This is a genomic window from Streptomyces sp. NPDC029159, assembly GCF_055564055.1.
The window spans coordinates 32,682-259,708 of sequence record NZ_JBVHWT010000010.1; the positions used below are offsets into that span (position 1 = coordinate 32,682).

Below are 227,027 nucleotides of genomic sequence, written 5' to 3' on the forward strand. Positions count from 1 at the left end.
CGTCCCCCCCCCCCCCCCCCCCCCCCCCCCCCCCCCCCCCCCCCCTCCCCCCCCCCCCACCCCCCCCCCCCCCCCCCCCCCCCCTCCCCCCCACCCCCCCTCCCCCCCCCCCCCCGCGGTGGTGTGTGCGCCCTGTGATCGGGATCTCATAGCGGGCGGCCGGGCAAAACCGCAGGTCAGAGAGGTAAGTTCGGCCTTCCTTGCTAGCGGTGGAGGGGGCGTCACGCCTAGTTTCGGGGTGTTGGAGGGGAAAGTGCCGAACAGCGGCCCACACCTCGTCGAAGGGAGTAGGTCCCTATGTCCGTCACCGATGTCATGGATGCCTCGGCACCGACCCATGTCGCCCACCGCGACAACCACACCCACCGCGACGTCAACGGCGGCTGGCTGCGCCCCGCCGTCTTCGGCGCCATGGACGGGCTGGTCTCGAACCTCGCGCTGATGACCGGCGTCGCCGGCGGCGCGGTCTCCCAGCAGACGATCATCATCACCGGGCTGGCCGGGCTGGCCGCGGGCGCCTTCTCGATGGCCGCCGGTGAGTACACCTCGGTCGCCTCCCAGCGGGAGCTGGTCCTCGCCGAGCTGGACATCGAACGCACCGAGCTGCGCAAGCACCCGACGGACGAACGGGATGAGCTGGCGGCCCTCTACGTCTCGCGCGGGGTGGAGCCGGAGCTGGCCCGGCAGGTCGCCGAACAGCTCTCCGCCGACCCCGAGCAGGCGCTGGAGATCCATGCCCGCGAGGAGTTGGGCATCGATCCGTCCGACCTTCCGTCGCCCACCGTGGCCGCGGTTTCCTCCTTCGGATCCTTTGCGCTGGGCGCGCTGCTGCCCGTACTTCCTTACCTGTTGGGCGCTTCCGCGCTGTGGCCCGCGGTGGTGTTGGCGCTGCTCGGACTCTTCGCGTGCGGCGCGGTCGTGGCGCGGGTGACGGCCCGTTCGTGGTGGTTCAGCGGGGTGCGGCAGCTGCTCCTCGGTGGCGCCGCCGCGGGTGTGACGTACATCCTGGGAACGGTGTTCGGAACCGTCGTAGGGTGACGCTCCCATGCGGGGGCTCGCATAATTATTGAGTTACTCGGCGGTTTCATGTAGCTGACCGCCGGGCATAAGGCCGGGGCGCCACACGGGCAATGCCGCTCGGTGGGCGCCCCGTTTCCGGACCGGGTTGTCCGTCCGCGACCTCGCACACCGCACTCGCGGTGTCCGCATGTTGGAAGGCTCTATCCGCTTCCCGAGAAGCGAGCCATCCTGTAACCTGCACGAAATTTCGCGGAGGGCCAACGTCGTCCCTCGGCAGTGCCTATGCCACGACGACGTTGGGAGAGCCGATGCGTTCCGCGTCCACGCACTCCGCGGCCACCGCCGGCGCCACCCGCGCCGCCTGGTCGCCCATGGACGGGCGCCCCGCCCCGCAGGGGATGTACGACCCGCGCAACGAGCACGACGCCTGCGGTGTCGGCTTCGTGGCCACCCTCACCGGCGAGCCGGGCCATGCGCTGATCGAGCAGGCGCTCACGGTGCTGACCAACCTGGAGCACCGCGGTGCCACCGGCTCCGAGCCCGATTCGGGCGACGGTGCGGGCATCCTCCTCCAGGTGCCGGACGCGTTCCTGCGCGAGGAGGTCACCTTCGATCTCCCCGAGGCCGGCGGATACGCCGTCGGTATCGCCTTCCTGCCCGCCGAGGCCCAGCAGGCGGCCGCCGCCGTCTCGCAGATCGAGACGATCGCCGCCGAGGAGGGCCTGACGGTCCTCGGCTGGCGCGTCGTCCCCGTCGCCCCGGCGCTCCTCGGCAACGGCGCCCGTGCCACCATGCCGGCCTTCTCCCAGCTGTTCGTCTCGGATGGTGAGAACACCGGGCTGGCGCTGGACCGCAAGGCGTTCGCGCTGCGCAAGCGCGCCGAGCGCGAGGCGGGCGTCTACTTCCCGTCGCTCTCCGCCCGCACCCTCGTCTACAAGGGCATGCTCACCACCGGGCAGCTGGAGCCGTTCTTCCCGGACCTCTCCGACCGGCGTTTCGCGTCGGCCATCGCGCTGGTCCACTCGCGGTTCTCCACCAACACCTTCCCGAGCTGGCCGCTGGCCCACCCGTACCGCTTCGTCGCGCACAACGGTGAGATCAACACCGTCCAGGGCAACCGCAACTGGATGCGGGCCCGCGAATCGCAGCTCGCCTCCCAGCTCTTCGGCGACCTCGACGTCGACCGGCTCTTCCCGGTCTGTACGCCGGACGCCTCCGACTCCGCCTCCTTCGACGAGGTCCTGGAGCTGCTGCACCTCGGCGGCCGGTCGCTGCCGCACGCGGTGCTGATGATGGTCCCCGAGGCGTGGGAGAACTCCCCGTCGATGGACCCGGCTCGGCGCGCGTTCTACCGCTACCACTCCACGATGATGGAGCCCTGGGACGGCCCGGCGTGCGTCACCTTCACCGACGGCACCCAGGTCGGCGCGGTCCTCGACCGCAACGGGCTGCGCCCCGGCCGCTACTGGGTCACCGACGACGGTCTGGTCGTGCTCTCCTCCGAGGTCGGCGTCCTCGACATCGACCCCGCCAAGGTCGTCCGCAAGGGCCGTCTCCAGCCGGGCCGGATGTTCCTCGTCGACACCGCCGAGCACCGCATCATCGAGGACGACGAGATTAAGGCGGAGCTGGCCGGCGCCCACCCGTACCAGCAGTGGCTGGACGAGGGGCTGATCGACCTCGCCGACCTGCCCGAGCGCGAGCACATCGTGCACACCCACGCCTCGGTCACCCGCCGTCAGCAGACCTTCGGCTACACCGAGGAGGAGCTGCGGGTCCTGCTCGCGCCGATGGCGAACTCCGGTGCCGAGCCGATCGGTTCGATGGGCACGGACTCGCCGATCGCCGCGCTCTCGGCCCGGCCGCGGCTGCTCTTCGACTACTTCACCCAGCTGTTCGCGCAGGTCACCAACCCGCCGCTGGACGCCATCCGCGAGGAGCTGGTCACCTCGCTGATCTCCTCGCTCGGCCCGTCCGGCAACCTGCTGGAGCCGACCGCGGAGTCCTGCCGCAGCGTCACCCTGCCGTTCCCGGTGATCGACAACGACGAGCTGGCCAAGCTCATCCACATCAACGCCGACGGCGACATGCCCGGCATGACGGCCGTGACGCTCTCCGGTCTCTACCGCGTCGGCGGCGGGGGCGAGGCGCTCGCCGCGCGGCTGGCGGAGATCTGCGCGGAGGCCACCGCCGCCATCGAGGCCGGCGCCCGGCTGATCGTCCTCTCCGACCGGCACTCCGACGCCGAGCACGCCCCGATCCCGTCGCTGCTGCTCACCTCGGCCGTCCACCACCACCTCATCCGCACCAAGCAGCGCACCCAGGTGGGGCTGCTGGTCGAGGCCGGGGACGTCCGCGAGGTGCACCATGTCGCGCTGCTGATCGGCTACGGCGCCGCCGCGGTCAACCCGTACCTGGCGATGGAGTCCGTCGAGGACCTGGTCCGCGCCGGGACCTTCCTGCCCGCGGGGACCGACCCCGAGGCCGCCATCCGCAACCTCATCAAGGCGCTCGGCAAGGGCGTCCTGAAGGTCATGTCCAAGATGGGCATCTCGACCGTCGCCTCCTACCGCGGTGCGCAGGTCTTCGAGGCGGTCGGCCTGGACGACGCGTTCGTCGACACCTACTTCCACGGCACCGCCACCAAGATCGGCGGCGCGGGCCTGGACGTCGTCGCCGAGGAGGTCGCAGCGAGGCACGCCAAGGCGTACCCGGCGACCGGTATCGCCGCCAGCCACCGCGCGCTGGAGATCGGCGGCGAGTACCAGTGGCGCCGCGAGGGCGAACCGCACCTCTTCGACCCGGACACCGTCTTCCGGCTCCAGCACTCCACCCGCGCCCGCCGCTACGACATCTTCAAGCAGTACACGGACCGGGTGAACGAGCAGTCCGAGCGGCTGATGACGCTGCGCGGCCTCTTCGGCATCAAGGGCGCGCGCCCGTCGGTCCCCGTCGACGAGGTCGAGCCCGCCTCGGAGATCGTCAAGCGGTTCTCCACCGGCGCCATGTCGTACGGCTCCATCTCGCAGGAGGCGCACGAGACGCTGGCCATCGCCATGAACCAGCTGGGCGGCAAGTCCAACACCGGTGAGGGCGGCGAGGACCCGGAGCGGCTGTACGACCCGGCGCGCCGCTCGTCCATCAAGCAGGTCGCCTCCGGCCGCTTCGGTGTGACCAGCGAATACCTCGTCAACGCCGACGACATCCAGATCAAGATGGCCCAGGGCGCCAAGCCCGGCGAGGGCGGCCAGCTGCCCGGGCACAAGGTCTACCCGTGGGTGGCGAAGACCCGGCACTCGACGCCCGGCGTCGGCCTGATCTCCCCGCCGCCGCACCACGACATCTACTCCATCGAGGATCTCGCGCAGCTGATCCACGACCTGAAGAACGCCAACCCGGCGGCGCGGATCCACGTGAAGCTGGTCTCCGAGGTCGGCGTCGGCACCGTCGCCGCGGGTGTCTCCAAGGCGCACGCGGACGTCGTCCTCATCTCCGGCCACGACGGCGGTACGGGCGCCTCCCCGCTCACCTCCCTCAAGCACGCGGGCGGCCCCTGGGAGCTGGGCCTCGCCGAGGCGCAGCAGACGCTGCTGCTCAACGGGTTGCGCGACCGGATCGTGGTGCAGACCGACGGCCAGCTGAAGACCGGCCGGGACGTGATCATCGCGGCGCTGCTGGGCGCCGAGGAGTTCGGCTTCGCGACCGCGCCGCTGGTCGTCTCCGGCTGCGTCATGATGCGCGTCTGCCACCTCGACACCTGCCCGGTCGGCATCGCCACCCAGAACCCGGTGCTGCGCGAGCGGTTCAGCGGCAAAGCCGAGTACGTCGTCAACTTCTTCGAGTTCATCGCCGAGGAGGTCCGCGAACTCCTCGCCGAGCTGGGCTTTTGCACCCTCGACGAGGCGATCGGCCACACCGAACTCCTCGACACCACGCGGGCGGTGGACCACTGGAAGGCCCAGGGGCTCGACCTCGCCCCGCTGCTGCACGTCCCCGAGCTGCCCGAGGGCGCCGTCCGGCACCAGGCCACCGTCCAGGACCACGGGCTGGCGAAGGCGCTGGACAACGAGTTGATCCGGCTCGCCGCCGACGCGCTGTCCGCGGACACCGCCGAGGAGGCGCAGCCGGTCCGGGCCCAGCTCGCGATCCGCAACATCAACCGCACCGTCGGCACCATGCTCGGCCACGAGGTCACCAAGAAGTTCGGCGGCGCCGGACTGCCCGACGACACCGTCGACCTCACCTTCACCGGCTCCGCCGGCCAGTCCTTCGGCGCGTTCCTGCCGCGCGGGATCACGCTGCGGCTGGAGGGCGACGCCAACGACTACGTCGGCAAGGGCCTCTCCGGCGGCCGCATCGTGGTCCGCCCCGACCGCGGCGCCGACCACCTCGCGGAGTTCTCCACCATCGCCGGCAACACCCTTGCCTACGGCGCCACCGGCGGCGAGATGTTCCTCCGGGGCCGGGTCGGCGAGCGCTTCTGCGTCCGCAACTCCGGCGCCACGGTGGTCTCCGAAGGCGTCGGCGACCACGGCTGCGAGTACATGACCGGCGGCAGCGCCGTCGTCCTCGGCGAGACCGGCCGCAACTTCGCCGCCGGGATGTCGGGCGGGTCCGCGTACGTCATCGACCTCGACCCCGCCCACGTCAACAAGGAGCTGGCCGGGGCGGTGCGTCCGCTGGACGGCGCCGACAAGGAGTGGCTGCACACGGTGGTGCGCCGCCATCAGGAGGAGACCGGCTCGACCGTCGCGGCCAAGCTCCTCGCCGACTGGGACGCCGCCGCTGCCCGCTTCAGCAAGGTCGTCCCGCCCACCTACCAGGCAGTGCTCGCCGCCAAGGAGGCCGCCGAGCAGGCCGGGCTCTCCGAGTCCGAGACCCACGAGAAGATGATGGAGGCGGCGACCCATGGCTGACCCGAAGGGCTTCCTCAACCACGACCGCGAGGTCGCCACGGCCCGCCCCGTCGGTGAGCGCGTCCAGGACTGGCGCGAGGTCTACCGGCCCGGCGCCCTGCTGCCGATCATCAGCGAGCAGGCGTCGCGCTGCATGGACTGCGGCATCCCGTTCTGCCACAACGGTTGCCCGCTGGGGAACCTCATCCCCGAGTGGAACGACTACGCCTGGCGCGACGACTGGAGCGCCGCGTCCGAGCGGCTGCACGCCACCAACAACTTCCCGGAGTTCACCGGGCGCCTGTGCCCGGCGCCCTGTGAGGCGGCGTGCGTCCTCGGCATCAACCAGCAGCCGGTGACCATCAAGAACGTCGAGGTCACCATCATCGACAAGGCGTGGGACAGCGGCGACGTCACCCCGCAGCCGCCCGAGCGGCTCTCCGGCAAGACCGTCGCCGTCATCGGCTCGGGCCCGGCGGGCCTCGCCGCCGCCCAGCAGCTGACCCGCGCCGGGCACACCGTCGCCGTCTACGAGCGGGCCGACCGGATCGGCGGGCTGCTGCGGTACGGCATTCCCGAGTTCAAGATGGAGAAGCGGCACATCAACCGCCGGATCGAGCAGATGCGGGCGGAGGGCACCAAGTTCCGCACCGAGACGGAGATCGGCCGCGACATCGACGCGACGAAGCTGCGCAAGCGGTATGACGCCGTCGTCATCGCCGCGGGCGCCACCACCTCCCGGGACCTGCCGGTGCCCGGCCGGGAGCTGAACGGCATCCACTTCGCGATGGAGTACCTGCCGCTCGCCAACAAGGTGCAGGAGGGCGATCTGACCGTCGCCCCGATCACCGCCGAGGGCAAGCACGTCGTCGTCATCGGCGGCGGCGACACCGGCGCGGACTGCGTCGGCACCGCCCACCGGCAGGGCGCGGCGTCCGTCACCCAGCTGGAGATCATGCCGCGGCCGGGCGAGGAGCGGTCCGCGGGCCAGCCCTGGCCGACCTTCCCGATGCTCTACAAGGTGACCTCGGCGCACGAGGAGGGCGGCGAGCGCATCTACTCCGTCTCGACCACTCACTTCGAGGGTGACGAGGACGGCAACGTCCAGTGGCTGCACCTGGCCGAGGTGGAGTTCACGGACGGCAAGTTGGCGCAGAAGCCCGGCACCGAGCGGCGGATCCCGGCGCAGCTGGTCACCCTCGCGATGGGCTTCACCGGCACCGACCGGGAGAACGGGCTGGTCGAGCAGTTCGGCCTGGAGCTGGACGCCCGCGGGAACATCGCCCGCGACGCGGAGTTCGCCACCAACGTCCCCGGGGTGTTCGTCGCCGGTGACGCCGGGCGCGGCCAGTCGCTCATCGTGTGGGCCATCGCCGAGGGGCGCTCCGCCGCCCGCGGCGTGGACCGCTTCCTCACCGGTGCCAGCGCCCTGCCGGCGCCCATCAAGCCGACGGACCGCGCACTCGCCGTGTGACGGTACGTCCCTTCCTGTCCCGTACAACGGCGTACGGCGGCATGGGCCCCGGGAGCGATACCGGGGCCCATACCGCGACGCCTGCCTGATTCCCCGACCGGCAGGCGGGCGTCGCGCGTCTCTTGGCGGGCCGCCCGCCCCGGCGCGGGGCGGGCGGCCCGTACTCACTCCCCGGACCCGCCGTCCCCGGCCGCCAGCCGGGCGGGGAAGCCGCCGGTGGCGACCGGGCCCCAGCGCCGCGGGACCACCCGGATCAGGGATTTCCCCTGGTCACGCATGGCCTGGCGGTACTCGTCCCAGTCCGGGTGCTCACCGGCGATGTTGCGGTAGTACTCGACCAGCGGCTCGATGGACTCCGGTACGTCCAGCACCTCGGCCTCGCCGTCGATCTGCACCCACGGGCCGTTCCATTCGTCGGACAGCACGATCACGCTGACCGACGGCGCCCGGCGGGCGTTGCGCACCTTGGCGCGCTCGGGATACGTCGACATGACCAGCCGTCCGTCGTCGTCCACCCCGCAGGTCAGCGGCGAGCCCTGCGGGGTGCCGTCGGAGCGGCGGGTCAGCAGGATCGCGCGGTGCCGGGGGCGGACGAACTCCAGCAGCTCGGGCAGTTCGACTCGGGTGTTACGGGCGATGGAGGGGCTCATGGCGCGAGCCTAGAGGGTGTCTTCCCGATCTTTGCGGATCACGCTGTGGTGGCCGGTGCCGTGCAGCGCGGCCCCGCCGTCCCGGAAAAGAAGAGGGCCGGGGCGGGGAGGGAGAGGTACCGCGGCGCCCCACACGCCGCGGTGCCCCTGCCGCCCCGCCCCGGCCCGGTGTCCGCCGCGGCGCCGCGGGGAGTGGCGCGCCGCCGTGCGGACGGTCGGGGTGGTTCAGCGGTGCGAGGCCAGCGGTTTGCCGGTGGCCGCGTCGACGAGGGTGCGGTGGCCGAGCGGCTGCTTGAGATCCAACGTGACCTTGTCGGTGGCCAGTTGGGCGGTGCACATCTTCTTGTCGTCCTTCTTACGGCTCCAGCCGGAGACCACGACCAGCTTCTCCGACTCCCGTACGTGCGCGCCGTACTTCGCGTCGCAGGCGCCGTGGCCGACGGTCACCGTCACCTTCCGCGCCGAGACGCCCGGCCGGTCCGCCCCGGCCAGCGGCAGCAGCGCCTCCTTGTGCTCAGACAGCGGCTCGACCTTCGGCCAGTCCCGCACGATGGTGTCGGCGCGCTGCTCGAACGGGTCCTGCTTGCCGGGCGGTGCGGCTCCGACGGTCTGCTTGGCCCCGCCGCACCCGGCCAGCGCCGTACCGGCGGCGGTCAGGGCGATCAGGGCGGCCAGGGTGCGCCGCGCGGTACGGCTCTTCCCGGCGGGGGTGCGGGTGGTCCGCTGTGCTGTGGTGGTCCACATGTCTGCCTCCTCGGGTCACGCATGGGACGGAGCCGGGCCCGATCGGGTTCCGCTTCCCGCGCCGTCCGCACGGTCTGCCCACGGCAGAAGGGGCTTCGCGGGTGGCGCCCCGGTCCGTAGCGTCGCCGCTATGACCTCTCCTCGTACGGAACTCCGCCGGCTCACCGACACCGTCTGGCAGCTGCCGTTCGCCCTCGGGCACGTCCACCTCGTCGCGCTGCCCGGCGACGGCTTCGCCGCCGTCGACACCGGCATGCCCGGCTCCGCCCCCGCGATCCTGGCCGCGCTCGGGCAGCTCGGCGCCGGGCCCGGTGCGCTGCGGCAGATCGTGCTGACCCACTCCCATATCGACCACGTCGGCTCGGCCGCGGAGCTGGTCGCCGCCACCGGCGCCACCGTGCTGGCGGGTGCCGGTGACGTCCCCTTCATCACCGGCGCCCGCCCGGAACCGCAGGCGCTGCCCACCCCGGCGGAGGAGCAGCTCCGGGCGGAGATCGACGCGGGGCTGCCCGGCGGGGTGCTGCCGGCGGGGGAGCCCGTCGCGGTGGACGTCCCGCTGCGGGAGGGGGACACGCTCGACGGCTGGGGCGAGCCGGTGCACGTACTGCACGTCCCCGGGCACACCCCGGGCGGTGTCGCGCTCCATCTGCCGCGCTCGCGGGTGCTGTTCCCCGGCGATCTCATCGGCAGGGTCGGCGGCCGGGTGGTGCTCGGTCCGTTCAATGTCGCGCGGGAGCAGGCGGAGGCGTCGTTCCGGCGGCTCGCCGCGCTCGACGCCGTCGAGACGGTCTGTGTGCCGCACGGAGAACCCCTGGTGGAGGGCGCACGCGCCGCGCTGGCCGCCGCCACGCCGGAGCGCGACTGGCGGTGAGGTGACGTCTGGGGCGAGTGGGGTCGGGGGAGTTGGCGGGACGGGCACCCTTGTCACGCTGAGCGTCCGCTCACATAATCACAGAGCGCTTTACGGACTCATCCCCCACTGGGTCCGCAGGCCGCACGGCAGGCTGCCCTTTTCCCAGCCGTGCCGCGCACCGGCTCCGGTGGGGCACGCGTCCGTCGTCGTCGACGTGCAACCCCCCACGAAAGGAAGCCCGTTGCGCAGCTCCCTGAAGCACCTCAAGAGAACCACCGCCGCCGGCGCCGTCGCCCTGGCCGCCTTCAGCCTTCTGCCCGGCACCGCCTTCGCGGCGCCCGCCCCCGACGCGTCCGGCTCGGTGAGCACCAAGGTCGTCGGCGGCACCAAGGCCGACCAGGGTGAATTCCCCTTCATGGTCCGGCTGTCGATGGGCTGCGGCGGCGCGCTGTACGCCAAGGACATCGTGCTGACCGCGGCGCACTGCGTCGACGGCAGCGGTCCCAACACCGACATCACCGCCACCGCGGGCGTCGTCGACCTGGAGGACTCGGCCGCCGTCACGGTCAAGTCCAAGGAGGTCCTCCAGGCCCCCGGCTACAACGGCAAGGGCAAGGACTGGGCGCTGATCAAGCTGGAGAAGCCGATCGACCAGCCCACTCTGAAGATCGCCCAGGACGACAAGTTCAACAACGGTGACTTCACCATCGCCGGGTGGGGCGCCGACAAGGAGGGCGGCGACCAGCAGCGCTACCTCCTGAAGGCGACGGTGCCGTTCATCGACGACGCCACCTGCCAGAAGGCGTACGGCGACGACCTGACCCCGGGCGACGAGATATGCGCCGGCAAGCTCGACACCGGCGGCGTCGACACCTGCCAGGGCGACTCCGGCGGCCCGATGTTCCGCAAGGACGACGCGGGCGAGTTCATCCAGGTCGGCATCGTCTCCTGGGGCGAGGGCTGCGCCCGTCCCGGCAAGCCCGGTGTCTACTCCGAGGTGAGCACCTTCGCCGCGGACATCGCGAAGGCCGCGGGCGAGCTGGGCGCCTGACCCGCTGCCCCCACCGCGTGGCGGCGGACTTCCCCCGGGTCCGCCGCCGCACCCGACCGCCCCGGTACCGGCCCGCCCCGCCGGTACCGGGGCGGTGTGCGTGGCGGCGCGGGCGGCCCGCGCCGTACGTCCCGCCGCCGCCCCGCCTCCGTTAGTCCAACTGCTCTCCCTCCTTTGTCCATAGGCGCACCCGTCCCACCGGCCGCACGCTGTCCGGCGACAGTCCCGCGGCCGCGATCAGGGAGGACAGTGCGCGTGAACGAAGAGAGAACGGATCCGGGCGGCCCCAGCAGGCGGACGGTCGTCGCCGCCACCGCGCTCGCCTCGGCGGCCGCCGCGCTGCCCCTCGGCGCGGGCACCGCGAGCGCCGCGCCCGCCGCCCGCGGCGGTACGGCGGTGCTGCGCTCGGCGGCGCTGGAGGTCCGCGTCGCCACCGGATTCCCGCAGGTCGTCGCGTACACCGACCGGGCCTCCGGCGCCGCGTTGGACGGGCGGCAGGACGTGGTGCGCGAGGTGCTGATCGACGGGCGGGCCCACACCCCCGAGGTCACCCACCGCCTCGCCGCCGACCGCGCCACGTACACCCTCGACCTCGGCTCCGGCACCCGGATCGGGGTGGAGATCGCGGTGGCCGGACCGACCGTCACCTGGCGGGTCACCGGCATCGAGGACGGCGCGGCGCTGCCCGTCGGCACCCTGGAGATACCGGGGCTCGCGCTGCTGAGCGTGCGCAGCGACCAGCCGGGCGCGCAGGTGCTCGCCGCCCGGATCGACCTCGACAAGTCCCGCAGCGGCCGGGGGAAGGCGGTCGACGACGTCCTCGACGGCGCCGCCTCGCTGAAGTCCCGCGGCGAGAACCCCGGTGTCGTCTACCGCACGGTGTCGCACACCGTCCGCTTCCGCCCCGGCCGCCGCTACCGGAATTCATTCGCAGTGCATCGGCCTTCAGGTCGGTGGTGAAGCGAATCTGACAGCGGCGACGCGGAGCGTCGCAGACTCAGGTCCGGTGGTGCCGGACAGTGCGGTTCTTCGCCGCGAGGGCTTCTCCCGGCGGAGCCGGGCGGGGCTCACACCGGCCGGTTCTGCTGTTCGATGTACTGCCTGACCGCGGAGAGCGGGGCACCGCCGACGGTTCCGGCGAAGTAGGACCCGGACCAGAGCTTGTTGGCCCGCCAGTGGTGGCGCACCAGGTCGGGAAACTCCTGGCGGAGGCGGCGGGAGGAGACACCCTCCGAGGGAGTTGACCAGCTTGGTCACGGCGACCTTGGGCGGGAGGTGCACCGGCAGGTGGACATGGTTGCCCTCGCCGTTGAACTCCACCAGGTCGCACTCGAAGCCCGTACACACCGACCGCGTGATCTCCTCCATCCGCCTCAAGTGGGCATCGGTGGACACCTTGTGCCGAAACTTGGTCGCGAAGGTCACGTGCACATGCCTCACGAAGACACAGTGACGATCATTTCTGATCTCTCGCATATCACCCATAACCTGCGTACGTAGGGTGACGGTCATGCAGCTCAGGTACGCCTTCAGGTTGTACCCGGGCGCCGGTCAGCAGGCCGCGCTGGCGAAGGCGTTCGGGTGCGCCCGTGTCGTGTTCAACGACGCGGTCCGCGCCCGTGAGGACGCCCGTAAGGCCGGGCAGCCGTTCCCGACGGCTGGTGAGCTGTCCGTGCGCCTGATCACCGAGGCCAAGCGAACGGCCGAGCGGTCCTGGCTGGGCGAGGTCTCCGCGGTGGTGCTCCAGCAGTCCCTGCGGGACGCCGAGACCGCATACCGTAACTTCTTCGCCTCCCTCAAAGGCACCCGGAAAGGACCGAAGGTCGGCGCGCCCCGCTTCAAGTCCCGCAAGGACGCCCGGCAGTCGATCCGGTTCACCGCCAACGCCCGCTGGAAGATCACCGACAGCGGCCGTCTGAACCTGCCGAAGATCGGCGCGGTGAAGGTGCGGTGGTCCCGCACCCTGCCCGCCACGCCCACCTCCGTCACCGTCATCAAGGACGCGGCAGGCAGATTCTTCGCCTCCTTCGCCATCGACACCGACCCCGCCGCCGACCAGGCACGGATGCCCGAAACCGACCGCACCATCGGCATCGATCTCGGCCTGACTCACTTTGCCGTGCTCTCCGACGGTACGAAGATCGACTCTCCGCGCTTTTTGCGGCGCGCGGAGAAGAAGCTGAAGAAGGCCCACAAGGAGCTGTCCCGCAAGCAGAAGGGGTCGAAGAACCGGGCCAAGGCCCGCCTCAAGGTCGCCCGCGCCCACGCCAGGGTTGCTGACGCACGTCGTGAGTTCCACCACCAGCTCTCCACGAAGCTGATCTCCGAGAACCAAGGGATCGCCGTGGAGGACCTGTCGGTGGCGGGACTGGCCCGCACCAAGCTGGCCAAGTCCGTGCATGACGCCGGCTGGTCGTCGTTCATCAGCATGCTGGAGTACAAAGCGCAACGGTACGGCCGCACCCTGATCAAGATCGACCGGTTCACACCGACCTCCCAGACCTGCTCCACCTGCGGCGCCGTGGACGGACCCAAACCCCTGAACGTCCGGGAATGGACCTGCGCCGCTTGCGGCACCGTCCATGACCGGGATACCAATGCCGCGATCAATGTGAAGACGGCCGCCGGACTGGCGGTATCGGCCTGCGGAGCGCCGGTAAGACCGGGAGCAATCCCGGCACAGCGCCAAGAAACAGGAAGCCACGGACCCCCGACCGAACCCCGTGCCGCGTAGCGGCGCAGCAACGATCGGGAAGGCCAGAATCCTCGGGCTTCAGCACGAGGAGCAAGTCAACGCGTCTCGTTCCGGTACGCCAACGAGAAGGCCGGTCAGTACGCCTGGCTCACCGCCGTCGACGAGCCCGCACCCCGCGAACTGGACCGCCACCCGCTGCCGGCGGCGACCGCGCCGGCCACGTTCACCTACGAGTTCACCGCGCCGGACGGCGGCGAGACGTGGGTGGGGCTGCGGAAGACCGGTGACGACGGCAAGGCCGAGTTCGTGCTGGACGGGTTCGAGGTGCGGGAAGTGTGAGGACGGCCCCGGAACCGCCCCCCGCCGGGCGTGGTTCCGGGGCCGGGGTCTCACCCGTCGCCGAGGGCACCGCCGAGGAGCGGGAGCAGGCGGTCCCAGTGGTGCGGCGTGATCCACACGACAGGCGGAGCCCGCGCGGCGGTATGGGCGCCTCGGCCGGACGCCGGGCCCGCGGTGGCCCGTGCGGCGCTCAGCGGAGCACCGGGTCACCGATCCGTGAGTGGCGCAAGGCCGTCCCGGTGGTCATGTCCACAACGTAGTCCGGCGGACGACGGCGATGCCAGGGTTCCGGGCGCGGGGCCGGCGCCGGAGCGCCGGGCGGCGCGGGCCGGTTCCGCCGCCCGGCCGGAGGCCGCCCCCCTCACGGCACCAACCGCGGGACCCCCGCCCCCTCCGCCCCGCCCAGCTCCAGCAGCAGCACCTCGTTGGGGCCCTCGTGCAGTACCGGGCCCGGGACGTACAGGGTCCGCTGCGGGCCCCGCGACCAGTAGCGGCCGAGGGGGAAGCCGCCCAGCCAGGCGAAACCCCTGGTCCAGCCGGGGAGTTCGAGTCGGGCGTCGCCGGCGGTGCCGGGCGGGACGGTGACCGTGCCGCGGTGCAGGCCCCGGGCGCCGGGGCGGGGCGGGCCGAACGGCAGCCGGGCGAGCGCCGTCGCGTCCTCGAACGCGTCCAGCCGCAGGCCCTGCGCCCGTATGCCGTGCAGATACTGGCGCTCGTGCAGCACCCCGCCGGTGAGGCCCTTGGGCTCGCCGAGGCGGGGGCCGTAGTTGACCCGGCCCAGGGACTCCACCCACAGCTCCACCTCCGCCGGGCCCGGTACGTCGCCGAGCAGCGCGTCCTCGGCGTCCAGCTCCGGGCCCGGCACGCCGTCCACGAACGTCACCGCGAGATCCCGCAGGCCCCGTACCCGCAGCGGATACGGCTGCCGGGGGCCCGGGACGCGGAGCCGGTAGCGGACCAGACCGCGGTCCACGTCCAGTTCCTCGAAGGTCGCCGGGACGGGTGTCTCCACCTCCGGGCCGCCCAGCGTGTCCAGCACCGCGTCGGGCGCCGCCCACCGGTCGAGGCGGACGGCCGCGGGGGCGCCCAGCACCGGCCAGGGTGCGGGCGGCGGGGGCGGCGGGGCGTCCGTGTACGGGGCCAGGGCCTCGCGGAAGAGGGCGAACTTGGCGGTGGGGCGGCCGCGTTCGTCGATCGGGGCGGCGTAGTCGTAGGAGGTGACGGTCGGCTGGAGCGGGCCGTCGTGCAGCTCACCGGCGCGGTTGGCGCCCGCGTGGCCGCCGAAGCTGGTGCCGCCGTGCGCCATGTAGAGGTTGACGGACGCCCCGCACTCCAGGGCGGCGCGCAGCTCCCGCGCCGCCCGCTCCGCACCGTCCGGTGCGGGCGCCTCGCCCCAGTGCGCGAACCAGCCGCACCACAGTTCCGCGCAGAACAGCGGTCCGGACGGCCGGTGGCGGCGGAGCGTGGCGAACGCCTCCGGGGCGCCCGAGCCGAAGGTCACCGCGGCGAGCACGCCCGGCAGCGAGCCGCCGGTCAGCATGTGGTCCTCCGGCCCGTCGGAGGTGAACAGCGGCACCGTGACGCCGTGTTCACGCAGCAGCTCCGCCAGCCACGCCAGGTGGCCGGTGTCCGACCCGTAGGAGCCGTACTCGTTCTCCACCTGGACCAGCACCACCGGGCCGCCGGCGGTGCACTGGCGGGGGGCGAGCTGCGGCAGCAGCGCCGTGAACCACCGCTCCACCGCCGCCAGATACGCCGGATCGGCGGTCCGCACCCGGCCGCCCAGCGGTCCGGTCAGCCAGTGCGGCAGCCCGCCGTTCTCCCACTCGGCGCAGCTGTACGGGCCGGGCCGTACGATCGCCCGCAGCCCGGCGCGCCCGGCCGCGTCCAGGAACCGGCCCAGCGCGGCCACGTCCCGCAGCTCGCCCGGGCGGGGTTCGTGGAGGTTCCACGGGACGTATGTCTCCACGCAGTTCAGGCCCAGCGCGCGCAGCATCGCCAGCCGGTGGTCCCACTGCGCCTCGTGGACGCGGAAATAGTGCAGCGCCCCGGACAGCAGCCGCAGCGGCCGTCCGTCCAGCAGGAAATCCCGCTCACCCACCGCGAACGCCGCCTCGCCTGCCACCGTGGTGCCCGCCCTCCGTCGCCGCCGTCCGTGCCGCCCACCCTCGCCCCCTGGCGGGGCGGCGGTCCATGGACAAAGATCGGCGCTGTTTGGACGGAGCGGCGCACGGCGGCGGACGGCACCGGGAGGCCGGGGATGTACCACACCTGGATGCGCTACTTCACGCCCACGCCGGTCCACCACCGCCTCGGGCTGGTCTGTCTGGGCGTCGGCCTCCAGCACGGCACGCTGCCGCCGGTCGGGCCGCGCACCCTCGACCACCATGTCGCGCTGGTGATCAGCGCCGGGCGCGGCTGGTACGCGGGGCCCGACGGCCGGATCCGGGAGATCACCGCGCCCGCGCTGCTGTGGCTGCTGCCGGGCGTCGTCCACCACTACGGCGCGGACCCGGACAGCGGCTGGGACGAGAGCTTCGTCGACTTCACGGGACCTGCCGCCGCCACCTACCGGGAGCTGGGGTACATCGAGGCGGACCGCTGCCCGGTGCCGCTCACCGACACCGTCGCACCGCGCGCCGCCGTCGGCCGGATCGCCCGTGCCGCGCGCCGCGACAACCCGCTCCTGGAGGTGGAGACCTCCGCCGCCGTCCACGAACTCCTCGTCGCGCTGCGCCGGTCCCGCGCCGGGACCGGGGCGGACGGCGATCCGGTGCTGCGGGCGCTGGCCCGGGACGCGTTCGCGCCGCTGACGGTGGCCGGGCACGCCGCCCGCAACGGGATGACGCCCGCCGCGCTGCGCGCCGCGGTGCGCCGGGCCGCCGGGTGCACGCCCAAGGACTATCTGCTGGGCATCCGGCTGGGCCGGGCCAAGGAGCTGCTGGCGGCGACGGAGCTGCCCGTCGCCGCCGTGGCCCGCCGGGTCGGCTACGACGATCCGGCGTACTTCAGCCGGCTGTTCACCCGCCGGGTCGGCACGCCCCCGGTCCGCTTCCGGGAACGGCAGGGGCGCACCGTGCCGGGCGGCTGGTCCGACACGGTGCCCGACCCGGACGATCCGCCGGTGCTGCGGTCAGGGGGAGACCTCCTCCAGCGGCCGGTCGCGGGTCTCCTCGGCGAAGAAGGCGGCGGCCATCGCACCGGCGGCGGCGACCGCGGCGAGCACCGTGAAGACCGCGGGCAGTCCGGAGGCGGCGTACACCGCGCCGACGACGACGGGCCCCAGAATCACCCCCAGCCGGTTGACCGCACCGCCCGCGGCGCAGCCCAGCGCCCGCATCCGGGTCGGGTACAGCTCCGGGGTGTAGAGGTACAGGCAGATGTTGGAGCCGAAGAAGCAGACCGCGGCGAGTGAGGTCCACAGCAGGACGCCGCCGGTGGAGCCGGCGCCGGTCAGGGCGAGGACGAGCAGGGTGGCCGCGGTGCCGCCGAGGAAGAGCGGGAAGATCCGGCGGCGGCCGATCCGGTCCACGGTGAGCGCGGCGACCAGACAGCCGATCAGCCCGGCGACGGAGGTGACCGTCGAGGCGAGCAGCGCGTCGCCGAGCGAGAGGTGGAAGCGGGAGCCGTAGATGCTCGGCAGCCAGGACGTGATGCCGTAGTTGACGAAGTATCCGGTGAACCAGAGGGCGGCGAGGACGAGGGTGCGGCGGCGGTAGCGGCCGGTGAACAGGCCCCGGATGCCGGTGGCGGCGCGTTCGGCGGGGGTGGCGGGCACGGCCGGGCCGTCCCCGGCGGGCGCCGGTGCGGGGCCGGTGACCGGCGGCAGCGGGCAGCCCGTCGCCGCCTCGACCTTCCGCTCGATCAGCGCCATGGTCTCCTCCGCCTCCCGCAGCCGCCCGCGGTCGGCGAGCCAGCGCGGGGACTCGGGGACGGTGCGGCGCACCAGCAGTGCCAGCAGTCCGGGGAGCGCGGCGAGCAGATACATCCAGCGCCAGCCGAGCGCCGGGACGATCCAGGCGGCGCAGAGCGCACCGACGGTCAGCCCGGCGGGGAAGACCAGTTCGTAGAGGAGGACGAAGCGGCCGCGGCCCAGGCTGCGGGTGATCTCGCTGATGAAGGTGGCGGCGACCGGCACCTCACCGCCGATCGCCAGGCCCTGGACGAAGCGGAGGGCCATGAAGGAGCCGGGCCCGTTCGCGGCTGCGAGGGCGGCGGAGGCCAGCCCGGACAGGCCGATGCAGGCGGCGATGACGGTGACCCGGCCGTAGCGGTCGGCGAGGCGGCCGGAGAGCAGCGCGCCGAGGAGCATCCCGACCGAGCCGACGGTCATCACCAGGGTGGCGCCGCCGGTGGACAGCGCCCATTCCTGGCGGAGTTCGGGCATCGCGTAGGCGATCAGCAGTTGGTCGAAGGCTTCGAAGAAGGTCACGACGCCGATGACGACGCGGACGGTGACGTGCCAGCGGGACAGCGGGAGTCGTTCGAACCGGGCGGCGAGCGCGGCGCGGGCGGCGCCGGTCTCGCGGTCCGGGGAGGCGGCAAGGCTCATCCGGGGATTCCTCCAGGCCCGCGGCGGGGCGGGAGAGGGGCAGGGCAGGGGGAGGGCGAGGCGCGGCGGGGCGGCGGTCGGGGGGAGTCCGCGAGATGTCCCGTCCGTAAGCGCAAAGCTTCTAAGCGCTTAAGTTCTACCGACCGCAGGGGCGGGGTCGTCAAGGGGTCGGGCCGGGAAAGTTTTCCGGGCGGTGGGGGTTGCCAGGGAATAGTTAAGTGCTTAGATTTCTGGCGCTGAAGCAATCCGCTCGGCACACACCCCGCCCAACTCCCGTTCAGGAGGCCCCGGATGACCGTCGACGCACCGGTGAACGACCTGGTGCCCGCGCCGGGCGCCACCCCGGACGAGGTCCTGGTCGCGGGGGAGTGGCGGCGCGGCACCGGCACCCCGATCGCCACCGCCGACCCGGCGACCGGCCGCACCCTGACCACGGTCACCGGAGCGGGCGCCGCCGACGTCGACGCCGCGGCCACCGCCGCCGCCCGCGCCGCCGCCGACCCGGCCTGGCGGAACCTGCCGCCGCATCTGCGCGCCCGGCTGCTGCACCGCATCGCCGCGCTCGTCGACACCCACGCCGACGCGCTCTCCGCGCTCCAGACCGCCGACACCGGCAAGACCCGCGCCGAAACCCTCGCCCTGGTGCGCAGCGCCGCCGCCACCTTCCGGTACACCGCCGCCGCGGTGGAGACCGCCGAGGACGCCGTCCCGCCCTCCCGCGGCGACTACGTCACCCTCAGCCGCCATGCACCGATCGGCGTCATCGGCGCCATCACCCCGTGGAACTCCCCGATAGCCAGCGATGCCCAGAAGCTCGCGCCCGCCCTCGCCGCCGGGAACGCCGTCCTGCTCAAGCCCGCCGAGTGGACCCCGCTCGTCGCCCTGGCCCTCGGCCGGATCGTGCACCGCGCCCTCACCGAGGAGGGGCTGCCGACCGCGCTGCTCGCCGTGCTGCCCGGGCCCGGCACCGTCACCGGCGACGCGATCGTGCGCCATCCGGCCGTCGGGAAGGTCGCGTTCACCGGCGGCACCCGCACCGGACGCGCCATCGGCCGGATCGCCGCCGACAAGATCATGCCGGTCTCGCTGGAGCTGGGCGGCAAGTCACCGACGGTCGTCTTCGAGGACGCCGACACCGAAACCGCCCTGGCCGGCGTGTTGTTCGGCATCTTCTCCTCCAGCGGCCAGAGCTGTATCGCCGGCTCCCGCCTCTTCGTCCACCGCTCCCGCTACGACGCCTTCCTCGACGAGCTGACCGCACGGACCCGCGCACTGCGCGTCGGCCCCGGCACCGACCCCGCCACCCAGGTCGGCCCGCTCGTCCACCACCGCCACCGCGACCACGTCGCCGCCTACGTCGACCTGGCCCGCACCGAGGGCGCCCGGGTCCGCTGCGGCGGCGCCGCACCCGAGGGCGAGCGCCACCGCGACGGCGCCTACTACCTCCCCACCGTCCTCGACGGTCTGGAGCCCACCGCCCGCGTCTGCCGGGAGGAGATCTTCGGGCCGGTCCTCGTCGCGCTGCCCTTCGACGACGAGGACGACCTCGTCGCCCGGGCCAACGACACGGTCTACGGCCTCGCCTGCGGGCTGTGGACCCGCGATGCGGCCACCGCCTGGCGGGTCGCCGGCCGGATCGACGCCGCCACCGTGTGGATCAACACGTACAAGCAGTTCAGCGCGGCCACCCCGTTCGGCGGGATGAAGGAGAGCGGTCTCGGCCGGGAGAAGGGCCGCGACGGCATCCGCGCCTACCAGCGGCAGCAGAGCCTCTACTGGGGCACCGGCGGCCCGCTGCCCTGGGCCGCCGGCTGACCTCCGGCCCCACACCCGCCACGCACTCTCCGCCCCTCCGCTCCCGTTCGAAGGATGCCGAACCGATGCCCCACGAGCCCATAGCCCGGCTCCGCGCGCTGCGCGCCGTCGAACTCCGCACCCCCGCCGTCACCGAGGCCACCGACTTCTACCGCGAGGTGTGGGGCCTGGAGACCGTCGAGGCCGAGCCCGGCGCCGCCTGGCTGCGCGGCAGCGGACCCGAACACCACGTCCTGGCCCTCACCCGCGCCGACCGCCCCGCCCTCGGCAAGATCAGCTTTGCGGTCGCCACCCCCGCCGAGGTCGACGCCGCCGCCCGCCGCCTCGCAGCCCGCGGCATCGTCCCCGTCCACGGCCCCGGCCCGCTCGACCAGTTCGGCGGCGGCCACGGCCTGCGCTTCACCGACCCCGAGGGACGGCTGCTGGAGCTGAGTGCCCATGTCGAGGCCGTCGCCCCGCGCGGCCGGGACGCCGCCGTCCCCACCGGCGTCACCCACACCGTCCTCAACACCACCGACATCGACGCCGCCGTCGCCTTCTACACCGACGTCCTCGGCCTGCGGGTCTCCGACTGGTCCGAGCACCAGATGGCCTTCCTGCGCTGCAACGCCGACCACCACTGCCTCGCCTTCAACCAGGCCGACTGGGCGTCCCTCAACCACGTCGCGTACGAGATGACCTCCGTCGACCACTTCATGCGCGGCCTCGGGCGGCTGCGCCACCACGGCATCACCCCGCAGTGGGGGCCCGGCCGCCACGGGCCCGGCGACAACACCTTCGCCTACTTCACCGACCCGTCCGGCCTGGTCTGCGAGTACACCTCCGAGGTCGCGCAGATCGTCGAGGACATCTGGATCGCCCGGGTCTGGCGCCGCACCCCCGAACTCTCCGACCTGTGGGGCACCGCCGGGCCACCGTCCCCCGCCATCCGCCGCCACATGGCCGGCACCCCCGACCCCGGCCCGCTCGCCGCCCCGGAAGGAACCGCATGACCGCCGTATCCGCCGCCCCCGCCGCCCGCGCCCCGCGCCGGGTCGGCCTCATCGGCTGGGGCGCCATCGGCCGCGTCGTCGGCACCGCGCTGGCCGCCGGGGAGGTCCCCGGCGCCGAGCTGACCTGCGTCGTCGACAACCGCCCGCTCGGCGACGCCGCCCCCGCCCCGCAGCTCTCCCTGGAGACCGCGCTGACCCGCTGCGATCTGCTCGTCGAGGCCGCGGGCCAGGGCGTCGTCCGGGCCCACGGCGAGGAGATCCTCACCGCCGGCGCCGACCTGCTGATCGCCTCCACCGGCGCGCTCACCGACGACGCCCTCACCGCCCGGCTGCGCGCCGCCGGACCCGGCCGCGTCTACTTCACCGGCGGCGCCGTCGGCGGCCTCGACCTCCTCCAGGCCGCCCGCGCCCTCGGCCCGCTCACCGAGGTCACCCTCACCACCACCAAGCTCCCCGCCACCCTCGAACAGCCGTGGATGGACGAGGAGTTGCTGCACCGGATGCGGACCGCCACCGGCCCCGTCGAGGTGCTGTGCGGCACCGCCCGCGAGATCCCCGCGAAGTTCCCCCGCTCCACCAACGTCGCCGCCTCCGTCGCCCTCGCCGTCGGCGACCCGGACGCGGTGCGGGTCAGCGTCGTCGCCGACCCCGCGGCCCGCCACACCCGCCATGTCGTCGAGGCGTCCGGCGGCCACGGCAGCTACCGGTTCGAGGTCCGCCACCTGCCCGACGCGGCCAACCCGGCCACCAGCCAGGTCGTGCCGTACGCGGTGCTGCGCTCCCTCGCCGCCCTCGCCGGACGCCCCGGGATGATCCTGTGACCGCCTACGACCTCGCCGGACTGCATGTCGCCCAGGCGGGCACCGACGGGCCGACGCTGCTCTGCCTGCACGGCATCGGCTCCTCCGCCGCCGCCTTCGCCCCGCAGTTCGGGGGCCTCGCGGACAGGCTGCGCCTCCTCGCCTGGGACGCCCCCGGCTACGGCGCCTCCGCCGACCCCGAAGGCCCGCTGAGCCTCGACGATTACGCCGACACCGCCGCCGCCCTGATCCGCGAACGCGGCGGCCCGGCCCATGTCCTCGGCGTCTCCTGGGGCGGCGTCATCGCCCTCCGCCTCGCCGCCCGCCACCCCGACCTCGTCGCCTCGCTGATCATCGCCTCGTCCAGCGCGGGCTCCGGCACCGACCCGGAGAAGGCCGCCGGGATGCGCGCCCGCGTCGCCGAACTCGCCGCCCTCGGCCCGCGCGCCTTCGCCGCCCGCCGCGGCCCCCGGCTGGTCTCCGACGCGGCGCCCGAAGCCCTCGTGCGCCGGGTCACCGACACCATGGCCCGCGCCGTCCGGCTGCCGGGCTACGGCCACGCCGCCGAGGCGATGGCCGTCACCGACCTCCGCGGTGAACTGCCCGGCATCACCGCGCCCGCCCTCGTCCTGAGCGGCGACCTCGACCGCGTCACCGGCCCGGAGGCGAGCCAGCTCCTCGCCGGTGCGCTGCCCCGCTCGGCGTACGTGATCGTCAAGGACGCCGGTCACCTCGCCAACCAGGAGCGGCCCGCGGCGTTCGACGCCTGGGTTCTCTCCCACCTCCGCATCACCGCCGGTCTCGGCGGCTGATCACCACTCCCGTACCGCGAAAGGCAGTTCCGCCATGCCCCTCACCACCGACGCCTACGACAACGGCGGCGACCTCGCCGCGTACACCGACTCCCTGATCGCCACCAAGGACTCCCGCGAGCCCGACTGGGACACCCTCGCCTTCCAGACCAAGGCCGGTGACCAGTACCGCCGCGCCCAGATCCGCTACGTCGGATCCGGCGCCACCGGCAACCACGAGGGCGACAACCGCATCCTGCCGTCCGGCGGCTTCACCTTCTCCAACATGCTGCTGCCGCCCGGCGCCGAGGGCCCCGAGCACACCCACCACGACGTGGAGGAGGCGTTCTTCGTCCTGGAGGGCGAGGTCCGCGTCGGCATCCACCGCGGCGAGGGCGAGGCCGAGTACCGCACCCTCGGCTACCGCGACATGATCGTCGTGCCCGCCGGGGTGGCCCGCAGCCTCAAGAACGAGGGCGACACCGACGCGCTGTTCTGCGTCGTCATCGGCACACAGAAGCCGCAGGTCCCCACCTACCCCGCGCACTCGCCGATGCACGGCGTCACCCGCGACTGATGGCCGCCCCCGCAACCGGCACCGTCGTCGTCACCGGCGCCGGCCGTGGCCTGGGGGAGGCCATGGCCCGCCGGGCCGCCGAGGACGGCCACCGCGTCGTCGTCGCCGAACTCGACGCCGAGCGCGGCACCGCCACCACCGCCGCGCTCCGCGCCGACGGCCTCGACGCCCACTTCGTCCGCTGCGACGTCGCCGACCCCGCCTCCGTCGACGCCCTCGCCGAGGCCACCGCCGCCCTCGGCCCGCTGTACGGCCTGGTCAACAACGCCGGGCTCGCCAACGGCGTCGGCGGCAAGGAGTTCCAGGAACTCACCGTCGAGGAGTGGGACCGGCTGATGACGGTCAACGCCCGCGGCCCCTGGCTCGTCGCCCGCGCCCTGCTCCCGCAGCTCCTGGCGCACGGCACCGGCCGCATCGTCAACCTCGCCTCCGACGCCGCCCTGTACGGCTCCCCGCGCCTGGCCCACTACATCGCCTCCAAGGGCGCCGTCATCGCCCTCACCCGGGCGATGGCCCGCGAACTGGGCGACAAGGGCATCACCGTGAACGCCGTCGCCCCCGGCCTCACCGCCTGCGAGGCGACCGAGAACGTCCCCGCCGAACGCCATGAGCTGTACCGGCTGGGCCGCGCCGTCTCCCGCCCGCAACGCCCCGACGACCTCATCGGCCTGGTGGCCTTCCTCCTCGGCGAGGAGTCCCGCTACCTGACCGGCCAGGTCATCGCGGTCAACGGCGGCTTCACCATGCACTGACGCCAACTTGCTTGTTGTGCAAGCGCGTTGAGGTACCACCGAACCCCGGAAGGACCCCCATGGACCTCGGCCTCGCCGACCGCACCGTACTCGTCACCGGCGGCACCTCCGGCGTCGGCCTGGCCACGGTCCGCGCCCTGCTCGACGAGGGCGCCCGCGTCGCCACCTGCGCCCGCACCCCGGAATCGCTGACCGCCCTCGCCGACGGCCTCGGTGCCGGACCGGACCGGCTGCTCACCGGCGCCGCCGACATCCGCGACGCCGACGCCACCGCCGCCTTCGTCCGCCACGCCGCCGACCACTTCGGCGGCCTCGACGGCATCGTCAACAACGCCGGACAGTCCCGGATGAAACGCTTCGCCGAGACCACCGCCGAGGACTGGCGCGACGAGCTGGAGCTGAAGTTCGCGGGCGTGCTGCACACCCTGCGCCCCGCCCTCCCGTACCTCCGCGCCTCGAACGCCGCGGCCGTCGTCAACATCAACGCCGTCCTCGCCAAGGAACCCTCACCCCGGCTGATCACCACCAGCGCCGCCCGCGCCGGGATCCTCAACCTCTCCGCCTCCCTCGCCCGCGAGCTGGCCCCCGACGCCATCCGCGTCAACTCCGTCTGCCTCGGCCTCATCGACACCGGCCAGTGGACCCGCCGCCACGCCGCCGCCGGCACCGCGCAGAGCTACGACGCATGGCAGGCGGAACTCGCCGCCGACCGCGGCGTCGCCCTCGGCCGCCTCGGCCGCGCCGACGAGGTCGCCTACGCCGTCCTGGCCCTCCTCGCGCCCCGCGCCTCGTACATCACCGGCACCGCCCTCGACGTCTGCGGCGGCGTCGCCCGCTCCGCCGCCTGACCCGCACCCACCGGGAGACCGCACCATGTCCCAGCCCCACGGCGGCGATCTGCTCGTCGCCCTCCTGCGCGACCTCGGCGTCGACACCGTCTTCGGCGTCGTCAGCGTGCACAACCTGCCGCTCGTCGAGGCGGTCGACCGCGATCTGCGGTTCGTGCCCGTCCGCCACGAGGCCACCGCCGTCAACGCCGCCGACGGATACGGCCGCGCCCGCGGCGGGATCGGCTGCGCCCTCACCAGTACGGGCACCGGCGCGGGCAACGCCGCGGGTTCCCTGATCGAATCGCTGGCCACCGGCAGCCGCGTCCTCCACGTCACCGGCCAGATCGACAGCCACCACCTCGGCGCCGGCCGCGGCTACATCCACGAGACCCGCGACCAACTCGGCATGCTCCGCGCCGTCAGCGCCCACGCCGCGACCGTCCCCGACGCCGCGAGCGCCGGCCGCGTCCTGCGCGCCGCCGCCGACCACCTCCGCGGCCCGGCCGGCGGCCCCGCCAGCGTCGAATGGCCCATCGACCTCCAGTACGCGCCCCAGGACCCGGCGACCCTGCCCGCCGCACGCCGGGCACCGGCACCCGTCCGGCCCGGCGCCGACGCGCTCGACGCCGCCGCCGACGCGCTGGCCGCCGCCCGCCGCCCCCTCGTCTGGGCCGGCGGCGGCGCCACCACCGCCGGGCCGGAACTCACCGCCCTCCTCGACCGGACCGGCGCCGGACTGCTCACCTCCAACTCCGGCCGCGGCGCCGTCCCCGAGACCGACGACCGCTGCGTCGGCAACTTCGCCACCACCCCCACCGGCCGCGCCCTCCTCGCCGACGCCGATCTGCTGCTCACCATCGGCAGCCACTTCCGCTCCAACGAAACCGCCGACTGGAGCCTTCAGCTGCCCGCCGTCCACCTTCAGATCGACCACGACCCGGCCGCTCTCGGCCGCTCCTACCCGGCCACCCACCCGCTCCATGGCGACGCCGCCACTACTCTCACCGCCCTCACCGCCCGGTACGGCCGCCGCACCGCCGCGGGCCCCGACCCCGACTGGAGTGCCCGCATCCGCGCGGCCCGCGAGACCGTCCGCGCCGAACTCCGCGACCGCATCGGCCCGCAGGCCGCGCTCTGCGACGCGATCCGCGCCGCGCTGCCGCCCGAAGCCGTCCTCGCCCGCGACGTCACCGTCCCCGCCAGCAGCTGGGGCAACCGCCTCCTTGTGATCCACCACCCGCACACCAACGTCTTCCCGCGCGGCGGCGGCATCGGCCAGGGCCTCGGCATGGGCATCGGCGCCGCCCTGGCCACCCCCGGCACGCCCACCCTCGTCATGGCCGGCGACGGCGGCCTCGCCGTCCACCTCGGCGAACTCCTCACCCTCGCCCAGGAACGCCCCCGCCTGACCCTCGTCGTCTTCAACGACGGCGGCTACGGTGTGCTGCGCAACATGCAGGACCGCTACTTCGACCGCCGCTCCGGCGTCGACCTGGCCACCCCCGACTTCGCCGCCCTCGCCCACGCCACCGGCCTGCCCTACGCCCGGATAGCCGCCGAGGAAGACGCCGCGCCCGTCCTCACCGCGGCCACCGCGAGCGACGGCCCCACCCTCGTCGAGGTCGACCTCACCGCCCTCGGCCCGATGAAGACCCCGTTCACCCCGCCCGTCGCACTGCCCGCCCGGTAAGGAGGACGACCGTGCCCGACACCGCCTTCGACCTGCTCGTCCACCGGATGACGTGGGAGGCCGACGACGTCCTCTCCCTCGACCTCGTCCACCCCGACGGCAAACCGCTGCCGCCCTGGGAGCCCGGCGCCCACCTCGATCTGCACACCGGCGGGCAGATCCGCCAGTACTCGCTGTGCGGCGACCCGGACGACCCCACCCGCTACCGCGTCGCCGTCCTGCACACCCCCGACTCCCGCGGCGGCTCCGCCCACGTCCACACCGTGCTGCGCCCCGGCTCAACCGTCCGCGTCCAGGGCCCCCGCAACCACTTCGCCCTCGAACCGGCCGCCCGCTACCTCTTCCTCGCCGGCGGCATCGGCATCACCCCGCTGCTCCCGATGGTCCGCCACGCCCGGCGCACCGGCATCCCCTGGCAGCTGCTCTACGGCGGCCGCCGCCGCACCGGTATGGCCTTCGCCGACGCGCTCACCGCGCTGGCCGACGGCGCCACCGGCCGCTGCGACCTGCGCCCCCAGGACGTCCACGGCCACCTCGACCTCGACGCCGCCCTCACCGGTCTGCCGGACGGCACCCTCGTCTACTGCTGCGGCCCCGAACCCCTCCTCGCCGCCGTCGAGGAGCGCTGCGCCGCCCTCGGCCTCACCGACCGGCTGCACACCGAACGGTTCGCCGCACCCGCCCCGCCCGACGGCGCCCCGGCGCCCGCCGAGGGCCACGGCTTCGACGTCGAGTGCCGCCGCAGCGGCCGCACCGTCCGCGTCGAGGACGGCACCTCCATCCTCGACGCCGTCGAGGGCGCGGGCATCGCCGTCCCCAGCTCCTGCCGCGACGGCATCTGCGGCACCTGCGAGACCCGCGTCCTGGACGGCACCCCCGACCACCGCGACTTCCTGCTCAGCGACGCCGAACGGGCCGCCGGCGCCTCCCTGATGATCTGTGTCTCTCGCTGCGCGGGCGACCGCCTCGTCCTCGACCTGTGACCCCCCGAACTCCCGGAGCCACCGTGAACCCGAGTCCGTACCTCGACATCCACCAGTCCCGTACGCACGAACCGACCCCCTACGAGATCAAGCTCGCCCACACCCTCGAAGAGATCTTCACCCAGGTCGGCCACGAACTGACCGACGTCGTCGCGGGGCTGAACGACCGCCAGGTCCGCACCCCCGACGGCGAACCCTGGACCGAGCGGTCCTTCCGCGACGAGATGCACCGACTGGGAGCGTGACCCGTGACCGCAGCGACCACCCCGACCACCGGCCACGCCGACCGGATCTACGCCACCGGACTGCGCAACCAGTGGCACCCCGTCGTCCCGTCCCACTTCGTCGCCCCCGGCGGGATGCGCCGGGTCCGGGCGCTCGGTGAGGACTGGCTCCTCTTCCGCCGCGCCGACGGCCGCCTCCACATGCTCGCCGACCGCTGCCCGCACCGCGGCGCCCGGCTCTCCCTCGGCCGCCACCTCGGCGACCGCGTGGCCTGCTGGTACCACGGCGTCGAGGTCGACGGCACCGGCACCGTCACCGCCGTCCCCGGACTGCCCGGCTGCGCCCTCGAAGGCAAGCAGCTCGTCACCAGCCCCCCGGTCCGCGAGGTGGGCGGCGCGATCCTCGCCTACTTCGGCGACGCGCTCCACCCCGAGCCCTGCGCACTGACCCTGCCCGAACCGCTCACCGCGCCCGGCACCGACGCGTTCCTCTGCTACGCCGAGTGGGAGGTCCCCTGGCGCTACGCCGTGGAGAACCTCCTCGACCCGATGCACGGGCAGTTCCTGCACCACGAGTCGCACACGATGGGGAAGGGCGACACCACCGCCAAGTTCCGCGTCCGGGAGACCGACCGCGGCTACTTCTTCGAGAAGACCGACCAGCGCGGCGTCAACTTCGACTGGGTCGAACTCTGCCGCACCGGCGTCGACTGGGTCGACCTCTCCATCCCCTACCCGCCGTCCGCAGGACCCGGCGGCCCCTTCGGCATCGTCGGCATGATCTGCCCCGTCGACGCACACCGCAGCGGCGTCTTCTTCTGGCGCTACCGCCACGTCACCGACTGGCAGCGCGACACCTGGCGCTTCCTCTACCGCACCCTCATCGAGGAACGCCACTGGCAGGTCCTCGAACAGGACCGGATCATGCTGGAGGCGATGCCGCACGACGCCGACTCCGCCGAGAACCTCTACCAGCACGACCTCGGCGTCGTCCGCCTCCGCCGCCTCTACCGCGCCGAGGCCGAGAAGCAGGCGGCCGAGCTGGCCGCCGGTCGCGCCTGACGGCCGGTCCGCACCCCAACTCTCAACCTTGCGGCGGACGTTCGGCGTCCCGGTCACCGAGGGGCACACCTGCCCCTCGGTGACCGGGGAGGCCCGCCCATGAAGAGACCGACCGCCCGAACCGTCTCCTGCGCCCTGGCCGGGGCGCTCGCCGCCGGCGCGCTGACGCTCGCACCGGCCGCGCACGCCGCACCGCCCGCGCACGGCGACCACCGGGCGACCGCCGCCGCACTGCGCGCCCTCGTCGAACAGGGCGGGCTCCCCGGAGCCGCCGCCACCGTCCGCGACGGCGACCGGCGCTGGTCCGCCGCGGCGGGCTACGCCGACACCGCCACCGGCCGGGAACGCGCCCCCGGCAGCGAGCACTTCCGCGGCGCGAGCATCACCAAGACCTTCATCGCCACCGTCCTGCTCCAGCTGGAGGCGGAGGGCAGGCTGAGTCTGGACGACTCCGTCGAGACCTGGCTGCCCGGCCTGGTGCAGGGCAACGGCTACGACGGCCGGAAGATCACCCTCCGCAGCCTCCTCAACCACACCAGCGGCCTCGCCAACCACACCGAGGACCCCGCGTTCGCCCACGACGCCACCGGCCCGGGCTTCCCCGAGCACCGCTACGACACCCACACCCCCGAGGAGCTGGTGGCGACGGCGCTGAAGTACCCGCCCCGCCCCGACCCGCAGAAGAAGCCGTTCTACTCGAACACCGCCTATGTGATCGCCGGGATGGTCATCGAGAAGGCGACCGGCCGCACCTACGCCGAGGAGGTGACGCGCCGCATCCTCCGGCCCCTGAAGCTGACCGGGACCTCGTTCCCCGGCACCTCGCCCCGGATGCCCGAGCCGCACCCCGTCGCCTACTCCCGCCTCGACCAGAAGGGCCCGGACGCCGAGATCCACGACGCCACCGAGCAGAACATGACCTGGCTGGGCGCCGCCGGTGACGCCATCTTCACCGGCGAAGACCTCAACCGCTTCCAGCGCGCCCTGCTGAAGGGCGGACTGCTGCCCCGGGCGCAGCTGACGGAGATGCTCGACGAGGTCCCGGCGGAGGGCGGCACCGGATTCGGCCTCGGCGTCGAGTTCGCGCAGCTGTCCTGCGGGGTGAAGGTCGTCGGCAAGACCGGCAGCACCAACGGCTCCCTCTCCGCGATGGTCGGCACCCCGGACGGCGAGCACCAGCTGACGTTCAACGCCAACGGCGACTGGCTGCGGGACGTCACTCTCTACACCGACGTCATCGAGGCGGAGTTCTGCGGCAAGGTCCCGTCCGCGCGCCGGCCCGCCTGAGCTGCGCCGCCGGTGCACGTGAAGGGCGGCCGCCCGTATGGCAGCCGCCCCTCACACCCTGCCTCGCCTGCCGGTCAGGCCGACGGCTCTCGCTCGCCGCCCCCGGCCCCGTCCGCCTCCGTGATCGACCGCTCCAGCTTCGACAGCAACCGTGCCAGCTGACGGCACTCGGCGGGGGAGAGCCCGGCCAGCATCCGCCGCTCGTTCTCCAGATGCTCGGCGAAGAGCGCATCGATCCGCGCCAGCCCCTCCTCCGTCAGCCGCGACCGCACCACCCGCCGGTCCTCGGCGTCCCGCTCCCGGACGATCAGCCCGTCCTTCTCCAGCCGGTCGATGCGGAGCGTCACCCCCGCCGACGAGATCAGCCCGGAGTCCGCCAACTGCCCGGCCGTCCGCCGGTACGGGCGGCCCGCCCGCCGCAGCGCGGTCAGCACGTCGAACCCGGCCACCGACAGCCCGTGCGACTCCACCGACGCCGTCAGCCGCGCGCTGTAGCGGAGAAACGTCCGGTGCAGCCGCGCCAGCACCTCCAGCGGCGAGGTGTCCAGCTCGGGCCGCTCCCGCCGCCAGTCCGCCACGATCCCCGCCACCGCATCCGACCGCTCCGCCGACCTGCGCGCCATCTCCACCCCTCCCGGGCCCCCGAACCGCCCTGCTGACCGGGAATACTTTAGTACTGAGAGGCCGGGCCCCTGAAGCTTCCCCGGACGCCCCGCGAGCCCCCGGGACCCGCGCCCCGCAAGGCGCCCGGCCCGTCTCCCCGTGAAGTTGTCCACACCCCGTGCGGCCGAACCGACCGGTACGGCAGCATGACCCCATGCCCGCACTCCAGCGCGACGAGGCGCAGACCCGAGCCGGACTCCTCGACGTCCGCAACCACTCCATCCACCTCGACCTCACCCAGGGCGAGAAGCACTTCGGCTCCCGCGCCGACATCCGCTTCACCGTCCGCGACGGCGCCGGCGACGCCACCCCCGTCACCACCTTCTTCGAGGTCAAGCCCGCCGCGCTGCTCGCCGTCACCCTCGACGGCACCCCCCTCGACCCCGCACTCCTCGACGACAACCGCTTCCCGCTCACCGGCCTCGCCCCCGGCGACCACGAGCTGCGCGTCGAGGCCCGCATGGCCTACTCCCGCACCGGCGAGGGCATGCACCGCTTCACCGACCCCGCCGACGGCGAGACGTACGTCTACACCCAGCTGTTCATGGAGGACGTCCAGCGCGTCTTCGCCACCTTCGACCAGCCGGACCTCAAGTCCGTCTTCGCCCTCACCGTCACCGCCCCCGAGGAGTGGTCCGTCCTCGCCAACGGCGTCACCACCCACGAGGGCGGCGGCGTCTGGCGCGCCGCCCCCACGCCGCTGATCTCCACCTATCTCGTCGCCGTCGCCGCCGGCCCCTGGCACTCCGTCCGCGCCGAGCACGCCGGACTGCCCTTCGGCATCCACTGCCGCCGCTCCCTCGCGCCGTACCTCGACGCCGACGCCGAGGAACTCCTCGACCTCACCCGCCGCTGCTACGACCGCTACCGCGACCTCTTCGACGAGCCGTACCCCTTCGACTCCTACGACCAGGCGTTCGTCCCGGAGTTCAACGCCGGCGCGATGGAGAACCCGGGCCTGGTCACCTTCCGCGACGAATTCGTCTACCGCTCCGCCGTCACCGACACCGAGCGCCAGACCCGCGGCATGGTCATCGCCCACGAGATGGCCCACATGTGGTTCGGCGACCTCGTCACCCTCCGCTGGTGGGACGACATCTGGCTCAACGAGTCCTTCGCCGAGTACATGGGCTACCAGGTCCTCTCCGAGGCCACCCGCTTCACCGACACCTGGGTCGACTTCGGCACCGTCCGCAAGAGCTGGGGCTACGAGGCCGACCAGCGCCCCTCCACCCACCCGGTGGCCCCCACCCCCGAGGACGTCCCGGACACCGCCTCCGCCCTCCTCAACTTCGACGGCATCTCCTACGCCAAGGGCGCCTCCGCACTGCGCCAACTCGTCGCCTGGATCGGCGAGAAGGACTTCCTCGCGGGCATCAACGACCACCTCACCCGCCACCGCTTCGGCAACGCCACCCTCGCCGACTTCCTCGACTCCCTCGCCCGCCACACCGACCGCGACGTCCCCGGCTGGGCCGCCCGCTGGCTGCGCACCAGCGGCCCCGACACCCTCACCGCCACCATCGAACCGCAGGGCGACACCTGGCAGCTCGCCGTCGACCACCACGGCAGCCGCCCGCACCGCATCGCCGTCGGCCTCTACGACCAGGCCGCCACCGACCCGGCCCGGCTCACACTCCGCCACCGCTTCGAGACCGACATCCCCCAGGAGGAGGGCACCACCCGCCACACCCTCCCCGGGCCCGTCCCCGCCCTCGTCGTCCTCAACGACGGCGACCTCAGCTACACCAAGGTCCGCCTGGACGCGGACTCCTGGGAGACCGTCGCCCGCTCCCTCTCCGGCATCCCCGCCGCCGACGGCGGCGCGCTCACCCGGGCCGTCCTGTGGAACGCCGCCCGCGACATGGTCCGCGACGGCGACCTCGCGCCCGCCGAGTACCTCGACATCGCCCGCCGCCACCTGCCCGCCGAGGCCGACCCGGCCGTCGTCGCCGGTGTGCTGCGGTTCGCCCGGATGCCCGTCGCCGACCACTTCCTCCCCGCCGCGGAGCGCCACACCGCCCTGGGCACGCTCACCGCCCTGAGCCGCGACATCCTCCGCCACACCGAGGGCGCCACCGACCCCACCGCCACGAGCCTGCGCCTGACCGCCGTCCGCGCCTTCATCGACAACGCCACCTCGCCCGAAGGCATCCAGGACTGGCTCGACGACGGCAGCGTCCCCGGCGGCCCCGCCCTCGACCCCGAACTGCGCTGGCGCATCCTCGCCCGTCTCGCCGCCCTCGGCGCCCTCACCCCCGAGCGCATCGACGACGAACTCTCCCGCGACCCCAGCGCCACCGGCACCCAGGGCGCCGCCCGCTGCCGCGCCGCCCTGCCCGACGCGGCCGCCAAGGAGGCCGCCTGGCAGGGACTGTTCACCACCGACCCCGAAGCCGCCCCCTCCAACTACCTCTTCACCGCCGCCGCCACCGGCTTCTGGGTCCCCGAGCAGCACGACCTCCTCCGCCCCTACGTCGCCCGCTTCTTCACCGACGTGGTCCCCCTCGCCACCCACCGCGGCCCGGCGCTGGCCGAGGCCGCCGCCCGGTACGCCTTCCCCGCCGCCTTCGTCGACGCGGAAACCCTCCGCCTGGGCCACGCCTGCCTCGCCACGGACGCCCCGACCCCCGCCCTCCGCCGCGGCCTCACCGACCAACTCGACGACCTCGCCCGCGCATTGCGCATCCGGTCGGGGCGGACGGCCGCCGCCACCGGCGAGGTGGCCGACGACTGATGCCTGACACCTGATCAGGAGCACAGGGGCGGGTCGCCGGGCATGTGGCGGCCCGCCCCGGCGCGTCCGGTCCGGCGCGCCCCGATCCGCCCCTCTCCCCGCCCCGCCCGAACACATCTGCGGCCGCCGCCTCCCACGAATGGGTGGAACGTTCGCCCCCGGTGGCTACGCACCGTACGGGGAAAGTAACTTAGGGCCGCCTCATGACTGCCCGTCGCAACGGCGGAGCAGTCACCCCCCTCCCCAACTCTCCACATGGAAGGGCACGTTCATGCCTGTGCCCGCCGCCGACGCCGCCCTCGCGGGCGGTATCGAAGGCCCCCGCGCGCTCCGCCCCCTCCTCTCCACCGTCCTCGACGCCCTCACCGCCGGCGCCGAGGACCGCGCGGGCCCCCTCCCCGCCGGCGGACCGGACGCCGTCGCCCGCACCGTCCGCGTCACCTGCGCCCCCCTCCTCCCCGACGACGGCGACGGTGCGCACGCGGCGCTCGCCACCCTCGTCCGCACCCTGGCCGCCGGCGCCGCCGACCCGGCCGACCCGCACTGCGCCGCCCATCTGCACTGCCCCCCGCTGGCCGTCGCCGCCGCGGCCGACCTCGCCGCGTCCGCCCTCAACCCCTCCATGGACTCCTGGGACCAGGCCCCCGCCGCCTCCGCCCTCGAAGCCCTCGCCACCCGCGAACTCGCCGCCCTCGTCTTCCCGCACGCCCCCCGGCGCGCCCGGACCCCGGCCGACGCCTACGCACCCGGCGACGGCCCGGACGCCCTGCTCACCACCGGCGGCACCGAGTCCAACCAACTCGCCGTCCTCCTCGCCCGCGAGGCCGCCCGCACCGCCCGGCCCACCACGGGGGAGCGGTACGCCGGGGGAGTGCGCCCGGCGGCCGCCCGGACCCGCGCCGGACGCGTCGCCGGCGGGGCGGGCGCCGCGCCGGTCGCCACCCTCACTCCGTTCATCGGCGCCCCGCGCGGCCCCGTCGACTCCGCACCGCCCGCCCCCGCGCCGGAGGCGCCCCCGCTCCGGATCGTCTGCGGCGCCAACGCCCACCACAGCATCCACCGCGCCGCCTGGCTCCTCGGGCTCCCCGCACCCGTCACCGTGCCCACGCCCGGCGGTGTGCTCGACCCCGTCGCCGTCGACGCCGCCCTCACCCGCCTCCACGGCCCCGTCCTGCTCACCGCCACCGCCGGCACCACCGACTCCGGCGCCCTCGACCCGCTCCCGGCCCTCGCCGACCTCGCCGCCCGGCACGGCGCGCGCTTCCACGTCGATGCGGCGTACGGCGGCGCGCTCCTCTTCAGCGACGCCCACCGCGGACTCCTCGCGGGCCTGGACCGCGCCCACACCGTCACCCTCGACCTGCACAAACTCGGCTGGCAGCCGGTCGCCGCCGGACTCCTCGCCGTCCCCGGCACCGCCGACCTCGCCCCCCTCGACCACCGCGCCGACTACCTCAACGCCGACGACGACACCGAAGCCGGCCTCCCCGACCTCCTCGGCCGCTCGCTGCGCACCACCCGCCGCCCCGACATCCTCAAGGCGGCCGTCACCCTCAAGGCCCTCGGCCGCCGCGGTATCGGCGACCTCGTCGACCGCACCCTGGCCGCCGCCACCACCCTCGCCGACCTCGTCGAGGACCACCCCCATCTCGAACTCCACTCCCGCCCCACCCTCACCACTGTCCTCTTCCGCCCCACCGGCGTGGACGACGCCACCGTCGCCGCGATCCGCCGCACCCTCCTCGCCGACGGCCACGCCGTCCTGGGCCGCGCCGCCACCCCCACCGGACTCTGGCTCAAGGCCACCCTCCTCAACCCGCACGCCGACGCCGGTGACCTCGCCCACCTCCTGAAACTCGTGGAAGGCCACATCCCCTGATGACCACCGAGCACCCCACCGGCGCCGCCGCCCCCACCGACCCCCTCGACCTGGCGGGCGTCGGCATCGGCCCCTTCAACCTCTCCCTCGCCGCGCTCGCCCAGCCCCTGACCGGCCTGCGCACCGCCTTCTACGACCAGCGCCCCGCCTTCCACTGGCACCCCGGCCTCCTCATCGACGGCGCCACCCTCCAGGTCCCGTTCCTCGCCGACCTCGTCACCCTCGCCGACCCCGCCAACCCCTGGAGCTTCCTCAACTACCTCCGCAGCTGCGACCGCCTCTACCCCTTCTACTTCGCCGAGCGGTTCCACATCCACCGCGCGGAGTACGACGCGTACTGCCGCTGGGTCAGCGAAAACCTCCCCGCCCTCCACTTCGGCCACCAGATCGACGCCGTCCGCTGGAACAGCTCCCACGCCGTCTTCGAGATCGACTACACCCACCTCGACGCCGACGGCGAAGCCGAGGCGCTCGGCCGCAGCTACGCCCGCAACCTCGTCCTCGGCATCGGCACCGCCCCGCACCTCCCGGAGGCCCTGCGCCCCCTCGCCGAGACCCCCGCCGCACCCGTCCTGCACTCGTCCGACTACCTCGACCACCGCGAACGGCTGCTCGCCGCCGACCACGTCACCGTCGTCGGCGCGGGCCAGTCCGGCGCCGAGATCTTCCTGGATCTGCTGCGCGCCCGGCCCGAGGGCCGCGAACGCCTCCACTGGCTCGCCCGTACCCCCGCCTTCGCGCCCATGGAGTACAGCAAGCTCGGCCTCGAACACTTCACCCCGGACTACACCCGCTACTTCCACGCCCTGCCCGAACCGGTCCGCGACGCCCTCGTCCCCGGCCAGTGGCAGCTCTACAAGGGCATCGACCACGACACCCTCGCCGCCGTCCACGACGAGCTCTACCGCCGCACCCTGCACGGCGGTTGGCCGGACGCGGTCCTCACCCCCGGTGTCCAGGTGGAGGCCGCCGACCGGGCCCCCGGCGGCGGCGTCGAACTCCACCTCGCCCACGCCGAGCAGAACAGCCGCACCCGGCTGACCACCGACGCCGTCGTCCTCGCCACCGGCTACCGCGAACGCCGCCTCGACACCCTCCTCGCCGCCCTCGACCCGTACCTGTGCCGCGACGCCGCCGGCCGCCCCCGCGTCGACGCCGAGCACCGCCTCGTCCTCGACCCCGCGGTCACCGGCTCCGTCCACGTCCAGAACGCCGAACGCCACAGCCACGGCGTCGGCACCCCCGACCTCGGCCTCGCCGCCTGGCGCAGCGCCACCATCCTCAACTCCCTGACCGGCACCACCCCCTACCCGCTCCCCGACCGCACCGCCTTCACCACCTTCGGCCTCCCGCACCCCACCACCCCCGCGACGGCCGCCCCGCCCCACGCGGCACCCGCCCAGCAGAGCTGACGTCACGCCATACAAGCTCCGAACACCACGGCCCGCCGCTCATCGGAGCGGCGGGCCGCGCATTTCCGTACTCGTCAACAACCTTTAAACCAGCGGTCGTTGAGCCGCCATCGCACCACCCTTCTCTACCAGTGGGTACGGCATAGGGTCGCCCCATGCGCCGAGCAAAAATCGTTTGCACACTGGGACCGGCCACCGACACGTACGAGCAGATCAAAGCCCTCGTCGACGCCGGCATGGACATCGCACGCCTCAACCTCAGCCACGGCACCTACGCCGATCACGAGGCGCGTTACACACGGGTCCGCGAGGCATCCGAGGCGACCCGCCGCAGCGTCGGCGTCCTCGCCGACCTTCAAGGCCCGAAGATCCGCCTGGGCCGCTTCCGCGAAGGGCCCGTACTTCTCGAACGCGGCGACACGTTCGACATCACCGTCGACCCCTCCGTGGAGGGCGACCGCCATCTCTGCTCCACCACCTACGACGGCCTCGCCGCCGACGTCACCACCGGCGAACGCATCCTCGTCGACGACGGCAAGGTCACCCTGGAGGTCACCGGCGTCGACGGCCCCCGCATCCACACCCGGGTCGTCGAGGGCGGCATGGTCTCCGACCACAAGGGCCTCAACCTCCCCGGCGTCGCCGTCTCCGTCCCCGCCCTCTCCGACAAGGACGAGGAGGACCTCCGCTGGGCGCTGCGCACCGGCGCCGACCTCATCGCCCTCTCCTTCGTCCGCAGCGGCCGCGACATCGAGGACGTCCACCGCATCATGCGCGAGGAGGGCCGCTTCCTCCCCGTCATCGCCAAGGTCGAGAAGCCGCAGGCGGTCGAGGTCATCGACGACATCGTCGCCGCCTTCGACGGCATCATGGTCGCGCGCGGCGACCTCGGCGTCGAAATGCCGCTGGAGGCCGTACCGGTCGTCCAGAAGCGCGCCGTCAAGCTGGCCAAGCGCAACGCCAAGCCGGTCATCGTCGCCACCCAGATGCTCGACTCGATGATCGACAACTCCCGGCCCACCCGCGCCGAGGCGTCCGACGTCGCCAACGCCGTCATCGACGGCACGGACGCGGTGATGCTCTCCGGCGAGACGAGCGTGGGGAAGCACCCCACCGAGACCGTCCGCACCATGAGCCGCATCGTGGAGGCGGCCGAGGAGGACCTCCTCGCCAAGGGGCTGCCGCCGCTGACCGACCGCAGCAAGCCCCGCACCCAGGGCGGCGCCGTCGCCCGCGCGGCAGCCGAGATGGGCGACTTCCTCGGCGCGAAGTTCCTCGTCGCCTTCACGCAGTCCGGCGACACCGTCCGCCGCCTCTCCCGCTACCGCTCACCCATCCCGCTGCTCGCCTTCACCCCCGACCCGGCGACCCGCTCGCAGCTCAACCTCACCTGGGGTGTGGAGACCTTCCTCGGCCCGATGGTCGAATCCACCGACGAGATGGTCGCGCAGGTCGACGAGCAGCTGCTGAAGATCGGCCGCTGCGAGCGGGGCGACCTGGTGATCATCACCGCCGGTTCCCCGCCCGGGGTCCCCGGCTCCACCAACCTCGTCCGCGTCCACCGCATCGGCGAGGACGACGGCGGGGAGTAGGGGTTTTGCCGCTCCACCGGAGGAAACAGCCGCCCGTGCGCGGGCGTTGATGCCGGGCCGAGGTTCTGACTGCCGTTCCTGTCAGCGCTTCGGCCCTCTGTCTGCCGTCACCGGCGACGGGGCACGTACGCGGACGTCATACGGAACGGGGAGCGCCGGGGCCTGGAGAAGGGGGCGGCGGGGTGCGATCACCATGACGGGTGAAGATCACCGATCGGCCGAGCGAGGTCCGGCCTTCGAAAATGAGGCGAAGTGCCCTGGGTGGGATTCGAACCCACACTGTCGGTGGTTTGAGCACCGTCCCTCTAACCGGTTGGGGTACCAGGGCCTTGGGAATCGAAGGCTGAGAAGCCCCCGTCGTGCTCCCACCATACAGGAGCTGGGTAGGCTAAAGGGGCACCACCTGCCTGAACGAGGAGACCCGTGAGCGCCGCCGAGCCCGAGCAGCCCGCCGCCGATGACGACCGGCCGCACGTCCCGCCGCTGACCACGCGCGTCGTGATCGCCGAGGACGAGGCCCTCATCCGTCTCGACCTCAAAGAGATGCTGGAGGAAGAGGGCTACACCGTCGTCGGTGAGGCCGGTGACGGGCAGAAAGCCGTCGAGCTGGCCCGCGAGCACCGCCCCGATCTGGTCATCCTCGATGTGAAGATGCCGATCCTGGACGGCATCTCCGCCGCCGAGCGCATCGCCGAGGAGAGCATCGCACCCGTCCTGATGCTGACCGCCTTCTCCCAGCGCGAGCTGGTGGAGCGCGCCCGGGACGCGGGCGCGATGGCGTACCTCGTCAAGCCGTTCTCCAAGAGCGACGTCGTCCCGGCCATCGAGATGGCCGTCAGCCGCTTCACCGAGCTGAGGACGCTGGAGAAGGAGGTCGCCGACCTCACCCAGCGGCTGGAGACCCGCAAGCTGGTCGACCGCGCGAAGAGCATCCTGCAGACGCAGTACGGGCTGACCGAACCCGCCGCGTTCCGCTGGATCCAGAAGACGTCGATGGACCGCAGGCTCTCGATGCAGCAGGTCGCCGAGGCGGTCATCGAGGACGCCGAGGAGAAGAAGCAGAAGGACCAGCCGGGGCAGTAGCCCGGCCCGTCCGCCGTGTGGCCCCGTACCGTCCGCCGGTACGGGGCCACACGCGTATCCGGCGGGCGGTGCCGGGCCGGGCGGTGCGGACGGATCGGCGCCGCCCGGCCGTGGGCTCAGCCGCGGTAGGCGTCCGCGGGGGCGTCCCGGAGCATGCAGGTCAGCCGCGCGGTGCAGACCCGCTTGTCCGCCTCGTCGCTGATCACGACCTCGTACGTCGCGGTGGAGCGGCCCCGGTGCACCGGGGTGGCGACGCCGGTGACCAGGCCCGAGCGGACACCGCGGTGGTGGGTGCAGTTCAGGTCCACACCGACGGCCAGCTTCGACGGACCGCCGTGCAGCATCGCACCGACCGAGCCCAGCGTCTCCGCCAGCACCGCGGACGCCCCGCCGTGCAGCAGCCCGTACGGCTGGGTGTTGCCCTCGACCGGCATGGTGCCGACGACGCGGTCCGGCCCGGCCTCCAGGACCTGCACGCCCATCCGGCTGCCGAGGTTCCCGGCGGAGAAGAGCGCCGGGAGGTCGAGGCCGAGCCCGGCCCACCGGTCCAGGACCTCCTGCGGAAACGTGGTGGTCTGCTGCGCGCCCAAGTGCTCGCTCCGTTCGCTCGCCCGTGCTCGTCGGTGATCCGGATGTTCCTATCAGCCCGCCCCGGCACCGCCGGGCACGGGGTCACCCCTCCGCGGCCCCGGCAGCTCCGTCGTCCTGCGGCCGCTCCAGCCGGATCACCACGGACTTCGACGCCGGGGTGTTGCTGGTGTCGGCGGTGTGGTCGAGCGGGACGAGCACATTGGTCTCGGGGTAGTACGCGGCCGCGCAGCCCCGCGCCGTCGGGTAGTGCACCACCCGGAACCCGGGCGCGCGCCGCTCGCTGCCGTCCGTCCACTCACTGACCAGATCGGCGTAGGAGCCGTCGGCGAAGCCGTGCTCCCGGGCGTCCTCGGGGTGCAGCAGCACGACCCGGCGGCCGTTCTTGATGCCGCGGTAGCGGTCGTCGAGGCCGTAGATCGTGGTGTTGTACTGGTCGTGCGAGCGCAGCGTCTGGAGCAGCAACCGGCCCTCGGGGACGTGGGGATACTCCACGGGCGCCGCGGTGAAGTTGGCCTTCCCGGTGGCGGTGGGGAAGCTGCGGCTGTCCCGGGGGGCGTGCGGCAGCGTGAAGCCGCCGGGGCGGGCGACCTTGGCGTTGAAGTCCTCGAAGCCGGGGATGACCCGGGCGATGCGGTCCCGGATCGTCCCGTAGTCGCGGGCGAACTCCTCCCACGGCGTACCGCTCCGCTCGCCCAGGACGCGGCGGGCCATCCGGGCCACGATCGCGGTCTCCGACAGCAGCTGCGGACCGGCCGGCGCCAGCCGCCCCCGGGAGGCGTGCACCATCCCCATGGAGTCCTCGACCGTCACGAACTGCTCGGCGCCGCCCTGCACATCGCGCTCCGTACGGCCCAGCGTCGGCAGGATCAGCGCCCGCGCGCCGGTCACCGCGTGCGAGCGGTTCAGCTTGGTGGAGACGTGCACCGTCAGCCGGGCGCGGCGCACCGCCGCCTCGGTGACGTCGGTGTCGGGGGTGGCGGAGACGAAGTTGCCGCCCATCGCGAAGAACACCTTGGCGTCGCCGTCGCGCAGCGCCCGGATGGCCCGGACGACGTCGTAGCCGTGCTCCCGGGGCGGGGCGAACCCGAACTCCTTCTCCAGGGCGTCGAGGAACTCGGGCGCGGGCCGCTCGAAGATGCCCATGGTGCGGTCGCCCTGGACGTTGCTGTGCCCGCGCACCGGGCACACCCCGGCGCCGGGGCGGCCGACGTTGCCCTGCAGCAGCAGGAAGTTGACGACCTCACGGATGGTGGGCACCGAGTGCTTGTGCTGCGTCAGGCCCATCGCCCAGCACACGATGGTGCGCCGCGAGGCGAGCACCATCTCCAGCGCCGCATCGATCTCCTCCTGGCGCAGCCCGGTGGCGCGCAGCGTCTCCTTAGGGTCGGCCGCGCGCGCGGCGGCCGCGAACTCCTCGAAGCCGTGGGTGTGCGCGTCGATGAACTCCTGGTCCAGCGCGCCCTCGGCCTCCAGGACCCCGCGGCACAGGGCACGGAAGAGCGCCTGGTCGCCGCCGATGCGCACCTGGAGGAAGAGGTCGGTCAGCGCGGTGCCGCCGCCCGCCAGACCGCGCGGCGTCTGCGGGTTCTTGAACCGCTCCAGACCGGCCTCGGGCAGCGGGTTGACGGAGATGATCCGCGCGCCCTCGGCCTTCGCCTTCTCCAGCGCGGTCAGCATCCGGGGGTGGTTGGTCCCCGGGTTCTGCCCGGCGACGATGATCAGGTCGGCCTTGTAGAGGTCCTCCAGCAGCACGCTGCCCTTGCCGACGCCCAGCGTCTCGGTCAGCGCCGAGCCGGACGACTCGTGGCACATGTTGGAGCAGTCGGGGAGGTTGTTCGTGCCGAACTCGCGGGCGAACAGCTGGAAGAGGAAAGCCGCTTCGTTGCTGGTGCGGCCGGAGGTGTAGAAGACCGCCTCGTCGGGCGATTCGAGGGCGGTCAGCTCCTCGCCCAGGATGTCGAAGGCGCGCTCCCAGGAGACCGGCTCGTAGTGCTCGGCGCCCTCGGCGAGGTACATGGGGTGGGTCAGCCGGCCCTGCTGGCCGAGCCAGTAGCCGCTGCGGTCGGCGAGGTCCGCGACGGGGTGTGCGGCGAAGAACTCCGGGGTGACGCGTCGCAGCGTCGCCTCCTCCGCGACGGCCTTGGCGCCGTTCTCGCAGAACTCCGCGGTGTGCCGCTGCTCGCCCTCCGGCCAGGCGCAGCCGGGACAGTCGAAGCCGCTCTTCTGGTTGACGCGCAGCAGCGTCAGGGCCGTCCGGCGCACACCCATCTGCTGCTGCGAGATGCGCAGCGCGTTGGTGATCGCCGGGATGCCGACGGCGGAGTGCTCTGGTGCGCCGACCTCGGGCGCGTCCTGTACCGGGTCGGATGCGGGCGGCTTGCCTGCCATGGCGCTCTCCCTTGAGCCGTGTGCCACCCGGCGCACGGGCCGGGCCGGATCGTTGCCGTGCACATCCGATCCTGTCATGGACCGCGGCGGGCGGGCAGGGGCCTGTGGACGGCGCCGCGGGAGCGGGGCCCGGCCCTGTGGAAAACTCCCGCGCCGCCGCCGTCACCTGCTACGGACGGTCGCCGCTCCCGTACCCCGGCCCGCCCGGCGGCGGCGTGCGGGGGCCCGGCCCCGGCCCGCCGGTCCCCGGCGCGGCGGGGATTGTCGGTGGGGCGTGGCAGGATCGGGGGCGTGGCAGCAAAGGCAGCGAAGAAGAGCGAAACGACCGGCACCGCAGCGGCGGGGGACGACCGTCCCCGCCTGCTCCTGATGGACGGGCACTCCATGGCCTACCGGGCGTTCTTCGCCCTGCCCGTGGAGAATTTCACCACCGCCACGGGGCAACCGACCAACGCGATCTACGGCTTCGCGTCCATGCTCGCGAACACCCTGCGTGACGAGGCGCCCACCCATTTCGCGGTGGCCTTCGACGTCTCCCGCAAGACCTGGCGCTCCGAGGAGTTCCCCGACTACAAGGCGAACCGCTCCAAGACGCCCGACGAGTTCAAGGGCCAGGTCGAGCTGATCGGCGAGCTGCTGGACGCGATGCACGTCAAGCGCTTCGCCGTCGAGGGCTTCGAGGCCGACGACGTCATCGCCACGCTCACCCGGCAGGCCACCGCCGAGGGCTTCGCCGTCTCCATCGTCACCGGCGACCGCGACTCCTTCCAGCTCGTGACCGACGACGTCACGGTCCTCTACCCCACCAAGGGCGTCTCCGAGCTGACGCGCTTCACCCCGGAGAAGGTCTTCGAGAAGTACGGCCTCACCCCGGCCCAGTACCCGGACTTCGCGGCGCTGCGCGGCGACCCGTCGGACAACCTCCCCGGCATCCCCGGCGTCGGCGAGAAGACCGCCGCGAAGTGGATCAACCAGTTCGGTTCCTTCGCCGAGCTGGTGGAGCGGGCCGAGGAGGTCAAGGGCAAGGCGGGCCAGAATTTCCGGGACCACCTGGAGTCCGTCAAGCTCAACCGCCGGCTGACGGAGATGGTCCGCGACGTGGAGCTGCCCTGCGGCCCCGGCGCGCTGGTCCGCGAGGCGTACGACCGCGAGAAGCTCACCGCGTTCCTCAACGGCCTGGAGATCCGTAACCAGGGCCTGCGCGACCGGCTGCACGCCGTCGACCCGGGCGCCGACCAGGGTGTCGAGGAGGCCGCCGCGGCCGCCGGCGTCGAGGTCGACGGCACCGTCGCCGCCGCCGGTGAGCTGGCCCCCTGGCTCGCCGAGCACGGCACCGGCCCGTTGGGCGTCTCCACCGTCGACGTCTGGTCCCTGGGCAGCGGCAGCGTCGCCGAGATCGCGCTGGCCACCGCCGGCGGACCGGCGATCTGGTTCGACCCGGCGCAGCTCGACGAGGCCGACGAGCAGGCATTCGCCGCCTGGAGCGCCGCCGCCGACCGCCCCAAGGTCATGCACAACGCCAAGGGCCTGATGCGGGTCTTCGGCGAGCACGGCTGGCAGATCGACGGCGTCACGATGGACACCGCGCTCGCCGCCTACCTCGTCAAGCCCGGCCGCCGCTCCTTCGCCCTCGACGCCCTCTCGGTCGAATACCTCGGCCGCGATCTCGCCCCGGCCGCCGAGGCGGGCGGCCAGCTGGCCTTCGGCGCCGACGAGGAGGCCGAGGCCGACGCCCTGATGGCCAAGGCCCGTACGGTGCTGGATCTCGGCGCCGCCTTCGAGACCCGCCTCGCGGAGGTCGGCGCCGCCGAGCTGCTGCGCGACGTCGAGCTGCCCACCAGCGCCCTGCTGGCCCGTATGGAGCGCGACGGCATCGCCGCCGACCGCGGCTGGCTGGAGCGGATGGAGCAGCAGTTCGCCGGCGCGGTGCAGCAGGCCGTCCAGGAGGCGCACGCCGCAGCGGGCCACGAGTTCAACCTCGGCTCGCCCAAGCAGCTCCAGGAAGTCCTCTTCGGCGAGCTGGGCCTGCCGAAGACGAAGAAGACCAAGACCGGCTACACCACCGACGCCGACGCCCTCGCCTGGCTCGCCGCCCAGACCGAGAACGAACTCCCGGTGATCATGCTGCGCCACCGCGAGCAGTCCAAGCTGCGCGCCACGGTCGAGGGCCTGATCAAGACCATCGCCGCGGACGGCCGCATCCACACCACCTTCAACCAGACCGTCGCCGCCACCGGCCGTCTCTCCTCGACCGACCCCAACCTCCAGAACATCCCGGTCCGCACCGACGAGGGCCGCGCCATCCGCCGCAGCTTCGTCGTCGGCGAGGGGTACGACACCCTGCTGACCGCCGACTACAGCCAGATCGAGCTGCGGGTGATGGCCCACCTCTCCGAGGACGAGGGCCTGATCGAGGCGTTCACCTCCGGCGAGGACCTGCACACCACCGTCGCCTCGCACGTCTTCTCCGTCGCCAAGGACGAGGTCGACCCGGAGATGCGCCGCAAGATCAAGGCGATGTCCTACGGCCTGGCGTACGGCCTGTCGGCGTTCGGCCTCTCGCAGCAGCTGGGCATCCAGCCGGACGAGGCCCGCAGGCTGATGGACAACTTCTTCGAGCGGTTCGGCGGCGTGCGGGACTACCTCCAGCGCGTGGTGGAGGAGGCCCGCGCCACGGGCTACACCGAGACGATCCTCGGCCGCCGCCGCTACCTCCCCGACCTCAACAGCGACAACCGCCAGCGCCGCGAGATGGCCGAGCGGATGGCGCTGAACGCCCCGATCCAGGGCACCGCCGCCGACATCGTCAAGATCGCGATGCTGAAGGTCGACGAGGCGCTGCGGGCCGCCGGGCTGACGTCCCGGATGCTGCTCCAGGTGCACGACGAAATCGTGGTCGAGGTGGCCCCCGGCGAGCGCAAGCAGGTCGAGGAGCTGCTCCGCCGCGAGATGGCCGACGCGGTCGAGCTGCGCGCCCCGCTGGACGTCTCCATCGGCGTCGGCGCGGACTGGGAGTCGGCCGCCCACTGACGGACCGCCGGCCACGGGAGCGCCGTCCCCGTGGCCGACGGACCCGTAGCTCTTCCGACCCGAAGTCCGCTCCTGCGGGGCACCCTCGACGGACAGGACCATGAATTTCCCCGGCGATCGGCGACGGCCGGAGAATTTCTGGAACCTCCCGCCCGTGAAAGCCGTCGTGTTCTATAGGTGCGACACCTACGCGCCGTGCCGGCAGGTGAGGATTCATCCGGTCCGCCGGCACTCTTGCGGACTCCGGAGACGAACATGCAGGAAGTCATCCGATACATCGAAGAGCAACGCAAGCGGTACGAGGATCACGACTTTTTCACCCGGCTTCTGGCCGACGAAACGCTGCCCGGGGGCAAGCGCCTCGCCTGGGCTCCGAGCGTCGTGCCGTTCATCATGGGCTATTCCGACCTGAACAAGTACGTCTTCCGCAAGAATTCCGAGGCGGGCGAGCTCGACCCTCTGCAGGAACTGCTCAACGCCCACACCTACGAGGAGGACTTCCACTGGCAGTGGATGCTCACCGACCTCGCCAAGCTCGGGGCGGACGGCCACATGCCCCTCTCCGACGCGTCGCGGGTGCTGTGGGGAGCGGACTTCCAGCACTCCCGGCGCCTCTGCCTCGGACTGACCGAAATGGCCGCCGACGCTCCGACGTACGCCGTGTTCGCGATGGTCGAGTCCATCGAAGCCGTCTCCGTGACGATCTTCGAGCACTGCCAGGGAATTACCCTGCAAAACGGCGAGGAATGCGACTTCTTCGGCACTCCGCATTATCTCGCGGAGGCGTCGCACAGCATCAAATCTCCGGAGATCGAGAATTCCGGCCTCCCGCAGCTCGATGCCGTACAACGCGAGCGGGCGAGGCTCATCGTGGACCGCACTTTCTCCTTGTTCGACGACTGGTCCACCGCCCTGCTGAATTTCGCCCTGAAAAACGAGGGATACCAGCTCACCTACGAGCGAATAATCCATGACAGCAAGCATTCCTCCCCGATACCGGTGCCGTGATGAGCCGGTCGGAGACCACGATTTCTCGTCCCGAGGAGGGTGACGGTCCGGCGGGTGCGTGACCGTCCGCCCGGAGAGCGGCGGAGACGTGCGCGGCGGCACGGGGCCGTACGCCCACTGCGTACGGCCTCGGCGCATATCCGGTGGCGAAAGGCGAGACCCGGGCGCGCGGCGCCGGCACCTCAACTCCCGGTGCCCACCGCGGAGATCCGGACCGGGCGGGGGAGCGGAACGGGCATCGCCGCCGCCCGCCCTCTCGGGCATCGGCGGGGCCGCCCGGGGAATGCCCGAGAGTGAACGGTAAGTGTCTTTTCCCGACGGATACGGTTCACCATCTCGGCCGATGATGGCGGTAGATGTGCCTCCCCAGGTGTCGTAGTGTCACGTGCGTCGGCGCGCAACGGAGCACGCAACGGCGGCTCCGGCGCGGCGGTTCACCGCGGAGGAGGAGGCACGCATGGCAGCCACGTTCGGGCGACGGCTCCGCCGAGGGGCCGGGTCGGCCGCTGTCGCAGCCCTGGTGGTGGCCGCCCTGACGGCCTCTCAGGCGCCGGGCGCCGTCGACCGCGCCCAGGCGGCACCGGACCGCACCCCGCAGCCGCCCGCCGACTCCACCGTCGACGGCGACTCGCCCTACTACACGGACCTGCCGCCCCTCGACAGCCCCGTACCGCCCGCCGGCTCGCGGAAGAAGCCCGGCGCTCCGGTCGCCATCGGGCCCGCCGAGGCCGGAATCCCCGCCACCGTGCTGGCCGCGTACCGGAAGGCGGAGGCGAGCATCGCCGTCAGCGCCCCCGGCTGCCGGCTGCCGTGGCAACTGCTCGCCGCGATCGGCAAGGTGGAATCCGGCCAGGCGCGCGGCGGCGCCGTCGACGCCGAGGGCACCACCCTGCGGCCCATCCTCGGCCCCCAACTCAACGGCAAGGGCTTCGCCCGTATCACCGACACGGACCAGGGGCGTTACGACGGCGACCGCACCCACGACCGCGCCGTGGGCCCGATGCAGTTCATCCCGTCGACCTGGTCCCAGGGCGGCCCGGACGGCACCGGATGGGGCGCCGACGGCAACGGCGACGGCAAGAAGGACCCCAACAACATCTTCGACGCCGCGCTCGCCGCCGGCCACTACCTCTGCGGCGCCGACCGCGACCTCTCCCTCGCCCGCGACCTGGACCGCGCCGTCCTCGGCTACAACCACTCCGAGGACTATCTGCGCACCGTCCTGTCCTGGTACGCCTTCTACCGCAAGGGCACCCACGAGGTCCCGGACGGTACGGGCGTGCTGCCCGTCCAGCGCCGCGGCGGCACCTCCGGCGGCACCGTCAGCCGCGGCGGGGGCGCACCGGCGAAGCCCGGCCGCACCCCGGACGGCGCGAAGGGCGGCCCGAAGAGCCCCGGCAAGAACACCGGTAAGGAACACGAGGAGAGCCGCCCGGGCGGGGGAGCGGACACCAACGGCCCCTCTTCGGGCGGCACTTCGGGCGGTACCGGCGGCACGGGCTCGACCGGCGGAACCGGCGGCACAGGGTCCACCGGCGGAACCGGCGGAACCGGCGGCACGGGCGACACCGGCACCGGCGGCGGCACCCCGCCCCCCACCGACCCGACCGAGCCCACCACCCCCGCGCCCCTCACCGCCCTCGAGCGGACCGGCGACAAGGACCTCACCGCCACCACGGGCAACACCTTCACCACCCCGCCCCAGGTACGCGCCAAGGACGGCGCGGGCAAGCCCGTCGCCGACGCCCCCGTACGCTTCACGATCACCGGTACCACCGACGCCCGCTTCCCGGACGACGCCACCACCGTCACCGTCACCACCGGCAAGGACGGCCTGGCCACCGCCCCGGCGCTGCGCGCGGGCAAGACCACCGGCACCTTCACCGTCCGCGCCACCGCCGTCGGCCGCACCGTCCCGCCCGTCGACTTCGCCGCCACCGTCGCGGCGCCGCCCGCCCCCAAGGCCGACACCCTCACCCGCACCTCGGACGAGGAGCTGACCGTGACCGCGGGCGACAGCTTCGCCGCCGACCGCATCGAGATCAGGGCCGGCTTCCGGGGCAAGGCCGCCGCGGGCGTCCCGGTCACCGCCACCATGGTCACCGACGACCCCGACCACCCGGCCCCGAACACCGCCGGACCGTCCTTCACCGACCCGCAGGCCACCGGCGCGGCCACCGACACCCCGCAGCGCACCCTCACCGACCTCACCACCGACGCCGACGGCCTGCTGAAACTGCCGGAGATCTTCACCGACGCCGACCACCCCGGCACCTACCGGCTCCGCCTCACCACCGCCGACGGCGCCGTCCTCACCCTCGAACTGAAGGTCACCGCGCCCACCGCCTGACCACCACCGCGCCACCGCCGCCGCCCCGCCCACCCCGGGCAGGGCGGCGGTGTCACGTGTTCTCATCTCGGCCGCCCGTTGCTACGGTGCCCCCTCCCTGACGAAGCATCAGCTCTCCGGGAGCCGCCCATGCGCGCCCTCACCGCAGCCGCCGCCGGCCTCGCCGCCGCGCTCCTCCTCGTCCTCACCATCACGGCGATCGGCGCCCCCGGCGGCACCACCTCCCCCAAGCCGCTGCGGACCACCGTCCCCGCACACCCCTGACGGCCAGGACGCCGCACACCCCGCAAGGGAAGGGACGCACCGCCATGCGCCGCAAAGCCAGCCTGATACTCCTCGCCGTCGCGGTCTTCTTCACCGCGCTCTCCCCGCTGCTGCGCTGGTACGCCTTCCCGCGCCTCGCGAAGGTCCCGCCCAGCCAGTACCAGGACACCGTCCTCGTCGCCGAGCCCGCCACCCTCGTCGACTACGGCACCATGAAGGCCAAGAAGGTCCCCAAGCTCACCGTCGTCCAGACCCTCAAGGGCAACGTCGCCGCCGCCGACCGCATCGAACGGACCGCCGACCGCGACGTCGTCGTCTGGGACGCGCTCACCTACGTCGCCGGACCCGACGGCAAAATGGTCTCCCAGATCCCCGAGCGCTACATCTTCGACGCCCACAGCCAGGAACCGGTCCACGCCACCGGCGAGAGCGTCGACGGCGACACCGTCCGCCGCGACGGCATCGAGTACAAGTGGCCGTTCCTCGTGGAGAAGCGCGACTACTCCTACTACGACCCGCAGACCCGCGCCGCCGCCCCCATCCACTACAGGGGCACCCGCACCTTCCACGGTCTCGAGGTCTACTACTTCGAGCAGACCATCCCCTGGACCAAGGTCCCGCTGCCCAAGAAACTGCCGGTCAAGGGCGTCACCGCGGACTCCGTCCGCAAGATGGGCACCACCCGCTGGTACACCACCAAGCGCATGTTCTGGGTCGACCCCGTCACCGGCGCCCCCGTCAACGGTGAGGAGATCCACCAGGAGGAGCTGCGCGGCGGCGACCTCCTCCCCGGCGGCGGCAAGGTCACCGCCTTCGCCGGACACGTCAAGATGCGCCCCGACTACGTCGACGCCGTCGTCGCCCTCGTCTCCTCCCAGCGCACCCTGGTCCTCCTCCTCACCAGCTACCTCCCCTGGGGCTTCCTCGCCCTCGGCGCCTCACTCCTCGCCCTCAGCCTCACCCTGGAGGCCCGCGCCCGCCGCCCCCGCCCGACCGGCCCGCCGCCCACCGCACGGCCCGTTGTCAGTGGCGGACCGTAAGGTGACAACAGAGCTGAACGAGCCCGCGACGCCTACGAATTGACCTCCACCGCGAAGATCCGCGCCCCTCAGATCCGGCCTCTCGGCCAGGCCCCGTCACCCGTCTCCAACCCGCCCCGACACCCCACCCGGACCCTCAGCCCCGCTCCCTCTTCAGCCGCGCCGTCGTGTACCGCGTCGGCTCGGCCGCCGACGGATCCTCGGGCCACGGATGCTTCGGATAACGGCCCCGCAGCTCCGCCCGCACCGATCGGTAACCCTCCCGCCAGAAGGAGGCCAGATCCGCCGTCACCGCCGCCGGACGCCCGGCGGGGGAGAGCAGATGGACCAGGACCGGCACCCGCCCGTCCGCCACCCGCGGCGATTCCTGCTGCCCGAACATCTCCTGCACCTTCACCGCCAGCACCGGCTGCGCACCGCTGTAGTCGACCCGCACCCGCGAACCGCTCGGCACCTCGATCCGCTCCGGCGCCAGCTCGTCGAAGCGCACCGCCGCACCGGAAGCCCACGGCAGCAGCCGCCCCAGCGCCGCCCCCGCGTCGACCCGCTCCAGATCCGCCCGCCGCCGCGCCCGGCCCAGCTCCACACCCAGCCACTCCCCGGCCCGCTCCAGCAGCGCCGCATCCGACACATCCGGCCACGGCTCCCCCAACTCCCCGTGGAGAAAGGCCATCCGCTGCCGCAACGCCACCGCCCCCGCCGACCAGCGCAACAGCCCGACCCCCTCCCGCCGCAGCCCCTCCGCCACCGCCGCCCGCACCGCCCCCGCATCCGGCGCCGGGAGCGGACGCGCCACCAGCTCGATCGCCCCCAGCCGCGCCACCTCCCGCGCCACGACATCGCCGTCCGCCCACCGGACCTCCGCGCCCCGCGAGGACAGCGCCCCCGCCGCCGCGACCGCCGTCGCCTCGTCGATCACCGCCGCCAGCCGCACCCGCGCGGACGCCGCCGCCACCGGACGGTCCGCCACCGCGACCGCCAGCCACCGCGCCTCCCGCAACCGCGAACCGGCCTCGGCCGTCTCCGCACGCGTCCCCGACGCCATCAGAAAACTCCCGGCGCCCCGCGCCCGCGCCACCCGCTCCGGGAACGCCAACGCCGCCACCAGCCCGGCCACCGCATCGTCGTCCCCGACACCACCGGAGCGCCCGGCGGCCCCCGCCTTCGCCTCCCCGATGCCCTCCGGCCCGAGCCCCGTCACCGCCGACGCCAACCGGCGCGCCTCCTGCCGCCACCGCCCGGCATACGCATCACCGCCCCGCCGCGCCTGCCGCCACGCGGCCGCCAGATCGTCCCCGTACGACCGTGGCGGCTCCTCGCTCAACAACGCCACCACCTCGGCCGCCGGCCGCACCCCCACCTCCCGCGCGCCGTCCAGCAACGCCCGCGCCAACCGCGGCGGCACCCCCAGCCGCGCCAACCGCCGCCCCCGCTCCGTCACCCGGCCGTCCGCATCCACCGCACCGACCGCGCCCAGCACCTCCCGCGCCGCCGCCATCGCCCCCGCGGGCGGCGCATCCAGCAACGCCAGCCCCGCCGCCGACGGATCGCCCCAGCACGCCACCTGCAACGCGAACGCTGACAGCTCCGCCACCTTGATCTCCGGGTCGGGGAACCGCGGCAACCGCCCGTCCTCCCCCTCCGACCAGCAGCGATACACCGCCCCCGGCGCCTCACGCCCGGCCCGCCCGGCCCGCTGCCGGGCCGCGGCGCGCGATGCCCGCACCGTCGCCAGCGCCCCCAGACCCCGCGCATGATCCGTCCGCGGCACCCGCGCCAGCCCGCAGTCCACCACCACGCGGACCCCCGGCACCGTCAGACTGGACTCCGCGACCGCCGTCGCCAGCACCACCCGGCGCACCCCGTCACCCCCGGCCAGCACCGCGTCCTGCACCTCCGCCGGAGCCCGCCCGTGGACCTGCCACACCTCCGCGTCCACCCCGGCCAGCAGCCCCGCGACCCGCCCGATCTCCCCGGCGCCCGGCAGAAAACACAGCACATCGCCGGACCGCTCCCGCAGCGCCCGCCGCACCACCCCCGCCACATGCGTCAGCAGCGCCGGATCCACCCGCATCCCGTGCGCCGGCCGCACCGGACGCTCCGGCGGCGCCCACACGACCTCCACCTCGTGGGAGGTGCCCGCCGCCGTCACCACCGGAGCCGGTCCCTCCGCGCCGCCCAGCAGCGCCGCCCACCCCGCCGCGTCCGTCGTCGCCGACGCCGCCACCAACCGCAGCTCCGGCCGCAGCGCCGCCCGCACATCCAGCAGGAACGCCGCCGCCGTGTCCGCGTCCAGATGCCGCTCATGGCACTCGTCCAGCATCACCACGTCGACGCCCGCCAGCTCCGGATCCCGCTGCAACCGCTGCAACAGCACCCCGGTCGTCACCACCTCCACGGCGGTCCGCGGCCCCACCCGCCGCTCCCCGCGCACCGTGAAACCGACCCGCTCACCGACGCGTTCCCCCAGCAGCCACGCCATCCGCCGCGCCGCCGCCCGCGCCGCGATCCGCCGCGGCTCCGCCACCAGCACCCGCCGCTGCGGGCCGTGTCCCACGAGCCCCGCCAGCTCCAGCGGCACCAGCGTCGTCTTGCCCGTACCGGGCGGCGCACACAGCACCGCACTCCCCGGCCCGTCCAGGGCCTCACGCAGCGCGGGCAGCGCGGAACGGGCGGGCAGCAGACTCAGTACGTCATCGCGGATCACCCGCCCAGTCTGCCGCCCCGCCACCCGGCCGGGCCCGCCCCCGTCAGCGCCGCGGACTCACTCCGCGACGCACACGAAGATCGCCGTCCCCGGGATCAGATACCCGCGCAACGGCGACCAGCCGCCCCACTCCTGCGTGTTCTCGTCCGGCCACTCCGGTTCCACCAGATCCACCAGCCGGAACCCGGCCGCGACCACGTCCCGCACCCGGTCACCCACCGTCCGGTGATGCTCGACATAGACCGCGCGACCGTTCTCGTCCTGCTCCACATACGGCGTCCGGTCGAAGTACGACGCCGCCACCGACAGCCCCTCGGGCCCCGGCTCGTCCGGGAACGCCCAGCGGATCGGATGCGTCACCGAGAACACGAACCGCCCGCCCGGCCGCAGCACCCGCCGCACCTCGCGCAGGACCCGCACCGGATCGGCGACGAACGGAATCGCGCCGTACGCGGAACACGCCATGTCGAACGCGCCGTCCCGGAACGGCAACACCCCCGCGTCCGCCTCCACCAGCTCCACACCGCCCGCGGCCGCACCGTCGGCCGCGTCCCCGATGCGCAGCGCGTGCTGCAACTGCCGGTGCGAGAGATCCAGGGCGACCGGATGCGCACCCTGCGCCGCCAGCCAGCGCGCACACTGCGCCGCGCCAGCCCCGATCTCCAGGATCCGCAGGCCCTTCAGCCCCTCGGCCGGACCGAGCAGTCCGGCTTGCTCCTCGTCCAGCCCCTCCGGTCCCCAGACGAACCGGTCGTCCCCGAGGAACGCGCCGTGCTCGCTCTGGTACTCGTCGGCGTTCCGGTCCCACCAGCCGCGGCTGGCCCGGCTGCTCTCCGTTGCCGAGGCATGACGTCGGGTCGCCTCCGGCTCGTACTCTTGGTTCATCGCGCCCGTCGTCGTAGTCTTCGCTGAACTTGCAGCAGTAGGGACGGCGAGGCCCTCCGGGCCCCGCGGAACATCACGCGTGCCGGTAATCGGGCGTTCTGCCCTGGGTGTGCGGCTTCGCGCATTGACCCTGCCCGGCTGCCCCCGTATGCTACAAGTTGCGCTGCGGGCTTGTGCGCCTCAGACGGAGCAGGTCGCGCTCGCATCTGTATGTATGTCCCCTCGGTTTTCGAGGCGTTTCGGTTGCTCCGTTCTGTGCGGGGCTTCCAGGGAAGCGCCTCTGACGCTGTCCGGCTTGTGCAGAAGCGATAACGGCTCTCGGCGTAGCAGTACCTACGACTTCAATGTCCGTACCGGAGCCCTTTCCCACATGACGAGCAGCACCGAGACCACCGCCACCACCCCGCAGGTTGCGGTCAACGACATCGGTAACGAGGAAGCCTTCCTCGCCGCGATCGACGAGACGATCAAGTACTTCAACGACGGCGACATCGTCGACGGCGTCATCGTGAAGGTCGACCGGGACGAGGTCCTGCTCGACATCGGTTACAAGACCGAAGGCGTGATCCCCAGCCGCGAGCTGTCGATCAAGCACGACGTCGACCCCAACGAGGTCGTCGCCGTCGGTGACGAGATCGAGGCCCTGGTTCTCCAGAAGGAGGACAAGGAAGGCCGCCTCATCCTGTCCAAGAAGCGCGCTCAGTACGAGCGTGCCTGGGGCACGATCGAGAAGATCAAGGAAGAGGACGGGATCGTCACCGGTACCGTCATCGAGGTCGTCAAGGGTGGTCTCATCCTCGACATCGGCCTCCGTGGCTTCCTCCCGGCCTCCCTGGTCGAGATGCGCCGCGTCCGCGACCTCCAGCCCTACGTGGGCAAGGAGCTCGAGGCCAAGATCATCGAGCTGGACAAGAACCGCAACAACGTGGTCCTGTCCCGCCGTGCCTGGCTGGAGCAGACCCAGAGCGAGGTCCGCCAGACCTTCCTCACCACCCTCCAGAAGGGTCAGGTGCGCTCCGGCGTCGTCTCCTCCATCGTCAACTTCGGTGCCTTCGTGGACCTGGGCGGCGTCGACGGTCTCGTCCACGTCTCCGAGCTGTCCTGGAAGCACATCGACCACCCCTCCGAGGTCGTCGAGGTCGGCCAGGAGGTCACGGTCGAGGTCCTCGACGTCGACATGGACCGCGAGCGCGTCTCCCTGTCGCTCAAGGCGACCCAGGAAGACCCGTGGCAGCAGTTCGCCCGGACCCACCAGATCGGTCAGGTCGTCCCGGGTAAGGTCACCAAGCTCGTTCCGTTCGGTGCGTTCGTCCGCGTCGACGAGGGCATCGAGGGCCTGGTCCACATCTCCGAGCTGGCCGAGCGCCACGTGGAGATCCCGGAGCAGGTCGTCCAGGTCAACGACGAGATCTTCGTCAAGGTCATCGACATCGACCTGGAGCGTCGCCGGATCTCGCTGTCGCTGAAGCAGGCCAACGAGTCCTTCGGCGCCGACCCGATGGCGGTCGAGTTCGACCCGACCCTGTACGGCATGGCCGCGTCCTACGACGACCAGGGCAACTACATCTACCCCGAGGGCTTCGACCCCGAGACCAACGACTGGCTGGAGGGCTACGAGGCCCAGCGCGAGGCCTGGGAGAACCAGTACGCCGAGGCCCAGCAGCGCTTCGAGCAGCACCAGGCGCAGGTCGTCAAGTCCCGCGAGGCCGACGAGCAGGCTGCGGCCGAGGGTGCTGCGGCCCCGGCGGCCGGTGGCGGCAACGCTGGCGGCGGCAACGCCGGCGGCGGCTCGTACTCCTCGGAGTCGGCGGACAACTCCGGCGCCCTGGCGTCGGACGAGGCCCTGGCCGCGCTCCGCGAGAAGCTGGCCGGCGGCCAGAGCTGAAAAGCTCCCCGCTAGGCACTAGCCGATAGGCGAAGGCCCGCCCCCTTACGGGGCGGGCCTTCGTCGTTCCCGGGACCGGCCGGTGCCGCTGCCCTGGTACGTCGACCCGGCCCGGCGCCTCTGTCGGCCGACGCCCTCGCAGGTCAGCCCACCGGAATACCGGGGTTGGCGACGCCGCGCCCACCGGTCACGGTGTTGTCGCCCGCGATCGTCACCGGGCACTTCTTCGCGTCGTAGTTCGTGATGTTGAAGCCGTAGCGGCCCTCCCCGGAGGCGCCGCTCAGGTCGGACTTGTTGCCCTTGAAGACCGTGCCACACCCCCAGCCGGACTCCTGGGAGTGTGTCTCGTAGCCGTTGTTGCTGGTGTGCCGACCGGTGTTCTTCTCGACCAGGACGTCGTTGCCCTTCACGTCGACCCAGGAGTCGTCGTAGTTCGCGCCGGTCAGCCCACTGCCGTCGAAGGTATTGCCGACGATCTTCGTCCCCGTCGTCCCTTCCTTCACATCGACGTTCTCGCCGCCGACGCCCGGACCGATGGTGTTACCGAGAATCTGAACGTTGTCGCTGTGATCGTCCGTGCCGCCCGCGCTGCCGACGTACACGCCCTCGCCCATTCCGCTGCCACCCTTACCGGTGTCACGGATCGTCGAGTTCTTGATGACCCCGTTCTTGCTGGACTTACGGAAGTGGACGCCCTCCATGTCCAGATCGTGCACGGTCACCGAGTCGATCACGACGCCGTCCGCGCCGTCCATCATGATGCCCTTCTGTCCGCCGGTGACGGTGATGCCCTTGATCGTCCAGTACGAGGCGCCGTTCAGGTGCAGGCCGTAACCGCCGCCGGCGGTGAGGACCGCCTTGGACGATCCGGTGAGCGTGATCCGCGAACCGGAGCTGCCCGCGGCCGACGTTTTGAAATTGCCTTGGTAGGTACCGTCGGCGAGCTGGATGGTGTCGCCGGGCTTCGCCTCCGCCAAGGCGGACTTGAGCTGCGACGCGTTCGAGACATCGATCGCGCGGGTGGGGGAGACGGCGGGCGAACCCGCGGGGGAAGCGCCCGCGGTGCCGGTCAGGGCCGCGCCGACGGCCAGTGCGAGGGCGGCCGAAGCGGTGAGAAGGGGTCCGGTGCGCATTCATCTGCCTTTCCGTATATGAACGTGGGGCGGAAATGTGAATCGCGAGGGTCGTCGAGAAGCTAGGGGTGCCGCAGTTCGAGCGTCAAGGGGCCTGCATGGACATGAACGGGGACATGGTTCAGAAGAGTGAACGGTGGGTGATGTGCAGGTGCACACGCCGCAACCCGCCGCACCTCCTGACCGAGCGGGTGCACCGTGCTGTCGGAAGGTGGGAGACTCAGGGCCGCCCATGACCCGGCCGACCGCGTTGCTTCCCTGGCCCGGGCCCCGGATGCCCGGGCACCGGAGCGCGGCGGTCCGACGATTCGGAAGGGCGGTCCGCCATGGCACGCCGGCGCAGAAATCCTGGCCTGATGCTGTCGGGCCCGCGATCACAACCGGGAATGTGGCACCCCGGCCGGATGTTGTCCCGGACGGACACACGAAGGAGCGGACACTGTGTTGGATCCCCAGGGGTTGTACGAATGGGAGCCGAGCGGGCTCGCCGAGGCGGAAGCCATCACCGCCCAGGACTCCGCCGGACTGGTGCTGCTGTACCACTTCGACGGCTACATCGATGCAGGTGAAACCGGCGACCAGATCGTCGAACGGTTGCTGGACGACCTGCCGCACCGCGTCGTCGCCCGCTTCGACCACGACCGGCTCATCGACTACCGCGCCCGTCGCCCCCTGCTGACCTTCGACCGCCACCGCTGGACGGACTACGAAACGCCCCGCATCGAACTGCGGCTCGTCGAAGACACCACCGGCGCCCCCTTCCTGCTGCTCTCCGGGCCCGAACCCGACGTCGAATGGGAGCGGTTCGCCGCCGCTGTCCGGCAGATGGTGGAGCGCCTCGGCGTACGACTCTCCGTCAACTTCCACGGCATCCCGATGGGCGTCCCGCACACCCGCCCCGTCGGCATCACCCCGCACGGCAACCGCACCGACCTCATGCCCGGCCACGCCGACGTCTTCGAAGAAGCGAAGGTCCCCGGCAGCGCCGAAGCCCTGGTCGAGTTCCGGCTCGCCGAAGCGGGACACGACGTGCTCGGTGTGGCCGCGCACGTACCGCACTACATCGCCCGGTCGCCCTACCCGGACGCCGCACTCACCGCGCTGGAAGCCGTGACCGCCGCCACCGGCCTGGTCCTGCCCGGCACCGCACACTCCCTGCGCACCGAGGCGCTCCGCACCCAGGAAGAGATCGAACGGCAGATCTCCGAGGGAGATGAAGAACTCGTCGCTCTGGTCAGCGGGTTGGAGCACCAGTACGACGCGGTGGCGGGCGCGGAGACCCGCGGCAACCTCGTGGCGGAAGCGGTCGACCTGCCGTCCGCCGAGGAGATCGGCAACGAACTCGAACGCTTCCTGGCGGAACGCGAAGCGGACGACGGAACCGCCTGACACCGGATGCGTACGGGGTGGGGCGTGGGGTGCTCTGTGCGTCTCGGCCCAGCCCCTGCGACCTCGGATCCGGGTGCTCCCTGGGCGGGTGGGTGCAGCCTGCGTATAGCGTGAGCCCATGGTGAAGGTCGGACTGACAGGCGGAATCGGCGCCGGCAAAAGCGAAGTCTCGCGGCTGCTGGCCTCCTACGGCGCGGTGATCGTGGACGCCGACAAGATCGCGCGCGAAGTCGTCGCACCGGGCACGCCTGGACTGGCGGCGGTCGTGGCGGAGTTCGGCGACGGCGTACTCGCGGAGGACGGATCCCTCGACCGCCCCAAGCTCGGCGGCATCGTCTTCTCCGACCCCGCCAAACTCCAAGCCCTCAACGCCATCGTCCACCCCCTCGTCGGCGCCCGCTCCGCCGAACTGGAAGCCTCCGCCGGACCCGACGCCGTCGTCATCCACGACGTACCGCTGCTCACCGAGAATGGCCTGGCCCCCCTCTACGACCTGGTCGTCGTCGTGGACGCGGCCCCCGCAACCCAGCTGGACCGGCTGGTACGCCTGCGGGGCATGTCCGAGGACGAGGCGAAAGCTCGAATGGCCGCCCAGGCCACCCGCGAACAACGGCTCGCCGTTGCCGATGTCGTGATTGACAACGATGGGCCGCTGGACGCTTTGGAACGGCAGGTTCGGGAGGTTTGGGAGAGGTTGGGGGAGGGGTGAGGGGGGATCCTGGGGCTCCGGGGGGGGGCTTCCCCTCCCCCCCCGCCCCCCGCCCCGCCCCACCCCCTCCTTCCTCCCTCCGCCCGCCCCTCACCCCTCTCCGTCTCGCGCTCCCTTCTCGGCCTCGTGCGGGCTGAGACGAGGCGTCGATGCCGGTTCCTTATCCGCCGGCCGTCCGCCGGGAATGCCGCGTCAGGCGTTGTCGTTGTGCGGTGAGTATCCGACCGGGTGGCCCAGGAGGGGCATCCGGTGCTCACCGGAAGGAGGCCGCCGTGCAAGAGCGCAGCCCCGAGACCTATGTCATCGATTACCGCACTGCGGAGCAGCTGCTGGACATCCGCGACCCTCGGGGCGCGATCCGGCTGCTCGACTCGGTTATCGAGGCGCACCCGGAGAACACCGCGGCGCGGCTGCTGCGTGCTCGCTCCTTCTTCCTCGCGGCTCAGCTCCGTCCGGCCGAGCTGGAATTCCAGGTCGTGCTGGAGCGTGAGCCGGACAACGCGTTCGCGCACTTCGCCCTGGCACGTACTTTCGAGCGGGCCGGCCGCCCCGTAGAGGCGCTGCGCCACTTCCGTCTCGCCGCGGCCCTCGAACCGAGGCCCGACTTCCTCCAGGCTGCTCGCTTCGGCACCGGTACCGACGACGTCGGCCCCGACCTGCCGCCTGCTCCCGCTGCCTGATCCGTGTGCTCCGGGCGTCCTGAGGCGGGCCCGGCCTTCGGGCCTTCCTCCTTTCCTCAGGCGAACGACGTGCATGGGGTCGTGAGTGTGGTGGCGCTACGGGTGCGCTCGGCCCTGTGGCCCTGACGAGCGGGGCCGGGTGAGCGCCTTGTTCCGGCCGTGGTCGGGCTCGTAGGGGGGTATGTCCTTGCCCGGCTGGTAGTGCGGGCCCTGGTGGATGTGCCGGATAACCATGGCCAGGTCCATCAGGGTCACCACGGCCAGAGCGGCGCAGGCGGCTGCCCAGCCCGGTCTGCCGACCATGACGAAAGCCACGGTTCCGGCGACGGTCCAGACCAGCCCCCAGATGATCAGTCCGAAGCGGATTTTCAGCGGACTGCGTGCGTGAAGGGGCTCATTTCCCGTGCGCATTGCCATCCATCTCCCGTCTCCATGGTCCTCCTGAATCGTGGGGTCGTCACTCACCGGTGCGTAGCGCCACGTCACCCAGCGCAGGAGGGGCGAGCCCGCGCGAGGGCGGTCGGCGAGGTGTGAGCCGAGGCGACTCCGTAAGTAATTCCGTTCCCTTCGGTCCGTGCGGACGGTGTCCTCCGATCCGCGCTCCGTGCCCTCGAGAGGTGTGGACGTGGGTCAGGCGCGGGGGTCGCCGGCCGGGTGTCTGTTGATCCAGGACAGCCCACCGATGTCGAGCCGGGAGCGTGCTCGGGTCACCGCTACATAGGCGAGGCGGGCCTCGTCGGGATCGACGGGGCCGGGGAGCGGTATCCCGCGGTCGTCCTGCTCGTCCAGATCATCGGGCTCCGTGAAGTCGTCGCCGATCCGTACGCTGTCCCATTCACGCCCTTTGGCGCGATGTGCGGTGGAGATGGTGACCTCGGCATGTTCTTCGGGTGAGAGCTGGTCCAGGGTGGCGAGGACCGCCTCGCTTCCGTGGGTGTCGACGAGCTCCACCAGCGGCAGCAGATCTCGGCCCGCCGGGTCGTACTCTGCGTATTCGCGCAGCTCGCCCCACGAGGCGAAGAGAGTCAGCTCCGGGTGCCTGGTCGACCGGCCCGATTCCAGGTCGTGTGCGGCCTGCGCCAGGGCGCGCAGCGCCCCGCTACCGCCGGCGAGTGCCACTCTGCGGCCCGTCGCCAGCTGCCGTATCACCTCCCTCATCGCGCCCGCGTTGGACCGGCAGAGGATCGCCCGAGGGGTGCGGACCACGGTGAGTTCCGTGGTGCGCCACGGTGCTCCGGTGAGACGTAGTGGTGCGTTCGCCAGGGTCAGCCAGCGGTTCGCTTCGTGGGCGAGTGCCGGGCCGAAACGGAAGGAGCGGGAGAGGTGGAGGTGCCGGCCGGGGGATCCGGTCATGATGTCGCGGGCCCCGCGCCAGCCGTAGACGGCCTGTGCGGAGTCGCCGACCAGCACCACCTGGGCGTGTTCCCGCTGGGCGTCGAGAAGGTGCTCCACGACCGGGTTGGTGTCCTGCGCCTCGTCCAGGAGGAGGTAGTCGGTAGGGATGACGGGGTCCTGCAGGGCCCACATCTTGAGGTAGTGATCGTGGAGGAACCGCACTGCGCCCCGGTCCGGATTCTGCAGATCGGCCCATGCCTTGCGTGCGTACGGGAGAACGGCATCGGAGAGCCGGCTGTGCAGTGGCTCGGCCTCGGCGCCGCGCAGGGGTGGGACATGGTGGTGTGCGAGATCGCGGTCCGCGGACTGGCAGAAGCGGTTCACGGTGCGCAGTGCCGTGCAGGACAAGGCCCGGCTCGTGATCTTGCGGGGGCCGAGGCGTAAGGACATTCCGGTGTCCATCCCGAGAGCCGCACCGGTCCGCCACCCCGAGCGCCGGGGTGCGTCCAGCCGGGCCCGGTATTTTCTGCCGACTTCGGCGTGGGCAAGGGCATGCGCGGTGGTGCAGGCGGTCTCCGACGGAAAAGCGTGGGCGGCATCCCTGGCGATGGATCTGTTGAAGGCGAGGTAGCGGCCGCGGCGGCCCTGGGCCTGTGCCTCGTGCGCCAGCATGGCGAGGGTCGTGGTCTTTCCCGTCCCGGCGCCCGCCTGGATCACGAGGTGTGAGCCGGACCGGAACGCCTCCGCCGCTGCGCGCTGTTCGGTGGTGGGGGTGGTGGTGCGAGGGGCAGGCATGGGCATCTCCTCGACGAGACGAGTTGGTCACGGAAAGTAATTTCGTGACTCACTGTAATCTCTTCGGCGTCGCTGCGCGAGAACTTTCGCGGGCTGTGGAAAACCCGCGAGGGAGCGGACGGCGCGGTGCGCGTGTGTGCGCCGGGGTCCGTGGCGGCGGACCGCCGGAAGCCCAGCTCAGGGGCGATTGTCAGTGGCGTCTGGTTCCATCGGCGGTGGATCGCTCGCAGCGATCCGCAGCGGGGGAGCGCTCGCGTCGGAGCGACGGGGAGCGGAAACGAAGCGGGGGAGGAGGGGCCGTGCAGACGACCGTAGACTCGCAGGCTGGAGCCTTGTGGCAGAGGGAAGCTGCCGAACCGGCGAGGCGTGTGACAGCGAGTGATCGGCAGACAGAGGTAGGCATGGCGGCGGGCGGTGAGCGGGTGGGGCGCGCCGGTTCGGCCGTCGGTGCCTCGCCGAGTTCGCGTCGTGCTGCCGAGGGAGAGAAGCAGCGCTCGGGCCTGGCGACGTGCGCAGCGATCTTCCTGCCGGGCTCGCCGCCGCGAGCCGGGACCGTCGCGTTCTGGCGGCCGGACGGTGCCCCGCTCCCCTGCGGGGAGACCGAGCACGGTAGCGAAGAACGACGGGCCGGGACGGTGCCCGGCGACGGTCAGTCCCACGGCGCCGTGCAGTTGACCGTCGCCCGACGCCACGGCAACGGCGCACGGAGCCGCGCTGTCCCCGCCGTACTCCTGCCGATCGCTGACGCGCTCCCCCTGCTGCTCGATGCCCGGCACGCCGCCGGAGCCCATCCGGCGGCCGCCTGCTGGGGAGCTGCAGCCCACCACGCGCTGCACCTCGTCGCGCGGGGACGGCTGCTGCCGGGCCTCACCGAACAGGACGTCGACGCCTGGCGCGCCGGGCCGCTCGACCCGGACGATGCCGCCCACCTCGCCGCCGTCGCCGCAGCCATGCCCGGCGAGGCATACGCAGCGCCCCTGCCCGGCACCCGCCCCCTCCAGCTCCCCGACCCGGTGGCGCTCGTCCGGCTCTTCGTCGACGCCGTCACCGACACGCTGCCCCGCACACCGGGCGCCGCGCTCCTCGCCGGGCCCGCCTTCGCCGCCCAGGAACCGCAGGCGATCCCCGGCGCACGGGAGTGGGCGGCCGAAACCGCGGCCGGTGCGGACGCCGGGGTACGCCTCTCCCTACGGCTGGACCTCGCCCCGCACCGGCTCTTCGACAGCCCGGACGCGGCGTCGCCCACGGACGGACACGATGCGGAGGACTCGGCATCCGAGCGGAACGCCGCCGCGGCCATCCTTCAGGTCCACAGCCTCACCGACCCCACCCTCGTGACCGACGCGGCAGACCTGTGGGACGGCGACGGCGCCGACCGCTTCGGCCCCCGTTCCCGCGTCGACACCCTCCTGTCCCTCCGCCGCGCCGCGCGGATCTGGGCCCCGCTCGGCCGACTCCTCGACCGGCCGGTCCCGGACGTCCTCCCGCTCGACGAAGACGAACTCACCGATCTGCTCGGCGCGGTGGCGACCCGGCTGAAAGCCGCCGGGGTGGCCGTCCACTGGCCCAGAGAGCTGGCCCGTGGCCTCACGGCCACCGCCGTACTGCGCCCCGCACCCGGTACCGCCGCCGACGGATTCGGCTTCTTCGACACCGACCAACTCCTGCAGTTCCGCTGGCAGCTCGCCATGGACGGGGTGCCGCTCACCGAGGCCGAGATGGACGGACTCGCCGAGGCACACCGCCCCATGGTCAGACTGCGCGACCGGTGGGTCCCGGTCGACCCCGCCCTCGTCCGTAAGGCCCGCAAGCGGGAGGTCGGCCTCCTGAACCCGGCCGACGCCCTCGCCGCCACCCTCAACGGCACCACCGACATCGACGGCGAAGAGGTGGAGGTCGTCCCCCTGGGGGCGCTCGCCGCACTGCGCGACCGCCTCGCCGACCCCACCCACCTCCTGCCGCAACCACCCGCGCTCCGCGCCACCCTCCGCGACTACCAGCTCCGCGGAATGACCTGGCTCGACACCATGACCTCCCTCGGTCTCGGCGGCTGCCTCGCCGACGACATGGGCCTGGGGAAGACCGTCACCGTCATCGCCCTCCACCTCCACCGCCGCCCCGCCGACCCGGTGCTCGTCGTCTGCCCCGCCTCCCTCCTGGGGAACTGGCAACGCGAGATCGAACGCTTCGCGCCCGGCACCCCCGTACGCCGCTTCCACGGAGCGGGGCGCAGCCTCGACGGCGCGGACAGCGGATTCGTCCTCACCACCTACGGGACGATGCGTAGCAGCGCCGCCCAACTCGCCGACCACTCCTGGGCCTGGGTCGTCGCCGACGAGGCCCAGCACGTCAAGAACCCCGGCTCCGGCACCGCCAGAGCGCTGCGCGGCATCAAGGCGCCCGCCCGCATCGCCCTCACCGGCACCCCCGTCGAGAACAACCTCTCCGAACTCTGGGCCCTCCTCGACTGGACCACCCCCGGGCTCCTCGGGCCCCTGAAGACGTTCCGCGCGCTGCACGCCCGGGACGTCGAGGGCGGTGAAGTCCCCGGGGCCGCGGAGCGCCTCGCGCGGATCGTGCGGCCGTTCATCCTGCGCCGCAGAAAGTCCGACCCCGGTATCGTCCCGGAGCTCCCGCCCAAGACCGAGACGGACCACCCGGTGGCGCTCGGCCGCGAACAGGCAGCCCTCTACCAGGCGGTCGTCCGGGAAACCCTCGCCGCCATCGAAGGCGCGGAAGGTATCGCCCGCCGCGGCCTGATCATGAAGCTGCTCACCGCCCTCAAGCAGATCTGCAACCACCCCGCCCAGTACCTCAAGGAGGCCGCACCGGGACTCGTCGCCCGCTCCGGCAAGCTCGAACTCCTCGACGAACTGCTCGCCACCATCCTCGCCGAGGGCGGTGCCACCCTGATCTTCACCCAGTACGTCGAAATGGCCCGGCTGCTCGAACGCCACCTGCGCACCCGCGGCATCCCGAATCAACTGCTGCACGGCGGCACCCCCGTCGCCCGGCGCGAGGAGATGGTCGACCGCTTCCAGTCCGGCGACGTCCCGGTCTTCCTGCTCTCCCTCAAGGCCGCAGGCACCGGACTGAACCTCACCCGCGCCGGCCACGTGATCCACTACGACCGCTGGTGGAACCCTGCGGTGGAGGAGCAGGCCACCGACCGTGCCTACCGCATCGGCCAGACCCAGCCGGTCCAGGTGCACCGCCTCATCACCGAAGGCACCGTCGAGGACAACATCGCGGACCTCCTCACCGCCAAGAGAGCACTCGCCGACGCGGTGCTCTCCACCGGGGAGACCGCATTCACCGAACTGTCCGATGCCGACCTCGCCGACCTCGTCTCACTCCGGAGGCCCGCATGAGCCCCCGCCCCGCCTCCGGACCCCCCGACCCGTTCGCCGCCGGCCCCCGCCGTCGCCCGGCCGGCCGGCAAGGAGCCCCCGGCACCCCGCCGTTCCGCGGCCGGCACGCCGACGCCGGGCGCAGAGCAGTCGCGGACCGTCTCGCCCGCGCCGACCGCTCCCGCACTTTCCCGCCGCTGCCACCGCACACCACGGGCGACACCTTCGCCACCACCTGGTGGGGCCGCGCCTGGCTCGACGCCCTCGAAACCACGGCCCTGGATCCCGCACGGCTGGCCCGCGGCCGCGCCTACGCCCGCGACGGCCACGTCGACACCGTCAACATCACCCCCGGGCGCATCCTCGCCACCATCCGCGGCAGCCGGCCGCGCCCCTACAGCGCCGAGATCCGCCTCCGCACCCTTCCGGACGAGGAGTGGGACACGCTCCTGGAGACCGTCGCCGCCCAACCGGCCCAACTGGCCGCACTCCTGGCCAAGAAGCTCCCCGAAGCCCTCGCCGACGGCACCGTTCCGCTGCTGCCGGGGCCCGGAGACCTCACGCCCCGCTGCTCCTGCCCTGACCACGGACGCCCCTGCAAACACGCCGCCGCCCTCTGCTGCCACGTGGCCCGCCTCCTGGACGCGGACCCCTTCGTCCTGCTGCTCATGCGCGGCCGGGGCGAACGCGAACTCCTCGACGACCTCACCCGCCGCAGCGCCGTCCACACCGCCCGCGAGACTCACCCGGAACCCGAGAACCACCAAGCCCGACAGGGCGACGGGCCCCAGGGGACCGCTGATTTTCACGAAGCGCGCCGATCCCGACCGGGGTTGCCGCCCTCGGCAGGGGCCCGGCCGGACCCCCACGGCCCGGTTCCTCCGGCCGGTCTCGCGCCGCGTCGGAGGGCTCCCGAGCGCACAGTCCCGGCGAGGCCGGAGGCCGAGGCCGCTCCTGTATCCCCGCACGGTCCGCTACGCGACCCCGCACCCCGGCCCCCGGACACCCGGCGCGGGGTGCTCGCCCGCGACGCCCTCGCCGACCGCCCCCGCCCGCCGCTCCCGCCACCCCTGCCGCTCCCCGACGCACCGGGATCCACCCCGGCGCTCCCGGACGGCACCGGCCTGCCCTTCGACCCCGCCGCCGTCGAATTCCTCGCCACCGACACCGCCGCCCGGGCCCACGCCCGCCTGGCCGCCCTCGGGCGACCCGCCGCCCGGCGCCGTACGGAGGCCGACCAGACAGCCGCACTCACCCCCTGGCAGGACGCCCTCCGCCTCGCGGCCACCGCACACCCCACCGCCGGGCTCACCTCCGCCACCCGCGCCCTCTTCCGCGACCTCGCCGCCGCCACCGGCCGCAGCACCGAGGACGTCGCCCGCTCCGTGGCCGCATGGCGCCAAGGAGGACGCGAGGGTCTTGTCCTCCTCGAAGAACCCTGGGACCCACCCGCCGGAGACTTCGACCGCGCCCGCAGCGCCCTGCTCGCCGCAGGCCACCCACCCCTGCGCCCCGAGCACAACCGCCTCACCGACCCCGCCCGCCGCCACCAGCTCCGCTTCGGCCACGACGGCCGCTGGTACCCGTACGAATCCGACCCCGGAGCCGAGATCTGGTGGCCCACCGGCCCCGCCGACCCCGACCCCCTGACCGCCCTCCGCAACCTCCTCACGCGATGACTAACCTCGACACGGTGGAAGGACTCGACACACTCACCCGCTCCCTCGCACAGCGCACCCCCGAGCAGCTCGCCGCGCTCCTCACCCGGCACGCGGCCCCGCTCTCCCTGCGCCCCGCCGCCACCGGCCTACGGGACCTCGCCACCGCGCTGTGGTCGTACGAAACCCTCCACCACCTGGTGCTGCACCTCGACCATCCGAGACTCCAGGTCCTCGCCACCACCGCCCGCCTCAGCCAGGACCGCGCCGACCAGGACGCACCGGCCCCCGCCGCCCCCTCGTCCGGCGCCGACTACCAGTCCCTCATGGCACACCGGCTCTCCTTCGCCCGGCTGGCCAGCGCACCCGTCCCGCCCGACGCCACCTGCACCGCACTCGGAGCCACCGCCGGCCCCGCCCGGGCCACGGCCGAAGCCGCCCTGCGCTCCCTCTGCGACGACGGAATCGCCGCCCGCACCGAGGACGGCCACATCGTCGTCCCGCCCCGGACCGCGCAACTCCTGGCAGCCGCGCCCCTCGGACCGTTCACCGCGGCCCCGCCACGCCTCACCCCGCACCCCGCCCGGCCCGGCACCGGCCCCCTCAGCCCGACCGCCCTCCGCGACGAATCGGCCGCCGCGGCAGCCACCCTCGCCACCACCGCCGAACGGCTGCTCGCCGCACTCGCCACCCAGCCCGCCGCACTCCGCAAATCCGGCGGCCTCACCGTCCGCGAAACCAAACGCCTCGCCAAAACCGCCGGAGCCAGCGAGGCACACACCCGCCTCCTCCTCGACCTCGCCCTCGCCGCCGACCTCATCGCCCTCACCCGCACCCCCTCCGGCATCACCGCCCTCCCCACCGCCGCCTACGACGACTGGCTCACCCGCACCCCCGGCGAACGCCTCGCCCCGCTGCTCACCGCCTGGTCATCCCTGTGGGGCCTGCCCACCCACACCCCGTACGGCGAAACCCCGACCGCCCTCGTCCGCGGCCACGACCGGCACGCCCCCGCCCTCCGCCACGCGCTGCTGGCCGCGCTCGCCACCGTCCCCCTGGGCAGCGGCGCCCCCCTCCCACCACTGCCCGACACCCCGCAACCGGCTGGCGGCAGCACGGCAGACACCCCGCTGCGGGAACTCCTCGACGCCGCCCGATGGCACCGCCCCCTCGCCTTCGACGCCCAGCCCCAGATCGAGGACCGTGCCGCCCACACCCTCCACGAAGCCGCCTACCTGGGGCTCGTCGCCCACGGCACGCTCACCCCGCTCGGCGAAGCCCTCCTCGCCGACCCCCGGGACCTCGACGCGGCACTCCACGACCTGCTGCCGGCGCCCCTCGACCACGCCCACTTCCAGGCCGACCTGACCGCCGTGGTCCCCGGCCGCCCCACCCCCACCCTCACCGACCTGCTCGCCGCCACCGCCGACCGCGAATCCGAGGGCCACGCCGTCACCTGGCGCTTCACCCCCGCATCCGTACGCCGCGCCCTCGACGGCGGCCACCGCCCCACCGACCTCCTCGCCGCCCTCACCGCGGCATCGGCCGACGGCCACCTACCGCAACCCCTCACCTTCCTCATCGAGGACACGGCACGCGCCCACGGCCGGATGCGAGTGGTCCCCGCGGCCTGCTGCCTCCGCTCCGACGACGAGACCCTCATCGCCGAACTCGCCGCCCACCGCGCGCTGCAGGGCCTGGGGCTCCGCGCCATCGCCCCCACCGTCCTCGTCAGCAGCCGCCCGCCCGCCGACGCCCTCGAAGCCCTCCGCGCCGCGGGGTACGCCCCGGCCCTCGAATCCGACACCGGAGTCACCCAGGTGGAACGCCTCCCCACCCACCGCACCCACGCCCCCGTCCCCGTCCGCAACCCCGACGCCACGCTGGCCCTCGCCCGCCGTCTCCTCGGCACGCCCGACCCGGCCGATGCCGGTTGTCCACAGCCCTGACGAGCCGCTGCTCGCGTCAAGTAGCGTTTCACCGTACGGAGTCGAGCACGGCACAACGGGGAGGGCGTGAGGCCGGAATGGGGACACACGGCATGAGCGGCGGAAACGTGTCGAACGACGTCTCGGGAAACGTCCAGGGCACGGTGATCCAGGCCGGGGTGATCGAGGGCATCTGGCAGGCCCCACCGCCCCCGAAGACCCCCACCCCGCGCCAGGTCCCACCGGAGCTCGCCCAGTTCGTGGACCGCGAGCCGGTGCTGGAAGCCATCGACAGCTGGACCGGTGACCTCCACGGTGCCCCGCGCGTCGCCGTGCTGAGCGGTATGGCCGGCGTCGGAAAGAGCACCACCGCCCGCCGCTGGGCACACCGCGACGAGACCCGCTTCCCCGGCGGCGCCTTCTACGTCGACTTCGCCGAGCTGCGAAGAGAAGCCGGAGGAGACATCTCCGCAGGGGTGAGCCAGTGCCTGCGGGCCCTTGGCGTGGAGGACCAGTACCTGCCCCGCTCCCTCGGCGAGCTGTCCGCCCTGTTCCGCAGCCGCACCGCCGGTGAACGCGTGCTGCTCGTGCTCGACGACGTGACCGAGCCCGCCCAGGTCCGTGCACTGATTCCGGGCGCCCCCGGAAGTGTGGTGCTCGCGACGAGCCAGGGACGGCTCGGCGAGCTGATGATGGACGGAGCCCAGCTGATGCCTCTGGAACCGCTGACCCCGCACCACGGCCTCCAACTGCTACGACGCCTGTGCGGGGAGGCCCGCATCGCCCCCGACGACGAGGACGCCCGCCGCATCGTGGAGTACTGCGGCGGCCTCCCCGTGGCCCTCCACGTCGCTGCCGCCCGGCTCGCGACCCACCCCCGGCTGACCACCGCGGCCCTCGCCGCCGAACTCGCCGACGAGCACCACCGCCTGCAGGCCCTGCGCATCGGCAAGGAACACACCGTCTCCGCCGTCTTCGCCATCGCCTACGACGGCCTCCCCACGGAAGAAGCCCGGCTCTACCGGCTCCTGGGCCTGCACCCGGGACGCAGCTGGGACGCCGCCTCCGCAGCCGCCCTGGCCGGGGCGGCACCCACCGAGATCCAGGAACAGCTCGACAGCCTGGAGCGCGCGAGCCTGATCACCGCTGCGGACGACGGCCGCTACTCCTTCCACGACCTCGTCCGCCTCCACGCCCGCGAACAGACCACCCGCACCGACCCCGAAGCCGAACGCACCGAGGCCGTCCGGCGGGTGGTGGACCACCTCCTGGCCCGCGCCGCACAGGCCGACCTCTCCGTGATGGCCGCACGGATGCGCATCGGAACGTACGTCGAGCGGCTGGACGACACCGAGGGAGCCCCGGCCTTCGACGACCGGCAGCAGGCACTGGACTGGCTGGACTCCTGGCGCAGCGAACTCCTCGCCGCCCAGCGCACCGCCGCCGACCACGGCTGGCACCGCCCGGCCTGGGAGCTGGCGGAGGCTCTCACCGCGCTCTACCTCAACAGGCGCTACCTCCACGACTGGGTCCGGTCCGGAGAACTGGGCGCCGCCCACGCCGCCGCCGACGGCAATCCGGCTGCTGAGGCCCGACTGCGCGCCCTGCTGTCCCGCCCGCTGATGGACCGCGACGAACCGGAGCGCGCCCGCGGTGAGCTGGAGACCGCCATCGTCAAGGCCGACGCATCCGGCCACGCTCTGCTCCGGGCATCCGTCCGGGAGTTCTACGGCCGGTACTGGGACCGCTGCGATCCGACCCGGGCCATCGCGACGTACGAGGAGGCGATGGTGCTCTACCGTGCCGCGGGGGACGCCCGGGGCATCGCCATCGGCCTCTACTTCATGGGCTGCGCCGAAGACGCGGCCGGCCGGACCGAGCAGGCCCTCGAAACCTTGCGGGACGCCTACGACCGGTTCATGACGCTGGACGACCGCCGGATGGGCGCCCGCGCCCTGGCGGCCATCGGACGCGCCGAGCACCGTCTCGGACGGAGCGACGAGGCCGTCGCGTCCCTGGAAGAGGCGGTCGGCATGCTGCGGGAGCGAGGCGCACTCCACTACGAGGCACCGGCCCGCGAAACGCTGGCCGCGATAGCCGAGGAGCGGGGCGACCGCGACCTGTGGCGGCGTCACCTGACCGCGGCGCTGGCCATCTACGAAGCGGGCGGCGGACCCCGCGCGGAAGAACTGCGCCGCCGCCTGGCCCGGACCGAGGAGGACACCGAGGAGCCGCCCCGTACCTGACCCTGCGCCCACCACCCCCCGGGACCGTTGCGATGCCGTGCGGTCCAGCTCAGGGGCGGTCCGCGAACTCCCCGGTGACCGGTGGCGCCATCCGGTACGCATCCGGTTGCGCGGCAGGGGCCGGGGACGCCGTGCCGTCCTGCCGGACGACGTGGAGGCCGACGCTCCCCGCGAGGTCGCCGAGCGTGAAGGCGGCGGCTTCCAGCGGGCGCCCCGAGCGCAGCAACGCGTAGACGAGCGCCGCCGCGACCATGGCGCCGTGGCGGTCGTCCGAGAGCGTCGCGGTGACGGTCCGGCCGTCGCGGAGCCCCACCCGGCAGCCCGCGTCGGCGACGGCTGCCGAGGCGAGCAGGCAGCCCGGATAGCGGGACAACACGTCCGCGATCCACCGGTCGGCGACGGCAACGGACCCGGCGACGGCGTCGCGGACCAGCACGGACGCGTTCTCCGTCAACTCCCGGTCCCGCTCCAGATCGCTGCAGGACAGATGGCGGAACGTGTCGGCGGCGGGCGACGGCTCCGCGGAAGGAGAACAGCCCTCGCCCCCGGGCGCGTTCTCCGGGTCTCCCACGTCCGCGAAGTGACCGACCGCGGCGGGTGTCCGGCTGAGGGCGACCAGCGGGCCGTCGGAAGTGTCACGGACCTCGGTCGTGATGTGGACCGCGGTGATGTCCGGGAGCGGATCCGCCGGGCGCGGGTCCTCGGGGGCGAAACGCGGCAGCGGAGCAGGCCGTTCGGGAAGGTCGAGGTGGAGGAGGCCGTAGATCGCGGTACGGAGTCGGCGCAGTGCGTGGCCCGGGGTGATGAGCGCCTTCGCCCCGAGTCTGCTGAGGGACGCGTTGTGGGCCGGCGCGAGAACGTGGTCGGTCAGGGCGCGTTCGATCTGCGGACGGAGCGGAGCACCGGGGACGAGCCGTGGCACCTGGCTGCCCAGTTCCGCCATGGGCGTGCCGGGCACCGCCTCGTCCTCGCTGAACGCGCCGAGCAGCAACGGCTTGCCCAGGGCGGCACCGTAGAACGTGACCGAACCGTGGTCGCCGATCAGGAGATCGCCTGCGACCAGCGTGGCCTGCCAGCCGTCCGTCGGCGGGATGCGCAACAGGCCCGCGCTCAGCGGAGAGGCGAGCAGGGACCGGAGCTGGTAGACGCCGTGTGCGGAGACGATGTTGGGGTGGGTCACCAGCGCCACCGCGTAATCGTCCATCGGCAGCTCGGCGAGCAGCCGGGCGGGCAGCGCCGGGTTCTGCCCGAGCAGCGACCGGTCACGCCAGGTCGAGCTGAGCACGATCAGACGGCGGTTGCCGGTGACGCCGAGGGCCTCGCGGTATGCGGCGCGCAGGTCCACGCCGTTGACCAGCGTGTCGTGACAGGGGTCGCCGATGAGCAGCGTCCGGCCCTTGGTCAGGGGATGAGCGGCGGCCAACTGGTCGGCCTGGTCGGGGTGGGAGACGGCGAGCCACGCCCGGCCGCTGCGCAGCAGCGCGTCGGGGACGACACCGGCCAGACGGTCCTGGTCGCTCCGGGAATCCGGCACGACCTTGTGGAACCCGACGCCGTGCGGCAGGACGAGGACGGGAGCGGTGTGGCCCTCGACGGCGAGGTCGGCGTTCTCGGTGGCCGTGATGACCAGATCGGGGGAGAGGTCCCGGTACTGATGCCAGGGCAGCACCCGGGCGCCCACGGACCGGATCAGGTCGTGGACGCCGTCGTTGAAGGCCGAGCTGGGGTCGAAGGCGAAGACCAGGTCGACGCGCGACTCGTCACGGAAGACCGGACCCAGGACGTCGAGCACCCGGACGGTGGAGGTGACCGTCCGGGCGATGACGACGACGGTTCGCTCCGTGGGGAACGTCCGCCAGCGCTCAGGATCTGCGCCGACCGGGACCCGTAGCGGAGGAATCAGACCGTGACTGGTGTCGAGCATGTCCCCGCACCGGCAGCCGCACGCCTCGCGGTTCGCGGTTCGCGGTTCGCGGTTCGCGGTTCGCGGTTCGCGGTTCGCGGTTCGCGGTTCGCGGTTCGCGGTTCGCGGTTCGCGGTTCGCGGCCAGCCTGCCATTAGCGCCTTCCACCGGTTCCCGCAACCCCTGTCCGTTCTTTGACGCTACCGTGAATCCACCACCGTAAGCCAGTGGCTGAGGCACCGTCGGAGCAGGCCCGTCCGCCCGTCCTGTGCCGAGGGGAGCGGGCCCGAAGACGTGGGGGCCGACCGGGGGTGAGGCGTCCGGCACACGCCGAAAGGCGGGAGGGAAGAGGGGCGCCCTTCACTGTTCCGCCGCCGGCCCCGTCCCCGGCCCCGAAGACGACCGTGGTGTCCGCCCCGGAGTCGGGCCCGGTGGCGTTCCGTCCGTGGGTGACGGGCGGGACGGTGCCTCGCCGTCGGGGGTGCGCGGCCCGCCAGGGAGCGGGTCGGCGGGGGACACCGAGCGGCCTGGCGGCAAGGCTGTCGACGGGAGGGACGTCGAGGGAGGCGGGGTGATCAGGGGGCGTGGGGAGACGACGGGCAGCAGACCTCCGGTGAGAGGGGAGCGTCCCGGGCGGGTGCCGAGGGTGGCCGGAGGCGTGAGTTCCGGGCGACCGTCGCGTGCCGCGGGCCGCTTGGCGCCCGGACGCAGCATGCGGTGCACGGAGCCCCGGGCGAGGCGGGCGACCGTCGAAGGACGCGGCCCCGCGGCACCGGGCCGACGTATGTCCTGGCCGGTGGCGAGCGCCCACGGCGCATGGACGAGACGGCCGACCGTGCGCTGCAGATTCCGGGCGAGCACCGGGTCGTCCAGACCGTGGCGGTGCAGCCCGTCGCGCAACGCCACCGCGGCGCGTGCGGTGATTGACAGCCCCTGGTCGTGCGCGGGCGGGAACGCGGCGACGGCATCGCCCAACACGACGAACCCCGTGGGCCAGGACGCCAGCTCCTCGTACCGGAGCCGGTGACCGGCCATCCGAGGTGAGAGCCGCACCTCGCTCAACGGCTCGGCACCGGCGATGAGTTCCCCGATGGAGCCGTCGCCCACCTCACACGCGAAGGGGACGAACCCGTCGGCGGTGTGCGACGGCTCCTCGCCAGGTGCACCCGCGAGCGTGACCAGCCAGCATCCGTCCTCGATCGGGACCAGGGCCGCGTGACGGCCGAGCACCTGCCCGGCGGTGTCGTGGCCCGCGCTGAGCAGGGCGGACCCGCTCGTGGAGGGGGCGCGGAAGACGCGGGTGGCGCAGGTGAACCCGCCGTCCACGACCAGCCGCTGGACCTCCGGCAACCCCAGGGCGACCAGACGTTCCGGCGTCCGGGAACGCCGCCCCGTGGCGTCCACCACCAGGTCCGCGTCGAGCCGCCGGGCTTCGCCGCCGAGCGTCTCGCGGATCCGTACCCCCGTGACGTCCTCCGGCGTGCCCGTCAGGCCCTCGGCCTCGGCGCCGTCGAGGAGGGTCACGCCGGGCAGGGTCAGCACCTGCTCGCGGACCACCCGTTCCAGCAGGTCGTGGGAGGAGGACAGGAGCGTGCCGGACGGTGTCCGGCGGCGGATCCGGCTCGCCGCGGGGGCGAGCTCCGCGGTCGGCGGCAACCGGCGGGCGCCGACCTCCAGCAGCCGCCCGGTCACCCCCGGCAGCAACTCCTCGATCGTGTCGGCAACCGCGTCGGTGAGCAGCGAGGCCGGCCGTGGGTGGGGGAGCGCGCGCCGCGACGCCGGTCCCCGGGGCACCGTCTCCTCCTCGACGACCACCACATCGGCGTGCCCGGACAGCGCAGCCGCCGCGAGCATGCCCGCGACGCCGCCGCCCATCACCACGGCGAGATACGGGTGGGTGAAGTGGAGGCCGCTCATGCCGTCCGGCGTGTTCATGGGCAGCCTCTTTCTCCGCAGGTGCGCGCGACGGCCGGACGGGCGAGGGGCGCGGGGAGGAACGGCGGCACCACCACAGGGCGGGTCCGGCGCCGGGCGGCGGCCACGACGGCGCCGGAGACAGCCGTGAACGAGGCCGACACCGACGGGAGCGCGGACAGCCTTGCGCGCACTCGGCGGACCTGCGCCGCCAGGGGTAACTCCGGTTGCTGAACGTCCTGACACCGCGGCGCGAACGCCGGTACACCGACGGATTTCCGCATCATGACCCCCCTCAGCCCGTGCACACCCCGCAACCCGCCCGGCGGTGCACCCCGTCGTCCACCCGTCGCGCACCCGGTGGGCGGACACCGCCCCGTGGCGGAGTGCGCGCAACCCAGGGGAGCGCGGCCGTCCCGGCCCGGCGACGGCGGACACGACTCCGGATCGTAGGCCGCGGAGATCACATGCGATACCCGCAAGTATCCGAGGGTCCGGCGGGAGCCACCTCGCCGGTACCGGCGCGTAGATCTGATGCAAAACGACGTAATGGGCAGAAAGCGTATGGGCAGTTTCTCGCGAGGAGAGATATCTCGGCGTTCTTTCTCGTCTGACGCGCCACAACGGGCCGGGATTCCCACTGGGGTTGGCGCGAAATGGTCGGACGGCCACTCGAACACCGACGGCGTGCCTACCCTGTCCGGGCACAGCACCGAGACCCTTGAGGGAGAGTCGTGCACGCGATCGTGATGCGGGAATTCGGCGGCCCCGAGGTGCTGCGGACCGAGGAGGTCCCCGAACCCGGGCACCGCGCCGGCCACCTGGCGGTCGAGGTGAGCCTCGCCGGGATCAACTACGCGGACATGCACGTCCGGGGCAACACCTACCTGGCGCCGGTCGACCTGCCGTACATCCCCGGCAACGAGGTGATGGGGACGACGGACGACGGACGCCGGGTCGTCGGGCTGTCCCGGGGCGGCGGCTACGCCGAACGTGCCCTGCTGCACCGCCGCGTCACCTGGGACGTCCCCGACGGCGTCAGTGACGAACAGGCCGTCGCCCTGGCGCTCCAGGGCAACAGCGCCTGGCACCTGCTCTTCACCACGCTGCGCGTCACCGCCGGGGAGACGCTGGTGGTGCCCGCCGCCGCGGGCGGCGTCGGCTCGCTGGCCGTCCAGCTCGCCGCGCACGCCGGGGTCAAGGTCATCGCCCTCGCCGGCAGTGAGCAGAAGCGGAAGCTCGCCGTGGACCTCGGCGCCCACGCGGCCGTCGACTCCACCGCCGACGACCTGACCGAACGGATCCGGGAAGCCGCCGGCGGCCCGGTCGCCGCGGCCCTGGAGATGACCGGTGGCGACACCTTCCACCGCACCCTCGACGCCGTCGCCCCACGCGGCCGCCTCGCGGTGTACGGCTATGCGGGCGGGGAGCTGGCGCAGGTCTCCACCCGCCTCCTGATGGAGCGGTCCCTGAGCGTCTCCGGCTTCTGGCTGCCGCAGCTCTACGGCGACCGGACCGCCCTGCCCACCTCGATGCAGGCGCTGTTCGACGCGGTCGAGGCCGGCACCCTCACCCCGCTCACCGGCGCCCGCTACCCGCTCGACCGGGCGGCGCAGGCCCACCGCGATCTGGCCGCCCGTACCCCCACCGGGAAGCTCACCCTCGACGTCCGGCGCCGGTCCACCGCACCGGACAGCACGACCTGAAACCTGCCAGGACGCCACCACCGTGCGCCTGCGGGCGCTGACCACTGCCAGGGGAGAGAGCACACGATGGGCAACCACCTCACCGCGCCCGACGCCGCCGTGGCGGCGACCACCGCCCTGCCCGCGGGCCCTCCGCCGAAGGGCACTGCTGTCCGCAGGAGGCCCGTGTACCGCCCGCGGGACACCACACGGGCGACAGGATCCAGCCATGCGGAGCGGGTCTTCCTCGTCCAGGCGGCCTTCGCCGAACTCGGCGGCTCCGCCCACGGGCCCGGCAAGATCGCGGAGTTCACCGGTCTGGACGACTCCGTCGTCTACCGCATCCTGCAGTCCGGCATCTACCAGCGGATCTTCGAACGCGTCGACCGCGGCCTCTACCGGCTGCGCACCTCGGCGGCCCAGCTCGCCTTCACCGCCCTCGACCACCGCCTCGACGGCGCCGCCGCACAGATGGTGCTGCGCGAGCTGCGGATGGCCACCGACGGCGGCCTGGTGTTCCTCTACATGGTGGCGCCGTTCTCCGGCGCGCAGCGGCAGTGCGTCGACATGGCCGTCGGCGACTCCGACCTCGCCGAACTCGGCATGACGCCCCGCGACGTGCTGTCCGTGACGCGCTCGCTGCGCACCGGCGCCTCCGGCCGGACGATCCTCGCCTACCTGCCACAGAAGGTGCAGCAGCGGGTGCTGGCCGAGCCCGTGCCCGACCAGGCGGGGCCCGGGGTCTACCGGGACAACGAATCGCTGAGCGCCTCCCTGACCGAGGTCCGCGACGTCGGCTACGCCCTGGGCTACGAGGAGTGCATGGCCGGGTGGAACTCCTGCGCGGCGCCCATCATCTGGGACGGCGCCATCATGGGGTCGGTGCTGCTGCTCAAGCCGAAGCCGGTGATGCCGGAGGCGCCGGAGACCTTCATCGAGGCGACGAAGGAGGCGGCGGCCGAACTCAGCCGCCACGGCGCGGCCCGTCCGGCGGCCGACGAGTCCTGAGCCACCGCCCGGACCCGCCCCGTGAGGCTCCGGCGCCGGCTCGCCACCCGGCGGGCCGGATCCCGTGACGCGGGCGGTCGGCGCGGCGTACGGTCGGACGGCCGCCGCGCCGACGGCGGTACCGGAACGGCGACGGGGACAAGGGGAACCGATGGACGCGCAGGTGACGGCACTCGCCACGACCATGGCGACGACGCTCGTACAGCAGATGGCGACCGACGGCTGGGCGCAGGTGCGCGGGCGGTTCGCCGCCTTCCTCGCCCGGCGGCGCGGCACGGACGACGAGGAAGCCCTCCGGGGGGAACTCGACGCGTCGCGGGACGATCTGCTCGCCGCCCGGCAGGACGGGGACGAGGAGTCGGCCGCCGATGTCGTCGCCGTCTGGCGGGGGCAGCTGCGCCGGCTGCTGCGCGAGGACCCGGACGCCGCCGAGGAGTTGGCGGCCCTGGAGGAGGAGTGGCGGCCCTGGCAGGGCGGCACGTCGGTCCGTGATGTGCACAACTCCATGAGTGGCTCCGTGCAGCAGGGCGTCGTGATCCAGGCCGGGGTGATCTCCCAACTCCATAACGGGAACGGGCCCTTCCCACGCTGATCTCCGGGAGACCGCGCCCCGCCGCCGTGCACAATGACGGGGTGCGGCTCCATCCGATCACCTGGGAACGACTGACCGACGCGCTCGCCGAGCGCATCGCCACCACCCCGGCGCAGGACGGCGGCCCCTGGCTGCGGATCGCCGTCGACGGTGCACCCGCCGCCGAGCCGGAGCAGCTCGCCGGACGGCTGGCGGAGGCGCTGCGGCTGCGTGGCCGGGCCGCCCTCCCCCTCGACACCCACGGCTTTCTCCGCCCCGCCTCGCTGCGGCTGGAGTACGGGCACACCGACCCGGACGCCTACCACGACGAGTGGTTCGACCGGCGTGCCCTGTGGCGGGAGGTCTTCCAGCCGCTGGACCCCGGTGGCACCGGGCGGGTCCTGCCGGATCTGTGGGACCCCGTCGTCGACCGGGCCACCCGCAGCGACTACGTGACACTGCCGCCCGGCGGGGTGTTGCTGCTGCACGGACCGCTGCTGCTCGGCCATTGGTTCCCCTTCGATCTCACGGTGCACCTGAAGCTGTCCGCCGCGGCCCTCGCCCGCCGTACTCCGCAGGGGGAGCGGTGGACGCTGCCGGCGTTCGCGCGCTACGAGGACGAGACCTGCCCGGTCGACGCCGCGGACGTCGTCGTACGGGCCGACGATCCGCGCCGGCCGGCCTGGAACGGATCGGCCTGACCCGGGCGCCGTGGAGTGCTCCGTGCCGGGGCCGGGCTCAGACCAGCTGCCGGATCTCGCCCCGCACGCGGTAGAAACCCCCCGACGCAGGCGCGAGGCCGTCGACGACATAGCGCGTTCCGGGGCGGCGTATGTGCCGGGGGAACTGCACGTTCCAGGACGGGTCGAAGCCGTCCGACACGACGTGCACCCGCAGCCGCCCGCTCTCCTGGACGCACTCCACGACGATGCCGGAGGCGGTGGTGGCCGTCACCGTCTGCACCGTGGCCGACGGGGTGTAGGTGGGCAGCGCGGCGGCCGACTTCACGTCCCGGGCGACCGGGACCGTTCCGGCCCGCGCGGCCGCCACGGCGGTCTCGCTCGCGTCCACGCACACCAGCGAACCGTCGGTGGTCACCATGTACAGCTTCTCGTCGAGGTACTGCATCGACAGGGCGGAGCCACCGCCGGTGCCGAGCTTCCACAGCCGGGTTCCGTCGGCGGCGAAGCAGTACACCGAGGAGGCCGAGTCGCCCGCGAAGACGTAGCGGCCGCCCGGTGCCGTGGCGCAGGAGTAGACGACCATGTCGCAGGCGTACGTCGCCTCGATCGCGCCGTCCTGCTTCGCCAGCCGCTGCACCACGCGCCGGTCGGTGCCGGCGTAGACCGACGCGTCCTCCTGCCAGCCGAAGAGCACCGCGCCCCGGGTGGGCGTGTGCCACAGCTCCCGGCTGCCGTCGGCGGCGTACGCGGTCACGCCGCGGCTGTGGCCGTGGTGGACGGCGCGGTCGTCGCGCCGCACCATCCAGGCGGCGCTGCCGCTGCTGCGGCGCGACCACTGGTACTCGTCCTCGTGGTCGATGACCGTTAGGCCGCCGTCCCGGTCCGCGACGTGGAGAATGCCCTCGCGGATGTCCAGCCAGAAGATGTCGACGTCGGGGGCGATGTCGTACGCGGCGAACGGCAGTTTCGAGGAGAGGTCGTACACTGAGCCGTCGTCGCAGCCCGCGTAGATCCAGAAGTCGTCCGCCACCAGGCACTTGACGCCCGCCGGGAGCTGATAGCGGGCCAGCACCTCGCCGTCGTGGCCCAGGGTGTGGACATCGCCGTTCTGGTTGCCGACCCAGCAGCGGTCGGCGTCGACATGGATGCCGAACGCGGCGGAGCCGGTGCGGAACCGCCACAGGACGGGGGCGACGGCACGCGCCGTCGACGGCGCCGAGGTGACCTGGCGGCGTGTCACCGGCCGGGCCGCGCGCTGCCCCCGGACCGCCGGGGCGTACCCCTTGCGGACCTTCTCGCCGATCTTCTTGGCGGCCGCCGCCTGCGCCTTCTCCACCGTCGGGAACGTCGAGCACTGCGACTGGCCGGCCGCGCCGATCCGGCCGTAGCGGACCGAGACCTGCGTGCCGCTCACCGACACCTCGTAGAACTTGTGGGCCCCGCCGCCCTCCTGGGACAGCTCCAGATACGTCGTGGATGCAGACATGGCGATCCCCTCCCCGGGCGGTCCCGCTGACCTTCCCCGCTGCTGAAAACCGTACGGCCGACCACTGACAACGGGCCCGGACCACGGTCCCGCCCGGCCCCTGACGGCTGGTCATCGCGCTGCCGTTAGCGTGGGCCCGTGACGTTTTCGAACCACGCGACCGGCGACAGTCCGGCGCTCCCCGGCAGCCACGGCCTCCACGCGACGACGGACGCCCCGCCCGCCTCCGTCGGCGCCGTACGGATGTCCTACGCGCCCGACCCCGACGGCGACCCGGACCCCGGCGAGATCGTGTGGACCTGGGTGCCGTACGAGGAAGGTGACGGGCGGGGGAAGGACCGTCCGGTGCTGGTGGTGGCCCGGGAGGCGGCGGGCACGCTGCTCGCCGTGCGGCTGTCCAGCAAGCCGCACGACCAGGACCGGGAGTGGACAGCCATCGGCACCGGGCCGTGGGACCGCGCGGGCCGTGACTCGTGGGTCGACCTGGACCGGGTCCTGCGGCTGCACCCCCAGGGGATGCGCCGGGAGGCGTGCGCTCTGGACCGGGGCCGCTTCGGCCTCGTCGCGCGGCGGCTCCAGGAGCGCTACGGCTGGCGCTGAACCGCACGGCCCGCCGTGACCGGTCACGGCGGGCCGTGCCGGAGCGGGCCCGGAACCGCAGGTCAGGCCCGGGTCAGCGCCAGGATCTTGGTCACGGTGCTCCAGTTCCGGGACGTGGCGACGACGCCGAGCGGGGCCCGGCCCACCGCCTGGGCGAGCTTGGAGCGGCCGATGCCGTCCGGGCAGTGCAGATACAGCTCCCGCCCGATCAGCCGGAAGCTGTCCGGGGCGAACGCCGCCGCGTCCAGGGCGTCCAGCCGCGAGGTGTCCCCGGGCTCCTCGGACAGGAACGTGACGTGCAGGGTCCGCGGCTCCGCCACCGCCTGCGGGTACGGATTCGCCGCGACGCCCGCGGCGAACTCCGCGCCGGTGCGGACCACCACCGGCACCGTCAGCCCCAGATCGGCGAGGATCCGCTCCTCCAGCAGGCGTGCGGTCTCCTCGGGCGGGGTGCCCGGATCGGCGAAGACGAGATTGCCCGTCTGCAACAGGACGGTGACCTCCCGCAGCCCCAGCGACCGTGCCAGCTCCAGCTGGCGGGCCTTGGGGAAGGAGTTGTGCCCGCCGACGTTGATGCCGCGCAACAGCGCGATCTGCGTGGACATGGTGCCGCCTTTCGTGCGCCCGCTCGCGGCCGCTCGGTCAGAACAGAGGAGCGGGCAGGACGCCTTCCAGCGCCAGCAGGATGCGCTTGGTCTCCAGACCACCGCTGAACCCGCCGATGCCGCCGTCGCTGGCCACCACCCGATGGCAGGGGACGACGACGGGCAGCGGATTGGCGCCCATCGCCGCGCCGACCGCCCGCGCGGCGCCCGGCTCACCGACCCGGTCGGCGAGGTCCTGATAGCCGACGACGCTGCCGTACGGCACGCCCGCGGCGAGCGCGTGCAGGACCCGGGCATGGAAGCCGGAGGCCAGCGACCAGTCCAGGGGCACGGTGAAGACGGTCGGCTCGCCGGAGAAGTACGCCGCCAGCTCCGCCACCGCCGTGGTCAGGTGGGGTATCTCCGTGCGCGGGGCCGTGCCGAAGAGCCCTTCCAGCCGGGCCAGGGACCGCCGGACCGTCCGCTCGTCGGCGTGGAAGGCCACCTGGACCAGCCCCTGCTCCGTCGCGGCGAGCAGCAGCGGCCCGACGGGCGATTCGGTCCGCGTCCATGCCCAGTCGCGCCGCGGGTTCTGCGCTGATTCCTGCGCTGCATCCGTCACGCCCTTCAGCGTAGGGCGTGGCACCGACAACGCGGCGGCGGGCGGATCCGGGAAACCGCTCCCGAATCCGCCCGCCAGGCCGTATGGCCAGGTCAGAGGCCGTTCTTGCGCAGTGCGGCGCGGATGGTGTCCGCGGAGTTGCTGATGACGCCGTCCGCACCCGCCCCGGCGAGCTTCACCGCCGCGGCGGTGTCGTCGACGGTCCAGGTGTAGACCTCCATCGGACGGCCGTGCGGCCCGCGCAGCGCGTGCACCGCCTTGATGTACTCCGGGGTGGTCACCGTGTACGACGGGTTGATCTGGTCGCAGAACCGCGCGTACGCGGGCAGGTCGGCGACGGTGGGGTTGCCGAGGAAGCCGGTCTTGATGTCCGGCCGCAGCTGGTGGACGGTCTTCACCGCGTCGCCGTTGAAGCTCTGGATGATCAGGCGGTGCTTGACGTGGTCACGGTCGAGCCACCCCTGGTGGCGCAGCTGGGACAGGACCTGCAGCTCGATGCCGGGGTACAGCTCCGGAGACTTCAGCTCCAGCAGGAGCCGCTGGTGGTTGTGGGTGACCGCGTTCATGTACTGCTTGAGGGTGGGCACCCGCTCGCCGGTGAACTTCGCGTCGAACCAGCTGCCCGCGTCCAGCTTCTTGATCTCGTTGAGCGTGAAGTCGGCGACCTTCCAGGGCGCGCGGTCCGGGAACACCTTCTTCACGTCGGTCGTCCGGTTGAGCGTGGTGTCGTGCATGACGATCAGCTGACCGTCCTTGGTGCGCTGCACGTCGTTCTCCACCCAGCTGGAGCCACGCCGGTGGGCCTCGTTGATGGAGGCCACGGTGTTCTCGGGCGCGTGGGTGGGGGCGCCGCGGTGGGCGACCGCCACGGTTCTGTGGCCGCCGGTGGCGGCCTGTGCGGTGGCTGGGAGGGCGAGTGTGGACAGACCCAGGAGCGCGCCGGAGAGGGCGGTGGCGGCGGTGCGAAGACGCATACGGACTCCTCGTGACGTCGTGGACGTGACCGGGTGTGAGGTGTGCGACGAACGGGTGTGACGTGGCCTGATGTCGTGCCGGACGGCCAGAGGTTCGCAGCCGGGGGGTACGGAGAGGGAGGCGAGGGATGGACAGAGATTGAACGAGAAGTGGCCGGTGTTCCGTGTTTGAGACGCGCGGTGACAGGGTGTCCGGAATCGTCGTGCAACAGATGGACGCTCCGGCGCCGTCCAACTTGCCGGAGTGGCGGTGAACCCGCATCCCGGCCGACGGTTCGTCACCCTTCGTGCCTGTGACCGGTTTTGGTCTTTCCGGAATTCCGGAGCGTGCGGCTCCGGAAGCCGGGCGGGAGCGGAGCGGCCACGGGGGCGGGCGGGGCCCGCGGGGCCGGATGGACCGGCCGTCGCCGGACGGCTCAGGCGCCGGCCGTGCCCCCGGTGCCCCGTTCCCTCCGCGCGGCCCGCCCGCTCCTCCGGACGGGCGCCCGGCCGGGCCGGGGCCGCGCGCGGGCCTGATGATCGCCCCGGCCCTGCGCCCGGCCCCGGCCGCCTCCCGCCCCGAGATCCGCCGATCGGAAGAACGCCCTGGTCGGACGGGTTTCCCGGCCGGATGTCAGTGGTGGGTCGTACGGTGGATTCCATGCGGCCCGTATCGAAGATCGAACGCACGGTGGCGCCTTTCGAGGTCGTCAGCCCCTATCAGCCCAGCGGCGACCAGCCGACGGCCATCGCCGAGCTGGAGCAGCGCATCCGCGGCGGTGAGAAGGACGTCGTCCTGCTGGGCGCGACCGGCACAGGCAAGTCGGCGACCACCGCGTGGATGATCGAGAAGCTGCAGCGCCCGACGCTCGTCATGGCGCCCAACAAGACCCTCGCGGCCCAGCTCGCCAACGAATTCCGCGAGCTGCTGCCGAACAACGCCGTCGAGTACTTCGTCTCCTACTACGACTACTACCAACCCGAGGCGTACGTCCCGCAGTCCGACACGTACATCGAGAAGGACTCCTCGATCAACGAAGAGGTCGAGCGGCTGCGCCACTCCGCGACGAATTCCCTGCTCACCCGGCGGGACGTCGTCGTGGTCGCCTCGGTCTCCTGCATCTACGGCCTGGGCACGCCGCAGGAGTACGTCGACCGCATGGTGCCGCTCAAGGTCGGCGACGAGATCGACCGCGATCAGCTGCTGCGCCGCTTCGTCGACATCCAGTACACCCGCAACGACGTGGCGTTCACCCGCGGCACCTTCCGGGTGCGCGGCGACACCATCGAGATCTTCCCGGTCTACGAGGAGCTGGCCGTCCGGATCGAGATGTTCGGCGACGAGGTGGAGGCGCTGTCCACCCTCCACCCGCTGACCGGCGAGGTCATCAGCGAGGACCAGGAGCTGTACGTCTTCCCCGCCAGCCACTACATCGCCGGTCCCGAGCGGATGGAGCGGGCCATCGCCGGGATCGAGGCGGAGCTGGCCGACAGCCTCGCCACGATGGAGAAGCAGGGCAAGCACCTGGAGGCCCAGCGGCTGCGGATGCGCACCACCTACGACATCGAGATGATGCGCCAGGTCGGCTCCTGCTCCGGCATCGAGAACTACTCCATGCACATGGACGGCCGCGAGCCCGGCTCCGCCCCCAACACCCTGCTGGACTACTTCCCCGACGACTTCCTGCTGGTCATCGACGAGTCGCATGTGACGGTGCCGCAGATCGGCGCGATGTACGAGGGGGACGCCTCGCGCAAGCGGACCCTCGTCGAGCACGGCTTCCGGCTGCCGTCCGCCATGGACAACCGCCCGCTGAAGTGGGAGGAGTTCCTGGAGCGCGTCGGCCAGACCGTCTACCTCTCGGCGACCCCCGGGAAGTACGAGCTGGCGCGGTCCGACGGCTTCGTGGAGCAGATCATCCGGCCGACGGGGCTGGTGGACCCGGAGGTGGTGGTCAAGCCCACCGACGGGCAGATCGACGACCTGGTCCATGAGATCCGGGCGCGGACCGAGAAGGACGAGCGGGTCCTCGTCACCACCCTCACCAAGAAGATGGCCGAGGACCTCACGGACTACTTCCTGGAGCTGGGCATCCAGGTCCGCTATCTCCACAGCGACGTCGACACCCTGCGCCGGGTGGAGCTGCTGCGCGAGCTGCGGGCGGGCGAGTACGACGTCCTGGTCGGCATCAACCTGCTGCGCGAGGGGCTCGACCTCCCGGAGGTCTCCCTGGTCTCCATCCTCGACGCCGACAAGGAGGGCTTCCTGCGGTCCGGTTCGGCGCTGATCCAGACGATCGGGCGCGCGGCGCGGAATGTCTCCGGCCAGGTCCACATGTACGCCGACAAGATCACCCCGGCGATGGAGCGGGCGATCGACGAGACCAACCGCCGCCGGGAGAAGCAGCTCGCCTACAACAAGGCCCATGGCATCGACCCGCAGCCGCTGCGCAAGAAGATCGGCGACATCGTGGCGACCCTCGCACGCGAGGAGATCGATACCCAGGAGCTGCTGGGGACGGGCTACCGCAAGGGCGACTCCGGGGGGACGGCGAAGGCTCCCGTCCCGGAGCTGGGCGGCAAGGCGGCGAAGGGCGGCAAGCGCGCCAAGGCGGGCAAGGCGACGCCGACCGACCGGCCCGCTGCCGAGCTGGCCGAGCTGATCGAGGAGATGACCGAGCGGATGCGGGCGGCCGCCGCAGACCTGCAGTTCGAGGTCGCGGCCCGGCTCCGGGACGAGGTCGGCGAGCTGAAGAAGGAGCTGCGCCAGATGCGGGAGGCCGGGGTGAGCTGACCGCCGGGTGCCACGTCGCCGCCATGCCGGTACCTGCCGTGCATGGCGGTGACACACCACACCTGACCAGGCATTTTACCTTTTCATTTACTTACCCTTGGGATTCCTTTACTCTTACTCCGCGGAGGGGAGTACTCCTGCAACGACGTCCCCGTCATCACGGATCACGAACGTGACGAGATCCCGGGGCGTCGGTCCGGTGGCCTTCGGGGGCCGGACGGAAGAGACCTCCGGCAGCGACGACGCTGTGATGTGCCGTACGACTCTGCCGGAGGAGCAGTGGACGTTTCCCTGACCCTGTGGGTGCTGACCATCCTCGGTCTCAGCGCCCTGATCGCCGCCGATTTCTTCATCGGCGGCCGTACCCCGCACGAGGTCTCCCTCAAGGAGGCCGGAATCTGGACCGGCGTCTGGGTGACGCTCGCCGCGCTCTTCGGACTCGGACTGCTGCTGTTCGGCGGCTCCGCTCCGGCCGGTGAGTTCTTCGCCGGCTTCATCACCGAGAAATCCCTGAGCGTCGACAACCTCTTCGTCTTCGTCCTGATCATGGCGAAGTTCGCGGTCCCGTCGATCTACCAGCAGCGTGTGCTGATGGTCGGCGTGCTGATCGCGCTGGTGCTGCGGGCCGGCTTCATCGGCGCCGGCGCCGCGATCATCGCCCACTTCTCCTGGGTCTTCTACCTCTTCGGCGCGTTCCTCATCTGGACCGCGTGGAAGCTCGTCAAGGAGGCCATGGCCGGGGCGGAGGACGAGGAGTTCGAGGAGAACCGCTTCCTGAAGACCGTGGCGAAACGCTTCCCGTCGACCGGTACGTACCACGGTACGAAGCTGTTCGTCGTCGAGAACGGCAAGCGGCTGATGACGCCGATGCTGGTCGTCATGCTGGCGATCGGTACCACCGACGTCCTCTTCGCCCTGGACTCCATACCGGCGATCTTCGGTCTCACCCAGGATCCGTACATCGTCTTCACGGCCAACGCGTTCGCCCTGATGGGGCTGCGGCAGCTCTACTTCCTGATCGGCGGGCTGCTCAAGAAGCTGGTCCACCTCTCGTACGGCCTGTCGGTGATCCTCGGCTTCATCGGGGTGAAGCTGGTGCTGCACGCGCTGCACGAATCGGGGGTCGCCGTGCCGGAGATCAGCATCCCGGTCTCGCTGGGCGTCATCTGCGCGGTCCTCGTCACCACCACCGTCACCAGCCTGCTGGCCGCCCGGAAGCAGCCGGGGGAGGAGACGGAGCCGCGGGAGAACGCGGGCGTCTGACCGGCGGCTGCCGCCCGTACGGCACGGCGGGCCCCGCACACCTGGGCGCGGGGCCCGCCGTCACGGGTGGCTACCAGCCGCGCTCGCGCCACTCGGTGAGATGCGGCCGCTCCGCGCCCAGCGTGGTGTCGGCGCCGTGCCCCGGATAGATCCAGGTCTCGTCGGGAAGCTGATCGAAGAGCTTGTGCTGGACGCCGTCGATCAGGGTGGCGAAGCTCTTCGCATCGCCCCAGGTGTTCCCCACGCCACCGGGGAAGAGGCAGTCCCCAGTGAAGACATGGGGAGCGCCGTGCGGGTCGTCGTAGATCAACGCGATGCTGCCCGGGGTGTGGCCGACCAGATGCCGCGCGGTCAGCTCCACCCGGCCGACGCGCAGCACATCGCCGTCCTCGACCGGCACGTCCGTGGGCACCGGGATGCCCTCGGCGTCGTACCGCCCGGCGTACGTCCGCGCGCCCGTCGCATCGACCACCTCGCGCAGGGCGCCCCAGTGGTCGCCGTGCCGGTGTGTGGTCACCACCGAGGCGAGACCGCTGTCGCCGATCAGGGTGAGCAGCGTGTGCGGCTCCGCCGCCGCGTCGATCAGCAGCTGCTCATCGGTCGCCCGGCACCGTAGGACATAGGCGTTGTTGTTCGTCGGACCGACCGCGACCTTCGAGATCATCAGGTCGGTCAGCTCGTGCACGTCGGCCGGTCCGCCGACCTTCACTGCTCCGCTGTAGGCCATGACGCCAGCTTAGAGCGGGGGTACGACAGGCAGCGCGCCGCCGTCGGCGGTCAGCCCGTCGCCCTCGCCGCGCCCGGTGAGCCAGCCGAGCAGCGCCGTGGCCGGGCCCGTCACCACCACCGGCGCGGCGTCCTCGGCGGCCCGGCCGGTGCGCCGCGTGTGTCCGTCCGCGGTCCGCAGTTCCAGCGCCGGGAGCCCCGGGTGTCCCGCGAATTTCACGCCGGTCAGGAAGTCCAGCTCGGCGGCGACGAAGGCGGCGGGCAGCCGGTCGAGGGTGTAGCCGATCCCCAGGTCGACGTGGTGCAGCTCCACCTCGCCGAGCCGTCGCAGCGGCAGCCGGTCGGCGCGCTCGACCACGCCGTTGCGCATCTCGACCCGGAAGCCTCGCCGGTCCACCGGGAGCGCCCGCGCCGCGGCGGTGAACCGGTCCCCGCTCGCCCGCAGATCGTCCAGCTGCGCCGCCAGCGGGCGCACCGCGTCCCGTCGGATGTCGGCGTCCCGGGTCGCCGCATCGGCGTACATCGGCGTGGGGACGTCCGTCCGTGCCCAGGTCAGGAGGTTGACCAGGGCGTCCGCGTTGCGCGACAGATGGGCCAGGACATGGCCGCGGGTCCAGTCGGGGAGCAGGGACGGTTCGGTGACCGCGGCGTCGTCGAGACCGGCGACGGCGGTGAGCAGCCGCTCGGTGGCCTCGTGGACGGCGGCCACATCGTGCGCGAAATCAGGCGCGGTATCGGTCATGCACCCGACGCTAGCGCCGCGGACGCGGCTGCGGGAGACCGCCGGAACCGGCCACACCGCGCCCCCGCGCGCCCCGGGACGACACCGGTGCGCCCCGGGGAGACCCGGTCGCGTACCGGGGCGCGCGGGGGCGCGGCGGCCCGACCCACCAGGCCCGGGGAACGGTCCGCCGCCGATCGCCCCAAGGGCCGCACCGCGTGCGCCGGCCCGGAGTGCGCCCCCTCCCCGAGGAGTGCGCCCCGCCCGGGCCTCGGATGCGCCGCTATGCTGCGTCTTCGCGAGGCGCGCCGAACCACCGGTGCAACGCGTCGTCCAGCCCGTCCAGCGGTGCAGGGGCCCCGGGGGCCGCGTCCACGGCCCACGCCGTGCAACCGTCGGGGCGTATCAGCAGCCCGGCGGGGGCGGGCCCGGTGGCGCGGGCGGTCAGCACCCGCAGCCGGTCCCGGTAACCGGCGGCGCGGGCGCGCAGCGCGGCGTCGTCCGCCAGGTCGAGCAGCAGACCGCCCCCGGCACACAACCGGTCACCGAGCCGGGTGCCGTCCGAGAACAGCAGGTCGGGGGCGCTGCGGCCGATCAGCGGATGGTCGCCGGGCAGGTCGATACGGTGCAGGACGCCGGAGATCCGCTTGGCGAAGAACGTGGTCGCATCGACGGTCCCGGCCAGTTCCGCGAAGACGGAGCGCAGCGCCCGGGCGTGGGACTCCGGCCGCATCAGCGCCACTTGGGCCCGCGTCCAGTCCAGCACCCAGGCGCCGAGCGGGTGCCGCTCCGCGCTGTACGTGTCCAGCAGGCCCTCCGGGGCCCACCCGCGGACCGTCGCGGCGAGCTTCCAGCCGAGGTTGACCGCGTCGCCGATCCCGAGGTTCAGCCCCTGGCCGCCGAAGGGCGCGTGCACATGGGCGGCGTCCCCCGCCAGCAGCACCCGCCCCCTGCGGTAGTCCGGGACCTGCCGGGCGTTGTCGGTGAAACGGGTCGCCGACAGCACCTTGGTGACCGTGACGTCGACGCCCGAGGTGTGCCGCAGCGACGCCTGCAACTCCTCGGCGGTGACCGGTGCCCCGCGGTCGGCCGGCGGGCCGTCGAACTCCACGGTCAGGATCCGCCCCGGCAACGGCCCGTGCACGTAGATGCCGGTGTCCGTGCCGTTCCACCCGGCCTTCAGCCCCTCGCCGCCGGTCATCTCGACGAGCGCCTGATGGCCGGTGATCTCCGGTGCGGTGCCCGGGAACGGGAAGCCCGCGAGGCGGCGGACCGTGCTGCGCCCGCCGTCGCAGCCGACCAGCCAACCGGCGCGCACCACCCCGCCGGTGGTGCGCACGCTCACATGGTCTTCCGCGGCGTCGAAACCGGTCAGCTCCACCCCGCGGCGCACGGTGACGCCCAGCTCGGCGGCGCGTTCGGCGAGCAGGCGCTCGACGGCCGCCTGCGGGACGAGCCCGACGCCGTCGGCGGGCCCGGCGGCGTGGAAGTCGGGGTCCTCCTCGTCCAGCAGGTCGCCGTGGAGCATGATCCCCGCGAAGTGCCCCGCGAAGCGTGGCGCTGGAGCGACGCCGTCCACGCCCGCCGCCGCCCGCTGCCGCAGGAACGAGGCGAACCGCTCCAGCCCCTCGCGCTGCACCTCCTCCAGGGCGGGCAGCAGGCCGCGCCGGTAGAAGGACTCCGCGGTCGGCGTGTTGATCGCCCCGGACTTGATGGTGGTGTCCACCTCCGTCAGCCGCTCCAGGACCACGACGTCCACCCCCGCCAGCGCCAGTTCGCAGGCCAGCATCAGCCCCACCGGCCCGCCGCCCGCGACGACGACCTCCGCCTCCGTGCCCGGTCCGGTGCCCGCCGTGGTGTCCGTACGCATGCCCCACCCCTGTCCTTGTCGCTGACTCCAGGAAAGGATGTAGTCGCTAAAAAAATATGGCAAGTAAAATATTGCGTATGAGTGCGAACGAAGCGGCGGACCGGGCCGGTGCGGGCGGAGCGGTGGGCGCGGATCCGGAGGAGACGGGGCTCACGCTGCGGGAGCGCAAGAAGCGCCGGACGCGGCAGCGGATCTCCGGCGAGGCGACCCGGCTGTTCGTCGAGCGCGGCTTCGAGCAGGTCACCGTCGCCGAGGTGGCCCGCGCCGCCGATGTCTCCGCGATGACGGTCTTCAACTACTTCCCGCGCAAGGAGGACCTCTTCCTCGACCGTGTCCCGGAGGCCGCCGGGATGCTCGTCCGCGCGGTACGTGACCGGGAGCCGGACGAGACGCCGCTTGCCGCGCTGCGCCGGCTCGCCACCGGACTGGTGGCGTCCGGGCATCCGCTGACGAGGGTGGGGGAGGGGTTCGGGGGCTTCTGGCGGACGTTGCTCGACTCGCCCGCGCTGCGGGCCAGGGGGCGCGAGGTGCTGGAGGAGCTGGAGGGGTTGCTCGCGGCGGAGCTGGGGCGGGCCGCCGGTGCGGCGCCGGGTGATCCGGAGCCCCGGATCGCCGCCGCGCTGATCGCCGCCGGGTGGCGGGCCGCGTATGCGACGGCGGTGCGGCGGCAGCTCGACGGTGACCCCGCGGAGGTGGTCGCCGTTGAGCAGGCGGCGGTGCTGGAGCGGACCTTCGATGCGCTGGAACGGGCCCTGCCGGTGCTCGGCGGGGCGGGGGATCCGCGCTGACCTGCGCCGGTGCGGGTGGGGTGCGGAGTGGCGGTGATCGGGAAGGATCCGGCGCCGCCACACGTTCGAGTGAAGCAGGACAACGACGACCGTAATTCGAATGCGCGTGCTATAGGCTCGTGTGTGGCATCACTCAGACAGTGCCGTGGCGGTCCCCATACCCTGGGAAGGGGTTCCGCTCCGCTCCGCCGCCTCTGCTCATCACCGGGCGGCGGACGCGGTACCGCGGCTCCCCGCCCACTCCAGAAAGGTGCCGACCGGCGTGGCCGACCGTCTCATCGTCCGTGGCGCTCGCGAGCACAATCTCCGTAACGTCTCGCTCGACCTTCCCCGCGACTCCCTCATCGTCTTCACGGGGCTCTCCGGGTCGGGCAAGTCCTCGCTCGCCTTCGACACGATCTTCGCCGAGGGGCAGCGGCGCTACGTCGAGTCGCTCTCCTCCTACGCCCGGCAGTTCCTCGGGCAGATGGACAAGCCCGATGTGGACTTCATCGAGGGCCTGTCCCCCGCGGTCTCCATCGACCAGAAGTCGACGTCCCGCAACCCCCGCTCGACGGTCGGCACCATCACCGAGGTCTACGACTACCTCCGCCTCCTCTTCGCCCGCATCGGCAAGCCGCACTGCCCCGAGTGCGGCCGCCCGATCGCCCGGCAGTCGCCCCAGGCCATCGTCGACAAGGTGCTGGAGCTCCCCGAGGGCAGCCGCTTCCAGGTGCTCTCGCCGCTGGTGCGGGAGCGCAAGGGCGAGTTCGTCGACCTCTTCGCCGACCTCCAGACCAAGGGGTACAGCCGCGCCCGGGTCGACGGCGAGACGATCCAGCTCGCCGAGCCGCCCAAGCTGAAGAAGCAGGAGAAGCACACCATCGAGGTGGTCGTCGACCGCCTGACGGTGAAGGAGTCCGCCAAGCGCCGGCTGACCGACTCCGTCGAGACCGCCCTCGGGCTCTCCGGCGGCATGGTCATCCTCGACTTCGTCGACCTGGACGCCGACGACCCGCAGCGCGAGCGGATGTACTCCGAGCACCTCTACTGCGCCTACGACGACCTCTCCTTCGAGGAGCTGGAGCCGCGCTCCTTCTCCTTCAACTCCCCCTTCGGCGCCTGCCCGGACTGCACCGGCATCGGCACGCGGATGGAGGTCGACCCGGAGCTGATCGTCCCCGACGAGGACCGCTCGCTCGACGAGGGCGCCATCCACCCCTGGTCGCACGGCCACACCAAGGAGTACTTCGGCCGCCTGGTCGGCGCCCTCGCCGACGCCCTCGGTTTCCGTACCGACATCCCGTGGGCCGGGCTGCCGCAGCGCGCCAGGAAGGCCCTGCTCAACGGCCACCGCACGCAGATCGAGGTCCGCTACCGCAACCGCTACGGCCGCGAGCGCGCCTACACCACGCCGTTCGAGGGCGCCGTGCCGTTCGTCAAGCGGCGCCACAGCGAGGCGGAGAGCGACAGCAGCCGCGAGCGCTTCGAGGGCTATATGCGCGAGGTGCCCTGCCCCACGTGTGAGGGCACCCGGCTGAAGCCGATCGTCCTCGCGGTCACCGTGCAGGGCCGGTCGATCGCCGAGGTCGCGGCCATGTCGATCAGCGACTGCGCCGACTTCCTGCGCGACATGACGCTCAACGCCCGCGAGAAGAAGATCGCCGAGCGGGTCCTCAAGGAGGTCAACGAGCGGCTGAAGTTCCTGGTCGACGTCGGTCTGGACTACCTCTCGCTCAACCGCGCCGCGGGCACCCTCTCCGGCGGCGAGGCCCAGCGCATCCGGCTCGCCACCCAGATCGGCTCCGGTCTGGTCGGCGTCCTCTACGTCCTCGACGAACCGTCGATCGGCCTCCACCAGCGCGACAACCACCGGCTGATCGAGACGCTGGTCCGGCTGCGCGACATGGGCAACACCCTGATCGTCGTCGAGCACGACGAGGACACCATCAAGGTCGCCGACTGGGTCGTGGACATCGGCCCCGGCGCCGGTGAGCACGGCGGCAAGGTCGTGCACAGCGGCCCCATGAAGGAGCTGCTGTCCAACAAGGAGTCGATCACCGGCCAGTACCTCTCCGGCCGGCGCTCCATCGCGACGCCGGAGATCCGCCGTCCGGTCGACCCCGTCCGGCAGCTGACGGTGCACGGTGCCAAGGAGAACAACCTCCGCGACATCGACGCCTCCTTCCCGCTGGGCGTGCTGACCGCCGTCACCGGTGTCTCCGGCTCCGGTAAGTCCACGCTGGTCAACGACATCCTCTACACCCACCTGGCGCGCGAGCTGAACGGCGCCAAGACGGTGCCCGGACGGCACACCCGGGTGGACGGCGACGACCTCGTCGACAAGGTGGTCCATGTCGACCAGTCGCCCATCGGCCGTACGCCGCGCTCCAACCCCGCGACGTACACCGGGGTGTTCGACAACATCCGCAAGCTCTTCGCGGAGACGATGGAGGCGAAGGTCCGCGGCTATCTGCCGGGGCGTTTCTCCTTCAACGTCAAGGGCGGCCGCTGCGAGAACTGTTCGGGCGACGGCACGATCAAGATCGAGATGAACTTCCTGCCGGATGTGTACGTGCCGTGCGAGGTCTGCCACGGCGCGCGCTACAACCGCGAGACGCTGGAGGTCCACTACAAGGGCAAGTCCATCGCCGAGGTGCTGGACATGCCCATCGAGGAGGCGCTGACCTTCTTCGAGGCGGTGCCGGCCATCGCCCGTCACCTCAGGACGCTGCACGACGTCGGTCTGGGCTATGTCCGCCTCGGTCAGTCCGCGCCGACCCTCTCCGGCGGTGAGGCGCAGCGCGTCAAGCTGGCCAGCGAACTCCAGAAGCGGTCCACGGGCCGTACGGTCTACGTCCTGGACGAGCCCACCACCGGGCTGCACTTCGACGACATCAGCAAGCTGATCACGGTGCTGTCCGGGCTGGTCGACAAGGGCAACACGGTCATCGTCATCGAGCACAACCTCGACGTGATCAAGACCGCCGACTGGGTCGTCGACATGGGTCCCGAGGGCGGCAACGGCGGCGGCATGATCGTCGCCGAGGGCGCCCCGGAGCAGATCGCCGCGGTCCCGGCCAGCCACACCGGCAAGTTCCTGCGGGAGATCCTCGGCGACCGGGTCAGCGACGCCGTCGACGCCGCCACCTCGGGTGCCCCCGCGGCGGCGAAGCCGGTGAAGAAGGCGGCGGCCGGGAAGACCGCCACCAAGGCGACGGCCACCAAGGCCACCGCCAAGAAGACCGCGGCGAAGACCACGGCCAAGAAGACCGCCGCGAAGAAGACGACCGGCAAGGCCCGCCGGGCCTCCTGACGCCTCGTCGGCAACCGGGCCGCCGCCCTCGTCCGCTCCCCGGAGCGGCAGGGCGGCGGCCCGCTGCGTACCACCGCTCCGGGCCGGACGGGACACCTGCAAGGAAGCGGCGCACGGCCCCCAGGGCCCGCCCGCCTGACGCGCTACCCCTCCAACTCCGCCGCCCACGGCGGCTCGGCGCCCGCGCGGGCGCAGGTGAGGGCGGCCGCACGGGCCGCGAAGGTGAGGATGTCGCGCCAGTCGTCCGCACCGAGCGCGGCCACCGCCGGGCGGGAGAGCGCGTCATGGGCGTCGAGCCGGTGCAGCAGCGCCGCATTGACGGTGTCGCCCGCGCCGATGGTGTCCACCACCGGGATCCGCACACCGGGCACCGACACCTCGGAGCCGTCCCGCGTCCACACCGTCAGCCCGTCGGCGCCGCGGGTCAGCACCACCGCGGCGGGCCCGGCGGCCAGCCACTCCCGCACCGCGGACGCCATGGCCCCGGCGCCGTCCGGGCGCCCCGGCGCGGCGTCCGCGAGCCACCGGGCGTCCTCCTCCGACAGCTTCAGCAGCGTCACATGGGGGAGCCAGGAGCGGAACCGGGCGCGGTAGGCCGCGGGGTCCGGGATCAGACCGGCCCGGATGTTCGGGTCCAGCGCGGTGAACACCCCGCGCCCGGCCTCCCGGCGCAGCAGCGTCTCGTACGCCGTCGCGCCCGGCTCCAGGACCAGCGAGCAGGTGCCGAAGGAGAGCGCGCGCACCGACGGCGGCAGCGCGTCCGGCACCGTGAACAGGCGGTCGGCGGTGCCCCCGGCGTAGAAGCCGTAGCCCGCCGAGCCGTCCGCGCCGATGTCCGCCACGGCCAGCGTCGTCGGCTCGTCGCCCCGCTGCACCAGCCGGGCGTCCACCCCGGCCGCGTACAGACCGCCGAGCAGCGAGACCCCGAACGCGTCCCGGGAGATCCGCGAGCAGAAACCGACCGTGGCGCCGAGCCGCCCCAGCGCGACGGCGGTGTTGTACGGGCCGCCGCCGCGCCGGGGCAGCAGCGCGGGCAGCCCGTCCGCCGCGGCGCCGTCCCGCGGACCGGGGACGAGGTCGATCAGTGCCTCACCGGCGACAACGATCACGGGGCGTTCCTTTCGTCCACGGGGGAGTTCCTTTCCTCGGTGGCCGGAGCGGTCGGCGGCGCCGCGCCCGGCCGGGCACCGGCGCCGCGGGGGAGTCCGGGGCAGCCGCACGAGCTGCGGTGCACCAGCGTGCACGGCAGGCGCAGGGTGCGCGGCGCCCGGTCCGGCTCGGCCAGCCGGTCGAGCAGCAGCCGGACCGCCGCCGCCCCGATCTCCCGGCCGGGCTGGGCGACGGCGGTCAGCCGGGGCGTGAACAGATCGGCCCAGGAGAAGTCGTCGAAGCAGGCCAGCGCCACGTCCTCCGGCACCCGCAGGCCACGGTCGCGCAGGGCGCGCAGGGTGCCGATGGTCATCGCGTTGTTGGCGGTGACCAGGGCGGTCGGCGGGCGGTCGGCGGACAGCACCTGATGGGTGGCGGCCTCGGCGCCCGCCGCCTCGGAGTTGCCGCCGGCCAGCAGCCCGGGGGCGTACGGCAGTCCGCGTGAGCGCAGCGCCGCGCGGTATCCGGCGACGCGTTCGGTGGTGGTGCTCAGCCCCGGCAGCCCGGCGATCAGCCCGATGCGGGTGTGCCCCAGATCGGCGAGATGTTCGACGAGTTGCCGCATGGGCGCCGTGTTGTCCGCGCACACCTGATCGTGTGCGTCGCCGACCAGCCGGTCCAGGAAGACGGTGGGCACGGCCCGGCGGGTCAGATAGCCGACCAGCTCCGACGGCTCGGCCGACGGCGCGACGATCACGCCGTCCACCCGCCGCTCGTGCAACAGCTGGACGACCTTCCGCTCATGGCCGGGATCGTCGTGCGGGTCGGCGAGCAGCAGGCCGTACCCCGCCTCCAGCGCGCCCGCCTCGACGCCCTGGAGGATCTCGGTGAAGTACGGATTGCTGATCGCGGAGACCGCGAGACCGATCGACCGGGTCCGCGCGGTCACCAGCGAACGGGCCAGGGTGTTGGGGGTGTAGCCGAGCACGTCGATGGCGCGGAGGACCGCGGCGCGGGTGGCCTCGCGCACCGGGCGGGTGTCGTTGAGGACGTGCGACACCGTGGCGACGGAGACCCCCGCGTGCCGCGCCACGTCCACCATCGTCGTCATCGGGCTCTTCCTTCCGAACGTGCGGCGCCGCGGCCGGGTGCCGCGGCGTCCTGGTGCGGTCGGCCCCTGCGGGACCAAGGGGCGCGCGTCCGGACTCCGGGCGCCCCGTACGGGGCCGACTCGTACGGGCTCCGGTCCGGAGCCGGGTGCCGCACAACTCCCGGGCGTACAGCGGGGAACCGGGGCGGGCGGTCGCTGGGAACAGGGGCCGTGCGCCCGCCCACCGTAGCCGTCCCCGGCCGTGCGCGTAAACGCTTGCGCAAGCGTTTACGCGCGGGCTACCTTCCGGGGCACCGAACCCTGCACACCGTCGTGAGGAGGCGCCGATGCGCGCTCTTGTGGTCACCGAGCCGGGCACCCCCGACGGCTTCGTCGTCACCGAGGTGCCCGATCCCCGCCCGGGAGCCGGTGAGGTGCTGGTGCGCGTGGCGTCCTGCGGGCTGTGCGGTACGGACATGCACCTGCTCGACGGGGAACTGCCCGCCGCGCGCTACCCGTTGATCCCCGGGCACGAACTGACCGGCGAGATCGTCGCCCTGGGCGAGGGGGTGAGCGCCCCGGCCGTCGGCACCCGGGTCGCGGTGGACCCCAACATGCCGTGCGGCACCTGCCATTACTGCCGGATCGGCCGCGGCAACCTCTGCGCCGACTACCGCGCGGTCGGCGTCACCCGCGACGGCGGCTTCGCCGAACTGGTCACGGCCCCCGCGAGCTGCGCGTACCCCCTGCCGGACGGGCTCTCGGCGGCCGCCGCCGGGCTCGTCGAACCGCTGTCCTGCGCGGTCCACGGCCTCAACCGGCTGCCCCGCCGCCCCGGGGAGCACTACCTGATCTACGGCGCCGGCACGATGGGCCTGATGATGGCCGCGCTCGTCCGGACCGCCGGCGCGGCCTCGGTGTCGGTGGTGGACCTCAACGCGGACCGGCTGGCCTTCGCCGAGTCGTTCGGCGTCGACGCGGCCGTGGCCGACGCGGGCGCCCTGGGACGGGCGCCCGGCTTCGAGGTGGTGATCGACGCCACCGGGGCCGTCGCGGCCATCGAGGACGGCCTCGGCCGGGTGCGGCGCGGCGGCACGTTCCTCCAGTTCGGCGTGGCCGACCCGGCCCGCACCGCCTCGTTCTCGCCGTACCGCGTCTACCACCACGAGATCGACATCCTCGGCTCGATGGCGGTGCACCACAGCTTCGGGCCCGCCATCGACGTGCTCGCCGCCGGGCTGGACCTCGACCCGCTGGTCAGCGACGTCCTGCCGCTCGACGACGCGGCCGAGGCGGTACGCCGCTTCCGCGCGGGCACCTGCCGCAAGATCCAGCTGGCGCCCGGGCCCGTCTGACGTGGCCGGGCGGGGGACGGCGCGGGGCTGCCGGTAAGGTCGGGATTCGGCAGACATCGCCCCCGTGACCCCTCTGGAGCAGCCATGAGCCAGCCACCCGCCCGCCGAACCGTCCTGCGTGGCGCCGCGCTGGTGGGCGCCGCGGGCTTCGGGGTGGCGGCGTGCTCCGGCGGCGCCAGGAAAGACGACGGCATCCCCACCGAGCCGGTCGAGCTGGGGGCCGCCGCCGAGGTCCCGGTGGGCGGCGCGAAGCTCTACCGCGAGGACCGGCTGGTCGTCTCGCAGCCGTCCAAGGGCACGTTCAAATGCTTCGGTGCCACCTGCACCCACGCCGGATGCGTGCTCACCGCGGTGACGAAGGAGGAGGGCGACTGCTCCTGCCACGGCAGCCGCTTCGACGTCACCAACGGCCAGGTGCTCCAGGGACCGGCCACCCGGCCGCTGCCGGAGGTCCCGATCAAGAACGAGGGCGGCAAGCTGATCGCCGGCTGAGACCGGGACACCGGACGCGGCGCCTCCGCCGGTCCCGTCCGGTCACCCCCAGTCCCACACGATCCCCACGATCCCGGGCCGTACGCCCTGCTCCACCAGGTGTACGGCGCGGTGGCGGCCGCTCAGCGTCAGCTCCTGGCGGCCGCCGCGCGGGGCGCCCGCCGACGACTGGGTGAAGCGGCGGCACCGCACCGGGAGCGCCGCCTCGTCGAAGCGCACCTGGAGGATGTACTGCCCGCCGGTGAAGCGGAAGCCGCGGACGTACTCGGCGCTGGGGCCGCCGGTGCCGTCCTCGAAGGCGTAGCCGAAGACGTACGTGTCCCCGGCGCGCAGCCGGGTGTCGAACAGCAGCTCCGCCACCACCACCCCGGCCTCCGCGTCGCCGCGTACCCGGCCCAGCCGGCAGTTCTCCGCCGCCCGGACCGTCACCCGGGAGGGATCGCAGCCCACCTCACCGCGGTGGATGGCCACATAGCGGTCCACGCCGTCCCGGTGCGCCCGGACGACCTGGACCGATTCGCGGGCGCTCAGCTCCCGTCCGGCACCGATACGCACCCGCTCGTGGTGGCCCACGGTGTGCAGCCCGTCGTCGGCGGGCGTCTCCAACTCGGCGAAGAGCTGCTGGAGCGCGTCGGCGGGCTCCATCAGGGTCCGGTACGAGCGCGCCGACGGGCGCTCGCCGTCCGGCCGGGTGCCGCCCTCCGGCACCAGCAGCCGGTGCAGCGACCGATCCGGCAGCTCCAGCACCTCCTCCAGCGCCCGCACCGCCCGGAGCGACTCGGGCCGCTGCGGGCGCCGCGCGCCCTGCTGCCAGTAGCTGAGGCTCGTCACCCCCACCTTGATGCCGCGCTGCGCGAGCTTGTGCTGCACCCGGTTGAGCGCCAGGCCGCGGACGCTCAGGGCGCTGCGCAACGCCAAGTGGAAGGGGCCGGTCTTCAGCAATTGCGCCAGTTCGGCCGCCTCGGGAGTGTTCCGTGCCATCTCTCAACCTCCGGCGCGCGGGTGAACGTTCACTACCGGATCGCACGGCGCGCGCCCTGCCCGTGACCTCACTGCAGTACGCCGGGCACCGGTCGTTCACATCCGGTCCCGTCCGTCCACACCCCCATGTCACCCCGCATTGAAGCGTGTTGACCTGCCTGCGACAACATCGGATGCTCCTTCGCAGCATCCGGATGCGCTCCTCCACACCCCACCGCCCCGTTCGGGAGGAACGCCATGCCCCGTCCCCGCACCGTACGCCGCAGACGGCCGGTGGCCGCCGCACTCGCCGCCGCCGCGCTGTTCGCCCTGCCCGCCGCCTCCGCCGCGGCGGCGCCCCGCACGCCCGCCGCGCCCGCCGTGTCCGCCCCGCGGGCCACCGCGAACAGCCTGGACATCGCCATGCAGGCCCAGGAGAACAGCAACTGGTGCTGGGCCGGATCCGGCAACACCATCGCCGCCTGGTACGGCCGCAACTACAGCCAGAACCAGTTCTGCAACGCCGCCTTCGGGCGCCCCCAGAACACCGACTGCCCCAACGACCAGGCCACCTTGGGCAACGTCCAGAACGCCTTCCGGTGGATGGGCCTCAACCCCGGCTCGTACGTCAGCGGCTACCTCGCCTACGCCACCGTCCGCGGCGAGATCGACGCCCGGCGCCCTGTGGAGACCCGCATCCAGTGGGCGTCCGGCGGCGGCCACATGCACGTCCTCTACGGGTACGACGCCGACCGCGGCTGGGTGCGCTGGGGCGATCCCTGGCCGTCGAACAATCGCTACAACTGGGGTGATTACAGCTACTACGTCAACGGAAACGACTTCTCCTGGACCCACTCCCTCTACCGGACAGGAGCCTGAGGCCATGACACGGCGCACCGCCGCCCGGGCCGCCGCCATCGGCGCCCTCGCCACCTCGCTCATCGGCCTCGCCGCCCAGAGCGCCTCGGCCGCATCCCGCCCCGCGGCCCCCGAGGTGCCGCCCCGTGCGAGCGTCGCCGCCGCCCACCGCGCCGCCGCCGCGCCCGGCACGCTCGCCACCCTCGCCCGCTTCTTCGCCCACGACGGCACCCTGACCCCGGCGCAGGCCGCCCCGCACGTCGACGGCGCCACCGTCCCCGTCTACGGGCTGTCCCCGGACTTCGTCCGCAAGACCCCCGGCGCCCCGGTGGCCCGGCTGGAGGCCCTCGCCACCAGGGCGGTCGCCGCCGACGGGCGCACCGCCTCGGTGTGGACGGTGCGCCGCGGCGGCTCCTGGAAGGTCGTCAACATCGCCACCGGCGACGACGAGACCCGCGCCGCGGCCGCCGGAGCCCGCCTCGCCGCCGGGGGCACCGTCTTCCACGAACCGCAGATCAACGCCTGGTACGTCCAGCAGGGCGACCGCATCCGGCCGCTCGACGCCGAGGCGCGCAAGGCCGTCGGCCCCGGCGGCACCACCGTCGCCGCCTACCGGGAACGCGTCGCGAAGGCGTACGGCGACAAGCTCCCCGGTTCCGCCTACGACCGGCGCGGCGAGGCCGGCGGTTACGGCGGCCCCGCCGCGGAGCGGTCCGCCGTCCCCGGCGCCCGCCCCGTCAACACGGCCGACGGCGGCGTCCCGGTGGCTGCCGCCTCGGCCGTCGCCGGTGCCGCGGCCCTGGTCGCCCTGGGGCTCACCGGCACCACCGCGGTCCGCCGGCTGCGCCGCCGCTGACCGGGCGGCCCGCCGTCCGCCTCCCCGCGGCGGGCGGGCCGTCCCGCCCCGGTGAAGGGGCCGCGGACCGGAACCACCGGGTCCGCGGCCCCCGCTCCCGGGCCCGGCCCCCGCGGGCCGTCCCGCCCCGCCGCGAGCCCGCGGATTGTCGGTGGCGGTCAGTAGGGTGGTGGTCATGGCAGACCCCAGCAGCTACCGACCCAAGCCGGGACAGATCCCCGACTCGCCGGGGGTCTATAAATTCCGCGACGAGCACGGCCGGGTCATCTACGTCGGCAAGGCCAAGAGCCTGCGCCAGCGCCTGGCCAACTACTTCCAGGACCTGGCCGGTCTCCACCCCCGCACCCGCACGATGGTCACCACCGCCGCCTCCGTGGAGTGGACCGTCGTCTCCACCGAGGTCGAGGCGCTCCAGCTCGAATACAGCTGGATCAAGGAATTCGACCCGCGTTTCAACGTCAAGTACCGCGACGACAAGAGCTATCCGTATCTCGCGGTCACCCTGAACGAGGAGTTCCCCCGCGTCCAGGTGATGCGCGGCGCCAAGAAGAAGGGCGTGCGCTACTTCGGCCCCTACGGCCACGCCTGGGCGATCCGCGAGACCGTCGATCTGATGCTCCGCGTCTTCCCCGTCCGCACCTGCTCCGCGGGCGTCTTCAAGCGCTCCGCGCAGATCGGCCGCCCCTGCCTGCTCGGCTACATCGGCAAGTGCTCGGCGCCGTGCGTCGGCCGGATCTCCCCCGAGGAGCACCGCGAACTCGCCGAGGACTTCTGCGACTTCATGGCCGGCCGCACCGGCGCCTACCTCCGCCGCCTGGAGCGCGCCATGCAGGACGCCGCCGAGGAGATGGAGTACGAGCGCGCCGCCCGTCTGCGGGACGACATAGGGGCGCTCAAGCGGGCCATGGAGAAGAGCGCCGTCGTCCTCGCCGATGCCACCGACGCCGACCTCATCGCCGTCGCCGAGGACGAACTGGAGGCCGCCGTCCAGATCTTCCACGTCCGCGGCGGCCGGGTCCGCGGCCAGCGCGGCTGGGTCACCGACAAGGTCGAGGCCGTCACCACCGCCGGTCTCGTCGAACACGCCCTCCAGCAGCTCTACGGCGAGGAGCGCGGTGACGCGGTCCCCAAGGAGGTGCTGGTCCCCGCGCTGCCCGAGCCGGTCGAGCCGGTCCAGCAGTGGCTCTCCGAGCGGCGCGGCTCCCACGTCTCGCTGCGCATCCCGCAGCGCGGCGACAAGAAGGACCTGATGGCCACCGTCGGCCGCAACGCCCAGCAGGCGCTGGCGCTCCACAAGACCAAGCGCGCCTCCGACCTGACCACCCGCTCGCGCGCCCTGGAGGAGATCGCCGGGGCCCTCGGCCTGGACGCGGTGCCGCTGCGCATCGAGTGCTTCGACATCTCCCACCTCCAGGGCGAGGACGTCGTCGCGTCCATGGTGGTCTTCGAGGACGGTCTCGCCCGTAAGAGCGAGTACCGCCGCTTCCAGATCAAGGGCTTCGAGGGCCAGGACGACGTCCGCTCCATGCACGAGGTCATCGGCCGCCGCTTCAAGCGCTACCTCCAGGAGAAGCAGAAGTCGGGGGAGTGGACGGAGGAGCCCGCCCCCGGGGAGGGCGACGGCGAGGCCGGTGCCGCCGAGTGCGCCGAGGCCGCGTCCATGGAGCCGGACCCGATGGCCGGCCGCCCCACGGACGAGGAGGGCCGCCCCAAGCGGTTCGCCTACCCGCCGCAGCTCGTCGTCGTCGACGGCGGCGCCCCGCAGGTCGCCGCCGCCCGCCGCGCCCTGGACGAGCTGGGCATCGACGACGTCGCCGTCTGCGGTCTGGCCAAGCGCCTGGAGGAGGTCTGGCTGCCCGAGGAGGACGACCCGGTCGTCCTGCCGCGCTCCAGCGAGGGCCTCTACCTCCTCCAGCGCGTCCGCGACGAGGCCCACCGCTTCGCCATCCGCTACCAGCGCACCAAGCGCGGCAAACGGCTGAAGTCCTCGCCGCTGGACGCGGTGGCCGGGCTGGGCGAGAGCCGCCGCCAGGCGCTGCTCAAGCACTTCGGCTCGCTCAAGAAGCTCCGGGCGGCCACGGTCGAGGAGCTGTGCGAGGTCCCCGGCGTCGGCCGGAAGACCGCCGAGTCGGTGCTGGCCTCCCTGGCCGGTGCGACACCCGCCGGACCCGCGGTGAACACCGCCACAGGAGAGATCATCGAGGATGACGGGGCCACCCCGGCCGCGTCGTCACCGGAACGGGGGCGGGACGCATGAGCACACCGCACAACACGCACGAAACCGAGACATCCGAGAAAGACGGTGCACAGGTGAGTACGGGCACGATGCGCGAGTCCGACCAGGGAGAGAGCGCCGCCATCCCCGAGCTGGTGATCATCTCCGGCATGTCCGGCGCCGGCCGCTCCACCGCGGCCAAATGTCTGGAGGACCTCGGCTGGTTCGTCGTCGACAACATTCCGCCCGAGCTGATCCCCCCGATGGTCGACCTCGGCGCCCGCTCCCAGGGGAACGTCGCCAAGATCGCCGTCGTCGTCGACGTCCGCGGCCGCCGCTTCTTCGACAACCTCAAGGAATCCCTCGCCACGCTCGACGCCCAGAAGGTCAAGCGCCGCATCGTGTTCCTGGAGTCCTCCGACGAGGCGCTGGTCCGCCGCTTCGAATCGGTACGCCGCCCGCACCCCCTCCAGGGCGACGGCCGCATCGTCGACGGCATCGCCGCCGAGCGCGACCTCCTGCGCGAACTGCGCGGCGACGCCGACCTCGTGATCGACACCTCCAGCCTCAACGTCCACGAGCTGCGCGCCAAGATGGACGCCCAGTTCGCCGGCGAGGAGGTGCCCGAGCTGCGCGCCACGGTCATGTCCTTCGGCTTCAAGTACGGCCTGCCCGTCGACGCCGACATGGTCATCGACTGCCGCTTCATCCCCAACCCGCACTGGGTCCCCGAGCTGCGCCCCTTCACCGGTCTGAGCGAAGAGGTCTCCGACTACGTCTTCGACCAGCCCGGCACCAAGGAGTTCCTGGACGGCTACGCCGACCTGCTCCGCATCGTCGCCGAGGGCTACCGCCGCGAGGGCAAGCGCTACGTCACCATCGCCGTCGGCTGCACGGGCGGCAAGCACCGCTCCGTCGCGATGTCCGAGAAGCTCGCCCGGCGCCTCGTGGGCGAAGGGGTGGAAACCGTCACCGTCCACCGCGACATGGGGCGCGAGTGACCGGCCGCGCCCTGCGGCTGCGCCGGGTCCGCAAGCTGGTCCCCGGCGCCCGCCCGCACAAGGGCACGCCCAAGGTGGTGGCGCTCGGCGGCGGTATGGGGCTCTCCGCGTCGCTGGCCGCGCTGCGCCGGATCACCGGCGATCTGACCGCCGTCGTCACCGTCGCCGACGACGGCGGCTCCAGCGGCCGCCTCCGCGACGAGCTGGGCGTGCTGCCCCCCGGCGACCTGCGCAAGGCGCTCGCCGCGCTGTGCGGGGACGACGACTGGGGCCAGACCTGGGCGCGTGTCATCCAGCACCGCTTCCAGAGCGGCGGCGAGCTGCACGACCACGCCGTCGGCAATCTCCTCATCGTCGCCCTGTGGGAGCAGCTGGGCGATCACGTCCAGGCGCTCGACCTGGTCGGCAAGCTGCTCGGCGCGCACGGCCGGGTGCTGCCGATGTCGGCGGTTCCCCTGGAGCTGCAGGCCCAGGTCCGCGGCCACGACGAGGCGCATCCGGAGGAGATCACGACCGTCCGCGGCCAGGCCACCGTCGCGCTCACCCGCGGCGAGGTGCAGTCCGTCCATGTCGTCCCGGAGGCCCCGCCGGCCGTTCCGGAGGTGGTCGCGGCGGTCCGCGACGCCGACTGGGTGGTGCTCGGTCCGGGCTCGTGGTTCTCCTCCGTGATCCCGCATCTGCTGGTGCCGGAGCTGCGCGAGGCGCTGGAGGAGACCAAGGCGCGCAAGGTCCTCTCACTCAACCTCGCACCGCAACCCGGCGAAACCGATGGCTTCTCCCCGCAGCGTCATTTGGAGGTTTTGGCCCGACACGCCCCTAAACTCGCCTTCGACGTGGTGCTGGCCGATCGGGACGCCGTGCCCGACATCGAGGGTCTGACGACTGCCGCCAAGCAGCTCGTCGGCAGCGAGGTCGAGCTGGCTGCGGTCGCCGCCCGGGGCGACGCCGCCCGCCCGGCGGGCGGCGCCCCCGACAGGCACGACCCCGAGCTGCTGGCCGCCGCGTACGACCGTATTTTTCGGATGCATGGAAGGATCGGCCCATGGCGATGACGGCAGCGGTGAAGGATGAAATCTCCCGGCTCCCCGTCACCCGGACCTGCTGCCGGAAGTCGGAGGTCTCGTCGATCCTGCGGTTCGCGGGCGGTCTGCACCTGGTGAGCGGCCGCATCGTGATCGAGGCGGAGCTGGACACGGGCATCGCGGCCCGGCGGCTCCGCAAGGACATTCTGGAGATCTTCGGCCACTCCTCCGACCTGGTGGTGATGGCCCCCGGCGGACTCCGGCGCGGCAGCAGGTACGTCGTACGGGTGGTGGCGGGCGGTGACCAGCTGGCCCGCCAGACCGGCCTGGTCGACGGCCGCGGCCGCCCGATCCGCGGGCTGCCCCCGCAGGTGGTGTCCGGTGCGACCTGCGACGCCGAGGCGGCCTGGCGCGGCGCCTTCCTCGCCCACGGCTCGCTGACCGAGCCGGGCCGCTCCTCCTCGCTGGAGGTCACCTGCCCCGGCCCCGAGGCGGCGCTCGCCCTGGTCGGCGCGGCCCGGCGGCTGGGCATCGGCGCCAAGGCCCGCGAGGTCCGCGGGGTGGACCGCGTCGTCGTCCGCGACGGTGATGCGATCGGCGCCCTGCTGACCCGGCTCGGCGCCCATGAGTCGGTGCTGGCCTGGGAGGAGCGGCGGATGCGCCGCGAGGTGCGGGCCACCGCCAACCGCCTCGCCAACTTCGACGACGCCAACCTCCGCCGCTCGGCCCGTGCCGCGGTCGCCGCCGGCGCCCGGGTCCAGCGGGCCCTGGAGATCCTCGGCGAGGAGGTCCCCGAGCACCTCGCGGCGGCCGGGCGGCTGCGGATGGAGCACAAGCAGGCGTCCCTGGAGGAGCTGGGTGCGCTCGCCGATCCGCCGCTCACCAAGGACGCGGTGGCCGGCCGGATCCGCCGTCTGCTGGCGATGGCCGACAAGCGCGCGCAGGACCTCGGCATCCCCGGCACCGAGTCGAATCTCACCGAGGAGCTGGCCGACGGGATGGTCGGCTGACCTCGTCACAAAACCCGCATAGCCCTGCTCCGTCGCAGGTCAGAGGCGGTACGCCCCCGGTATTCGAGAGGATGCCGGGGGCGTTTTGCCTCCGCTCGTGAGTGCGGGGTGGCGGCCGATGTCAATGTCACGTATGTCTCGCATTGGGGGTAGGGTCGAAGTCGGTCGGGGACATCCCATACAGCTCGCCGGTATCGCTGCCGGCGCACCAACGAGGAGATCGGTTTCGTGACGATCCGCGTAGGCATCAACGGATTCGGCCGCATTGGTCGCAACTACTTCCGCGCGCTCCTGGAGCAGGGTGCGGACATCGAGATCGTCGGTGTCAACGACCTGACCGACAACGCCACCCTGGTCCACCTGCTGAAGTACGACACCATCCTGGGCCGTCTGAAGCAGGACGTCAGCCACACCGACGACACGATCACGGTCGGCAACCAGACGTTCAAGACCATGGCGGAGCGCGACCCCGCCAACCTCCCGTGGGCCGAGCTGGGCGCCGACATCGTCGTCGAGTCCACCGGCATCTTCACCAAGCGCGCCGACGCCGCCAAGCACCTCGCCGCCGGCGCCAAGAAGGTCCTGATCTCCGCGCCCGCCAAGGACGAGGACATCACCGTCGTCATGGGCGTCAACCAGGACCAGTACGACCCGGCGAAGCACGACGTCATCTCGAACGCCTCCTGCACCACCAACTGCGTGGCGCCGATGGCCAAGGTTCTCCTGGAGAACTTCGGCATCGTCAAGGGCATGATGACGACGGTCCACGCCTACACCAACGACCAGCGCATCCTGGACTTCCCGCACAAGGACCTGCGCCGCGCCCGCGCCGCCGCGGAGAACATCATCCCCACCACCACCGGTGCCGCGAAGGCCACCGCGCTGGTGATCCCGGAGCTGGCCGGCAAGCTGGACGGCATCGCCATGCGCGTGCCGGTCCCCACCGGCTCCGTCACCGACCTCGTCATCGAGCTGGAGCGCGAGGTCACCAAGGACGAGGTCAACGGCGCCTTCCAGAAGGCGGCCGAGGGCCAGCTCAAGGGCATCCTGGAGTACACCGAGGACGCCATCGTCTCCTCGGACATCGTCAACTGGCCGGCGTCCTGCACCTTCGACTCCTCCCTGACCATGGTCCAGGGCAAGAGCGTCAAGGTCATCGGCTGGTACGACAACGAGTGGGGCTACTCCAACCGCCTGGTGGACCTGACCACCTTCGTCGGCGGCAAGCTCTGATCTCCACCGGCTGAGCCGGCGGGCGCCCCGTACCAGGGGCGCCCACGCACCGAGATGTACGGTCGGGGCTCGTACGACGCGACGACGCGTCGTACGAGCCCCGAGCCATGGCTGATCTGATGCAACGGAGTCATTCCTCAATGAAGACGATCGACGAACTCATCGCCGACGGGGTCGGGGGCAAGCGGGTGTTCGTCCGCGCCGACCTGAACGTGCCGCTCGACGGCGCGACCATCACCGACGACGGCCGTATCCGCGCCGTCCAGCCGACGATCGCCAAGCTCGCCCAGAACGGCGCCAAGGTCATCGTCGCCTCCCACCTGGGCCGTCCCAAGGGCGCCCCGGACCCGGCCTTCTCGCTCGCCCCCGCCGCCGCCCGCCTCAGCGAGCTGCTGGGCCGCGACGTCTCCTTCGCCGCCGACACGGTCGGCGACGCCGCCCGCGCCACCGTCGCCGCGCTGGGCGACGGCGAGGTCGCCGTGCTGGAGAACCTCCGCTTCAACCCCGGCGAGACCAGCAAGGACGACGCCGAGCGCGGCGCCTTCGCCGGCCAGCTGGCGCAGCTGGCCGACCTCTACGTCGGCGACGGCTTCGGCGCCGTGCACCGCAAGCACGCCTCCGTCTACGACCTCCCCGCGCGCCTCCCGCACGCCGCGGGTGACCTGATCGCCACCGAGGTCGCCGTCCTCAAGCGCCTCACCGAGGACGTCGCGCGCCCCTACGCCGTGGTGCTCGGCGGCGCGAAGGTCTCCGACAAGCTCGGCGTCATCGACCACCTGCTGGAGCGCGCCGACCGCATCCTCATCGGCGGCGGCATGGCGTACACCTTCCTCGCCGCCCAGGGCCACGAGGTCGGCATCTCGCTGCTGCAGAAGGACCAGATCCCGGCCGTCCAGGGATACCTGGAACGGGCCGCGGCCAAGGGCGTGGAGTTCGTGCTCCCCGTCGACGTACTGGTCTCCGCGGACTTCCCGGACCTGAAGACCAAGGCCCCGGCCAACCCGGACACGGTTGCCGCCGACGCCATCCCCGCGGACAAGGAGGGCCTGGACATCGGCCCCGAGACCCGCAAGCTGTACGCCTCGAAGCTCGCCGACGCGGCCACCATCTTCTGGAACGGCCCGATGGGCGTCTTCGAACACCCCGATTACGCGGGCGGCACCCGGGCCGTCGCGCAGGGGCTGCTGGACTCGTCCGCCTTCACGGTCGTCGGCGGTGGCGACAGCGCCGCCGCGGTCCGTCAGCTCGGCTTCGACGAGAATGCTTTTGGCCACATTTCGACCGGCGGCGGCGCCAGCCTCGAATACCTCGAAGGCAAGACGCTCCCCGGCCTCGCCGCTCTGGAGGACTGAACCACCGTGACTGCTCGTACCCCGCTGATGGCGGGCAACTGGAAGATGAACCTCAACCACCTCGAGGCCATCGCCCACGTCCAGAAGCTCGCCTTCGCGCTCACCGACAAGGACTACGACGCCGTCGAGGTCGCGGTCCTGCCGCCCTTCACCGACCTGCGCTCGGTCCAGACCCTGGTCGACGGCGACAAGCTGAAGATCAAGTATGGCGCCCAGGACGTCTCCGCCCAGGACTCCGGCGCCTACACCGGTGAGATCTCCGGCGCCATGCTCACCAAGCTCAAGTGCACGTACGTGGCGATCGGCCACAGCGAGCGCCGCCAGTACCACGGTGAGAACGAGGAGATCTGCAACGCCAAGGTCAAGGCCGCGTACAAGCACGGCCTCACCCCGATCCTCTGCGTCGGTGAGGGCCTGGACGTCCGCAAGGCCGGAAACCAGGTCGCGCACACCCTCGCCCAGCTCGACGGCGCCCTCAAGGACGTCCCGGCCGAGCAGGCCGAGTCCATCGTGATCGCCTACGAGCCCGTCTGGGCCATCGGCACCGGCGAGGTCGCCACGCCCGAGGACGCGCAGGAGGTCTGCGGGGCGATCCGCGGCCGCCTCGCCGAGCTGTACAGCCAGGAGCTGGCGGACAAGGTCCGTATCCAGTACGGCGGCTCCGTCAAGTCCGGCAACGTCGCCGCGATCATGGCGCAGCCCGACGTCGACGGTGCGCTGGTCGGCGGTGCGGCGCTGGACGCGGAGGAGTTCGTGAAGATCGTCCGCTTCCGCGACCAGTAGCAGCTATGACGACGGGCCCGGCCCGTCGTACCCTGTCGGGGCCGGTCCGGCGCTCAGCGCGCGGCCCGGCCCCGCACGATGTCGCCCGTCGTGGTGGTGCCGCGGCCCGTACCGGCGCCCTCGACACCGTCCGTCAGTCCTAGAGAGTTGGTCCAGTCGTGGTCATGGGGTTCTCGATTGCCCTCATCATCTTCAGCCTGCTGCTGATGATGCTGGTGCTCATGCACAAGGGGAAGGGCGGCGGCCTCTCCGACATGTTCGGTGGCGGTATGCAGTCCTCCGTCGGCGGCTCCTCCGTCGCCGAGCGGAACCTCGACCGCATCACCATCGTCGTGGGTCTCCTCTGGTTCGCCTGCATCGTCGCGCTCGGTGTCCTGATGAAGCTCGGCAGCTGACATACCGTCGGGGACGCGGCCTATCATGGGGCGGCGTCCTGCAGCGGGCGGTAACTCCCGTCACGGGGCGCGCGTTGGGCCTTTCAAAGACCGGAGCGCCCGCAGCGCAGCTGCCGCGCGATGCTGTGCAGCACCATTAGGCAGGGAGTTACGACCGTGGCAAGTGGCAACGCGATCCGAGGAAGCCGGGTCGGGGCGGGGCCGATGGGGGAGGCCGAGCGCGGCGAGTCCGCACCGCGTACCCGGATCTCCTTCTGGTGCGCCAACGGGCACGAGACGCAGCCCAGCTTCGCCGGCGACGCACAGATTCCTGACACATGGGACTGCCAGCGCTGTGGTTTCCCGGCGGGCAAGGACCGCGACAGCCCGCCCGACCCGCCGCGCACCGAGCCGTACAAGACCCACCTCGCGTATGTGCGCGAGCGCCGCAGCGACGCCGACGGCGAGGCGATTCTCGCCGAGGCGCTCGCCAAGCTCCGCGGCGAGATCTGACGCCGCACCGACGGTGCGAACGGCCCGGCCCGGAGAGGGAACATCCCCTCCGGGCCGGGCCGTTGACGTGTGAGGCACCGCACGGCGCGGCGCCCGGCGCCATACCGCCGCCCGTGTGCCGAGAGCGGACAGACCCCTCATATCGCGCGCCGATCAACTAAATTGGGGGGCGGCGGGGCCGGTACGAGACGAAGAAGGCTGATGTCCGAGATGAACGCAGAAGGCCGCAGCAGGCTCGATCAGATGCCTGAGTGGACGGCGCTGGGCGCACACCGCGCACGGCTGGGCGATCCCCAGCTGCGCGATCTGTTCGCCCAGGAGCCGGAGCGCGCCGGGCGCTACACCCTTCGGGTGGGCGACCTGCACATCGACTACTCCAAGCACCTGATCACCGACGAGACGCTGCTGCTCCTGCGCGAGCTGGCCGCGGCGACGGGCGTGGCCGAGCTGCGGGACGCGATGGTCCGCGGCGAGAAGATCAACGTCACCGAGGGCCGTTCGGTGCTGCACACCGCGCTGCGCGCCCCCGGCTCCGCGGTGATCGAGGCCGACGGGCAGAACGTCGTCCCCGGCGTCCACGCCATCCTCACCAAGATGGCGACCTTCGCCGACCGGGTCCGCTCCGGCGACTGGACGGGCCACACCGGCCGCCGCATCAAGACGGTCGTCAACATCGGCATCGGCGGCTCCGACCTGGGCCCCGCGATGGCGTACGAGGCGCTGCGCGCCTACACCCGCCGGGACATGCAGTTCCGCTTCGTCTCCAATGTCGACGGCGCGGATCTGCACGAGGCGCTGCGCGATCTGGACCCGGCCGAGACGCTGTTCGTCATCGCCTCGAAGACCTTCACCACCATCGAGACGATCACCAACGCCACCTCGGCGCGCGCCTGGCTGCTCGACGGCCTGGGCGCGGGTGACGACGCCGTCGCCAAGCACTTCGTGGCGGTGTCCACCAACGCCGGGAAGGTCGCCGAGTTCGGCATCGACACGGACAACATGTTCGAGTTCTGGGACTGGGTCGGCGGCCGCTACTCCTACGACTCGGCGATCGGCCTGTCGCTGATGATCGCCATCGGCCCGGAGCACTTCCGGGAGATGCTGGCCGGCTTCCACCTCGTCGACGAGCATTTCCGCACCGCCCCCGCCGAGGAGAACGCTCCGCTCCTCCTCGGCCTGCTCGGCATCTGGTACGGCAACTTCTTCGACGCCCAGTCGCACGCCGTCCTGCCGTACAGCCACTATCTGTCGAAGTTCACCGCCTATCTCCAGCAGCTCGACATGGAGTCGAACGGCAAGTCGGTGGACCGCGAGGGCCGTCCGGTGCGCTGGCAGACCGGCCCGGTCGTCTGGGGCACGCCCGGCACCAACGGCCAGCACGCCTACTACCAGCTGCTCCACCAGGGCACCAAGATGATCCCGGCGGACCTCATCGGCTTCGCCCGGCCGGTCGAGGACCTGGCGCCCCGGCTCGTCGCCCAGCACGACCTGCTGATGGCCAACCTCTTCGCCCAGGGCCAGGCGCTGGCCTTCGGCAAGACGCCGGACGAGGTGCGCGCCGAGGGCGTCGCCGAGGAGCTGGTGCCGCACCGCACGTTCCGTGGCAACCACCCCACCACCACGATCCTCGCCACCGAGCTGTCCCCGTCCGTGCTGGGCCAGTTGATCGCCCTCTACGAACACAAGGTGTTCGTCCAGGGCGCGGTGTGGAACATCGACTCCTTCGACCAGTGGGGCGTGGAGCTGGGCAAGGTCCTCGCCCGGCGGGTCGAACCGGCGCTCACCGACGGCGCCGAGGTGCCGGGCCTGGACGCCTCGACGGCCGGCCTGGTCGCCACCTACCGCGAGCTGCGCGGCCGTTGATCCCACGGGCGGGCCGCGTGCCCGTATGACGCAAGGGCTCCCGCACCGAGGAGGTGCGGGAGCCCTTGCGCGTGCCGTGGGTCAGGCGGAGGCCGGACGGTAGAGGTCGCGCGGCAGCTGGGAGGCGGCCGCCTCGTCCAGCAGCCACAGGGTCCGGCTGCGGCCCCGGGCACCGGCGGCCGGGGCCTGGATCTCCCCGGCGCCGGAGAGCGCGATGGCCGCGGCCTGCGCCTTGTCCGCACCGGCGGCCAGCAGCCACACCTCACGCGCCGCACGGATCGCCGGCAGCGTCAGCGAGACACGGGTGGGCGGCGGCTTCGGCGCACCGTGCACCCCGACCACCGTCAGTTCGTCCTCCCGCACCCCCGGCAGCTCCGGGAAGAGGGAGGCGACGTGGGTGTCCGGGCCGACGCCCAGCAGCAGGACGTCGAACGACGGCACCGGGCCGTGGTCCTCCGGGCTCGCGGCGGCGGCCAGTTCGGCGGCGTACGCCTCGGCCGCGGCGTCCGCGTCGTTGCCGTACGGGCCACCGGCCGGGGCCATGGCGTGGACCCGCGCCGGATCGAGCGGCACGGAGTCGAGCAGCGCCGCACGGGCCTGTGTTTCGTTGCGCTCCGGGTGGCCGTCCGGCAGGAACCGTTCGTCGCCCCACCACAGGTCGAGCCGGGACCAGTCCACGGCGTCCCGGGCGGGCGCCTCGGCGAGGGCCGCGAGCAGCCCGTTGCCGTTGCGTCCGCCGGTCAGCACCACGGAGGCGGAGCCCCGGGCGGCCTGGGCGTCCACGATCTTCGTGATCAGCCGGGCCGCTGCGGCCTGCGCCATCAGCTCCTTGTCGCGGTGGACGACGACCTGCGGCGCGCTCACTTGGCGGCCGCCTTCTTCGCCGCGGCCTTCTTCGGCGCGGGCTTCGCCGCCGCCTCGCCGTCCTTCGCGGGCTGCGCCGCCTCCCCGCCGTTCTTCGCGGGCATCTCCGGTGCGGTCGTCCGCGCCGCCTCGCTCAGCCGGTCCACGCCGTACTTCAGAGCGGCGGCGAAGGTGTCGTCCGGGTCGAGGCGGCGCAGCTCCTCGGCGAGCAGCTCGGAGGTCTCCCGCCGCTTGAGCGCCACCGCACGGTCGGGCTGGCCCTGCATGGACAGGGTGGCCAGCGAACCGTCCGGCCGGTCCAGCACGATCGGCCCGCAGTTGGTCTCCAGCCGCACCGCGGTCAGGCCCGGACCGGACGAGACCGTGCGTTCGACGGGGACGTCCAGCCGGCTGGCGAGCCACATGCCCAGCAGCTCGCAGCTGGGGTTGAACTCCTCGCCCTCCACCACCGCGGAGGTGATCTCGCACGGCATCTGGTCCAGCGCCGCCGCGAGCATCGAACGCCACGGGGTGATGCGGCTCCAGGACAGGTCCGTGTCGCCGGGGGTGTACGTGGCGGCGCGGTCGGTCAGCTCCTGGATGGGCTGCTCGGAGGCGTAGGCGTCGGTGACCCGGCGCTGGGCCAGCGCACCGAGCGGGTCCTTCGCCGGGTCCAGCGGGCCGTTGACCGCCCACCACACGACGACGGGCGCGTCCGGCAGCAGCAGCGGCAGCACCACGGACTGGGCGTGGCCGATCGCCTCGCCGTACAGCCGCAGCACGACCGTCTCACCCGTACCGGCGTCCGCGCCCACCCGGACCTCGGCGTCCAGCCGGGCCTTGGCGCGGTCGCGGGGGGTGCGGCTGACCCGCTTGATGACGACCAGGGTCCGCGAGGGGTGCTCGCGGGACGCCTCGTTGGCCGCCTTCAGGGCGTCGTAGGCGTTCTCCTCGTCGGTGACGATGACGAGGGTGAGCACCATGCCGACGGCGGGCGTGCCGACGGCGCGGCGGCCCTGCACCAGCGCCTTGTTGATCTTGCTGGCCGTGGTTTCCGTCAGGTCGATCTTCATGGGCGACGCCAGCTCCGTCCGTCTCGTGCGAGCATTTCGTCCGCCTCGGTGGGGCCCCAGGTGCCGGCCGGGTACTGCGCCGGCTTGCCGTTGCGGTCCCAGTACTCCTCGATCGGGTCGAGGATCCGCCAGGACTGCTCGACCTCCTCCAGCCGCGGGAAGAGGTTGGCGTCACCCAGCAGCACATCGAGGATGAGCCGCTCGTACGCCTCGGGGCTCGACTCCGTGAAGGACTCGCCGTAGGCGAAGTCCATGGAGACGTCCCGCACCTCCATCGAGGTGCCCGGGACCTTCGAACCGAAGCGCACGGTCACGCCCTCGTCCGGCTGCACCCGGATGACCAGGGCGTTCTGGCCCAGCTCCTCCGTGGCGGTGTGGTCGAAGGGGGAGTGCGGCGCCCGCTGGAAGACCAGCGCGATCTCGGTGACCCGGCGGCCCAGACGCTTGCCGGTACGCAGGTAGAAGGGGACGCCCGCCCAGCGGCGGTTGTCCACCTCCAGCTTGATCGCGGCGTAGGTGTCGGTCTTCGACTTGGGGTCGATGCCGTCTTCCTGGAGGTAGCCGACGGCCTGCTCGCCGCCCTGCCACCCTGCGGTGTACTGCGCGCGCACCGTCTCCTTGCCGAGGTCGGCGGGGAGCCGCACGGCGCCGAGCACCTTGGTCTTCTCGGCGACCAGCGCGTCCGCGTCGAAGGAGGACGGCTCCTCCATGGCGGTCAGCGCGAGCAGCTGGAGCAGGTGGTTCTGGATGACGTCACGCGCCGCGCCGATGCCGTCGTAATAACCGGCCCGGCCACCGATGCCGATGTCCTCGGCCATGGTGATCTGCACATGGTCGACGAACGAGCGGTTCCACAGCGGCTCGAACATCGTGTTGGCGAAGCGGAGCGCCAGGATGTTCTGGACCGTCTCCTTGCCGAGGTAGTGGTCGATGCGGAAGACCGCCTCGGGCGGGAAGACCTCGTGGACGACCTGGTTGAGCTCCTGGGCGCTCTTGAGGTCGTGGCCGAAGGGCTTCTCGATGACGGCGCGCCGCCACGAGCCGTCCTTCTGGTCGGCGAGCCCGTGGTTCTTGAGCTGCTTGACGACCGTGGGGAAGAACTTGGGCGGCACCGACAGGTAGAAGGCGAAGTTGCCGCCCGTGCCCTGCTCCTTGTCCAGCTCCTCTATCGTCGCCTTCAGCGTCTCGAACGCCGCGTCGTCGTCGAAGTTGCCCTGGACGAAGCGCATCCCCTGGATGAGCTGCTGCCAGACCTCCTCGCGGAACGGCGTACGCGAGTGCTGCTTGACGGCGTCGTGCACCACCTGCGCGAAGTCCTCGTCGTGCCATTCGCGGCGGGCGAAGCCGATGAGGGAGAAGCCGGGCGGGAGCAGACCGCGGTTGGCGAGGTCGTACACCGCCGGCATCAGCTTTTTCCGCGACAAATCGCCCGTGACGCCGAAGATGACCAGGCCCGACGGCCCCGCGATACGCGGGAGCCGTCGGTCCGCGGCGTCACGAAGCGGGTTCGCTCCATGAACTGCGGTCAAGGTGTCAGCCCTCCGAAGGAGCGAGGCGCTTGAGCTCCGCCTCGGTGGACTTGAGCAGGTCGTTCCAGGAAGCCTCGAACTTGTCCACGCCCTCGTCCTCCAGGAGCTGCACGACCTCGTCGTACGAGATCCCGAGCTGCGCGACGGCGGCGAGGTCCGCACGGGCCTGCTCGTAGGTCCCGCGGACGGTGTCGCCGGTGATCTGGCCGTGGTCACCGGTCGCCTGGAGGGTGGCCTCCGGCATGGTGTTGACCGTGCCGGGCGCGACCAGCTCGTCGACGTAGAGGGTGTCCTTGTACGCCGGGTCCTTGACGCCGGTCGAGGCCCACAGCGGACGCTGCTTGTTGGCCTGCGCCTTGTCCAGGGCGGCCCAGCGCTCGGAGGAGAAGACCTCCTCGTACGCCTCGTAGGCCAGGCGGGCGTTGGCCAGCGCGGCCTTGCCCTTGAGGGCCTTGGCCTCGTCCGTGCCGATGGCCTCCAGGCGCTTGTCGATCTCGGAGTCGACGCGGGAGACGAAGAACGACGCCACCGAGTGGATCTGCGAGAGGTCCAGGCCCGCGGCCTTCGCCTTCTCCAGGCCCGCCAGGTAGGCGTCCATCACCTCGCGGTAGCGCTCCAGCGAGAAGATCAGCGTGACGTTGACGCTGATGCCCTTGGCGATGACCTCGGTGATCGCCGGCAGACCCGCCTTGGTGGCCGGGATCTTGATGAGGGTGTTGGGGCGGTCCACCAGCCACGCCAGCTGCTTCGCCTCGGCGACGGTCGGCGTGGTGTGGTGCGCCAGGCGCGGGTCGACCTCGATGGAGACCCGGCCGTCCTGGCCGTCGGTGGCCTCGAAGACCGGCCGCAGGATGTCGGCGGCGTCGCGGACGTCCGCCGTCGTGATCATGCGGATGGCTTCCTCGACGGTGACCTTGCGCGCGGCCAGGTCGGCGACCTGCCGGTCGTAGCCGTGGCCGTCCGAGATCGCCTTCTGGAAGATCGACGGGTTGGTGGTGACACCGACGACGTGCTGCTGGTCGATCAGCTCGGCGAGGTTGCCGGACGTGATGCGCTGGCGCGACAGGTCGTCCAGCCAGATCGCGACGCCTTCATCGGAGAGGCGCTTGAGTGCGTCTGTCATGGGGATTGCATCTCCTACTAGTACTACTGGTTCGTGTACCGGCGTCAGCGCGCGGCGGCTTCCAGCGATTCCCGGGCGGCGGCCGTCACCGCGTCGGCGGTGAAGCCGAACTCGCGGAAGAGGACCTTCGCGTCGGCCGAGGCGCCGAAGTGCTCCAGCGACACGATCCGCCCGGCGTCCCCGACGTAGCGGTGCCAGGTCAGACCCACGCCCGCCTCGACGGCGACCCGCGCCCTGACGGACGGCGGCAGCACGCGCTCGCGGTACTCCTGGTCCTGCTCCTCGAACCACTCGACGCAGGGCATCGACACGACACGGGTGGGCACGCCCGCGGCCTGCAGCTGCTCACGCGCCTCGACGGCGAGCTGCACCTCGGAACCGGTGCCGATCAGCACGACCTGCGGCTGTGTTGCCTCACCGGCGGGGCTCTCGGCCTCGAAGAGGACGTAGCCGCCCTTGGCCGCGTCGTCGTTCGCCTCGTACGTCGGCACGCCCTGACGGGTCAGCGCGAGGCCGTGCGGGGCGCCCACGCCGAACTCCTTCGTGCAGCGCTTGAGGATCTCGCGCCACGCGATGACGGTCTCGTTGGCGTCGGCCGGGCGCACGACGTTCAGGCCCGGGATGGCGCGCAGCGAGGCCAGGTGCTCGACCGGCTGGTGGGTCGGGCCGTCCTCGCCCAGACCGATGGAGTCGTGCGTCCACACGTACGTCACCGGCAGGTGCATCAGGGCGGAGAGCCGGACGGCGTTGCGCATGTAGTCGGAGAACACCAGGAAGGTGCCGCCGTAGATGCGGGTGTTGCCGTGCAGCGCGATGCCGTTCATCTCCGCGGCCATGGAGTGCTCGCGGATGCCGAAGTGGATCGTGCGGCCGTACGGGTCGGCGCCCGGCAGCGGGTTGCCCGCCGGCAGGAACGACGAGGTCTTGTCGATGGTGGTGTTGTTGGACCCGGCGAGGTCGGCGGAGCCGCCCCACAGTTCGGGCAGCACCCCGCCCAGCGCGGCCAGCACCTTGCCGGAGGCGGCGCGGGTGGCAACGGCCTTGCCGGTCTCGAACGCCGGGAGGTGGTCCTCCCAGCCGGCCGGCAGCTCTCCCGCGGAGATGCGGTCGAACTCGGCGGCACGCTCGGGGTTGGCGGTCCGCCAGGCGGCGAACGCCTTGTCCCACTCGGCGCGGGCGTCACGGCCGCGGTCCAGCGCCTCACGGGTGTGGGCCAGGACCTCGGGGGCGACCTCGAAGGACTGCTCGGGGTCGAAGCCCAGCACGCGCTTGGTGGCGGCGACCTCGTCGGCGCCCAGCGCCGAGCCGTGCGCGGCCTCGGTGTTCTGCGCGTTCGGGGCCGGCCAGGCGATGATCGAACGGGCCGCGATGAACGACGGGCGCCCGGTCTCGGTCTTGGCCGCCGCCAGCGCGCGGGCCAGACCGACCGGGTCCAGGTCGCCGTTGGGCAGCTGCTCGACGCGCTGGACGTGCCAGCCGTACGCCTCGTACCGCTTGAGGGTGTCCTCGGAGACCGCGGTCTCGGTGTCGCCCTCGATCGAGATGTGGTTGTCGTCCCAGAGCAGGACGAGGTTGCCGAGCTTCTGGTGGCCCGCGAGGGAGGACGCCTCGGCGGAGATGCCCTCCTGGAGGCAGCCGTCACCGGCGACGACCCAGATGGTGTGGTCGAACGGGGAGGTGCCCGGGGCGGCCTCCGGGTCGAACAGACCGCGCTCGTAGCGGGCGGCCATCGCCATGCCGACGGCGTTGGCGACACCCTGGCCCAGCGGGCCGGTGGTGGTCTCGACGCCGGTGGTGTGGCCGTACTCCGGGTGGCCCGGGGTCTTGGAGCCCCAGGTGCGGAACGCCTTCAGGTCGTCCAGCTCCAGGCCGTACCCGGCCAGGAAGAGCTGGATGTAGAGGGTCAGGCTGGAGTGGCCGGCGGAGAGGACGAACCGGTCGCGGCCGGTCCAGTCCGCGTCGGCCGGGTCGTGCCGCATCAGCTTCTGGAAGAGAAGGTAGGCGGCCGGAGCCAGGCTCATGGCCGTCCCAGGATGGCCGTTTCCGACCTTCTGCACGGAATCCATGGCCAGGACGCGGACGGTATCGACGGCCCGCTTGTCCAGATCGGTCCACTCGATGTCTGTGGTGGTCGGCTTGGTGCTCACCCTGATTCAGGGCTCCTCTCCACATGTCGAATGCCGCGGACGGTATGTCCGCCAGGCGGTGTCGAGCCTACCCCCGCCGGTGCGTGCGTCTTTTCGACGCGGAGTCGGCCGCGCCGCCCGGTGGAGTACGCATCACCGCAGGCAATCGGCGCCATATCTCCGGCAATCCGGACGCAGGGGATGCGACCCCTGTTCCCCAGACTGACAAGAGGCGTTCGCCTTCGCCTCTTGTCGGAGGGGACGGGGACCGCGGGGCGGGGCGTCCGGCGGCGCCGCCGGGGAAGCCAACACGAGCGGACCCCGGCGAAGATCGCGGTATGGCCAACGTCTAAAGTGGCGTGGTACGCGCAAGCCTCGCGGCCGCCAGGGCCGGATGCGCTTGCTGGCCTTATCTCCGCGGCGGAAGCCGCTGATGTTACTTCCAGGGGTGTGCGTGACGGCCGTCGAATCCCGTCCTGCGGGGGCGCTCTCTCAGAGCCCCGGGAGTCCGAACCCCGGCCACCGGCCGTTCGGTGCCCGCCTCAAGGCGTTCATCGCGCTCACCAAGCCGCGCGTCATCGAGCTGCTGCTGATGACGACGGTGCCGGTGATGTTCCTGGCCGCCGGCGGCGTCCCGGACCTGTGGCTGGTGCTGGCCACCTGTATCGGCGGCTACCTCTCGGCGGGCGGCGCCGCGGCGTACAACATGTACATCGACCGCGACATCGACGCGCTGATGGACCGCACCGCCCAGCGTCCGCTGGTGACGGGCATGGTCTCGCCGCGGGAGTGCCTGGTCTTCGCGACCGCGCTCGCCGTCGGCTCCACCGCGTGGTTCTGGTACCTCGTCAACCCGCTGTCGGCGATGCTCTCGCTGGGCGCGATCCTCTTCTACGTCGTCGTCTACACGATGATCCTCAAGCGGCGCACCAGCCAGAACATCGTCTGGGGCGGCATCGCGGGCTGTATGCCGGTCTTCATCGGCTGGTCCTCGGTGACCAACTCGGTCTCCTGGGCCGCGGCCATCCTCTTCCTGGTGATCTTCTTCTGGACGCCGCCGCACTACTGGCCGCTGTCGATGAAGGTCAAGGACGACTACGAGCGCGCCGGCGTCCCGATGCTCCCGGCGGTCGCCGGCAACAAGGTCGTCGCCCGGCAGATCGTCACCTACAGCTGGGTCATGGTCGCGGTGTCGCTACTGCTCCAGCCGCTGGGGTACACCGGCTGGTTCTACACCGCGGTCGCGCTGGCCTGCGGCGCGTTCTGGCTGCGGGAGGCGCACGGCCTCCAGTCCCGCGCCAAGGCCGGGATCACCGGGCCGAAGCTCAAGGAGATGCGGCTCTTCCACTGGTCGATCACGTACGTCTCGCTGCTCTTCGTCGCCGTCGCGGTGGACCCCTTCCTCCGCTGACCTCGTACGCACTCCTGCCACGGCCCGTCCGGCACGCTCCGGGCGGGCCGTCGCGTTGCCCGGGGCCGAGCGGCGGGCGCCCCTCCCCAAGAGCCCTACCGGTGGGTAGCATCGGGGGTATGGCAGACACCAAGCAGGCGGACGAGCAGCCGGCGGCCGAAGAGCGGACCGACGCGCGGGCGGAGAAGCGGACCGGGCGGCACGCGGCGCGGCTCGCCAAGGAGATGCGGGCCTTCGCGGCCGCGCACGGCGGCAGCGCCGAGGGGCAGCTGGCGCACATCGGCCGCGGCCGGATCCGCGTCGCCCTCGTGGGCGCCGACGGCGAGTGGGGCAACCTCGTCGCCGACTCCCGGGAAGAGGCGCAGGCGGGCGCCGAGCAGGCCGGGATCGCCCTCCAGGACGACTTCGACGGCGACCTCGCCGCCAAGGTCCGCACCGGCCGCTACGAGTGGACCCGGATGGCCGGGCTCCAGCTCGGCGGCCCCGCCAACGGCTGAGCCCGCCGCCTGACGCAGGCATACGGAAGGAGCCCGCCGGGCGCGTGACCTGCACGCGCCCGGCGGGCTCCGTTCCCGTACGGGGTGCCCCGAGGGGCGCCGGTCAGCCGGCGGCGGCCGGTTCGGCGGGCCGGACCGCCTCGGCGGGGCTGCTCTGCTGCTCCGGCAGCTCCGCGAGCGGACCGCGGTCGCGCATCGCCAGCACCACCCGCAGCGCCGCGATCCACACCAGCGTCGAGCCGAGCATGTGCAGCCCGACGACCAGCTCCGGCAGCCCGAAGAAGTACTGGATGTAGCCGATGACGCCCTGGAGCAGCAGGCAGACGACGAGGTCGCGGACGGCCCGGCGGGGCGCGGCGGGCGCCTTGACCGCGCGCAGGGTGAACCACAGGGCGACCGTCAGGCCGACGGTGATGTAGACGAAGTCGACGTGCAGCTGGGTCACCTCCTGCCAGTCCAGCGGGATGCGGTGCACCTTCCGGGCATCGCCCGCGTGCGGCCCGGTGCCGGTGACGAGAGTGCCGACCAGCGTCAGCACGGTGGTCGCGCCCAGCAGCACCCAGGCCAGCTGGCGCACCGGCCGCGCGACCACGTCCCGGGGCGCGTCGTCGCCCTCGCAGGCGCGCCGCCAGGCCACCACGGCCACTGTGAGCAGCCCGGTGGTGAGGAGGAAGTGCGCGGCGACGATGTACGGGTTGAGGCCGGTCAGGACGGTGACGCCGCCGACGACGGCGTTGCCCATGACGATCCAGAACTGCGCCCAGCCGAGCCGGGTCAGCGACCGGCGGCGCGGGGAGCGCGCCCGGGCCGCGATGATGAACACGCCGATCACCGCGCACAGCACGTATGTCAGCAGGCGGTTGCCGAACTCGATCAGGCCGTTGATGCCCATCGCCGCCGTCGGCGTCAGGCTGTCCGGCGTGCAGCGCGGCCAGGTGGAGCAGCCGAGGCCGGACTGGGAAAGCCGCACCGCGCCGCCCGTGACGACGATGATGACGGCCATCACGACGGTGGCCAGCGCGGCCCGCCGCACGAAGCGCGCGGACGGCTGGCAGCTGCGGGCGATCAGCTCTAGGGGGTTCAGCGTTTTCGGCACGGGGGACATCGTAGGCGCCGCCTTGTGCAAAGTTTCACGAGGGGTGCACAGCGCTCAAGACGGTGCGTAGCACGCAGGAACGACCTGTGCCCCGGCGTGCGCGGGGCACGGTCCCGGGGCGCCGGGGGCCGCCCGCTACTCCCAGCGGAAGAACCGTGCCGCCGCGCCCAGCCCGAGGACCGCCCAGACGGCGAGGATGCCGAGGTCGCCCCAGGGAAGCGCGGCACCGTGCTGGAGGACGGCGCGCAGCCCGTCGGAGAGCGCGGAGATCGGCAGCAGCCCGAGGACCGTCTGCGCCGCGTCCGGGAACTTCGTCAGCGGCACGATGACGCCGCCACCCACCAGGAGCAGCAGGAAGACGAGGTTGGCGGCGGCCAGCGTCGCCTCGGCCCGCAGCGTGCCGGCCATCAGCAGCCCGAGCCCGGAGAACGCCGCCGTCCCCAGGACCAGCAGCGCGGCGACCGCGAGCGGATTGCCCTGCGGCGACCAGCCCAGCGCCAGCGCCACCACCGTGAGCAGCGCGACCTGGAACACCTCGGTGACCAGCACCGCGCAGGTCTTCGCGGTCATCAGGCCCCAGCGCGGCAGCGGCGAGGCGGCGAGCCGCTTGAGGACGCCGTAGCGCCGCTCGAAGCCGGTGGCGATGGCCTGCCCGGTGAACGCCGTCGACATCACGGCGAGCGCCAGGACGCCGGGCGCCAGGAAGTCGACGGCGCGGCCCGCACCGGTGTCGATGATGTCGACGGCGGAGAACAGCACCAGCAACAGCGTCGGGATGACGACCGTCAGCAGCAGCTGCTCGCCGTTGCGCAGCAGCATCCGGGTCTCCAGCGCCGCCTGCGCACGGATCATCCGCACCAGCGGCGCGGCCCCGGGCCGCGGGGTGAAGGTACCTGTCGCGGTCATCCCCGCAGCTCCTTGCCGGTCAGGTCCAGGAAGACATCTTCCAAGGTGTGGCGTTCGACGGCGATGGCGTCGGGCAGGACGCCGTTCTGGGCGCACCAGGAGGCGACGGTGGCCAGCATCTGGGGGTCGACGGTGCCGGTGACGCGGTAGCTGCCGGGGGCCGGTTCGGCGGTGGTGCTGTCCTCGGGGAGCGCCTTGCGCAGCGACGCCAGATCGAGCCCGGGCCGCCCGGTGAAGCGCAGGGTGTTCTCCGCGCCGCCCCGGCACAGCTCCTCGGGGCTGCCCTGGGCGATGACCCGGCCGCCGTCGATGATCGCGACGTCGTCGGCCAGCTGCTCGGCCTCGTCCATGAAGTGCGTGGTCAACACCACCGAGACGCCGTCGGTCCGCAGCTCGCGGACGAGGTCCCAGGTGGCGTGGCGCGCCTGCGGGTCGAGGCCGGCGGTCGGCTCGTCCAGGAAGACCAGCTCGGGGCGGCCGACGACGGCCATCGCCAGCGCGAGCCGCTGCTGCTGGCCGCCGGAGAGCCGCCGGTAGGTGGTGCGCCCGCAGCTGCCCAGACCCAGCCGCTCGATCAGCAGGGGGACGTCGACGGGGTCGGCGTGCAGGGAGGCGGTGTGCCGCAGCATCTCCTCGGCGCGGGCGCCGCTGTAGACGCCGCCGGACTGCAGCATCACGCCGATCCGGGGCCGCAGCCGCGCGGCGTCGGCGACCGGGTCCAGGCCCAGCACACGGACCGTTCCGGCGTCCGGGCGGCGGTAGCCCTCGCAGATCTCGACGGTGGTGGTCTTGCCGGCGCCGTTGGGGCCGAGGAGGGCGGTGACGCCACCGCGCGCGACGGTCAGGTCGAGGCCGTCCACCGCGGTCTTGGGCGACCGGGAGCCGTACCGCTTGACCAGGCCGGCGACCGCTACGGCGGGCGCGCTGCCGGGGGTCCGGGGGCTCCCCGGGGAGGTGCTGGGCATGCCCGGCAGTCTACGGAGCGCCCGGCGGACGGCCGCCGCCGGGCCGGTTCTGCGGAGCGGGGGCCGGGGCGGGGGCGGCCGTCCCCGGGTGGGCCGGTCCGGCGAAGATTTTTTCCGCGGATTTCCGGGCGTCCGCGCGGTGATCGCGATCGGTGCCCGACCCGCTCAACAGAGGGCTTCCGGACCTCCGGACCCCCCTTCGTTTAGGTGACCCTAAGTGATCGAGGACACCGCTGGGTGGCCCTGTCGAGGGTTGTCGCGACTCGTGGAATTACGCAACAATGGCGTTGTGAAAAACGCGAGCGAGGAGCGGAAGGGATCCCCGGCAGGCACGGCCGCCGGGGCGCGCCCGGTCGTCTCCGAGCAGCCCGCCCGGGGCGGTGCCGCACCGCAGGACGAGCAGCAGGGCACCCGCAACCGCGTCGCCCGCTCCATCCTTGATCACGGTCCGTCCACCGCCGCCGAGCTGGCGCTGCGCCTGGAGCTGACCCAGGCGGCCGTCCGCCGTCACCTGGACGCGCTGGCCGCCGACGGCGTCGTCGAGCCCCGCGAGAAGCGGGTCTACGGCACCCGTGGCCGCGGCCGCCCCGCCAAGGCGTTCGCCCTCACCGACTGCGGCCGGGACGCCTTCGACCAGTCCTACGACGAGCTGGCGGCCGACGCCCTGCGCTGGATCGCACGGTGCGCCGGCGGCGGCGAGGAGGGCGAGGCGGCGGTCGCCGCGTTCGCCCGCGCCCGGTTGGCCGCACAGGCCGAGGGATACCGCCGGGCCGTCGAGGCCGCCGGGCCCGAGGAGCGCACCCGGGCCCTGGCCGAGGCATTGACCGCGGACGGGTACGCTGCTACGGCGCGCAGCGCGCCCAATTCCCAGCTCGGTGAACAGCTCTGCCAGCACCACTGCCCGGTCGCCCATGTCGCCGAGCAGTTCCCGCAGCTGTGCGAGGCGGAGACCGAGGTCTTCTCCCGTCTGCTGGGGACCCATGTACAGCGGCTCGCCACCATCGCCCACGGCGACGGGGTGTGCACGACCTTCATCCCGAAGGCGGGCGCGCACGGCACCACCGCGCCCGACACCACGAAGACCACCACAGCATCTGCAAGCACGGCCGGGAGGAACCCCGCATGACGCTCCCCACGGAGACTGCCCACCCCGAGCTCGACGGACTGGGCAAGTACGAATACGGCTGGGCCGACTCCGACGTGGCCGGAGCCTCCGCCAAGCGCGGTCTGTCCGAGGCCGTCGTCCGCGACATCTCGGCCAAGAAGAACGAGCCGGAGTGGATGCTCAAGCTCCGTCTCAAGGGCCTGAAGCTCTTCGACAAGAAGCCCATGCCCAACTGGGGCTCCGACCTCTCGGGCATCGACTTCGACAACATCAAGTACTTCGTCCGCTCCACCGAGGAGCAGGCCGCCTCCTGGGAGGACCTGCCCGAGGACATCAAGAACACCTACGACAAGTTGGGCATCCCCGAGGCGGAGAAGCAGCGTCTGGTCGCCGGTGTCGCCGCGCAGTACGAGTCCGAGGTCGTCTACCACCAGATCCGTGAGGACCTGGAGGAGCAGGGCGTCATCTTCCTGGACACCGACACCGCGCTCAAGGAGCACCCGGAGCTCTTCCAGGAGTACTTCGGCACGGTCATCCCGGTCGGCGACAACAAGTTCGCGTCGCTGAACACCGCGGTCTGGTCCGGCGGATCCTTCATCTACGTCCCCAAGGGTGTCCACGTCGACATCCCGCTGCAGGCGTACTTCCGGATCAACACCGAGAACATGGGCCAGTTCGAGCGGACGCTGATCATCGTCGACGAGGGTGCCTACGTGCACTACGTCGAGGGCTGCACCGCCCCGATCTACAAGTCCGACTCCCTGCACTCCGCGGTCGTCGAGATCATCGTGAAGAAGGGCGGCCGCTGCCGCTACACGACGATCCAGAACTGGTCGAACAACGTCTACAACCTCGTCACCAAGCGCGCCGTCGCCTACGAGGGCGCGACGATGGAGTGGATCGACGGCAACCTCGGCTCCAAGGTGACCATGAAGTACCCCGCGGTCTACCTCATGGGCGAGCACGCCAAGGGCGAGACGCTGTCCATCGCCTTCGCGGGCGAGGGCCAGCACCAGGACGCCGGTTCCAAGATGGTCCACATGGCGCCCAACACCTCCTCCAACATCGTCTCCAAGTCGGTGGCGCGCGGCGGCGGCCGCACCTCGTACCGCGGTCTGGTCGAGATCGGTGAGGGCGCGGCGGGCTCCAAGTCCAACGTGCTGTGCGACGCCCTGCTCGTCGACACCATCTCCCGCTCGGACACCTACCCCTACGTCGACGTCCGCGAGGACGACGTGTCGATGGGCCACGAGGCGACCGTCTCCAAGGTGAGCGAGGACCAGCTCTTCTACCTGATGGCCCGTGGCCTGACGGAGTTCGAGGCCATGGCGATGATCGTGCGCGGCTTCGTCGAGCCGATCGCCAAGGAGCTCCCGATGGAGTACGCGCTGGAGCTCAACCGGCTGATCGAGCTGCAGATGGAAGGCGCGGTCGGCTGACGGCCACGGAACACCCCTGACCGACGACGCGGCGGCCTTCCCCCGGGAAGGCCGAGTATCGCAACGAGAAAGCGAGCACGACGACAGCCATGGCTGAGGCTCAGAACATCCCGGCGGGTTCCACGACCACCGGTTCCATCGCGGTGGCCGCGGAGTCCACCGTCGCCACCCGCATGAGTGCGCCGCCCTCCTACGACGTGGCGGACTTCCTGGTGCCGCACGGCCGGGAGGAGGAGTGGCGGTTCACCCCCCTCGCCCGCCTGAAGGGCCTGCACGACGGCACCGCGGTCACCGAAGGCGGCGTCCTCGTCTCCGTCGAGACCCCGGCGGGCGTCACCCAGGAGACCGTGGACCGCGACGACCCGCGGGTCGGCAAGGCCGGCACCCCCGTGGACCGCGTCGCCGCGCAGGCGTACACCGCCTTCGAGAAGGCGTCCGTCGTCACCGTCCCCAAGGACACCCAGCTCACCGAGCCGATCCGGATCGATGTGCAGGGCCAGGGCGGCACCGCCTTCAAGCACCACGTCATCGAGCTGGGCGCGTTCGCCGAGGCGGTCGTCGTCATGGACCACACCGGTGACGCCACCTTCGCGGCCAACGTCGACTACCTCCTCGGTGACGGCGCGAAGCTGACCGTCGTCTCCGTGCAGGACTGGGCCGACACCGCCGTCCACGTCGGCCAGCACAACGCGCTGATCGGCCGCGACGCGAGCTTCAAGTCCGTCGTCGTCACCTTCGGCGGCGACCTCGTCCGGCTGCACCCGCGGGTCACCTACGCGGCGCCGGGCGGCGAGGCCGAGCTGTACGGCCTGTACTTCACCGAGGCCGGCCAGCACCACGAGCACCGCCTCATGGTCGACCACGACACCCCCAACTGCCGCTCGCACGTCACGTACAAGGGCGCCCTCCAGGGCGACGACGCGCACGCGGTGTGGATCGGCGACGTCCTCATCCAGGCCGCCGCCACCGGCACGGACACCTACGAGCTCAACCGCAACCTCGTCCTCACCGACGGCGCGCGGGTCGACTCGGTCCCCAACCTGGAGATCGAGACCGGCGAGATCGTCGGCGCCGGTCACGCCTCGGCGACCGGCCGCTTCGACGACGAGCAGCTCTTCTACCTGATGGCCCGCGGCATCCCGGCCGAGGAGGCCCGCCGCCTGGTCGTGCGCGGCTTCTTCGCCGAGCTGATCCAGCAGATCGGCCTGCCGGACGTCGAAGAGCGTCTGATGGCCAAGATCGAGGCCGAGCTGGAAGCGGCCGCGGCATGAGCTACGTACGTGTGGCGACGCTGGGCGAGCTGGAGGAGGACACCCCGAAGCGGGTGGAAATCGACGGCACGCCGGTCTCCCTCGTCCGTACCGAGGGCGAGGTGTTCGCGATCAACGACATCTGCTCGCACGCGAACGTCTCCCTGTCGGAGGGCGAGGTCGAGGACTGCTCGATCGAGTGCTGGCTGCACGGATCGAGCTTCGACCTGCGCACCGGCAAGCCGTCCGGCCTCCCCGCGACGCGTCCCGTCCCCGTTTACCCCGTCAAGATCGAAGGAGAGGGCCCGGAAGCCTCCGTGCTCGTCTCCGTCACCCAGGAGTCCTGAGTTCCCCATGGCAACGCTTGAGATCCACGACCTGCACGTCTCCGTCGAAGCCGAGAACGGCCCGCGCGAGATCCTGAAGGGCGTCGACCTGACCGTGAAGCAGGGCGAGACGCACGCCATCATGGGCCCCAACGGCTCCGGCAAGTCGACCCTCGCGTACTCCCTCGCCGGTCACCCCAAGTACACGATCACCGGCGGCACCGTCACCCTCGACGGCGAGGACGTCCTGGAGATGTCCGTCGACGAGCGCGCCCGCGCCGGCGTCTTCCTCGCCATGCAGTACCCGGTCGAGGTCCCCGGCGTCTCCGTCTCCAACTTCCTGCGCACCTCCGCCACCGCCGTCCGCGGCGAGGCCCCCAAGCTGCGGCTGTGGGTCAAGGAGGTCAAGGAGGCCATGGAGCGTCTCCACATGGACCCCGCGTTCGCCGAGCGCAACGTCAACGAGGGCTTCTCCGGCGGTGAGAAGAAGCGCCACGAGATCCTCCAGCTGGAGCTGCTCAAGCCGAAGATCGCGATCCTCGACGAGACCGACTCCGGCCTCGACGTCGACGCGCTGCGCACCGTCTCCGAGGGCGTCAACCGCGTCCGCGAGTCCGGTGAGGTCGGCACCCTGCTGATCACCCACTACACGCGCATCCTGCGCTACATCAAGCCCGACCACGTCCACGTCTTCGCGGCCGGCCGCATCGTCGAATCCGGCGGCGCCGAGCTGGCCGACAAGCTGGAGGCCGAGGGCTACGAGGAGTACACGAAGGGCGGCGCGACCCTGTGACACAGATTCCGGGCCTCCTCGACACCGAGGCGATCCGCAAGGACTTCCCCCTCCTGGACCGCCAGGTCCACGAGGGCAAGAAGATCGTGTATCTGGACAACGCGGCGACCTCGCAGAAGCCGCGCCAGGTGCTCGATGCGCTGAACGCCTATTACGAGCGCCACAACGCCAATGTTCACCGCGGTGTCCACGTCCTCGCCGAGGAGGCCACGGAGCTGTACGAAGGCGCCCGCGACAAGGTCGCCGCCTTCATCAACGCGCCGAGCCGCGACGAGGTGATCTTCACCAAGAACGCCTCCGAGTCGCTCAACCTCGTGGCCAACATGCTCGGTTGGGCCGATGAGCCGTACCGCGTGGACCACGAGACCGAGATCGTCATCACGGAGATGGAGCACCACTCCAACATCGTCCCGTGGCAGCTGCTGTCGCAGCGCACCGGCGCGAAGCTGAAGTGGTTCGGCCTCACCGACGACGGCCGGCTCGACCTCTCCAACGTCGACGAGGTCATCACCGACCGCACCAAGGTCGTCTCCTTCACCCTGGTCTCCAACCTCATGGGCACCATCAACCGGGCGGAAGCGATCATCCGGCGGGCCCAGGAGGTCGGCGCGCTGGTCGTCATCGACGCCTCGCAGGCCGCCCCCCACATGGTGCTGGACGTCCAGGCCCTCCAGGCCGACTTCGTGGCCTTCACCGGCCACAAGATGTGCGGCCCGACCGGCATCGGCGTCCTCTGGGGCCGCCAGGAGCTGCTGGAGGACCTCCCGCCGTTCCTCGGCGGCGGCGAGATGATCGAGACCGTCTCGATGCACTCGTCGACGTATGCCCCGGCGCCGCACAAGTTCGAGGCGGGTACGCCCCCGATCGCGCAGGCCGTCGGCCTCGGCGCGGCCGTGGACTACCTCTCCGCGATCGGCATGGACAAGATCGCCGCGCATGAGCACGCGATCACCGAGTACGCCGTCAAGCGGCTGCTGGAGGTCCCGGACCTGCGGTTCATCGGCCCGTCCACGACCGAGGACCGCGGCGCGACGATCTCCTTCACGCTCGGCGACATCCACCCGCACGACGTCGGCCAGGTGCTCGACGAGCAGGGCATCGCGGTCCGGGTCGGCCACCACTGCGCGCGGCCGGTCTGCCTGCGGTACGGAATTCCTGCGACCACCCGTGCGTCGTTCTATCTGTACTCCACCCCGGCCGAGGTCGACGCCCTGGTCGAGGGCCTGGAGTACGTCCGCAATTTCTTCGGTTAGACAGACAGAGCGGTAGACCACGCACAGCGGATGAGGACGAGGACTGACTGAGCCGTGAAGCTGGATTCGATGTACCAGGACGTCATCCTGGACCACTACAAGCACCCGCACGGGCGCGGTCTTCGGGACGGCGATGCCGAGGTGCACCACACCAACCCCACCTGCGGGGACGAGATCACCCTGCGGGTGCGGCTGGACGGCACGACCGTCGCGGACGTGTCCTACGACGGCCAGGGCTGCTCCATCAGCCAGGCGAGCGCCTCGGTGCTCAACGACCTGCTGGTCGGCAAGGAGCTCGGGCAGGCGCAGCAGATCCAGGAGACCTTCCTGGAGCTGATGCAGTCCAAGGGCAAGCTGGAGCCCGACGACGCGATGGAGGAGGTGCTGGAGGACGCGGTGGCGTTCGCCGGCGTCTCGAAGTACCCGGCACGGGTGAAGTGTGCCCTGCTCAGCTGGATGGCCTGGAAGGACGCCACGGCCAAGGCCCTTTCCGAGGAGGCGACGACCGCATGACCGACACGCCCGAGAACACCCTGACCAAGCCGGCCTCGGAGGAAGAGGTCCGCGAGGCCCTGTACGACGTCGTCGACCCCGAGCTGGGGATCGATGTCGTCAACCTCGGCCTGATCTACGGCATCCACATCGACGACGCCAACATCGCCACCATCGACATGACGCTGACGTCCGCGGCCTGCCCGCTGACCGACGTCATCGAGGACCAGGCGAAGTCTGTGACGGACGGCATCGTCAACGAGCTGAAGATCAACTGGGTCTGGATGCCCCCGTGGGGTCCCGACAAGATCACCGACGACGGCCGCGAGCAGCTGCGCGCCCTGGGCTTCAACGTCTGACCGACGCCCCGTCACCCCGTACGGCCGTGCCCTCCGACACCTCGGAGGGCACGGCCGTCGACGTGTGCGGCGCCGGGATGTGTACATCTGTACGCATCGCCGGTTAGGCTCCCGCCATGGGCTACCTGACGCTGACCGGGGCGATCCTCTCGGAGATCCTGGCGACCACCGCGATGAAGTACAGCGACGGCTTCAGCAGGCTGTGGCCCTCGCTCGCCACGCTGGCCGGCTATCTCGTCGCCTTCACACTGCTCGCCCGGACCCTCAGGACGATGAGCGTCGGCACCGCGTACGCGATCTGGGCCGGGGCCGGTACGGCGGTGATCGCGGCGATCGGCATGGTCTTCCTCGGGGAGAGCGCCGGCCCGTTGAAGATCCTCGGAGTGCTGCTGGTCATCGCGGGCGTCGTGGTGCTCCACATGGGAGGTGCGCACTGATGGCCCGGCGGCACGACCCCGAGCGGCGGCAGCGGATCATCGACGCGGCGATCGGCGTGGTCGCCGCCCGCGGCATCGCCGGGCTCAGCCACCGCGCGGTCGCCGCCGCCGCCGATGTGCCGCTCGGCTCGACGACGTACCACTTCGCCACCCTCGACGATCTTCTCGTCGCCGCGTTGGAGCAGGTCAACGCCGGGTGGCTGGCGGACTTCGGCCGCTGGGCGGACGGGCTGGACGGCGAGGTTCCGGCCGCCGACGACGTGCTGCGGCTGGTCGCCGACACGCTCGCCGGGGACCGTGCCCGGGTGACGCTGGAGTACGAGCTGTATCTGGCGGCGCTGCGCCACCCCCGGCTGCGCCCGCTGGCCGCCGACTGCCTCGACGAGATGGCCCGGCTGCTCGCCCGCCGCACCGGCGATCTGCCCACCGCCCGCGCTCTGGTGGCCTTCGCCGACGGGCTGATGCTCCAGCACCTGCTGACCGGCCGCCCCTTCGAACCGGAGGCGCTGCGGGACGGGTTGACGGCGGCGCTGGTCTGAGGGCGGGCCTCCGGCCGTCCGTGGTCGGCGGCCGGGCGGCGGCGCCGGGAGCGGGCGCCGGACCGGGCGGCCGGGGCCTCGCTCCGGGCGGCTTCCGGGCCGCCGGACCGGGCGGGCACCGGCCGCCGGGCCCGAGCGCCGAGACCGGTTCGCCTCGGCGGGGGGCCTCCGGTTAGGTTTTCGGCATGACCGATGCTGCTACCTCCCGTACGACCGGCGCCGTCGCCGCCGGGCTCGCCACCGTCACGCCCGACGGCACCGTCCTCGACACCTGGTTCCCCGCGCCCGCCCTGGACGCCGCGCCCGGCCCGGCCGGTACCGAGCGGCTGACCGCCGAGCAGGCGGCCGAACTGCTGGGTGAGGCCGCGCCGCAGGCCGTCGGGCCGGACCCGGTCCGCGGTGTCGAGGTCGTGGCCGTCCGCACGGTCATCGCCTCGCTCGACGACAAGCCGCTCGACGCGCACGACGCCTACCTCCGCCTGCACCTGCTCAGCCACCGGCTCGTCAAGCCGCACGGCCTGAGCCTGGAGGGTCAGTTCGGGCTGCTGGCGAACGTCGCCTGGACCTCGCTCGGCCCGGTCGCCGTCGACCAGGTGGAGACGGTCCGGCTCAACGCCCGCGCCGCGGGCAAGCACCTCCAGGTCACCAGCGTCGACAAGTTCCCGCGGATGACCGACTACGTCGCGCCCGCCGGGGTGCGGATCGCCGACGCCGACCGGGTGCGCCTGGGCGCCCACCTCGCGGCCGGTACGACCGTCATGCACGAGGGCTTCGTCAACTTCAACGCCGGTACGCTCGGCACCTCCATGGTCGAGGGCCGCATCAGCGCGGGCGTCGTCATCGGTGACGGCTCCGACATCGGCGGCGGCGCCTCCACGATGGGCACCCTCTCCGGCGGCGGCAAGCAGATCATCGCCATCGGTGAGCGCTGCCTGCTCGGCGCCGAGTCCGGCATCGGCATCGCCCTCGGCGACGAGTGCGTCGTCGAGGCCGGTCTCTACGTCACCGCCGGGACCCGCGTCACGCTCCCCGACGGCCAGGTCGTCAAGGCCCTGGAGCTGTCCGGCGCCGACAACATCCTCTTCCGCCGCAACTCCACCACCGGAGCCGTCGAGGCCCGCCCGAACAAGGCGACGTGGGGCGGCCTCAACGAGGTGCTGCACAGCCACAACTGACCGGCCCCGGCCGGTTGCCGAGAGCGCCCCCGTACCGCCGTGTACGGGGGCGTTCGCCTGCCCGCGCGCAGTTTTCCACAGCCCTACCGGCCGGGCGCGGGCCGAACGTAGGGTCTACGGCATGCGTGATCTTGCAGCGGGGATGCGGTATCTGGTCAGGGGACAGCGGTGGGTCGCCGGGCACGGGCGGTGGTGGGGGTTCGGGATGCTCCCGGCGCTCATCGCCCTGGTGCTCTACGGCGCGGCGCTGACCGCGCTCGCCCTCTTCGCCGGGGACCTCGCCGCCTGGGCCACGCCGTTCGCGGACGGCTGGGGCGCGCCGTGGCAGGGGCTGCTGCGCGGCCTGTTCACGGCGCTGCTCGTCGCCGGGGGGCTGCTGCTCTCCGTGCTGACGTTCACGGCCGTGACGCTGCTGATCGGCGACCCGTTCTACGAGTCCCTCTCGGAGCGGGTCGAGGAGTCCGAGGGGCACTGCCCGAGCGCACCGGACCGGTCGCTGTGGCGGGAGATCTGGATCGCGCTGTGCGACAGCGTCCATGTGCTGCTGCGCGCGGCGCCGTTCGGCATCGCGGTGTTCGTGCTGGGCTTCCTGCCGTTCGTCGGGCAGACCGTCGTCCCGGTCGTCGGATTCTGCGTCTCCGGCTTCTTCCTCGCCGTCGAGCTGACGTCGGTGGCGATGCAGCGCCGCGACATACCCGTGCGGGAGCGGCTGCGGCTGCTCGGTGGCCGCAAGGCGCTCGCCGTCGGCTTCGGCACCCCCGTCGTCCTGCTGTTCCTCATACCCTTCGCCGCGGTGTTCCTGATGCCGGGCGCGGTGGCCGGGGCGACGCTGCTGGTACGCGATCTGGTGCCCGGGGAGCGGGAGCCGGAGGCGGTGGGCGGGCCGGGCGCCGAGGTGCCGGTGGGCGCCGGGCAGGTGGGCGCGGGTGCGCCGCCGGTGGCCGGGGCGTCCGGCGCAGGCGGCGGGTTCGGGCCGCCGCCCGCGCCGTTCCCGCCCGGTCCGGGAGCCTGACGGAGGCCCGGGGCGCCGGTGGCGGCGGACGCCTCGCGGCGGCCCGCCGGCCGGTCGCCGGCGCCCCGGGCGGGGTGGCTCAGGGGCGGATCCGCAGCACCTGCGGGTCGTGGTCGCTGGCCTGGTCGGCGTACTCCGCGTTGAGGTGCACCACGTCGTAGTCGGTGTCGCTCAGCTGCGGGCTGGTGAGCATGTGGTCGAGGACCTGGGAGTTGCCGGAGTAGACATAGCCGTAGCGCTCGGCGCGGGGCAGGCCGTTGACCTGGTCGGTGAGGACACCGCCCGCGGTGAGCTTCTTCAGGGCGGGGGAGAACTGGTAGTCGTTGAGGTCACCGGCGACCACCACCTCGGCCTTGGCGTCCTTGGACAGCAGGTCCTTGACGAAGCCGTTCACCAGACCGGCCTGGGCGGTGCGCTGCTTCTCGGAGCTGCGGGCGGGCTGCTGGAAACGGCTGTCGAGGCCCTGGTCGCCGCCCTTGGAGTTGAAGTGGTTGGCGACGACGAAGAACCGGCGCTTCGGCTGGCCCTTGACGGCGAACTGCCCCACCAGCGGCTTACGGCTGTCCTGCCACGCCGGGTCGGTCGGCGCGATCCGCCCGGGTGAGGCGGAGAGCGTCGCCCTGCCGTGGTCGGCGCGGGGTTCGACGGGGGTGGTGGCGTCACCGCCCGGGATGTCGGTGAAGCTCACCGTCGCGGGGTTGTAGAGGAACGCGACGCGGATGTTGCCGCCGGGCTGGCCGCCGTCCTTGTCGTTCTCCGGGTCGATCTGCCGCCACTCGTAGGCGGGGCCGCCGGCCGCCTTGACGGCGCCGGTCAGCTTCTTCAGGGTCTCGTCCGCGGCGACGGTGCCGTCGTCGGTGGGCCCGCTGTTGTCCTGGACCTCCTCCAGGGCCACCACGTCCGGCCCGGCGAGGTTCTTGACCAGGCCCTTCGCCAGCCGGTCGAACTTGGCCTGCGGGGTGGCGGGGGAGAGGTTCTCGACGTTGTACGTCGCGACGGCCACCTCACCGGGCCGGGAGACGCGGGTGGTCTCGGGCGCCGGGGCCTTGCCGGTGACCTTCCCCAGCGCGGTGGCCTGGAGGGTGTAGCCGCCGAAGTTGTCGTAGTCCAGCGGGCCTTCGGTGGTGCCGCCGAGGGTGGTGCCGACATCGGCCACCGGGAAGGGGTCCGTGTCGAGCGGCAGCAGCGAACCGATCTTGATCCGGGCCGGGTTGGGGTCGGCGTACGAACCGTAGAGGACGCCGCCGCGGGCGGTGCGGGAGTGCTTCGGGTCGGCGGTCACCCACAGCTCGTGGTGGGTGTTGGTCGGGCCGACGACGGGGGCGTCGGCGACCGAGACCCGCATGCCCTCCAGGGACTCGTACCGGTCCAGGGCGTAGGAGCGGGGGCGCAGCGGGAGCGACTCGATGCTGCCGCCGTCCGCGTCGGGGGCGTACGCGCCGGGTATCGCGGCGGCGTCCAGGCGGACGGCGGCGGGCAGCGGTTGGCCGGACGCGGTGACCTGCCAGGTGGCGCCGGTCAGCTCGGTGACGGACTGGAGCCCGGCGTCCTTGCCGCCGGGGTAGTACTCCTCGACCGTGCCGTCGACGGTGACCGCGTCGCCGACGGCGACCTGCGGTGAGGTCTTGCCGGTGTAGACGAAGAGCGCCTCGCTGGTCGCCGGGTCGTCGTCCGGCCGCGGGTCCTGCACCCAGAAGCCGCGGGCGGAGCCGAAGGTGCGCAGCGCGGTGACGACGCCCGGCACCCCGGAGACCTGCTTCCCGGCGAGCGGGGAGAGGCGGGTGCTGCCCTGGATGTCGTGGATGCGGGTACCGGCGGCGTGGGCGGTCTGCGGGAGCACCACCAGACCGGCGGCGAGGGCGGCGGCCGCCGCGGCGGCGACGGTGACCGGTCTGCGGAGCGGACGGCGGGACGACGAGGACGGCATGGTGGCGCCTCCGGAGGGGGGAAGGAGTGGGGGCGGGGCGCGTGATCCGCGCCTTCTACGCGCGTCAATCTCTTGTGTGCCCAGGGGAGTTGTCAAGGTGTTCCGGATGACCGGGAGGGGGTCGCGGGGTGAACCGTCCGGCATGCGGGGAATTCCGTCTACGCTGGGGCGCGCACGAGCCGAAGTCCTCCGAGGAGCTGAGCCCCAGATGTCCGCAGACCGCCCGACCCTGCCGCCGGTGCGGCTGCACTCCGATGCGGAACTGGCCCGGGACGCGCTGAGCGCCCCCTTGATGGCGCGGGCGGCGCAGCTCGCCCGCTGGGCCGAGCGGGGCGTCCCCGTCGGCGTCGGCGGCGAGATCCTGGAGGAGTCGCTGGGCGCCGCCACCGAGCACCTGGGCCTCACCGGCGACGAGGACGGCGCCGGGCTCACCGCCGAGGCGTGGCAGCTCGCCGTCGACACCGGCCTCGTCGAGGTCGAGGAGACCGAGGAGACCGGCGAGGACGACGCGGCGGACGGCGCCGCGGTCGGCCTGGCCAAGCCCGGTGAGGAGCTGGCGCAGCTCACCGGCGGCAGCCCGCAGGACGTCCTCGACATCTGGCTCGGCGGCATGGAGACGGTCCTCGCCGACGCGGTCGCCCCGGACCTCGCCGACCTCGCCGATCAGCTCGCCGACGGCGGCGAACTGGACCTCGACGCCCTCGACTGGAACCCGGAGGAGGAGGCCGAACTCCTCGACGGCATCCTCGGCAACCTCTACCTGCTGACCGCGCTGGGCGACGAGCCCGGCCAGAGCGTGCCGCTGCCCGCGCTCGCCGCCTCCATGATCGTTCCCGATGACATGGACGAGCCGACCGACGACATCCTCGAAGAGGTCTCCGAGGCGATGATGCGCCTGGACGACCAGTTCCGGGTGCTGGAGCCCATCGGTCTGGTGGCGTACCAGCCGGTCGACGAGGCGCTCATCGAGGAGCTGGACGACGCGGGCGACACCGTCCGCTCCGCCGAGCCGCTGACCGACGAGGACGTCACCCGCTACGGCATGGTCCGGCTGACCCCGCTCGGCGTCTACGCGGTCCGCGCCCGGATGCAGGAGGCGGGCGTGTACGCCCCGGCCGTCGGCGATCTGCGGGACGCCGCCGCCGGGACGCTGCTGGCGGAGCTGCCCGACTACCCCGAGGACCTGGCGCGGGAGGAGTCCGAGCAGTGGCTCGCGCCCCGTACGCCGCAGGACGCCGCGCGGGAGCTGCTGGTGGCGGCCCGCGGTGACGACGAGCGGGCCCCGCTGCGGCGGCTCGCCGCGCAGCAGACGCTGGCGCTGGTCGGCGCGGAGGCGGAGCCCGCGCTCCGGGAGGTGCTGGACGACCGGCAGCTGGGCGGGCTGGCCCGGGTCTGGCTGGCCGAGCGGGGGCTCGCCGACATCCCCGAGCCGCCCCAGGACATGATCTTCTGGCTGACCGTCGACACCATCGCCGCCCAGCTGGGCACCGCGGAGGAGGACACCGAGGAGCTGCGCGACCTGGTCGTGGGGCTGACGGGGCAGCACAGCGGCTTCTTCGACGCGGTCTGGCGGGTGGACCACCCGGCGACCGCCGACGTCCTGGAGGCGATGGGCCGGCTGCACCCCGACCGCAAGGCCGCCAAGGAGGCACGCAAGGCCGCCTACAAGGCGCGCTCGCGCGCGGGGAACTGACACGGACGGCCTGAAGGGCCCGGCACGGCGGGCGGCGTGGACACGAGGGTGTCGGCGCCGCCCGCCGGCGTTCGGCGAGGGCCCGGAGCCACGCGGCGGCCCAGCCCCGGATGAGCGCCCCGCCGCACGTGCCGACGCCCCGCTCCCGGACCGTCGTGCCCCGTTCAACTGCCGTTCGCGGGCGGGCGGGAGCGTGTGCCCCGTACGGGACCGAATCCGGCCGTCCAGGAGATGACCATGCCGCTGACCCGGAGAGACCTCGCCACGCGTTCCGCCGCCACCTGTGCCACCCCGGCCGGGAGCGACGGGGCCCTGGCCACCGCACCGGGGGCGGTCGCGGCGGGCGCCGGGCCCGCCACCGGCGCCGCGCACGGTCCGCCCGCCCCCGACCCGGACGGCGTCCTCGCGCTGCCCGCCGGGTTCACGTACCGCATCGTCACCCGCGTCACCACGCCCGGCAGCGGTGCGCCCACGCCCTCGCACCACGACGGCACCGGCGGCTTCGCGGGGGCCTCCACCCACCACGCGGGCGGCGTCACCCCGTGGGGCACCCGGCTGACCTGCGAGGGGACCGAGGGCAAGGCCGGACAGCGGGGAACGGCCCGGGACCACGGCCATGTCTGCGAGGCCGACCCGGACGACCTCGCCGCGGGCCGCGACGCCCGGCCGCTCAAGGCGCTGGGCCGCTTCGCCCACGCGGCCGCCGTCGTCGACCCGCGCCGCGGCCACCTCTACCTCACCGAGGACGCCGACACCCCCGGCGGCCTGTTCCACCGCTGGACCCCGCCGCCCGGTTTCCGCCACGGCCGCGGCCGGCTGCGGACCCTCGCCGCGGACGCGGGGGTGCTCGCCGCGGCCCGTTGCTGCGACTCCGGCGGCCGGTTCGTCGACGCCCTCTCCCGGACGGTCCGGCCCGGCACGGTTTACGGCGTCGACTGGATCCAGGTCCCCGACCGCGACGCCCGTACGGCACCGGTGCGCCGGCAGTTCGACGACGGTGAGATCACCCGCGCCGGGAAGCCGGCGGGCATGTGGTGGGCCGACGGCGGCGCGTACCTCGTCTTCGCGTACGCCCGCGGGGAGGGTCCCGGGCGGCACGATGTGCAGGTGTGGTTCCACGATCCGGGCCGCCGGACGCTCACCCTCACGCTGCGGTGCGGCGTCGACCCCGGCCCGGGGCGGGACGGTGCGTGCGACGGGCCCGGCACCCTAGGCGTCTCGCCGCACGGCGGGCCGGACCTCCCGCCCGACGGGCGCACCCTCCTCGTCACCCTTCAGGAACCCGGCCTGATGATTGCCGTCACCGGCCCCTGGCGCCGGCGGGACCGCCCCGGTCACCGGCGGTGACGTCCGGATGACCCCCGGGCACGGCGGAATCCTGGGCGCCCACGGGCGTTGAAGGAGAGATGAGCCCGACGACACGGACGACCCGCTTCTCGGTCCTGGACCGCTCCCGCACCCGGCAGGGACACCCCGACGCGGCGGCGCTGCGCGACACGGTGGAGCTGGCGCGCCACGCCGAACGCCTCGGCTACCACCGTTTCTGGGTGTCCGAGCACCACGGTGTGCCGGGCGTCGCCGGTTCCGCGCCGACGGTGCTGGCCGCCGCGGTCGCCGGGGCGACGGACACGATCCGGGTCGGCACGGGCGGCGTGATGCTCCCCAACCACCGGCCGCTGGTGGTCGCCGAACAGTTCGGGGTGCTGGAGGCGCTGTTCCCCGGCCGGATCGACATGGGGCTCGGCCGCTCGCCCGGATTCACCGACGGCATCCGCCGCGCCCTGGGCGCCGACAAGAGAGCCGGGTCGGACTTCGCGGCGCAACTGGCCGAGCTGACCGGCTACTTCGACGGCACCCAGCGCGCCCATCCGCAGGTCCACGCCCGGCCCGCCGAGGGGCTCCGCGTCCCCGCGTTCGTCCTGGCGACGGGCGCCGGGGCCCAGGTGGCGGCGGAGGCGGGGCTGGCGCTGGTCATCGGGGAGGTCCGCGGCCGGCGCCGGATGCGGGAGGCGATCGACGGCTACCGTGCGGCGTTCCGGCCCTCGGCGCTGTGGCCGCGGCCGTATGTCGTGGTGGCGGCGACGGTCGCGGTGGCCGCCACGACCGAGGCGGCGTACCGGATGCTGCTGCCGGAGGCGTACGCCATGGCCCATGCACGGACCCACGGCGTCTTCCCGCCGCTGCGGCCGGCGGCCGGCCCACCGGCGGAAGCGGCGCTGGGCGCGCGGGAACGCGGTTATGCCGAGGAGGAGTTGCGCGGCCGGATCCACGGCACGGAGGACGAGGTCGCCGATGAGCTGGGGACGCTGATCGGGGAGACCGGGGCGGACGAGGTGCTGGTGAGCACCAGTACCTACGAGCGCGGGGCGCTGCTGGAGTCGTACGCCCGGCTGGCCCGGTCGGTGGGTCTGCCGGAGCGGACGGCGGCGCGCTGACCGGAGCGCCGCCGCCCGCCGCCGGGGCCCCGGCTCAGAGCGCCGCGCCGCCCGGCTTGGTCATCCCGCGGACCGTCCGTGCGTCGACGAACTCGCCCAGCGCCGTCATCTCCCACTCGCCGGAGTACTGCCGGATGAGCTTGGCCATCAGGACGCCGGTGCGCGGTTCGGCCGAGGTGAGGTCGAAGCGGACCAGCTCCGCGCCGGTCTGTGCGTCGGTGAGGCGGCAGTACGCCTTGGCGACATCGGTGAACTTCTGGCCGGAGAAGGAGTTCACGGTGAAGACCAGGCCCGTGACCTGCGGCGGGATGCCGCCGAGATGGACGGTGATGGTCTCGTCGTCGCCGGAGCCGTCGCCGGTGAGGTTGTCGCCGGAGTGCTGGATGGCGCCGTCGAGGACGGTCAGCTTGCCGAAGAAGCAGTTGTCGACCTTTTTGCGGTCGGGGCCGTAGGCGATGACCGAGGCGTCCAGGTCGATGGACTTGCCGCGGAAGGCGGGCTCCCAGCCCAGCCCCATCCGGACCGAACCGAGCAGCGGGCGGCCGCCCTTGACCAGCGAGACCGTCTCGTTCTTCCGCAGGCTGACCCGGCCCTTGTCCAGATTGACCTTTCCGGCGGCGGGCGGCGCCGCAGGAGGCGGGGGCGTGACGCCCGGCGGCGGGGCCAGCGGGGCGGGGGCACCGGTCGGCGGCGCCCACTGCCCGGCGGGCGGCGGCACCGGGGCGCCCTGCGGCGGGGCGGGCGGCGCCGGAGGGGCGGGAGCGGCCTGCGGGGCCGGAGCGGGCGGGGCGGGCGGCGCCGCCGGGGGTGCGGGAGCGGTGGCCGGAGCCGCGGGCGCCGCCGGTTCCTCGACGGTGACGCCGAAGTCGGTGGCGATACCGGCGAGTCCGTTCGCATACCCCTGGCCGACGGCGCGGACCTTCCAGGCGCCGCCCCGGCGGTAGATCTCGACGACGACCAGCGCGGTCTCCGGGCCGAGCCCGGACGGGGTGAAGGAGGCGAGGACGGCGCCGGTGTCGGCGTCGCGCACGGTGCCGGTCGGCTCCGTACCGGCGAAGGTGGCGCCGGGGGCGTCCGGGCTCGCGGTGACGACGATCTTCTCGATCTCCGCGGGGACCGCCGTGGTGTCGACGGTGATGGTGTCGCCGCCGGACGCCCCGGCGCCGTGGGTCACCCCGGGGCCGCCGCTGGGCTGGTTGTAGAAGACGAAGTCGTCATCGGAACGCACCTTGCCTGCGGCGGTGAGCAGCAGGCCCGAGACGTCCAGCCGCACGGGGGCGGTGACGTCCACCGCCACCCGCGCGGCGCCGAGCGGGAGATTCGAGCCAGGAGTCATTGCGGTCATGCCGGCAGTAACGAACGGCTCGCCTTTGCGGTTCCATTACCCGGCCCGTCCGGGGGAGGACCGGGCCCGCCGGATCGGCTCCGGCGGGCGGCGGTTCAGCGGCGCTCGCGGGAGTTGCCGAAGAGCAGCCGGTAGAGGATGAGCAGCACGAGGGAGCCGGCGATGGCCGCGACCCAGGTGGACAGGTCGAAGATGTCCTTCGGTATGGGCCGGTCCAGGATCTTGACGGACAGCCAGCCGCCCACGAACGACCCGACGATGCCGGTGAGCGTGGTGCCCACCAGGCCGCCCGGGTCCCGGCCCGGGAGCAGGATCTTGGCGATGACGCCCGCGATCAGCCCCAGGACGATCCAGCTGACGATACCCATGGTGTGTTTCCTCGTTCCTGCGCGCCGTGGCGCCGGTGTGACGTGCGGTTTCCGTATATCTGACGTGTCGCCCTCAAGGACGCCGCGGAGGGGGTGCGAGTTCCCTCGTGCGGCGAATGGGACGACGACCGCCCGACCGTACGCGGGCCGGGCTCAATGCGGCCAGCGGGGCGGGTCGGTGCAGAACGCGCCGCCCAGGTGGGCATGGGCCGGTTCGTCCGGATCCAGCTCCCCCTCGGCCGCGATCAGCGCCGCCGCGTACGGCTCGGAGTCGTCCTGCGGCGCGTACCCCAGGGCGCGGGCGGTCGACAGGTCCCACCACAGACGGGTGTTGGCGGACGAGGCGTAGGCGACGGTGTGGCCGACGTCCTCGGCGGTGAGGGCGGCGTGCAGCAGCCGGGCGCAGTCCGCCGGGCTCAGCCAGATCGACAGCATCCGCACGCTGGTCGGCTCGGGGAAGCAGGAGCCGATGCGCAGCGAGACCGTCTCGATGCCGTACCGGTCGTGGTAGAGGGAGGCGAGGTCCTCGCCGAACCCCTTGGACAGGCCGTAGAAGGTGTCGGGGCGGCGCGGGGTGTCGATCCCGATGGCGGCCGAACCGTCGGCCGGGCGCGGGGTGAAGCCGACGGCGTGGTTGGAGGAGGCGAAGACGACGCGGCGCACCCCCTCCTCGCGGACCGCCTCGTAGAGCTGGTGGACGCCCTCGATGTTGGCCCGCAGGATCTGCTCGAACGAGGACTCCAGGGAGATCCCGGCGAGGTGGATGACCGCGTCGACCCCGCGGACCGCCGCGCGCAGCGCCGCGCGGTCGGCGAGCGGTGCGGTGATCGCGTCGGGTGCGTCCGGCACCGGCCGCTCGTCGAAGAGGCGCAGCCGGTAGCCGTACGGGGGCAGCAGCTCGCGCATCAGGGTGCCGAGGCCGCCTGCGGCGCCGGTGAGCAGGACGGTGCGGGGTGCGGGCATGGGCGATCCTCCGGCGGAACGGCGCGGCCCCGGAACGCCGACACATACGGACGGGGTTCAGAGGTGTGGACACGATCGTCAGCACCGTAGGGAGCGTGCTCAGCGGCGGTCAATACGCCGACGGGGGCGGCGTGTTCGGTGTGCGCGCGGGACCCTTGACCGGCGGCTGCGGGCTGCTCTAGCGTGACGCCGTTCAGAGACATGGACGCTGGTCACAGGAGTGCACGATGGGTCGTCGCGCGCCCGCGACCGGACCCGCAGTCCGCCGGTGCCGCGGGAGCCTTCACGCCGCGGTACGCACCGCACGCCAGGGAGAGCCCGTGACCCCAGCCTCGCCGCTCGCCGACCGCCTCGACGGAGTGCTGTTCTTCCCCGTGACCCCCTACGCGCCCGACGGCGAGGTGGATCTGGACGCCTACCGTGCCCATGTGCGGCGCGGTGTCGAGGCCGGGGCGGGCGCCGTCTTCGCCTGCTGCGGCACCGGGGAGTTCCACGCCCTGACGCCCGAGGAGTTCGCGGCGTGCGTCGGCGCGGCCGTCGAGGAGACCGCGGGACGGGTGCCGGTGGTCGCCGGCACGGGCTACGGCACGGCGCTCGCCGTCCGCTACGCCCGCCTCGCCCGCGACCGCGGCGCCGACGGACTGCTCGCCCTGCCGCCCTATCTCGTCCATGCGGGTCAGCAGGGGCTGCTGCGCCACTACCGGGCGCTGGCCGCCGCCACCGACCTGCCGGTCGTCGTCTACCAGCGCGACAACGCCGTCTTCACCCCGGAGACCGTCGTCGCGCTCGCCCGCACCCCGGGCGTCATCGGTCTCAAGGACGGGCTGGGCGACCTCGATCTGCTCCAGCGCATCATCAGCGCCGTCCGCACCGAGGCCCCCGGCGCCGCGTTCCTCTACTTCAACGGCCTGCCCACCGCCGAACTCACCGGCCCCGCCTATCTGGGCCTGGGCGTGCGCCTGTACTCCTCCGCCGTCTTCGCCTTCGCCCCCGAGATCGCCCTCGCCTTCCACCGGGCGCTCACCACCGGCGACCGGGCGACCGTCGACCGGCTGACGGACGGCTTCTACCGCCCCCTCGTCGACCTGCGCAACCAGGGCCACGGCTACGCGGTCTCGCTCATCAAGGCGGGTGTCCGGCTGCGCGGGCTGGACGCGGGCGAGGTCCGCCCGCCGCTCGCCCCGCCGGACCCCCGGCACGTCGAGGAGCTGCGCACCCTGCTCGACCACGGGCTCACCCTGTTGCCCGACGGCGGCGACGGCGGCGACGGCGCGGCGGACGGGGCCCGCGCCTGATGCGCGCCGCGGCCTTCCTCTACCCCTGGGACGTGGCCGGCGACCCGGAGGCCGCACCCCGCCTCGCCGGCCTGGGCATCCGTCAGGTCACCCTGGCCGCCGCCTACCACTCCACCCGCGCCCTGACCCCGCGCCATCCGCACCGCCGCGTGGTCACCGCCCGCCACTCCGCCGTCCTCTACCCGCCCGACCCGCGGCGCTGGGCGGGCCGGCCGCTGCGCCCCGCCGTCCAGGACTGGCTGCCGGGCCCCGATCCGTACGGGGAGGCCGCGGCGGCGCTGGCGGACGCCGGGATCGAGGTGCACAGCTGGGTCGTCCTCGCCCACAACTCCCGTCTGGGCGAGGAGCATCCGGACACCTCCGTCCGCAACGCCTACGGCGACCGCTACCCCTGGGCGCCGTGCATCGCCCGCCCGGAGGTCCGCGACCATCTCGTCACCCTCGCCGCCGAGGCCGCCGTACGGCCCGGGGCGCACGGCACCGAGCTGGAGTCCTGCGGCTGGTACGGCATGGCGCATCTGCACGCCCACGACAAGGTCGGCGGGGTGCCGCTGTCCGGCGCCGCGCAGTACCTGATGTCGCTCTGCTTCTGTACGGAGTGCCGCCGCGGGTACGCCGGACTCGGGCTGGACGCCGAGGAGTTGGGCGGTGCGGTGCGGCGGGCGCTGGAGCCGGTGTGGGCCGGGGCGGCGGCACCCGCCGCGGCGGACCGGGCGGGGGAGTGGGCCGCCGTCGAGGCGCTGCTCGGCGCCGACCGGGCCGCCGTGGTGCGGGCCTGGCGGGCGCGGGCGGCCGGCGGGCTGCGGCGCGCCGTGGTCGCCGCCGTCCGCGCGGCCGCCGCCCCCGGCTTCCGGGTGCTGCTCCACGCCGACCCGGCCGCCCACCGCTGCGGCGCCAACGTGGGCACCGACCCGGCGGGGGTGTTCGGGTACGCGGACGGTGTGGTGGTGCCGTGCGGCCCGGACCCGGCGCAGCGGGCCGATGCGCTGACGCCGTTCGCCGCGGCGCAGGACGCGGCCGGTGCCGTCCTCGCCGCCAACTTCACCGTCGTCTCCGGTATGGGCGGCAGCCCCGCCACCCTCGCCGCGGACGCCGCGCACGCCGCCGCGCTGGGCGCCGGGGAGCTGCGGCTCTACCACGCGGGCCTGGCGAGCGACCGGGATCTGACGGCCGTCGGCGCCGCCCTGGCCTCCCTCGCCGCGCGCTGACGAACGGCGGGACCGGGGCGGCTCCCGCGGGCCGCCCCGGCCGTCTGTGACCCCCCCTGGGGGTGGCTATCCGGCGCCGGTGAGACGGTCCGACACGGTGCCGCGCTCCGCGTCCCCGCAGGTCAGCAGGGGGAGCTCCGGCCGGTTGGCCGTGTCGTGGGGGAGGTCGCCGAGGACGGTGTCCCGCTCCCGGGACCCGAGGATGTCGACGGTGAGAAGCGTGGTGCGGCCGTCTGCGCGGCGCACCGCGACGGTGCTGCCCGGCGGCAGCGCGGCCGGGCCGCGGAAGGCGGTGGGCCCGGTGACGGCGGTGCCCGGACAGCCGGGCGGGGCGCCGTAACGGTACCGGCCCGCCGCTCCGGGCAGGTCGGCGGGCGGCGTCCGGAGCGCGCCGCGGGCGTCGAGGCCGGGGCCGGTCGGCGGGGCGCCGGGCCCGGCCGCCGGTATCCGGAGGCGGACCGGCGGGGAGGGCGGCGGGGCGGCGTCCCGGGCCGCGGTGCGCGCCGCCGGTCCGCCGGGTCCTAGGGCGGCGGGCGGTCGCTGCGGTGCGGTGGCCCGGGCGCCGACGGCTATCAGCCACCCTCCGGCCCCCACCGCGGCCAGCGCCAGCACCACCGCGCCGTTGCCCGTCCCGCGCCGTCGCCTGCCGGGTACGGTCCCGGGCGCGCCGGACATCTCAGGCCCGCCCGGCGGCGCGGCGAAGCGGCCCGCGGGCGCCGGCGGGGCGCCGCGGGGCGACGCCTGGGGACGGGCGGCTGGCGAACACGACGAACCTCCGTGAGGTACGGACGCGGCGCCCGTGCGCCGCCGGAACGTCGGGTTCCGTACCTGCTCACTCCGAGATAAACCGCCCGGCGCGCCGCGAGCCTGCTGACGTCATGTCAGAACGCCCCCGGCCGACCGGCCCGCCGCCCGCCGCATCCGCGATCTTCGCAGGTCGGACGGCGTGTCAACGGCGTGTCGAGGTTGCCGGGGCGCGCTGGGGAGAACGGGTGAGCCGCCACGGCCCGCCCACCGCTTCGCCCGCAGGTGGCACGGCGTGGCGCGGCCCGCGGCCGGGGTCAGAGCCGGCGGGTCGCCAGCAGCAGCCGGTCACGGGCGTCGAAGAGGGTGTCCTTGAGCAGCTGCTCGTGATCGGGTGTCAGCCGTGCCACCGGCACCGAGCAGCTGATCGCGTCCCGCGCCGGGGTGCGGTAGGGGATCGCGACGCCGAAGCACCGCAGCCCCAGCGTGTTCTCCTCCCGGTCGACCGCGTACCCCTGCTCGCGGACCGTGTGCAGCTCCTCGATCAGCTGCTCACGGTCGGTGATCGTGTGCTCGGTCAGCGCCGCCAGCTTCGCCGGGAGCAGCTCGCGCACCTGCTCGTCCGAGCAGGTGGCCAGCAGCGCCTTGCCCAGCGACGTGGAGTGCGCGGGCAGCCGCCGCCCCACCCGGGTGAAGGGGCGCAGATAGTGCTGGGACTGACGGGTCGCGAGATAGACGACGTTGACGCCGTCCAGCCGGGCGAGGTGGATGGTCTCGGTGGTGTCGTCCGAGAGCCGGTCCAGCGTCGGCCGGGCCGCCGCGACCACGTCGTCACCGTCGATGTACGACGTGCCGACGAGCAGCGCCCGGACCCCGATGCCGTACCGCGTACCGGTCGCATCGGTCTCCACCCAGCCCAGCTCGACGAGGGTGCGCAGCAGCATGTAGAGGCTGGACTTGGGATAGCCGACGGCCTCCTGGACGGCGGCGAGGCTGTGCATACCGGGGCGGCCCGCGAAGTACTCCAGCAGCTCCACCGTCCGCACCGCGGACTTGACCTGCGCTCCACCCGTCTCCGCAGCTGACATCGCCCTTGACCCCTCCGATCGGCCCGCCCTAGAGTCCCCATGATTCAGCATCCGGGACGGCGTTCACCATATCGAACGGCGTCCGGCCTGCGGCAAGAGCGCGCTCAGGAGGAATGCACGGTGGTCACAGCGGCGGCAGCACCAGTCTGGAGTGTCGACCCCCGAACCGGGAAGCGGCGCGAACAGGTCGCGGTGGAGGCCACCGCCGCCGAGGTGGACACGGCGGTCCGCGCCGCCCACGCCGCCCGCCCGGCCCTCGCCGACCGCACCGCCCGCGCCGCGCTGCTGCGCCGCGCCGCCGACCTGCTGGACGCCGCCGGCCCCCGCGTCATCGAGGCCGCCGACGCCGAGACCGCACTCGGCCCCGGCCGCCTCACCGGCGAACTCGCCCGCACCACCCACCAGCTGCGGGCCTGCGCCGACGCCGTCGACGAGGGCGCCTTCCTCGACGTACGGATCGACCACGCCGACCCCTCGCTCACCCCGCCCCGCCCCGATCTGCGCCGCCACAAGATCCCGCTGGGCCCGGTCGCCGTCTACGCGGCCAGCAACTTCCCGCTCGCCTTCTCGGTGCCCGGCGGCGACACCGCCAGCGCCCTGGCCGCCGGCTGCCCGGTCGTCGTCAAGGCCCACCCCGACCATCCGGCCACCTCCGAACTGGTCGCCGCCCTGCTGCGCCGCGCCGCCGCCGACACCGGTCTGCCCGAGGGCGTCGTCGGTCTGGTCCACGGCTTCGACGCCGGGGTGGAGCTGGTCCGCCATCCGCTGATCGCCGCCGCCGGGTTCACCGGCTCGGTCCGCGGCGGCCGCGCCCTCTTCGACGCGGCGGCCGCCCGCCCGCACCCCATCCCCTTCCACGGCGAGCTGGGCAGCCTCAACCCCGTCGTCGTCACCGAAGCCGCGGCCGCCGAACGCGCCGACGAGATCGGCGCCGGGCTCGCCGCCTCGATGACGCTCGGCACCGGCCAGTTCTGCGTCAAGCCCGGCCTCGTCCTCGTCCCCGAGGGGCCGGACGGCGACCGGCTGCTGACCGCGCTCACCGCCGCCGTCGGCGACACCGAGGCGGGCGTCCTCCTCGACTACCGGATGCGCGACGCATTCGTCGACGGCGTCCGCGCCCGCGCCCAACTCCCCGGCGTCGAGGCGCCGGTGACCCCCGGCGCGGGCGGTGACCACACCGTCGCCGCCGGCTTCCTGACCCTGCCCGCGGCCCGCCTCCTCGACGACCCGGACGGCTACGCCCTGCTGCTGGAGGAGTGCTTCGGTCCGGTGACCGTCGTCCTGCGCCACACCGGTGACGACGCGGTCGGCGCGGTCCTCGCCCAGCTGCCCGGCAACCTCACCGCCACCCTCCACCTCTCCGCCGAGGAGGGCGCCGCGGCGGACCCGGCGGGCCGCGGTGCCCACCTGCTCGCCGAGGCCACCGCGCTCGCCGGACGCGTCGTCGTCAACGGCTGGCCCACCGGCGTCGCGGTCGCCCCCGCCCAGCACCACGGCGGCCCCTACCCGGCCACCACCTCCACCGCCACCTCGGTCGGCGCCACCGCGATCGAACGCTGGCTGCGCCCGGTGGCGTACCAGGACACCCCGCCCGCGCTCCTCCCGCCCGAACTGCGCGAGGAGAACCCGCTCGGTCTGCCCCGCCGGGTGGACGGGCGGCCCGAGTTGGTGTGAGGGGACACCTCGTGAGCGGTGACGGAGGAGCGGGGCGGGCCCGGCCGGGCCTCGCCGGGCCCCGCGCCCTGACCATCCGCCCGGGCGGCGCCGCGGACCTGGCGCCCGCCACCGCGCTGCACGCCCGGGCCCGCGCCGCCTACGACCGGGCCCGCCATCCGGGCGCCGACCCCGGCCCGGGCGCCCACCGGTCCACGGCCCGGCTGGCCTGGGACCGCGCACTGGCCGGACCGGACGCCCGGATGCTCTGCGCCGAGCGGGACGGCACGGTCGTCGGCGCCGCCTGCCACGGCCCGGCCGCCGCGCCCGGCACCGTCACCCTCCATCAGCTCCAGGTCGACCCCGTCCACTGGGGTACCGGCGTCGGCCACGCCCTGCACGCCGCCTGCCTGCGGGCCTGGCGGGCGGCCGGGCACACCGCCGCCACCCTCGACGTCCTGTGGCACAACCGCCGCGCCCGCACCTTCTACACCGCCCGCGGCTGGCACCCCGACCCGTCCTGGGCGCCCGCCCCGGACGCCACCCACCTCACGCTGACGCTGCGGCTCGGGGGCGACGTCCACTAGAGGCGTCCACGGGGTCGCGCCGCGTGCCCGGACGCCCCTCCACCGTGCGGGAGTTCGCGGGCCGCCGGGCATACCGGACCCCGCCGTTCCGTCCGAGATCGACCGGTGCAGAATGACGCGTATGCCGATATCGAACGTGCCGTTGCCGGCCGCCCTCGACGATGCCCCGCTGGTCAGCCGGACACTGGTCCGTGCCTTCGACGACGACCCGATGATGTGCTGGTTCTTCCCCGACGACGCCACCCGCGAGGCGTCGCTGGGCCGGTACTTCACCACGCTCTTCACCCGGCAGTACGCCCACGCCGGGCTCTGCGAGCGGACCGACGCGGCGGTGTCGTTCTGGGTGCCGCCGGAGGCACAGGACCGGGCGGTGCCCGACGCGGAGACCATCCAGGAGCTGACGGAGATCCTCGGCGACCGGGCGGGCCTGTTCGGCGAGGCGGTCGAGGCCGCCGCCGCGCACACCCCCGCCGCGCCGCACTGGTCCCTGGCGCTCCTCGGCGCCGACCCGGCCGTCCAGGGCAAGGGCCACGGTGCCGCCCTGCTCCGCTCCGGCCTCGCCAAGGCCGACGCGGCGGGCCAGCCCGCCTACCTGGAGTCCTCCAAGCCGGCCAACCTCCCCGTCTACGAGCACTTCGGCTTCACCGTCCGCGACGAGCTGAGCCTCCCGGGCGGCGGCCCGACGCTCTGGACGATGTGGCGGGAGCCGGTCGCGTAGCGCGGTCCGTGCCCTGATCGCGCGTTCCCGTCCGTACGGCCCCTTCCGGTGGGAGGGGCCGTACGCGTTCCGTCCGCCGTCGGCGCGGGGCGGCGCCCGGGCGGCTCCGTGCGGGCGCGGCGGGGCTGCTGAGCAGCGTGGAAGCGTCCGGGAACGGTGCGGGGGCGGACACGCCACCCACACCGGTGAACCGGCGCATGGGGAAGGCACCGCGAGGGCAGCCAGCCCCTGCGCGATGCGCCGTCGATGCGGCGGCGCCGACGCGCAGGAGGGGAGCCAGCATGCAGAAACTCAAGCGTCCGGATGCGGCCCGCGTCATGAGGCCGGCCGGCATCGCCTTCCTCACCGTCGCCCTCTGCCTGACCGGCGTCGCAGGCGCCCAGGCGGCGACCGGCACGCTCACCGTCAACAAAGAAAAGATGATCAACCCGCACGACGGCGCGTGTTTCTCCTGGCCCAAGAAGGGCCTGGACATCAGCAACAAGACCAACCGCGAAGTGGTCGTCTACCGGGGGAAGAACTGCACCGGCACCGTGGGGCAGGTCATCCCGCCGGGGAAGTCCGCCAAGGCGCCCCTGGGCGTGAGCGTGAAGGTGCAGAAGCGTTAGCGAACGCCCCGCATTCCGTCCCGGCCCCGGCCGGTGACCCGGCGCCGGGCCCCACGGCCCGGCGCTCCGCGCGTCCGGGGCCGAACACGGCGAGCAGGGGCCACGGGGCACCTCCGGCCACCTGCCCCGGCAACACGTCGTACCGGCCACCGCCGGCCCTCCATGAGACGCTGCTCTCTCGGCAGGGGAAGCCGCCAGGCAGGATCTGCGCGCCTTCCCCGGGATATCGATGTATGTGAGAAAGGGTGTCATACATGGCCACGGCAACTGCGCGCCACATCTTGGTTTCCAGTGAGGACAAGGCGAACGAGCTGAAGGCGCAGATCGAGGCCGGAGCGGATTTCGCAGAGGTGGCCAAGGCCAATTCCACCTGCCCCTCCGGTCGCCAGGGTGGTGACCTCGGATCGTTCGGCCCCGGGCAGATGGTGAAGGAGTTCGACACGGTCGTCTTCTCCGCGCCGACCGGAACCATTCAGGGGCCTGTGCAGACGCAGTTCGGCTACCACCTCATCGAGGTGACCAGCCGTCAGGACTGAGGTCGATGTCCCGGGCCGCGTCGTCGAGGCGCGGCCCGGGGCCGTCCCGGGGAATCCGAAGAATCGACGGCCGTTGTCCGGGGAAAGCAGGATGCACCCGTGTCGGCGACGGGCGAATGCGTTTGCGTGAAGAACGCTTTTTCGTGACCGGTCGCGTGCTCGGGCAGGGAATTCAGGTTTCACCCTGGTCCTCCAGGAACCGACTCCCGAGGAGGTGTCTCACCGTGCGCGCTGTCGCAACTGTTCTGGCGGGCATCGTCATGACGCTGGGCGTGGCCGCAATCGCCCCCGCCCAGGCAGCAACCACCGCCGACTTCCCCTGCATCATCAACCCGGACCCCAATACATTCCCGGAGGGTTTTCCGCCCGGGTGCACTCCGCAAAAAATGTCCTAGCCGGCCCGTCCGGTCCGGACATGTGGGGCCGCACACCGCCCATGAGCACGTGCGGCCCCCGCGCTCGGCCGGCATGAATTCCACGGACACCCCGAAAGGGCGCGTGGTGCACGGGCACCGGGACGGCGGCTGCGCGGTGCCGCCGACGGCGTAGCCGCACGCCATGGACGCGGCGTCCCGGGCGGCGCACAGTGGTGCCATGCAGCGACTCACGTCACTCGGCGGAGCCGAGTTCGCACCCGGGACCCCGTATCTCAACACCGCGTCCGGCGGGCTGCTCCCGGCCCGCTCGCGCGCCGCCGTCTGCGAGGCCGTCGCGGACGCCGCCACGTACGGCACGATGGGGCGCGACTACTTCGGCCCGGCGGAGGAGGCCCGGCGGGGCTTCGCCCGGTTGCTGGGGGTGCCGGCCGAGCGGGTCGCCGTCGGCAGCTCGGTGGCGGTGCACTCCGCGTTCGTCGCCACCACCCTGGAGCCCGGCGCGGAGGTCCTGGTCCCCGAGGGCGACTTCAGCTCGCTGGTGACCCCGCTCGCCACCACCCCCGGCGTCACCTTCCGCACCGCCCCGCTCGACGCGCTCGCCGACGCCGTCCGGCCCACCACCTCGCTGGTCGCGTGCAGTGCGGTGCAGTCGCTCGACGGACGGATCGCCGACCTCGACGCGGTCCGCGAGGCCGCCCGGGCGCACGGTGCCCGTACCTTCGTCGACGTCACCCAGGCCGCCGGCTGGCTGCCGCTGCGCACCACCGGCTTCGACTACGTCTCCTGCGGCGCCTTCAAATGGCTGCTCTGCCCGCGCGGCACCACCTTCCTGGCGTTCGGCGAGGCCGCCCTCGCCGGCGACGGTCCGCGGCCCCGGCACGCCGGTTGGGTCACCGGGGAGGACCCGGGCGCGTCCTGCTACGGCCCGGTCGCCCGGCCCGCCGCCACCGCCCGCCGCTACGACGAACCGCACGCCCTGCTCTCCTACGTCGGCGCCGCCGCCTCCCTCGCGCTGCTCGACGAGATCGGCGTGCCCGCGGTGCACGCCCACAACACCGCGCTGGCCGACCGCTTCCGCGCCGGGCTGACCGCCCGCGGGCTCGCACCCCGCCCGGCGCCCGGCTCCGCGATCGTCTCCGTGGCGGGCCCGCCCGGCGCCGCGGAGCGGCTGGCCGCGGCGGGCATCCGGGTCGCGGTCCGCGGCGGTCTGCTGCGCGCCGCCTTCCACCTCTACAACGACGCCGACGAGGTCGACCGCGCCCTGGAGGTCATCGGCGGCGCCTGAACGGACGGGCGGGCCCGGCCCCGGGCCCGCCCCCGCTCACACCTCCCCGCGCACCATCCGCAACAGCCGGTCCAGCACCGCCCCGTCGCTCACCCGCAGCCCGTCGTGCTCCCACTCGTTGGTCACCCACACCCGCATCCCGCGGATCCGCTCGGCGGTCGCCAGGGAGTGCGCGGTGTCGACGTACATGTCGTCGAAGTAGACCGCCGCGGCGGCCGGTACGTCGTTGGCCGCCAGCGCCCCGGCGTCGTACAGATCCGGCCAGTCACCCCGCGCGGCCAGCTCCTGCGCGGTCTCCTTGAGCGGGCGCAGCGCCGGGTCGGTGTCGAAGAGCCACGGGTACATCATCTCGCCGGTGAGGTAGAGCGGCCCGGCGCCGTCCAGCACGGTGTCCACGTCGAACTGCGGATACGCCGTCAGACCGTCCCGCACCCGCTGCGCCGCCCACGCCGTCGGGCCCGGGTCCACCGACCGCTGCCCGTAGATCGCCTCGTGCACCACCGCGAACAGCGGCGCCGCCGCGTGCGACAGCTGTGCCCGGACGCCCTCCAGGAACGCATCGCCCAGCTCCCGCCCGGCCGGGCCGGTGACCCAGGCGTCGGCGAGCAGATGGTGCAGGACGTGCGAGCCGTTGCCGGTGCCCAGCAGCATCCCCAGCGCCTGGAAGGCCCGCGGCGTCAGCGTTCCGCCGCCCGGCAGCCGCACCTCCTTCTCGCGCAGATGTGCCGCGATCTCCCGTACCGCCGCCACGTCTTGCGGATACCGGGCGTAGTGCGCGGCGTTCTTCCGGGCCACCCGGGGATACGCCGCCCGGTAGACGTCCTCGGCGCTCGCGTCGAGACCGGGCAGCCCGCCGGTCACCAGTGCCTCGCGCAGCCCCTCGGGCGCCTGCGAGAGATAGGCGACGGTGCAGAAGCCGCCGAAGCTCTGCCCCAGCACGCTCCACGGGGTGTCCGCCCCCACCAGCCGGCGGCGGAACAGTTCGGCGTCCCGCACGATCGCATCGGCGCGGAAATGTGCCAGGTACCCGGCCTGTTCCCGGGGCCCGCCGCGCAGCGGCAGCGTCTGCCGGTTGGCCGGCGTGGAGCGGCCGGTACCGCGCTGGTCGAGGAGGAGGACCCGGTAGTCCTCCAGCGCCCGGCCCAGCCACGACTCCCGGCCCAGCGGGCGCGGCGCGGCGTTGCCGGGACCGCCCTGGAGGAAGACCAGCCACGGCAGCGCGTCGCCCTCGCGGCCCGCGGCCACCACCTCCCGGCCGTACACCGCGATCCGCTCGCCGCCCGGGTCGCCGTGGTCCAGCGGTACGTCCAGCACATGATCGGTCAGGGTCACCCCGGGCAGCCGGTCGATGGTCATGAACCCGTCCTCACTTCCCTCGCAGCGGTGCGCCCGTCACGGCCGGACGAGCCCGGACACCCTGGTCAGGCTAAGGGCTGTCCCGTAAGCCCTGGTGGGACGGCCCTCAGCCCCCCGAGGGGCACTCACGGGCTCCGATCAGGCCGACGCGGCCGGCGGGGCCGGCTGGGGGCCGTGGCCGTCACGGGCCAGGATCCAGTCGTCGGTGTTCCACATCTGTGTGGCGCGGCGGCCGGCACGGTGGTCCCAGCGGGCTTCGCGTTCGACATCGACGACCCGGCCGTCGGGGCCGACGGTGACGAAGGCGAACGTGCCGTCGGTGTGGGCCATCTTGACCCACCGGACGGGGGCGGACAGGGACTGTCCGCGGTCGTCGACGAGGGTGCGCTCCTGGAGTTCGGTGCGCAGGTGGGTCAGGCCGTGGGCGTAGCCGGGATCGACCTGCCGCATCACCTCCTCGGCGATGCGGCGCGCGGTGGCCGGTGACACCGGTGCGCCGGGGAACGGGCCGAGCAGGTTGGTGTAGCTGAACAGGTACCGGCCGTCGCGCGAGGTGACGAGGGTCAGGTGGGGGCCGCCGTAGCGCAGTTCCGGTGTCGGCTGCAGGCGCCTGACCCGGACGCGGGCCGCGTCGCGGAGCTCGCGGCGCGTCGACACCTCGTACAGGGCGTCCGGGACGGGCAGCAGCCGGGACAGCCCCTCGCCGTGACCGGGGACGAGGCGGGCGGGGGCGCCGTCGGCCGGTGGCACGGCTTCCGGGGCGGGGCGGGCGGCGGTGAGCCGGGTGAGCTGGTGGGGCAGGGCGCCGGTGTGCAGGATGCCCAGACGCTGGGTGGCGCGGGTGACGGCGACTTAGAGGTCGTTGGCTCCGCGGGGCGCGGCGGCGATGTCGGAGGGTTCGACGACGATGACGGAGTCGAATTCCAGGCCCTTGGTCTGCCGGACCTCCAGGACGGCCACCGCGTCGCCGTCCTGCGCGAAGTGGCCGAGGGTGGCGTCGGGGAGCGCGCTCCGTACGGCAGCTCCCAGGTCGGTCAGGCGGCCGTCGGGCACGATGACCGCCAGGCGGCCTTCGTCGGTCAGGTGTGCCTCCCGGCGGACGAGCCGGGCGAGCCGGTCGGGCAGCTCGGCCTCGGACACCTGCTCGTGCCAGGGCGCGGCGCCGTCCACGCGGACCGGGTGCGGTGCTTCGAGGCGCGGGCCGACGGCGGCCAGGGCGTCGGCGGCGAGGCGGGCGAGCGGTGCGGTGGTGCGGTAGTTCACGGTCAGCCGCTCCAGCCGCCAGCGCCCGCCGACGTGCTGATCCAGTGCCTGGGACCACGAGGTGGTGCCTGCCGGATCGCTGGTCTGGGCGGTGTCGCCGACCAGGGTCATCCAGCGGGTGGGGCAGCGGCGCATCACCATGCGCCAGGCCATGGCGGACAGTTCCTGGGCCTCATCGACGATGACATGGCCGAAGACCCAGCTCCGGTCCGCGCGGGCGCGTTCGGCGACACTGCGGTGGTCGCGTTCCTCGAAGCGGTCCGCGAGCTGTTCGGCGTCGAGGATGTCGAAGACGGAGATGCGCTCCTTGCCCGCGTCCAGATCGATGGAGCGCGAGCTGTAGGCGGTGTCGAGGACCATCTGGGCCTCCTGCACACGCTGCCGGCGCGCCGCGGCTTCCCGCCGGCGCTGCTCGCTTCCGTCATGGCCGAGGAGTTCGGCGATCTCGTCGAGCAGCGGTACGTCGGCCGTGGTCCAGGCCGTGGCGTCCGCCCGCAGCAGCAGGCCGCGCTGCGCGGGGCCGATACCGGGTGCGGCGGCGAGGGCCTCGGGGTCGGAGTACAGGTCCGCGAGCAGCTGCTCGGGGGTCAGGCGGGGCCACAGTTCACGGGCCACGGCGCGCAAGGTGTCGCTGTCGGCGAGGCTTTCCGCGGCGCGGGCGATGTCCTGGGGCTCCGGTGCGTCGTCGCCGGGGTGGGCGGCGGCCAGGTAGCCGGGGGCCAGGGCGGCGGCGAGGTGGCGGCGGAAGGGGTCCGGGCACAGGTTGTGCGGCCGGCCGGTGTCGCGGGTGGCTTGGGCCGCCCGCGCCGCGGTGGGCGGGTCGAGTATCAGCTCGTGTCCGGCGAAGCGGATGACGCGCGCGGTGTGGAGTGCGCCTTGCCGCCGGGCCAGGGCGTGGGAGAGGACGTCGGCCATGACCGCGCTGCCCTTCAGCGCCGCGGCTTCGGGGGAGTCGGTGGCCTTGATGTCGCAGTCGCCGTACAGGCCGGGGACCGTGGACAGCACGACTCCGCCTTCGCCCAGGGAGGGCAGTACCTGCTCGATGTACTGCAGGAACTCTTCACCGGGCCCGATGACCAGGACACCGCGCCGCGCGAGCCGGTCACGGTGGGTGTAGAGCAGATATGCGGCGCGGTGCAGCGCGACGGCGGTCTTCCCGGTCCCGGGGCCGCCGTCCACGACGAGGACGCCGCGGTGCGGGCTGCGGATGATCGCGTCCTGCTCGGCCTGGATGGTCTCCACGATGGAGCGCATGCGTCCGGTGCGCGGTGCGTTGAGGGCGGCCAGCAGGGCCGACTCGCCCGCGGGGTCCGTGCCGCGGTGCGCGGCCGGGCCGGCCCCGGAGTGGTCGAGGATCTCGTCGTGGAGGGCGGTGACCCGCCGGGCGCGGGTGCGCAGATGACGGCGGCGTACCACCGAGTCGGGATGGAGTGCCGTGGCGAGGTAGAAGGGCCGGGCGGCGGGGGCGCGCCAGTCCAGCAGGACCGGTTCGTGGTCCTCGTCGGTGATCCCGAGCCGGCCGACGTAGCGGGTTTCGCCGTCTGCGAGGTCCAGGCGTCCGAAGCAGAGACCGTTCTCGGCCTTCTCCAGCCGGGCGGCCTGTTCGGCCTGTTCCGCAGCGATCGTGTCCCGCTCGGTCCTCGCCTGGTGGCCTCCGCCGGGCGGGGTCAGGGCGGCGCGCAGCTCCTCGGCCACACGGGCGCGCTCCGCGTCCAGGTGCGTGTAGGCCAGGTCGAGGTGGTGTTGTTCGGTGGCCAGTTCGGCAGCGGTCACCTCGGGGCGGTGGTCATGCGACATGGGCTTCTCCGTGTGCGTGGGGTCCGGCCGTGGGAGGCGGACGGCGGTGCGTGGGCAGGAACCCGGCCCGCGGCCGGGAACGGGCAGCCGGCGGCCCCGGCCCGGCAGGCGGGTCGTGGGGCGGGCGGCGGCGCGGCGCCACCGTGAAGGCGGCGCCGGTGCCGGGTCAGCCGCGGCGGTGCCTGCGGCGAGGGCGTAGGGGAGGGGCTGGAGCGCGGAGGGAGCGCGTGAGGCGGGCCGAGCGGCGTGGGGTGCAGACAGGCTCGGCGCGCCGGACATCCAGACAAGGGTTTTCGAGGATGCAGGTAAGGTACTAGTTGCTACAGAGGTGATGCAACTCTTCCGGAAAATGCTTCCCGAATGTACGATGCGGCGGAGAGGTGAGGCAACGATGAAACAGACAGCCGCACGCGCGGACTCGGAGCGCACCGTGCAGGCGATCCTGCGGGCAGCCGAACAGGTCCTGCGGCACGACCCCGCGGCGTCGATGGAGCAGATCGCCGCGGCCGCAGGCGTCGCCCGGACCACCGTCCATCGCCGCTTCGCCAGCCGCGAGGCGCTGATCGCCGCCCTGGGAGAGTGGGTCACCGGTGAATTCGTCCGCGCCTTCGACGCGGCGCGTCCGCAGACCGCGCCCCCGCTGATCGCCCTCTACCAGGTGACGGCCAATCTTCTGCAGGTCAAGGCCGACTGGAGCTTCGCCCTGAGCCGGGTGGAGACGCCGGCGGCGTCCGGCGAGGGCAGCGCCGTCTTCGAGCGCTGCCGCACGCTCTTCCGGCGCGCCTCGGACGCCGCCGTCCTGCGCCCCGGCGTCGACACCGACTGGGCCGCGCGCGTCTTCCTCGCCCTGCTCCACGCAAGCGCCCACGAGGGGCGTCAGGGGGGCGACACCGACGCCCTCGCCGCGCGCCTCGTCGACACGCTGCTCCAAGGGCTCGGAACCCAGGGCATCAGCGGCTGACGGCCGCCGACGCGAACCGCCGGGCCGGGCGCCCGGTGATCACCTCGCTGCCGGACCGCCACCAGGGTCGAGCCGTGCGGGCGAACGAGTGATCGTGCTCAAGCCCGCCGCGCGTTCCTCCCGATGGTCGGCTTGCCGGGTACCCGGACTTCCGCGCACGGGCGGACAGCTCCCGCACGGACAGGACCGGGCAGGACAGGTGTGCCACCACAGAGCGGAAGAAATGAGGCGCCATGGCGCAGGGCCGTATCGACGTGCACGCCCACTATCTGGGGGGCACGGTCGCCGAGAGATTCCGTTCGGGGTTCTCGCTCGCGGGCGGCTACCAGCTCGCCGTGACGGACTGGTCCCCTCGGACGGCCACCGAGTCGATGGACCGCCTCGGCGTCACCACCCAGGTGCTCTCCGCACCGTTCACGTTCGGGGGAACCGATGAGGACCCGGACGCGGGCCGGAAGTTCGCCCGGAAGGTGAACGAGGAGTACGCGGAGATCATCGAGCAGTACCCCGACCGGTTCGGGGCGTTCGCGGCGCTCCCGGGGGACAACGCCGAGGCCATGCTGGAGGAGATGGCCTACGCGCTCGACACGCTCCACCTCGACGGCGTGCTGCTGACCTCCAACACGCTCGGGCGGTATCTGGGCGAGGACTGGTCCGAACCCCTGCTCGCCGAGCTCAACCGCCGCCGGGTGCCGGTCTTCCTGCACCCCACCGACTCCCCGCCCATCGTGGAGTACTTCGATCTCGGACGGCCCAGCTCGGTGTGCGAGTACACCTTCGACACCGCCCGGAACATCATCAACGCCCTCTACCGCGGCGCCTTCCGGCGCTACCCGGACCTTCAGTTCATCCTGGCCCACTGCGGCGGTCCGCTGCCCACCCTGGGGTGGCGCATCGCCGAGCACATCGCCCTGGGCAAGGGGCCCGACGACGCCGACCTCTCGCCCGCCGAGATCACCGCGTCGCTGCGCACGCTGTACTACGAGACCGCCCTGGCCGGCTCCCGGAACTCGCTGTTGCCGACCCTGGAGGTCACCGACTTCGCGCACATCCTGTTCGGCACCGACTGGGGCGCCGCATCCGAAGCCACCGCCGGCCGCAACACCGACAACCTCATGAACAGCGGCGTCTTCACCAAGGAAGAGCTCCAGGCGGTCCAGCGCGGCAACGCCCTGCGGCTGTTCCCCCGCTTCGCCTGACACGACGGCACGGGCCGGCCCGGCCGGGGCCGCAGCCCGCCACCCGGCGCGCCCGAGCGGGCGGACCGGGCACGTTCCGCGCCCCGGCGACGGGGCCGACCGGAAAGGCCGACCGACCATGAGCGAACCCGCCCTCATCGACTTCCACTCGCACTTCCTGACGCCCCGCTATGTGCAGGAGGCCAAGGCCGCCGGGGTCGACCGGCCGGACGGCATGCCCGACTGGCCCGACTGGAACGAGAGCACCCACCTGAAGCTGATGGACTCCTGGGGGATCCGCACGTCGCTGCTGTCGATCTCCTCCCCGGGGCTGAGCTTCTGTGACGGCGAGCGCGCGCGCTCGCTGGCCCGCCACGTCAACGAGACCGCCACCGAGGTCCGTGGCCGCCACCCCGACCGCTTCGGCCACTTCGCCTCACTCCCGCTGCCCGACGTCGAAGGGGCACTGGCCGAGACCGCCTACGCCCTCGACGAACTCGGCAGCGACGGCCTGGCCGTGGAGTCCAACTCCGGTGGCGTCTACCTGGGCAACAAGGACTTCGAACCCCTCTATGCGGAACTCGACCGGCGCGGCGCGGCCGTCTTCGTCCACCCCACCTCGCCCCCGCACGCCGACGAGATCGGACTCGGCCGGCCCCGGCCGATCATCGAGTTCCTCTTCGACTCCGCCCGTACCGTCGCCGACCTGCTCTTCAACGGCGTGTTCGAGCGTTACCCGCACATCAGATGGATCTTCACGCACGGCGGCGGCGCGCTCCCCCTGATCGCGGACCGCATGGAGCTGTTCCGCACCGGATGGGGGATCGGCCAGGACGCCACCAGCGTCCCCGTGCCCGAGCAGCTGCGTCAGCTCTGGTACGACATGGCGGGTACCCCCTTCCCGCACCAGATGCCGGCACTGACCGCGGCCTTCGGCACGGAGCACGTGGTCTACGGCAGCGACTACTGCTGGACCGCGGCATCCGGCGTCGAGGCGCAACTCGCCTCCATCCCCGCAGGTCCGGCCCCCTCGACCCACGCCACCTGGCACGATCTGACCACCGAGAACGCACACCGGCTCCTGCCACGCCTGGTGCGGTGACGGGCGGACGCCGCCGAGCCGGGAGGAAGCCGGAGAGTCGGCGGCCGCCCCGTGCACGCGCGGCGCGGCCGCCGCACAGACCAGGCTGTGCGACGGCCGCGCGCTGCGGTGCGTCACCGCACCGGTGTGAACTCCCGCGCCCCGATGTAGTCCGGGCGCGGCACCGGTGCCGCGAACGGGTCCACCGCCGTGTTCTCCACACTGTTGAAGACGATGAAGACGTTGCTGCGCGGGTACGGCGTGATGTTGTCACCGCTGCCGTGCATCGCATTGCAGTCGAACCACGTCGCGGAGCCCGCCTTGCCGGTGAACAGCCGGATGCCGTGCTCGTCCGCCATCTCCGTCAGCACCTTGTCCGACGGGATGCCGGCGTCCTGCATCTGCAGCGACCGCTTGTAGTTGTCCTTCGGCGTCTCTCCCTCACATCCCACGAAGCGCCGGTGCGAACCGGGCATGATCATGAGACCGCCGTTGGTGTCGAAGTTCTCGGTGAGCGCGATCGACACCGAAACGGTCCGCATGTTCGGCAGCCCGTCCTCGGCGTGCCAGGTCTCGAAGTCCGAGTGCCAGTAGAAACCGGACGCGCCGAAGCCGGGCTTGACGTTGATCCGCGACTGGTGGACGTAGACGTCGGAGCCGAGGATCTGACGTGCCCGGCCCACCACGCGCGGATCGGAGACCAGCCGGGCGAACACCTCGCTGATCTTGTGCACCTCGAACACGGACCGGATGCTCTGCGACTTCGGCTCGACGATGGAGCGCGGGTTCGCGCGCATCTCCGGGTCGCTCACCAGCCGGTCCAGTTCGGTGCGGTACACCGCGACTTCGTCCGCCGTCAGCAGTTCCCCGATGGCGAAGAAACCGTCGCGGTCGAAGGCGCTCAGCTCGGACGGCTGGAACGGGCCCGCCGTGCCGGGCTGCGACCACACCACCGGGTCCTTCCGCGGGGTGATCACCTCGGAGGTGCCGCGGGTCGGGTACAGGTCGGCGGTGCGCTCGGGTGCGATGGTCATGGTGTTGCCTTCCTCTCCTCTCGTACGTGCTCCGTGGATGCCGGGATGCCGTCCGTCAACTACCGGACGCAGAGGCGGTGTTCAGGCTCGGGACGCGTCGGTGTCGTCCTCGGTGAGCAGGGGGTAGACACCGTTCTCGTCGTGGTCCTCACGGCCGGTGACCGGCGGGTTGAAGACACAGACGCAGCGGAAGTCCGTCTTGGGCCGCAGGGTGTGCTTCTCGTGGCCGTTGAGCAGGTACATCGTGCCCGGCGAGATCCAGTGCTTCTCGCCGGTCTCGTCGTTGGTCAGCTCGGCCTCGCCCTCCACGCACAGGACCGCCTCGATGTGGTTGGCGTACCACATCGACGTCTCGGTACCCGCGTAGAGCGTGGTCTCGTGGAGGGAGAAGCCGACGCGCTCCTTGGCGAGCACGATGCGCTTGCTCTCCCAGGTGCCGGAAGCCGCCTTGACGTGGCGGTCGGTGCCTTCGATGTCCTTGAACGAGCGAACGATCACGGTGAGTCGGTGCCTTTCTGTGGAACGGTGACGAAGGGGTGCCGGACGCGGTACGTGCTCAGACGCGGTCGCGGACGGCGCGGGCGAGGATCCGCAGACCCTCGTCCAGCTCTTCGGGGGTGGTCGTCAGCGCCGGGAGCAGCTTGACGACCTCGCTCTCCGGCCCGGAGGTCTCGATCAGCAGACCCAGGTCGAAGGCGCGCTTGGCGATCTTGTTGGCGAGGCTCTTGTCGTGGAACTCCAGGCCCCACACCAGCCCGCGCCCGCGGTACTCGGCGACGGCGTCCGGGTGCTCCTCGGCGATGGCCTTCAGGTGCGACTCGACGATCTCACCGCGGGCCAGCGTCTGCTTCTCCATCTGCCCGTCGGCCCAGTACGTGTCGAGCGTCGCGGCGGCGGTGACGAACGCCGGGTTGTTGCCGCGGAAGGTGCCGTTGTGCTCGCCCGGCTCCCACACGTCCAGCTCCGGCTTGAAGAGCGTGAGGGCGAGCGGCAGTCCGTAGCCGCTGATGGACTTCGAGACGGTGACGATGTCCGGCACGATGCCCGACTCCTCGAAGGAGAAGAACGCGCCGGTGCGGCCGCAGCCCATCTGGATGTCGTCGACGATCAGCAGCATGTCCTGCCGGTCGCACAGGGCGCGCAGCTCGCGCAGCCACTCCGGGCGGGCGACGTTGATGCCGCCCTCGCCCTGCACCGTCTCGACGATGACCGCGGCGGGCTTGTTCAGACCGGAGCCCGCGTCCTCCAGCAGCCGCTCGAACCAGAGGAAGTCCTCGGTGGCGCCGTCGAGGTAGTGGTCGAACGGCATCGGGGTGCCGTGCACCAGCGGGATGCCGGCGCCCGCCCGCTTGAAGGCGTTGCCGGTCACCGCGAGCGAGCCGAGCGACATGCCGTGGAAGGCGTTGGTGAAGGAGACGATCGACTCGCGGCCCTTGACCTTACGGGCGAGCTTCAGCGCCGCCTCGACGGCGTTGGTGCCCGTCGGGCCCGGGAACATGACCTTGTAGGGCAGGTCACGCGGGCGCAGGATGATGTTCTGGAACGACTCCAGGAACGCCCGCTTCGCGGTCGTCGACATGTCCAGGCCGTGGGTGACGCCGTCCCGCTCGATGTAGTCGATCAGGGCGCGTTTGAGGACGGGGTTGTTGTGGCCGTAGTTGAGCGAACCGGCCCCGGCGAAGAAGTCCAGGTAGGTGTGGCCGTCCTCGTCGGTCATACGGCTGCCCTGCGCCCGGTCGAACACGGTCGGCCAGCTGCGGCAGTAGCTCCGCACCTCGGACTCGACGGTCTCGAAGACGCTCAGGTCGGGCTGGGTGATGGTCACAGCATGCTCCTGGGAGATGAGTGGCGTGGGGTCTTGCGAAGTCCGGCGTGCGGGCGCCTCCGGGCGGTGGCACCGGGTGCCACCGCGGGGCCCGCGGGGTGGTGCGGTCAGAGACAGGGGGCGGGGGCCGCGAACGGGCCTATGAGGTGCAGGACCTCCGGCTCGTGTCCCTGCTCCGGGAAGAGTGCCGCGTCGAAGAGCACCTCGCGGCGGTGGGGGGCGCCGTGGCGCTCGGCGAACGAGGAGAAGAGCCGGTTGGATGCGGCGTTGTCCGCCGTGATCGTCGTCTCCAGGCGGGTCACGCCCGACTCCCGCGCGATGCGGGTGGTCAACCCGTCCAGCAGGGCGGCGGCGAGGCCGCGCCCGCGGTGCGCGTCGTCGACGGCCACCTGCCACACGAGCAGGGTGTCCGGACGGTCGGGACGGATGTAGCCGGTGACGAAGGCGGCCGGCTCACCCTCGGCGTCGCGGGCGACGACGGAGGTGGCGGCGAAGTCACGGCACCACAGCAGGTAGCTGTAGGAGGAGTTCAGGTCCAGTGTCCGGGAGTCGCGGGCGATTCGCCAGATCGCGGCTCCGTCCTCCACCCGTGGGGTGTCGAGCTTGAAACCCTCCGGCAATTCCCTGATTTCGCTTCGGGCACGTGCATGGTCTGCTTGTGCGGCGGTCATGGAAATTAAATTTACCGAGGGAAAAAGCAAATTGCATCGCGGGCAGGGGTTACGCAGTCGGGGGCTTTTGTGTTATCGCGCGGGGGCGCCCGAGCGCGCGGATCGCCGAAGAGATGTATGCTTTTGTACCGGAAATCTCGGACGAAGCGGACAGAGTGTGGAGTCGGTCACAGGTCCGTAACGTCCCTGAGATCGCTCCGAATTCCGGCTTCCGGCGCTAGCGGAATCTTGGCGTTTGAGGTCGGGAAAAGCGGGAAGGAGAATACGGGAAGCTGGCATCCAAAGAATTGGAAATGTGCCTGCGGAAGGTTCTCCGCAAAGCTGCCTCAGGCATCACGCGAGAGACCGCCAGGAAAACACGCGAGGCACTTCCGTTAACGGAATACCACCGGCGTGCGCCGTTTTGCGCGGGCGCGCGGCGGAGGGAACACGGCCTGCGCATAAAGTGCCGTCATGACGTCGAAGAGCGAAGGTGCGGCGCTGCACCTCAAGGGGCGGATTCTGGTCGGGCCGGACGACGTGCGCGACGAGATGTGGGTCGTCGACGGCCGCGTCACCTACGAACGCCCGCGTACCACCGCCGAGTTCACCACCGTCGAGGGCTGGGTGCTGCCCGGTCTCGTCGACGCCCACTGCCACGTCGGGCTCGACGCCCACGGCCCCGTCGACGCGGCCACCGCCGAGAAGCAGGCGCTCACCGACCGCGACGGCGGCGCGCTGCTGCTGCGCGACGCGGGCTCGCCCTCCGACACCCGCTGGATCGACGACCGCGCCGACCTGCCCCGGATCATCCGCGCCGGACGCCATATCGCCCGCACCCGCCGCTACATCCGCAACTACGCCCACGAGATCGAACCGGCGGACCTGGTGGCCTATGTGGCGCAGGAGGCGCGGCGCGGCGACGGCTGGGTCAAGCTCGTCGGCGACTGGATCGACCGCTCCACCGGCGACCTGGAGTCCTGCTGGCCGCCGGGCGAGGTCGCCGCCGCCATCGCCGAGGCGCACCGGCTCGGCGCCCGCGTCACCGCGCACTGCTTCGCCGAGGACAGCCTCGCGCCGCTGGTCGAGGCGGGTATCGACTGCATCGAGCACGCCACCGGGCTGACCGAGGAGACCATCCCGCTCTTCGCCGAACGGGGCGTCGCGATCGTCCCGACCCTCGTCAACATCGCCACCTTCCCGGACCTGGCGGCGGGTGGCGAGAAGAAGTTCCCGCGCTGGGCCGACCATATGCGCCGCCTGCACGCCCGCCGCTACGACACCGTCCGCGCCGCCTACGACGCCGGGGTGCCGGTCTTCGCCGGGACGGACGCGGGCGGTTCACTGGCGCACGGGCTGGTCGCGCAGGAGGTCGCCGAGCTGCGCAAGGCCGGACTGCCGGCGGTGGCCGCGCTCTCCGCCACCACCTGGGGCGCCCGCGACTGGCTGGGCCGCCCCGGACTCACCGAGGGCGCCTCGGCCGACCTGGTCGTCTACCCCGAGGACCCGCGCGCGGACGTCCGGGTGCTGGCGGCGCCGCGCCGGGTGGTGCTGCGCGGACAGGTCATCGGCTGAGGGGTGGCACCGGGTGCCGCGCAGGCGCCGGGCGCGCACAGCGGTGGACGGCGCGGGCCGGGCGCGCTGCGCGCCGCCCGGCCCCGCGGCCGTGACCGCCCGCTCCCGCTCCTACGCCTGCCGTGCGGCGCGGCGCTCCGTACGCGCCATCCACGCGGCGACCAGCGCGCCCGAGATGTTGTGCCACACGGAGAACACCGCGGCGGGCAGTGCGGCCGCCGGGCTGAAGTGCGCGGTGGCCAGCGAGGCGGCCAGACCGGAGTTCTGCATGCCGACCTCGAAGGCCATCGCCCGGCTCGCCGGACGGCCCAGCCGGGCCAGCTTCCCCGCGCCGTAACCGAGCGCCAGACCGAGGCCGTTGTGCAGCAGCACGGCGACGATCACCAGGAACGCCGCGTCCTTGATCGCGGCGGCGCTGCCGGAGACCACGGCGAGCACGATGGCGGCGATGGTCACCGCGGAGACCCAGGGCAGCGCCCGCAGCACCTTGTCGACATGGCGCCCGGCGATCAGCCGCACCCCGAGTCCGGCCACCACCGGCAGCAGCACCGTCTTCAGGATGTCGGTGACCATCACCCCGGCGTCGACGTGCAGGAACTGCCCGGCCAGCAGCAGCGTCAGCGGCGGGGTGACCAGCGGTGCCAGGACGGTGGAGACGGTGGCGACGGAGACCGACAGTGCGACGTCGCCGCGGGCCAGGAACGTCACGACGTTGGACGCGGTGCCGCTGGGCGCGCAGCCGACCAGGATCACCCCGGCCGCCAGCTGCGGGGGCAGGTCCAGCACGGTGGCGATCAGCCAGCCGAGCCCCGGCATGATCACGTAGTGCGCCACCAGGCCGAGGCCGACCGCCCAGGGCCGCTTGGCGACGGCCGTGAAGTCCGGCGGCGTCAGCGTCAGCCCCATCGAGAACATCACCACGCCGAGCAGCCACGGCACCGCGGGCGCCCAGCCGGTGAAGTGCGACGGCCGCAGCAGCCCGAGCGCGCCGGCGGCGATCACCAGCAGCGGGAAGACCGTGACGGCGCGCCGGGCCGCACGGTCGGACGCCGGCAGATCGCCGTGGGCCGGTGCGGAACCGCCGTCCGGTGACGGTACGACGGCGTCCGCGGTGGGCCGCTCGGCCGGCTCGCCGGAAGGTTCTCTCGGGGGGTTCGTCTGCTCGTTCGACACGGCGGCACTGTAGCTGTCACCTGCATGTATCGGACGGCAAATCCGGATGGTGGACGCCGGGACGCCGTCGCGCCCGTGCCGCCCGGTCTCGCGCGGGGTGCGGCGAAGGCGCGCTGCGGCCGCGGACGCCCGCGGGGCGGTCGTGACGGGCAGGCCCCTTGCGTCAGGGGATTCGAATGGGAATCCGGAAACCACTCATAAGCGTGAACTCACCATTCGTGGCTGACCGTTCACCCTCCGTGCGTACAGTATGGACGGGTCGAGGTCACCGACCGGCGCGATGTCCCCCATTGGCGCGGGCGGTGGCTCCATTTCTCTGTGGGGGGTCCACACCCGTGTCCACCAGCTCCATCAGTCCGTCCGGCCTGCCCGCGTCCCCGCGGACCGGACCTGAATTCCCGGCGCGTCGTCCCGCGCGCCGCCTCGCCGCCGTCGCGGCCGCCACCGCGCTCGCCGCCGGTCCCGCGCTCCTCCTCGGCGCCGCCCCGGCGCACGCCGCCGACCACGGCACCGCCGGCGCCTCCGTGCTCCGCACCGGCCTGGACGTCAGCCTCCTGAACAAGGCCGTCACGCTGCCGCTCCACGTCACCCTCAACGATGTGCACGCCCCGGCCGACGCGAAGAAGACGGCGCTCACCGCCGACCTCGACGGCGTCGACGGCGGCAAGCCCTTCTCGGTGCTGCGCGCCGACGTCGCCACCGCGCGGGCCACCGCCGACGCGGCGAAGGCGGAGGGCTACAGCAACCTCACGCACGCCAAGGTCAACGTCCCAGGTCTGCCGCTGCTCTCCCTCATCGAGGTCGAGAAGGTCACCTCCCGCGCCGTCTGCACCGCGGGCGAGCGGCCCACCGCGAGCTCCAACGTCCTCGGCACCGTCAAGGTCCTCGGCAAGGCCGTCAGGCTCACCGCGGGCGGCACCACCGAGGTCAAGGTCCCGGGCGTGGGAGAGGTCCGCCTCGACCTCTCCAAGAAGCAGACCACCGCCAAGAGCGCCGCGGCCACCGCGCTCGACCTCCAGGTCTCCGTCAACCCGCTGAAGCTCAACGTCGCCGAGGTCAACGGCCGCGTCCGGCTCGCCGAGGCCAGCTGCACCACCCCCGGCGCCCCGGACCCGGGCCAGGGCACCGCGGGCGGCTCGACGACCGGCGGTTCGAGCGGCTCGGGCGGTTCGACGGACGGCGGCGCCTCCGACGGCGGGGCGACGACCGGCGGTTCGGGCTCCGGCGGCCAGACCGGCGGTGCGCAGACCGGCGGTTCCACCACGGGAGGCAGCGGCGGGGCCACCGGCGGCCACGACGGCGGTGCCTCCGGCTCGGGCGGTCACGACGGCGGCGCCTCGGGCTCCGGCGGCTCGGGTTCCGGTGGCGGCTCCGACCCGCGGCCGCAGGGCGGCAGCGACGGCAACCTCGCCGAGACGGGCAGCAGTTCCGCCACCCCGTACCTCGCGGGCGGCGCCGCGGTGCTGCTCGCCGCGGGTGCCGGTTCGGTGGTCTACTCCCGCAAGCGCAAGGCCGCGGTGAGCGGCTGACCCGACCCCGTGTGCCGGACCGGTGCCGTGGGGGCGCCGTCCCGGTGTGCGGTGGGCGCGGTCCGTAACCCCGTGCCCGCCTCGGCCCGTCTCCCGTTCTCCCGCCCGCAGCCCGGGCGGGAGAACGGGGACGGCGCCCGAGCGGGACGGACAGCGCCCTGTGCGGGGCCGGCCAGGTGGCGGCCGGCCCCGCACCCTTGCCCCGGCGGCGGGCTCGACCGGCCCTGATTCCGGTCGCGTACGCACCCCTCGGCGCCCGGCGCCCGCCCCTCAGTCCAGGGCGCGCCCCGCCGCCACCTTTCCCATGGCCTCCGTCAGCGCCTCCGTGAAGCGGTCCGTGGTCTCCCGGTCGCGGACCGCCAGCCGGAGCCAGTCCGGGCCCAGGCCCGGGAACGTGTCGCCGCGGCGCACCGCGAAACCGCTCGCCCGCAGCGCCTCCCGCACCGCCGCCGCGTCCGCCAGCCGGATCAGGACGAACGGGGCCGCGGCCGGGCCGACGACGGTCACCCCGGGGATGTCGGAGAGCCGCGCCACCAGATGGGCCCGGTCCACCGCCGTCCGCTCGGCGGCGGCCGCCGCCTCCGCCAGGGCCCCGGGCCCCGAGCACGCCGTGGCCGCCGCCAGCGCGGGCGACGACACCGGCCACAGCGGCTGCGCCCGCGCCAGCTCCGCCACCGTCCCCGGCTCCGCCAGCAGATAGCCGATCCGCAGCCCGGCCAGCCCCCACGTCTTCGTCAGACTCCGCAGCACCACCAGACCGGGCAGATCCGTCCGCCCGGCCAGCGACTCCCGCTCCCCGGGCACCGCGTCCATGAACGCCTCGTCCACCACCAGCGTCCGCCCCGGCCGCGCCAACTGCGCCAAGGCGCCCGCCGGGTGCAGTACCGACGTCGGGTTGGTCGGATTGCCGACGACGACCAGATCCGCGTCGTCCGGCACCGCCGCGGGGTCCAGCCGGAAGCCGTCCCGTTCGTCGAGGACCACCCGCTCCACCGTGTGCCCGGCGTCGCGCAGCGCCGCCTCCGGCTCGGTGAACTGCGGATGCACCACCACCGGACGGCGCGCCCGGACCGCCCGGGCCAGCAGCACGAACGCCTCCGCCGCGCCCGACGTCAGCAACGTCCGCGCCACCGGCAGCCCGTGGCGCGCCGCGACCGCACGCCGCGCCGCCGTCCCGTCCGGGTACGCGGCGAGCCCGTCCAGCGACGCGACGAGCTCCGCCTTCAGCCACGCCGGGGGCGTCCCCGTACGGACGTTGACCGCCAGGTCCGTCAACGTGGCGGCGTCGCCCCGTACTTCGGCGTCGCCGTGGTGGCGCAGATCGGGTTCAGCGGACGGCGACACGGTGTTCCTCCTGCGCCCGGACCGCCTCCCGGTAGCGCGCCACCACCGCGTCGGCCATCTCCGGTGCCACGCCGACCGGTTCGGCGCACGCCACCTCGGCCTCCGGGTGCGCCGCGCCCCAGCCCTCGGTCTGCAGCCGCAGCCGCTCCTGCGCGTCACCGGGCAGCGGGAAGCAGGGCAGCACCACGATCCGCCCCGGCCCGTCCGCCCCGGGCACCGCCGCGCCCAGCACCCGGCAGCGCTCCAGACCCGCCGGTACGTCCGGCGCCGCGTACGACAGGAACGCGGTCTCCACCCCGGCCAGGCCCCGGCCCTCCCACAGCAGCCGGGCGGCCCGCGCCACCTCGGCGTTGGCGTACGGATCGCCGGACCCGCCGCCCACCAGCAACACCGTCGTACGGGCCCGGTCGCGGGGGCGCCGCGCCCCGCCGCCGCCCAGCGCCGCGTCCAACTGCCGCTCCCACGCGCCCAGCAGCAGCGGATGGCCGTCCGGGGCCTGCCCGTGGACGAACGACAGCCCCGCGTGGCGCGCGGTGGCCGCGGTCAGCTCGGCGGCCAGTCCGCGCCGCGCCGGGCCCTCGGACGTCAGCGGCACCACGACGATCTCCGTGGCGCCCCGGGCGACGAGGCCGTCGACCGCCCCGGCGAGCGGCGGCGCCGACGGCGCCCGCCCGGTGGAACCGGCCGCCGCCGGCACCTCGGGGCAGCGCTCGGCGACCGTGTCGAGGAGCGCTCGCAGGGCCTGCGCCCCGCCGTCGTCGCGGTCGCCGTGACCGGTGATGAGCAGGGCGGGAGGGGTGGTCACAAGATCTCCTTGGGGGGCCGTGCAGCGGCGGGCCGGGCCGGGGCCGGGCCGGATGGGGGAGGGACGACGATAACCGAGGGGCGGGCCCGCACCGTGCCGTGGTGGCCGGTCGCCGACGCCACCGCACAGGTGGCCCGCGCGGGCCCGCCGGACGGCGCCGACTTCCGCTTCCCGACGAGCAGTTGCGCGCCCGGCCCGGCCGCCAGCAGCGCCGCCGCCTCCGCCACGCTCGGCGTCCCGACGGCCTCCCGCACCACCGCCGAACCGCCGCCCGGCACCCGTACCGCGGCCAGCTCCCTGGCCGAAAAAGTATGCAGCGCCACGCCCAGCCGCCGGGCCGCGCCGATCAGCCCCGGTTCGGCCGCCTTCGCCTCGACGGTCGCCAGCGCCGCCACCGTCCCGCCCGACTCCGCCAGCGCGGCCCGCACCAGCGTCAGCACCTCGTCCGCCGTGACGCCCCGGCGCGCCCCGACGCCCACGTGCACGGCGGGCCCCGGGGCCGTCACCGCGCTCCCGCCGGGCGCCGCGCGAAGGTGCGGACACGGTGGCGCCGCTGCTCGGGGCCGCCGCGACGCCGGTGGTCGCCCTCCCGGAGCAGTGGCTCGGCGGCTGTCTCGGGCTCTTCGGTGGTGCGCTGCTCCACCTGGCGGTCTCTGCCATCCTGCCCGAGGCGCACCACGCCCACCCGGCGCTGCCCACGCCGGCCTGCACGGTCGCCGGGGCGGGCGCCATCCGGCCGGCCGTCGGCCTCGCGGGCCGAGCGGTCCGCCGCCACCGCGCTCATACCGCGACGGCCCCGTGCCCCAGCCGCACCGCGCCGCGCGGGCCCCGCACCACGGCGGTGAGCCCGGCCGGTCCAGCGGTCGCCGGGGCGTCCGGCCACCGTCCGCCGAGCGCCGTCAGCCGCGCGGTGGCCGCCGCCGGATCGGGGTCGGTGACCGCGAAGGACTCCAGCGTCAGCGCGGGCAGCCCCGCGGCCGTCGGATGCGGGGTGGCGCCCCAGTCGAGGAGGAACGGGGTCCCGCCGCCGCCCGCGCACGGGGGCGTCAGCTCCCAGGAGATCCGGCGGCCGTCCGGCGTCCGGCGGCCCATCGCCGCCGCGTCGCCCGGGTCGTACCCGGCCGCCCGCGCCCGCGCCACCCGCTCCGCCAGGCCCGTCGCCCGCAGCGCCCAGGTGACCAGCCGCGGACCGGTCAGCGCGTCGATGCCGAACCAGCGCGGCCCGGCCGGCTCCGGCTGCTCCGGGTCCGGGCCGATCAGCTCCAGATACGCCCCGGCGCCCGGGGAACCGGCCAGCCCCAGCAGGCAGTTGCGGGTACCGCGGCCCGGGTGGCTGCCGCCGGTCCGCGGCCGCACCCCGGTCAGCTCCGCCAACTCCTCGGCGGCGGCCGCCAGGTCGGGTGCCGCGTACACCAGGTGGTCGAGGACGGCCGGTGCCGCCGCGGCGCTCATCGGGCCCCCGCCGCAGCCGCTGTCAGGCGGGTGGCCAGCGACGGCGCCGCCGCCCAGTGGACGTGCAGATACGAGGCGTGCACCCCGCCGGAGGTGAAGCCCTCCACCCGCCGCGCGGGGTGGGTGACGCCCCACGCCGGGGAGGCGCCCGCGCCCGGTTCCACGGTGGTGCGGTGGAACTCGTGGCCGCGCACCCGGGTACCGGCCGCGGCCAGCGCGTTGTCCGTCAGCGCCACCGCCTCCCGGTAGCCGAGCGTCAGCCGGTCCGTCATCCGGGCGTCGGCGGGCAGCACCCCGCACATCGGCCGCCCGTCCAGCGACCGGGCGAGGTACAGCAGCCCGGCGCACTCCGCGGCGACCGGCGCGCCCGACGCCGCCAACCCGGCCACCGCCGCCCGCAGCGGCGCGTTGGCCGACAGGTCCGGGGCGTGCACCTCCGGGAAGCCGCCGCCGATCATCAGGCCCCGGGTGCCCTCCGGCAGCCGCTCGTCGTGCAGCGGGTCGAACGGCACGACCTCCGCGCCCGCCGCCCGCAGCAGTTCGGTGTGTTCCGCGTACGAGAAGGTGAACGCCGCGCCGCCGGCCACCGCGATCACCGGGCGGCCGGTCGCCGGCCCGCCGGCCGCGGCGACCTCCCCGGCCGGGTCCCAGACCTCGTCCGGCAGCTCGCCCGCGCTCCGGGCCAGCGCCAGCAGCGCCTCCAGGTCGCACCCCTCGCGCACCCGCGCCGCCAGCTCCCGTACCGACTCGACCGCCTCCGTACGGCGTTCGGCGACCGGTATCAGGCCCAGGTGGCGGGAGGGCGCGTGGACGGTGCCGGTGCGGCGCAGCGCGCCGAGGACCGGGACGCCGGACGACTCCATCGCCTCCCGCAGCAGCGCCTCGTGCCGGTCCGAGCCGACCTTGTTGAGGATCACCCCGGCCAGCCGCACCCCGGGATCCCAGGACGCGAAGCCGTGCACCAGCGCGGCCACCGACCGGGACTGCGAGGACGCGTCGACCACCAGCACCACCGGCGCCCGCAGCACCTTGGCGATCTGCGCCGTCGACGCCAGCTCGCCCTGCCCGGACGCGCCGTCGAACAGCCCCATCACGCCCTCGACCACGGCGAGATCGCAGCCGCGCGCCCCGTGCCGGAACAGCGGCGCGATCCGCCCCGTCCCGCACAGATAGGCGTCGAGGTTGCGGCCCGGGCGGCCGGTGGCCAGCGCGTGGTAGCCGGGGTCGATGTAGTCCGGGCCGACCTTGTGCGGCGAGACCGCGAGGCCCGCCTCGGCGAACGCGGCCATCAGGCCCGTCGCCACCGTCGTCTTGCCCGCCCCGGAGGAGGGCGCGGCGATCACCAGCCGGGGGATCGTCCCGCTCATGCCACGCTCACCATTCGATGCCCCGCTGGCCCTTCTGACCGGTGTCCATCGGGTGCTTCACCTTCGACATGTCGGTGACCAGATCCGCGAAGTCCACCAGCGCCTGCGGTGCGTTCCGCCCGGTGATCACCACATGCTGGGTGCCGGGCCGCTCCCGCAACGCCGTGATCACGTCCTCGGTGTCGATCCACCCCCAGTGCAGCGGATAGGCGAACTCGTCCAGCACCAGCAGCTTGTACGTCTCGGCGGCCAGATCCCGCTTGACCTGCTCCCAGCCCTCGCGCGCCGCCTCCTCGCTGGAGGCCAGGTCGCGCTGGACCCAGGACCAGCCCTCGCCCATCTTGTGCCAGGCGACGGTGCCGCCCTCGCCGGTCTCGCCGAGCACCTTCAGCGCCCGCTCCTCGCCGACCTTCCACTTCGCCGACTTCACGAACTGGAACACCCCGACCGGCCAGCCCTGGTTCCAGGCCCGCAGCGCGAGCCCGAACGCCGCCGTCGACTTTCCCTTGCCGACGCCGGTGTGGACGAAGACCAGCGGGCGGTTGCGGCGCTGGCGGGTGGTGAGCCCGTCGTTCGGTACGACGGACGGCTGTCCCTGCGGCATTACGCGACCTTCCTGGAGTCCTGGATGTGGGGTGCGGCAGGCGCGCCGCGCCCGCCGCGGAGGTTCCGTACGAGTCCCGAGACGCTGTCCGCGCGCAGCTCGTCGAGGGTGACGGCGGTGCCGCCCAACTCCCGGGCGAGCGCCCCGGCGAGCCCCAGCCGCACCGGACCGCTCTCGCAGTCGACGACGACCGAGGCGACGCCCTCGGCGCCCAGCAGCCGCCCGGCGCGCGCCGCCCGCTCCAGCGGCGACGGCGCCCCGGACCCGGTCGCCCGGCCGTCCGTGACGACCACCAGCAGCGGCCGCCGCGACGCGTCCCGCATCCGCTCCACCCGCAGCACCTCACGGGCCTTGAGCAGCCCCTCGGCGAGCGGGGTGCGGCCACCGGTCGGCAGCGACGCCAGCCGCGCCGCCCCGGCCTCCACCGACGACGTCGGCGGCAGCGCCAGCTCCGCCTCCCGCCCCCGGAACGTGATCATGCCGATCTTGTCGCGCCGCTGGTACGCGTCGAGCAGCAGCGAAAGCACCGCGCCCTTGACCGCGCTCATCCGCTTCCGTGCCGCCATCGACCCGGAGGCGTCCACCACGAACAGCACGAGGTTGCCCTCCCGGCCCTCGCGGACCGCCTCCCGCAGATCGTCCCGGCGCACCACCAGACCCGGGCCGCGCCGGCCGCGCGCCCGCTGGTGCGGCGCGGCCGCCTGCAGCGTCGCCGCCAGATGCAGCTTGCCGAGCGCACCGCGCGGGCGCCGCGACCCGGTGGTCCGGCCGTGCGCGGTCCGCGCCCGCGAGCGGCGGCCGTCGGCGCCCTCGCCCAGACCCGGCACGTCCAGACGCCGGGTCGCGAACGGATCGCCCGCGGCGACCGCCGCCTGCTGCGCCGCCGGGGCCCCGGCCGGACGCTCCTCGGGCGCACCGCCCGGCTCGCCGTCGCCGTCCCGGCCCGGCGCGGGCTCGTGCTCCTGCTCGCGCGGTCCCGGCACGGTCTCCTCCTTCGGCGGCGGCGCGCCACCCCCGTCGGGACCGCCGCCGTCCGGACCCCCGCCGTCCGGGCCGCCCTCGGGACCGCCCTCCGGCCCCTCGGGCCCGCCCTCGGGACCGCCGTCCTGCGGACCGTCCGGCTCCGGGTCGTCCTCGGGGGCCGACTCCTCCAGGATCCGGTCGAGCTTCTCCTCGTCCAGGCCCGGCGCGTCGAACGGCGCCCGCCGTCTGCGGTGCGGCAGCGCCAGCAGCGCCGCCTGCCGTACGTCCTCGGTGGCCACGTCCGTCCGCCCGGCCCACGCGGCCAGCGCCGTCGCGGTCCGTGCCATGACCAGGTCCGCGCGCATCCCGTCGACCTCGAACCCCGCGCAGACCGACGCGATCTGCCGCAGCGCCCCGTCGCCGAGCCGTACCGACCCCAGCAGCGCCCGCGCGGCGGCGATCCGCTCCCGCAGCGCCGTCTCGTCCGCCGCCCAGCGCGCCGCGAACGCCGCCGGGTCGTCGTCGAACGCCAGCCGCCGCCGGACCACCTCCACCCGGCGGTCCGGGTCCCGGTCCGCGGCGACCTCCACGGTCAGCCCGAACCGGTCGAGCAGCTGCGGCCGCAGCTCGCCCTCCTCCGGGTTCATCGTCCCGACCAGCAGGAACCGCGCCGCATGCCGGACGGAGACACCCTCGCGCTCCACGTAGGACGCGCCCATCGCGGCGGCGTCCAGCAGCAGATCGATCAGGTGGTCGTGGAGGAGGTTGACCTCGTCGACGTAGAGCAGGCCGCGGTGCGCCCGGGCGAGCAGGCCCGGTTCGAAGGACTTCACGCCCTCGGCCAGCGCCCGTTCGATGTCCAGCGCACCGACCAGCCGGTCCTCGGAGGCACCCACCGGCAGCTCCACCATGCGGGCGGGCCGCCGCGCGCCCTCGGCCGCGCCGTGCGGGCCGTCCGGGCAGCCCGGGTCCGGCTCGGCCGGGTCGCAGCTGAACCGGCAGCCGCCGACGACCGCCACCTCGGGCAGCAGATCGGCCAGCGCCCGGACGGCCGTGCTCTTGGCGGTGCCCTTCTCGCCGCGGACGAGGACACCGCCCACCGCCGGGCTGACGGCGTTCAGCAGCAGCGCCAGCCGCAGGTCGTCCATTCCGACGACGGCGGTGAACGGATAGCGGGCGCTCATGTCGCGATCACTCCTTCATGCGAGGTGCGGCCGTCACCGGCCGCCCGGTCCGTGCCCTCGGGCACCCTTGCGTGACGTCCTCCTGATCCGCGCGCCCTCACGGCGCACCCGGCGGGACGAACGGCAGCCCCGGCGGGACGCCCCCCTCGATCAGCCGCAGCAGCGCACCGGTGTCGGCGTGCTCCTCGATCAGATCGCCGAGCCGGTCCAACTGCTCCTCGCGCAGCGCGCCGAAGCTGGTGTCCGGCGCCGGGACGAACGCGCGTCCCGCATCGGCCGCCACCCGCGTCAAGAACGCCCGCCGGAACGCGTCGCTCTCCAGCGAGCCGTGCCAGTGCGTCCCCCACACCGCGCCCGACCGGCAGCCGTCCAGCGGCCGCCCGGCGTCGTCGGTGAAGAACGGCTCCCCGCCGAGGGTCTCGGCCACGCCGTGGTGGATCTCGTACCCCTCGGCGGCCGCGCCCAGCGCCGTGCCGACCGGCCGGGCCAGCGTCTTCTCCACCGCGAACCGCACCCGCAGGGGCAGCAGCCCCAGGCCCGGCACGGTGCCCGCCCGGGACTCCACCTCGTCGTCGATCACCTCGCCGAGCATCTGGTAGCCGCCGCAGATGCCCAGCACCGGACGGCCCTCGGCGGCGCGGCGGGCGATCGCGTCCGCCAGCCCCCGCTCGCGCAGCCAGGCCAGCGCCCGCACCGTGCCGCGGGTGCCCGGCAGCACCACCAGGTCCGCGTCGGCCAGCTCCTCGGCGCGGTCCACGAACCGCACCACCACGCCCGGTTCGGCGGCCAGCGCGTCCACGTCGGTGAAGTTCGACATCAGCGGCACCGCCGCGACCGCCACCCGCAGCACATCGGCGCCGTGCGGCGGCGCCACCACGCTCTCGCGGACCGCGCCGCGCAGCGACACCCGCAGCCCGTCCTCCTCGTCGATGCCCAGACCGTGCGCGAACGGCAGCACACCCAGCGACGGACGCCCCGTCAGCTCCCGCAGCATGTCGAGGCCCGGCTCCAGCAGCGCCACATCGCCGCGGAACTTGTTGACGAGATACCCGGCGATCAGCGCCTGGTCCTCCTTGGACAGCAGCGCCGTCGTCCCGAAGAACGAGGCGAACACCCCGCCGCGGTCGATGTCGCCGACCACCACCACCGGCAGCCGCCCGGCCCGTGCGATGCCCATGTTGACGATGTCGGTGCGCCGCAGATTGATCTCCGCCGGGGAGCCCGCGCCCTCACAGATCACCACGTCGTGGGCGCGCCGCAGCTCGGCCAGGCAGTCGGTGACGGTCGCCAGCAGCTCCGCGCGCCCACCGGGCCGCGCCCCGCCGCCGGGGCGCCCGAAGTACCCCTGCGCGCTCATCTCGCCGACCGGTCTGCCGAGCAGCACCACCTGGCTGCTGCGGTCCCCGCCGGGCTTGAGCAGCACCGGGTTCATCAGCGCCGACGGCTCCACCCGGGCGGCCGCCGCCTGCATCGCCTGCGCCCGGCCGATCTCCGCGCCGTCCCGCGTCACGAACGAGTTCAGCGACATGTTCTGCGCCTTGAACGGCGCGACGTCCACGCCCTGCCGCACCAGCCAGCGGCAGATCCCCGCGGTCACCACGCTCTTGCCCGCGTCGGAGGTGGTCCCCGCGATCAGCAGCCCGCCGCCGGTCATCCGGTCCTGCCCTTCCGCCGGGCGAGGGCCGGGCGCACCGCGCCCGCCAGCAGCCGCCCGGCCACCGTCGTCGTGAGCGCCAGCACGCTCACCCGGCGCGAGAGGCGGACCGCCCGCGCGATGTCCTCGGTCGCGACGGGCCGGCCCGCGCCGTTCAGCCGCGGCCGGTGCTCGACCCGTCCGCCGTACGCCAGCGTCCCGCCGAGCCGTACGCCGAGCGCACCCGCGAACGACGCCTCCACCGGGCCCGCGTTGGGGCTCGGATGGGCGCCGCCGTCGCGCCGCCAGGCCCGTACGGCGCCGCGCCGGTCCGGGGCGGCGAGCACGGTGAGCGCGGCGGTCAGCCGTGCGCCGGGCCATCCGGCGACGTCGTCCAGCCGCGCCGAGGCCCAGCCGAACCGGCGGTGGCGGGGCGACTTGTGACCCACCATCGCGTCCAGGGTGTTCACCGCGCGGAACGCCACCAGGCCCGGGACGCCGCCGACGGCGCCCCACACCAGCGCGCCCACCACGGCGTCGGACGTGTTCTCCGCGACCGACTCGACGACCGCCCGCGCCATCTGCGGCCCGTCCAGCGCCTGCGGATCGCGGCCGCACAGATGCGGCAGCCGGCGGCGGGCCCGGTCGAGATCCCCGGCGGCCAGCGCCTCGCCGACGGCCCGCGCCTCCCGGCCCAGCGAGGTGCCGCCCAGTACCGACCAGACGGTGGCGGCGGTCAGCGCGGTGGCGGCGGCGGTCCGTGCGGGGGAGGGGACGGGTGCCGCGCCGCGCACCGCGCGCGTCAGCAGCGCGGCACCGGCGGTCGCGCCGCCCGCGCAGAGCAGGGTGTGGACGGCGCCGCGGCCGCGGTGGTCGCGCCAGAGCCGGGCCTCGACGGCCGCCGCGCCGCGCCCGAAGGCGGCCACCGGATGGCCGCGCCGCGGGTCGGCGGCGAGCAGATCACCGAGAAAGCCCAGGGCCGCACCGCACGCGTAGGTGGCGTGTTCGGCACGCATCGGATCAGATCGCCGTCGCGCCTCGAAGGGTGGGGGACGGGCAGGATCTGACGGGGCGGCCGGGCATGGCGATATGTCCTCACTCAGGGTCCGCGCCCTGGTTCGACGTGACGGCGACAGGAGTCTCCTGGCTCCCCGGATCGGCGTTTCCCCCGGCCTTCCGGCCCTGGCGCGCGCCCGTCGGGCGTGCACGAGGCGGACCGTGGCCTTCGTCGGAGGAACGCTCCCCGGTGACAGTGGCGGGACCGCGCCGGATTCACACCGGACTTCCTCTGCTGTCGCCGATTGGCGTGGGAAGTCCACCACGCCCCGCCAACCCCGTCAACTCACCCGTGACCTGCGATGCCGTGGTATCGCGTGGCCTGTGGCAGAGGCCACAGAAACCGTACGGCGCCCGGCCACCGCGGGCTGCGGTGGCCGGGCGCCGTACGTGCGCCTGCCGGACGGATCAGGCGGCGACGATCAGATAGATGCCGTACGCCACCGCGGCCGCGCAGACCGCGTACGCGGTGAGGCCGCCGATCCGCGCGCCGACGCCGGGGGCACCGGCGTCCGCGGTGGCCGTCGCACCCTCGGCGCGGGTGCGGGCCGTGCCGACGATGCCGACCGTGAACAGGCCCACGATCCCGACCGTCACCACCAGGGTGACGCCGAAGACCTGGCCGAGAGCTGCCCAGTCGATGCTCATGCTGCGGTTCCTCAGATTCGGGCGGTCAGCCGGCGGCTGTCGCGGTCTTGGCGCGCGGGGCGCTCGCGGCGGGGGCGGCCTCCGCGCCCTCGGCGGGGGTCAGCGACCCGGCCGGGGGAGGGGTGACCGTCTGGAGGGCCGCGGTGACCACACCGGGCGGCTCCGTGACCTCGGTCTCGTTGACGTTGGTGTGGTCGATGGGCTTGCGGCGGGAGGCGGCCCAGATGGCGCCGCAGATGCCGAGCGCGAGGATCGCGACGGCGGTCACGCCCCAGTCACCCTGGTCGGCCAGGAGCGCGGCACCGGCGGAGACCAGGCCCGCGGCCGGCAGCGTCAGGCACCAGGCGACGACCATCCGCACCGCCGTCGACCAGCGCACCACGCCGCCCTTGCGGCCCAGACCCGAACCCATCACCGAGCCCGAGCAGACCTGGGTGGTGGAGAGCGCGAAGCCGAGGTGGGAGGAGGCCAGGATGGTGGCCGCGGCGCCGGTCTGGGCGGCGAAGCCCTGCGGCGGCTGGATGTCGGTGATGCCCTTGCCCATCGTGCGGATGATCCGCCAGCCGCCCAGGTAGGTGCCGAGGGCGATGGCCATACCGGCCGAGGCGATGACCCACAGCGGCGGGTCGGCGTGCGGGGCGACCACACCGCCGGTGATCAGCGCGAGCGTGATCACACCCATCGTCTTCTGGGCGTCGTTGGTGCCGTGCGCCAGCGAGACCAGCGCCGCCGAGGCGATCTGCCCGGCGCGGTAGCCCTTGGCCGTCTCCTGCTCGTCGCGGCCCCGGGCCAGCCGGTACGTCAGCCGGGTCGCGGCCATCGACGCGATACCGGCGACCACCGGGGCGGCCACGGCCGGGATGAGGACCTTCATCACGACGGCGCCGCCGTGCACACCGTCGGTGCCCACGGACACCAGCGTGGCGCCGATCAGACCGCCGAACAGGGCGTGGGAGGAGCTGGAGGGGAGGCCGGCGAGCCAGGTGAGGAGGTTCCAGACGATCGCGCCGACCAGACCGGCGAAGATCACTTCTGGTCTGATGCCGGCGCTTTCGTCGATGATCCCGCCGGAGATGGTCTTGGCGACCTCCACGGACAGGAACGCGCCGACGAGGTTGAGGACCGCCGACATCGCCACCGCGATCTTGGGTGTCAGCGCGCCGGTGGAGATGGTGGTGGCCATGGCGTTGGCCGTGTCGTGGAAGCCGTTCGTAAAGTCGAACACCAAGGCCGTGACGATCACGATCCCGATGAGAAGCGTGATGTGTTCCATTCACCCAGGCAATCAGTTCGATGGTCAGTGACGCCGGAAACGTACGAAGGGTGGGTGAACGGGAGGTGAACGTGGCCGGGCCCGGCAATGACGCCACCGCAGTGTTCGAGAGGAGGTATCTCACACGTCACTTCCGCACCATCCGTATGTGGCGCGAATATGCCGCCGTGCGGCCCGAATCCGGCTTGCTCCCCGGCGTGTGCACGGCATCCGAACGGCCCCGTCGCGGTGCGTCACCCCGCTGGTGAACGGCGTGCCCGCGGCCCCGCGCCCGCCCGGACCTGGCGCGATCCCCCGGCCGCCGCCCGCCCCGCGCACCTGGCCGGAACACCCGGCCCCGCGGGCGACCCCAGGGGCGCCCCCGTGTTCGAGCGCCGCGTACGCCGCACAGCCGGCCGTCCATCCACGCGCCCGACCCGCACCACGCCGAACCACCGCCGCACGAGCCCCGAAAAGGCAAGCGCCGCTCCGTACGACTGCGGGCCACCGCGCGGACCTGCCCCCCCCGGGCCGGACCGCCCGGTGACGGGCCGTCGCACGCACCGGCCTCCCGGACCACCCGCGCCGCCCCGCCCGGCCCGTACGGTGACGGCACCCGACCGCACGACCGTCCACGACCCGGAGGAACCCGTGACCCGTACCGGCGCTCCCGCCCCGCACCCGGACCGGCCCGGCGCCGACGCGCTCGCGGCGGCCTGGGCGGACGTCGTCGCCGCCGCCCGCCGCACCGTCGCCGACGGCCTCGTCGTCGGCACCTCCGGCAACGTCTCGGCCCGCGTCGGCGACACCGTCCTCGTCACCCCCAGCGGCGTCCCCTACGACCGCCTCGGCCCCGGCGACCTCACCGCCGTCGACCTCGACGGCCGGCAGTGCGCGGGCTCCCTCCCGCCCACCAGCGAACTCCCCATGCACCTCGCCGTCTACCGCGCCACCGACGCCACCGCCCTCGTCCACACCCACGCCCCGCACGCCACCGCCGTCTCCGTGCTCGTCGACGAACTCCCACCGGTCCACTACATGACCGCCGCCCTCGGCGGGCCCGTCCGCGTCGCCCCCTACGCCCCCTACGGCAGCGACGAACTGGCCGACCACGCCCTCGCGGCGCTGCGCGACCGCACCGCCTGCCTCCTCGCCCACCACGGCACGCTCGCCCACGGCGCCACCCTCGACCAGGCACTGGACCGCACCGCCCAACTGGAGTGGATGTGCCGGGTCTGGCTCCTCGCCTCATCCGTCCCCGGCCGCACCCCCTCCCTCCTGACCACCGCCGACCTCGCCGAGACCGCCACCCGCCTGCGCGGCTACGGACGCCACCGGGAGGACACCCGCTGAGCCCCGGGCGTCACCCGCCCGCCCCGCCCGCTGGCCGCCCCCGGCGCCCCGCCCCACACTGAAGAGGTGCGTCTGGCTACTGCGGCGGCTGCGGCCGCCACCACCGTGATCGGTGCCGGGGCGGCCGCGGTGGCGGCCGGCCGGTACGCCGGAGGCGTCGCCCTCCGGCCCTCCCCCCAGGTGCCGTTCCCCGGGGACGCCCGCCTGACCGTCCACGCCACCGGCGACGACACGGTCACCCTCACCCGCAGCCTGGCATCGCTGCGCCCCGGCACCTACGGACTCGCCGGCCCCGGCTGCCATGCGATCGTCGGCCCGGTGGTGGAGCACGCCCCGCACGCCGCCGACACCGTCGTACGCCGCCTGGAGCGGATCACCCACGGCACCCTCCCGCCCGGCACCCGGGTGCGCATCACCCCGCAGGTGTACGCCGGAAACCCCCGCGACGCCTTCGGCCTGACCTGCGCCGACGTCGACGTCCCCGGTGAACTCGGGCCGCTGCCCGCGTGGTTCCTGCCGGGCGTGCGCGACACCTGGGTGATCACCGTGCACGGCATCGGCACCACCCGCGAACACCCGATGGTCGTCATGCCGTTCCTCCACCGCCACCGGCTGCCCGTCCTCGGCCTCGCCTACCGCAACGACGCGGGCGCCCCGCAGACCCCGGACCGGCTGCACCACCTCGGCGACTCCGAATGGCGCGACCTGGACGCCGCGATCCGCTACGCCGTCCGCTACGGCGCCCGCGACGTCGTCCTGCACGGCTGGTCCGCCGGGGCCACCATGGCGCTGCGCGCCGCCGCCCGCTCCGGTATGCGCGACCGCATCCGCGGCCTCGTCCTGGACTCGCCGATCCTCGACCGGCACGCCACCGTCCGCGCCCTGGCCGCCGCCCGGCACGTCCCGCGGGCCCTGCTGCCGCTCGCGGTCCGCGCCGCCGAGGGCCACACCGGACTCCCCGTCGACCGCCCCGGCGACGCCGTCGACCCGGACACCCTCACCGTCCCCACCCTCCTCTTCCACGGCCCGGACGACACCCTCGCCCCCTGGGCCGCCTCCCGCGCCCTCGCCGCGCGCCGCCCGGATCTCGTCACCCTCCACCCGGTGCCGCACGCCCCGCACGCCGCCATGTGGAACGCCGCCCCCGCCGCCTACGAGGAGGCGCTGCGCCGCTTCCTGACCCCACTGATGTGACCGCTCCCGGCGGTACGCCCCGCTCCGCACGCGTTCGGGAAAGCACGGCGCGCAGGCGTACAGGGGGACAACTCCCCACAACCGTGATGGGTCGCCTGGATGAACCCCGCTGAGCGGGCCTTTTCCTGCCGTCCGATTGGGTTTTCGGGCCGTCAGCGGCAAGACTGCTCCTGTGACGTCCCGTACTCCGCGCGACTCCCGGCTCCGACTCGTCCCCAGGCAACCGATTGCCGCCGCCCGCCGGGCGGTGAGCACCCGGGCCGCCCGTCCGGCCCCACGCCCGCCCGAGGGCACCCCGCCGCCCGCGGAACTGGCCCGCCAGGCCCGCGCCGCACTCTCGGGCGCGGCCCGGCTGGCCCACTGGGCCGACGGCGCCGGTGACGGACTACGGGCCGGACGCGACGGCGCCCTCCCGGCGGCCGACGTGGACCGCGCCGCCGAGGCCCTCGGCCTGCCCGCCGCCCAGGTGCGCGCCGACTGGGACCGCGCCCGCCTCGCCGGACTGATCGAGCTGCACGGCGGGCTGGCCCGCGCCGGCTGGCGGCTGCGCGCCTGGGACCGCGACGACACCGCCGCCCTCCGCGGCTGGGTCGCCCTCTTCGACGCCTGGTCGCTGGCGCTGCCGTACCCGGACGGCGCCGGGCCCGCCATCGTCGGCGAGGTCGTCGAGGCCGTACCGCAGCTGCTGTCGCTGCTCCATCTCTCGGCCGGTCCGGTGCGGCTGCGGGCGCTCCTGGACATGCTCGAACAGCGCGTCGCCGAACTGCGCACCGAGCGCTGCGAGGTGCCGTACGGCCCCCGCAGCGAGTCCGCGGACGGCGACCCGGAGGAGGCCCAGGCCCCGCTCACCGCCCTGCTGGACTGGGCGCTCGCCGCACTGACCACGGTCGGCGCGCTGGAGCCCGCCGACGGCGCGGCCCCCGCCCCGGACGGCGGCGACGACGCCCGCGAGGCGCAGCTGACGCCGCTGGGCCACTGGTCGGTGTGGGTCAAGCTGGAGCAGATCTGCGTCGCGGCGCAGAGCCCGGCGGGCAACATCGAGCAGACCGCCGCCGCCATGCTCCGCGGCTGCGCCCGGCTCACCCCGGGCCCGGCCCGTGCGGAGTACCGCGCCTGGCTCGCGGCCCGCTCGGTCGGCTCGGCCGTCGAGGAGCTGCTGACCGTGGCGCGCGGCGAGGACGCGCTGCTGCGCGGGCTGGCCTTCGAGGCGCTGCGCGCCGTCGGCGCCCCGGCCGAGGCCGCCGTCCGCGCGGCCGCCGACGAGGCGGCGCTGCGCCCGTACGTCCTGCTGTGGCTCTTCGAGCACGAGGGCGGCGACCCGGAGAACGCCCCCGACGTGCTCACCCGCGAGGAGTCGACCTGGCTGTGGGTGGACACCGCCGCGGCCGTCGCCGACCACGGCGAGAGCCAGCTGCTCATCCGCCACCTGGACTCGGCGGTCCAGGGCTCCGTCCCGCGCCTCCTCGAAGAGGTACGTGCGGTGGGCCATCCGCGCACCGTCCAGGTCCTGGTGGCGCTCGCCGCGGCCCACCCCGACCCGGCGCTGGCCAAGGCCGTCCGCCGGGCGGCGTTCCAGGTGCACACCGGCGGCGTCTGACCCGGCAGCCGCCGGGCCACCGCGGCCCGGCGGCCCGCGGCCGCCCCCCGGAAGCGTCGGGTCATCCGCCCGCCCCCGGTGCATACGTCCCGAAGCTCCAGACATTGCCCTCGGCGTCGCGCGCCAGGTAGTCGCGGGAGCCGTACTCCTGGTCGCGGGGTGCCATCAGGATCTCCACCCCGGCGTCGCGTGCCCGGTCGTGATGGGCGTCCACGTCCTCGACCACGACGTAGACGCCGCTCGGACCGGCGTCGGCCATCGCCGCGTCGAAGGTGCCGCCGTGCCCCTTGGAGCCGAGCATGACCCGTCCGTTGCCGTACGACAGCTCGGCGTGCACGACGGTGCCGTCCTCGCCCTCGTACACCGCCTCCCTGGTGAAGCCGAAAGCCTCGGTGAGCTGGCGGATCGCCGCCTGGGCGTCGCGGTAGAGGAGGGTGGGGAAGAGCGTGGGGGGCTGCGGGGTGATCGCCATGACGGCCGCCTCTCCCGGGAGCGTGCGTCCCGTTCCGCACGGCCCCGCGCGCTGCTCGCGCGGGCATCCGTGAGATCTGCCTCACAGTCTGCCGGGGGCCACTGACAACGCACCCGCGGCGGCCGCGCCCGTCACCCGCACAGGAGCCGCCGCACGGCCGCTCCCGGCCGGTTGGGGCCCTTCGATGGCCGGGGAATTCAGTTGCGCGGCACCGTTAGACTGCCCGCATGGCAGTTCTCCTCTGGGTTCATTAGACGGCGTAGACCGCTCTCGGACCGTCCGTCCAATCCGCCGTCACCCTGCCCTGGAGTTTTTCCGTGATCACCGCTTCCGGCCTTGAGCTGCGCGCCGGCGCCCGCGTTCTCATCGATTCCGCTTCTTTCCGCATCGCCAAGGGCGACCGCGTCGGCCTGGTCGGCCGCAACGGCGCCGGGAAGACCACCCTCACCAAGGTCCTGGCCGGTGAGGGCATCCCCGCCGCCGGTTCCGTCACCTGCTCCGGCGAGGTCGGCTACCTCCCGCAGGACCCGCGCACCGGCGACATGGACGTCCTCGCCCGCGACCGCATCCTCTCCGCCCGTGAGCTGGACACCGTTCTGCGCAAGATGCGGGAGAACGAGGACCGGATGGCGAACGGCAAGGGTGCCACCCGGGAGAAGGCGATGCGCAAGTACGAGCGCCTGGAGACGGAGTTCCTGACCAAGGGCGGTTACGCCGCCGAGGCGGAGGCCGCGACCATCGCCGCCAGCCTGGGCCTGCCCGACCGGATCCTCGCCCAGCCGCTGCACACCCTCTCCGGTGGTCAGCGCCGCCGCGTCGAGCTGGCCCGGATCCTCTTCTCGGACGCCGACACCCTGCTCCTCGACGAGCCGACCAACCACCTCGACGCCGACTCCATCGTCTGGCTGCGCGACTACCTCAAGACGTACCGCGGCGGCTTCATCGTGATCTCCCACGACGAAGACCTCGTCGAGACCGTCGTCAACAAGGTCTTCTACCTCGACGCCAACCGCGCCACCATCGACGTCTACAACATGGGCTGGAAGCTCTACCAGCAGCAGCGCGAGGCCGACGAGAGGCGCCGCCGCCGTGAGCGGCAGAACGCCGAGAAGAAGGCCGCGGCCCTCAACTCGCAGGCCGACAAGATGCGCGCCAAGGCCACCAAGACCGTCGCCGCGCAGAACATGGCCAAGCGCGCCGAGCGTCTGCTCTCCGGCCTCGAAGAGGTCCGCGCCGCCGACAAGGTCGCCAAGCTGCGCTTCCCCGACCCCGCGCCGTGCGGCAAGACGCCGCTCACCGCCGAGGGCCTGTCGAAGTCGTACGGCTCGCTGGAGATCTTCACCGACGTCGATCTCGCCATCGACAAGGGCTCCCGGGTCGTCATCCTGGGCCTGAACGGCGCCGGCAAGACCACGCTGCTGCGGCTGCTGGCCGGCGTGGAGACCCCCGACACCGGCGAGGTCCGCCCCGGTCACGGCCTCAAGCTCGGCTACTACGCGCAGGAGCACGAGACGCTCGACCCGGACCGCACGGTCCTGGAGAACATGCGCTCCGCCGCCCCGGACATGGACCTCGTCGCCATCCGTAAGACGCTGGGCTCCTTCCTGTTCTCCGGCGACGACGTCGACAAGCCTGCGGGGGTGCTCTCCGGCGGCGAGAAGACCCGTCTGGCGCTCGCCACGCTGGTCGTCTCGTCCGCCAATGTCCTGCTGCTCGACGAGCCGACGAACAACCTCGACCCGGCCAGCCGCGAGGAGATCCTCGGCGCGCTGCACACCTTCACCGGCGCCGTCGTCCTCGTCTCGCACGACGAGGGCGCGGTGGACGCCCTGGAGCCGGAGCGGATCATCCTGCTGCCGGACGGCGTCGAGGACCTGTGGGGTCAGGAGTACGCGGACCTCGTCGCGCTGGCGTGACCCGCGGCGGGCCACCAGGTTCGCGCATCGATCATTCGGCCGACGGGTGATCCATCATCTGAGTGAGAACGGCTCGTACACCGGCGAGCCTGCGAGACGGAGCCGGGCCCTGGCGGCCCGGCTTCCGTCATATCCGGCGCGCCCCTGCTGACCTGCGGTTTCCTGGGCGGTGTGGGGGAGGGCGCGGCGATTTCGGTAGGTGTTGGAGGCCCTCGGCCAGATTGTCCGGACACGGACGGCCTCGGACGCCTCGCCACAGACCTTGCCGAATGGGTGGCCAGGAACGCGAGGAGGGGTGATCATGAGAGTCCAGAGCGCACTTCCCACGAGGAGGCACGGGTGGCCGAGACTCTGAAGAAGGGCAGCCGGGTGACCGGCGCCGCGCGCGAAAAGCTCGCGGCAGACCTGAAGAAGAAGTACGACTCCGGAGCAAGCATCCGGGCGCTGGCCGAAGAGACCGGTCGCTCCTATGGATTCGTCCACCGGATGCTCAGCGAATCCGGTGTGTCCCTGCGCGGTCGAGGCGGAGCAACGAGGGGCAAGAAGGCCACCTCGGCCTGACGACCGCGACTCCGACGGGTGATTCCCCCGGTCGGTCGGGCAGACGACCGGGAGGTTACCGTTCAGTCACTTACGCACGCTGGTGTGCGACGGCTGACTCGGAGGCATTCTGATGACTCTGCTCGACAAGGACGGTGTGCGGCTCACCGTGGACGACACGCTCGCCACGGTGACCCTCACAGGCGCGGCCAAGCGCAACGCCCAGTCGCCCGCCATGTGGCGGGCGCTGGCCGAGGTCGGCGCGCTGCTGCCGGGGAGCGTCCGGGTCGTGGTGCTGCGGGGCGAGGGCAAATCCTTCTCCGCGGGCCTCGACCGGCAGGCGTTCACGCCCGAGGGATTCGACGGCGAGCCGTCGTTCCTCGACATGGCGCGCGGCCCGGAGCACGAGATGGACGCGCTCATCGCCTCGTACCAGGAGGCGTTCACCTGGTGGCGGCGGAACGACCTGGTGTCGATCGCCGCCGTCCAGGGCCATGCGATAGGTGCCGGCTTCCAGCTGGCGCTCGCCTGTGACCTGCGGGTCTGTGCCGAGGACGCGCAGTTCGCGATGCGGGAGACCAGCCTCGGTCTGGTGCCCGATCTGACGGGCACCCATCCGCTGGTCCACCTCATCGGCTACGCCCGGGCGCTGGAGATCTGCGCCACCGGGCGCTACGTCCACGGCGACGAGGCCGGCCGGATCGGCCTGGCCAACCTCGTCGTCCCCGGCGAGGAGCTGGACGCCGCGGTCGCCGACCTGGTCACCGCGCTGCTGGCCCCGCCGCGCGACGCCCTCATCGAGACCAAGGCGCTGCTGGCCGGCGCCGTCGGCCGTGACCTGGACGCGCAGCGCGCCGCCGAGCGGGCCGCCCAAGGCCGCCGTCTGCACGATCTGGCGGGTCTCGGCGAATGACCCCGCGGACCGCCCGCGGCGCCGTACCCCGCTCCGGGCGGCGCCGCAGGCGGTCCCGTCTCACCCCTCGTCCACGGCCGTGACCAGCACCGCCACGGCCATCGGCGGGGTGCCGGCCGCGCCCGCCGCCGCGCGTACCGCCCGGGCGACCTCCGACGCCCGGTGCCCGGCGCCGGTTACCACCTGAACCAGCAGCCCGCCCGGCGTCTCCCGCACCGGCCGGGACGTCCCGCCGAGCGTGGCGGCGAGCCGCACCACGCCGGGCACCGCCAGCACCGCATCAGTCACCGGGTCCGGCACCCCCGACTCCTGCGGGCTGAGCCCAACGCCCGGCCCCGGCGGCGCCGGGCGCTCGCGGTGCGCCGCCCCGGCGGGGTCGAGTACGCCGGTGACCTGGAGGTCCACGGCCGTCACCGGGAGCCCGAGGGCGCGATCGGCGGTCTCCAGCAGGGCGGTGCGGAGCTCCTCGGCGGTCCGGGGCAGCGGGCGGTCCGGGGCCGCCGTGAGGTCCGCGGTGATCCGCAGCGGGCCCGGCGGCAGCGCGCTGGGCGGCGCCGGTTCCGGCGGGCGGAGGCCGCGGTGGTCCGCGAGCCCGATCCGCAACGCGCCCAGACGCAGCCCCGGCAGGGCGGCCGCGCGGGCCCGCAGCACCCGTGCCGCGGCCTCCTCGGTGATCCAGCAACCGTCCGCCGGGGGGCGGCCCAGCGGCAGCACCCGGCCGGTCCCCAGCTCCCGGCGCACCCGGTGCGCCCACTCCGTCGCGGCCACCGCATCGCCCCCAGGGTCGTCGTCCGGCTCTCCTCCCAGCCTGCCGCAGCCGGGTCCGTACGGCAGGGCGGTGCGGCCGGGGCGCGGTGCGGCAACCCGGCTGCCGCAGCAGGCCGGGCGGTTCCGGGCCGGTGCCCCTAGCGTGGTGGACAGCGGTGACGTCTCCCCCAGGAAAGGGACGATCGGCGATGGCGGACGAACAGTGGAACCGGACCGAACCCTCCGTGAGCGGGGCGTCGGAGGCGAAGCTCTCCGGCGGTAAACGTGGCGGGGGTGATCCCGCCTCCCGTGGGCGGACCACCATCGCCGACGGCGTCGTGGAGAAGATCGCCGGGCTCGCCGCCCGGGATGTGGTGGGCGTCCACGCCATGGGCAGCGGCCTGGCCCGCACCCTCGGCGCGGTCCGCGACCGGGTGCCCGGCGGCTCCCGTTCCGCGCCCGTCGCCCGTGGTGTGAAGGCCGAGGTCGGCGAGGTGCAGACCGCGCTCGACCTGGAGATCGTGGTCGAGTACGGCGTCGCCATCGCCGAGGTGGCCCGCGACGTACGGGAGAACGTGATCTCCGCCGTGGAGCGGATGACCGGCTTGGAGGTCGTCGAGGTCAACATCGCGGTCAGCGACGTCAAGCTGCCCGACGAGGAGGACGAGGACGAGGAGCCGGAGACCCGGCTCCAGTAGGCGGACGTGACCGGCGGCGGCTTCGGCCGGAGCGGGCAGCGAAGGAGCGCACGATGAACATGGCCGTGGTCGGTCTTCTGGCCGGAATGGCGCTGGGCTTCGCCGGGTACTTCGGCGGCTTCGGGGCCTTCGTCCTGGTGGCGGCGCTGGGCGCGATCGGGTTCGTCGTCGGACGGTTCCTCGACGGGGACCTGGAGGCCGGGGACTTCTTCCGGCCCCGGGCCCGCGACGACCGGCGGCGGTGAGCGTGGCGACGGCAGCGACGGCGCCCGGTGCGGCGGCCGTCGCCGAGGTGGCGCCGGGGGAGCGGGGCGCCACCCGCGTCGCGGACCGGGTGGTCGCGAAGATCGCCGCGGCGGCGGCCCGCGAGGCGCTGCGCGCCGCGGCCGACGGCGCCCGCACCGGCGCCCATGCGACCGTCACCGTCCGGCGGCGGGACGGGCGGCTGCCGTTCGGCGAGGCCCATGTGCAGGTCACCGTCGAACTGGGCTATCCCACCGCGATCGGTGCCCGGTGCGGTGAGGTGCGCCGTCAGGTCACCGCGCGGGTGCGGGAGCTGGCGGGTATGGCGGTGTCCGAGGTGGCGGTCGAGGTGGAGCGGCTGCACTCGCCGCTCGCACGGGACCGGGAACGCGTGCGATGAGCGACGACACCCGCGCCACGGCGACCCCGGCGGACGACCTCGGCCCCGCACCGGCACCGGCACCTCCCGCCCACGGCAGGGCGCGCCGCTTCTGGTCCGCCCGCCGCCTCCCGTCCGCCGTGGTGGCGCTGGTCGCGCTGGCCGGGGCGGGGCTGCTGCTCTACGACGTGGCGGCGGTGCGCGCCGACCGGCCCGCGATGGCCTGGCGCCGCCGCCTCGCCGACGAACTGGCCACCCGCCCGCTCGACGACCCCTGGGTGCTGGGCGGCGCCGCGGCGGCGATGGCGGGCGGCCTGTGGCTGCTGGTGCTGGCGCTCACCCCCGGGCTGCGCAAGGTGCTGCCGATGCGGCGCGCCACCCCGGACGTCCGGGCCGGTCTCGACCGCGCGGCCGCCGCGCTGGTGCTGCGGGACCGGGCGATGGAGGTGTCCGGTGTCCAGTCCGTCAAGGTGGCGGCCGGGCGCCGCAAGGTGAAGGTGGCGGCCGTCTCGCACTTCCGGGAGCCGGACCGGGTACGGGCGGATCTCGACGCGGCGATCGGCGAGGGGATGCACGGGCTGGGGCTGGCCCGGCCGTTGCGGCGTTCGGTCCGCGTGCGCCGCCCGAAGAAGAGGTGAGCGAGGATGCGCAGGGTCCGGCGCGGCGTCAACCGCGTACTGCTGGGGCTGACCGGCGCGGCGTTGCTGGGCGGCGGCGCCGCGGTGCTCACGGCCGGTCTCGGGCTGCCGTCGGCCTGGCACTTCAGGCTGCCGGACGGCTGGCCCTGGACGCGCGCCGACGGGGTGCTGCTGTCCGCGGCGGACCGCACCCGCTTCACCGACCGCGGCTGGTGGTGGCCGGTGGTGATCGCCGCGCTCGCCGTCGTGGTGCTGCTGCTCCTGTGGTGGCTGCTGGCGCAGCTCCGGCGGCGCAGGCTGGGGAAGTTGCTGGTCGACAGCGGGGACGGCGAGGGTGCCGCGGTCCGCGGCCGGGCGCTGGAGGACGCGGTGGCGGTGGAGGCCGGGGCGCTGGACGGGGTGGAGCGGGCGGATGCGCTGCTGTCCGGCCGCCGGACCGCGCCGCAGCTGCGCACCGTGGTGGCGCTCGCCCCGCACGCCGAGCCCGGCGCCGTCCTGCTGCGGCTGTCGGACGGGGCGGTGGCGGACGCCCGCACCTCCACGGGGCTGGCCCGGCTGCCCGCCGAGATCCGGCTGCGGGCGGTGCGGCACCGGGCGGAGCGGGTGAGCTGAGGCGGCCGGTCCGGACGTACGAGGGGGCGGGCCGCGTCCGGCCCGCCCGTCCCGTCGCCGCGTCAGAATCCCCGCCGGGCCCCGCCGTCCACCGGCACCATCACGCCGGTCAGATACGACGCGGCGGGGGAGAGCAGGAACGCCGCGGTGCGGCCGAACTCGTCGGGCTCGCCGTAGCGGCCCAGCGGGATCGTCGCGCAGTTGCGGGCGCGGCTCGCCTCGGGGTCGCCGGAGACCGCGTCGAGCTGGGTCATCCGGTCGGTGGCGATCCGCCCGGGCAGCACCCCGACGACCCGGATGCCGCGCGGCCCGACCTCGTCGGCGAGCGACTTGGCGAACCCGGCGAGCCCGGGGCGCAGCCCGTTGGAGATCGCCAGCCCGCCGATCGGCTCGTACACCGAACCGGAGAGCACGAAGCCGATGACGCCGCCCTCGCCCAGCTCGGTGGCGACCGCGCGGGCCAGCCGGACCGCGCCGAGGAAGACGGTCTCGAAGCCCTCGCGCCACTGGTCGTCGGTGAGGTCGGTGGAGACGCCGGGCGGCGGGCCGCCGACGCTGATGAGGATGCCGTCGAGGCGCCCGAAACGCTCGCGGGCGGTGGCGATCAGCCGCTCGGGGGTGGACGGGTCGGCGTTGTCGGCGGCGACGCCCACGGCCCGGTCGCCCAGTTCGGCGGCGGCCGCGGCGGCGCTCTGGGCGGTGCGGCCGGTCAGCACGACGCGCGCGCCGTCGGCGGTCAGCGCCCGGGCGGTGGCGAGGCCGAGCCCGCGGGTGGCTCCGGTGACGAGGTACGTCCGGTCGGTGAGTCCAAGATCCATGGCCCTAGTCTGCCCCGGCCCCGCCGAAGAGCGTGAAGGCGGTTCCGACGAGGCCGATGTGGCTGAACGCCTGCGGGAAGTTGCCGAGTTGCCGGCAGCCCTCCGGGTCGTACTCCTCGGCGAGCAGTCCGACGTCGTTGCGGAGCGCGAGGAGGCGGGAGAAGAGGTCGCGGGCCTCGCGCGGGCGGCCCGTCAGATGGAGCGCCTCGGCGAGCCAGAACGAGCAGGCGAGGAACGCGCCCTCGTCGCCGGGGAGGCCGTCCGCCGCGCTGTCGCCGGTGGCGTAGCGGCGTACCAGCCCGTCCTGGGTGAGCGAGGCGCGGACCGCGTCGACGGTGCCGATGACGCGGGGGTCGTCGCCGGGCAGGAAGCCGAGGCGGGGGATGAGCAGGGTCGCGGCGTCCAGGGCGGTGGAGCCGTAGAACTGGGTGAAGGTGGCGCGCCTCGCGTCGTAGCCGCGTTCGCAGACCTCGCGGTGGATGGTGTCCCGCAGCTCCCGCCAGCGCCGCAGGTCGCCGCGGGTTCCGGGGACGGCTTCGAGGGTGCGGACCGCGCGGTCGACCGCCACCCAGGCCATGACCTTGGAGTGGACGAAGTGGCGGCGCGGGCCGCGGATCTCCCACAGGCCCTCGTCCGGTTCGCGCCAGGTGGTGGCGAGGTACTCCACCAGCTTCCGCTGGATGTTCCAGGCGTGCGGCTGGGACGGCAGCCCGGCGACGCGGGCGCCGTGGAAGGCGTCCAGCACCTCGCCGTAGACATCGAGCTGCCGCTGGTCGACGGCGGCGTTGCCGAGCCGGACGGGCGCGGAGCCGGCGAACCCGGACAGCCAGGGCAGTTCCGCCTCCGGTAGCCGACGCTCGCCCGCGACGCCGTACATGATCTGCAGATCCTCGGGGGCGCCGGCGACCGCGCGCAGCAGCCAGTCCCGCCAGGCGGCCGCCTCGTCGAGATAGCCCGCGCCGATCAGGGAGGTGAGGGTCAGCGAGGCGTCGCGCAGCCAGCAGTAGCGGTAGTCCCAGTTGCGGATCGAGCCGAGCGCCTCGGGCAGCGAGGTGGTGGGCGCGGCGACGATGCCGCCGGTGGGGGCGTACGTCAGCGCCTTGAGGACGATCAGCGACCGCAGGACGGCGGCGCGGTGCGGGCCGGTGTAGCGGCACCGCGCCGACCACGCGTGCCAGTCGTCGAGGGTGCAGTCGAGGGCCTCGTACGGGTCGGTGATCCGCGGGCGCGGGTGGTGCGAGGGGTGCCAGGTCAGGACGGAGGCGTACCGCTCGCCGGGGGCGACGGTGAACTCCGAGCGGGTGCTGAAGTCCTTGCCGTACGTGGTGACCTGGGGTTCGGTGCGCAGCCAGACGGCGTCCGGTCCGGCGACCGCGGACCGGCAGCCCTCGGCGCGGCGCATCCACGGCACGACCCGGCCGTAGTCGAACCGCAGCCGCAGCACCCCGCGCATCGGGACGCGGCCGGTCACTCCCTCGACGATGCGGACGACCTCGGGGGCGCGGTCGCGCTGCGGCATGAAGTCGGTGACCTTGACGCTGCCGTCCGGGGTGTCCCAGACGGTGTCGAGGACGAGGGAGTCGCCGCGGTAGGAGCGGGTGGCGTGGGCGTCGGGGTGGACGGGGGCCATCCGCCAGTGGCCGTTGTCCCGGTCGCCGAGGAGGGCGGCGAAGCAGGCGCCGGAGTCGAAGCGCGGCAGACAGAGCCAGTCGATCGACCCGTCGCGGCCGACGAGCGCGGCGGTCTGCAGATCGCCGATGAGCGCGTAGTCCTCGATGCGTGGGGGCACCCAGCGGGTTTTCCCGCCGGGCGGCGGCGCTATTCGGGGGTGGCGGCCGTCCGGGCTACGGGGGCGTCCGCCGCACCGGCGTCCGTGGTGCCGGATTCCGTGGCGTCCGGCTCCGTCCCGGTGGTGTCCGGCTCCGCCGCGTCCGTCCCGGCCGCCGCCGCGGCCGCCCGGTCCCGGCGCTCCCGGCGGACGAGGACGACCCAGCCGACCGGCACCGCCGCGGCGAACAGCCACCACTGCACGGCGTACGCCATGTGCGGGCCGATGCTGTCGTGGTCCGGCTCCGGGACCAGCTCGGGGCTGTTGTGCGGGGTCTTCGGCGCGGTCTGCTCGATGTATCCGGCGAGGACCGGGCGGTGCAGCAGCTTCGTCTGCCGGGCGCTGTTGATCAGCATGACCTGCCGGTCGGGCAGGCCCTGCCGGTCCTTGATCCCGCTGCCCTCGGTGGTCTCGTCGGCCATCATCCGGCCGGTCACGGTGACCGTGCCGCGCGGGGCGGCGGGCACGTCCGGGAACTTGGTGAGGTCGCCGCCGGCCGGGATCCAGCCGCGGTTGACCAGCACCGTCCCGCCGTGGCCGAGGTCGAGCGGGGTGAGGACGTAGTAGCCGATGGTCGACTCGTCGGCGGCGGTGCGCTGGCGGACGACGACCTCGTGCGCGGTGTCGTACGTGCCGGTGGCGGTGACCGGGCGCCACATGTCGGCGCGGGGCAGGGGGCGCCCGGGGGAGGTCAGCTCGGTGACCGGTACCGGCTTCGTGTGGAGGCTGCGGTCGATGAGCTGGTTCTGCGCGACCCGGTGCTCATGGCGGTGGAGCTGCCAGAAGCCCAGCTTGACCATGACCGGGATCAGGACGAGGCCCACGAGGGTGAGGATCACCCACTGCCGGGACAACAGGAAGCGGTACACGGCTTCGACGGTACCTGGCGCGCGAACGCCCCCGAGCGGCGGGGCCGCCCGGGGCGTTGGCGGGCTCAGACCCGGTCGACGATGCCCTGCCTCCCCGCGGCGCGGGCGCAGTGCGCGCCGCAGAACCACTGCCCGGCGGCCTCGACGCCCTGGCCGATGATCTGGACCCGGCAGTGCTCGCAGATCGGGGCCATGCGGTGGATGGCGCAGGAGAAGGAGTCGAAGACGTGCCGTGCCCCGTCCTTGGTCTCCACGTAGAAGGCCAGGTCGTAGTCGTTTCCGCATACCTCGCAACGAGTCATGGGCCGCATCGTGCGGACCGCGGCGGGGCGGGGCAAGGGCATCGGGGCCGGGTCGGGGCAGCGGCACCCGACCGGCGGCCTCGCGTCACCCGGCGGCGGGCCGGACGTCCTGGAGGAGCTGCATGAAGGCCGCCTCGTCGATGACGGTGGTGCCGAACGTGCGGGCCTTGGCGGTCTTGGAGGTCTGGGCGTCCGGGTCGTTGGTCACCAGCAGGCTGGTCAGGCGCGACAGGCTCGTCGCCACATGCAGCCCGGCCTCGATCGCACGGTCCTCCAGCAGCTCGCGGTCGACGGAGGTGTCCCCGGAGAACGCCACCCGCATCCCCTGCACCAGCTTGCCGCCGGCCTCGTACCGCCCCGGGTTGGGGTACGGGCAGGCCGGGCGCTTGCGGGCGGGGCGCCAGGAGGTGGGGCGGTAGGAGGCGGCGGCGCCCGGATACCGCCGGGGCGCCGGGGTGTCGGACCACTCGGTGAGCGGCTGGCAGGCGAGCAGCGGGAGCCGGAGGTTCTCCCGGGCGGCGCGGCGCAGGCTCGGCTGGAAGGTCTCGGCCAGCACCCGGGCGTCGTCGAGCGCGTGGTGCGCCTGCTCCTGGACCACGCCGTAGTGGGCGGCGAGGGTCTCCAGCTTGTGGTTGGCGAGCGGCAGGCCCAACTCCTTGGAGAGGGCGATGGTGCACAGCCGGCGGCTGACCGGGGCGACCGCCGTGGCGCGGGCGTACTCGCGGGCGATCATCGACCAGTCGAACATGGCGTTGTGGGCGACCAGGACGCGGCCTTCGAGGCGCCGGGACAGCTCGGGCACGATCTCCGGGAAGAGCGGGGCATCGGCCAGCACCTCGCTGGTCAGACCGTGGATCCACACCGGACCGGGGTCGCGCTCCGGGTTGACGAGGGTGTACCAGCGGTCCTGGAACTCGCCCCGGGCGTCGAGCTGGTAGACGGCGGCGGAGATGATCCGGTCGTCCCGGGCGAGGCCGGTGGTCTCGACGTCGACCACGGCATACCCGTCGGGGTAGGCGTCCGGCCAGGGGACCGGCGGGGTCTGCGGGCCCGGCTGCTGCCCGATCCTCGGCGCGATCGGGTCGGCTGCTGTGTGGTCTTCGAGCATGGTCCCTGAGGATACGGGCCACCACTGACAGCCACCGCACCGCCGTCGGACCGGTGGCCGGACCCCGCCCGTCGGCGCGGGTATCCCGCCAACGGCGGCCATCACAACGAAAAACGGGCGAATCGCCACCAAGGGGGAGGTTTTTCCGACGGTTCGTTACCGGCGGTATCCCCGGCCCGGAAACTGACACCCCGTCTTACGTACTTCTCGGTAACCACCTCTAGCCGCACCCCCGTCACCGCGCTTATCGTGCCGGACATGCCGCACCTTCCCGATGTCGTGCTGTGGTCCGTCCCCGCCTTCGTCCTGCTCACCGCCGTCGAGGTGGTGAGCTACCGGCTGCGCCCCGACGAGGACGCCGCGGGCTACGAGGCCAAGGACGCGGCCACCAGTGTCGGCATGGGACTGGGCAGTCTCTTCTTCGACGCCCTGTGGAAGATCCCGATCGTGGCGATCTACTCCGCCGTCTACGCGCTGACGCCGCTGCGGATCCCGGTGCTGTGGTGGACGCTGCTGCCGATGCTCCTGCTGCAGGACTTCTTCTACTACTGGTCGCACCGCGGGCACCACGTCATCCGCGTCCTGTGGGCCTGCCACGTGGTCCACCACTCCAGCCGGAAGTTCAACCTCACGACCGCGCTGCGGCAGCCCTGGACCAGCTGGACCACCTGGCCGTTCTACCTCCCGATGATCGTCCTCGGCGTCCACCCGGCGGCCGTCGCCTTCTGCTCCGGCGTCAGCCTCGTCTACCAGTTCTGGGTGCACACCGAGCGGATAGGGACCCTGCCCCGTCCGCTGGAGTTCGTCCTGAACACGCCCTCCCATCACCGGGTGCACCACGCCTCCCAGGGCGGCTACCTGGACCGCAACTACGGCGGCATCCTGATCATCTGGGACCGGATGTTCGGCTCCTTCGTCCGCGAGAGCGAACGGCCCGTCTACGGCCTCACCAAGAACATCGCCACCTACAACCCGCTGCGCGTCGCCACCCACGAGTACGCCGCCATCGCCCGCGACGTCCGCGCCGCCGACGGCTGGCGCGAACGAGCGGGCCGGATCTTCCGCGGTCCCGGCTGGCAGCCCGCCGCCCGCCCCGGGGCGGCGCCCGCCGCGGCCGGGCCCGGGACGGGCGCTCCCGCGAGCGGCGCCGTGCCCGCCGGACGCACCGCACCGGCCGACGGCGCCGCTCCCGACCCGTCCACCTCCGCCGCGTCCCCCACCGCGTCCACCGTCAAGAGAGGTGCCGCGTGAACCCGACGCGCCCCCGGCCCCGCGCCGCCCGTGCGCTGCTCGCCGTCTTCGCCGCGCTGGCCGCCGTCCACCTGGTCGCGCTGCTCGTCCGTACCGCCACCGGATCCGGCAGCGGCGCCCATGCCGCCGCCGACGTCGCGGTGCTGGCCACCAAACCGGCCCTGATGCCGGTCCTCGCCGGGTACGCCCTCACCCGGGGCGGCCCGCCGCTGCTGGCCGGCGCGCTGCTCCTCGGCTGCTGCGGCGACACCCTCCTGCAGATCGGCGGCGACCTCCTCTTCCTGCTCGGCATGGCCGCGTTCGCCGCCGGGCACGTCTGCTACCTCGCCCTCTTCGCCCGGCGCGGCACCGCACCCGCCCGCGCCCGCACCGCCGCCGCGGCCGGGGCGTACGTGCTGGCCTGGGGCACCCTCGTCGCCCTGCTCTGGCCCGGCCTCCCGGCGGACCTGCGGGGCCCGGTCGCCGGGTACAGCCTGCTGCTGACCGCTATGGCCTTCGGGTCCCTGCGGATCGGGCCGCTCGCCGCCACCGGCGGGCTGCTCTTCCTGCTCTCCGACACCCTCATCGCCACCGGCATCGCCGACTGGCCCCAGGCCCCCGCCCCGCAGTTCTGGGTCATGCTCACCTACATCGCCGCCCAGTCCGCCCTGGCCATGGGCCTGCTGCGGGCCACCGGGCACACGGCACCGGCCGCCTCCGCCGCGGCGCAGCCGGTCCAGGTCTGACCCCACCGACCGTCCACGCCGTACCGGGCGGGCCGCGCACCGGCCCGCCCGGTACGTAGCGCTGCCCGGGCACCGACGCCCGCCGCACGGAGCCCTGTTGTCCAGCGGCGGACGCGGCATCCGAGGGGCTGCCGCCGGCCGGGGCTCGCGCCTGCCCCGAGGCGGCGCCCGCCGCGCTCCGCACGCCCCCATTCCGTGCGAATTTCAACGAACAACCCCTGTCGCCGGACCCGCACCGCCTCTACGATGCGTGATCCACCTCACTTACCTTCCCTTTACCAACGGGTCCGTCGCCGGACCACGCGTCAGGAGAATCCGTGAGCAGCGCACCGCCCACCGGCCCCGTGCCGCAGGAACCGCCCGGCCCCGCGGCCGCCACCGCACCACCCGCCGCGGACGCGGACCCGGCCCGCCCACCGCACCCGTACACCGAGGTCCAGCAGAGCGCGGAATTCGGCGAACTGCGCCGCGGCCACCGCGCGTTCGCCTTCCCCCTCACGATCGCCTTCGTCCTCTGGTACCTCGGCTACGTCCTGCTGTCGAGCTACGCGGGCGGCTTCATGGCGGTCAAGGTCGCCGGGAACGTCAACGTCGCCCTCGTCCTGGGCCTCGCGCAGTTCCTGACGACGTTCCTCATCGCCTGGTGGTACTCCCGCCGCGCCGCGAGGCGCCTCGACCCGAAGGCCGAAGCCATCAGGAACCGTCTGGAGGGCGACGCATGACCGCCGCGCACCCGCTCGCCCTGCCGCTCGCCGCCGGTGGCGCGGGCGAACACCGCACCCTGATCATCAGCCTCTTCGCCCTCTTCGTCGTCGCCACCTTGGCCATCACCCTGTGGGCCGGGCGGCAGACCCGGGACGCCGAGGACTTCTACGCCGGGGGACGGCAGTTCAGCGGCTTCCAGAACGGCCTCGCCATCTCCGGCGACTACATGTCCGCCGCATCCTTCCTCGGCATCGCCGGGGCCATCGCCCTCTCCGGCTACGACGGCTTCCTCTACTCCATCGGCTTCCTCGTCGCCTGGCTCGTCGCCCTGCTCCTGGTCGCCGAACCGCTGCGCAACTCCGGCCGCTACACGATGGGCGACGTCCTCGCCTACCGGATGCGCCAGCGCCCGGTCCGCACCGCCGCCGGGACCTCCACCATCGTCGTCTCGATCTTCTACCTGCTCGCCCAGATGGCCGGCGCCGGCGCCCTCGTCACCCTGCTCCTCGGCATCACCGGCGAGTTGGGCAAGATCCTCGTCGTCGTCCTCGTCGGCATCGTGATGATCCTCTACGTCACCATCGGCGGGATGAAGGGCACCACCTGGGTGCAGATGGTCAAGGCGGTCCTGCTGATCGCCGGGACGCTGCTCATCACGTTCCTCGTGATGCTGAAGTTCCACTTCAACATCTCCACGCTGCTCGGCGCCGCCGCCGAGAACAGCGGCAAGGGCGCCGCCTTCCTGGAACCGGGCCTCAAGTACGGCGCCACCGCCACCTCGAAGACCGACTTCATCTCCCTCGGTCTCGCCCTGGTCCTCGGCACCGCCGGACTGCCGCACATCCTCATCCGCTTCTACACCGTCCCCACCGCCAAGGCGGCCCGGAAGTCGGTGAACTGGGCGATCGGCATCATCGGCGTCTTCTACCTGATGACCATCGTCCTCGGCTTCGGCGCCGCCGCGCTCATCAAGCCGGCGGAGATCACCGCCGCCAACAAGGCGGGCAACACCGCCGCCCCGCAGCTCGCCGAGGTCATCGGCGGCGGCGCCGGCTCCACCGGCGGCGCGGTCCTCCTCGCCGTCATCTCCGCGGTCGCCTTCGCCACCATCCTCGCCGTCGTCGCGGGCCTCACCCTCGCCTCCTCCTCGTCGTTCGCCCACGACATCTACGTCAACGTGATCCGCAAGGGGAAGGCCACCGAGAAGGAGGAGGTCGGCGCGGCCCGCTGGGCGACCGTCGGCATCGGCGCCGTCGCCATCGTCCTCGGCGTCTTCGCCCGCGGCCTCAACGTCGCCGGACTCGTCGCCCTCGCCTTCGCCGTCGCCGCCTCCGCCAACCTCCCCACCCTCCTCTACAGCCTCTTCTGGAAACGGTTCACCACCCGGGGCGCCCTCTGGTCCAGCTACGGCGGACTGACCGCCTCCGTCCTCCTGGTCCTCTTCTCGCCCGTCGTCTCCGGCAAGGAGACCTCGATGTTCCCCGCCGCCGACTTCGCCTTCTTCCCGCTGGAGAACCCCGGCCTGATCTCCATCCCGCTGGGCTTCCTCCTCGGCTGGCTGGGCTCCCTGCTCTCCACGGAGGAGCCGGACGCCGACAAGTACGCCGAACTGGAGGTCCGTTCCCTGACCGGCACCGGAGCACACTGAAACACCCGCGGAGGCGGGGCCTCGTAGAGATCTACGAAGCCCCGCCCCCTGCCTGGTGCACCTCACGACTGCTCACCGTCACCCCCATCGCGTAGGCTCGAAGGAGCGCCGCACACCACACGGACCGCACCCGGGGAGGGGCCTCGTGCTCATCGACACTTTCGGACGTGTCGCCACCGACCTGCGCGTTTCCGTGACGGATCGCTGCAATCTGCGGTGTACGTACTGCATGCCCGAAGAGGGCCTGCAATGGCTCGCCAAGCCCGATCTGCTCACCGACGACGAGATCGTCCGCCTGATCACCCTCGCCGTCGACCGCCTCGGCATCGACGAGGTCCGCTTCACCGGCGGCGAGCCGCTGCTACGCCCCGGGCTGACCGGCATCATCGACCGCGTCGCCCGGCTCGACAACCGCCCCCGGATGTCCCTGACGACCAACGGCATCGGCCTGGAGCGCACCGCCGAGGCCCTCCGCGACGCCGGCCTCGACCGCGTCAACGTCTCCCTGGACACCCTCCGCCCGGACGTCTTCCAGGCGATGACCCGCCGCAAGCGCCACGCCGACGTGCTGCGCGGCCTGGCCGCCGCCCACGCCGCCGGGCTCACCCCCGTCAAGATCAACGCCGTGCTGATGCCCGGCCGCAACGACGACGAGGCCCCCGACCTCCTGGCCTGGGCCGTCGAGCACGGCTACGAACTCCGCTTCATCGAGCAGATGCCGCTCGACGCCCAGCACGGCTGGCAGCGCGACGGCATGATCACCGCCGAAGACATCCTCGCCTCGCTGCGCACCCGCTTCACCCTCACCCCCGAGGGCGAGGAGCGGCGCGGCGCCGCCCCCGCCGAACGCTGGATCGTCGACGGCGGTCCGCACCGCGTCGGCGTCATCGCGTCGGTCACCCGCCCGTTCTGCCACGCCTGCGACCGCACCCGCCTGACCGCCGACGGCCAGATACGGACCTGCCTGTTCGCCACCGAGGAGACCGATCTGCGCGCCGCCCTGCGCTCGGGTGCCTCGGACGACGACCTCGCCCGGATCTGGGAGCGCGCGACGGCGGGCAAGAAGGCCGGGTCGGGGCTGGACGACCCGTCGTTCCTCCAGCCGGACCGCCCCATGTCGGCGATCGGCGGCTGACCCCCGCGGCCGCCCGCCGGGCCGCGCGGCGCACTCAGCCGTCGCGCTGTGCGGACTCCCAATCCTCCAGCGTCACCACGTCCTTGAGGAATCCGCGGACGCCGAGGAACTGCGACAGATGCTCCCGGTGCTCCTCACAGGCGAGCCAGGTCTTACGGCGCTCGGGCGTGTGCAGCTTCGGGTTGTTCCAGGCCAGCACCCATACCGCGGGCGCACGGCAGCCCTTGGCGGAGCAGATGACGGCGCTGTCGCCGGAGTCCGGCACGTTCGGGGAGTTCACGCTCTTCACCCTACGTTCCGAGGGCGGCGGCAGGAGAGGCGCACCGGGCGGGGCGGGTGGCGGGCGTCAACTCCCGTGCCACGGCGGCGAAGACAGGACGACGCCGGGCAGCCACGGGGGGAGCCGCCCGGCGTCGGTCCATCGCTCCGACGGGGGATGCGGAGCGCGTACGCAGTATGTCACGCGCCGGTCTCCGGGGTGGGGGGAACGAATGATTGATCTGAGGTTTTCTTGAGCTTGCCCGCGCCGCGAGGCTTCCGCTCGCGGATCGTCGCAGGTCAGTCGGTGGAGGCGCGCCGGCCGTCCGCGTCCGGTGACGGCGCTTCGTCCCGCGGATCGGCCGTCGCGGCACCGCCGCCACCGGCCGCGAGCGCCGGACGTGTCGGTGCGGCGACGAACGTCGACGGCAGCGAGGTCACGTTCTCCCGGCCCGCGTTGGCGATGACCACCGCGACGTATGGCAGCGCGAAGCCCAGGATCAGGGTGGCGATGGCGATCGGCCGTTCGACGTTCCACAGCACGACGGTGAGGACCACGGCGAGCGTCCGCACGGACATCGAGATCACATAGCGTCGCTGCCGCCCGCGGACATCCTCCGACAGCCCTCGGCGGGCGCCCGTGATCCGGAAGGTCTCACCGCTGCTCTGCTTCCGCATCCCGCTCCACCATCTGTTCCGGTCGTGTCCGAGTGCCCTGCTGTACGCCGCGGGGCGGGCGGGCCGGCGCGGACGCGACCGGAGTCCTGCCGGATTCTCCCCGATTCCGGACACTGATACGGTACGCCGCCCCCGCGCCGCCGACGAGACCGGGGCGGCCACCGGAGTCCGGCCCGCGCCGCCCGCACGCCGGCTCCGCGTGCGGCACGGCGGGGGCGGCGTGACACTGGCGGGGCACGGTCCGCTCCCGCGCCGAACCAGGAGGCGACATGAATTGGTTGTGGGCCCTCATCGTCGGTCTGATCCTGGGGTTGATCGCCAAGGCCATCCTCCCCGGCAAACAGCACCTTCCGCTCTGGCTGACGGTGATCTGCGGTCTGATCGGCAGCGTCCTGGGCAACTGGGCCGCCACCGGCCTCGGCGTCAACGACACCCGGGGCATCGACTGGATCCGCCACATCCTCCAGCTGATCGGCGCGATCATCATCGTCGCCATCGGTGACCGCTTCTGGGCCGCCGTACGCGGCAAGAAACACGGCCACCGCACCTGACCCGCCCGGCCGCGGACCGCGCACGGCCGGGCCGGAAACGCACGGACGGCCGGTACGCGGTAGGCGTACCGGCCGTCCGGAGCGGCGGAGCGGGGCCCGTCAGACGCCGTCGACCTTGGCGAGCTTGCGGCCCGCCTTGAGGTACACGCCCTCACCGGCCGGGGCCTCGGCCACCACCTCGGCGAGCGGCCGCACCGCGTCCGCCTCGGCGATCACCACGGTCTGCTGCCCGTCGGCACCCTCGACGACCAGCTTCAGCGCGTTCTGCTTCGCCAGCCGCCGGGCCGCCGAGGCGCTCGGCGTGAACTCCAGGACCTTCGTCAGCACCGCCGCGACGCTCTCCGCGCCGTGCGCCGCGAGGTCGACTGCGGGCAGCGAACCGACGTCCGTGAACGACTTCTTGGAGAACTGCGCGGTGAAACCGGCCCGCGCGGCCATCGCCGCCTCCAGGCCGTACAGCGCGGTCACGACCTCGCCCGCGAGGATCTTCTTCAGATCCATCGGGTGCAGCGACCGCTCCTCGACCCGCTTGAGGGCGAGGGTGATCTCGTCGTCGGTCCACTCCGTCCATGCCTTGAGGTACGGCTCCATGAGCCGGTCCGGCACCGACATGATCTTGCCGAAGACGTCGTCGGCGGGGGCGCCGAGACCGACGTAGTTCCCCTTCGACTTCGACATCTTGGCGCCGGTGCCGTCCGTGCCCTCGATCAGCGGCATCGTCACGACCAGCTGCGGCTGCTGCCCGCGCAGCTCCATCAGCTTGCGGCCCATCTGCAGGTTGAGCAGCTGGTCCGAGCCGCCCAGCTCGACGTCGCACGCCAGCGCCACCGAGTCCAGGGCCTGCGCGATCGGGTACAGCAGCTCCGTCATCGTCAGACCGGAGCCGGCCGCAAGCCGGTTGCGGAAGTCCTCGCGCTGCAGCAGCTGCGAGGCCGGGACCTGCGAGAGCAGCGACAGCAGCTCCGGGAAGGTGTACGGCGCCAGCCACTCGCTGTTCTGCCGGAAGCTGACGTTCTCGAAGTCGAAGAACGGGCGGACCTGCTCGCGGTAGGTGGCGAGGTTGGCCGCGATGTCCTCGTCGGTCAGCGGCGGCCGCTCGGCGGTCCGGCCCGACGGGTCACCGATCTTGGCGGTGAAGTCACCGATGATCAGCGTGACGGAGTGGCCCAGCCGCTGGAACCGGCTCAGCACGATCAGCGGCACCGCGTGCCCGAGGTGCACATCGGTCGCAGTCGGGTCGATGCCCAGCTTGATGTGGAGACCCCCGCCGGCCGCCCGGCGCTCCTCGATCCGCTCCGCCAGCTTCTCCACACCCGGCAACACCTCGACGGCGCGCCCGGCGATCAGCGCCGCCTGCTCCTTCGGCGGCAGGTCCGTCAGGTCGAGATAGCGCCGCGCGCCCGTCTCCCGGAGCAGCTCCTGGACGGTGGCGTCCGTGGAGAGGTCGGCGGAGAGCAGGGTCGTGGCGCGGGCGACGGATTCGCCGAGGCGTGTCATGGCGTTCCTGATCGGTTGTGGTTCCCGTACGGGAGGACGAGGCGACAGTCTATTCGCTGCCCGCCCACCGCCCTCGCCTCCCCGGACCACCCTCCGTACGGGCCCGGGGCGGGCGCCGCCGCCCGCCCCGCGGTGGGGCCCGCCCGGGGGCGCGCTCCACCCGTCGTCCGCCCGTCGGGTGACGATTGGAGGGATCCACCACACGGCCGTCCGCACCGGGCGTCGGAGGAGCGGAGCAGCGGTCGCCGCAGGCGCCGCGGACGGCCACTTCTGTAGGGACCCGACAGGGACGGCGCACCGCCCCTGTGCGGCCTCGATTCTCCGTACGGGCCCGGTGACCGATAGTTTCGTACCGAACGCAGGATGGATCAGGAAACGAAAGGGTGATCTCGTGAGCCGCTCGGTTCTGGTCACCGGAGGCAACCGCGGCATTGGCCTCGCCATTGCCCGTGCCTTCGCCGAGGCCGGCGACAAGGTCGCCATCACCTACCGGTCGGGCGAGCCCCCCGAGGGGTTCTTGGCCGTGAAGTGCGACATCACGGACGCCGAGCAGGTGGAGCAGGCGTACAAGGAGATCGAGGAGAAGCACGGCACGGTCGAGGTGCTGGTGGCCAACGCCGGTGTCACCCGCGACCAGCTGCTGATGCGGATGTCCGAGGAGGACTTCACCTCCGTCCTCGACACCAACCTCACCGGCGCCTTCCGGGTGGTCAAGCGCGCCAACCGCGGCATGCTGCGGGCCCGTAAGGGACGCGTCGTGCTGATCTCGTCCGTGGTCGGCCTGCTCGGCGGCGCGGGCCAGGCGAACTACGCCGCCTCCAAGGCGGGCCTGGTGGGCTTCGCCCGCTCGCTCGCCCGGGAGCTGGGCAGCCGTAACATCACCGTCAACGTCGTGGCCCCCGGGTTCGTCGACACCGACATGACCCGTGCGCTCACCGACGAGCAGCGGGAGGGCATCGTGAAGCAGGTGCCGCTGGCGCGCTACGCGCAGCCCGAGGAGATCGCCGCCTCGGTTCGCTTCCTGGCCTCCGACGAGGCCGCGTACATCACCGGAGCCGTCATTCCCGTGGACGGCGGATTGGGCATGGGTCACTGATCAGCATGAGTGGAATCCTCGCAGGCAAGCGCATTCTGGTCACCGGCGTGCTGACCGAGTCGTCGATCGCGTTCCAGGCCGCCAAGGTCGCCCAGAACGAGGGCGCCGAGGTCATCCTCACCGGCTTCGGCCGTCTCTCCCTCGTCGAGCGGATCGCCAAGCGGCTCCCCAAGGAGGCGCCGGTCATCGAGCTGGACGTCACCAACCAGGAGCACCTGGACGGTCTCGCCGACAAGATCCGCGAGCACCAGGGCGAGGACGCCCGCCTCGACGGCATCGTCCACTCCATCGCCTTCGGCCCCCAGGGCGCCTTCAACTTCCTGGCGGCGGACTGGGAGGACGTCGGCACCGCCGTCCACGTCTCCGCGTACTCGTACAAGGCGCTGGCCATGGCCTGCCTGCCGCTGATGGAGAACGGCGGCGCCCTCGTCGGCCTCACCTTCGACGCGCAGATCGCCTGGCCGAAGTACGACTGGATGGGCGTGGCCAAGGCGGCGCTGGAGAGCACCAACCGCTACCTGGCGCGCGACCTCGGCCCCAAGGGCATCCGCTGCAACCTGGTCTCGGCCGGTCCGATCAAGTCGATGGCCGCCAAGTCCATCCCCGGCTTCGAGGAGCTGGCGGACGTGTGGAACCACCGCGCCCCGATCGGCTGGGAGCTGACCGACCCGGAGCCCGCCGGCCGCGGCGTCGTCGGCCTGCTGTCCGACTTCTTCCCCCGCACCACCGGTGAGATCGTGCACGTCGACGGCGGCGTCCACATGATGGGTGCCTGACACACCCACCCGCACCAGCCGGCGCCCGGACGCGCCCTGACCCCGCGTCAGCCGTCCGTGTCCGCCGTGCCTCCTGCCCGTTCCGGTCCGCCGGGGCGGGCAGGACGCGTTTTACGGGGCGGACGGCCCGGGGGAGGCTTCGGCGGGTGTCCCGCACGTCGCCCGGCAGCCGAACGGCAGGGTGCTCGCCTCGGCGGCGGCCCGCTCGGCGTCGCCCGCCCGGATCGCCTCGACCAGCCGCGCATGGTCCATATGGGACTCCGGCCGCAGCTCCGCGCCGACATCGGCGCGGAGGAAGTCGCGCAGCACACCGCCGAGATCGGCGTAGATCTCCGCCAGTACGTCGTTGTGCGAGGCCGCCACCACCGCCATGTGCAGCGTCGCGTCCGCCTCGACGAACGCGTCCGCCGCCCCCGACTCCCAGGCCCGCTCCCGGCGTTCCAGCAGCGCATCGAGTTGCCGCAGGTCGTGTGCGGTGCGGTGGCGGGCGGCCAGCCGCGCCGCCGACGCCTCCAGCGCACTGCGTACCTCGGCGACGTGCCCCGGGTCGGCGTCGGCGAACCGGCGGTTCATCACCCCGGCCAGCTCACTGGTGGCCACCACGAACGTGCCGGAACCCTGCCGGATGTCCAGCAGTCCGTTGTGCGCCAGCGCCCGTACGGCCTCCCGCACGGTGTTACGGGCCACCCCGAGCTGCTCGACCAGCTCCGGTTCGGTGGGGATGCGTGCGCCTACGGGCCATTCGCCCGAGGTGATCTGGGCACGGAACTGCGCGATCACCTGATCCGCCAGCGCGGAGCGGCGGGGGGAGGTCAGGGGCATGGCGGTGCTCCGGGGTACGGGGGAGGGGCGGCGGGCGGCGCCACCGGGACCGTACCGGGCGAGGCGCCCGGGAAGGGGTGACCGCCGGCAACTGGACAGGCAATCATCCTATGATTCTATGATGTGGCCATGGCAGACGACGACCTGGCGACACTCCGCGCCGCCGACCGCCCCGCACCGGACGGCACCCCCCTACCGGCCACCGCCCCCACGGCCGACGACGACCGCCCCGCACCCACCCCACCCCGCTGGCTCAACGGCGTCGTCATCGCCGGACTCGTCCTCGCCGCCCTCAACCTCCGCCCCGCCATCACCAGCCTCGGCGCCCTCATGGAGGAGGTCCGCGCCGGACTCGGCATGAGCGGCACCGTCGCCGGACTCCTCACCTCCGTCCCCGCACTCTGCTTCGCCGCCTTCGGCATCGGCGCGCCCCGACTGGCCAGACGCCTGGGCCCCGGCGCCGTCGTCTGCGCCGGCATGGCCGCCATCGCCGTCGGCGTCGCCGTACGCCCCTTCACCGGCAACACCGCCGGCTTCCTCACCGCCAGCGCCCTCGCCCTCGCCGGCATCGCGGTCAGCAACGTCCTCCTGCCCGTCGTCATCAAGAGCTGGTTCCCCGACCGCGTCGGCCCGATGACCGGCATCTACTCCATGGCCCTGGCCCTCGGCACCTCCCTCGCCGCCGCCACGGCCGTCCCCCTGACCGCCGCCGTCGGCGGCTGGCAACCCGGCCTCGCCATCTGGGCCGCCCTCGCCGTCGCCGCGGTACTGCCCTGGGCCCTCGTCCTGCGCCGCCGTGCCGCCACCCCCGCGGCCGGCGCCGCCACCCGCACCGAGGACCGGCCGATCCGCATCGCCACCTCCCCGACCGCCTGGTCCCTCGCCGTCTTCTTCGGCCTCCAGGCCACCGCCGCCTACATCACCATGGGCTGGATGCCGCAGATCTTCCGCGACGCCGGGGTCTCCGCCGGCACCGCGGGCCTCCTGCTCGCCGTCACCATGGCCCTCGGCGTGCCGCTCTCCTTCGTCCTGCCGCGCCTCGCCACCCGGATGCGCCACCAAGGGCCGCTCGCCGCGGGCCTCGGCCTCTGCGGACTCGCCGGATACACCGGCCTCTGGCTCGCCCCCGCCTCCGGCGCCTGGCTCTGGGCCTTCCTCATGGGCGTCTCCAACTGCGCCTTCCCGCTGGCCCTCACCATGATCGGCATGCGCGCCACCAGCGCCGCCGGTGTCGTCAAGCTCTCCGCCTTCGCCCAGTGCGTCGGCTACCTCATCTCCATCCCGGGGCCCCTCCTCGTCGGCGCCCTCTACCAGCACAGCGGCGGCTGGGGCCTCCCGATCGCGCTGATGGCGAGCCTGATGGTGCCGCAGATCGCGGTCGGCGTACTCGCCGGACGGGACCGCCGCATCGAGGACGAGACCTGAGTGCGACACTGACCCCATGCCTGTACTCGAACCCAATCCCCAGGGTGGCCAGAAGAAGCTGCTCACCGTCCTCGGCGTGATGCTCGCCGTGACCGTCGTCATCGCCGTCGTGGCCAGCATCGCGGCCAACTGACGGGACGGGCGCGGCCTGCGGGGCGCGCCCGAGCTGGTGAAATGGGGCGCCGGCGGTGGGGCGGCGGGCTCGGCGGCGGGTGCTTCGGTGCGCGGGCGTGGTGTGTGCCGCCTCCGCCAGGACGGGGCGTATGCCCCTCCGCCCGGACGACGACGGACGAGTCCGGCGCAGCTCCGGCACGACCCGTCGGCGTGGCCCGATCGGCGGCCGGTCGCGGACGAGCCCCGACCGGCCGGTGATCGAGATCCCCTAGGGGATCAGCCTCAGGGATCAGTGGGGGATTTCCCGGATAGGAACGCCCACCCGTCCCCCGTACCTTCGAAGAACACCGCACCCCGCGGTGCGCGCCCCACCTGCGGCGCACTTCGACCCGTCACGGAGGCGATCATGTCCACCGCGTCCCGCTGCACCGCCGGCCCCGTGCCCCGGCACGACGCCGCCCGGCCCGCGCCGCGCGCCGAGGCCGTGCGGAGACAGCCGCCGTGGTGGGCGCTGGCACTCCCGGTCGCCACCTTCGCGCTCCTGCTCGCCCTGCCGGTGACCTCCGCCGCGCCGACACCCACCGCGGCGACGCGCCTGCTGGAGATAGCGGCCCGTACCCTCTCCGTCTGACCCGCCGCGGGGCTTCGCTCACCCCGTCGCCGGAGCGCGGTCACACCCCGGAGGGAGCCTCCCAACACCCCGCGCCCCGCGCCGCCTTTCATGCGAAGCTGGGAACCATGAGCGCCGATACACCTCGCCGGATCGTCCTCCTCCGACACGCAAAAGCCGAATGGACACAAGAGAGCGACCACGAGCGCCCGCTCGCCGACCGCGGCCGGATGGACGCCCCGGCAGCCGGACGACGGCTGGCCGGAGCCGGGATCACCCCCGATCTCACTCTTTGCTCAACCTCCGCCCGCACCCGTGAGACCTGGAAGCTCTTCGTCGGCGAACTGCCCCAGCGCCCCAAGACCGTCTACGACGAGCGGCTCTACGAGGCTTCGCTCGGCGAACTGATCGCGGTGCTCAACGAGACCTCCGACGAAGTGACCAACCTGCTCGTGGTCGCCCACAACCCCGGAGTACACGCACTCGCCGACGCGCTGGCGGGCGAGGCGGAAGGAGATCTGCTGGCGCGCATGAACCGCGGCGGATTCCCGACGTCGACCATGGCCGTCATCGAGTTCAACGGTTCCTGGAAGTCCGTCGAGCACGGCGTGGGCCGCCTCACCGCGTACTGGCCGCCCCACGAGTGAGGCCCGCAGGGCCCGGGGGCGCGGCGCTGACGAACCACAGGCGCCGACGAGCTGACCGCTTGGGGGAGAGGGAGGGTGGGGGAGGGGGAGGGCCCCCAACAGGGCTCGGGACCCCAACGCCCCCGAGCCCCGCAAGCCCTCACACCCTCGGCCCGCCCCCTCACCCCACCCCCTCACCCCACATGCGTCTCCGCCGCCTCCACCTCTTCCCGTGTGATGCCCAGCAGGTAGAGCACGGTGTCGAGGAAGGGCACGTTCACGGCGGTGTGTGCGGCCTCGCGGACGATCGGCTTGGCGTTGAAGGCGACGCCGAGGCCCGCGGTGTTGAGCATGTCCAGGTCGTTGGCGCCGTCGCCGATGGCGACGGTCTGTGCCAGCGGCACCCCGGCCTGCTGCGCGAAGCTGCGCAGCAGCCGCGCCTTGCCGGCCCGGTCCACGATCTCGCCGGTCACCTTGCCGGTGAACTTTCCGTCCGCGACCTCCAGGGTGTTGGCGGCGGCGAAGTCCAGCCCCAGTTCTTCCTGGAGCGCGTCGGTGACCTGCGTGAATCCGCCGGAGACGACGCCGACCTGGTAGCCGAGCCGCTTGAGGGTGCGGACGAGGGTGCGGGCGCCCGGCGTGAGCCGGACCTCCTTGCGTACCGTCTCCACGACGGACGCGTCGAGGCCGGCCAGCAGTGCGACCCGGGCGTGCAGTGACTGCTCGAAGTCCAGCTCACCGCGCATCGCCCGCGCGGTGACCTCGGCGACCTCCGCCTCGCATCCGGCGTGCGCCGCGAACAGCTCGATGACCTCGTCCTGGATCAGCGTCGAGTCGACGTCCATGACGACCAGCCGCTGCGCCCGGCGCTGGAGCCCCGCCGACACCACGGCGATGTCGACGCCGAGGAGGGCCGCCTCCGGTGCCAGTACGGAGCGCAGCGCGTCGGTGGCGGCGCCGGACACTGCGAACTCCACGGCCGTCACCGGGTACTTGGCGAGCCGGAAAATACGGTCGATGTTGCCGCCGCTGGACGTTATGGCGGCGGTGATCGCGGCGGTGCACTCGGCGGTCAGCGGATGGCCCAGCACGGTGACGTGGGAGCGTCCGGTGCCGCGCGGACGGTTGTCGCCCCGGCCGGAGATGATCTCGGCCTGGAGGTTCAGCGAATCGGCCCAGCTGTGGACGGTGGCCCGCAGGCCGCCCTCGGAGGCTCCCTCGGCCCCGGTGGCGGGCGCGGTGACCAGGGCGCACAGCACTATGCGGCCACGGGTCACGACCTGTTCGATGTCGACGACGTCGACGGAGTAGGCGGCGAGGGTGTCGAAGAGACCTGCGGTGATGCCGGGCCGGTCCTTCCCGAAGATCTTCACGAGGAGGGTCGGTACGTCATCGCCCGGTACGGCGGTGGCAGGCGGGATCTGCGATGCGCTCATGGTGCCTTTACGGTAACCGCCCGGCGCGTTCGCCCGTACACCTGTCCGTTGTCCGGACCGCCGCACACGGCGCCCCGATCACGCTTACGGACCCCCTGCGACCAGCCGTGGAACGGGCTCCCCGACCCCGTCCGGACGGCCTCCGGGCCGCCCCGCAGCTGATCGTTATGGACTCGTGTCCGCATCCCTTTCCGGCCCGTCGAACCCCTCCCGGCGGCTGGAACAGAGCGCTCCGCGGCCGGTTGCGGTGCACGGTTTCGCCGCTCCCGTGTGGTTTGACGGGTGCCGTCCGCGTCGCCGTACGGGCCTCCTGTTCGCGGTCCGCGCCGGGCCCGCGTCCCAGTTTCCGGTAGGCGGGCCGAGCCTGAAATAGTTCCCCACGATGTTCGCCATCCCTGGATTCCCATACAGGGCGTCACTCGGGGGACTATGTAATGGGGCGTGGAGTGCCTGAACTCGTACTGGAATTGAACGGTAGGACCTGGACGCTCGATCCGTCCCGGTCCTACATCGTGGGCCGTGATCCGCAGGGCGACATGGTGCTCGACGACGCCAGGGTCTCCTGGCGTCACGCCGTCGTGCGGTGGGCCGGACACAGCTGGGTCATCGAAGACCAGGGCAGCACCAACGGCACGTACGTCCAGGGCCGGCGGATCCAGCAGACGGAGATAGGCGCCGGTTCGGCCGTCCACCTCGGCAACGCGACCGACGGCCCGCGGATCACCCTGTCGGGCGCCGCCGCACCGGCCGCCGCCCAGGGCGCCGCCGCCCAGGGCGCCGGCGCCTACGGCGCGCCCGCCGCGGCGCCGCAGCAGGCCGCCGCGCAGGGCTGGCAGCAGCCGCCCGTCGCGCAGGGGCACCAGCCGCCCGCCGGTGCCGGTCAGCCCTACGTCCCGCCGCAGCAGGACCGGCAGCAGCCCGCCCCGCAGGGCGGCGACCGCAACCCCACCACGTTCCACCGTCTGGAACTCGACCGGGTGATGCGCATCGGTCGTGCGCTGGAGAACGAGCTGGTCGTCTCCGACCTCCAGGTCTCCCGCCACCACGCGGAGTTCCACGCCACCCCCGACGGCCGCTTCGAGATCCGTGACCTCGGCAGCCACAACGGCACCTACGTCAACGGTCAGCCGGTCCCCAGGTCCGGCTCCGCCGCCATCGGCCCGAACGACATCATCGGCGTCGGTCACTCCACGTTCCGCCTGGTCGGCGACCGGCTGGAGGAGTTCGTCGACACCGGCGACGTCTCCTTCTCGGCCCGCCACCTCACGGTCACCGTCGACGGCGGCAAGCAGATCCTCAAGGACGTCTCGTTCGGCGTCCCGGAGAAGTCGCTGATCGCGGTCATCGGCCCGTCCGGCTCCGGCAAGTCGACCCTCCTCAAGGCGCTCACCGGCTACCGCCCCGCCAACGAGGGCGACGTCCTCTACGACAACCGGAACCTCTACAAGCAGTTCGCCGAACTGCGCCAGCGCATCGGTCTGGTCCCGCAGGACGACATCCTCCACAAGGAGCTGACCGTCCAGAAGGCGCTGCGCTACGCCGCCAAGCTCCGCTTCCCCGGGGACACCGCGGAGGCCGAGCGCGAGGCGCGGATCGACGAGGTGCTGCACGAGCTGAAGCTCCATGTGCACCGGGACAAGAAGGTCTTCTCGCTCTCCGGCGGCCAGCGCAAGCGCGTCTCGGTCGCCCTGGAGCTGCTGACCAAGCCGTCGCTGATCTTCCTCGACGAGCCGACCTCCGGCCTCGACCCGGGCATGGACCGCGACGTCATGCAGCTGCTGCGCGGCCTCGCCGACGACGGCCGTACCGTCCTGGTCGTCACGCACTCCGTCGCCGAGCTGGCCATCTGCGACAAGCTGCTGGTCATGGCGCCGGGCGGGGGCGTCGCCTACTTCGGTCCGCCGGAGGAGGCACTGAACTTCTTCCAGTACGACTCCTGGGCCGACGTCTTCTCGGCGTTCGAGAACTACCGCGACTACGACTGGATGGGCCGCTGGCGCGGCTCCCCGCACTACCAGATGTACGCGGCGGACATCGACGCGGTCGCCCCGCAGTCGGTGCAGATCCAGTCGCCGCCCGCCCGGATGCAGCAATCCCAGAGCTGGGGCTCCCAGCTGTGGACGCTGATGCGCCGCTATGTCTCGGTGCTCGCCTCCGACCGCGGCTTCCTGGTCCTGATGCTGGCGCTGCCCGCGGTCCTCGGCATCGTCTCGATGCTGATCCCCAGCGACTACGGCTTCGGGTACGGGCCGGAGAACCGGCACGGCGCCAACCGCGACGCCTCCACGATCATGCTGATCCTCGCGGTCGGCATGTGCTTCTCCGGCGCCGCCAACTCCGTCCGTGAGTTGATCAAGGAGCGGGTCATCTACGAGCGCGAACGGGCCACCGGCCTGTCGCGGTCGGCGTATCTGATGTCCAAGGTGATCGTTCTGGGCGTGGCCACCGCCTTCCAGGGCGTGATCATCTCGGTGATCGGCTTCGCCACGCGGACGATGCCCGCGGAGGGCGTGATCTTCCGCAACATGCCGGGCGTCGAGATGACGCTGGCGATCATCGCGCTCGGCTTCACCTCGATGATGTTCGGCCTGATCATCTCCGCGCTGGTCAAGACCGCCGAGAAGACCATGCCGCTGCTGGTCATGTTCGCCATCGTCCAGGTCGTCTTCACCGGCGTGCTCTTCCAGCTGTTCGACACGATCGGCGTGGCGCAGTTCTCCTGGCTGATGCCGTCGCGCTGGGCCGTCGCCGCGATGGGCGCGACCGCCGACATGAACCGTCTGCTGCCGTGGGAGCCGGCCAACCCGGCCAAGGGGACGCCCGCCAACCCCGATCCGCTGTGGCAGCACCAGACCGGCGTCTACGTGATGGACATGATCATCCTGGTCACGCTCGGCGTCGCCCTCGCGTTCGTCGTGGCCCGCCTGCTGCGCCGCCACGAGCCGGAGGTCATGCGCAAGTGACCCGGCGTCCGTGACGCACCACCGCCGAGGGGCGGCCCCCGTGATCGGGTGCCGCCCCTCGGCGGTCGGACGCGGTCCGCTCAGTAGGCGGAGTTGACGTTGTCCATCGAGCCGTACTTGTCGGCCGCGTAGTTGCAGGCGGCGGTGATGTTGGCGACCGGGTCGTAGATGTCCCAGGAGGTGCCGTCGACGTGGTAGCTCTGGAAGGTCGGGGCGATCACCTGGAGCAGGCCCTTGGAGGGCACGCCGTTGACGGCGTTGATGTCCCAGTTGTTGATGGCCATCGGGTTGCCCGCGGACTCCCGGATGATGTTCCGGTAGATGCCGTCGTACGAGCCGGGGATGCCCTTGTCGGCCATGATGTCGAGCGACTGGCGGATCCAGCCGTCGAGGTTGTTCGAGTAGGTCTTGGCCGGGGTCTTCGCGGCGACGGGCAGCACGGCACGGTCGGTGGAGCGGCTGGCGGTCTGCTGCACGGCGCGCTCCTTGGCGGCCTTCGCCTTCGCTGCGGCCTCGGCCTTGGCCTTCGCGGCAGCCTTGGCCTTGGCGGCGGCCTCGGCCTGGCCGGCCTTGGTGGAGGCGTCCGCCTGCCTGGCGATGGTGGCCTGCTGGGTCTGCGCCGCGGTGCCGACGGTGCTGCTGAAGGCGACCGGCTGCACGTGGGCGGCGGCCGCGGCCCGTCCGGTGCTCTGCCCGGCGTCCGCGCCCGGTACGACGGTGAAGGCGAGGGCGGCGGCACCGGCCGCGGCGATGCCGGCGGCGGAGAGCTTGTGGGTCCGCGTCAGGCGGTCAAGGCCGAAAAGGGCGTGCTTGGGCATGGCGAAGTAGACCTTCCGAAAAGGGGGACGTCGCCGGGGGCCGTCGGTGGCGGAGAACGCCGGGTGGAGACCGCGGCGCCGAGCGACGGGAGCCATTCTTAGCGGCCGTAAATTCGCCGGGCAATGAGGTGACATACGACCCGGAATAGTGGAACCGGGGTGCCATGTGAGGCCTCCACCGGGGGAGACGCCCAGCTCATGAGGGTTTGCCGGGCGACTAAAGCGGGTCGTAGGTGACCTGGGCCCTATGCGCGGCGTCACACCCGGGCGAGGTTTGCTTCGCCGGGTGTGATCGCATTTGCACAGTACGTATGAGGCTGCAGGGCCTCAGATCTCGACCAGGACCTGGTCAAGGGACTTTCGGATCAAATCCGGCACTTCGCACTCTTCGGCGGGGTATCCCACGGGGATCACGGCGAACGCCTTCTCGTTGGCCGGACGCCCCAGAACCTCCTGCAGGAACCGCATCGGGCTCGGCGTGTGCACCAGTGCCGCCAGCCCCGACAGATGCAGTGCGGACAGCAGCATCCCGACCGCGATGCCCACCGACTCGTCGACGTAGTAGTGCTTGCGCTTGCTGCCGTCCTCGCCCAGCCAGTGCCGCTGCTGGAACACCACGATCAGATACGGCGCATCGGTCAGATGCGGCTTCACCTCGTCCGTCCCCAGCGGGCGCAGCGCGGCCAGCCACTCCTCGCCCAGCCGCCCCTCGTAGGAGACGCGCTCCTCCTCTTCCGCCGCCGCCCGGATCCGCCGCCGTACGTCCGGGTCCTTGACCAGGACGAATGTCCACGGCTGCTGATGCGCCCCGGACGGCGCGGTCGCCGCACAGGCGATGGCGTCCCGGACGACCTGCTCGGGCACCGGGTCGGTGGAGAACTGCCGCACGGTCCGCCTCTGATCCATCCGCTCCCGCAGCTCCGCCGCGCGGGCGAGCGACTCCGCCGCCGGTATCCGCGCGGGACGGTACGGAACGCCTCGGTAGGGGTCGCCATGGGTCGGGGTCCAGGTCCTCGTCGCTTCTGTCATGCGCCGAGTCTGGAACCGCGGACGTCCTCCCGGGGCGCGGACCGCCGAATCCGCGGACTTCGGCGTGATCCGCACCGCGGGGGAGAGGGGATGAGTAAGGATGTGCGCGGAGTGTCCCTATATAGGGGACTAGGCGCTGTTTGAATCTAAGGTGAAAAATGACCGTTAAGCCGGAAATGGCGACGGCTTGCCTAGGTCCGGAGACCGAGGACCGGCGCGGCGGCGGACCGATACACCCCTCGCCGGGCGCCGGTACCGTGAAACGTATGACCAACGGACCGGGAGCCGGAATCCCCGCGGTGAGCAGCGCGATCCTCGCGATGAGCCGGCATCTGGAGGTGCGCGACGTCCTCAAGACGATCGTCGCCTCGGCCCGGGAACTGCTCGACGCCGAATACGCCGCCCTCGGCGTGCCCGACGACCACGGCGGCTTCGCGCAGTTCGTGGTGGACGGCGTCAGCGAGGAGCAGTGGAAGGCCATCGGCCCGCTGCCCCGCCAGCACGGCATCCTCGCCGCGATGCTCCACCACGCCACCCCCGAGCGTCTCGCCGACGTCCGCAAGGACCCCCGCTTCGGCGGCTGGCCCGCCGCCCACCCCGACATGTCCGACTTCATCGGCCTGCCGGTCGCCGACGGCGACGAGATCCTCGGCGCCCTCTTCCTCGCCAACAAGCGCTGCCCCAAACCGGCCGGCGGCTGCGGCTTCACCGCCGAGGACGAACGCCTCCTGGGCATCCTCGCCCAGCACGCCGCCATCGCCCTCACCAACGCCCGCCTCTACGAACGCAGCCGCGAGCTGACCATCGCGGGGGAGCGCGCCCGCCTCGCCCACGAGCTGCACGACGCCGTCGCCCAGAAGCTCTTCTCGCTCCGGCTCACCGCCCAGGCCGCCACCGCGCTCGTCGACCGCGACCCGGACCGCGCCAAGTGCGAGCTGCACCAGGTCGCCGCACTGGCCGCCGAGGCCGCCGACGAACTGCGCGCCGCCGTGGTCGAGCTGCGCCCCGCCGCCCTCGACGAGGACGGGCTGATCGCCACCCTCCGCTCCCAGGCGCAGGTCCTCGACCGTGCCCACACCGCCCGCGTCACCTTCGGCGCCCAGGGCGTCCGCGCCCTGCCCTCCTCCCAGGAGGAGGCGCTGCTCCGCGTCGCCCAGGAGGCGCTGCACAACGCGCTGCGGCACAGTGGCGCCGAGCGCGTCGACGTCACCCTCGCCCGGCACGGCCAGGGCGCACTGCTCCGGATCGCCGACGACGGCTGCGGCTTCGACCCCGGCGCGGTCCGGACGGCCGGCCGCCACCTGGGTCTGGTGTCGATGCGCGACCGCGCCAACGGCGTCGGTGGCGTGCTCACCGTGAAATCGGAGCCCGGCCAGGGCACCGCTGTAGAGATGGAGGTGCCCGGTGGCTGAGAACACCGGAATCGGCAACCGGGACGAACAGCGCGACGGCCGCGAGCCGCGCCGCGTCCCCCCGGGCGCCGCCCCCGCCCCCGACGCCGCCGAGGCCCCCACGGACCCCGCGGGCGGCACCGGCACCATCCGGGTGCTGCTGGTCGACGACCACCAGGTGGTCCGCCGCGGGCTGCGGACGTTCCTGGAGATCCAGGACGACATCGAGGTGGTAGGTGAGGCGGCCGACGGCACGGAAGGCATCGCCGCCGCCGAACGGCTCCGCCCCGACGTCGTCCTGATGGACGTCAAGATGCCCGGCACGGACGGCATCGAGGCGCTGCGCACCCTGCGCGAACTGACCAACCCCGCCCGGGTGTTGATCGTCACCAGCTTCACCGAACAGCGCACCGTCGTCCCCGCCCTGCGCGCCGGGGCCGCCGGCTATGTCTACAAGGACATCGACCCCGAGGCACTGGCCGGCGCCATCCGCTCCGTCCACGCCGGACATGTGCTGCTCCAGCCGGAGGTGGCCGGCGCCCTCCTCACCCAGGACGAGGGCGGCAACGGTCAGGGCCGCGGCACCACGCTCACCGAGCGGGAGGGCGAGGTGCTCGGCCTGATCGCCGACGGACGCTCCAACCGCGAGATCGCCCGCGCGCTCGTCCTCTCCGAGAAGACCGTCAAGACCCATGTCTCCAACATCCTCATGAAGCTGGACCTCGCCGACCGCACCCAGGCCGCCCTCTGGGCGGTCCGCCACGGGGTGGGCGGCTGACCGCTCACCGAGCCACCGGTCCGGTACGCGCCACCGGACCGGTACGCCGCGAACCGCACCGGGAACAGGCAGTCGCCCACCCCGGCCCGGCCCGGACCGGCACTCACCCCCGCCGCTCCCGCTCCTCCACCGCCGCGTTGTACGCCGCGACCTGCGCCCGCCGGGCCGTACGCTCCACCGGACGCAGCGCCTGCGCGCGGGCCGCGATCTCCGACGAGCTGACCGCACCGCCGTGCTCCCGGCCGTCCCCGCCCGCGCCCCGTGCGATGGCGAGCAGCGCGCCCACCCGCTGCGCCAGCTCCAGCACCCGCACCGCACGCGGCGGATATCCGGGCGCCAGCACCTGGCGCCCGGCCTCGGCCCGCGCCCGGTACGCCTCCAGCGCGGCCTGGGCCACCGGCCCGGAACCGGCCACGTCCAGCCGCGTCAGCACCTCGGTCGCCTCCCGCAGCGCCTCCGCCAGCTCCCGCTCCGCCTCGCCCAGCGACGGCACGTCGGCGGGCGGCGCCTCCCGCACCGGCAGGCACTCCCACACCACCTCGACATGGACGTCCGGCCCGGCGCCGCCGTCCGGCCCCGCCCGGTGTATCTCCGGCACCAGACCGACGCCGGCGCCCGCGACCAGCACCGCCTCCCCGGCGTCCAGCGCCCGGGCGTTGAACTCCGGCGGCCCGCTCAGCCCCAGCGGATGCCCCGGCGCGGGCAGCGCGACCCGCAGCCCCACCGCACCCATCGCCCGCAGCCGGCCGAGCGCCAGCGTCAGCCCCACCGGCGCGGCCTCACCCGGCAGGCCCCGCACCCGGTGCACGGCGTCGTCGTCCGCGATCCGCTCCGCGGCGTCATCAAGCGAGACAAGTCCGGCCAAAAGGGCATTTCCCCATGCCGCCAGCCGTCCCGAACGAGGTTCATCGAGCATGCCCCCCAGCCTAGGGAACGGCACTGACATCGAGTGGCGTAGGTTTGCACGGGGGACGCGCCCGCTGGCGCACGTGACGACCGAGAAGCAATGGGAGACAGGGCACTCATGAGCGATGTGCTGGAGCTGGTGGACGTATCCGTGGTCCGCGAAGGGCGGGCTCTGGTGGACCAGGTCTCCTGGTCGGTGAAGGAGGGTGAGCGCTGGGTCATCCTCGGCCCCAACGGCGCCGGCAAGACCACCCTGCTCAACCTCGCCTCCAGCTACCTCTTCCCCACCAAGGGCAGCGCCACCATCCTCGGCGAGCGCCTCGGCCGGGTCGACGTCTTCGACCTCCGCCCGCGCATCGGCATCGCCGGCATCGCCCTCGCCGACAAGCTCCCCCGCAGCCAGACCGTCCTGCAGACCGTTCTCACCGCCGCCTACGGCATGACCGCCCACTGGCAGGAGAGCTACGAGGACATCGACGAGCAGCGCGCCCGCGCCTTCCTCGACCGCCTCGGTATGACCGAGTACCTCGACCGGAAGTTCGGCACCCTCTCCGAGGGCGAGCGCAAGCGCACCCTCATCGCGCGCGCCATGATGACCGACCCCGAACTGCTCCTCCTCGACGAGCCCGCCGCCGGCCTCGACCTCGGCGGCCGCGAGGACCTCGTCCGCCGCCTGGGCCGCCTCGCCCGCGACCCGTACGCCCCCTCGATGGTGATGGTCACCCACCACGTCGAGGAGATCGCCCCCGGCTTCACCCACGTCCTGATGATCCGTCAGGGCAAGGTCCTCGCCGCCGGTCCCCTCGACCTCGAACTGACCTCCGCCAACCTCTCCCGCTGCTTCGGTCTCCCCCTGATCGTCGAGCGGAACGGCAGCGACCGCTGGACCGCCCAGGGACTGCCCCTTTCCTGACGCTTTACGCCCTGTTCCCGCGGAGCACCCCCGCCCTACCATGAAGCGGTGGACGCATGGGTGTGGTGGCTGATCGCCGCCGTGGGGCTGGGAATTCCGCTCGTCGTGACCGCGATGCCCGAGTTCGGGATGTTCGCGGTCGGCGCCGTCGCAAGTGCCGTCACCGCAGCGCTCGGTGGCGGCACCGTCATACAGTTCCTCGTCTTCGCCGCGGTCTCCGTCGCGCTCGTCGCCGTCGTCCGCCCCCTCGCCAACCGCCACCGCACCCAGCGACCCGTCCTCGCCTCCGGCATCGACGCCCTCAAGGGGAAGAGCGCCACCGTCCTGGAGCGCGTGGACGGCGCCGGGGGCCGCATCAAGCTCGGCGGCGAGATCTGGTCGGCCCGCGCCCTCGACGGCGACCGCGCCTACGAACCCGGATCCCAGGTCGACGTCGTGGAGATCGAAGGCGCCACCGCCGTGGTGATCTGACCGGAAAGCGTTGTGGTCATCTGACCGGAACGCACTGACGACGCACCACGAGTCTGAAAGACTCGATCAACACCCAAGCCGGCCACGGCCGGAGGACCAGACGAAGGGCACGGGAGTCGCAGTGGCACCGATCATCATCGTCCTGATCATCCTGGTGGTGCTCGTGTTCATCGCACTCATCAAGACGATCCAGGTCATCCCCCAGGCGAGCGCCGCCATCGTCGAGCGCTTCGGCCGTTACACCCGCACCCTCAACGCGGGCCTCAACATCGTCGTCCCGTTCATCGACTCGATCCGCAACCGCATCGACCTCCGCGAACAGGTCGTGCCGTTCCCGCCGCAGCCGGTGATCACCCAGGACAACCTCGTCGTCAACATCGACACCGTCATCTACTACCAGGTCACCGACGCCCGCGCCGCGACCTACGAGGTCTCCAGCTACATCCAGGCGATCGAGCAGCTCACCGTCACCACGCTCCGCAACATCATCGGCGGCATGGACCTGGAGCGCACCCTGACCTCCCGCGAGGAGATCAACGCGGCGCTGCGCGGCGTCCTCGACGAGGCCACCGGCAAGTGGGGCATCCGCGTCAACCGCGTCGAGCTGAAGGCCATCGAGCCGCCGACCTCCATCCAGGACTCGATGGAGAAGCAGATGCGCGCCGACCGTGACAAGCGCGCAGCCATCCTCCAGGCCGAAGGCACCCGGCAGTCCCAGATCCTGACCGCCGAGGGTGAGAAGCAGTCCGCCATCCTCCGCGCCGAAGGTGAGGCCAAGGCCGCCGCGCTCCGCGCCGAGGGTGAGGCCCAGGCGATCCGTACGGTCTTCGAGTCCATCCACGCCGGCGACCCGGACCAGAAGCTGCTGTCGTACCAGTACCTCCAGATGCTTCCGAAGATCGCCGAAGGCGACGCCAACAAGCTCTGGATCGTGCCCAGCGAGATCGGCGACGCCCTCAAGGGCCTCGGCGGCGCCCTCGGCAACTTCACCCCCGGCGGCGGCAAGGACCCGCTCGTCAAGACCCCGACGCCCCGCCAGGCACCGCCCATCGACTGACCCACCTGCCCTCAGGGGGTGTCTCACCGGTCACACGGACCGGGGAGGCACCCCCTGTTGCATGATCGGACGCATCCACACCCGACGACCACGGGGGACTGCGTGACCACCTGGGAAGCACTCGCCGTCCTCGCCGCGGGCCTCGGCGCCGGGACGATCAACACCATCGTCGGCTCCGGCACCCTCATCACCTTCCCGGTGCTCCTCGCCGTCGGCCTCCCGCCCGTCACCGCGAACGTCTCCAACACCCTCGGCCTGGTGCCCGGTTCACTCAGCGGCGCCTTCGGCTACCGCCGCGAACTGACCGGCCAGCGCCCCCGCATCCTCCTCTTCGGCACCGCCGCCCTCCTCGGCGGCGCCGCCGGCGCGGTCCTGCTGATCGCCCTGCCGTCCACGGCCTTCGACGCGATCGTCCCCGCCCTCGTCGGCATGGCACTCGTCCTCGTCGTCGCCCAGCCCCGACTCGCCACCGCCCTCCGCGCCCGCAGGGCCCGCAACGGCACCGCACCCCGCCGCCACGGCGGCCCCGTCCTCTTCACCGGACTGCTGCTGGCCAGCGTCTACGGTGGCTACTTCGGCGCCGCCCAGGGCGTCCTCTACCTCTCGATGACGGGCCTGGTGCTCGACGAGGGCCTGCAGCGGCTCAACGCCCTCAAGAACGTCCTCACCCTGCTGGTCAACGGCGTCGCCGCGGTGCTCTTCCTCTTCGTCGCCCACTTCGACTGGACGGCCGTCGCCCTCCTCGCCACCGGCTCGGTCCTCGGCGGCCGTATCGGCGCGACCATCGGCCGCCGGCTGCCGCCCGCCGTCCTGCGTACCGTCATCGTCCTCGTCGGCGTGGTGGCCATCGTCCAGCTCGTCCGCTGAGGCACCTGCCCACGACGGCCCCCGCGCCCGGGCGTCACGCCGCAGGCGACGCCCACTCCGGCAGCTCCTCGCGCACGGACACCCCGAGCGCCGACAGCATCGCCTCCGCGGGCGTCGGCTCGAACGGCCGCCGCAGCAGCCGCATCCCGGCCTGCTCCGGCGTACGGTCCGCCTTCCGGTGGTTGTCCTCCGCACAGGAAGCGACGGTATTCAGCCAGGTGTCACCGCCGCCGTGCGAGCGCGGCACGACGTGATCGACGGTCGTCGCCCGCCGCCCGCAGTACGCGCACCGGTGCTGATCCCGCACCAGCACACCCCGCCGCGACCACGGCGCCCATCTCCGGAACGGCACCCGTACGTACCGGCTGAGCCGGATCACCTGCGGCACCGGCACCTCCACCGAAGCGGCCCGGATCCGCAGCCCCGGATGCGCGTGCTCGACGACGGCCTTCTCCTGCATCACCAGCACCACGGCCCGACGCGACGTCACCGTCGACAGCGGCTCGAAGCTCGCGTTGAGCACCAGCGTCTCGCGCATCCCGCCCACCTCCCGGCCCGTTCGCCCCGCGGCGAAGTGGCTCCACTGTGCAGGGGAAGCATTTCCCGCCACAACGCAATTTCCCCTGCCACAAGGGAAATGACGGGTGATCGGCGAACGAAGCGAAGGCGACCCGCCGGGTGCGCGAAGAGCCCGGAACACCACGGGCGGCAAGGACGTATGACACCCGGGCGCGGCCCACGCAGCGGGCGGACAAAGGGGGAGTGCGCCCCGGATCCCACCCCCGTGTACCGCTCGGATCCGGAGCGTACGGCGACCGGCGAGGCGACCGGACGCACCACGCGCCCGACCCCCGGCGAGCAGGGGCGACACACCTGCGCCCCGGTGCTCCCGCCGCAGCGGTACCGGCTGCCCGGCGGCCCGAAAGGGGCCACCGACCGGAACCACCCTGCGTGCGAGGAACACCGGGGCGCAACGCAATTACGGGCCTCAGCCCTCCGCAGGCACCTCGAACTCGGCCACCAACTGGGCCCGGCCGAGCGTGTGGAACCGCAGATTGAAGCCGACGACCGCGGGCGACGCATCGCCGTCGGGCCCCAGCTTGTCCTGGTCGACCGCGTACACCGTGAAGACGTACCGGTGCGGACCGTCCCCGGGCGGCGGCGCGGCACCGCCGAAGTCCCGTGTCCCGTAGTCGTTACGGACGTGGACCGCGCCCTCGGGCAGCCCCTCCATCGCACCGGACCCGGCACCCGCCGGCAGCTCCGTCACCGATGCCGGGATGTCGAACACCGACCAGTGCCAGAAACCGCTGCCGGTCGGCGCATCCGGATCGAAGCAGGTGACGGCGTAACTCTTCGTCCCCGCGGGCGCACCCTCCCACCGCAGCTGCGGCGAACGGTTGCCCTCGGCGTACACCTGCGCGGAACCCAGCGTCCCGCCCGGCGCCACCTCGTCGCTGGCCACCGTGAACTCCGGTACCTGCGGGTGGAAATCGTGCGGGAGCGGTCGCCGCTTCAGCTCGGACACCTCGACACCTCCTGGTCGCTTGCTGACACTGTCCGGCCAGGTTAGAGCCAGTTCCGCTTCCCGCCGACCTCGGCCAGCCAGTGGTGGAGATACCCCGCCCAATCGGTCTGCTGGAAGTCGTGCAGCCCCACCGTGAACGACCGGTACGTGTCCGACCCGTCGCTGATCAGCCCGCCCTTCTTGTCCATCTCCAGCACCACGTCCATCTCCCGGTCGTCGGCGACGAACGACAGCTCGACCTCGTTGAGCCCGCGGTACTGCTGCGGCGCGGAGAACTCGATCTCCTGGTAGAAGGGCAGCCGCTGCCGCGTCCCCCGGATGTGCCCCTGCTCCAGGTCGGCCGACTTGAAGCGGAACCCGAGCTGCCCGAACGCGTCGAGGATCGCCTGCTGCGCCGGGATCGGGTGCACGTTCACCGGGTCGAGGTCCCCGGAGTCCACCGCCCGCGCAATCGCCAGCTCCGTCGTCACCCCCACGCTCATCCCGCGCAGATGCTGCCCGAGGAACGTGGTGATCGGCGTCTCCCAAGGAATCTCCAGCCCGAACGGCACGGTGTGCACCGCCCCGGCCTGCACCTGGAACGCCCCGCCGAGCTGCACCTCGGTGAACTGGACGTTGCGCTTGAACTCCTCGTCGCCGCGCTCCACCTCGACGCGCGCCTGCAACCCGACCGTCAGCCCCTGAATCTCCTGGGCCACCGACCCGCCCTGGATCCGCACCTCGCCCTGAACGACGCCACCGGGTACGACGTTCTCCTCGAAGAGAACCGTCTCCACCGACGCGCCTCCGGCCCCCATGCTCGCCAGCAGCTTCTTGAACCCCATGTCCGTCCTCCCCAGGCACGATGCCTGACCTCGCTCCGGCAGCCGTGATCATGGCCGCCCGCTGTCGACGGCAACCGGCGACCGCCGGTTCCCGGGCCCAGCCTCCCAAGGACGCCCGCCCGCGCCACGCCACCCCCCTTCCCCACTGCACTACCCTCGGCGCACATGACCGACGTACCGGAACGTATGCCGCTCACGCACGCCTTCTTCGACCGTCCCGTCCTGGAGGTCGCCCCCGATCTCCTCGGCCGCACCCTCGTGCGCACGACCCCGGACGGCCCGATCGAACTGCGCCTCACCGAGGTGGAGGCATACGCCGGCGAACGCGACCCCGGCTCCCACGCGTACCGGGGCCGCACCCCACGCAACGCCTCGATGTTCGGCCCGCCCGGCCACGCGTACGTCTATTTCATCTACGGCATGTGGTTCAGCCTCAACTTCGTCTGCGGACCCGAGCACCACGCGAGCGGAGTCCTGGTACGAGCCGGGGAGATCCTCACCGGTACGGAACTGGCACGGGCCCGCCGCCCCAAGGCCCGCCGCCCTCACGAGCTGGCCCAGGGCCCGGCCCGCCTCGCCACCGCCCTCGACATCGACCGCACCCTCGACGGCACCGACCTCTGCACCGGCCCCGGTGCCCCCCTCTCCGTCCTCCACGGCCGCCCACCCGCCCCTGAGCAGGTACGGAACGGCCCCCGCACCGGCGTGGGCGGCGACGGCGCGGCCCATCCGTGGCGCTACTGGATCGAGGGCGAGCCGACGGTCAGCCGCTACCGCCCACACGTACCGCGGCGCCGCACCGCCGGGGCCAGGTGACCCGCACCGCAGCTCCTTGACTCGCGGAACTGGAACGTCTAACGTAGCCCGAGCCGCTGGAGATGGGCAGCGCTATCTGCGCAGCCGGACGGCGGCACCACCACTACTCAAGCTCGATTCCCCAAACGGGGTCACTTTCACGTTGCCGAAATTCGACCGCGCCGCTCGATTACGGGTTATCCGGGAATTCCGCTAAAGTAGTGACCACGCCAAGGCGCCGCAAACGAAAGTAAGCAGCCCGAGGCAAACCCCTCCGACGGGCAATCGGAAACGAATTCGGACCGGAAACGGCGAGAAACGGATCTGATAGAGTCGGAAAGGCCGGAAAGCGAAAGCGAGAAGGCCAACCCCGCTCCAACAGGGGGCCGGAAACGCCCAGCGGATCTGGTAAGGTTGGAACCGCGGAAAAGCCGAAAGGCCGGACCGCACCGG

At 73.0% G+C, this 227,027-nt stretch carries 196 protein-coding genes, 1 tRNA gene, 4 pseudogenes and 1 riboswitch; of the genes and pseudogenes, 124 read left to right on the forward strand and 77 right to left on the reverse strand.

Annotated features, from left to right (window positions below; translation table 11 throughout):
* Positions 1 to 297 precede the first annotated feature (297 nt).
* From ACZ4U4_RS20155 to ACZ4U4_RS20165, 3 genes are all read left to right on the forward strand, one after another.
* Positions 298 to 1,038 carry a VIT1/CCC1 transporter family protein gene (locus tag ACZ4U4_RS20155; protein WP_467875982.1) on the forward strand — a complete coding sequence of 247 codons (741 nt, stop codon included), beginning with the start codon at positions 298 to 300 and terminating at the stop codon, positions 1,036 to 1,038.
* A gap of 290 nt (positions 1,039 to 1,328) precedes the next feature.
* Positions 1,329 to 5,936 carry a glutamate synthase large subunit gene (gltB, locus tag ACZ4U4_RS20160; protein WP_467875984.1) on the forward strand — a complete coding sequence of 1,536 codons (4,608 nt, stop codon included), beginning with the start codon at positions 1,329 to 1,331 and terminating at the stop codon, positions 5,934 to 5,936.
* The gene (locus ACZ4U4_RS20165; RefSeq protein ID WP_467875986.1) at positions 5,929 to 7,389 is read left to right on the forward strand and encodes a glutamate synthase subunit beta; all 1,461 of its coding nucleotides are present in this window, start codon (positions 5,929 to 5,931) and stop codon (positions 7,387 to 7,389) included. The genes gltB and ACZ4U4_RS20165 overlap by 8 nt, the downstream gene beginning before the upstream one ends.
* 164 nt (positions 7,390 to 7,553) lie before the next feature.
* Here the strand turns inward: ACZ4U4_RS20165 and ACZ4U4_RS20170 are convergent, their stop codons facing one another.
* Positions 7,554 to 8,039 (reverse strand): PPOX class F420-dependent oxidoreductase, encoded by a 486-nt coding sequence (locus ACZ4U4_RS20170; RefSeq protein WP_467875989.1) that lies wholly within the window; start codon positions 8,037 to 8,039, stop codon positions 7,554 to 7,556.
* 225 nt (positions 8,040 to 8,264) lie between these two features.
* Positions 8,265 to 8,783 carry a hypothetical protein gene (locus ACZ4U4_RS20175; protein WP_467875991.1) on the reverse strand — a complete coding sequence of 173 codons (519 nt, stop codon included), beginning with the start codon at positions 8,781 to 8,783 and terminating at the stop codon, positions 8,265 to 8,267.
* Positions 8,784 to 8,913: 130 nt separating this feature from the next.
* Here ACZ4U4_RS20175 and ACZ4U4_RS20180 point away from each other — a divergent pair, with 130 nt between their 5' ends.
* The 3 genes from ACZ4U4_RS20180 to ACZ4U4_RS20190 all read left to right on the forward strand — a co-directional run bounded on the left by ACZ4U4_RS20180 (position 8,914) and on the right by ACZ4U4_RS20190 (position 11,647).
* Positions 8,914 to 9,654, forward strand: a complete 741-nt coding sequence (locus tag ACZ4U4_RS20180; protein WP_467875994.1) for an MBL fold metallo-hydrolase — start codon at positions 8,914 to 8,916, stop codon at positions 9,652 to 9,654.
* A 223-nt stretch (positions 9,655 to 9,877) separates the two neighbouring features.
* Positions 9,878 to 10,687, forward strand: coding sequence for a S1 family peptidase (locus tag ACZ4U4_RS20185; protein ID WP_467875996.1), 810 nt, complete (start codon positions 9,878 to 9,880; stop codon positions 10,685 to 10,687).
* Positions 10,688 to 10,942: 255 nt separating this feature from the next.
* On the forward strand, positions 10,943 to 11,647 hold the full coding sequence (locus ACZ4U4_RS20190) for a hypothetical protein (RefSeq protein WP_467875997.1): 705 nt from the start codon (positions 10,943 to 10,945) through the stop codon (positions 11,645 to 11,647).
* Positions 11,648 to 11,754: 107 nt separating this feature from the next.
* On the opposite strand, the pseudogene tnpA reads toward ACZ4U4_RS20190, so the two are convergent.
* Positions 11,755 to 12,172: pseudogene (gene tnpA / locus ACZ4U4_RS20195) on the reverse strand (IS200/IS605 family transposase).
* A gap of 25 nt (positions 12,173 to 12,197) precedes the next feature.
* On the opposite strand from tnpA, the gene ACZ4U4_RS20200 reads away from it, so the two are divergent.
* Together ACZ4U4_RS20200 and ACZ4U4_RS20205 are read left to right on the forward strand one after the other, a co-directional pair.
* Positions 12,198 to 13,421, forward strand: coding sequence for an RNA-guided endonuclease InsQ/TnpB family protein (locus ACZ4U4_RS20200; protein ID WP_467875999.1), 1,224 nt, complete (start codon positions 12,198 to 12,200; stop codon positions 13,419 to 13,421).
* A 48-nt stretch (positions 13,422 to 13,469) separates the two neighbouring features.
* A pseudogene (locus tag ACZ4U4_RS20205) lies at positions 13,470 to 13,721 on the forward strand (hypothetical protein); the annotation flags it as partial.
* Positions 13,722 to 14,082: 361 nt separating this feature from the next.
* On the opposite strand, the gene ACZ4U4_RS20210 reads toward ACZ4U4_RS20205, so the two are convergent.
* Complete coding sequence (locus ACZ4U4_RS20210; protein WP_467876001.1) at positions 14,083 to 15,846, reverse strand: glycoside hydrolase family 35 protein; 1,764 nt, start codon at positions 15,844 to 15,846, stop codon at positions 14,083 to 14,085.
* Between the two features lie 135 nt (positions 15,847 to 15,981).
* Here ACZ4U4_RS20210 and ACZ4U4_RS20215 point away from each other — a divergent pair.
* Positions 15,982 to 16,851, forward strand: a pseudogene (locus ACZ4U4_RS20215) (helix-turn-helix domain-containing protein); the annotation flags it as partial.
* A gap of 3 nt (positions 16,852 to 16,854) precedes the next feature.
* On the opposite strand, the gene ACZ4U4_RS20220 reads toward ACZ4U4_RS20215, so the two are convergent.
* Positions 16,855 to 18,273, reverse strand: a complete 1,419-nt coding sequence (locus ACZ4U4_RS20220) for an MFS transporter (RefSeq protein WP_467876003.1) — start codon at positions 18,271 to 18,273, stop codon at positions 16,855 to 16,857.
* 291 nt (positions 18,274 to 18,564) lie between these two features.
* Between ACZ4U4_RS20220 and ACZ4U4_RS20225 the strand changes: the two genes are divergently transcribed.
* The 12 genes from ACZ4U4_RS20225 (at position 18,565) to ACZ4U4_RS20280 (ending at position 30,076) form a co-directional block, all read left to right on the forward strand.
* On the forward strand, positions 18,565 to 20,088 hold the full coding sequence (locus ACZ4U4_RS20225; protein WP_467876006.1) for an aldehyde dehydrogenase family protein: 1,524 nt from the start codon (positions 18,565 to 18,567) through the stop codon (positions 20,086 to 20,088).
* Positions 20,089 to 20,153: 65 nt separating this feature from the next.
* A complete protein-coding gene (locus tag ACZ4U4_RS20230; RefSeq protein ID WP_467876008.1) occupies positions 20,154 to 21,080 on the forward strand; it encodes a VOC family protein in 927 nt (308 codons plus the stop codon).
* Positions 21,077 to 21,901, forward strand: a complete 825-nt coding sequence (locus ACZ4U4_RS20235) for an aspartate dehydrogenase domain-containing protein (RefSeq protein ID WP_467876010.1) — start codon at positions 21,077 to 21,079, stop codon at positions 21,899 to 21,901. Before ACZ4U4_RS20230 ends, ACZ4U4_RS20235 begins: the two co-directional genes overlap by 4 nt.
* Positions 21,898 to 22,692 carry an alpha/beta fold hydrolase gene (locus ACZ4U4_RS20240; protein WP_467876012.1) on the forward strand — a complete coding sequence of 265 codons (795 nt, stop codon included), beginning with the start codon at positions 21,898 to 21,900 and terminating at the stop codon, positions 22,690 to 22,692. Before ACZ4U4_RS20235 ends, ACZ4U4_RS20240 begins: the two co-directional genes overlap by 4 nt.
* A 34-nt stretch (positions 22,693 to 22,726) precedes the next feature.
* Entirely contained in the window at positions 22,727 to 23,248 is a 522-nt protein-coding gene (locus ACZ4U4_RS20245) for a cupin domain-containing protein (RefSeq protein ID WP_467876015.1), read from the forward strand.
* On the forward strand, positions 23,248 to 24,000 hold the full coding sequence (locus ACZ4U4_RS20250; RefSeq protein ID WP_467876017.1) for an SDR family oxidoreductase: 753 nt from the start codon (positions 23,248 to 23,250) through the stop codon (positions 23,998 to 24,000). Before ACZ4U4_RS20245 ends, ACZ4U4_RS20250 begins: the two co-directional genes overlap by 1 nt.
* A 59-nt stretch (positions 24,001 to 24,059) precedes the next feature.
* Complete coding sequence (locus tag ACZ4U4_RS20255) at positions 24,060 to 24,848, forward strand: SDR family oxidoreductase (RefSeq protein WP_467876020.1); 789 nt, start codon at positions 24,060 to 24,062, stop codon at positions 24,846 to 24,848.
* A 25-nt stretch (positions 24,849 to 24,873) separates the two neighbouring features.
* Complete coding sequence (locus ACZ4U4_RS20260; protein ID WP_467876022.1) at positions 24,874 to 26,520, forward strand: thiamine pyrophosphate-binding protein; 1,647 nt, start codon at positions 24,874 to 24,876, stop codon at positions 26,518 to 26,520.
* A 47-nt stretch (positions 26,521 to 26,567) separates the two neighbouring features.
* Positions 26,568 to 27,503 carry a PDR/VanB family oxidoreductase gene (locus ACZ4U4_RS20265; protein WP_467876457.1) on the forward strand — a complete coding sequence of 312 codons (936 nt, stop codon included), beginning with the start codon at positions 26,568 to 26,570 and terminating at the stop codon, positions 27,501 to 27,503.
* A gap of 23 nt (positions 27,504 to 27,526) precedes the next feature.
* Positions 27,527 to 27,748: a recombinase-like helix-turn-helix domain-containing protein gene (locus tag ACZ4U4_RS20270; protein WP_467876025.1), complete on the forward strand. Its 222-nt coding sequence runs from the start codon at positions 27,527 to 27,529 to the stop codon at positions 27,746 to 27,748.
* Positions 27,749 to 27,751: 3 nt separating this feature from the next.
* Positions 27,752 to 28,789, forward strand: coding sequence for a Rieske 2Fe-2S domain-containing protein (locus tag ACZ4U4_RS20275; protein WP_467876028.1), 1,038 nt, complete (start codon positions 27,752 to 27,754; stop codon positions 28,787 to 28,789).
* Between the two features lie 99 nt (positions 28,790 to 28,888).
* Complete coding sequence (locus ACZ4U4_RS20280) at positions 28,889 to 30,076, forward strand: serine hydrolase domain-containing protein (RefSeq protein ID WP_467876031.1); 1,188 nt, start codon at positions 28,889 to 28,891, stop codon at positions 30,074 to 30,076.
* 74 nt (positions 30,077 to 30,150) lie between these two features.
* On the opposite strand, the gene ACZ4U4_RS20285 is transcribed toward ACZ4U4_RS20280, so the two are convergent.
* A complete protein-coding gene (locus tag ACZ4U4_RS20285) occupies positions 30,151 to 30,699 on the reverse strand; it encodes a MarR family winged helix-turn-helix transcriptional regulator (RefSeq protein ID WP_467876034.1) in 549 nt (182 codons plus the stop codon).
* Between the two features lie 194 nt (positions 30,700 to 30,893).
* Between ACZ4U4_RS20285 and pepN the strand changes: the two genes are divergently transcribed.
* From pepN to pyk, 4 genes are all read left to right on the forward strand, one after another.
* A complete protein-coding gene (gene pepN / locus ACZ4U4_RS20290) occupies positions 30,894 to 33,476 on the forward strand; it encodes an aminopeptidase N (protein WP_467876036.1) in 2,583 nt (860 codons plus the stop codon).
* Between the two features lie 271 nt (positions 33,477 to 33,747).
* Positions 33,748 to 35,355, forward strand: a complete 1,608-nt coding sequence (locus tag ACZ4U4_RS20295) for a pyridoxal phosphate-dependent decarboxylase family protein (RefSeq protein ID WP_467876038.1) — start codon at positions 33,748 to 33,750, stop codon at positions 35,353 to 35,355.
* Positions 35,355 to 36,767, forward strand: a complete 1,413-nt coding sequence (locus ACZ4U4_RS20300; RefSeq protein WP_467876040.1) for a lysine N(6)-hydroxylase/L-ornithine N(5)-oxygenase family protein — start codon at positions 35,355 to 35,357, stop codon at positions 36,765 to 36,767. The genes ACZ4U4_RS20295 and ACZ4U4_RS20300 overlap by 1 nt, the downstream gene beginning before the upstream one ends.
* 155 nt (positions 36,768 to 36,922) lie before the next feature.
* Positions 36,923 to 38,359 (forward strand): pyruvate kinase, encoded by a 1,437-nt coding sequence (gene pyk / locus ACZ4U4_RS20305; protein WP_467876042.1) that lies wholly within the window; start codon positions 36,923 to 36,925, stop codon positions 38,357 to 38,359.
* 253 nt (positions 38,360 to 38,612) lie between these two features.
* Here pyk and ACZ4U4_RS20310 read toward each other — a convergent pair.
* Positions 38,613 to 38,687, reverse strand: a tRNA-Leu gene (locus ACZ4U4_RS20310).
* 95 nt (positions 38,688 to 38,782) lie between these two features.
* Here ACZ4U4_RS20310 and ACZ4U4_RS20315 point away from each other — a divergent pair.
* Positions 38,783 to 39,442 carry an ANTAR domain-containing response regulator gene (locus ACZ4U4_RS20315; RefSeq protein ID WP_467876044.1) on the forward strand — a complete coding sequence of 220 codons (660 nt, stop codon included), beginning with the start codon at positions 38,783 to 38,785 and terminating at the stop codon, positions 39,440 to 39,442.
* A gap of 116 nt (positions 39,443 to 39,558) precedes the next feature.
* Here the strand turns inward: ACZ4U4_RS20315 and ACZ4U4_RS20320 are convergent, their stop codons facing one another.
* Complete coding sequence (locus tag ACZ4U4_RS20320) at positions 39,559 to 40,032, reverse strand: PaaI family thioesterase (protein ID WP_467876047.1); 474 nt, start codon at positions 40,030 to 40,032, stop codon at positions 39,559 to 39,561.
* Between the two features lie 82 nt (positions 40,033 to 40,114).
* Positions 40,115 to 42,421 carry an FdhF/YdeP family oxidoreductase gene (locus tag ACZ4U4_RS20325; RefSeq protein WP_467876048.1) on the reverse strand — a complete coding sequence of 769 codons (2,307 nt, stop codon included), beginning with the start codon at positions 42,419 to 42,421 and terminating at the stop codon, positions 40,115 to 40,117.
* A gap of 291 nt (positions 42,422 to 42,712) precedes the next feature.
* Between ACZ4U4_RS20325 and polA the strand changes: the two genes are divergently transcribed.
* From polA to pgfA, 5 genes are all read left to right on the forward strand, one after another.
* Complete coding sequence (polA, locus tag ACZ4U4_RS20330; RefSeq protein ID WP_467876051.1) at positions 42,713 to 45,451, forward strand: DNA polymerase I; 2,739 nt, start codon at positions 42,713 to 42,715, stop codon at positions 45,449 to 45,451.
* A gap of 255 nt (positions 45,452 to 45,706) precedes the next feature.
* On the forward strand, positions 45,707 to 46,459 hold the full coding sequence (locus ACZ4U4_RS20335; RefSeq protein WP_467876054.1) for a hypothetical protein: 753 nt from the start codon (positions 45,707 to 45,709) through the stop codon (positions 46,457 to 46,459).
* A 457-nt stretch (positions 46,460 to 46,916) separates the two neighbouring features.
* A complete protein-coding gene (locus ACZ4U4_RS20340) occupies positions 46,917 to 48,809 on the forward strand; it encodes a lytic transglycosylase domain-containing protein (protein WP_467876057.1) in 1,893 nt (630 codons plus the stop codon).
* Positions 48,810 to 48,938: 129 nt separating this feature from the next.
* The gene (locus ACZ4U4_RS20345; RefSeq protein WP_467876059.1) at positions 48,939 to 49,073 is read left to right on the forward strand and encodes an SPW_0924 family protein; all 135 of its coding nucleotides are present in this window, start codon (positions 48,939 to 48,941) and stop codon (positions 49,071 to 49,073) included.
* A gap of 44 nt (positions 49,074 to 49,117) precedes the next feature.
* Complete coding sequence (gene pgfA / locus ACZ4U4_RS20350; RefSeq protein ID WP_467876062.1) at positions 49,118 to 50,113, forward strand: cell envelope lipid trafficking protein PgfA; 996 nt, start codon at positions 49,118 to 49,120, stop codon at positions 50,111 to 50,113.
* 136 nt (positions 50,114 to 50,249) lie between these two features.
* On the opposite strand, the gene hrpB is transcribed toward pgfA, so the two are convergent.
* Both hrpB and ACZ4U4_RS20360 read right to left on the reverse strand, forming a co-directional pair.
* Positions 50,250 to 52,820, reverse strand: a complete 2,571-nt coding sequence (gene hrpB, locus ACZ4U4_RS20355; RefSeq protein WP_467876064.1) for an ATP-dependent helicase HrpB — start codon at positions 52,818 to 52,820, stop codon at positions 50,250 to 50,252.
* A gap of 57 nt (positions 52,821 to 52,877) precedes the next feature.
* Complete coding sequence (locus ACZ4U4_RS20360) at positions 52,878 to 53,705, reverse strand: class I SAM-dependent methyltransferase (RefSeq protein ID WP_467876067.1); 828 nt, start codon at positions 53,703 to 53,705, stop codon at positions 52,878 to 52,880.
* Positions 53,706 to 54,075: 370 nt separating this feature from the next.
* Between ACZ4U4_RS20360 and rpsA the strand changes: the two genes are divergently transcribed.
* A complete protein-coding gene (gene rpsA / locus ACZ4U4_RS20365) occupies positions 54,076 to 55,590 on the forward strand; it encodes a 30S ribosomal protein S1 (RefSeq protein WP_391647616.1) in 1,515 nt (504 codons plus the stop codon).
* 143 nt (positions 55,591 to 55,733) lie between these two features.
* Here rpsA and ACZ4U4_RS20370 read toward each other — a convergent pair whose 3' ends face one another.
* Positions 55,734 to 56,723, reverse strand: a complete 990-nt coding sequence (locus tag ACZ4U4_RS20370; RefSeq protein ID WP_467876069.1) for a right-handed parallel beta-helix repeat-containing protein — start codon at positions 56,721 to 56,723, stop codon at positions 55,734 to 55,736.
* Between the two features lie 441 nt (positions 56,724 to 57,164).
* On the opposite strand from ACZ4U4_RS20370, the gene ACZ4U4_RS20375 reads away from it, so the two are divergent.
* The 3 genes from ACZ4U4_RS20375 (at position 57,165) to ACZ4U4_RS20385 (ending at position 59,501) form a co-directional block, all read left to right on the forward strand.
* On the forward strand, positions 57,165 to 58,112 hold the full coding sequence (locus tag ACZ4U4_RS20375; protein WP_467876071.1) for a PAC2 family protein: 948 nt from the start codon (positions 57,165 to 57,167) through the stop codon (positions 58,110 to 58,112).
* Between the two features lie 118 nt (positions 58,113 to 58,230).
* Positions 58,231 to 58,821, forward strand: coding sequence for a dephospho-CoA kinase (gene coaE / locus ACZ4U4_RS20380; protein WP_467876074.1), 591 nt, complete (start codon positions 58,231 to 58,233; stop codon positions 58,819 to 58,821).
* Between the two features lie 272 nt (positions 58,822 to 59,093).
* A complete protein-coding gene (locus ACZ4U4_RS20385; RefSeq protein WP_467876076.1) occupies positions 59,094 to 59,501 on the forward strand; it encodes a tetratricopeptide repeat protein in 408 nt (135 codons plus the stop codon).
* 96 nt (positions 59,502 to 59,597) lie between these two features.
* On the opposite strand, the gene ACZ4U4_RS20390 is transcribed toward ACZ4U4_RS20385, so the two are convergent.
* On the reverse strand, positions 59,598 to 59,918 hold the full coding sequence (locus ACZ4U4_RS20390; protein WP_467876078.1) for a DUF6343 family protein: 321 nt from the start codon (positions 59,916 to 59,918) through the stop codon (positions 59,598 to 59,600).
* A 213-nt stretch (positions 59,919 to 60,131) separates the two neighbouring features.
* Positions 60,132 to 61,631, reverse strand: coding sequence for a UvrD-helicase domain-containing protein (locus ACZ4U4_RS20395; RefSeq protein ID WP_467876080.1), 1,500 nt, complete (start codon positions 61,629 to 61,631; stop codon positions 60,132 to 60,134).
* A 401-nt stretch (positions 61,632 to 62,032) separates the two neighbouring features.
* On the opposite strand from ACZ4U4_RS20395, the gene ACZ4U4_RS20400 reads away from it, so the two are divergent.
* The 4 genes from ACZ4U4_RS20400 to ACZ4U4_RS20415 all read left to right on the forward strand — a co-directional run bounded on the left by ACZ4U4_RS20400 (position 62,033) and on the right by ACZ4U4_RS20415 (position 70,813).
* Complete coding sequence (locus tag ACZ4U4_RS20400) at positions 62,033 to 65,002, forward strand: DEAD/DEAH box helicase (protein WP_467876083.1); 2,970 nt, start codon at positions 62,033 to 62,035, stop codon at positions 65,000 to 65,002.
* Positions 64,999 to 66,660, forward strand: a complete 1,662-nt coding sequence (locus tag ACZ4U4_RS20405) for an SWIM zinc finger family protein (RefSeq protein ID WP_467876085.1) — start codon at positions 64,999 to 65,001, stop codon at positions 66,658 to 66,660. Before ACZ4U4_RS20400 ends, ACZ4U4_RS20405 begins: the two co-directional genes overlap by 4 nt.
* On the forward strand, positions 66,657 to 68,588 hold the full coding sequence (locus ACZ4U4_RS20410) for a helicase-associated domain-containing protein (protein ID WP_467876088.1): 1,932 nt from the start codon (positions 66,657 to 66,659) through the stop codon (positions 68,586 to 68,588). Before ACZ4U4_RS20405 ends, ACZ4U4_RS20410 begins: the two co-directional genes overlap by 4 nt.
* A 92-nt stretch (positions 68,589 to 68,680) precedes the next feature.
* Positions 68,681 to 70,813 (forward strand): NB-ARC domain-containing protein, encoded by a 2,133-nt coding sequence (locus ACZ4U4_RS20415; RefSeq protein WP_467876091.1) that lies wholly within the window; start codon positions 68,681 to 68,683, stop codon positions 70,811 to 70,813.
* A 49-nt stretch (positions 70,814 to 70,862) separates the two neighbouring features.
* Here ACZ4U4_RS20415 and ACZ4U4_RS20420 read toward each other — a convergent pair whose 3' ends face one another.
* Complete coding sequence (locus tag ACZ4U4_RS20420; RefSeq protein ID WP_467876093.1) at positions 70,863 to 72,737, reverse strand: CDP-glycerol glycerophosphotransferase family protein; 1,875 nt, start codon at positions 72,735 to 72,737, stop codon at positions 70,863 to 70,865.
* A 339-nt stretch (positions 72,738 to 73,076) separates the two neighbouring features.
* Positions 73,077 to 74,651 (reverse strand): FAD-dependent monooxygenase, encoded by a 1,575-nt coding sequence (locus ACZ4U4_RS20425; protein WP_467876095.1) that lies wholly within the window; start codon positions 74,649 to 74,651, stop codon positions 73,077 to 73,079.
* Between the two features lie 713 nt (positions 74,652 to 75,364).
* Here ACZ4U4_RS20425 and ACZ4U4_RS20430 point away from each other — a divergent pair.
* From ACZ4U4_RS20430 to ACZ4U4_RS20445, 4 genes are all read left to right on the forward strand, one after another.
* Positions 75,365 to 76,336 (forward strand): quinone oxidoreductase family protein, encoded by a 972-nt coding sequence (locus ACZ4U4_RS20430; RefSeq protein WP_467876098.1) that lies wholly within the window; start codon positions 75,365 to 75,367, stop codon positions 76,334 to 76,336.
* 66 nt (positions 76,337 to 76,402) lie between these two features.
* Positions 76,403 to 77,323 (forward strand): IclR family transcriptional regulator domain-containing protein, encoded by a 921-nt coding sequence (locus ACZ4U4_RS20435; RefSeq protein WP_467876101.1) that lies wholly within the window; start codon positions 76,403 to 76,405, stop codon positions 77,321 to 77,323.
* Positions 77,324 to 77,474: 151 nt separating this feature from the next.
* Entirely contained in the window at positions 77,475 to 77,915 is a 441-nt protein-coding gene (locus tag ACZ4U4_RS20440; RefSeq protein ID WP_467876104.1) for a hypothetical protein, read from the forward strand.
* A gap of 41 nt (positions 77,916 to 77,956) precedes the next feature.
* Complete coding sequence (locus ACZ4U4_RS20445; RefSeq protein ID WP_467876106.1) at positions 77,957 to 78,595, forward strand: nucleoside/nucleotide kinase family protein; 639 nt, start codon at positions 77,957 to 77,959, stop codon at positions 78,593 to 78,595.
* Between the two features lie 37 nt (positions 78,596 to 78,632).
* On the opposite strand, the gene ACZ4U4_RS20450 is transcribed toward ACZ4U4_RS20445, so the two are convergent.
* A complete protein-coding gene (locus ACZ4U4_RS20450) occupies positions 78,633 to 80,063 on the reverse strand; it encodes a WGR domain-containing protein (RefSeq protein ID WP_467876109.1) in 1,431 nt (476 codons plus the stop codon).
* A 138-nt stretch (positions 80,064 to 80,201) separates the two neighbouring features.
* Between ACZ4U4_RS20450 and ACZ4U4_RS20455 the strand changes: the two genes are divergently transcribed.
* Positions 80,202 to 80,663: a type II toxin-antitoxin system PemK/MazF family toxin gene (locus ACZ4U4_RS20455; RefSeq protein ID WP_467876112.1), complete on the forward strand. Its 462-nt coding sequence runs from the start codon at positions 80,202 to 80,204 to the stop codon at positions 80,661 to 80,663.
* Between the two features lie 62 nt (positions 80,664 to 80,725).
* Here the strand turns inward: ACZ4U4_RS20455 and ACZ4U4_RS20460 are convergent, their stop codons facing one another.
* The 3 genes from ACZ4U4_RS20460 to ACZ4U4_RS20470 all read right to left on the reverse strand — a co-directional run bounded on the left by ACZ4U4_RS20460 (position 80,726) and on the right by ACZ4U4_RS20470 (position 82,843).
* Positions 80,726 to 81,268 (reverse strand): DUF1697 domain-containing protein, encoded by a 543-nt coding sequence (locus ACZ4U4_RS20460; protein WP_467876115.1) that lies wholly within the window; start codon positions 81,266 to 81,268, stop codon positions 80,726 to 80,728.
* Between the two features lie 37 nt (positions 81,269 to 81,305).
* Positions 81,306 to 81,869, reverse strand: a complete 564-nt coding sequence (locus tag ACZ4U4_RS20465) for a methylated-DNA--[protein]-cysteine S-methyltransferase (RefSeq protein WP_467876117.1) — start codon at positions 81,867 to 81,869, stop codon at positions 81,306 to 81,308.
* 92 nt (positions 81,870 to 81,961) lie between these two features.
* Positions 81,962 to 82,843, reverse strand: coding sequence for a glycerophosphodiester phosphodiesterase (locus tag ACZ4U4_RS20470; RefSeq protein WP_467876119.1), 882 nt, complete (start codon positions 82,841 to 82,843; stop codon positions 81,962 to 81,964).
* A 640-nt stretch (positions 82,844 to 83,483) separates the two neighbouring features.
* On the opposite strand from ACZ4U4_RS20470, the gene uvrB reads away from it, so the two are divergent.
* Together uvrB and ACZ4U4_RS20480 are read left to right on the forward strand one after the other, a co-directional pair.
* Entirely contained in the window at positions 83,484 to 85,616 is a 2,133-nt protein-coding gene (gene uvrB / locus ACZ4U4_RS20475; protein WP_467876122.1) for an excinuclease ABC subunit UvrB, read from the forward strand.
* 279 nt (positions 85,617 to 85,895) lie between these two features.
* The gene (locus ACZ4U4_RS20480; protein WP_467876125.1) at positions 85,896 to 86,879 is read left to right on the forward strand and encodes a TerC family protein; all 984 of its coding nucleotides are present in this window, start codon (positions 85,896 to 85,898) and stop codon (positions 86,877 to 86,879) included.
* A 70-nt stretch (positions 86,880 to 86,949) separates the two neighbouring features.
* Here the strand turns inward: ACZ4U4_RS20480 and ACZ4U4_RS20485 are convergent, their stop codons facing one another.
* The 3 genes from ACZ4U4_RS20485 to ACZ4U4_RS20495 form a co-directional block, all read right to left on the reverse strand.
* On the reverse strand, positions 86,950 to 87,606 hold the full coding sequence (locus ACZ4U4_RS20485) for an MBL fold metallo-hydrolase (RefSeq protein WP_467876128.1): 657 nt from the start codon (positions 87,604 to 87,606) through the stop codon (positions 86,950 to 86,952).
* Between the two features lie 9 nt (positions 87,607 to 87,615).
* A complete protein-coding gene (locus ACZ4U4_RS20490) occupies positions 87,616 to 88,347 on the reverse strand; it encodes a maleylpyruvate isomerase family mycothiol-dependent enzyme (protein ID WP_467876131.1) in 732 nt (243 codons plus the stop codon).
* Between the two features lie 262 nt (positions 88,348 to 88,609).
* Positions 88,610 to 90,196: an FAD-dependent oxidoreductase gene (locus ACZ4U4_RS20495; protein WP_467876134.1), complete on the reverse strand. Its 1,587-nt coding sequence runs from the start codon at positions 90,194 to 90,196 to the stop codon at positions 88,610 to 88,612.
* 77 nt (positions 90,197 to 90,273) lie between these two features.
* Between ACZ4U4_RS20495 and ACZ4U4_RS20500 the strand changes: the two genes are divergently transcribed.
* Positions 90,274 to 90,984, forward strand: a complete 711-nt coding sequence (locus tag ACZ4U4_RS20500) for a TetR/AcrR family transcriptional regulator (RefSeq protein ID WP_467876136.1) — start codon at positions 90,274 to 90,276, stop codon at positions 90,982 to 90,984.
* 262 nt (positions 90,985 to 91,246) lie between these two features.
* Positions 91,247 to 94,279, forward strand: coding sequence for an excinuclease ABC subunit UvrA (gene uvrA / locus ACZ4U4_RS20505; protein ID WP_467876139.1), 3,033 nt, complete (start codon positions 91,247 to 91,249; stop codon positions 94,277 to 94,279).
* Between the two features lie 143 nt (positions 94,280 to 94,422).
* Here uvrA and ACZ4U4_RS20510 read toward each other — a convergent pair whose 3' ends face one another.
* Positions 94,423 to 95,388, reverse strand: a complete 966-nt coding sequence (locus tag ACZ4U4_RS20510) for a carbohydrate kinase family protein (RefSeq protein ID WP_467876141.1) — start codon at positions 95,386 to 95,388, stop codon at positions 94,423 to 94,425.
* On the reverse strand, positions 95,385 to 96,479 hold the full coding sequence (locus tag ACZ4U4_RS20515) for a LacI family DNA-binding transcriptional regulator (protein WP_467876144.1): 1,095 nt from the start codon (positions 96,477 to 96,479) through the stop codon (positions 95,385 to 95,387). Before ACZ4U4_RS20515 ends, ACZ4U4_RS20510 begins: the two co-directional genes overlap by 4 nt.
* Before the next feature lie 326 nt (positions 96,480 to 96,805).
* Here ACZ4U4_RS20515 and ACZ4U4_RS20520 point away from each other — a divergent pair, with 326 nt between their 5' ends.
* The gene (locus ACZ4U4_RS20520; protein WP_467876147.1) at positions 96,806 to 97,813 is read left to right on the forward strand and encodes a zinc-dependent alcohol dehydrogenase family protein; all 1,008 of its coding nucleotides are present in this window, start codon (positions 96,806 to 96,808) and stop codon (positions 97,811 to 97,813) included.
* Between the two features lie 84 nt (positions 97,814 to 97,897).
* A complete protein-coding gene (locus tag ACZ4U4_RS20525; protein WP_467876150.1) occupies positions 97,898 to 98,305 on the forward strand; it encodes a Rieske (2Fe-2S) protein in 408 nt (135 codons plus the stop codon).
* 42 nt (positions 98,306 to 98,347) lie between these two features.
* Here ACZ4U4_RS20525 and ACZ4U4_RS20530 read toward each other — a convergent pair whose 3' ends face one another.
* Positions 98,348 to 99,286: a hypothetical protein gene (locus tag ACZ4U4_RS20530; protein WP_467876153.1), complete on the reverse strand. Its 939-nt coding sequence runs from the start codon at positions 99,284 to 99,286 to the stop codon at positions 98,348 to 98,350.
* Between the two features lie 237 nt (positions 99,287 to 99,523).
* Between ACZ4U4_RS20530 and ACZ4U4_RS20535 the strand changes: the two genes are divergently transcribed.
* The 12 genes from ACZ4U4_RS20535 (at position 99,524) to pgi (ending at position 112,345) form a co-directional block, all read left to right on the forward strand.
* Positions 99,524 to 100,144: a papain-like cysteine protease family protein gene (locus ACZ4U4_RS20535; protein ID WP_467876155.1), complete on the forward strand. Its 621-nt coding sequence runs from the start codon at positions 99,524 to 99,526 to the stop codon at positions 100,142 to 100,144.
* 4 nt (positions 100,145 to 100,148) lie between these two features.
* Positions 100,149 to 100,979, forward strand: coding sequence for a hypothetical protein (locus ACZ4U4_RS20540; RefSeq protein ID WP_467876157.1), 831 nt, complete (start codon positions 100,149 to 100,151; stop codon positions 100,977 to 100,979).
* A 175-nt stretch (positions 100,980 to 101,154) separates the two neighbouring features.
* Entirely contained in the window at positions 101,155 to 103,236 is a 2,082-nt protein-coding gene (gene uvrC, locus ACZ4U4_RS20545; protein WP_467876159.1) for an excinuclease ABC subunit UvrC, read from the forward strand.
* Positions 103,233 to 104,195, forward strand: a complete 963-nt coding sequence (gene rapZ / locus ACZ4U4_RS20550) for an RNase adapter RapZ (protein WP_467876161.1) — start codon at positions 103,233 to 103,235, stop codon at positions 104,193 to 104,195. Before uvrC ends, rapZ begins: the two co-directional genes overlap by 4 nt.
* Complete coding sequence (locus ACZ4U4_RS20555) at positions 104,192 to 105,247, forward strand: gluconeogenesis factor YvcK family protein (RefSeq protein ID WP_467876163.1); 1,056 nt, start codon at positions 104,192 to 104,194, stop codon at positions 105,245 to 105,247. The genes rapZ and ACZ4U4_RS20555 overlap by 4 nt, the downstream gene beginning before the upstream one ends.
* Positions 105,238 to 106,227, forward strand: coding sequence for a DNA-binding protein WhiA (gene whiA / locus ACZ4U4_RS20560; RefSeq protein WP_030282946.1), 990 nt, complete (start codon positions 105,238 to 105,240; stop codon positions 106,225 to 106,227). Before ACZ4U4_RS20555 ends, whiA begins: the two co-directional genes overlap by 10 nt.
* 228 nt (positions 106,228 to 106,455) lie before the next feature.
* A complete protein-coding gene (gene gap, locus ACZ4U4_RS20565; RefSeq protein ID WP_467876166.1) occupies positions 106,456 to 107,460 on the forward strand; it encodes a type I glyceraldehyde-3-phosphate dehydrogenase in 1,005 nt (334 codons plus the stop codon).
* Positions 107,461 to 107,600: 140 nt separating this feature from the next.
* Complete coding sequence (locus ACZ4U4_RS20570) at positions 107,601 to 108,812, forward strand: phosphoglycerate kinase (RefSeq protein ID WP_467876168.1); 1,212 nt, start codon at positions 107,601 to 107,603, stop codon at positions 108,810 to 108,812.
* A 6-nt stretch (positions 108,813 to 108,818) separates the two neighbouring features.
* Positions 108,819 to 109,595 carry a triose-phosphate isomerase gene (tpiA, locus tag ACZ4U4_RS20575; protein ID WP_467876171.1) on the forward strand — a complete coding sequence of 259 codons (777 nt, stop codon included), beginning with the start codon at positions 108,819 to 108,821 and terminating at the stop codon, positions 109,593 to 109,595.
* Between the two features lie 164 nt (positions 109,596 to 109,759).
* Positions 109,760 to 109,990, forward strand: a complete 231-nt coding sequence (gene secG, locus ACZ4U4_RS20580) for a preprotein translocase subunit SecG (RefSeq protein ID WP_391646406.1) — start codon at positions 109,760 to 109,762, stop codon at positions 109,988 to 109,990.
* A gap of 156 nt (positions 109,991 to 110,146) precedes the next feature.
* Positions 110,147 to 110,482, forward strand: a complete 336-nt coding sequence (locus ACZ4U4_RS20585) for an RNA polymerase-binding protein RbpA (RefSeq protein ID WP_467876174.1) — start codon at positions 110,147 to 110,149, stop codon at positions 110,480 to 110,482.
* 210 nt (positions 110,483 to 110,692) lie between these two features.
* On the forward strand, positions 110,693 to 112,345 hold the full coding sequence (pgi, locus tag ACZ4U4_RS20590) for a glucose-6-phosphate isomerase (protein WP_467876460.1): 1,653 nt from the start codon (positions 110,693 to 110,695) through the stop codon (positions 112,343 to 112,345).
* 81 nt (positions 112,346 to 112,426) lie between these two features.
* On the opposite strand, the gene pgl is transcribed toward pgi, so the two are convergent.
* Genes pgl through tkt form a run of 5 tightly spaced genes read right to left on the reverse strand, consistent with a single transcriptional unit; the run spans position 112,427 to position 119,060 of the window.
* Positions 112,427 to 113,209: a 6-phosphogluconolactonase gene (gene pgl, locus ACZ4U4_RS20595; RefSeq protein WP_467876177.1), complete on the reverse strand. Its 783-nt coding sequence runs from the start codon at positions 113,207 to 113,209 to the stop codon at positions 112,427 to 112,429.
* Complete coding sequence (gene opcA, locus ACZ4U4_RS20600; protein ID WP_467876179.1) at positions 113,206 to 114,261, reverse strand: glucose-6-phosphate dehydrogenase assembly protein OpcA; 1,056 nt, start codon at positions 114,259 to 114,261, stop codon at positions 113,206 to 113,208. Before opcA ends, pgl begins: the two co-directional genes overlap by 4 nt.
* Complete coding sequence (gene zwf / locus ACZ4U4_RS20605) at positions 114,258 to 115,790, reverse strand: glucose-6-phosphate dehydrogenase (protein ID WP_467876182.1); 1,533 nt, start codon at positions 115,788 to 115,790, stop codon at positions 114,258 to 114,260. The genes opcA and zwf overlap by 4 nt, the downstream gene beginning before the upstream one ends.
* Before the next feature lie 4 nt (positions 115,791 to 115,794).
* Positions 115,795 to 116,913, reverse strand: coding sequence for a transaldolase (gene tal / locus ACZ4U4_RS20610; protein ID WP_467876184.1), 1,119 nt, complete (start codon positions 116,911 to 116,913; stop codon positions 115,795 to 115,797).
* A 44-nt stretch (positions 116,914 to 116,957) separates the two neighbouring features.
* Positions 116,958 to 119,060, reverse strand: a complete 2,103-nt coding sequence (tkt, locus tag ACZ4U4_RS20615; RefSeq protein WP_467876187.1) for a transketolase — start codon at positions 119,058 to 119,060, stop codon at positions 116,958 to 116,960.
* A 433-nt stretch (positions 119,061 to 119,493) separates the two neighbouring features.
* On the opposite strand from tkt, the gene ACZ4U4_RS20620 reads away from it, so the two are divergent.
* Positions 119,494 to 120,450, forward strand: coding sequence for a heme o synthase (locus ACZ4U4_RS20620; RefSeq protein ID WP_467876189.1), 957 nt, complete (start codon positions 119,494 to 119,496; stop codon positions 120,448 to 120,450).
* 119 nt (positions 120,451 to 120,569) lie between these two features.
* Complete coding sequence (locus ACZ4U4_RS20625; RefSeq protein ID WP_467876191.1) at positions 120,570 to 120,947, forward strand: hypothetical protein; 378 nt, start codon at positions 120,570 to 120,572, stop codon at positions 120,945 to 120,947.
* Between the two features lie 103 nt (positions 120,948 to 121,050).
* Here the strand turns inward: ACZ4U4_RS20625 and ACZ4U4_RS20630 are convergent, their stop codons facing one another.
* The 3 genes from ACZ4U4_RS20630 to ACZ4U4_RS20640 all read right to left on the reverse strand — a co-directional run bounded on the left by ACZ4U4_RS20630 (position 121,051) and on the right by ACZ4U4_RS20640 (position 123,914).
* Entirely contained in the window at positions 121,051 to 122,043 is a 993-nt protein-coding gene (locus tag ACZ4U4_RS20630) for a COX15/CtaA family protein (RefSeq protein ID WP_467876193.1), read from the reverse strand.
* A 135-nt stretch (positions 122,044 to 122,178) separates the two neighbouring features.
* Positions 122,179 to 122,949, reverse strand: coding sequence for an ABC transporter permease (locus ACZ4U4_RS20635; RefSeq protein WP_467876196.1), 771 nt, complete (start codon positions 122,947 to 122,949; stop codon positions 122,179 to 122,181).
* Entirely contained in the window at positions 122,946 to 123,914 is a 969-nt protein-coding gene (locus tag ACZ4U4_RS20640; protein WP_467876198.1) for an ABC transporter ATP-binding protein, read from the reverse strand. The genes ACZ4U4_RS20635 and ACZ4U4_RS20640 overlap by 4 nt, the downstream gene beginning before the upstream one ends.
* A gap of 289 nt (positions 123,915 to 124,203) precedes the next feature.
* Here ACZ4U4_RS20640 and ACZ4U4_RS20645 point away from each other — a divergent pair, with 289 nt between their 5' ends.
* The 12 genes from ACZ4U4_RS20645 (at position 124,204) to ACZ4U4_RS20700 (ending at position 134,094) form a co-directional block, all read left to right on the forward strand.
* Complete coding sequence (locus ACZ4U4_RS20645) at positions 124,204 to 125,040, forward strand: helix-turn-helix transcriptional regulator (protein WP_467876201.1); 837 nt, start codon at positions 124,204 to 124,206, stop codon at positions 125,038 to 125,040.
* Positions 125,037 to 126,458, forward strand: coding sequence for a Fe-S cluster assembly protein SufB (sufB, locus tag ACZ4U4_RS20650; protein WP_399092695.1), 1,422 nt, complete (start codon positions 125,037 to 125,039; stop codon positions 126,456 to 126,458). Before ACZ4U4_RS20645 ends, sufB begins: the two co-directional genes overlap by 4 nt.
* Positions 126,459 to 126,547: 89 nt before the next feature.
* Entirely contained in the window at positions 126,548 to 127,729 is a 1,182-nt protein-coding gene (sufD, locus tag ACZ4U4_RS20655) for a Fe-S cluster assembly protein SufD (RefSeq protein WP_467876205.1), read from the forward strand.
* On the forward strand, positions 127,726 to 128,055 hold the full coding sequence (locus ACZ4U4_RS20660) for a non-heme iron oxygenase ferredoxin subunit (protein WP_467876208.1): 330 nt from the start codon (positions 127,726 to 127,728) through the stop codon (positions 128,053 to 128,055). Before sufD ends, ACZ4U4_RS20660 begins: the two co-directional genes overlap by 4 nt.
* Positions 128,056 to 128,062: 7 nt before the next feature.
* On the forward strand, positions 128,063 to 128,827 hold the full coding sequence (sufC, locus tag ACZ4U4_RS20665; RefSeq protein ID WP_467876210.1) for a Fe-S cluster assembly ATPase SufC: 765 nt from the start codon (positions 128,063 to 128,065) through the stop codon (positions 128,825 to 128,827).
* A complete protein-coding gene (locus ACZ4U4_RS20670) occupies positions 128,824 to 130,080 on the forward strand; it encodes a cysteine desulfurase (RefSeq protein ID WP_467876213.1) in 1,257 nt (418 codons plus the stop codon). Before sufC ends, ACZ4U4_RS20670 begins: the two co-directional genes overlap by 4 nt.
* A 54-nt stretch (positions 130,081 to 130,134) precedes the next feature.
* Complete coding sequence (sufU, locus tag ACZ4U4_RS20675; protein WP_467876216.1) at positions 130,135 to 130,593, forward strand: Fe-S cluster assembly sulfur transfer protein SufU; 459 nt, start codon at positions 130,135 to 130,137, stop codon at positions 130,591 to 130,593.
* A complete protein-coding gene (locus tag ACZ4U4_RS20680) occupies positions 130,590 to 130,931 on the forward strand; it encodes a metal-sulfur cluster assembly factor (RefSeq protein ID WP_467876221.1) in 342 nt (113 codons plus the stop codon). The genes sufU and ACZ4U4_RS20680 overlap by 4 nt, the downstream gene beginning before the upstream one ends.
* A 116-nt stretch (positions 130,932 to 131,047) precedes the next feature.
* Positions 131,048 to 131,368 carry a DMT family transporter gene (locus ACZ4U4_RS20685; RefSeq protein ID WP_467876224.1) on the forward strand — a complete coding sequence of 107 codons (321 nt, stop codon included), beginning with the start codon at positions 131,048 to 131,050 and terminating at the stop codon, positions 131,366 to 131,368.
* Positions 131,368 to 131,907, forward strand: a complete 540-nt coding sequence (locus ACZ4U4_RS20690) for a TetR/AcrR family transcriptional regulator (protein ID WP_467876226.1) — start codon at positions 131,368 to 131,370, stop codon at positions 131,905 to 131,907. The genes ACZ4U4_RS20685 and ACZ4U4_RS20690 overlap by 1 nt, the downstream gene beginning before the upstream one ends.
* 185 nt (positions 131,908 to 132,092) lie before the next feature.
* Complete coding sequence (dapD, locus tag ACZ4U4_RS20695) at positions 132,093 to 133,082, forward strand: 2,3,4,5-tetrahydropyridine-2,6-dicarboxylate N-succinyltransferase (RefSeq protein WP_467876228.1); 990 nt, start codon at positions 132,093 to 132,095, stop codon at positions 133,080 to 133,082.
* Between the two features lie 121 nt (positions 133,083 to 133,203).
* The gene (locus ACZ4U4_RS20700) at positions 133,204 to 134,094 is read left to right on the forward strand and encodes an EI24 domain-containing protein (protein ID WP_467876230.1); all 891 of its coding nucleotides are present in this window, start codon (positions 133,204 to 133,206) and stop codon (positions 134,092 to 134,094) included.
* A gap of 79 nt (positions 134,095 to 134,173) precedes the next feature.
* Here ACZ4U4_RS20700 and ACZ4U4_RS20705 read toward each other — a convergent pair whose 3' ends face one another.
* Complete coding sequence (locus ACZ4U4_RS20705) at positions 134,174 to 136,021, reverse strand: endonuclease/exonuclease/phosphatase family protein (protein ID WP_467876233.1); 1,848 nt, start codon at positions 136,019 to 136,021, stop codon at positions 134,174 to 134,176.
* 208 nt (positions 136,022 to 136,229) lie between these two features.
* Here ACZ4U4_RS20705 and ACZ4U4_RS20710 point away from each other — a divergent pair, with 208 nt between their 5' ends.
* The 3 genes from ACZ4U4_RS20710 (at position 136,230) to ACZ4U4_RS20720 (ending at position 140,149) form a co-directional block, all read left to right on the forward strand.
* A complete protein-coding gene (locus tag ACZ4U4_RS20710; RefSeq protein ID WP_467876236.1) occupies positions 136,230 to 137,714 on the forward strand; it encodes a hypothetical protein in 1,485 nt (494 codons plus the stop codon).
* A 237-nt stretch (positions 137,715 to 137,951) separates the two neighbouring features.
* Positions 137,952 to 139,061, forward strand: coding sequence for an alkaline phosphatase PhoX (locus ACZ4U4_RS20715; protein ID WP_467876238.1), 1,110 nt, complete (start codon positions 137,952 to 137,954; stop codon positions 139,059 to 139,061).
* Positions 139,062 to 139,120: 59 nt separating this feature from the next.
* Positions 139,121 to 140,149, forward strand: a complete 1,029-nt coding sequence (locus ACZ4U4_RS20720; RefSeq protein ID WP_467876241.1) for an MsnO8 family LLM class oxidoreductase — start codon at positions 139,121 to 139,123, stop codon at positions 140,147 to 140,149.
* A gap of 34 nt (positions 140,150 to 140,183) precedes the next feature.
* On the opposite strand, the gene ACZ4U4_RS20725 is transcribed toward ACZ4U4_RS20720, so the two are convergent.
* The 3 genes from ACZ4U4_RS20725 to ACZ4U4_RS20735 all read right to left on the reverse strand — a co-directional run bounded on the left by ACZ4U4_RS20725 (position 140,184) and on the right by ACZ4U4_RS20735 (position 142,825).
* Positions 140,184 to 141,485: a TerD family protein gene (locus tag ACZ4U4_RS20725; protein WP_467876463.1), complete on the reverse strand. Its 1,302-nt coding sequence runs from the start codon at positions 141,483 to 141,485 to the stop codon at positions 140,184 to 140,186.
* A 104-nt stretch (positions 141,486 to 141,589) separates the two neighbouring features.
* Positions 141,590 to 141,862, reverse strand: a complete 273-nt coding sequence (locus ACZ4U4_RS20730) for a GlsB/YeaQ/YmgE family stress response membrane protein (protein ID WP_467876243.1) — start codon at positions 141,860 to 141,862, stop codon at positions 141,590 to 141,592.
* A 153-nt stretch (positions 141,863 to 142,015) separates the two neighbouring features.
* Entirely contained in the window at positions 142,016 to 142,825 is an 810-nt protein-coding gene (locus ACZ4U4_RS20735) for an NAD-dependent epimerase/dehydratase family protein (protein ID WP_467876245.1), read from the reverse strand.
* A gap of 320 nt (positions 142,826 to 143,145) precedes the next feature.
* Between ACZ4U4_RS20735 and ACZ4U4_RS20740 the strand changes: the two genes are divergently transcribed.
* On the forward strand, positions 143,146 to 144,120 hold the full coding sequence (locus tag ACZ4U4_RS20740; protein ID WP_467876247.1) for a 5-dehydro-4-deoxyglucarate dehydratase: 975 nt from the start codon (positions 143,146 to 143,148) through the stop codon (positions 144,118 to 144,120).
* Positions 144,120 to 145,328, forward strand: coding sequence for a hypothetical protein (locus ACZ4U4_RS20745; RefSeq protein ID WP_467876250.1), 1,209 nt, complete (start codon positions 144,120 to 144,122; stop codon positions 145,326 to 145,328). The genes ACZ4U4_RS20740 and ACZ4U4_RS20745 overlap by 1 nt, the downstream gene beginning before the upstream one ends.
* A 66-nt stretch (positions 145,329 to 145,394) precedes the next feature.
* On the opposite strand, the gene ACZ4U4_RS20750 is transcribed toward ACZ4U4_RS20745, so the two are convergent.
* Both ACZ4U4_RS20750 and ACZ4U4_RS20755 read right to left on the reverse strand, forming a co-directional pair.
* Entirely contained in the window at positions 145,395 to 146,003 is a 609-nt protein-coding gene (locus ACZ4U4_RS20750; protein WP_467876253.1) for a class F sortase, read from the reverse strand.
* A 386-nt stretch (positions 146,004 to 146,389) separates the two neighbouring features.
* A complete protein-coding gene (locus tag ACZ4U4_RS20755; RefSeq protein ID WP_467876255.1) occupies positions 146,390 to 147,160 on the reverse strand; it encodes an IclR family transcriptional regulator in 771 nt (256 codons plus the stop codon).
* Between the two features lie 120 nt (positions 147,161 to 147,280).
* Here ACZ4U4_RS20755 and ACZ4U4_RS20760 point away from each other — a divergent pair, with 120 nt between their 5' ends.
* The 6 genes from ACZ4U4_RS20760 to ACZ4U4_RS20785 all read left to right on the forward strand — a co-directional run bounded on the left by ACZ4U4_RS20760 (position 147,281) and on the right by ACZ4U4_RS20785 (position 152,924).
* The gene (locus ACZ4U4_RS20760) at positions 147,281 to 148,834 is read left to right on the forward strand and encodes an aldehyde dehydrogenase (NADP(+)) (protein ID WP_467876257.1); all 1,554 of its coding nucleotides are present in this window, start codon (positions 147,281 to 147,283) and stop codon (positions 148,832 to 148,834) included.
* An 11-nt stretch (positions 148,835 to 148,845) separates the two neighbouring features.
* Entirely contained in the window at positions 148,846 to 149,400 is a 555-nt protein-coding gene (locus tag ACZ4U4_RS20765; protein ID WP_467876260.1) for a GNAT family N-acetyltransferase, read from the forward strand.
* A 121-nt stretch (positions 149,401 to 149,521) separates the two neighbouring features.
* The gene (locus ACZ4U4_RS20770; RefSeq protein WP_467876263.1) at positions 149,522 to 150,118 is read left to right on the forward strand and encodes a GNAT family N-acetyltransferase; all 597 of its coding nucleotides are present in this window, start codon (positions 149,522 to 149,524) and stop codon (positions 150,116 to 150,118) included.
* A gap of 281 nt (positions 150,119 to 150,399) precedes the next feature.
* A complete protein-coding gene (locus ACZ4U4_RS20775; RefSeq protein ID WP_467876265.1) occupies positions 150,400 to 150,726 on the forward strand; it encodes a hypothetical protein in 327 nt (108 codons plus the stop codon).
* Positions 150,727 to 150,980: 254 nt separating this feature from the next.
* Positions 150,981 to 151,262 (forward strand): peptidylprolyl isomerase, encoded by a 282-nt coding sequence (locus ACZ4U4_RS20780; RefSeq protein ID WP_467876267.1) that lies wholly within the window; start codon positions 150,981 to 150,983, stop codon positions 151,260 to 151,262.
* A gap of 594 nt (positions 151,263 to 151,856) precedes the next feature.
* The gene (locus ACZ4U4_RS20785) at positions 151,857 to 152,924 is read left to right on the forward strand and encodes an aminotransferase class V-fold PLP-dependent enzyme (RefSeq protein WP_467876269.1); all 1,068 of its coding nucleotides are present in this window, start codon (positions 151,857 to 151,859) and stop codon (positions 152,922 to 152,924) included.
* A gap of 36 nt (positions 152,925 to 152,960) precedes the next feature.
* On the opposite strand, the gene ACZ4U4_RS20790 is transcribed toward ACZ4U4_RS20785, so the two are convergent.
* The 3 genes from ACZ4U4_RS20790 to ACZ4U4_RS20800 all read right to left on the reverse strand — a co-directional run bounded on the left by ACZ4U4_RS20790 (position 152,961) and on the right by ACZ4U4_RS20800 (position 157,340).
* The gene (locus ACZ4U4_RS20790) at positions 152,961 to 154,280 is read right to left on the reverse strand and encodes an alpha/beta fold hydrolase (RefSeq protein ID WP_467876272.1); all 1,320 of its coding nucleotides are present in this window, start codon (positions 154,278 to 154,280) and stop codon (positions 152,961 to 152,963) included.
* Positions 154,281 to 154,418: 138 nt separating this feature from the next.
* Positions 154,419 to 155,030, reverse strand: coding sequence for a hypothetical protein (locus ACZ4U4_RS20795; protein ID WP_467876274.1), 612 nt, complete (start codon positions 155,028 to 155,030; stop codon positions 154,419 to 154,421).
* Positions 155,031 to 155,132: 102 nt separating this feature from the next.
* Positions 155,133 to 157,340, reverse strand: a complete 2,208-nt coding sequence (locus ACZ4U4_RS20800; RefSeq protein WP_467876277.1) for a HelD family protein — start codon at positions 157,338 to 157,340, stop codon at positions 155,133 to 155,135.
* 391 nt (positions 157,341 to 157,731) lie between these two features.
* Here ACZ4U4_RS20800 and ACZ4U4_RS20805 point away from each other — a divergent pair, with 391 nt between their 5' ends.
* From ACZ4U4_RS20805 to ACZ4U4_RS20815, 3 genes are all read left to right on the forward strand, one after another.
* A complete protein-coding gene (locus ACZ4U4_RS20805) occupies positions 157,732 to 158,301 on the forward strand; it encodes a TetR/AcrR family transcriptional regulator (RefSeq protein WP_467876279.1) in 570 nt (189 codons plus the stop codon).
* Between the two features lie 233 nt (positions 158,302 to 158,534).
* Positions 158,535 to 159,500: an amidohydrolase family protein gene (locus ACZ4U4_RS20810; protein WP_467876281.1), complete on the forward strand. Its 966-nt coding sequence runs from the start codon at positions 158,535 to 158,537 to the stop codon at positions 159,498 to 159,500.
* Between the two features lie 118 nt (positions 159,501 to 159,618).
* Positions 159,619 to 160,581 carry an amidohydrolase family protein gene (locus ACZ4U4_RS20815; protein ID WP_467876283.1) on the forward strand — a complete coding sequence of 321 codons (963 nt, stop codon included), beginning with the start codon at positions 159,619 to 159,621 and terminating at the stop codon, positions 160,579 to 160,581.
* A 113-nt stretch (positions 160,582 to 160,694) separates the two neighbouring features.
* Here the strand turns inward: ACZ4U4_RS20815 and thpD are convergent, their stop codons facing one another.
* The 4 genes from thpD to ectA form a co-directional block, all read right to left on the reverse strand.
* On the reverse strand, positions 160,695 to 161,594 hold the full coding sequence (gene thpD / locus ACZ4U4_RS20820) for an ectoine hydroxylase (protein WP_467876285.1): 900 nt from the start codon (positions 161,592 to 161,594) through the stop codon (positions 160,695 to 160,697).
* Between the two features lie 81 nt (positions 161,595 to 161,675).
* Positions 161,676 to 162,092 carry an ectoine synthase gene (locus ACZ4U4_RS20825; protein WP_467876288.1) on the reverse strand — a complete coding sequence of 139 codons (417 nt, stop codon included), beginning with the start codon at positions 162,090 to 162,092 and terminating at the stop codon, positions 161,676 to 161,678.
* Positions 162,093 to 162,150: 58 nt separating this feature from the next.
* Positions 162,151 to 163,419: a diaminobutyrate--2-oxoglutarate transaminase gene (gene ectB / locus ACZ4U4_RS20830; RefSeq protein WP_467876290.1), complete on the reverse strand. Its 1,269-nt coding sequence runs from the start codon at positions 163,417 to 163,419 to the stop codon at positions 162,151 to 162,153.
* 107 nt (positions 163,420 to 163,526) lie between these two features.
* A complete protein-coding gene (gene ectA, locus ACZ4U4_RS20835) occupies positions 163,527 to 164,090 on the reverse strand; it encodes a diaminobutyrate acetyltransferase (protein ID WP_467876292.1) in 564 nt (187 codons plus the stop codon).
* Between the two features lie 453 nt (positions 164,091 to 164,543).
* Between ectA and ACZ4U4_RS20840 the strand changes: the two genes are divergently transcribed.
* Positions 164,544 to 165,644, forward strand: a complete 1,101-nt coding sequence (locus ACZ4U4_RS20840; protein WP_467876295.1) for an amidohydrolase family protein — start codon at positions 164,544 to 164,546, stop codon at positions 165,642 to 165,644.
* 111 nt (positions 165,645 to 165,755) lie between these two features.
* Here ACZ4U4_RS20840 and ACZ4U4_RS20845 read toward each other — a convergent pair whose 3' ends face one another.
* Positions 165,756 to 166,700: a bile acid:sodium symporter family protein gene (locus tag ACZ4U4_RS20845; protein ID WP_467876466.1), complete on the reverse strand. Its 945-nt coding sequence runs from the start codon at positions 166,698 to 166,700 to the stop codon at positions 165,756 to 165,758.
* Between the two features lie 452 nt (positions 166,701 to 167,152).
* Between ACZ4U4_RS20845 and ACZ4U4_RS20850 the strand changes: the two genes are divergently transcribed.
* Positions 167,153 to 168,346 (forward strand): SCO1860 family LAETG-anchored protein, encoded by a 1,194-nt coding sequence (locus tag ACZ4U4_RS20850; RefSeq protein ID WP_467876298.1) that lies wholly within the window; start codon positions 167,153 to 167,155, stop codon positions 168,344 to 168,346.
* A gap of 270 nt (positions 168,347 to 168,616) precedes the next feature.
* Here the strand turns inward: ACZ4U4_RS20850 and cobC are convergent, their stop codons facing one another.
* The 3 genes from cobC to ACZ4U4_RS20865 are packed head-to-tail and all read right to left on the reverse strand — an operon-like array spanning position 168,617 to position 171,001.
* A complete protein-coding gene (gene cobC, locus ACZ4U4_RS20855; protein ID WP_467876301.1) occupies positions 168,617 to 169,690 on the reverse strand; it encodes an Rv2231c family pyridoxal phosphate-dependent protein CobC in 1,074 nt (357 codons plus the stop codon).
* The gene (locus ACZ4U4_RS20860; RefSeq protein WP_467876304.1) at positions 169,674 to 170,495 is read right to left on the reverse strand and encodes a sirohydrochlorin chelatase; all 822 of its coding nucleotides are present in this window, start codon (positions 170,493 to 170,495) and stop codon (positions 169,674 to 169,676) included. The genes cobC and ACZ4U4_RS20860 overlap by 17 nt, the downstream gene beginning before the upstream one ends.
* Entirely contained in the window at positions 170,492 to 171,001 is a 510-nt protein-coding gene (locus ACZ4U4_RS20865; protein WP_467876307.1) for a cobalamin biosynthesis protein, read from the reverse strand. The genes ACZ4U4_RS20860 and ACZ4U4_RS20865 overlap by 4 nt, the downstream gene beginning before the upstream one ends.
* 29 nt (positions 171,002 to 171,030) lie before the next feature.
* Here ACZ4U4_RS20865 and ACZ4U4_RS20870 point away from each other — a divergent pair.
* Positions 171,031 to 171,252, forward strand: a pseudogene (locus ACZ4U4_RS20870) (ZIP family metal transporter); the annotation flags it as partial.
* 23 nt (positions 171,253 to 171,275) lie between these two features.
* Here the strand turns inward: ACZ4U4_RS20870 and ACZ4U4_RS20875 are convergent.
* The 8 genes from ACZ4U4_RS20875 to ACZ4U4_RS20910 all read right to left on the reverse strand — a co-directional run bounded on the left by ACZ4U4_RS20875 (position 171,276) and on the right by ACZ4U4_RS20910 (position 180,675).
* Positions 171,276 to 171,947, reverse strand: coding sequence for a VOC family protein (locus tag ACZ4U4_RS20875; protein WP_467876310.1), 672 nt, complete (start codon positions 171,945 to 171,947; stop codon positions 171,276 to 171,278).
* Positions 171,944 to 173,314: a cobyrinate a,c-diamide synthase gene (locus ACZ4U4_RS20880; protein ID WP_467876313.1), complete on the reverse strand. Its 1,371-nt coding sequence runs from the start codon at positions 173,312 to 173,314 to the stop codon at positions 171,944 to 171,946. Before ACZ4U4_RS20880 ends, ACZ4U4_RS20875 begins: the two co-directional genes overlap by 4 nt.
* Positions 173,315 to 173,321: 7 nt before the next feature.
* Positions 173,322 to 173,918, reverse strand: coding sequence for a cob(I)yrinic acid a,c-diamide adenosyltransferase (gene cobO / locus ACZ4U4_RS20885; RefSeq protein ID WP_467876316.1), 597 nt, complete (start codon positions 173,916 to 173,918; stop codon positions 173,322 to 173,324).
* A complete protein-coding gene (locus ACZ4U4_RS20890) occupies positions 173,918 to 176,065 on the reverse strand; it encodes a putative cobaltochelatase (protein ID WP_467876319.1) in 2,148 nt (715 codons plus the stop codon). Before ACZ4U4_RS20890 ends, cobO begins: the two co-directional genes overlap by 1 nt.
* A 97-nt stretch (positions 176,066 to 176,162) precedes the next feature.
* Positions 176,163 to 177,719, reverse strand: a complete 1,557-nt coding sequence (locus ACZ4U4_RS20895; protein ID WP_467876321.1) for a cobyric acid synthase — start codon at positions 177,717 to 177,719, stop codon at positions 176,163 to 176,165.
* Positions 177,716 to 178,714: a cobalamin biosynthesis protein gene (locus tag ACZ4U4_RS20900; protein WP_467876324.1), complete on the reverse strand. Its 999-nt coding sequence runs from the start codon at positions 178,712 to 178,714 to the stop codon at positions 177,716 to 177,718. Before ACZ4U4_RS20900 ends, ACZ4U4_RS20895 begins: the two co-directional genes overlap by 4 nt.
* Before the next feature lie 121 nt (positions 178,715 to 178,835).
* A riboswitch (cobalamin riboswitch) is annotated at positions 178,836 to 178,986 on the reverse strand.
* A 176-nt stretch (positions 178,987 to 179,162) separates the two neighbouring features.
* Positions 179,163 to 179,402, reverse strand: coding sequence for a hypothetical protein (locus ACZ4U4_RS20905; RefSeq protein WP_467876326.1), 240 nt, complete (start codon positions 179,400 to 179,402; stop codon positions 179,163 to 179,165).
* 25 nt (positions 179,403 to 179,427) lie between these two features.
* Positions 179,428 to 180,675 (reverse strand): inorganic phosphate transporter, encoded by a 1,248-nt coding sequence (locus ACZ4U4_RS20910; RefSeq protein WP_467876329.1) that lies wholly within the window; start codon positions 180,673 to 180,675, stop codon positions 179,428 to 179,430.
* 630 nt (positions 180,676 to 181,305) lie between these two features.
* Here ACZ4U4_RS20910 and ACZ4U4_RS20915 point away from each other — a divergent pair.
* The 3 genes from ACZ4U4_RS20915 (at position 181,306) to ACZ4U4_RS20925 (ending at position 184,798) form a co-directional block, all read left to right on the forward strand.
* Entirely contained in the window at positions 181,306 to 182,007 is a 702-nt protein-coding gene (locus ACZ4U4_RS20915) for a class II aldolase/adducin family protein (protein WP_467876332.1), read from the forward strand.
* A 66-nt stretch (positions 182,008 to 182,073) separates the two neighbouring features.
* A complete protein-coding gene (locus ACZ4U4_RS20920) occupies positions 182,074 to 183,201 on the forward strand; it encodes an alpha/beta hydrolase (RefSeq protein ID WP_467876334.1) in 1,128 nt (375 codons plus the stop codon).
* A 172-nt stretch (positions 183,202 to 183,373) separates the two neighbouring features.
* Positions 183,374 to 184,798 (forward strand): hypothetical protein, encoded by a 1,425-nt coding sequence (locus ACZ4U4_RS20925; protein ID WP_467876337.1) that lies wholly within the window; start codon positions 183,374 to 183,376, stop codon positions 184,796 to 184,798.
* A gap of 61 nt (positions 184,799 to 184,859) precedes the next feature.
* On the opposite strand, the gene ACZ4U4_RS20930 is transcribed toward ACZ4U4_RS20925, so the two are convergent.
* A complete protein-coding gene (locus tag ACZ4U4_RS20930) occupies positions 184,860 to 185,270 on the reverse strand; it encodes a VOC family protein (protein WP_467876340.1) in 411 nt (136 codons plus the stop codon).
* Between the two features lie 317 nt (positions 185,271 to 185,587).
* Here ACZ4U4_RS20930 and ACZ4U4_RS20935 point away from each other — a divergent pair, with 317 nt between their 5' ends.
* The 3 genes from ACZ4U4_RS20935 to ACZ4U4_RS20945 all read left to right on the forward strand — a co-directional run bounded on the left by ACZ4U4_RS20935 (position 185,588) and on the right by ACZ4U4_RS20945 (position 188,639).
* Positions 185,588 to 187,186, forward strand: a complete 1,599-nt coding sequence (locus ACZ4U4_RS20935) for an ABC-F family ATP-binding cassette domain-containing protein (RefSeq protein WP_467876343.1) — start codon at positions 185,588 to 185,590, stop codon at positions 187,184 to 187,186.
* A gap of 339 nt (positions 187,187 to 187,525) precedes the next feature.
* Complete coding sequence (locus ACZ4U4_RS20940) at positions 187,526 to 187,747, forward strand: helix-turn-helix domain-containing protein (protein ID WP_030283073.1); 222 nt, start codon at positions 187,526 to 187,528, stop codon at positions 187,745 to 187,747.
* Positions 187,748 to 187,859: 112 nt separating this feature from the next.
* Positions 187,860 to 188,639, forward strand: coding sequence for an enoyl-CoA hydratase/isomerase family protein (locus tag ACZ4U4_RS20945; RefSeq protein ID WP_467876347.1), 780 nt, complete (start codon positions 187,860 to 187,862; stop codon positions 188,637 to 188,639).
* Positions 188,640 to 188,699: 60 nt separating this feature from the next.
* On the opposite strand, the gene ACZ4U4_RS20950 is transcribed toward ACZ4U4_RS20945, so the two are convergent.
* Positions 188,700 to 189,407, reverse strand: a complete 708-nt coding sequence (locus ACZ4U4_RS20950) for a hypothetical protein (protein ID WP_467876350.1) — start codon at positions 189,405 to 189,407, stop codon at positions 188,700 to 188,702.
* A gap of 188 nt (positions 189,408 to 189,595) precedes the next feature.
* Between ACZ4U4_RS20950 and ACZ4U4_RS20955 the strand changes: the two genes are divergently transcribed.
* The 5 genes from ACZ4U4_RS20955 to amaP are packed head-to-tail and all read left to right on the forward strand — an operon-like array spanning position 189,596 to position 191,956.
* Positions 189,596 to 190,084: an Asp23/Gls24 family envelope stress response protein gene (locus ACZ4U4_RS20955; protein ID WP_467876353.1), complete on the forward strand. Its 489-nt coding sequence runs from the start codon at positions 189,596 to 189,598 to the stop codon at positions 190,082 to 190,084.
* Between the two features lie 53 nt (positions 190,085 to 190,137).
* Positions 190,138 to 190,329, forward strand: coding sequence for a hypothetical protein (locus ACZ4U4_RS20960; RefSeq protein ID WP_467876356.1), 192 nt, complete (start codon positions 190,138 to 190,140; stop codon positions 190,327 to 190,329).
* Between the two features lie 2 nt (positions 190,330 to 190,331).
* Positions 190,332 to 190,727, forward strand: coding sequence for an Asp23/Gls24 family envelope stress response protein (locus ACZ4U4_RS20965; protein WP_467876359.1), 396 nt, complete (start codon positions 190,332 to 190,334; stop codon positions 190,725 to 190,727).
* Positions 190,724 to 191,344, forward strand: coding sequence for a DUF6286 domain-containing protein (locus ACZ4U4_RS20970; protein WP_467876362.1), 621 nt, complete (start codon positions 190,724 to 190,726; stop codon positions 191,342 to 191,344). Before ACZ4U4_RS20965 ends, ACZ4U4_RS20970 begins: the two co-directional genes overlap by 4 nt.
* Before the next feature lie 6 nt (positions 191,345 to 191,350).
* Positions 191,351 to 191,956 (forward strand): alkaline shock response membrane anchor protein AmaP, encoded by a 606-nt coding sequence (gene amaP / locus ACZ4U4_RS20975; protein WP_467876364.1) that lies wholly within the window; start codon positions 191,351 to 191,353, stop codon positions 191,954 to 191,956.
* A gap of 62 nt (positions 191,957 to 192,018) precedes the next feature.
* On the opposite strand, the gene ACZ4U4_RS20980 is transcribed toward amaP, so the two are convergent.
* The 5 genes from ACZ4U4_RS20980 to ACZ4U4_RS21000 form a co-directional block, all read right to left on the reverse strand.
* Complete coding sequence (locus tag ACZ4U4_RS20980) at positions 192,019 to 192,774, reverse strand: SDR family oxidoreductase (protein WP_467876368.1); 756 nt, start codon at positions 192,772 to 192,774, stop codon at positions 192,019 to 192,021.
* A 4-nt stretch (positions 192,775 to 192,778) separates the two neighbouring features.
* Positions 192,779 to 194,563, reverse strand: a complete 1,785-nt coding sequence (locus tag ACZ4U4_RS20985) for a glycoside hydrolase family 15 protein (RefSeq protein WP_467876371.1) — start codon at positions 194,561 to 194,563, stop codon at positions 192,779 to 192,781.
* A gap of 29 nt (positions 194,564 to 194,592) precedes the next feature.
* Positions 194,593 to 195,471, reverse strand: a complete 879-nt coding sequence (locus ACZ4U4_RS20990) for an SURF1 family cytochrome oxidase biogenesis protein (RefSeq protein WP_467876374.1) — start codon at positions 195,469 to 195,471, stop codon at positions 194,593 to 194,595.
* A gap of 65 nt (positions 195,472 to 195,536) precedes the next feature.
* Positions 195,537 to 195,773 carry a hypothetical protein gene (locus ACZ4U4_RS20995; protein ID WP_467876377.1) on the reverse strand — a complete coding sequence of 79 codons (237 nt, stop codon included), beginning with the start codon at positions 195,771 to 195,773 and terminating at the stop codon, positions 195,537 to 195,539.
* 85 nt (positions 195,774 to 195,858) lie between these two features.
* The gene (locus tag ACZ4U4_RS21000; protein ID WP_467876380.1) at positions 195,859 to 196,881 is read right to left on the reverse strand and encodes a DEDDh family exonuclease; all 1,023 of its coding nucleotides are present in this window, start codon (positions 196,879 to 196,881) and stop codon (positions 195,859 to 195,861) included.
* Between the two features lie 258 nt (positions 196,882 to 197,139).
* Between ACZ4U4_RS21000 and ACZ4U4_RS21005 the strand changes: the two genes are divergently transcribed.
* From ACZ4U4_RS21005 to moaA, 5 genes are all read left to right on the forward strand, one after another.
* Positions 197,140 to 198,132, forward strand: a complete 993-nt coding sequence (locus ACZ4U4_RS21005; RefSeq protein ID WP_467876383.1) for a sterol desaturase family protein — start codon at positions 197,140 to 197,142, stop codon at positions 198,130 to 198,132.
* Complete coding sequence (locus ACZ4U4_RS21010; RefSeq protein WP_467876386.1) at positions 198,129 to 198,857, forward strand: lysoplasmalogenase; 729 nt, start codon at positions 198,129 to 198,131, stop codon at positions 198,855 to 198,857. Before ACZ4U4_RS21005 ends, ACZ4U4_RS21010 begins: the two co-directional genes overlap by 4 nt.
* A 317-nt stretch (positions 198,858 to 199,174) precedes the next feature.
* Complete coding sequence (locus ACZ4U4_RS21015) at positions 199,175 to 199,579, forward strand: DUF485 domain-containing protein (RefSeq protein ID WP_467876389.1); 405 nt, start codon at positions 199,175 to 199,177, stop codon at positions 199,577 to 199,579.
* Positions 199,576 to 201,210 (forward strand): solute symporter family protein, encoded by a 1,635-nt coding sequence (locus ACZ4U4_RS21020; RefSeq protein ID WP_467876391.1) that lies wholly within the window; start codon positions 199,576 to 199,578, stop codon positions 201,208 to 201,210. Before ACZ4U4_RS21015 ends, ACZ4U4_RS21020 begins: the two co-directional genes overlap by 4 nt.
* A 145-nt stretch (positions 201,211 to 201,355) precedes the next feature.
* Positions 201,356 to 202,345, forward strand: a complete 990-nt coding sequence (moaA, locus tag ACZ4U4_RS21025) for a GTP 3',8-cyclase MoaA (RefSeq protein ID WP_467876392.1) — start codon at positions 201,356 to 201,358, stop codon at positions 202,343 to 202,345.
* Between the two features lie 34 nt (positions 202,346 to 202,379).
* Here moaA and ACZ4U4_RS21030 read toward each other — a convergent pair whose 3' ends face one another.
* Together ACZ4U4_RS21030 and ACZ4U4_RS21035 are read right to left on the reverse strand one after the other, a co-directional pair.
* Positions 202,380 to 202,625, reverse strand: a complete 246-nt coding sequence (locus ACZ4U4_RS21030) for a hypothetical protein (protein WP_467876394.1) — start codon at positions 202,623 to 202,625, stop codon at positions 202,380 to 202,382.
* A gap of 278 nt (positions 202,626 to 202,903) precedes the next feature.
* On the reverse strand, positions 202,904 to 203,281 hold the full coding sequence (locus ACZ4U4_RS21035) for a DUF3099 domain-containing protein (protein ID WP_467876396.1): 378 nt from the start codon (positions 203,279 to 203,281) through the stop codon (positions 202,904 to 202,906).
* Positions 203,282 to 203,550: 269 nt separating this feature from the next.
* On the opposite strand from ACZ4U4_RS21035, the gene ACZ4U4_RS21040 reads away from it, so the two are divergent.
* A complete protein-coding gene (locus ACZ4U4_RS21040; protein WP_467876398.1) occupies positions 203,551 to 203,832 on the forward strand; it encodes a GlsB/YeaQ/YmgE family stress response membrane protein in 282 nt (93 codons plus the stop codon).
* Between the two features lie 99 nt (positions 203,833 to 203,931).
* Here the strand turns inward: ACZ4U4_RS21040 and tyrS are convergent, their stop codons facing one another.
* Complete coding sequence (gene tyrS, locus ACZ4U4_RS21045) at positions 203,932 to 205,329, reverse strand: tyrosine--tRNA ligase (protein WP_467876400.1); 1,398 nt, start codon at positions 205,327 to 205,329, stop codon at positions 203,932 to 203,934.
* 391 nt (positions 205,330 to 205,720) lie between these two features.
* On the opposite strand from tyrS, the gene fabG reads away from it, so the two are divergent.
* Positions 205,721 to 206,425 (forward strand): 3-oxoacyl-[acyl-carrier-protein] reductase, encoded by a 705-nt coding sequence (fabG, locus tag ACZ4U4_RS21050; RefSeq protein ID WP_345082641.1) that lies wholly within the window; start codon positions 205,721 to 205,723, stop codon positions 206,423 to 206,425.
* Between the two features lie 5 nt (positions 206,426 to 206,430).
* Positions 206,431 to 207,201: an enoyl-ACP reductase FabI gene (gene fabI / locus ACZ4U4_RS21055; RefSeq protein WP_467876404.1), complete on the forward strand. Its 771-nt coding sequence runs from the start codon at positions 206,431 to 206,433 to the stop codon at positions 207,199 to 207,201.
* A gap of 111 nt (positions 207,202 to 207,312) precedes the next feature.
* Here the strand turns inward: fabI and ACZ4U4_RS21060 are convergent, their stop codons facing one another.
* Positions 207,313 to 208,023, reverse strand: coding sequence for a FadR/GntR family transcriptional regulator (locus ACZ4U4_RS21060; RefSeq protein WP_467876407.1), 711 nt, complete (start codon positions 208,021 to 208,023; stop codon positions 207,313 to 207,315).
* Positions 208,024 to 208,152: 129 nt separating this feature from the next.
* Here ACZ4U4_RS21060 and ACZ4U4_RS21065 point away from each other — a divergent pair, with 129 nt between their 5' ends.
* From ACZ4U4_RS21065 to ACZ4U4_RS21080, 4 genes are all read left to right on the forward strand, one after another.
* Complete coding sequence (locus ACZ4U4_RS21065; protein ID WP_467876410.1) at positions 208,153 to 209,448, forward strand: CynX/NimT family MFS transporter; 1,296 nt, start codon at positions 208,153 to 208,155, stop codon at positions 209,446 to 209,448.
* Positions 209,449 to 209,464: 16 nt separating this feature from the next.
* Positions 209,465 to 209,581 carry an SGM_5486 family transporter-associated protein gene (locus ACZ4U4_RS21070; protein WP_251076762.1) on the forward strand — a complete coding sequence of 39 codons (117 nt, stop codon included), beginning with the start codon at positions 209,465 to 209,467 and terminating at the stop codon, positions 209,579 to 209,581.
* A gap of 387 nt (positions 209,582 to 209,968) precedes the next feature.
* Positions 209,969 to 210,193, forward strand: coding sequence for a hypothetical protein (locus ACZ4U4_RS21075; protein WP_467876413.1), 225 nt, complete (start codon positions 209,969 to 209,971; stop codon positions 210,191 to 210,193).
* A 107-nt stretch (positions 210,194 to 210,300) separates the two neighbouring features.
* Positions 210,301 to 210,819, forward strand: coding sequence for a SixA phosphatase family protein (locus ACZ4U4_RS21080; RefSeq protein ID WP_467876416.1), 519 nt, complete (start codon positions 210,301 to 210,303; stop codon positions 210,817 to 210,819).
* Positions 210,820 to 210,992: 173 nt separating this feature from the next.
* Here ACZ4U4_RS21080 and serB read toward each other — a convergent pair whose 3' ends face one another.
* Positions 210,993 to 212,234: a phosphoserine phosphatase SerB gene (serB, locus tag ACZ4U4_RS21085; RefSeq protein ID WP_467876419.1), complete on the reverse strand. Its 1,242-nt coding sequence runs from the start codon at positions 212,232 to 212,234 to the stop codon at positions 210,993 to 210,995.
* A 434-nt stretch (positions 212,235 to 212,668) separates the two neighbouring features.
* Here serB and ACZ4U4_RS21090 point away from each other — a divergent pair, with 434 nt between their 5' ends.
* Positions 212,669 to 215,197: an ABC transporter ATP-binding protein/permease gene (locus tag ACZ4U4_RS21090; protein WP_467876422.1), complete on the forward strand. Its 2,529-nt coding sequence runs from the start codon at positions 212,669 to 212,671 to the stop codon at positions 215,195 to 215,197.
* Between the two features lie 80 nt (positions 215,198 to 215,277).
* Here the strand turns inward: ACZ4U4_RS21090 and ACZ4U4_RS21095 are convergent, their stop codons facing one another.
* Positions 215,278 to 216,015 carry a transglycosylase SLT domain-containing protein gene (locus tag ACZ4U4_RS21095; protein ID WP_467876425.1) on the reverse strand — a complete coding sequence of 246 codons (738 nt, stop codon included), beginning with the start codon at positions 216,013 to 216,015 and terminating at the stop codon, positions 215,278 to 215,280.
* Positions 216,016 to 216,342: 327 nt separating this feature from the next.
* Positions 216,343 to 217,044, reverse strand: a complete 702-nt coding sequence (locus ACZ4U4_RS21100; protein WP_467876428.1) for a nitroreductase family protein — start codon at positions 217,042 to 217,044, stop codon at positions 216,343 to 216,345.
* 266 nt (positions 217,045 to 217,310) lie between these two features.
* Here ACZ4U4_RS21100 and ACZ4U4_RS21105 point away from each other — a divergent pair, with 266 nt between their 5' ends.
* A complete protein-coding gene (locus tag ACZ4U4_RS21105) occupies positions 217,311 to 218,456 on the forward strand; it encodes a GAF domain-containing sensor histidine kinase (RefSeq protein WP_467876432.1) in 1,146 nt (381 codons plus the stop codon).
* A gap of 127 nt (positions 218,457 to 218,583) precedes the next feature.
* Positions 218,584 to 219,213 carry a response regulator gene (locus ACZ4U4_RS21110; RefSeq protein WP_467876469.1) on the forward strand — a complete coding sequence of 210 codons (630 nt, stop codon included), beginning with the start codon at positions 218,584 to 218,586 and terminating at the stop codon, positions 219,211 to 219,213.
* Positions 219,214 to 219,316: 103 nt separating this feature from the next.
* On the opposite strand, the gene ACZ4U4_RS21115 is transcribed toward ACZ4U4_RS21110, so the two are convergent.
* Positions 219,317 to 220,129 (reverse strand): hypothetical protein, encoded by an 813-nt coding sequence (locus tag ACZ4U4_RS21115; RefSeq protein WP_467876434.1) that lies wholly within the window; start codon positions 220,127 to 220,129, stop codon positions 219,317 to 219,319.
* A gap of 90 nt (positions 220,130 to 220,219) precedes the next feature.
* Here ACZ4U4_RS21115 and ACZ4U4_RS21120 point away from each other — a divergent pair, with 90 nt between their 5' ends.
* The 4 genes from ACZ4U4_RS21120 (at position 220,220) to ACZ4U4_RS21135 (ending at position 223,427) form a co-directional block, all read left to right on the forward strand.
* Entirely contained in the window at positions 220,220 to 221,032 is an 813-nt protein-coding gene (locus ACZ4U4_RS21120) for an ABC transporter ATP-binding protein (RefSeq protein WP_467876437.1), read from the forward strand.
* A gap of 60 nt (positions 221,033 to 221,092) precedes the next feature.
* The gene (locus tag ACZ4U4_RS21125; RefSeq protein ID WP_345085010.1) at positions 221,093 to 221,503 is read left to right on the forward strand and encodes an NfeD family protein; all 411 of its coding nucleotides are present in this window, start codon (positions 221,093 to 221,095) and stop codon (positions 221,501 to 221,503) included.
* A 121-nt stretch (positions 221,504 to 221,624) separates the two neighbouring features.
* Positions 221,625 to 222,560, forward strand: a complete 936-nt coding sequence (locus ACZ4U4_RS21130; protein ID WP_467876440.1) for an SPFH domain-containing protein — start codon at positions 221,625 to 221,627, stop codon at positions 222,558 to 222,560.
* Between the two features lie 102 nt (positions 222,561 to 222,662).
* Positions 222,663 to 223,427, forward strand: a complete 765-nt coding sequence (locus ACZ4U4_RS21135; RefSeq protein ID WP_467876443.1) for a sulfite exporter TauE/SafE family protein — start codon at positions 222,663 to 222,665, stop codon at positions 223,425 to 223,427.
* A 34-nt stretch (positions 223,428 to 223,461) separates the two neighbouring features.
* Here ACZ4U4_RS21135 and ACZ4U4_RS21140 read toward each other — a convergent pair whose 3' ends face one another.
* From ACZ4U4_RS21140 to ACZ4U4_RS21150, 3 genes are all read right to left on the reverse strand, one after another.
* A complete protein-coding gene (locus ACZ4U4_RS21140; RefSeq protein ID WP_391647674.1) occupies positions 223,462 to 223,965 on the reverse strand; it encodes an HNH endonuclease in 504 nt (167 codons plus the stop codon).
* Positions 223,966 to 224,415: 450 nt separating this feature from the next.
* Positions 224,416 to 224,955, reverse strand: a complete 540-nt coding sequence (locus tag ACZ4U4_RS21145; RefSeq protein ID WP_467876446.1) for a YbhB/YbcL family Raf kinase inhibitor-like protein — start codon at positions 224,953 to 224,955, stop codon at positions 224,416 to 224,418.
* Positions 224,956 to 224,996: 41 nt separating this feature from the next.
* Positions 224,997 to 225,779: a sporulation protein gene (locus tag ACZ4U4_RS21150; RefSeq protein ID WP_467876449.1), complete on the reverse strand. Its 783-nt coding sequence runs from the start codon at positions 225,777 to 225,779 to the stop codon at positions 224,997 to 224,999.
* 165 nt (positions 225,780 to 225,944) lie between these two features.
* On the opposite strand from ACZ4U4_RS21150, the gene ACZ4U4_RS21155 reads away from it, so the two are divergent.
* Entirely contained in the window at positions 225,945 to 226,595 is a 651-nt protein-coding gene (locus ACZ4U4_RS21155; RefSeq protein ID WP_467876452.1) for a DNA-3-methyladenine glycosylase, read from the forward strand.
* The last annotated feature ends 432 nt before the right edge of the window (positions 226,596 to 227,027 follow it).

Excerpts from the sequence above, each read along its gene's own strand:
- ACZ4U4_RS20705 (WP_467876233.1), bottom strand. The coding sequence starts at position 136,021 with ATGCCGTCCTCGTCGTCCCGCCGTCCGCTCCGCAGACCGGTCACCGTC.
- ACZ4U4_RS20730 (WP_467876243.1), bottom strand. The coding sequence starts at position 141,862 with ATGGGTATCGTCAGCTGGATCGTCCTGGGGCTGATCGCGGGCGTCATC.
- ACZ4U4_RS20390 (WP_467876078.1), bottom strand. The coding sequence starts at position 59,918 with ATGGCAATGCGCACGGGAAATGAGCCCCTTCACGCACGCAGTCCGCTG.
- ACZ4U4_RS20180 (WP_467875994.1), top strand. The coding sequence starts at position 8,914 with ATGACCTCTCCTCGTACGGAACTCCGCCGGCTCACCGACACCGTCTGG.
- ACZ4U4_RS20960 (WP_467876356.1), top strand. The coding sequence starts at position 190,138 with ATGAACATGGCCGTGGTCGGTCTTCTGGCCGGAATGGCGCTGGGCTTC.
- ACZ4U4_RS20890 (WP_467876319.1), bottom strand. The coding sequence starts at position 176,065 with ATGAGCGCCCGCTATCCGTTCACCGCCGTCGTCGGAATGGACGACCTG.
- ACZ4U4_RS21095 (WP_467876425.1), bottom strand. The coding sequence starts at position 216,015 with ATGCCCAAGCACGCCCTTTTCGGCCTTGACCGCCTGACGCGGACCCAC.
- pepN (WP_467876036.1), top strand. The coding sequence starts at position 30,894 with ATGCCCGCACTCCAGCGCGACGAGGCGCAGACCCGAGCCGGACTCCTC.
- ACZ4U4_RS20260 (WP_467876022.1), top strand. The coding sequence starts at position 24,874 with ATGTCCCAGCCCCACGGCGGCGATCTGCTCGTCGCCCTCCTGCGCGAC.
- pgi (WP_467876460.1), top strand. The coding sequence starts at position 110,693 with ATGAACGCAGAAGGCCGCAGCAGGCTCGATCAGATGCCTGAGTGGACG.
- ACZ4U4_RS20345 (WP_467876059.1), top strand. The coding sequence starts at position 48,939 with ATGCGCGCCCTCACCGCAGCCGCCGCCGGCCTCGCCGCCGCGCTCCTC.
- ACZ4U4_RS20880 (WP_467876313.1), bottom strand. The coding sequence starts at position 173,314 with ATGAGCGGGACGATCCCCCGGCTGGTGATCGCCGCGCCCTCCTCCGGG.
- ACZ4U4_RS20660 (WP_467876208.1), top strand. The coding sequence starts at position 127,726 with ATGAGCTACGTACGTGTGGCGACGCTGGGCGAGCTGGAGGAGGACACC.
- ACZ4U4_RS20170 (WP_467875989.1), bottom strand. The coding sequence starts at position 8,039 with ATGAGCCCCTCCATCGCCCGTAACACCCGAGTCGAACTGCCCGAGCTG.
- ACZ4U4_RS20780 (WP_467876267.1), top strand. The coding sequence starts at position 150,981 with ATGGCCACGGCAACTGCGCGCCACATCTTGGTTTCCAGTGAGGACAAG.
- ACZ4U4_RS20635 (WP_467876196.1), bottom strand. The coding sequence starts at position 122,949 with ATGACCGCGACAGGTACCTTCACCCCGCGGCCCGGGGCCGCGCCGCTG.
- ACZ4U4_RS20395 (WP_467876080.1), bottom strand. The coding sequence starts at position 61,631 with ATGCCTGCCCCTCGCACCACCACCCCCACCACCGAACAGCGCGCAGCG.
- gltB (WP_467875984.1), top strand. The coding sequence starts at position 1,329 with ATGCGTTCCGCGTCCACGCACTCCGCGGCCACCGCCGGCGCCACCCGC.
- ACZ4U4_RS20535 (WP_467876155.1), top strand. The coding sequence starts at position 99,524 with ATGCCCCGTCCCCGCACCGTACGCCGCAGACGGCCGGTGGCCGCCGCA.
- ACZ4U4_RS20910 (WP_467876329.1), bottom strand. The coding sequence starts at position 180,675 with ATGGAACACATCACGCTTCTCATCGGGATCGTGATCGTCACGGCCTTG.
- ACZ4U4_RS21105 (WP_467876432.1), top strand. The coding sequence starts at position 217,311 with ATGACCAACGGACCGGGAGCCGGAATCCCCGCGGTGAGCAGCGCGATC.
- ACZ4U4_RS20720 (WP_467876241.1), top strand. The coding sequence starts at position 139,121 with ATGAGCCCGACGACACGGACGACCCGCTTCTCGGTCCTGGACCGCTCC.
- rapZ (WP_467876161.1), top strand. The coding sequence starts at position 103,233 with ATGAGCACACCGCACAACACGCACGAAACCGAGACATCCGAGAAAGAC.
- ACZ4U4_RS21005 (WP_467876383.1), top strand. The coding sequence starts at position 197,140 with ATGCCGCACCTTCCCGATGTCGTGCTGTGGTCCGTCCCCGCCTTCGTC.
- ACZ4U4_RS20800 (WP_467876277.1), bottom strand. The coding sequence starts at position 157,340 with ATGTCGCATGACCACCGCCCCGAGGTGACCGCTGCCGAACTGGCCACC.
- ACZ4U4_RS21070 (WP_251076762.1), top strand. The coding sequence starts at position 209,465 with ATGCCTGTACTCGAACCCAATCCCCAGGGTGGCCAGAAGAAGCTGCTC.
- ACZ4U4_RS20255 (WP_467876020.1), top strand. The coding sequence starts at position 24,060 with ATGGACCTCGGCCTCGCCGACCGCACCGTACTCGTCACCGGCGGCACC.
- ACZ4U4_RS21020 (WP_467876391.1), top strand. The coding sequence starts at position 199,576 with ATGACCGCCGCGCACCCGCTCGCCCTGCCGCTCGCCGCCGGTGGCGCG.
- ACZ4U4_RS21120 (WP_467876437.1), top strand. The coding sequence starts at position 220,220 with ATGGGAGACAGGGCACTCATGAGCGATGTGCTGGAGCTGGTGGACGTA.
- dapD (WP_467876228.1), top strand. The coding sequence starts at position 132,093 with ATGACCGATGCTGCTACCTCCCGTACGACCGGCGCCGTCGCCGCCGGG.
- ACZ4U4_RS20995 (WP_467876377.1), bottom strand. The coding sequence starts at position 195,773 with ATGACTCGTTGCGAGGTATGCGGAAACGACTACGACCTGGCCTTCTAC.
- ACZ4U4_RS20745 (WP_467876250.1), top strand. The coding sequence starts at position 144,120 with ATGCGCGCCGCGGCCTTCCTCTACCCCTGGGACGTGGCCGGCGACCCG.
- ACZ4U4_RS20805 (WP_467876279.1), top strand. The coding sequence starts at position 157,732 with ATGAAACAGACAGCCGCACGCGCGGACTCGGAGCGCACCGTGCAGGCG.
- ACZ4U4_RS21075 (WP_467876413.1), top strand. The coding sequence starts at position 209,969 with ATGTCCACCGCGTCCCGCTGCACCGCCGGCCCCGTGCCCCGGCACGAC.
- ACZ4U4_RS20905 (WP_467876326.1), bottom strand. The coding sequence starts at position 179,402 with ATGAGCATCGACTGGGCAGCTCTCGGCCAGGTCTTCGGCGTCACCCTG.
- ACZ4U4_RS20540 (WP_467876157.1), top strand. The coding sequence starts at position 100,149 with ATGACACGGCGCACCGCCGCCCGGGCCGCCGCCATCGGCGCCCTCGCC.
- ACZ4U4_RS20230 (WP_467876008.1), top strand. The coding sequence starts at position 20,154 with ATGCCCCACGAGCCCATAGCCCGGCTCCGCGCGCTGCGCGCCGTCGAA.
- ACZ4U4_RS21035 (WP_467876396.1), bottom strand. The coding sequence starts at position 203,281 with ATGCGGAAGCAGAGCAGCGGTGAGACCTTCCGGATCACGGGCGCCCGC.
- ACZ4U4_RS20810 (WP_467876281.1), top strand. The coding sequence starts at position 158,535 with ATGGCGCAGGGCCGTATCGACGTGCACGCCCACTATCTGGGGGGCACG.
- ACZ4U4_RS20775 (WP_467876265.1), top strand. The coding sequence starts at position 150,400 with ATGCAGAAACTCAAGCGTCCGGATGCGGCCCGCGTCATGAGGCCGGCC.
- ACZ4U4_RS20515 (WP_467876144.1), bottom strand. The coding sequence starts at position 96,479 with ATGACGACGATGGTGGACGTGGCGCGGCACGCGGGGGTCTCCGTCGCC.
- ACZ4U4_RS20300 (WP_467876040.1), top strand. The coding sequence starts at position 35,355 with ATGACCACCGAGCACCCCACCGGCGCCGCCGCCCCCACCGACCCCCTC.
- ACZ4U4_RS21060 (WP_467876407.1), bottom strand. The coding sequence starts at position 208,023 with ATGCCCCTGACCTCCCCCCGCCGCTCCGCGCTGGCGGATCAGGTGATC.
- ACZ4U4_RS20405 (WP_467876085.1), top strand. The coding sequence starts at position 64,999 with ATGAGCCCCCGCCCCGCCTCCGGACCCCCCGACCCGTTCGCCGCCGGC.
- tal (WP_467876184.1), bottom strand. The coding sequence starts at position 116,913 with ATGACAGACGCACTCAAGCGCCTCTCCGATGAAGGCGTCGCGATCTGG.
- fabI (WP_467876404.1), top strand. The coding sequence starts at position 206,431 with ATGAGTGGAATCCTCGCAGGCAAGCGCATTCTGGTCACCGGCGTGCTG.
- ACZ4U4_RS20500 (WP_467876136.1), top strand. The coding sequence starts at position 90,274 with ATGAGTGCGAACGAAGCGGCGGACCGGGCCGGTGCGGGCGGAGCGGTG.
- ACZ4U4_RS20235 (WP_467876010.1), top strand. The coding sequence starts at position 21,077 with ATGACCGCCGTATCCGCCGCCCCCGCCGCCCGCGCCCCGCGCCGGGTC.
- ACZ4U4_RS20750 (WP_467876253.1), bottom strand. The coding sequence starts at position 146,003 with ATGTCCGGCGCGCCCGGGACCGTACCCGGCAGGCGACGGCGCGGGACG.
- ACZ4U4_RS20425 (WP_467876095.1), bottom strand. The coding sequence starts at position 74,651 with ATGAACACGCCGGACGGCATGAGCGGCCTCCACTTCACCCACCCGTAT.
- ACZ4U4_RS21080 (WP_467876416.1), top strand. The coding sequence starts at position 210,301 with ATGAGCGCCGATACACCTCGCCGGATCGTCCTCCTCCGACACGCAAAA.
- ACZ4U4_RS21065 (WP_467876410.1), top strand. The coding sequence starts at position 208,153 with ATGGCAGACGACGACCTGGCGACACTCCGCGCCGCCGACCGCCCCGCA.
- ACZ4U4_RS20485 (WP_467876128.1), bottom strand. The coding sequence starts at position 87,606 with ATGGCCTACAGCGGAGCAGTGAAGGTCGGCGGACCGGCCGACGTGCAC.
- ACZ4U4_RS20955 (WP_467876353.1), top strand. The coding sequence starts at position 189,596 with ATGGCGGACGAACAGTGGAACCGGACCGAACCCTCCGTGAGCGGGGCG.
- ACZ4U4_RS20785 (WP_467876269.1), top strand. The coding sequence starts at position 151,857 with ATGCAGCGACTCACGTCACTCGGCGGAGCCGAGTTCGCACCCGGGACC.
- ACZ4U4_RS20340 (WP_467876057.1), top strand. The coding sequence starts at position 46,917 with ATGGCAGCCACGTTCGGGCGACGGCTCCGCCGAGGGGCCGGGTCGGCC.
- ACZ4U4_RS20840 (WP_467876295.1), top strand. The coding sequence starts at position 164,544 with ATGACGTCGAAGAGCGAAGGTGCGGCGCTGCACCTCAAGGGGCGGATT.
- ACZ4U4_RS20295 (WP_467876038.1), top strand. The coding sequence starts at position 33,748 with ATGCCTGTGCCCGCCGCCGACGCCGCCCTCGCGGGCGGTATCGAAGGC.
- ACZ4U4_RS20265 (WP_467876457.1), top strand. The coding sequence starts at position 26,568 with ATGACGTGGGAGGCCGACGACGTCCTCTCCCTCGACCTCGTCCACCCC.
- amaP (WP_467876364.1), top strand. The coding sequence starts at position 191,351 with ATGCGCAGGGTCCGGCGCGGCGTCAACCGCGTACTGCTGGGGCTGACC.
- ACZ4U4_RS20525 (WP_467876150.1), top strand. The coding sequence starts at position 97,898 with ATGAGCCAGCCACCCGCCCGCCGAACCGTCCTGCGTGGCGCCGCGCTG.
- ACZ4U4_RS20460 (WP_467876115.1), bottom strand. The coding sequence starts at position 81,268 with ATGTCCACGCAGATCGCGCTGTTGCGCGGCATCAACGTCGGCGGGCAC.
- ACZ4U4_RS20250 (WP_467876017.1), top strand. The coding sequence starts at position 23,248 with ATGGCCGCCCCCGCAACCGGCACCGTCGTCGTCACCGGCGCCGGCCGT.
- ACZ4U4_RS20400 (WP_467876083.1), top strand. The coding sequence starts at position 62,033 with ATGGCGGCGGGCGGTGAGCGGGTGGGGCGCGCCGGTTCGGCCGTCGGT.
- ACZ4U4_RS20570 (WP_467876168.1), top strand. The coding sequence starts at position 107,601 with ATGAAGACGATCGACGAACTCATCGCCGACGGGGTCGGGGGCAAGCGG.
- ACZ4U4_RS21040 (WP_467876398.1), top strand. The coding sequence starts at position 203,551 with ATGAATTGGTTGTGGGCCCTCATCGTCGGTCTGATCCTGGGGTTGATC.
- ACZ4U4_RS20945 (WP_467876347.1), top strand. The coding sequence starts at position 187,860 with ATGACTCTGCTCGACAAGGACGGTGTGCGGCTCACCGTGGACGACACG.
- ACZ4U4_RS21115 (WP_467876434.1), bottom strand. The coding sequence starts at position 220,129 with ATGCTCGATGAACCTCGTTCGGGACGGCTGGCGGCATGGGGAAATGCC.
- ACZ4U4_RS20900 (WP_467876324.1), bottom strand. The coding sequence starts at position 178,714 with ATGCGTGCCGAACACGCCACCTACGCGTGCGGTGCGGCCCTGGGCTTT.
- sufC (WP_467876210.1), top strand. The coding sequence starts at position 128,063 with ATGGCAACGCTTGAGATCCACGACCTGCACGTCTCCGTCGAAGCCGAG.
- ACZ4U4_RS20715 (WP_467876238.1), top strand. The coding sequence starts at position 137,952 with ATGCCGCTGACCCGGAGAGACCTCGCCACGCGTTCCGCCGCCACCTGT.
- ACZ4U4_RS20285 (WP_467876034.1), bottom strand. The coding sequence starts at position 30,699 with ATGGCGCGCAGGTCGGCGGAGCGGTCGGATGCGGTGGCGGGGATCGTG.
- sufB (WP_399092695.1), top strand. The coding sequence starts at position 125,037 with ATGACGCTCCCCACGGAGACTGCCCACCCCGAGCTCGACGGACTGGGC.
- sufD (WP_467876205.1), top strand. The coding sequence starts at position 126,548 with ATGGCTGAGGCTCAGAACATCCCGGCGGGTTCCACGACCACCGGTTCC.
- ACZ4U4_RS20220 (WP_467876003.1), bottom strand. The coding sequence starts at position 18,273 with ATGAGCCTTGCCGCCTCCCCGGACCGCGAGACCGGCGCCGCCCGCGCC.
- ACZ4U4_RS20440 (WP_467876104.1), top strand. The coding sequence starts at position 77,475 with ATGGACGCGCAGGTGACGGCACTCGCCACGACCATGGCGACGACGCTC.
- ACZ4U4_RS20495 (WP_467876134.1), bottom strand. The coding sequence starts at position 90,196 with ATGCGTACGGACACCACGGCGGGCACCGGACCGGGCACGGAGGCGGAG.
- ACZ4U4_RS20225 (WP_467876006.1), top strand. The coding sequence starts at position 18,565 with ATGACCGTCGACGCACCGGTGAACGACCTGGTGCCCGCGCCGGGCGCC.
- ACZ4U4_RS20700 (WP_467876230.1), top strand. The coding sequence starts at position 133,204 with ATGCGTGATCTTGCAGCGGGGATGCGGTATCTGGTCAGGGGACAGCGG.
- ACZ4U4_RS21000 (WP_467876380.1), bottom strand. The coding sequence starts at position 196,881 with ATGCTCGAAGACCACACAGCAGCCGACCCGATCGCGCCGAGGATCGGG.
- opcA (WP_467876179.1), bottom strand. The coding sequence starts at position 114,261 with ATGAAGATCGACCTGACGGAAACCACGGCCAGCAAGATCAACAAGGCG.
- whiA (WP_030282946.1), top strand. The coding sequence starts at position 105,238 with ATGGCGATGACGGCAGCGGTGAAGGATGAAATCTCCCGGCTCCCCGTC.
- ACZ4U4_RS20360 (WP_467876067.1), bottom strand. The coding sequence starts at position 53,705 with ATGAACCAAGAGTACGAGCCGGAGGCGACCCGACGTCATGCCTCGGCA.
- ACZ4U4_RS20370 (WP_467876069.1), bottom strand. The coding sequence starts at position 56,723 with ATGCGCACCGGACCCCTTCTCACCGCTTCGGCCGCCCTCGCACTGGCC.
- pyk (WP_467876042.1), top strand. The coding sequence starts at position 36,923 with ATGCGCCGAGCAAAAATCGTTTGCACACTGGGACCGGCCACCGACACG.
- ACZ4U4_RS20280 (WP_467876031.1), top strand. The coding sequence starts at position 28,889 with ATGAAGAGACCGACCGCCCGAACCGTCTCCTGCGCCCTGGCCGGGGCG.
- ACZ4U4_RS20435 (WP_467876101.1), top strand. The coding sequence starts at position 76,403 with ATGGGCAACCACCTCACCGCGCCCGACGCCGCCGTGGCGGCGACCACC.
- ACZ4U4_RS20895 (WP_467876321.1), bottom strand. The coding sequence starts at position 177,719 with ATGACCGGCGGCGGGCTGCTGATCGCGGGGACCACCTCCGACGCGGGC.
- ACZ4U4_RS20420 (WP_467876093.1), bottom strand. The coding sequence starts at position 72,737 with ATGCTCGACACCAGTCACGGTCTGATTCCTCCGCTACGGGTCCCGGTC.
- ACZ4U4_RS20735 (WP_467876245.1), bottom strand. The coding sequence starts at position 142,825 with ATGCCCGCACCCCGCACCGTCCTGCTCACCGGCGCCGCAGGCGGCCTC.
- thpD (WP_467876285.1), bottom strand. The coding sequence starts at position 161,594 with ATGACCATCGCACCCGAGCGCACCGCCGACCTGTACCCGACCCGCGGC.
- ACZ4U4_RS20450 (WP_467876109.1), bottom strand. The coding sequence starts at position 80,063 with ATGTCTGCATCCACGACGTATCTGGAGCTGTCCCAGGAGGGCGGCGGG.
- ACZ4U4_RS20245 (WP_467876015.1), top strand. The coding sequence starts at position 22,727 with ATGCCCCTCACCACCGACGCCTACGACAACGGCGGCGACCTCGCCGCG.
- ACZ4U4_RS20815 (WP_467876283.1), top strand. The coding sequence starts at position 159,619 with ATGAGCGAACCCGCCCTCATCGACTTCCACTCGCACTTCCTGACGCCC.
- ACZ4U4_RS21100 (WP_467876428.1), bottom strand. The coding sequence starts at position 217,044 with ATGACAGAAGCGACGAGGACCTGGACCCCGACCCATGGCGACCCCTAC.
- pgfA (WP_467876062.1), top strand. The coding sequence starts at position 49,118 with ATGCGCCGCAAAGCCAGCCTGATACTCCTCGCCGTCGCGGTCTTCTTC.
- ACZ4U4_RS21155 (WP_467876452.1), top strand. The coding sequence starts at position 225,945 with ATGACCGACGTACCGGAACGTATGCCGCTCACGCACGCCTTCTTCGAC.
- ACZ4U4_RS20200 (WP_467875999.1), top strand. The coding sequence starts at position 12,198 with ATGCAGCTCAGGTACGCCTTCAGGTTGTACCCGGGCGCCGGTCAGCAG.
- ACZ4U4_RS20725 (WP_467876463.1), bottom strand. The coding sequence starts at position 141,485 with ATGACTCCTGGCTCGAATCTCCCGCTCGGCGCCGCGCGGGTGGCGGTG.
- ACZ4U4_RS20980 (WP_467876368.1), bottom strand. The coding sequence starts at position 192,774 with ATGGATCTTGGACTCACCGACCGGACGTACCTCGTCACCGGAGCCACC.
- ACZ4U4_RS21140 (WP_391647674.1), bottom strand. The coding sequence starts at position 223,965 with ATGCGCGAGACGCTGGTGCTCAACGCGAGCTTCGAGCCGCTGTCGACG.
- cobO (WP_467876316.1), bottom strand. The coding sequence starts at position 173,918 with ATGCCGCAGGGACAGCCGTCCGTCGTACCGAACGACGGGCTCACCACC.
- ACZ4U4_RS20790 (WP_467876272.1), bottom strand. The coding sequence starts at position 154,280 with ATGACCATCGACCGGCTGCCCGGGGTGACCCTGACCGATCATGTGCTG.
- coaE (WP_467876074.1), top strand. The coding sequence starts at position 58,231 with ATGGTGAAGGTCGGACTGACAGGCGGAATCGGCGCCGGCAAAAGCGAA.
- ACZ4U4_RS20470 (WP_467876119.1), bottom strand. The coding sequence starts at position 82,843 with ATGCGTCTTCGCACCGCCGCCACCGCCCTCTCCGGCGCGCTCCTGGGT.
- ACZ4U4_RS20490 (WP_467876131.1), bottom strand. The coding sequence starts at position 88,347 with ATGACCGATACCGCGCCTGATTTCGCGCACGATGTGGCCGCCGTCCAC.
- ACZ4U4_RS20680 (WP_467876221.1), top strand. The coding sequence starts at position 130,590 with ATGACCGACACGCCCGAGAACACCCTGACCAAGCCGGCCTCGGAGGAA.
- rpsA (WP_391647616.1), top strand. The coding sequence starts at position 54,076 with ATGACGAGCAGCACCGAGACCACCGCCACCACCCCGCAGGTTGCGGTC.
- ACZ4U4_RS20335 (WP_467876054.1), top strand. The coding sequence starts at position 45,707 with ATGCAGGAAGTCATCCGATACATCGAAGAGCAACGCAAGCGGTACGAG.
- secG (WP_391646406.1), top strand. The coding sequence starts at position 109,760 with ATGGGGTTCTCGATTGCCCTCATCATCTTCAGCCTGCTGCTGATGATG.
- ACZ4U4_RS20165 (WP_467875986.1), top strand. The coding sequence starts at position 5,929 with ATGGCTGACCCGAAGGGCTTCCTCAACCACGACCGCGAGGTCGCCACG.
- ACZ4U4_RS20155 (WP_467875982.1), top strand. The coding sequence starts at position 298 with ATGTCCGTCACCGATGTCATGGATGCCTCGGCACCGACCCATGTCGCC.
- uvrB (WP_467876122.1), top strand. The coding sequence starts at position 83,484 with ATGCGGCCCGTATCGAAGATCGAACGCACGGTGGCGCCTTTCGAGGTC.
- ACZ4U4_RS20770 (WP_467876263.1), top strand. The coding sequence starts at position 149,522 with ATGCCGATATCGAACGTGCCGTTGCCGGCCGCCCTCGACGATGCCCCG.
- ACZ4U4_RS20710 (WP_467876236.1), top strand. The coding sequence starts at position 136,230 with ATGTCCGCAGACCGCCCGACCCTGCCGCCGGTGCGGCTGCACTCCGAT.
- tyrS (WP_467876400.1), bottom strand. The coding sequence starts at position 205,329 with ATGACACGCCTCGGCGAATCCGTCGCCCGCGCCACGACCCTGCTCTCC.
- ACZ4U4_RS20970 (WP_467876362.1), top strand. The coding sequence starts at position 190,724 with ATGAGCGACGACACCCGCGCCACGGCGACCCCGGCGGACGACCTCGGC.
- ACZ4U4_RS21090 (WP_467876422.1), top strand. The coding sequence starts at position 212,669 with ATGGGGCGTGGAGTGCCTGAACTCGTACTGGAATTGAACGGTAGGACC.
- ACZ4U4_RS20520 (WP_467876147.1), top strand. The coding sequence starts at position 96,806 with ATGCGCGCTCTTGTGGTCACCGAGCCGGGCACCCCCGACGGCTTCGTC.
- ectA (WP_467876292.1), bottom strand. The coding sequence starts at position 164,090 with ATGACCGCCGCACAAGCAGACCATGCACGTGCCCGAAGCGAAATCAGG.
- ACZ4U4_RS20625 (WP_467876191.1), top strand. The coding sequence starts at position 120,570 with ATGGCAGACACCAAGCAGGCGGACGAGCAGCCGGCGGCCGAAGAGCGG.
- ACZ4U4_RS20325 (WP_467876048.1), bottom strand. The coding sequence starts at position 42,421 with ATGGCAGGCAAGCCGCCCGCATCCGACCCGGTACAGGACGCGCCCGAG.
- ACZ4U4_RS20530 (WP_467876153.1), bottom strand. The coding sequence starts at position 99,286 with ATGGCACGGAACACTCCCGAGGCGGCCGAACTGGCGCAATTGCTGAAG.
- ACZ4U4_RS20930 (WP_467876340.1), bottom strand. The coding sequence starts at position 185,270 with ATGGCGATCACCCCGCAGCCCCCCACGCTCTTCCCCACCCTCCTCTAC.
- ACZ4U4_RS20755 (WP_467876255.1), bottom strand. The coding sequence starts at position 147,160 with ATGTCAGCTGCGGAGACGGGTGGAGCGCAGGTCAAGTCCGCGGTGCGG.
- uvrC (WP_467876159.1), top strand. The coding sequence starts at position 101,155 with ATGGCAGACCCCAGCAGCTACCGACCCAAGCCGGGACAGATCCCCGAC.
- ACZ4U4_RS20410 (WP_467876088.1), top strand. The coding sequence starts at position 66,657 with ATGACTAACCTCGACACGGTGGAAGGACTCGACACACTCACCCGCTCC.
- ACZ4U4_RS20685 (WP_467876224.1), top strand. The coding sequence starts at position 131,048 with ATGGGCTACCTGACGCTGACCGGGGCGATCCTCTCGGAGATCCTGGCG.
- ACZ4U4_RS20875 (WP_467876310.1), bottom strand. The coding sequence starts at position 171,947 with ATGAGCGCCGCGGCGGCACCGGCCGTCCTCGACCACCTGGTGTACGCG.
- ACZ4U4_RS20640 (WP_467876198.1), bottom strand. The coding sequence starts at position 123,914 with ATGCCCAGCACCTCCCCGGGGAGCCCCCGGACCCCCGGCAGCGCGCCC.
- ACZ4U4_RS20415 (WP_467876091.1), top strand. The coding sequence starts at position 68,681 with ATGAGCGGCGGAAACGTGTCGAACGACGTCTCGGGAAACGTCCAGGGC.
- ACZ4U4_RS21150 (WP_467876449.1), bottom strand. The coding sequence starts at position 225,779 with ATGGGGTTCAAGAAGCTGCTGGCGAGCATGGGGGCCGGAGGCGCGTCG.
- ACZ4U4_RS20690 (WP_467876226.1), top strand. The coding sequence starts at position 131,368 with ATGGCCCGGCGGCACGACCCCGAGCGGCGGCAGCGGATCATCGACGCG.
- serB (WP_467876419.1), bottom strand. The coding sequence starts at position 212,234 with ATGAGCGCATCGCAGATCCCGCCTGCCACCGCCGTACCGGGCGATGAC.
- ACZ4U4_RS20175 (WP_467875991.1), bottom strand. The coding sequence starts at position 8,783 with ATGTGGACCACCACAGCACAGCGGACCACCCGCACCCCCGCCGGGAAG.